Source organism: Mesorhizobium sp. WSM4898 (assembly GCF_029625845.1).
Classification (GTDB): Bacteria; Pseudomonadota; Alphaproteobacteria; order Rhizobiales; family Rhizobiaceae; genus Mesorhizobium.
The window spans coordinates 509,645-737,819 of record NZ_JARTVQ010000002.1 but is presented as its reverse complement, the minus strand read 5'-3'; the positions used below and the strand labels follow the sequence as shown (position 1 = coordinate 737,819).

Sequence of the window (228,175 nt, the reverse complement as noted above, 5' to 3'; positions counted from 1 at the left end):
TTGATGAGCTTGGTCGTCTCATGCTCGTTGAGCAGGCTCACCTGCAGATCGAGGTCTGCCCGCGCATCATCCTGGGCGGCCATGCGGTTCTGGTTGATCAGTACGAACGTTGAGAGAAAGATCGCCTCGACCGAGGCGAACATGGCCAGAATAACCAGAGAAGGATCCCAGGGTTTGATAAAGTTCACGATCCCGAAATTTAGGCCGATCCAGGCGCCAAAGAAGACGAGGTGGATGTAGACGAACATCATGCTGCCGGCAAACCTGCTGATTGCCGCCGCCGCGCGCTGCTCCAGCGATGCTGCCTTGGCATCGCGCTTCCGCCTCTCGACCAGTGCCTCGATGTTCCGCGCCAGGGCAGGGGCGAGCCCTTCCGCTGCCGGCGTGGTCGGAGTGGCGTAGCCCTGGTCCTCTGGAGCGGCTTTGGGATTCATTGTTGTCTCTCCCGTCTAGGCAGCCTAACTCGCTATTTGGCAATTCGCTCCATTTCACCGCTGTCCAGAGTGCCGAACGAGCGTCTTGTCCGGCGATCCTGCCCGATGCAACAGCGGTTGCTGCAGACCGGTGCAGGCTCGCTTCGCGTTGAGTTCGCAGGGCAGGACTCCTACTTAAGGGGATGCCCGCGAGCAGAAAAATCGATTCGACTGCACGGCTGGTTGCAGAGTGGCCGCTATCCCCGGCGGCGACGCTTGGATCGTCGGTGCGGGCGAGGGGCATTTTTCTTGAAATGCGCGCTCGCCTTCCGACGGACTTGAGAAGCCTGCTCCATACCGAGTCCCGGGTGCTTACCTTGCGTCTGCCGGAGGGCTCCCATGCCAATGTGAGGCCGCATCGGCGATCGTGTCCAAAGCCATGCAGGACATCGAAGACCTGCCCGTCATGCCTCGCGAGGTCGAGGACATTCTGACGATCTCGGCGGGCGAGCGTCACCGCTGGCTCAAGGCCGGCCGCTTGCAGAGCGCCGGGACGCGGACGGTGAAACTGCGTGGGCGCGCGAGGAAAATCACCTTCCACGTTTTTGATCCGCGCCTGATCGAGGATGTGCTCGACCGTGACCTTGTAGCGGTCTGGCGCGAGGAAGACGCTGCGAGAGCCGCCGAGAACCGACGCCGAGCCGCTGCAAGGGCGGCGCTCAAGCGCTCGCAAAAGAGCCGCGGCGCGGCCGCAACCGACGACAGCCAAAGCGAGGCAGTCCACTCCAACCTGCGCGGCTGGGAAGACTTCGAGCGCAACGGGCTCCTCCGCTGAGGTAGGGAGCGCCGTGTCATCTTTTGGGCGGACCGCAGCGCCCTTTGAGGACAGCGATGTCGGCCTCGCGGTCCCCACCGGGCGGCGAGGAGACCGGCGCGCCGACGAGAAACGCGCCAAGCGCGTCACCCGGCGACATATTCACGATACCCTTCGGTGGTGACACTCGGAGCCACGATTCTGTCGGCCTCGCCTCTCGAAGAAGGCTGGCTAAGATAATTGGCGGCAGTGTGGGAAAGAGCGTGACCATAGAGACATGACAAAGCAGAGAATTCTTTTTGATACCGATCCTGGCGTAGATGATGCCCTCGCGCTGCTTTACCTGCACCGTCATCCGAACATCGAACTGCTCGGCATCACAACTGTCTTCGGCAACGCATCGATATCGGTTACAACGCGCAATGCCAGGTTCCTCGCCGAGGCTTGGGGGATCAAAGCGCCCGTTCACGCCGGTGCTTCCGTTCCGCTAAACTGGTCCGGGGCGCCGCACCCCTATCCTGTCCATGTTCATGGCGCGAACGGGCTGGGGGATTATCCTATTGCCCAGGAAGCGCGGGAGGAGAAGGACACTGCCGCGCGATTCATCGTCGATACCGTCCGGCAGAATCCGCGTCAGGTGCGGTTGCTTGCTGTCGGAGGCCTGACCAACTTGGCGCGGGCACTGGAGGCCGATCCGGCGATAGCAGATCTAGTGCAGGACGTCGTCGTCATGGGTGGCGCGTTCGAAGTCCCTGGCAATGTGTCGCCCGTTGCCGAGGCCAATATCTATGCAGATCCGAAGGCAGCCGATCGAGTGTTTGCAGCCTCGTGGAAAGTGACCGCGGTTCCGCTCAATCTCACAAATCGAACGGTGATGACGCGACAGGATCTCGCCGCGGCCTCGGAAGGTGCCGATGCCGCCATGCAAATGGTAGCCGCACTGTCGCAAGGCTACATCGACTTCTACTTGCAATGGGGCGAAGCGGGTATGCTTGTGCACGACTGCAGCGCCGCAGTCTACCTGACCGACCCGCACTTATTCGCCACCCGATCCGGTTCGATCGTCGTATTGGAGGACGGCCCGGCGGCAGGTATGACCGTGCAGAGACTGGGCGCCGCCAGTTATTCACCGAACAAATGGGATCAACGTCCAATGCAGTCGGTGTGCGTTGGTGGCGATGCTGCAGGAATCTTGGCGAGGATTTACGCTGTCTGCAGGGGAAGTTTCGCGGAGCCATCCCCAAAAAGCTAAAAAGGCTCGCTCCGGCGAGAGAGCCGCGATAGCGCGCCCGAGCCTGTGGCGCGGCTTCTACCCACAGCCATCCAACGGGTCGGGCTCGAATGGTTCACCAGGCCCGACTCGAATGTTCCTCGAACGCGATTCTTGCAAATCGATCCGGTCTGTTCAGATCAGGACTTGTTCGTTGTCGACGGTTCGGTATCGGACAGCCTCCGGTGCACCGCCTCATCGGCTTTGTCGGCGGCGGACTTGACGACATCGCTGACCTTGTCAGCGAGCGTACCTTCGCTCGACGCCTGCCGTACTGCTTCGTCGCTGGCCGCCTGGTAGGCTTCGGCTGCAACCTGCTTCACTTGGTCGACGCCCTTCTCGAGCGCGTCCTCGGCCCTCTCGCGAAGCTGTTCGCGATAGCCGCCGAGCCGCTCGTCTTCGAGTTGCGTGTGGGGCAGCATCGCGCCGATCGCTGCTCCGATCGCGAGACCGACAGCAGCAACTGCCAGAGGCTGATCCTCCATCAACTGCTGCGCGGAACGAGTGGCCCTCGTCGCCATGTCGGCCGTGGCTGTCGCCGAGTTCGTCAGCGTCTCCGCCGCGCCGCTTGCCAAGTCAGAAACGCTACCGGCTGCGCTGCTCGCCATGTCAGACATGGTGCCGGCCGCACTGCTGGCCATTCCCGAGACAGTGCCGGCCGCACCGCTGGCCATGTCGCCGACAGAGGCATAGGTGTCCGAAGTCATGGCTCCGGTTCCAGCCGTAGATGTGCCGTCATGGCGGTCGGAACCGCGACGGGTCGCGTAGCCGGGCGCGGCGGTTGCGGCGGAAGCGCCGCTGCCCAGCATCAGCCAGGCCAGACCGGCGCCGATTACGGTTAGTGGCAGAGGATTGTCTCGCACCTGAGCCTTCAGGTTGTGGAGCATGTCGGAGCCTGCACCGCCGCTGAAAATACCGGTGAACTCATCGAAGAGCTGGCCGGGCGTCATCTTGCCTCGAATGGACTCGGCGGTCGCCACCACCCTTGCTCGCGTGGCCTCGGCTTCGCGTTCGAGTTCGGCTGCGGATTTGTCGCTCATCTCGCTTGTTCCTTGATTACGTTCGCGTCACGCTTCAGTTGCTCCTGCGTACGGTCCGGCGCCAGCTCGGAGGGCGACATGCTTGCCATGCCGGTGCGCAAGAGGATGACACCCAGCACGGCAACGACCACTCCTACGAGCAAGGCGGACCAGCCGGCGCCCAGGCCGAGGCGGGTCAGGGCAATGACGAGCGCTTGCAGCAGCACCATCAGCGCGGCGAGGAGACATACCGCGCCGCCCAGAACCCCGACGGCACCGGCCTCCGCTTTAGTCACGCTCTCGGATAGCTCCGCTCGCAGGAGTCTGGCCTCCGTTTGCACCAGCGTGCTCACCTGCTGTGCCAGGTCGGCGACCAGAGTGCCGAGGCTTTGGTTGTCTTGAGTGTTCATTTCTTTAGCTCCGCTGCCTTCCTGGGAGCGCCGCCGTCGACGCCCCAATTGGTCGTCGCGTCATCCCATGGCTCGCTCGCCTGCGCACCAGTCTGCCTGCTCGTTTCCCTACCAGTCTTCCCGGTCTTCCGTGGTGTAGCTGCGCTCTGCCCCGCGCGGCGCGTTTCGGGGGGAGAAGCCTTTATGAACCGTCCGAGCGCCAGTCCTGCCAGCACCGAACCAGCGATCAGTGTGCCGGGATTTTGGCGGCCGAAGTTTTGAATGTCCTCAAGCACCTCGCCGAAGGGCTTCTCCTTCAACGAGGAGGACAGCCTTTCCAGTCCGCCTGCCGCATCCCGCATGAAATTCGACGCCGAGCTCTGGTCGCTGTTGGCCAGATGGTCGCTTGCGGCACGCAGAGCGCCGCCGAATGCCGCCAGGCTCGATCCGATGTCGCGCTGCGTTTCCTCGGCCCTTTCCGACAGGGCCTCCTGTGCTTCCGACGCATAGTCGACTGCCCTGCGAGCAACCTCGTCGCGGGCATCGTGGAGCGCTTCGCCGGCGCTTTGGGTTTCTTTCTTAACTCGATCGGAAACTTCGTTCTTCGCCTTGGCGAAGTCGGCCGGCTCGCGGCCCTGATTATTTTCGCGCTGCATGACGCCTCCTAATGAAAGCCGAGAAAGGAGAGTATCGCGAGCACAACCACGATGAGACCGATAAGATAGATGACACTGTTCATGGCGCAGGCTCCTCCTTGCCTGTTCCAACTTCGCGCCCGCCGCGATGTTCCCTTCCGTGACCAGGATTTTTTGTAAGTAGCTACTTACCCCGATCGGCGCCTCCGAAGCCGGCAAGCTCGTCATCCGAACAGAGCAGCCGCGGCTGCGCCGGATCGGAGATATCGAGCTTGTCCCAAGGTATGCGGTAGAGGCCCTCGCGGCGGCGCAGCGCGAAAAAGTCGAGCAATGCGGTGCCGATGGCCGAGGCCGACAGGCGTTCAAAAGCTGCGAAGATGCCGACATGGAATTCGGTGACGACGAGGTCGTCGCCGTCCTGCTCAGCGATGACCTCCTCGATATGGCCGATGCTCCTGCCGCCCTGCGTGAGAACGCGCCGGCCAGCCAGATGCTCGAGATTCACATTTGCCATCCTCAGGCTCCCGGGATTCGGCCGACGATGCGATCGCGCAGCCAGCTCTGCCAGGCCAAGATCTTGGTCCTGCGCACGTCGATATCGAATTCGATGTCGACGCCGATGTCGCGCACCTTGGTCCAGGCGATGCGATGCGGCCGTGCCTGCTGCTTCCCGCTCAGCCTTGCGGCCAGCCGCGCCGTTAATCGCCCAGGCCGAGCGCCAAGCCGTCGGGCCAGCGCAATCGCGCCAAGCTCGACCGCAACCACCCTCGGCGGCTTGCCCTGCCTCAGCTCGGCGACCAGTCCATCCACCTTGCCGATCTTGACCTGCTCGCGGTCGACGACCTGCTTGTCCAGGATATCGCGCAGCAGCTGCATCAGGTGCCTCCGAATATCTGCAGGGGAATAGTCACCACCGCCAGCACGAAGCCGAGCGCGATGGCGAAGATCACGGCGGCATTAGAGATGACGCCGTTGCGGTGCTGGCCGACATAGCGCTCGTCATTCAGCAGGAAGAGGAACGGCACGACCGTCAGCGGCAGACTGGCGGCGGTCAACGCCATTGAGAAGATGGTGAGCCTCAGCGGGTCGAGACCAAGCGCTATCGGAACGGCTGCAAGAAAAAGGGTGAGCGTGTAGACGAGACTGAAGCCGGGATCGTCGCGCGGCTTGAGATCCTCGCCCCAGGTCCAGCCGAACCCTTGCGCGACGAGATAAGCCTGCTGCAGCGCCACTTCCAGAGCGGCTCCGAAACAGGCGATGCCGAGCGATGCGACGAAAAGGACGAAGCCCCAGAAGCCGAACACCGAGATCAGCATCAGCGGGAGCTGGTTGTAGTCGTCCACATGGTTCACGCCATGGGCGCCGAGCACAAGCGCGGCCACGATCAGCACGGCCACGGAGATCGTTCCTCCGAAGCTCATGCCGAGACCGGCAATCGCCCGATTGGTGCCGAGATAGCTCTTATCCCATTGATCCTCGACCGCGCCCGAGGAATAGAACATGAAAAGGTAGGGCGAGATGGAAGCACCGAGGATGCTGACGGCCATGAACCAGTAGTTCGCCGTATCGTGTTGCGGCAGGCTGGGCACGGCACCGGCAGCCACCTGTTTCCATTCGGGCTTTAGCATCACCGATGCGACGACGAAGCAGAGCGTGATCAGGCCAAGCATCGACACGCCTTTCTCGATGAGGCCGAACGTGCCTTTCCACAGCAGCAGCCATGCGAGGAAAGCCGCTGGCAATGCCCACCATTGAAAGCCGATCCCGGTGGCAAGCTCGGCAGCAATGGCAACCCCGCCTATTTCTGCCGAGAGGACCAGGAAATTGACCAGCAGGACTGCAAGCAGCGGCCAAAGGAAAGCATTGAAGCCGAAGCGTTCGCGGATGCCGTCGGCGATGGTGTGATGGCTCACGGCGGCGAAGCGACCGGCCATCTCGACCAGGAAGATGATGCAGATGGTGCCGAGCACGATCGCCCAGATGAGTTGGAAGCCGAACAGGGCGCCTGCCTGCGCCGCTGTCGCCATCGAACCGACCTCCAGGAAGCCACCAACGCTGGTCACGACGCCAAGCGAAATTTCCAGCAGCTTCTTCATCGTTGCGGCGCGAAATAGCCGCGATAGGCCGTGGCGAGATCCGCCTGCGCGGCGCGAAGCTCGTTGCGTGCCCGGCTGGCCTGCGCCTGCTGTCCGGCCTCGACCGCGCTGTCGGCCCCGCTTGCCGCGGTGGACAGCCGGCTGATCGCCGCCTTCAGCGTGTCTCGCGTCGCAGGATCGGACGGCGAGGCCGATTCCACTTGCCGGCCGGCATCGGCGAGTGTCTCGGCGAAGGATTGTAGGGCAGAGGACGCGTAGTGGGACGGCGCGGCGCCGGAGAGCCAGGCATCGGTGACCAGCACCGCCGCCTGCGCGGTCGAGGCGGCACGCTTCGATTGCTGTTCGACGGTTTCAGACGAGGAGCAGGAAGCAAGTGTCAGTGCAAGCACCTGCAGTAAAGGCAGTTTTCGCCGAGCAATGCTGCGCAATGCTTCCTCTCACTGCTGCTGCTTCGAACATGGAGATAAAGCGGCGTGGATCGGAAGGTTCCCCGCCGTAGGCCGGTTGCACGGCACTGCTGCTTATCGGTCGCTCCGCTGCGCGTCCTCGGTGGTCGAAAGGGCAGCGATCTTGTCGATCATGGCGAGCACCGCCTGCGGGGCTGTCAGGTGCACCATATGCCCGGCATCGGGGACGATATCGACTACCGAGTTTGCGAGATCCGCGTGCAGCCGAAACGCCTCGGCCGGCGCGTCGAAAAGCTGATCGCCGGCGCCGGCGATTATCCCAACAGGAACGAAAATGTCGTTGTGCCGAGGCGTCACAAACGCCGCTGCGATCCACATCAGGAAGGACTCCGCCGCGATCGACCGCAGTTGCGAGGGGCGGCTCGCCAACTCCCTCGTCGTTGCGGTGAATGCCGCCGAGATCGCCGCCGGGGCAAATATCTTTCGCATTGACCAAGCCCAGCCAAGCCTGACCAGCGGCGGCAGCAAGGTGTGGCGGAGGCCGTTCCGATCAAAGGCAAGATCGGCAACCCCGACAAGGCGAGTTCGAACCTTGGCGATGGATAGTGGTAGCCGGAGACAAGCACGACCCCGGCAACGCGCCCAGGGCGCCGTCGCGCCATCTCGAGCGCAACCGCGGCACCCCAAGAGTGGCCAACAACAATATAGCGTCCAATTCCGAGTTTCGCGGCCGCGGCATCGATCAGATCGGCCTGCGCGGCGGCCGACCAGATCCTGCCGATCGGGCGCGAGCTCCTGCCGAAGCCTGGTCTGTCGAAAGCCAGAACACGATAGTCTGCGGCCGCTTTGTCGACGATGCCGCTTGTCGTGAAATCCTCGGCCGAAGAGCCGTTGCCATGCAGCAACAACAGCGGCATGCCCTGGCCATCCTCGATCAGGTGCAGCCGCGCTCCGTCGACTTCGACGAAGCGTCCAAAACGTCGGCCGCGTAACGCCCGCCGCGCTCGCAGGCCATTGTAGAGGGCAAGCCCGGCCGCTGCCGCGGCAAGGAGGAGGACCACGTCGTTGAACGTGGCGATGTCAGGCATGATCCCGTGCTGCTACGGAGCCATGGCACAAGCCGCTGTTGAGAGAAGCGGCGGATGTACCCAGGCGCTGGCTTCCAAAGAAGGAGCTTTCAGGCCGAGCCCTTCTGAGGCAGCTTCGTCTCCTCATCGACCTGTTCCTGGAGAGCCCTGCGTTCGCGCTCTCTTCCCTCAGCGTCGACCGGTCGATCTTGCCGTTCAAGCTCGCGTTCCACCGTGTCACGCGCGCCCTCGACAGGATCTTCCTGCGGCAGACGCTTATCTGTTCGCTTTGTGCCTTGCTCGCTCGCCCGGTCACTGTCCGATCCCTGTTTGGACGGATCGTCCTTTGCAGAATGCTTCGTCATTGGCTTACTTACCTATCTGGCCTGCCACGTCGGCGGATCACGTGCCGATCTGTTCAGAAGCAGCCCAACAGGCGAGCTGTCTCTTTGTTCCGGCTATCCCGTGCGGCAGTCGGTCAGTCCCGATCCTCATGGTCTTCCGCCTGTGCCGGTTCCGACTCCTCGAGAGCTTCAATGACCGGGGCAAGCGAGGTCTCTTTCCGCTGATTTGATTCTGTCGGGTCCTCCTGCTCGGCCGTCATGTCGAGCGCCCGTTCGATTGCATCTTCGATATTGCCGATTTCCTCCTCGCGAACCTCGTGCCCGTAGCCCGCGGCGTCGGCGTCCTGCTCGAACTGTCGCACAAGCACCGGAACGCTGACTTGCGTGTCGGCAGGCAAGTTCCCGACGTTCTCCTCGAGCCAGCTTCGAAAGAACTCCTTGGTTGCACTCATGAGCCGCCTCCTTCGAGCTGAGAACGGCCGCCGTCTGCCAATGTTCCTCTGGCGGGGCTTGCGTTGCCGCGTCTTTCGTCTGAGCGGTTACAACGAGGATCAGACGGGTCGCTCTTGCGCATGTTCGGAACGATCGAGTCCAACTGCCGTTACCGACAAAAGAACAGGAGGAACCGGTGAGCGGACGCAGAACCCATGACCAGCAAGTGCGCATTCTGGAAGAACGTGAGAACACGAAGAACGCGCCCAAGGAATTCGACGCCAAGGCGGAGCTGAAGCAGCCGGGCGCGGAGCGCGAAGCGCGGCGGAAAGGTTCGGACCTCAGGAGCGACACGCCCGACCTCGTCGACCCCAATGATCGCAACATGCTTCGCGGCAAGAATCAGGAAAGCGGCCACAACAAGCATCGTGGCGACTAAATCGGCTTTCGGCGTGAGATGCGATCGTCCCCTTGCTGGCGGTCTTGGTTTGGGCACACCTGGTTCTGAATTCTTGGGCCTCCGCTTCCGTGAGATGCTCGATGCCGATGAAGTCGTTTTTTGCGCGGCCTGAGCGAATGAGCTCATCGAGCTTCGCCTGAATGGCCACGCCGTCGCGGTTCTGGGTATTTTGAATCAGGAAAACCATCAGGAAAGTAACGATCGTCGTCGCGGTGTTGATGATCAGCTGCCAAGTCTCGGAATAATGAAAGGCCGGGCCGGCAATGGCCCAGAGGACCACCGAAACCACGCACAAGACGAAGGCCCATGCACGACCCGCGGCATGGGCGACATTCTCCGCGAGCCGATTGAATGCTTTTTCCAATGTTGAACTCCGGACTTTCACCCTGACGAAATTTCCCGCCAAGCCAGCCTGAGGATAGTGTGCCGGATGAACTGCACCGAAATGCAGCCGTTTATCCTGTCCTTGGCGCTGGGCACCGGCAAAGAAATCAACTGAAGGCGGGCGCGACGCCAAGAAGGCGACCGCTCCGCTGAAAAACTTGCAGCGTTTCGCGAGGAGGCGGGCCCGTAATCGCGGCCCCGGTCAAAGAGACCGGGGCCGCGTCGCCAAGTCGACTTTTGGCATGCGAATAAGCGTTTATCGGGCGCCTTACGCGGCCGCCTGCATGGCCCGCTTGTTCGCACCGCTTTCGCCGAGCTTGCTAAGTGTCTCGTCGGTAGCGGATTCTTCCTTGAGGGTGTCGCGCAGCAAGGGGAGGGCGTCTTTCAGGCCCAGTTGCTCCGCCCAGGCAATCAGCGTGCCGTAGCGCGCTATTTCATAATGCTCGACCGCCTGGGCGGCAGCCACAAGGCCCGCGTCGAGCGCCGGCTCGTCCTTGTATTCCTCGAGGATCTCCGAACCCTCTTCAATGATGCCATCGATCGCGGGACACGTCTTGCCGCGCGCCGGCTTGCCCAGCATTTCGAAAACCTGCTCGAGCCGGTCGACCTGAGCTTCAGTCTCGGTGCGATGCTTTTCGAAGGCCGCGCCCACTTCCTGTGACTGCGCCGCCTTGGCCATCTTAGGCAGCGTCTTCAGGATCTTTTTCTCTGCATAATAAAGGTCTTTCAGGCCATCCACGAACAGGCTTTCCAAGCCGTTCGCCGCGCCGGACGAACTTTTCTTTGCCATCGACGTCTCCTTCGTTCGACTTTCTTGACCAAACAAAACCGGTGGGATCGACCGATGTTCCCGCGAAATATTTTTTGAAGCCGGGACGACGAGCCGAGGTGCGCGAGCGTTACTTCGGCGTGCCCTTGCCGTTGCGGGACGAAAGTTGGTCGAGCATGCTGAGCGCTGCACTGGGACCCGCATGCTCCAGCAGACCCTGCTCGGCGGCCGCCTTCTTGAAGGCGGCAAAGGCGATTGCCGGCCGGCAAATCCCGTTGGTCGCGTCTTCCACCAGCCGAACCGCCTTGCGATAGGCTGGTGAGTCCTTGCTCTTCCATTTCCGGCCAAGCGCCTTCTTGGCGTCAGCGATCGACGACACCATCATCGTGCCGCCGTTGACGAAGTGGATGGTGAGGGGCAGGAATCTGCTCAAGGCTCTTTCACCGTCCTAGCCATTCGCACACAGGCCGGGCGGGCTCGACGAAGAGGTCCGCGGTCGGCGCCGCCGCCAAGGGATTATCGGTCCGAAAGGATTTCATGGTGCTACCGCCTGTTTGAGATCGCATAAAACGAAGCTGCCGCCGGGTAGTTGCATTCAGCCGGCCCGTGGCGGTCAAAAAACCTGCTCCTACTGATCGCTGTCCCGGCGAGCGGCGCCGGCGGTTGTGGCGGCCGTGATTGAGGTCCCGACGGATGTCGCGACCGATGTCCGGATTGAGAGCCGGCAGCTTCGGAGCGAGGCCAACCTTTTCTGTTCGCGTGCGTTGTCCCTCGAAAGCGAAGGAGACACCGATGCCGACGAAATCCGCCAGGATGACCGACTCCGCCACACCGATGAAATCGGCCCCGCGGACCAAATCCACCTCCGAGCAGGCGGCCAGCAAGCAGCGGAGCGTGCAACGCAAGGTCGACGCGACCGATCGCGCCAAGTCGAACGGCAAATCCAAATCACAAGGCGCCATGCAGGCCGGCGCACGGGAATACCCGGTGCCGCCTTTCCCGAAGCAGCATCATCCCAAACCCGGCGAGGAATGGGCGATCGAGCCCGCGCCGCTCTACGACGCGCCGTTCTGGCAGGGGTCGAACAAATTGGGAGGCAAGGTGGCGCTGATCACCGGCGGCGATTCCGGCATCGGCCGCGCAGTTGCCGTGTTGTTCGCCCGGGAAGGGGCGGATATCGCCATCGCCTATCTCAGCGAGGATCGCGACGCGAAGGCGACAAAGCAGGCAGTCGAGGCCGAAGGCAGGCGCTGCATCATCATGCGCGGCGACGTGGCCAGGCGGACCTTCTGCCACAAGGCGGTGGAGCGGACGCTGAAGGCCTTCGGCAGGCTCGACGTGCTCGTCAACAACGCTGCCTTCCAGGTGCATTCGACCGATTTCGCCGACCTCACCGAGCAACACTTCGACACCACGCTGAAGACAAATCTCTACGGCTACTTCCACATGGCCCAGGAAGCCGTTCCGCATATGAAGCCGGGTTCGGCCATCATCAACACCGGGTCGGTCACCGGCATCGAAGGCTCGAAGGAACTCATCGATTGTTCGATGACCAAGGGCGGCATTCACGCCTTCACCCGGGCGCTCTCTGGTAACCTGATCAGCAAGGGCATTCGCGTCAATGCCGTGGCGCCGGGGCCGGTTTGGACGCCGCTGAACCCGTCGGAGAAGGAAGCGGAGAAGGTCTCGCAGTTTGGCGCAAAGACCCCGATGAAACGGCCAGCCCAGCCGGAAGAGATCGCGCCTGCCTATGTATTTCTCGCTTCGCCGCAATGCTCCAGCTATATCACCGGCGAGATCCTGCCGATCATTGGGGGCTATTGACCGCGGCCGCCTATATGAAGGTCTTGATGAAAAAGGCGGTTCTCGATCCGCCGGCCGTCTTGGTAATCCGGCCTGACGGGCCGCCCAGATAATCTGGTTGGCCAAGCGGCCGGCAAGGCAGTCGCAGACGCTGGGAAGAGTCCGAAGGAATTCAGATTTTCGGCACAAGCCTGAACCTGTCGGCCTTTCGGCAGTTTTCAAGGCTAGGAGGTTTCGATGAACGAGCACACCGACAAAGGCGACTCGCATGACGGTGCCGTTGAGATCCTGGCCGGCCGATTGGCCAGGGAGGCAGACATTTCCGAAGAGCAAGCCCGCGAACTGATCGAGTTGATCGGGACCGATTGGAATTCCCTGCTTCGAGAGGCTCATTTTCTGAAGGCGCGGCATCGCCTATGAGCGAACGCGGGGCCGAATTCTTTGGCGAATGGATTACCAACAACGTGATGCGCGGCAGCGTCGGCGCTGACATCATTTCCGTCGCGGAATTGACGACCAAGCTCTTTGCAGATGCGAAGGCCGTGGGTGTTTCCGAGCACGAGATTGAAGAGGAGATCGGGAGCGCTTACGATGCCATCCTGGCTGCAATCGTTGGATTTGAAGACTCGGGCAAATCCGATTGAAAGCCAAGCAGCCAGCAATTAACCCGGATAGGGGCGCGTTCAGCCCGCCTTATGCGGAACGATCTAGCTCGTCCCTTTCGTGCCGCGGGATCGGCCCACAGACCGATGCTGCCTCTGGGCTGCAGGCTCGATCGCCGGCGCTGTTCCCATCTGCGATCGCTCAGCGTCATCCGACATGACAAAGGAGAGCGCGATCAGATCGTCGGCGTCGATGCCGCCGCGACCGTTGTCCATATGGTCGGCGACCCTTTGAAATGCCTGCATGTCATCCATGCTCACGTTGGCCGCCCGCAGCCTTTCTTGGAGACCCGTCAACTTGGTGGCCAAGGCGTTGGAAATTTCGATCATAATTGCCTCCGTGGTTCCAATCTTAAGTGCCAGACCGAGGATAAGAGCCTCGAACAGTGCGGGGGCCGATGAACAGACTGATTTGCCATTACCTGCTATCGCCCAGCCGCTCGGCCTGCCTGGCAACCTTTGCGAACTCTCCGTCTGTTGAGATGACCTCGAGGGTGGCAGGGGCTCATCCTCGCCAGTCGCGACCCAATGAAATTTCTCGCAAGATGTTTCCTGCCCCCGACCTTTGAGTTGGCCCGTACGACATTTGTCCCGCATTCGCTGGGACCGGTGGCCGAGGTCCAGATTTTTAGGGAACGGTCGCTGTCGGATTTTGTTGATTGGATGCCTGCTGCGCACGTTGCCAGGTTTGCGCACTCAGGTACCAACCTCCAGAATACTCAGCCCGCAGGCTCCGGTCTGCGGGCTTTTTCGATGCCATGGGATGCGGCGCTCGCGCTGCCGCTGCCCGTCCGCATCTGGGACGGCGGCGTCGGCTGCGAGACTTGGCTCTCACTCATTAGCTTCGGAAACAAAAGGCCGGCCGGATCGTTCGCTCTATGCCAGACCACCGGGTGCCGCGCCATGCCATCCACCTCGATCAAGAAAACAAAATACGATCCGGCCAAAGGGATTCTTTCCGTATGGTTTGTGACCAGCGGGAAACGCTACGAGTTCGAGGGGGTGCCGCCGGAGACGTTCGCGGCATTCCGATCAGCCTTTGCCAAGGGCCGCTTTTTCAACGCGCACATCCGCAATCGCTTCCGATATCGTCGCGTCACAAGCGATGACGATGATTGACCGGCTATTCAGCGTCCAGTTCAAGCGGCTCGGCTGCGCTTGCTCATGGTTTGGCGTCACGGCGATCGACGCTCGTGCGGGATCTTGGTCATCCGCGAAGCTTTTCGGCCTCGCGTTCCAAGGTCTTCCGGTCGTTGCCGTGCTGTTTGATGAGATCGCGAACTTGTTGAGCCGTCAGCCCGACCTTGTTGGCGAAATGCCGTACTTCGTAGTCATCGTCCGCTGATACCCGGTTGCGGTCACCGCCGCCACGCTTGCTCTTGTCGTCTGCCATCGCTTCTTCCTCCGGCAGGGGATAACAGCGGCCGCGCAGGAATGTTCCAGGCGCGGCAAGCGGCAATTTTAGGCGGGACTAACAAAAGTTATCGAAAACGGACTGCTCGCTCGTGCAGGATTGACGGTACTCCGCCCGCCACGGCGGAGGATGGGAGGACCGGCCTCAACAAAGCCGAAGGCCGGGTTACTTGGCCCGTTGCGCGGATCCCTTGGGCGCTGCGACGGGCCAAGGTCGCTTGCGTCAGTCTTTCCTCCAGCGGCGCCTTTCTCGCCAAGCCAGTAGTGTACCATTAACATTTGTTACTGCGGACCTGCTAATGAACTGCGTAGATGACTGGGCGGGCGTTGCCCTGGGCTTTGGAGTTGGGTTCGGTTTGCGGCGACAGTGTCACCGACTTGAGAAGCGAACCGATAGCTAGGCCCGTTGTCTAACCTTGGCGGGTCACGGCAACGGGTCTAGCGTTCCTCCGCTTGGGACGAGCCCGAAACACCTTCGCGGCATGAGGAGACAGCCCGCCAGCGCTCACTAGGAACTTTAGCGGCATCTAAAAGTTCTCCTCGGGCAATCCCGCACTCCTTGGGTCGAACGATGGCCGAACTGGCATCAACTTTCGCGTATTCATCAGGGCTGACCGGCGATGATATGCTAAGCGCAGTCGTGTCGTTACTGGCCGGCCTGCTGCTCTATAATGTCATGCGCGAACCAAGCCGATAAGGCTCCTGCCGAGACGAAATTCACAGACCGCGCAGTGACGCCGGACAAAAGTTCGGTGGGCGGCCGTTGCTCGGTAGCGCAGCATGGAGGCAATCGGCTATTTGCCCGGGACCTCAGTCCGATCCAATTGACTCGTAGCTGACTTTTTTTGGGTGTATCCTTTCCCCGTTGTGGCGTATCGGGGTGAGGTAAACGATGCGTGGAATCGATCGCAATGCTGTCCCGCCCAAAAGTGCGGGATGCGGTATAGTTGAACCTGCAGAGGTCAACATTCTGGCCAAGGCGGTGAGTGACTACTGCTCCAGTCACAAGATCGAACGCAAGGACGAGCGCGAAAACGTCGCGGTCAAAGTCATGAGCCTTTTTGGACGCGGTGTGACCGATGCTGACCAGCTGTTGGAAGAACTCGAGAAGGTGCGCTAAAGCCTGGTGCCCTCGGCTGGAACAAGTCCACTAAAGCCGAAGTTCGCGTAGACGGGTTCTGAGCAAATGAGCGCGTTCGGAAGAGCTTGTGCGAAATGATCCTCAGGCGATGCAGCACTGGGAGAGGGCTCTAGCCGAAAGACGCAACAGATGCCCGTCATTCCAGGAATGGCGGGCATCTATTTTCACTGCTGCCGACGAAGAAGGTGACGCATTTCCTCGCCGGCCCTACCAAATGATGCATCGGGCAAGTTGTTTCTAGCATAACGACCAATGCGCCGGCCTGTCTAACCTCAGTCGAGCGGAAAAAGGTCGTTCCTCGACGGCACTAGTTGGGATCGCCGGACCTCGAGCCCCCATGGGCTCCGCCGCCATAGCTGTCCCCCCGCGACCCTCCGTTGCCGGATTTAAGAAACTTTGGCTTGGGCCCGACGTGAACGTGGTTCTTGTCACCCCATCCATTGCCCGGACGTGTTCCTCCCGATTTGGCAATCGCCCTGGAGTTCAAGCTTGTGCCGAGCAGCAATGTAATGGCCGGAGGCGTCACCGCAGCAAAGCGTCCAGCCTGCTTGAGAAAATCGCGGCGCGCGTTGGCCTCTGAAACAAGCTTTTCGGAATTCTTTTCAATAAGCCTTTTGCTCTCATTCGGCATTTTAGCACTCCTTTCCTGCAAGATACTTTAATTGCTGTCTGCAAAGAAAGTAGTTCTCCAAAAGGCGTACACCGCGCCGGTGTCCGGAGCGGCCCGGCTCTCTGGCCGACAAAGGCCAGAATTGAGCCGGGCCTGACCGGCGGGGGCTCGGAATCGCAACACGGCGCCGGCTGACCAATGAGCATATACCCCTGATTGTATAGCCGGAACGCATTCATAAGGATAAAGCCGAGCCGGATCAGTGCAGCCAATATTACGGCTTCAAGCTGGCGCTAATATTCGAGCAGGCTGATGGAACCCGAACGGTGCGGTCGGGTTGGTAACATGCGACCACACTCGTTTTCTCCCATTCAGGGTGCGGCCGCACTACTCCGTAAGCAACAGAAGCCCGTCGCGCTTGCGCCATTGCGCGACGGGCTTTCTGGTCCACTGAACTTGTAGGTCGATACCCTTCATGTGCGAAGCAGCACCGCGAAGGCGGCTTGACGGCTGAAAACCCAAACAGGTACCCGCCACCCGGGGGAGTGTATGGCGGGTACCTGACCTCTCTCCGCCGACGACTGAAGGATTCCGCCGGCTCTACCAAATGTCGGAACGGGCTTAATGTTTCAGTACTGGGACCAATGCGTTTGGATGTCCGACTTCCGTCCGGAGCGACAATGCTTTCAAATCATTGGTTCAACCAACCCGCACTAGACCTGGGAAGTGCTCGGACTGGTCTATGTTTTCATCAGCGCAATTCGATAGGCGCCTTTGTTCGCCACGCCATCCCAGATGAAGAACGCGGCAAGGGCGGCGACGATCAGCAGGATCGGTCGCATGGCTGGAACTCCCTCAAAGCTCCTCGTACGCGCGTGGCCTGATTATCCGCCTGTTCATCTATGTCTACAAGCAGTTGCTAATGTATTGAGAACTCGCCGGGCTCGCCGCCCCATAGCCCAGCCCCAAGCCCGACGAGTGCCGACCCGGGAGGGTACCGGCATCATCCTATTTGCAAGGCTGATGCCAGCATATTCCGTCCTGAAATGAAACAGAGGGTGTGTCAGCGTGCGCAGGCTTGAACGATGGCAAAGCCTATGCCGATGACAACCGGTACGGAAACACTCCTCCTGCCCGAGACAAACGGATCACCAAGAAAATGTTCCGCCATCGCGGAACACCTCGCATTCGAAGAGGTTTGGGGCGCGGCGGCGCAATTCCCTCCCGATCTGTGCACAGCCGCCGGGCGGAGCCTCCCATTCTCCGCAGGCCCGCTCCCTGGCTCCCATCAGGGGCGGGCCTTTCTTTTAGATCGCGCGCTAAGGGAACGCTCACGGGAGTTCCATATTGAAATCAAATTCGAGTTTCCCCATTGGGGTTCGCATGCGCAAGCCTGCCGGCAGAGCCAGGCCCGAATAGGAGTTCACCGCCATGGCGATCCGCCAAAGAGCACTGGAAGCGGAAATTTTCGATCCGGAAGAGCTGGAATTTCTGGCCCGCGTCTTCGACCGCTTGAAAAATGATAGTCAAACGACCGAGCAACGTGAGGCGCTGGCCTCTCGCATCATCGCCAACTTCATGGTGGGAATTGTGGACGAGAATGAACTCGTTTCGCTATCCAGGCTACCGTTAGGTAGGTAACGGTCTGAACGGACTGGACTGCCTGCCGCTCGCCTCTTGTGAATATTCGTCATTGTTGCCGCTGGGCTACAGCCCTTTGGGCGCGACTGTATTAGGAAACGCTTGTGCGGGGTTCTCGGAATCCGGCGGACCATCTGGGAACGGGGCGCACAGCAGTTTTGAGGGAAGATGGCCCGTCGGCTTTGGTCGGCGGGCTTTTCTTTTGTATGGCCTTGTCTGTAGGGCCTTGTCGTCGATCAGCGCCGCTTTCCGCGTGCTTCGGCCCTTGCGTCGCTACTTCCGGACCTACATCTTTTTTAAATGACGGTCGGGTGCTGCCTCAGCCAGATCGGCGAGCCAACTTCAGCAAGGGGGATTCGCCATGAAGCGCACCTATGAAAAGCCCGTCCTGGTCAAGCGTGACCGCCTGTCCGCCGTTACGGCCGTGATCGTCGTCTCGCTCGTGAACGGCGCGGCGTCCCAATAAGGACGATGCCCGTCACTCCAGGCAGGAAATGGCGGGCATCTATCTAGCTGCTACCGACCAGGAAGGTGACGCACTTCCTCACCGGCTCTATCAAATGATGCAGCGAGGCTTAGGTTTCAGCATGGGGACCAAAGCGTCAGCCTCTCGGACTTCTGTCGCATCGGCGGAAGCGATCATTCTGCCAATCGTCCCGGTTGGGTCGCGCGGCGTGTGTCTCCGGCCGAGGTTCACCGCGCCGCGCGAAGGCGTAGCCCGTTCGACCTCAGGCGAGCGGGCTCTCTTGTCTGTCTTGGAACAATTCTGTGCCGCTGCAGTTCGCTTTCTGGGCGCAGCTCCCGGCAAACAGAGACGGTCGAGCGCGCCTTGGTCGGGTTGACCCCGACGCAAAGAGCCCGCCCGCGGAGGAGGTGCGGCGGGCTCTTCTGCTGATCCGGCTAATTCAGCCTGGCCGGCGGCTCGCCGGGATAGCAGTAGTGATTACTATCCGCAGGCCGACCGGGGTATAATCTCCAATGGCCGTTCGGATAGCGGTTGTCCTGGCGCTTGTCGCCGCCTTCGCCTACGGGTTCGCAAAACTCGTAGAGCGGTATGGTGGTGCGGGCAATGATCCCGCATCACCCTGCGGAAAGGTGCCAAGCGTCGATTGCCCGGACCCGAATGCGCCGCCTCCCTTTCCCAAGCCCGACCGGACGGAGCCTCAAAGGCAGTCCGGTGCGTCAAGCCTGAAGGCATATTTGTAAATTGCGCGGTTTCCTTCATCGGTCACCCGCACCCAGAAATGTTCATCCCGTCTCGCCAGGACGTCTTTGCCGGTGACTTTCTGAGCAGCCTCCCAAGGGGCACGGGCATTGGCAACGTGATAAGCCACCACCTGGTCGCCAGCCATCTCTTCAACTCGGTATGTCTTCATGATCGCTCCAAGCAGCGACCCGAACTTGGAGCGAGGAGGGTTGTTCCGGGTCTTCCATTTTGGCTCGCCCATAGCGAGCGATTGCAGGGCAGCCTTGGGCGCCTCTAGGCGGGGCAGGTGGCCCGGTAGCCTTGGGTGGCTATGGGGGTGGCCACCGGGCCTTGGCCGGCAGGGGCTTAGGGAACACGATGCCGGCGAACGAGTATATGCGCATCTACTAATAAATCAAAATTCAGCCAAAAGGCCGAGCTGGCCCTTGAAACGCGAACATGACGGCTGGACACTCCAAGAGCTGATCGACGCGGGCATGTCTGCCACGGCCGGCAGCCTCAACTGCCGTCGTCAGAAAGCTCGATTGCCGGCGGTCCGCGACCGCTTCGGGCCAGAACATCAATCTGGCCCCAATCAGCCCGGTTTGGAGAGCCGGTTGAAATTTGTTCGGACGCGGCGGCCGGCAGGTTTGAGTGCTGCGACCATGGACTCCTTCAGAGCACCGCCGCTTAGAAAAGACGGGCTCCGGCCGGATAGAACTTCCGGCCAAAACCTTAGCGCCGATCGTAAGATCACCAATTGCGTAGCGGCCATGCCTTCGGCGAAGGCGAGCGCGTTCTCGTTGACCGCAAGCATCGCCTCAATCCCTTTCGGGGCACGGCTGCTTGCATCCAAAGCAATCAGCGGAAGGCGCATGGCGACGACAGCGGGTGCCAACATCAGGTCTCCACAAAGCGAGAATGCACTTTGGGTGTGGCGCTTCTTGTGAGTTGACATTGTGCCCCCATCTGGACCCGGCTGTTCAGCCAATACGCACCAATCCGGGGTTTGTTCCTGGAGGATGGCGGCCTTCATGACTCCGTCATAAGGTGCGAATACATTAGCGAGGCCGGATGTCCCATCATCGGCTCCTACAAAGTCTCCTGCCCGGTTTCGGCCGGGCATTCTTTTAGCCTTCAACGAGCGCCAGCTTCGACCTGATCGCGCAGTCGCGTTCACGACGGCATCGGCGGCGTGAAGGCCCAGCGCGATGTCCAAAAGACCCCGCAAGCGAATAGATCGGAACCTCCCGCCCGCGGCGTCATTGACCTCTGCGGGCCGCGTCAGCCGGACCTGGTGGCAAAGAGAACAGGGTGGTTTTTCCGGCTTCACATCCTGGCCAACGAAAAGGCAGTCGAGCTCTTGTCCCACCCGGCCCGCTTCAATTCGGTGTCGAGCGCATGGCGGAAGACAGGAAATCAAGGACCGGCTGGCTTCAGGAGGCCTGGCTTCTGCTGAAAGAAAGCGTCAGCGGTTATATGGATGACAACGCGCTGAGCCATGGGGCGGCGATTGCCTTCTATGCCACCACCTCTCTTGCGCCGATCCTTCTGATCGTTGTGGCGGTCGCAGGTCTCGTCGTCGGCAAGGACGCCGCCCAGCTCGCGCTCTCGGCCCAGATATCGGGCGTGATGGGTCCGCAGAGCGCCGACCTCTTGAAGGCGACGATCGAGACCGCTTCGCGTCCCTGGTCCGGCGCGCTTGCCACCATTATCGGGCTGGTGACGCTCCTGATCACAGCCTCCGGCGTCTTTGGCGAGATGCAGCAGTCGCTGAATGAGATCTGGAAGGTCGAGCCAAGGGCCATGTCGCTCTCGCGTTTGGTGCGGGCGAGGGCGGCGAGCCTTGGTCTCGTCGCCGCGCTCGGCTTCATGCTGCTCGTGTCGCTCGCGGCGAGCACGGCCATCTCGCTGTTGGCCGATGTCATCAACCAACACCTGCCGTTCGGCGAACTGATTGTGAGTTCGATCAATACGATCGTTTCGTTCGCGTTGATCGCGCTGCTCTTCGCGGCGATTTACAAGGTCCTGCCGGACCGCAGTCTCAAATGGCGCGATGTCGCTGTCGGTGCGCTGGTCACCGCGCTTCTCTTCACCATCGGCAAGTCGCTGATCGGCTGGTACATCGGCAGCAGTTCGATCGCCACTTCCTATGGCGCCGCCGGCGCGCTGATGGTGGTGCTACTATGGGTCTATTACTCGGCTCAAATCTTTCTGTTCGGCGCCGAAATCACGCGCGCCTATTCGGTGAGCAGCGGAAGCCGGGCGGACCTCAGGCTGGTTATGAAGCCAGGCGTCGGAAAGACGGAGAGGTGACGGTCAAGCAATGACCGGAGAGCGCAACACTACGCGCTACCTCTGCAAAGAGCTTCGGCGCTGTGGGCCAGACAGAGTTGGCATAGGCGGACAGAGAGGGACCATCACCACGGTCGGTCCGCAGGACGTGATCAGGTTGCGAAGCCGCGATGTGGCCGCCGCAACCCAGTCACGCCCGGCGGGCGTCAACCGACGATCAAACAGACCCCGATGTCGTCGTTGTCATCAATGGGCGGTCTGCGAATGAACACCGCCCGGCGCCGAAATGCCGCTCAAAGCCTCTCCAGCCTCCCGTGTTTCACCCTTTCTTGCGAGGTCTCCGAGGGAGATGATGCCAACGAGCCGTTTGTCTCGGTTCAGAACCGGGAGCCGGCGCACCTGCAAGTCTCCCATGTTAGCAAGAACATGATCGACGTCTTCGTCATCGAAGCAATATCTTACCTCTTGGCTCATGACATCGCGCACCTTGGTATCGGGACCTTTGCCCAGCGCTATCCCGCGGATGACCATGTCCCGGTCGGTGATCATCCCCACCAGCCGGTCATTTTCACCGACAGGCACGACGCCGGCGTCGAGCTTGCCCATCATCAGCGCCACCTCGCGGATCGACTGTTCGGGATTCGCGACGGCAACGTCCTTTGTCATGCAACTGCCGACCTTCATGGCTATCTCCCTTTGTTGCGGAGCCCACCCGCCGAACCTGAACTGAGAAAACAAATGCTCGGCGCTATTGGTTCCTTCAAATCTCGCGCGGGAGAGGGCATGGAAAGTTCCGCCGTGGGGCTCGAATGACAGCCGGACAGGCGACCGGTCCTTGCGGAGGCCCGAGGGAAGCAGGCCGGCACCCCATTGCGCATGTTCGGCCGAGACCCGTTCGTGCTGTTGCCGATCCGGCGATCGTTGCGTGCGCCGCCCATGGAACAGAGTCCTGACTTCGGCCATTGTGTTATGGGCCGGGGGCGACCCGAAAGGGGTGCCATGGCCGACTTTCGAAACCGAATCTCACCTGCCCGCGAGGCCGAGACAAGCTCGCGGCAAGCTAAGGCGCGCAACCGCTGCATCATCGTCATCGGGGCGTCCGCTGGCGGGGTTGAGCCCCTGAAAGCGATCGTGAGCGACCTGCCTGCCGATCTACCGGCGGCCGTGTTCGTCGTGGTCCATGTCGGCCAGGTCAGCTATCTGCCGGAAATCCTCGACCGTGCGGGAGCGCTGAAAGCCTCCGGCGCCAAGAACGGCGAGTCCTTCAAGATGGGAAACATCTATGTCGCGCCGCCCGGCTTCCATCTTCTTCTGCATGACGATCACATGATGCTGCGCCGCGGCCCGCGCGAAAACCTCGCGCGGCCGGCGGTAGACCCGCTGTTCCGCTCGGCGGCGCTGAGCTTCGGCGCAAGCGTCGTCGGCGTGCTGCTGTCGGGCGCGCTTTCCGACGGCACCGCCGGCCTGAGGGCAATCAAGGCGGTCGGCGGCCTCGCGGTGGTCCAGCATCCCAAGGACGCGCTGGTGCCTTCCATGGTGGAAAGCGCGCTGCGTTATGTCGACATCGATCATTGCGAACCCGCCGCCAAACTCGGCGGCTTGCTGGGCAAGCTGGCGGCCGAGCCGGCCGGAGAAACGTTGCCGGCCCCACCGACGGTCAGGCTGGAGGCCGCAATCGCGGCACAGGAGCATTCGACCATGAAAGAACCAGATCGACTTGGGCAACTGTCGGTGTTTACATGCCCGGAATGCCACGGGCCGCTGTGGGAGATCGAGGACGGTGACATGCTGCGCTATCGGTGCCATACCGGGCACGCTTTCACCACCGATGCGATCATGGAGGCGCAGGCGATCGAGGCGGACGAGATCCTGTGGAGCCTGCTGCGGTCGCATCAGCAGCGGGCGGAGTTTGCCCGGCGCATGGCGGAGCGGGAGAAGACGCGACATCGCTCCCAACTCGCCAGCGAGTTCGGCAAGCGGGCGAGGGAATACGAAGCGGATGCCTCCGTCATCGAGCGCATCCTGGAAAGCAGGCGGACACAGGTAACAGGCAATGGCGCAGGCGGCGAGGAAGGCAAGCACAAGGAAGGCACGGACTAGCCCGCGCCAGGATGAGAGAGAGCCCGCGCTGTTCCCTGTCATCGGCATCGGCGCATCGGCCGGCGGCATCGCGGCGTTGCAGAAGTTCTTTCCGGAAGTGCCGGCCGACAGCGGCTTTGCCTATGTCGTGATCCAACACCTCGATGCCGAGCATGAGAGTGTGCTCGCGAGCATCATCCAGCGCTCCACCGCGATCGAAACGCAGACCGCGGTCGAAGGCGCGGAAGTCGAGCCGAACAACATCTACGTCATCCCGCCGGGCGTCTCGGTGACCATCCGGGGACAGCGTTTCAACATGGCCAAGATGGCCGCCACGCGCGCGAAGCGGACGCCGATCGACGATTTCTTCACGTCCCTGGCACAGGATCAAGGGGAGGATGCGGCCGGGCTGATCCTTTCCGGAACCGGCAGCGACGGCACGATCGGGCTCAGGGCAATAAAGGAACATGGCGGCCTAACGCTGGCGCAGCAGAGCGCCGAATATGATGGCATGATGCGCAGCGCCGTGCAGAGCGGCCTGGTTGACATGGTGCTGCCGGCCGAGGAGATGGCTGCGAAGCTCGTCGGCTATTTCAGCCACGCCAACCGCGATGAAAGCGAACGCGACCGCCGCAAGCGCGAAGTGGGCGAACAGCTTTCGCGGATCACGGGGCTGTTGCGTACGCGCACGGGCCATGATTTCAGCGGCTACAAGGACAACACCATCCTGCGGCGCATCCAACGCCGCATGCAGGTGCTGCAGATCGACGATCCCACGGCTTTCTACGAGCGGCTGCGCGACGAGCCGCAGCAGGTCGACCTTCTGTTCCAGGACCTGCTCATCGGCGTGACCAGCTTCTTCCGGGACCCGCAGGCCTTCGATGCGCTAGAGAGCTTAGTTATTCCGAAGCTTTTCGGGGGCCGCAAGCCGGACGAGACGATCAGGGCCTGGGTGCCCGGCTGCGCCACCGGAGAGGAAGCCTATTCGATCGCCATGCTTTTGAAGGAGAACGCGCCGCGGGGCGCCGCTTCTCCCAACCTGCAGATCTTCGCCACCGACATCGACGAGCGTGCGCTGGAAGTGGCGCGCGCCGGCCGCTATGGGTCGCCGCGCAACGCCTGCCGGAATTCCCACTTGCCGCCGCCGCCAGGCAGGCTGTTCCCAGCACGCGCCCGCGGGCAACGACAGGAACCCTGCAAGAAGTTGCCGAACGCTTCCTGGTCGAGCGCTATGCTCCGGCCTACGTGGTCGTCAACGCCGCCGGCGAATTGATGCACAGCTCGGGCGGGACAGGCAAATATCTGGAACTTGCCGCCGGCGCGCCCGACCACAACGTCTTCTCCATGGCCCGTCGCGGGCTGCGCATGGACCTGCGCGCTGCCCTTCACAAGGCAGTCAGCACCGGACAGATGGCGGTGCAGAACAAGATCAGCATCGGCACCAATGGCGGACGCCAGACGATCAGCCTCGCCGTGCAGCCGCTGCCGGTCGACGGCAATTCGGATCCGCTCTACATGCTGGTCTTCCGCGATATCGGCGGGATAAAGGCGGAGGCAGAGGACGAGCCCGTCCACACGACCGACGATGTCGAAAGCGCCAATGTCAGTCAGCTCGAAAAGGAGCTGCGGGAAACCAGGGAACGGCTGCAGATCACGACGGAGGAGCTAGAATCCTCCAACGAGGAGTTGAAATCCTCCAACGAGGAACTGTCCTCCATCAACGAGGAGCTGCAGTCCTCGAACGAGGAACTGGAAACCTCGAAGGAAGAACTGCAATCGATCAACGAGGAATTGCAGACCGTCAATGCCGAGCTCAACATCCGCGTCGACGAGCTCAGCCGCGCCAACAACGACATGTCCAACCTGCTCGAGAGCACGCAGATCGCGACCGTGTTCCTCGACCGCGATCTTTGCGTCAAGAACTTCACGCCGACGGCGCGGGACCTGTTCAGGCTGGTCGAAAGCGATGTCGGCCGGCCGCTCGCGCATGTGCGGCCGCGCTTTGCCGCGGACCGGCTGCAGGCAGACATGGAGCAGGTGCTGCAGCGGCTGGGGACGATAGAAAGGCAGGTGGAAGTCATTGAAAGCGCCAAGCGATACATCATGCGCGTGATGCCCTATCGTACCGTCGACAATGTCATCGCCGGCGTCGTCGTCACCTTCGTCGACATTACCCAGATCGCGCAGGCGGAGGAAAAGATCGGCGCGCTGTCGCACGACCTGCGCAACCGCCTCGAAAGCCTGGAGACTGTTCTGGATCTTGTGCCTGTCGGCATCTTGATCGCCGAAGACGACGACGGCGATGCCATCCGCGCCAATCGCCGCGCGGCCGAGCTCGCCGGCCGGCGCGCCGCGGACGGCAAGCTCAGCACTGTGCCGGCGGTCCTGCCGCTGATGGTGAACGGCTCCGTGGTGGAAACGCACGAGCAGCCGCTGCAGAAGGCGATGCGAACGGGCAAGCCCGTCCCCGGCTACGAAGCCCGAATCGCCCAGGGGGACGGCTCAAGCATCGACGTGATGATGTCGGCCAATCCGCTGTTTGACGAGTCCGGCAGGGTTCGGGGCGCTATTGCGGCCCTGGTCGATGTCTCGAACCATAAGGAGGCCGAGCGCGCTCAGGAGAGGCTGCTGCACGAGCTGCAGCATCGTGTGAAGAACATCCTAGCCACGATCACCGCACTGACCTCGCGCATGATCCGCTCGTCAAGCTCAATGGGGGAATTCGCGACATCATTCCATGAGCGACTGCACGCGATGGCGCGCACGCATGAGGTCCTGTCTTCCCACAATTGGGGCGACGCCGACCTCGAGGAACTGCTGAGGGCGACGTTTTCCCCCTACAGCAGCACGGGACGCCAGAATCTAGTCGTTCACGGCCGGCCGTTCCACCTCGATGCGGCAACGGCGGCGGCACTCGGCATGGTGTTCTTCGAGCTTGCCAGCAACGCCGCCAAATATGGGGCGCTTTCCGTCGAGACCGGACGCATCGAGGTCTCCTGGAACGTGGTGAAGCCGGGCATGCTTTCGATCAGCTGGAAGGAACTCGGCGGTCCGGCCGTGGAAGAGCCATCCCGCAGAAATTTTGGAACCACTTTCATCCAGCAGAGTTTGGAGTACGAGCTGAGGGGGAGTGTCGAATTGAACTTCCGGCCCACCGGCCTGGAGTGCCTGCTTGAAATCCCCCTTGCCCGAACCGAAGCCTTCGAGCCGCTGCCCGGCTACGCATGAACAAGAGCGCTCCATTATCGGGCCTGCGGATCCTCGTCGTCGAGGACGCTTTCCTGGTTGCGCTCGACCTCTCCGACGAACTGACCGATGCGGGCTGCCATGTGGTGGGGCCCGCGCCCTCGGTTCAACAGGCGCTCGAGCAGATCGATGGCGTCGAACTCGATGGGGCGGTGCTCGACGTGAACCTGCATGGCGAACGCAGTTTCCCGCTTGCCGAGCACCTCGCAGCGCGCCACGTTCCTTTCCTCTTCCTCACCGGCTATGACAGCGCAACGGTCTTTCCCGATCAGTTCCGGGATTCGCCGAGACTGTCGAAGCCAGTAGACTCCAAAGTGCTGATCGAGGCGGTCGCCCGATTGGCGAGCGCAGGCACCGAGGCCGCGCGGCGCTCTCGCCTGTAGCAATCGGGCTCCTGCAAGGGTTTCGCAACATCCAATTTAGGTATTGGTCTGCAGGTCTTTTCTACTCCTCCGCTAGTGTTGATCCTTTTGCTGACGAATGATCGCAGGATCACGGGCGGCCGGGTCAATAGTCGGACCACGAACAACCTCGGAGCATAACGAGCGTGGTGATCTTTGCGGCCTCGGCGGATTGGTCGCGAGTTGGTTTCTCTAGCTCGAATGGCGACCCCATTGGTTGGCCGGAGGCGTTCAAGCAAGTTCGTTTACAACAGGAACGATCATCATCGTCACGCATTCTCCCTAATCAATGCCCATCAACTCTCTCTGCTGGGGTGAGAACCGTGTTACCCAAAGGCCATGCCGTGCCTGACTGCGTACCGGGCGAGGTCGCTGTCGTCGACCTCATTCCTGCCTTGCGTGCTTTTGCGCGCACTTTTTGCCGCTTGCCCGATGATGCCGACGATTTGGTGCAGGAGACCCTGACCAAGGGGCTTGCGAACTTGGACAAGTTCGAGCCGGGGACGAGATTGAAGTCCTGGCTTTTCACCATCATGCGCAATACGCATTATACGCGGGTCAAGGCGGCAGCTAGGGAGGCGCCCGGTTTGCTTGACTGCGCCTCCAGCCGGCCGATTTCGGAAGCCTCGCAGGACTGGTCCGTTCGGACCAAGGAAGTCTACCGCGCTATGCAGAAGCTTCCGATACATCAGCGCGAGGTACTGACGCTGATCGGTGTGCTGGGCGTCAGCTACGAAGAAACCGCGGAGATATGCGATTGCGCAGTCGGGACCGTTAAAAGCCGTCTCAACCGGGCGCGTGCAAGCGTCCTGGAATTCCTTGATGAAAGCTCATCGCAAACGCTGGTCGAAAGACACGACCATCTCGCGGAAGATCACTGGGACAGAGGCGCTGACAGGCATCGATGAGGCTTGCCGTCAGTTCTCCTTTTTGCACCGGCGCTTCTCGATCAGCGCATTCTGCAACTCGATCGCGAGCTTGGCCAGGCGATCAGGAACTTTTTCCTGCTCAATGGCGGTCAACAACGACGCGATCTCTTGGTCTATGCCCAGGCTTGCCTGGCTGACGGGATCGCGCTGGCTCGGACGAGACATGGCATTCTCTTAGCAAATGTGGCCCCTTCGAGATTCACTTGAGACCATACACGGCCAGAGTTTGCAAGGCGCTTCCAGCCGCCGATCAGCTTCAGCCCCGCAGCAGATCGTGGCGGAGCGAAAACCCTTTGCCTGAACTGATCCGTTGCGAGCCTGCAAAGTCTTGCGATATTCGCCGCAAGATCAGTCTTCCGGGATCCGGTTTGCCGCGTGGTCCTGATACTGATCGGACTTGATCCGATTGCTGTCGAGGCCGCGTTCTTTTGTATGCTGTTTCTTATCCCGGTTCGACAGGACGTCATTTTCGCCAATCATGTCTTTCGGAACCGTCGTCTTCGCTCCGGTCCCTGCACCTTTGCCCTGACTGCCGCGTCCCATGTGTTTCTTACCGCCGGACGCCATCTTCTTCTCCTGGGTCTTCCAGATTCTGCGCAAGTGGTCTGGGAGCCGAACTTCGGTCCGTCGGTTATGTTCCGCCGGTACGACGAATAAGAAAGGCGGTGCCGTCCCATCGACGGAAAGGCATCTCGCCATCGATGAGGACGTCCATGGCGCATATTCGGGCGAGATGGCGGATGTCGGAGGAATCGGCGGCGGGCGACATCCGGTATGAATAATTCAGGATTGCCGCCATCCCTCCCGGCCGCAACACGCGCGCCACTTCGATAAAGTGCCGCTCGGCGACGCCGGCAAGTACCAGGTAAGGGAAGCTGTCGACCGCCAGCACGCCATCAAAACCCGCGTCGACGAATTCGCCAAGATCGAGGCCCGAGGTCCGGCGGAATTCAACATTGCCAAGACCGGCGCAGCGTCGGCGCGCGACGGCAATCATCCTGGGGGAGATATCGATGCCGACGATATGCTCCGCTCTGGCGTGGAGCGCGCATTCGAAGCGGCCGATGCCGGAGCCGATATCGAGTATTGTCTTATCCGCGCCGGTAAAATCCTGTCGCTCCAGCCAGGAGACGATTTCGGCCGTTGCAGCAGAAAGCTTTTCCTCGTCGCCAAGCGACGAAAGTTGGACGCTGGCCGCCGGAGAGATGGCGACCGCTTCGTCAAAGCCCCCGGCCAGCCGGCGGATCGTCATCTCACCGGTTTCGCCGCGCAGACGGTCATGACAAACCGAAGCTGCCGTTGACCTCAGACTATCGAAGGCATCTGCCTTGCCCGAAAGAAGCACGGCTATGTCCTCGAGCCAGCCTCTTTGCTCGACAGCGCTTGCACGCATGTCCAATGCGACGTCCGCCAATTCTGGCGCGCGGATATCCGTCTCGACGGCCAATCTGGCGACCGCGACTTCGGCGGACAGGTCGGTCGCCATGCAATCCTCGAGGATATGCCTCGCGGTCGACCTTACTCGCTCTGCTGTGGTCATGGCGAGGCGCTCCGGGTCCAGACCCGTTGTATGGTCCATCGGTCCTTTGCTCCCCAGCTGTATTTGTAGCTCTCCCGGCCGCGTAGAAAATCGAACTCTCGCGCGCCGTCCTGAACGGCTTCGGCGATAGCCTTGCCGATCAGAATGGCGCCGGGGCTCTCCGATGCGTAAGCGGGGTCGAAGCCGCCGAGATAGGCATAGGCGCGGTCGTGGTGATGAAAACCGTAATAGGCGCCGACGACGGCGCCGTCGATTTCCATCAGCCAGCACCGCGCCAAATGGCTCGCGGCGAGACGGGGCAAGGCATTGCGATGAAACTCGATCGCGCTTTGCGTCAGCACGCCGCCGCCCTGTCCGGCCCAGCGGGCGTCGTGCAGGCGGATCAGCTGACCGAGAAATATCTCCGGCGCGGCCTCCGCCCGGTTGATCGTCACCCGGCCTCTCCGTTGCGCGGCTCGCAGCGCGCGACGCAGCTGGCGTCTTCGCCGCGCGGGAACGCACCCTGCAAGCGTCTCGTCGCCAGCCAAGGCAAGCACGGGGCAGGCGGCATGGCCGGTAGATCGGCTCTCGTCGATATCGGGCAGCAAAAGCTCCAGGGATGCGGCTTCACTCGAAAGGTCAGGCAGGATCCATTGCGACCATTCGAGCGAAAGCACAGTCTCGGCAATCAAGATACCGACGGCTTCTTCGAACTTGGGTGCGCAAAGAATGTCGAGATAGTCGCTCAGCGATATTCCGATCGGAAGCAGGCGCAAACCGGAAGCGTGCCGTTCGAGGTAGAGTGGTGCCAGGCCGACGAGATCGTTTCCGTTCCACACGGCGATCGCCGAGAGATCGCCCGGCGCGAATGTCCGCCACCATGGCAGGAGCCAGGCGGGTGACTGGAAAGGCGTAGCAGAGCCGCATTGCGACCAGAGCGACCACCAATGCTGCTCTAGACCGTCGAGCGCATCTTGGTCGCGGATGACATCGGCACGCAGGCCGCTCATCCGGCGACTCCCAAATGTGTGCGGGACTCGCCGAGCTTTGCCAATGCCCGATAGGCATCCATATAGGCCGAAACCATGCGATCGAGCGAAAACCGATCTCGCGCCTCGGCCCGGCATGTTTCGTTGTCGAGGTCGGCCGAAGCGTCGATGGCCATCGCCATCTCGTCGATATCATTGACCAGGAACCCAGTCTTGCCGTGCTCAACGACATTGGGCAGGGCGCCATTCGGGAAGGCCACAACCGGCGTGCCGCAGGCGAGGGCTTCCATGGCAACGAGCGAGCTCGTCTCCGCGGCGAGGCTCGGAATGACCAGGCAGCGGGCGGCGTTGAGAAGGCGCCGCTTGGCGAAAAACCCGAGCGGTCCCAGGAAACGCCGCCGCCTGTCGAGGCGAGGCTCCACCTCGTCGGCGAAATACTGAACATGTGTCCGGTAGGGATATATCTGCCCTCCTATTGCAAGCGGCACTCCAGCGCGCTTCGCGGCGTCGATCGCCAGGTGGATGCCTTTTTCCGGGCATATTCGGCTTAACACGAGTGCGAAATTGCGATGCGACCGGGGGGCGGCAAGCGCATTGACGTCAACCCCGTTTGGGATGGGCGCGATCAGTCTCGATCCGGCCGGTGCGGTTGCTTGCTGCGCCTCCGAGACCGCGTGCAGCCACAGGTCTTCACGGGCCGGGCTCAGCACTCCGGCCGGATACCAGGCAAGCGGCAGGTGCAGTGTCACGAGCGTGGGGCCGTCATCGGGAAGATAGGCATCGAAATCGATGCCATGCAGATGGACGACATCGATCGGCCAGCGCGCACGCGCGGCTGCGATCGCCGCGCGGTGCGCGTCCTGGGCGCGGCTCTTTGCCGTCTCGTCGAGCGCGCCTGTTTCGGCAGGCGTCTCGACCAAGGTCCCGGCCGCGCTGGAGCCCCGGCAGGCGACGACGATGGATTGCTGGCCTTGCCTGACCAGTGCGTGATCCAGCATCGACAGCACCTGCTCGGCGCCGCCGACCGCATCGAGGCCGACAGGCGCAAGCGGATAGGCGACGTTGAGCACTGTAAGCGTCATGGCTGATCGAGCCGAAGTGACCTCATGCGGCCGAGACCCGCCGCATGGGAATCGCGGCGTCGCGCACGCCAGGTGCGTAGCGGCGCACCATCTTCGCGCAGAATTCGGCGAACTCTTCGGGCGCCTGTGGCGGGCTGGTGTGATGAGGCTGCAGGCCTCGGTGCTCGGGCGTGAAGCAGAAAGTGATGGTGACGTTGAAGTCTGCCAGGGCTTCCATCTGGCGGTCGAACCAATCGAGGGCATTCGGTCTGAAACTGTCGGCCCAAGAGAGGCCGGTGCGCAGATTGGTGACGCCCAGCCGCTTCATCCAGGCGACGGCGTCGTCCAGCCGGTGGTCCTCGAAATGGAACCACTGGACGAGGCCCATTTCCGGAGTGTGCCGCACGAACTCTTCGAGCGCGGGCTTGGGCGAGCCATCCTCGCGCAGAAGACCCATGTAGAAATGACGGTAATAGGAGGAGCCTTCCACCTCGCGATGCCGTGTGGTCGCTCCCCAAGCATGCGGCAAATCATAAAGGCTATACCATTGGACGCGGGGCGCGTTGCCAAGCAGAAGCTCCGCCGTCCGCCGCAGGCCCCAGACCTGGACCTCCTCGGCGCCGAAGCTCGACACGCCGACTTCGCTGATCCAAATCGGCAGATCGGTGACTTCGGCGATCTCGCCGAGCTTTTGCGGCCATTCATGGATCTGCCAAAGGTTCCAGTCGAGCGGGAAGCCGTGCACGGCGACGGCGTCGACATGGTCGAGGACACCATATCCCTTGATCAGCGACATGAAGCCGGCATCGATCGGCGAAATGCCGCCAAGCACCCTGGTGATCGCCGGGTTTTCAAGCCCGATCGCGTCCGCCGCCAGGATAGTCATGCCGGCGAAGCGGCTCCAGTCCGGATCGAGATCTGGGTCCCAATGCGACTTGTTGTTGGGCTCGTTCCAGATCATGGCGGCTTCAATCATCATTTCGTCCTTTCGACGGGTAGACCGCACCTTCACCCGCCGGCTCATCGGACGCGCGGCAGAAGTAGACCTCGTCTTCCGGGTGAAGCAGGATCTGGAAGCCGGCGCTGCGCAGCATCGCCTCGATGCAGCCGCGGTTCGGGATCCACCAGTTGGTCGGATCGTCGGCGTAGCGGTGCTCGATGAAGTGCAGCTTCGGGAATTCGGTTCGATCGAACAGGTCGAGCGTCCAAAAATCATAGTTCTGTTCGAGCGCGAGGATTTCGCTGCTCCCGCGTTGCATCGACTGGAAGATCATCAAGTCGCGCGCAACATGCTCGCGGATGAGGTCGAGCGCCAGCAACGGGTGGCGTAGATGGTAAAGCACGCCCATGAAGAGCACGATGTCGAAGGTCTCGCCGAGCGCGCCGACGTCGTAGACCGACAATTGCCGGAATTCGATGTCGCACTCGGCGATTTCGGCGGCGAAACGCGCTTGCGTCAGATAGTCCACGTCGAAATCGATGCCGAGCACGCGATCGGCGCCTCGCTTCTTCATTTCAATGGAATAGAACCCGGCGTTGCAGCCGATATCGAGCACCGACTTGCCCGAGAGATCGGCCGGGATCGCATCCGCGAATTTCTGCCATTTCACCAGAGGATAGTTGCCGAGGAAATGGTCGGGAGCGGTCTCCACGCCCGCCAGTTCCATGTTGTGGAACCACGGTCCAAGCGCATCGATACGGCGGCGAATTTCCGCGTCGGAATGCAGCACGGTCAGCCTCCTTCGCCTGGCAAGGATGGCACCTGCGAGCGGCTCGGCGGCACGAATATCGCTGTGTCTTCGTCTTCCGAGGCGTCGCTGTTTTCAAGCAGCCGGAGCGCCGTGCGGTAGCCGTTGAAGGTGCCGACATCGACATAGGCCGAGCCTGCCTTGACGCCCCAGGCTTCACCGCCGAAGGCAAGGTAAGCATTGACCAGCGTTCCGAAATACTCGTCGCAGCCGTCCCGCTCGCGCCAAAGCGCCGCGAGCCGCTGAAAGGTGAAGCCCGGCATCTTGAACGCGCCCCAGACCCAGTCCGTGGCTGCGTCCTGCTGCTTGACCTGAATCTGCTCGACGCGGCCGTCCTGATCGACGACCACGGCGTCGAAAAGCTCGGGACGGTCTACAGGAAACAGCAGGAATGACAGCCGGTCGTCCGGCAGATGGCAGAAGCCGTCCTCGGGGAACCAGATCGTGTCCGGCAGACCGATCAGGACGGTCTCTTGCGGCGCGACGAGAGGGGCGGCGCGGAAGATCGCGTCGCAAAGACCGACAGGAGAGGGCTGGGCTACGAAAATCGCGGCCGCGCTGTCATAGCCGGCCGCATAGTATTCGAGGATATCGGACTTACCCGAACCGATGATGAAGCAGATCCTGTCGACGCCGTTGCGCACCATTCGGCGCACCAGATACTCGCTGACCGCGCACGGACGCTCGGTTTGCCCGTCCATCCGGCTGCCAACCGGGAGCAGTTCCTTGGAAAAACCCAGCGGTTGAATGCGGCTGCCGCGCCCCGCCGCAGGCACGATACCCAACATCAGACTGTTTCCTTCATCGGTTCGCTTGCTGGCGCGGTGGCGGCTTCGACCAGAATCCGGTCCAGTTCCGCGGCGCGGCGTGCGGATGTGTGTTCGTCGAGGACGCGTTCGCGGGCTCGGCGGCGCAACGCCTCGAGCTCGCCGTCCGACAAACCGAGCGCCGCGACCACATCGTCGGTGGAATGTGCAAGCAGGATTTCGCAGCCGGGCTCGAAGAAGTCGTCCAGACCCGGCCAGTCGTCGGAAACGATGGCGGCGCCGCAGGCAGCCGCTTCGAACAGCCGGCCGGAGGGGCACCAGCCCTTGCGCGCCATGGCCTCGCGGGTGACATTCAGGGTGAGACGTGACGAGCAGAAGAAGGCCGGATGATCGGCAGGCGGCAAATGCCTGACGAAGAAGATGTTGTCGCTCCACGGAAACTCCTGCGGATATTGAGCGCCGCCAATGACGAAACGGCGATCCGGCAGCCGGACAGCGGGCGCGACGAGCAGCTTCTCGACGCCGGCCTGGCGATCCGCGGCATAAGTGCCGAGGTAGGACAGATCGCCGGCAAACTCGGCCCTGGGCTTTGCCGGCCGATGACGCTCCGGATCGACATGACCGTAGAGCGGCACGACGCGGCGCGCCCCCAGCATGGACTTGAGCGCACCGAGTGCCTCGCCGCCGGTGTAGCTCAGCACCAAATCGAAATCGCGAAGGCCTTCCGGACCGAAATAGGGAGGCTGCTCCCCCTGCTCGATGCGCGCGAGCGTCACCGCGGTGTCAAGATCGTAGAACACCTTGAGCCCACGGCAACTCTCCTGCGCGAGGCGTGAGGCTTCAACAGCATCCGGGCAGTAGGAGGTGACGATGACCGCGTCAGCCTGCCGGACCGCGATTGCCGCAGCCTGGGCAATATCATCCCATCCCGGATAGAGCACCACGTGGCCGCCATCGAGATGGGTGAGATCCCTTGCGCCGGCATAGTAGGGCGTGTCGCGCTCAAAGAAGCTGATCGACCAGCCGAGTGGCGCCAGCGCGCGTATCAGCCCGCGCCAAAGCGTGGCATGTCCGTTTCCCCAGGAAGAGGTGACCGTGAGGCCGAAGATCACCATGCGCATCGGGCAGCTCCAGTCAGGCGATTTCGTTCAGGCGAATGAGCTTAGAGCCCCAGTCGCCATGGACGACGGTGGTGATCGAGGCAGGTTCGATGTCGAAGCGAAAACAGTCGCCGAGCTGAAGGCCAAGCACCTTGCACACCGCAGCCTTGATGACGTCCGCGTGACTGATCAGTGCAACGCATCGGTTTGGGGCCTGTTCGCGCAGCACGTCCATGAGGTCGACGATCCGCTGCTGGGTGTCCTGCATGGTCTCGCCGCTCGGTGTTCGGGCGCTCTGTCGCTGGTCGTTCCACATCCGCCAGGCGGCGTCATCGGCCAGCTCTTCGAATGTCTTGCCGGACCATGCGCCGAAATCGATCTCGTCCAATTCCTGGCAGATTCCGATCTGCTCGATATTGCAGGCGACAGCGATCGGTTTCGCGGTTTCCAAGGTGCGCTTGCGCGGGCTGCTGAAAATGGCCGCGAGCGGTTCCCTCGCCAGACGGCGGGCCAGACGCAGCGTCTGTGCCTGGCCGGTTTGGCCAAGATCGATATCCTGGCGGCCTGCCAGATAGCGGCCGACATTGTCATACGCAGCATGCCGCACGAGGAAAATAGTCGTTGTCATTCCGCGGCGTCGAGCATCGGCTCGCCCCTACCGGCTATGAAGGCGAGGGTGCGCAGGCGGGCTTCGGCATCGGTGAACTGCTCCGGCGGAGACTTCATGAAATAACTGCAAGGCCCGGTGAGCGCCCCAGCGATACCGCGATCGAGCGCCAGCTTGGCGCAGCGCACCGCGTCGATGACCACTCCGGCGGAGTTGGGGGAATCCCAGACTTCCAGCTTGAGTTCGGCATTCAGCGGGACGCCGCCGAAGGTCGTGCCTTCGACCCGGATATAGGCCCATTTGCGGTCGGTGAGCCAAGGCACATGATCGCTGGGTCCGACATGGATGTTGCCGGGCTCGAGCGGTACATCGATCTGGCTGGTGACCGACTGCGTCTTGGAGATCTTTTTCGATTCCAGCCGCTCACGCTCCAGCATGTTGAGGAAGTCCGTGTTGCCGCCGAAGTTGAGCTGGTAGGTGCGGTCGATGCGCACCCCGCGCTCCCGAAACAGATTGGCGAGCAGCCGGTGAACGATGGTAGCGCCGACCTGGCTCTTGATGTCGTCTCCGATCAGGGGCAGGCCGCGCTCTTCGAAGCGGCGGCGCCATTCCGGCCGCGAAGCGATGAAGACCGGTATGCAGTTGACGAAAGCGCACCCGGCCGCCAACGCGCATTCGGCATAATAGCGGGTTGCCGCATCCGAGCCGACCGGCAGATAGGACACCAGCACCTCGGCCCCGCTTTCCCGAAGGCCTGCGGTCACGTCGGCGACCGGCTCATTCGCTTCCTCGATTTCATCGCGCAGATATTTGCCGATGCCGTCGAGTGTAGGTCCGCGTTGCACGCGCACGCCGATCGGCGCCACATCGGCAAAACGGAAGGTGTTGTTCGGGGCGTTGTAGATTGCTTCGGCCACATCGCGCCCGACCTTGCTCTTGGCGACGTCGAAGGCGCAGACGACCTCGATGTCTTCGACATGGTAGCCGCCGAGATCGGCATGCATTAGCCCGGGGATCGGCTCGTTGCTTTTTGCCTGACGATAATAGGTGAGGCCTTGCACTAGGGAGGATGCGCAATTGCCGACACCGACGATGCCGATGCGAACCTTTTTCGATGTCACGAAACCGCCGCCTCTATTGTTGGAGGTAAGTTCCTCGCGCCGAACTGTGACCGGTCAGGAATGTTCCTTGAGAGGTGGAAAATTCGCCGATGCGGTCGACGTTCAATACTCCCGTTGCCGCGTTGTCTCCGAGGCCAGCGCAGGACGCGACGTTCGGAGTGCGGCTAATGGAATCTCGCCCGCTCGGCCTCAAATCCGGCCCATGAGCGCCATGATCACCAGGATGACAAGTATGACGCCGAGCACGCCCGAAGGCCCATAGCCCCAGCCCGACGAATACGGCCAGGCCGGGATCGCGCCGATCAGCAACAAGATCAGGATAATAATGAGGATTGTGCCGAGACTCATATCGGGTCCCCTTCATTGGCGAGGTGGACGTTCGGACCTCAGACTGCGGGGCTCATATGCTATTTGTTCGTCATTCGTCTGAGGCGCTGGGGGCTCAGTCCAGCCTGCGCAGCATGTCAGCTTCCCGCTCGAGGATGGTTGCGACTTCTTCGCGTTGAAGATGCGTCATCATCAGGCTGACGCAACATTCGAGGTAGGTGATGGAGGCTCGTCGCAGGAAGGCGGCGGTTTCCGCGGCCGCCATCTGCTCGATGTCCTTGGCTGATCGCTTCGACTGCACGACTGCGTTCTCCGTGCCGGTTATCGGGCCCAACCAGAATCTCGGTCGGATGTTCCGCTTCGGTGAAAAGAACGCGGGACGCATCGGGATCCTGCGGGCCGCCGGTTTCAACTCCGTCTGCCCCGGACCTGTTGGTCGCGGTGGCGGGCGACACGGTCGCGCTGCCGTCGAGTTCGGCGAAGTAGACGACCGTTTGCAGCAGGCCCTGCCGGAGAGGCACCTTGGGGGCCCATCCGAGAAGCTCCTTCGCACGGGCTATATCGGGGCGTCGCCGGCGGGGATCGTCTTCCGGCAAAGGCAGGAATTTGACGGGCGACCTGGTGCCGGTCAGTTCCCTCACCAGGCCGGCCAGTTCGAGGACGGTGAATTCCCCGGGGTTGCCAAGATTGATCGGCTGGCGCGGATTGGGCTCGATGTCCATGAGCCGCAACAGGCCTTCGACCAGGTCGGTGACGTAGCAGAAGGATCGCGTCTGCCGGCCATCGCCGAATATCGTCATCGGCCGCTTTTCAAGTGCCTGCATGACCAGATTCGAGACGATGCGACCGTCGGCGGGGTCCATCCTTGGGCCATAAGTGTTGAAGATACGGGCGACACGCACGTCGGCCCGATCGGCCCGAAGGTAGTCGAAGCAAAGCGTCTCCGCAGTGCGCTTGCCTTCGTCGTAGCAGGCGCGCGGGCCGGTGCAGTTCACATGGCCGAGATAGTCCTCACGCTGCGGATGCTGCTCGGGATCACCATACACTTCGCTGGTCGATGCCTGCAGGAAGCGTGCACCGTCGCGAACGGCAAGCTCGAGGAGATTGAGCGACCCGACCACGCAGGTGCGCGTGGTATGAACGGGATCGGCCTGGTAGCGGGGCGGTGACGCCGCGCATGCCAGGTTGAAGACACGGTCGACCGGTTCACCCAGTTCCAGCGGGCTGCAGATATCCTGCTCGATCAACCGGAAGCGCGATTGGCCGATAAGCGGCGTAATGTTCTCCATTCGGCCGGTGAGAAAGTTGTCGATGCAGATCACGCGATAGCCGATGCCAAACAGGGCCTCGCATAGGTGCGAACCGAGGAAACCGGCACCGCCGGCGACAAGCGCCGTCCGTGTCTGTTGGGCCTTTCTTGAACGCCGCATCTGTGTGTTCTCCTGTCTGCCTGTCATGCTGCACTTTCGACATCCAGATCGAGCACCGGACGTGTCTGCCTTGCCCGCGCCAGCATCGACGTGAACTCTCGTGCCCGAGCAACTCCGGTGTGTCTTTCCAGGACCAGCGAATGGGCCTGCCTGGCCATGCTGAGCCTGGCGCGGTCGGGCTGTCCCAGAAGAATTCCCGTCACATCATCTGCGCTGCCGGCCGTCTGTATCGCCGTAGCCGGAAAGAAACTGTCGAGGCCGGGCCAGCGATCGCTGATGATCGGCGTCCCGCACGCCGCTGCTTCGAAAAGCCGGACGCTGGGCGACCATCCGGCTTCGACCATCGAAGTGCGTGTCACATTCAACGTGTAGCGCTGCCGGCTATAAAATCCGGCATGCTCGGCCGGCGGCAGGTGCTCGATCCGCTCGACATTATCGGGCCAGTCGATATCGTGCGGGTATTGCGAGCCCGCAACCACGAAGCGTCGATCCGGCAGTCGACGCGCAGGCTCGAGCAGAAGCGTTTCCAGGGTCTGTTGCCGATCCGGACTGTAGGTGCCGAGATAGCCTAGATCCCATTTGATCACATTTCGGTTTCGATGGTGCCGCTCGGGGTCGACGGAGCAATAGAGCGGTTCGGCCCGACGCGCGCCGAATTCGAGCTCCAGGCGATGGAGGGTCGGTCCGCCCGTGAAGGAGAAATAAAGGTTGAAATAGGGAATCTGCCGACGCGCGAGATAGTCGCAGTCATCCTCGGCAATCCTGGCCAGCGTCACCGGCGTGTCGATGTCGTAGAAGCAGAATAGCCCGGTGCACAGCGACGCGAGGTCGTCGATGACCGCCCTGCCTTCAGGCACGAACGAGCCGATGACCACAACATCGGCCTGCTGAAGGTCTCGTTCATGGCTGCGACGAAGCTCCTGGACGGTGTCGTAATAGCGCAAGTCGCAATAATCGGGGTCGCGCAGGTCGCGGTGGTGCGCGTACCAGGGCACGTCGCGTTCGAAGAAGGTGACGCGATGGCCGAGCTCGTCGAGGCCCCGCAGCAGCCCCCGAAACGTCGTCGCATGGCCATTGCCCCAGGAAGAGGACAGAGAAAGACCCAGGAACACGATATCGAGTGCCTTCGTCATTCTGCGGCCTCCACGGTCTCGCGCTCGAAATGCGCCTTTAAGATTGCGTCAACCCGTTCAGCCCTCAGTGTGTAGGTGTGCTCGGCCAGAACACGCCGAAGCGCTGCCGCCCCGATCGCCTTTGCGCGCCCTGGTGTGAGCGTGCACATGATCTCGACAACGTCGGCGCCGTCTCGCGCCACCAGGATTTCCTCGCCAGGCGTAAGGAACAGCTCGACACCGGCCCAGGCGTCGGTGATGAGGCATGCACCGGCGCCGGCCGCCTCGAACACCCGCGTTGCCGGCGAAAAGCCGTTGCTGGCCATGCTGTCGCGGCTGATGTTCAGCACCGCCTTCGGCGTGACATTGAAGGCGTTATGGTCTCGAGTGCCGACATGGCCGAGCCAGGAGACATTCGCCGGCATCGGCTTGTCGCCCCAGCCTGATCCGCCGAGCAGGAACTTCTGGTCCTCCAGCGCACCGGCCGGCTCGAGGAAGAAGCCTTCCACGCGGGCCTCGCGATCCGGCAGGCGATTGCCGAGAAAGGCGAGATCGCAGGCGAAGCGGGAATCTCGGGCGACGGGGAAATGCGTCTCGGGATCGAGCGCGTTGTAGATCGGCACACATTCGGCGGCGCCAAGCGCCCTATAGTCCCACACGACGGGATCTCCGCCGCCATAGGTCAGCACGAGGGCGATCCTTTTGAGCTCCTCGTGGAGAGGATGGCCGGCATCGTTCCGCAATTCGCTGAGCGTCGCCGGGGCGTCGACGTCCCAGAACACCGTCAGCGCGTCATTGCGGGCGTGGTCGAGCACGGCGCGCAACAGCGCTTCGTCTTCGAAGCCCACACCGCTTGCCTTGACCACGATGTCGGCCTGCGCGGCGCAGCAAGCGACTTGCATCAGCGCATCCGGCGTCGCCTCGTAGACGACGACGTCGCACCAGTCGGGAACCTCGATGTCGCGGTGCTTCTGCCGGTCAAAGGCGTCCGGCTCGTAGAAGACGATGTCGTAACCGCGCCGGGAAAGTGCCTTCAGCAGGCCGCGATAATAGGTGGCGGCGCCGTTCCAATAGGACGACAGCAGGCTGGATCCGTAAAAGGCGATCTTCATGCGGCGGCCTCCCTTGTTGGCACCCCGTCAACCGCATGGCGATTGCCGCATGCGGCGAGTATGTCGAACAATTCGTCGGCGCGGCGCCGGCATGTGTGCCGTGCCAGGATGGTTTCCAGCCCGGCTGCCGCCAGAGCCTTCGCAAGCGCGGCGTCGTGCAGCACGTCGCGCAGGTGCTGGCGCATCTCGGAGCCGTCGCGGGCAAACAGAAAGTCCTTGCCGGGACGGAACAGCTCTTCCACGTCCGACCATGGCGCAGAGACGAGGGGAATGCCGCAGGCCAATGCCTCGAACATGCGGATCGTGGGAATGCCCGGCAGATGGTCCCGATAGGGTCGGCGCGGGATGTGCACCGTCACGCGATGCTGCGCGAACGCTTTCGGGACGTCGGCATTTGCGATCCAACCCTCGTGGCGCAAGCCGGCGTCGGCGAGCGCGGCCCGCGCCTGCGCTGGGTAGCGCACCCCGTGAACGGTTCCCGACAGGCCAAGCTCGCGTGCCGGCGCGACGAGGAACTCGTGGATTTCGGCGCTGCGTTCGTCGTCGCCCCAGTTGCCGACCCAGACCAGATCCGATACGGCGTCGACTTCGGGAGAGGGTTTGAACAACCGTTCGTCCGCTGCTTCATGCCAGGTGAAAGCCCGTCGGCCCCAGCCGGCGCGAAGGTAGCTCTCCCGCAACGCCTCGCCGAAGACCAAGACGCCGTCATAGTGCTCCAGGTTCAGTGCCGAGATCGACTGCGTCGCCGACACGGCGCGGTGATGCGTGTCGTGAAACAGCAGCGTGAACTTGCCGCCGTTGAGCTTGGCCCGCCCGATCCGCGCCACAAGATCTGGATCGGTCCATTCATGGACGATCACCACATCCGCCTTCGCAATCCAGGCCTCGTGATCGAAGGACGCATCGTAGGTCACCGGCATCAGCTCGGGAAAATCCTTCCGGAAGCGCTCGACGGCGAAGGAGCCTTGCTCGGCCAGAAGGTTCGAACGACTCCAACCGTCCGCGGGTTCGAGCGCGAGGGCGTGGTGTCCGTTCGCAACAAGCTCGCGCATGATGCCGCGCTGGAAATGCGCATTGCCATGGTTCCAATCGGAAACGACGGAATGGGTGTAGAATACGAAATGCATGGTCAGCGCCCTGCGACGGCCATCGCCGCACGATCGTAGATTTCACTCATCGCGACCGCCTGCGCCTGCGGCGAAAATTTGCGCGCGCGACGGACGGCGCGCCGGCCAAGCTGGCGCCGCAAATTTTCGTCGCGGGAGAGGTGGGCGATGCATCCGGCAAGCGCATGCGGATCGCGCGTGTCGAAGAACATAGCCGCGCCGTCCCAGAGTTCGCGATAGGTCGCGATGTCGGCGAGGACCAGCGGCGCGCCCGAGAGCGCGGCTTCCAGAGCGGCAAGCCCGAAGGGCTCGTAGATCGATGGCGAAACGAAAATGCCAGCGCGCGCCATCCGCTGACGCACTTGGGCATAGCCGATCGAGCCGAGCGCGACGCAATGATCGAGACGCGCCATCTGCCCGTCCGGCCCGCCGAGCGGGCCGGCGGCATGGACTGGCCATTCGGTTATGGCAGCCGCGGCATCCAGCACCGCCGCGTTCTTTCCTTGATCCCACCAGCGGGCGGCGGCCAGGACGAAAGGCTCGCGGCGCGAGGCGACCGGGCCGGGAAGAGCACTGTTGTGGACGACACTTAGCCGCGCGACCGGCCCGTAGCAGGCCTCAAGCATGTCGGCGTGGCTTCGGCTGGGTGCCACCACAATATCGGCGCGATTGAAACCGGCCCGGTTGCGGTCTTTCTGCCAGGCCCAGGCATCGGTCGGCACCTGACCGCGCACGGCATGCAGCCACGTCACGACGCAGGAATGCGAGACCACGAGGATGGGGCAGGGCAGATCGACCTCGGCCGCCTGGGCCGGAGCGTTAAGATGAACGAGGTCCGCGGCATAGGCCGTCGCAAGCTCCCGAAGCTCGCCGGGCAGGCCGTCGAGATCGCTCTCGTTGCGCGTCATCCAGTCCGGAGGGGTCTCGAGCCATGCGAGCGTCGCGAAGGATTGCGCCTCTTGTGCCTGCTCCCGAGAAGGCCGAGGCCCTAGCCCGGCCAGCACGACGCTGTCCCCTCGGTTGGTGAGCTCGCGCGCCAGGTCGAGCGAATATCGCCAGACGCCACCGACGGAGTCGGTGGTCATCAGGATGCGCCGCGGGCGATGGATCAATGATTGCAGCATGAGGACTCCAATTCGGCCAGCGCGCGCGGGCGCTGGTCCTGGATGTCGCTGAACGTCCGGAACGAAGCCAGATAGTGCTCATGCGCGCGCTCCCAGGCGAAATCGTCGGGTTCGCCCCACAGCTCGCGGTAACTTGGCGAGCTCGGATAGGGATAGAGCGGCACCGGCTCGTTGGCCCAGACGCCGTTGTCGATGAGGTGCTTGCGCCAATACTCCACCAGGGCCGGATCGTCCTCGACCACGCCGATCAGATTGGCTTGGACGAAAGGAACATGGCGGCGGGCATCGACCAGCAGCGCGGCCAATTCCTCGGTGCCCAGCCGACAGCGCTTGGCCAGCATCTCGCGGCCTTCGACGGTCAGGCTTTCCAGGCCAGCTTCGATCGAGACGCAGCCGGCCTCGCCCAACAATTCCAGCAACTCCGGTTTCCAGAGGTCGATGCGCGTCTGAACGCCGAATTGGATATCGCGGTCGACAAGGGCCTCGAGCAGCGCCTTCTGGGGCAGGAAAATCTCGTCGATGAAGTAGATGTAGCCGACGCCCTGGGCCATCAGACCGTCGATCTCGGCGACGACCGCGTCGTGGTTCCTGCGGCGGTAGGCGTCGCGAAAATCGATCTTGGCGCAGAAGCTGCAATTATAGGGGCAACCCCGCGAAGCTTCCACCTCTGCACCGGCGCCCTTCTGGTCCGCGTCGAACCGATGATGGTGGTGCGAATGGGCCGCAATCCAATCGGACGGCCAATGAAGTGCCGGGTGGTCGACGAAGCGGCTGACGCTCACGCCACCGTTGCAGGCCAGCACGCCGCTCTCGAGCCGCGCCGTGTGAGGGACGGCGCTCCATTCGCCGCGCCCGGCAAGCTCCGCCACCACCTCCTCGCATTCGCCGCGCACGACGACATCGACGCCAAGCTTGCGCAGGGTAGGGGCCGGCGTCGCCGAGCCATGCGGCCCGACGGCGGCGGTGCGCCCGCCGCGCCCGGCGAGATGCTTCAGGAATTCTGCCGGCACCCGCAGCTCCGGCGGCGCGCAGCGCCAGAACAGATAGGTCGGCGCGGTGGTCACGACGGTCATGTCCGGCGCGAACGCCGCCACGCGCTCGGCAAGTTCCGCGTTGTCGAGATGCTGCAACTGCCCGTCCAGCATCAGCACGCTGTGGCCGTCGGTCTCCAAGAGCGCTTTGCAGTAGCCAAGCTCCAGGGGCAGATGCGGCTGGCGGCAGCCGAAATAGATGCTGTGTTCATACGTCCAACGTGGATTGACCAGTGCGACTTTCATGCGACGTACCTCGCCACTTCAGCGTGCGGCTGAAGACGGTGCCGCAACAGCCAGCCGGCAAGGTCGCTGATGCCTTCGCGCCACGGGACATGCGCCCGCCAGCCAAGCGCGGCCTCTATCTTGCGGGTATCGGCGATGAAGAAGGGCTGGTCGCCGGTGCGTTCGAGATCCTGCCGCACCACGATGTCGCGGCCGGTCATGATGGCGATCTCCGACAGGAGCGAGCGCAGGCTGACGGCATTCCGCGGTCCGCCGCCAAGATTGAACGCCTGTCCCTTGAGGTCTTCGATCCTGGCCAGCACTCCGCGATAGGCGGCAACCGCGTCGGACACATGCAGGATGTCGCGCACCTGCTTGCCGTCGCCATAGACGGTGATGGGCCGGCCGCTGAGCGCGCTGAGGAGGAAATGCGCGACCCAGCCCTGGTCCTCGGTGCCGAACTGGCGCGGTCCATAGATGCAGCTCATGCGCAGCACCGCCGTCGGCAGGCCATAGGACTTGGCATAATCAAGGACATACTGGTCCGCAGCGCCCTTGGAGCAGCCATAGGGCGTGCAGAAACGGAGCCCGATCATCTCGTCGACGCCATTGGCGCGGATGGCTTCGTCGCAAGGCTCGTAACGGTCGTCCGTTTCCTGCACCGCGAGCTGGGGCAAGCTGCCGTAGACCTTGTTAGTGCTGGCGAAGATTACCGGGGCGCTCACCCGGCGCGCCGCCTCAAGCACGTTGAAGGTGCCTTTGAGATTGATGTCGAGGTCCTCCGCGGGATCGATCAGGCTCGTGGTCACGGCGGTCTGGGCGGCCAGATGGAAGATCGCTCTTGCTGGCGTCAGCACGGAGGCCAGTCTGGCGTGGTCGCGCACGTCTACGGTTTCAACTCTAAGATCGCTGCCGTGCTTTTGCGCCAGCCATTCGAGGTTCTGCTCGACGCCGGCTCGGCTGAGATTGTCGATGACCAGAACGGGCTCGCCATCCGACAACAGGCTGTCGGCGAGGTTTGAGCCTATGAAGCCGCTGCCGCCGATGACGGCCACCGGCGCTTTGCCAAGGCCGCGATGCCGCTCACTCATGACACCAGCCCCCGCTCTTCAAGTTCGCGCTTCATGTCAGCGCCGCGGTCGATGACGACGGTGTTGCGAACCCAGGCCGCGAATTCACCGAGGGAGTTCTCAAGCCGATGGCTCGGCTCGAAGCCAAGCAGCTCGCGCGCCTTGGCAATGTCGGCAAAGCAGTTGCGGATGTCGCCGGAGCGCGCCTTGCCGAGGATTTCGGGCGGCCGCTTCGGAACGCCCATCGCTTCTGCAAGCAATCGAGCGACCTCGCTGATGGTGTAGGACCGTCCGCTGCCGATATTGATCGCGTGGCCGGCTGCCTGGCGTTGCTCCAGCGCCAGCCGGAAAGCCCGGGCGACATCGCGCACATGGACGAAGTCGCGCTTTTGCTCGCCGTCCTCGAAGATCATCGGCCGCTTGCCGTTGGCGAGCCGCGAAGCGAAGTTGGCAAGCACGCCGGTGTAGGGATTTGCGAGCGCTTGACCGGCGCCGAAGACGTTGAACAGGCGCAATGCCACCGCATCCACGTCATAAGCCTGACCGAAGATCAGCACCGCGCGTTCCTGCGCATATTTGGTCAGCGCGTAGATCGAAGCGAGGTCAGGACGTTTCTCCTCGTCGGTCGGAATCGGCGACAGCGCTTCGCCGGCAGCCGACAGCGGGTCCCATTGGCCGATCCTGATGTCGCTTGGCTTGCGATGGGCATCGTCGATACGCCGCCCGTCTGGTGTCTTGTAGAGGCCTTCGCCGTAGATGCTCATCGACGATGCGACGACAATGCGTTCGACTGGTTTCTTGATCAACGCCTCGAGCAGGGTCGCGGTGCCGAGATCGTTGGTGCCGACATATCGGGCGATCTCGTACATGGATTGGCCGACGCCGACCTCGGCAGCGAGGTGGATGACGGTGTCGACATCCGCTACCGCGTCGGCGACCGCGTCTCGATCACGTACATCTCCCCGTATCAGCTCGGCGCCAGCTGGAATGCTGACGGCTTCATTGCCGTGCACTTGGTCCAGGAGTGCGTCCAGGACACGGACCTCGTAGCCATGCTCGATGAGTTCCTGGGCGACATGCCGGCCAATGAAACCGCAGCCTCCCGTAACCAGGACACGTTTCACGAGAACTCCTTGCCGAGTTAGCGTTGGGGCCGATTTAGCGTTGGGGCCGATTTAGCGTTGGGCTCCCGAACTTCGGGACAAAAGGTTTGTTCCCTGCTTCATCAAAGTTCCCTCCGTGGCGAAGCTGTCGGCGGGTCGCCCGCATGCCTGGGAACATTGCCCTTTGCGCGCTGTTAGGGCCGCTCACCGACGTGCGGCGAGAAAGGGAATGCCATGTCTGATGCGAAGACGACCACCAATCACGACGAAATTCGCAAATGGGTTGAGGAGAGGGACGGCCATCCCGCCGTGGTTCGCACCAAGGGCGAGGGCGGCATCCTGCGCATCGACTTCGGCGAGCCGGACGAAGCGCTCGAACCGATCGAGTGGGATGAGTTCTTCCGGATCTTCGACGAGAACGACCTTGCCTTCCTCCATCAGGACAAGGCCGGGAGCGGAGGAAAGAGCCGCTTCAACAAATTTGTCGAGCGGAGCGGGAATGGTTGACGCGGGCGGCAGGTAACCAGCAGCGAACGCACGCAAGCGGCCCGACGGGGCGGCAGGCTGCCGCGCCGCCCCGGTTGCCTCAATCCAATGGCTTGTCGGTCGGGCGCGGGGTGGTTCCGGCCTCGCGCTTGCGACCGGCATTGCGATTGGCAACCTTGCTGTCGAGCGGTGATGTCGACTGTTCCTCGGCGGCGCCGGCTGTTTTGGGAACTGCCGGTCTCGCGCCGGCGTCGCTATCCATCGCATCGCGGTCAGGACGCGGAAGGCCTTCGGCGTTCGGTGACCTGGTGGCCGGCCGAGATGTGTTTTTCAGTTGAGCCATTTGATACTTCCTTACCTGATCGCAACGACAGGGCGCCCGGGCGAGTTCCGGGCAAAGACGTGGTCACCCGTGAGGGCGCATCACGACCTTGATACAGCCGTCCTGCTTGTCGCGGAACTTCCTGTAGAGGTCGGGTCCGGCCTCGAGCCCGGCGCGGTGGGTGATCACGAAGGACGGGTCGATGTCACCGCTTTGGACCTTGTGCAGGAGAGGCTCGAGATAGCGTTGCGTGTGGGTTTGTCCCATGCGGAACGTCAGCCCCTTGTTCATCGCCGCGCCGAACGGGATGTGGTCGACAAGGCCGATATAGACGCCGGGCACCGAAATGGTGCCTCCCTTGCGACAGCAATAGATCGCCTCGCGCAGCACATGCGGCCGGTCGGTGCCAAGATAGACACTCGCCTTGACCTTATCGAGCATGGAATCCGGGGTGGCGCTGGCATCGGCTTCGGTGCCGACACAGTCGATGCAACTGTCCGGGCCGCGACCGTTGGTCATGGCGATCAGGGCATCGTAAATATTCACGTTGCTGAAATCGAGGGTCTCGGCCTTGCCGTGGTCGCGCGCCATAGCAAGCCGCTCCGGCACCTTGTCGATGGCGATCACGCGTCCGGCGCCAAGCATCCAGGCGCCCTGGATCGCGAACTGGCCGACCGGCCCGCAGCCCCAGATGGCGACGGTGTCGCCCTTCCGGATGCCGGCGTTCTCCGCCGCCATATAGCCGGTCGGGAAGATGTCGGAGAGGAACAGGACCTGTTCGTCGTCCATGCCGTCCGGCACCTTGATCGGGCCGACATCGGCAAAAGGCACGCGCAAATACTCGGCTTGCCCGCCCCAATAGCCACCGACCAGATGCGAATAGCCGAACAGGCCCGCGGGCGCTGGCCCATGACCTTGGCGGCCTGGTCGGCGTTGGGGTTCGACCGGTCGCAGAGTGAAAACAGGCCGTTCTGGCAAAACCAGCATTCGCCGCATGAGATATTGAAGGGAACGACGACGCGATCGCCCTTCTTGAACTTGCTGTGTCCACGGCCGACCTCCACCACTTCGCCCATGGTCTCATGGCCCAGCACGTCGCCCGATTTCATCGTCGGCATATAGCCGTCCATCAGATGCAGGTCCGAACCGCAAATGGCGCAGCAGGTAACCCTGATGATGATGTCGCGGTCGTCCTCGATCGCGGGATCGGCGACCGCGTCGCACCGGATATCGCCCTTGCCGTGCCATGTCAGCGCTTTCATCGTGCCGTTCCTGTCGATTGGAGGATTGAGTGCATCGAACTTGCGCCCGGCTGGAATGTTCCCCGGGCGGCGCCTCGGATTCATCCGTTGTTCGCGGAGCCCGGTTCGGCGGCCTTGCGATGCTGCTCGGCCAGCGTGCCGGCCGGCGTGACATGGGCCGCGGCAGCCTTCCGCTAACGACCTGCTCTTTTCCGGCCATCATGGCGTCATAGCCGTCCTTGGCCACATCGGCCGGATTGTCTTTCTCCTGAGTCCCGATTTCGGTGTCCATCATGTCGGCCCGCTCGAAGAAGCGGGTCTGCGTCGCGCCGGGCATCAGCACTGTCACGGTCACACCGCTGTCCTTCAACTCATGGCGCAGCGCGATGGCGAAAGAATCGATGAAGGCCTTGGTGCCGTTGTAGACCGCTTGGAAGGTGCCGGGCATGAAGCCGGCGATGGAGCCCGTGAACAGGATCCGGCCGCGGCCACGCCGGACCATCTGCCGGCCGAGCCGATGTGCCAGATAGACCGTGCCGGTGATGTTGGTGTCAATGACGCGGCGCGCCTTGGGCCAGTCCTGATCGATGAAGCCCCGGCCCAGGCCTCGTCCCGCGTTGAGGAACAGAAGGTCAATAGCGCGGTCACCAATCCTCGCGATCAGTTGATTGGCCCCTTCCTCGGTCGCGAGGTCGGCTTCTACCGCCTCGACTGCAACGTGGTGAGATTGCAGCGCCTCGGCAGCCTGCTCTATCGCCGGCTCGTCGGCCACGATCACCAGTTCGTAGCCATCTCTCGCGCATAATTTCGCCAGTTCCTTGCCGATGCCGCTGGAAGCGCCGGTCACCACGGCGAGCTTTCCGCTTTCCATTTCGTTCTCCGACCGTTCGAGTGTGGTCCGGCCGAACATGCGCAGAGTGCGATTGTTCCGTTCGAATTCTTGGGATTCGGCAACGCGCGGCAAACGAGGCTCGGCGAGACGGAACCAATTCGGGGCACGGCTGTTCCGCCGTCAATGTGGAGCGACAGCCATGGGCATCTTTTCCGATCTGGATAAGAAACTTACCGACAACCTCTATGAGCATGGCAGCCAGCTGACCGATCCCAGCGCTGATCTGCCCCGGCGGGTCAAGGAGAAGGTCGATCTCCTCATGCCGTTCATCCAGCCGGAGGCGCGTGAGGCGGTCAGGCTGCAAATCCTCGGCATCATTCACGAGCACATATTAGATGAGACCGAGATTGGGCCTGGAGAGCCAGCGGCCAAGGAATGAGAGAAGCTGGCTGGACGCGTCATCGATTTCCGGCCGCCCTAAAGCGGCAGCGCCGAACGGAGCCAGGCGCTAGCTGATATCTATGATTTTTCGCTTCTTGGGCGTCCGGCCCGGCCTGGCTGCGGGAGGAGGCGACTTTGCCGCCGGTGCCGCGGCCAAACGCTGCTCGCGTAGTCGCGCCGTCTTTGCCTGGCGCGCCAGTCGTTCCGTCTCAAGCAGTTCGCGCGCCGCATTCGAGGTGCGCTCACGCCTGTCCTTGTCGATCTTCCGCGTCGCCACGGTCGTTCCAGATCAATTCGCCGTTGGAGCCGTATCCAACTTGCCCGAAGGCCCATTGTTCCGAATGATCCCGCGAGGCACGGACGTTTCGAACGAAATGTCTGCAACTCGAATATGTCGGGCCAAGCCCTTGTCGGAAGCTCCCGTTGCTTCTCCCGCCGGGAAGTTCAGCGCTGCTTCGCGGTTCAGCCGGCTGAAGCCGACGCGATGCGCCGGCCTGCGACGTCGGAACCGAAGCGGTGCGTTCGCCGTTCCGGCTGCATTCCTGTCGCCAAGGAGATCGCCATGGCGCCGCGTCCCGCCTGGAGCGGTTATCTCAAACTGTCGCTGGTCACCTGCGCCGTCGAATTGACGAACGTCGTGACCCATGCCGAGAAGGTTTCCTTCCACGTGCTCAATCGCAAGACCGGCAACAGGGTCCGGCGCGTCTATGTCGATGCCGAGAGCGGCAAGCCGCTGGACAAAGACGACGAGGTCAGGGGCTACGAAGTCGGCAAGGACGAATTCATCTTCATCGAAGAGGAAGACATCGAGGCGGTGCAGATCGAGTCTTCGCACACGCTCAATCTCGACGGCTTCGTCTACAAATCGTCGATCGAGCAGATCTATCTCGACGCGCCCTACTACGTGACGCCCGCCGACAAGGTCTCGGAAGAGGCCTTTGCGGTGATCCGCGACGCGCTGGCCGAAAAGAAGATGGCCGGGCTCGCTCGCATCGTGCTCTATCAGAGGGAACGCCCGGTGGTGGTCGAATCACGCGGCAAGGGCATGATGCTGACCACCCTGCGTTATGGCGACACCGTGCGCGAGCCCGCCGGCGTCTTCGCCGAGATCAAGTCGGGAAAGCCCGACAGCGAGATGATCGGGTTGGCTGAGCACATCATCGATAAGCAGAAGGGCAAGTTCGATCCCACCGAGTTCCGAGATCGATATCAGGAGGCACTGCTGGAACTGGTTCGCGCCAAAAAGGCCGGCAGGAAGGCGCCGAAAGCCAAGGCGGAACCCAAGCCGTCCAATGTGGTCAATTTGTTCGATGCGCTGAAAAAGAGCCTCGGCGCGGAGGCCGGGGCAAAACCCAAATCCCCGAAGTCCAGGGGAGCGCCGAAACGAAAAAAGACGAAGAATTCTGCACGGGGGCGCAAGTCGGCATAGCAGTTGTCTGTGCGGTGAGCGACATCAAGCTGGCTTGCAGGCCGAGGCAAACAAGGCTGGAGGCTTGGCGCCTTCGCCGAGGAGGAATTCGGGTAACGCTCAGCGCGGGCTAAAACACCGTCCGTGGCAGAAGAGCACGAGCTCGAGGATTTCGCGCGCCGGGGCGCACCGGGCACGATCCAAAAATCTATCCGTTGCGTTCCTCGCTTTCACGCAACAGCCGCACGATCGCATCGACTGGGGATGGATTGGCCGCCGGCTGGATCTTCCGTCGCCAAAGATGGCGAAGAAGCTTTTTCAACATGGGCATGCACATACTCCCTAGCTATCAGACCTTGCATCGGGCGTTCCGGGTTGGAGCGCCACTTCCTCGGCGAGCCGGCATCCATCAACCCAGCCGGGCGGCAAGCAGGAAAGCGGCGCCCGCCAGAACCACGAGCGCCGCAATCACCAGCACCGGCCCGTTCCTGCTCGGCTGAAGGCCGGGCGCGTTCTCGGGGCGCTGCATGGCGTTGGCGAAGCTCGCCTGATTGGTGAATTTCGGTTCATCTGATGCGACGCGATGGGCGGAACTCGTCGACCCTCCCGCCTCTGCATCGGTTTCCTGCGGGGCGGCAGAAGGGTCGAATCCGGGCGTCTTGTCCCGGGTAAAGCCCATCTGCATTTCGCCTCGACCCTCGGCGGGTGTTCGCTTGCTCGGTGAGGTCATCGGACAGCTCCTTCGCTACCAAACATCTGTCCGGCGTCGGTGTTCCCACGGGATCTTGAACGCGAAGTAGAAACGCTGCTGTGCGGGAACTCGTTTCCGGGAAGGGGGAACTATCAATCGCTGAGCGCGGCCGGAACATTTCCTGTTGGGCAGCTTTTACCTTCGTTATCTAAGATGACGAGGCACCGATGCAGGTTCTCGAGACCCACATACTTTCCAGGTCGGAAGGCGTGGTGACAGTCGAATTTCTCGGTGAGGGCGGCGAAAAGATTGCCGTCACAATGGCTGGATCCGATCCACGGCCCACGTACGGCGACCGCTCTTATCGATCGCGCCAAAGAGATGATGGTGCCGTGCGCGGTTTTCGAGACCGTGGAAAACCGGTCCGAGCAGCAGAGCAGCCGCGACTTCAGCGAGCCCGCCAAGCCGGACAGCCCCTTCACATTCGAATATCGCGACAATGATGGCGCGCGGCAGCTCAAGGGCGTGGAATTCCCGAACCTGGAGGCCGTGCACGACGAGGCGCTGCGTTCGGCGATTGATTTGCTTGACGACACGGCCGCCGAAGGTGGGCAGCAGGGCTGGGCCGTCCGGGTTCGCGACGCCAACGGAAAGATCGTGCTGTCAATCGACTTCGACGAGGCGAAACGGAAGAAGGCGGCAGCGGAATGAGGACCGCGGGGGCCTGAGAAAGGACCATGCTCCCGTTCCTATCACTGGATATGAGATATTCGACAATGCGCCTGCATCTTAGTCCAGCCTGGGCTCGCAACTGAAACGCCGTGCAGTCCTGCACTGCGGAACCTCATTCCAAATGAATTCCGTGTTCAACCGGAACTTTGGGGACGACTGTCAGTTCGATGATTTGCAGGCGCCGCTTTTTTTGGCGCCTGCCGGAGATCGGTGGGAAACACTGATCGGCCCGCACCTCAGACGCGGGCCTGCCGACCCCGCCAGGACAAGCCGGTCAGCCAAGTATGGACGGGAGCCTATCATGAAACACCAAACGCTCGACCAACTGCACGCAGTCGCTGATATCAATCCGCTGGTGCCGCTCACGACAAGGACTGAAAAGATAGAGAGGTGGGCAGAACTGCTCGAGCGGAATCCGTTGCGCTGTCTCGCCGCGCTCACCGGCACCGAGTATCTCTATCCAGGCATGCGGGAAGAGGCGCGGGCGGCTGGATCCCCGCTGACGGTTGCGTTCGAAGACCCGTTGCTCAGGGCCTCGGGCCTGCAGTCCGATACCTATGGGGAAGCCAAACGCTTCTTTGAACTCTCCGATTGGCAGTTGCATGAAGTCGTCTGCAGCTGCCATGCCGGCGCAACCATGCAGGCCAGTTGGGCTGCTGGACGCGTCCGGAGAATTGTCACAGGCAATCGCATTTTTGCCTGGCTGAGAAGCCGCTTCATACACTGACTGCGTCTCAACTGCTCGCTATCGCGGCTGTTGCGACAGCCGCCGGCGGCGCTCGGACGTTGATCCATCCGCGGAGCGATAGATCCATGAAGAAGGCATGAGCGCAAATAGTTCGGCGCCGGAGCCTTGCTCGCGCGAGCTCCCGCCGGCTTGTCCCTCCAAGGCCCGGCGAACCAAGGGCGCGCGAGACCGCAATGCAGCGAAGACGGCGATGCGGTGAGAACGGCAAGTCGCCGATCGAAAGGCCCTGCCTCAGCCGTTCTGGTCGATCGCGTGGGGCGCTGGCTGCTGGCTTCCGCCGCTCGGGCGCTCGGGCTCTCGGCCGATCCAGGCCCACACGGTTATCAACAAAATCACCACGATCGCGATCACTGCAACGATCCGGGGCATCAGAATCCTTTCGTCCGCTGCTAGCCGCCCGGCTTGTTCGTGTTTGGAGCCGAAGCCGCGCCGACTGTCGGATCGGGCGCAACCGGACCGCGCTTGGCCTCCGAACTCTGTTTGCCTAATTGGGCGATGGCGTGTTTGTTCCATCGGACTGATGGGAGCCGATTGCCCGCGTCCCTCATCGGCCAGGTCGGGGAACGCTCTTCCGACGATCTTGTTATCCCTCAGATCAACCCGGAGAGTGTCATGGGCAATGACGAGAACCGCCGCGAGACCGGCGCCAGGAAGTACCCGGCCAACACCGATCCGGATCCCTCAGACCGGTTTTCGCAGGCTGCGGCCGGCAACGAAAAGCCTCACGATCGCTTTGGGCTCACCCGCAGACAGGGCGAGGTGGAAGATAAGACACATCAGTCGGAAGGGCAAAACCCTCCGGGACGGGCGACGCCTGGTCCTGCGACGGAAAAGACTTCCGGAGCGGGCCCATCGGTCCCCAAGCAATCCAAGGATGCAAAAGCGCCCAAAGGCGGCCGCCGGTCTGGTACCTATGTGAAAGAATAGTAGTCTTCGCTCGCCGCATCACCTGTGCGCCGAAGGTTCCGCATAGCGCGATGTCGAATGCATCCGTCCATCACCTACACCCCGAAGGGGTAGGTGTCGGGGACACCGCGCGTCACATGCTCCAGCCCGAGCGGCGTCACGGCGGTAGTTTCATCGAACCAGACGAAGGCATCGAATTGCCGCGCAAGCGAGGCGTCGGCATAGTGGCTGTGCAGTTCCGTTTCCGGTCGATAGATCACTCCGATGAACCGTTCCAGCCGACGTTCGGTCAGCCGTTCATGAAGGGCTGGATCGGCTCCAAGGTCGAGCAGGAAACGAGCGGTGCCGGCGTCGTGGCAAAGCCGCTCGTAGCTGTCCTCGCGCGAAGGCCGCACGGACATGATTTCCATTTCGCCGTCCCAATGCCTGGCGGCAGCGACCGTCCCGGCATGCGTGCCGAAGCCGATGAGGGCTACGTCGTCGCCGAACCGCTGGCGACAGAGCTGACCGATGTTCACTTCGTCCCTGACGATTCCCATCTCCGTGAAGCGGGCGTCGCCGATATGGGAGTTGTGCGCCCAGACCACGGCCTTGGCATCGGGGGAACGCGCTTCGATAACATGTTGCAGTGTGTCGAACATGTGCGTGTCGCGCAGGTTCCAGGATTGCGCGCCGCCATAGTACATCACGCGATAGTAGTGCTCGGCGGAGGCGATGAGCCGGGCGTTCTGCGCGGCATCGAACAATTCGTCGCCGTCCTGGCCGGCGTGATCGAGCTGACGCGACAGCATGTCCCGGCATTGCCGCAGCACCGCCTCCTCGCATTCCCGGTAGCCTCGGGTTAGCGCCGCCCGGCCATAGGTGGCGGGTTCGTGCTGCCACGGCGTCAGGCAGCCGTAGCGTTCGCGGGCAATGCTTGCCGCCTCCGGATCGATGCGGTCGAGATATTCCAAAACCGCCGCGATCGAGCCTTTCATATTGTAGATATCGAGGCCGTAGAACCCTGCCTGGCTTGCCGGTGTTTCGATCTGCTCGTTGTGCGCACGCAGCCACTCCACGAATGCCGCGAATTCCGCGTTGCGCCACATCCAGGTGGGAAACCGCTGGAAAGGCATGTCGGCGCGCGGCGAAGGTGGGCGCTGGCGCACATAGCGGTCGATCGCCGCGGCGTCGGGCCAGTCGGCTTCAGCGGCGACGATCGTGAAGCCATGTTTCTCGATCAGTCTTCTGGTGATCCAAGCCCGCGCCCGATAGAACTCGGATGTGCCGTGGCTCGCTTCGCCGAGCAGCACGATCCGCCGGTCGGCAAAGCGATCGAAGGCCTCCACAAAGGCGGGATCATCGAACTCCGGAAGCGGTTCGGCCGCTGCGGCAATCATCTGCGGAAGACTGCGCGCTGGCAAGAGCGGGGAGATACGGCTGGTTCGGATGCGGTTGTCCTCCTGCCAGCCTTCTTCGCCGATCAAAGGGACAAAGCGCACCGCACCGAAATCTTCCTCGCTGTAGGTGGAAGCGCCCGTGCGGGTGACTTTGAGGAGACGCTGCTCGTCAGGGTCATCTCCGACCGGAATGACCAACTTGCCGCCGACATCCAACTGCTGCTGCAGCGCGAGCGGCGCGCCGGGCCCGCTCGCCGCGACGACAATGGCATCGAACGGTGCCGCTTCGGGCCAGCCCTTGGTGCCGTCGCCGGTGCGCACATCGATGTTGCGATAGCCAAGCGTCTCGAAGCGCCGTCTCGCGGTTTCCGCAAGGCCGGCGTGCCGTTCCATCGTGTAGACATGATCGACGATGCGGCTCATCACGGCGGCGGCGTAGCCAGATCCCGTGCCGACCTCGAGGACGTGATCGCCGGGCCCGATCTCAGCCATTTCCAGCATCAACGCGACGATATAGGGCTGCGATATCGTTTGGCCCTCGGCAATCGGCAGCGGTCCATCCTCGTAGGCAAATTCTTCGAAGCCAGTGTCCACGAAAGTCTCGCGTGGGACCTCGCGCATCGCTGCCAGAATCTCACGATCATGAATGCCGCGGCGGCGGAGATGAACATCGACCATTCGGCGACGTTCGCGGGACAGGTCGAGCATGTGCATCCTCAACAGGAAGTTGGAATCGCAAGCGGCTGCGGCAACGTCATCCCTCGGCTTCCATCATCGTCCTGGCCGGCTCCCGCGCGACGTTCTCCTCGATCCGCTCGCGCCCCGGAGTCTCCGGCAGCGCCTTGCGGAAATTCTTGGCATAATCGGGCGGCATCTTCGGCATCAAGGCTTCGTCAAGAACGCGCTCGACCTCGTCGGCCCGCTCGATGCTGGCGCAAGCCATCAATGCGGCAGATTCTTCATGGCGCACCTGGACAAAGGAGATTTTGTCCCGGTTTTTCCGCAAAGCCTCCATGATGCCGTTGATGCCATCGCCGGGCAGGCCGAACATGACCTCGACATCCCAGGCAACCGGAGTGTCGACGAAAATTTCGGCTGCATTTGGCATGGCAAGGCTCCAATGAATGCATTCCGAACCAGTAGGGCGGCAGTTGGTTCCCTTGCCCACCCCACCAGGCCACCGCCTGGCAAGGAGCGATTTCGCGGGAACGAGCGAGCCGGACGCGGATTGAATCCTCATTCGCTGACGAGCAAAGCGCCAGGATTGACGATTAGCCGGAAGGGTTGATCATGAGCGAGCCACTGAAAACCACAAATCACGAGGTGATCCGGGCTTGGATTGAAGCCCGCGAAGGCAGACCTGCAGTCGCGCGGACTGCAGGCAAGCGAGCGGTGCTGCGCGTCGACTTCGGCGAGCAGGAAGAGGATCTGCAGCCCGTCGAATGGGAAGAGTTCTTCGCCATATTGGATGACAACGAACTTGCCTTCGTGCACCAAGACCTAACGGCGGAAGGTTTGCCCAGCCGTTTCAACAAATTCGTCGAGCGCGGATGAGAGAAGCGCCATGCGATCGGGCGGAAAGCAACTCGCTCACCTGATGCTCGCTGCTTACGCCTGCCGCTATTGATTGCCCGGCATTTTGTTGCTGCCTTGCGGATCCTTTTTTATGCCGGCGGCCGGAGACGTGTCCTGGGGTGCGTTTCCGCCCTGGTTCTGCTCAGGTGTCCGCTTCAACGGTGCCGTCGGCCAGCTACTCTGGACATAGGCGAAGGCCCAGTAACATGCCAACAGCACAACTACCGTCAGGATCAGCGGCAACAGCACTCGTCTCACGCTGACTCCTATTTGCTCTGCTGACGGTAATCGCCGGCCCGCGGATCGAATCCGGTCCAACCGCCAGCTTCGTAGTCGTTCCGCCGTTCGCCGATGTCCACCGACCTGGAATCGTGGAGGATCGCTTGTGCTTGCGGAGCGAGGTCATCTTCGACGCGAGCGGTAACCAGAGTGCCGCCCCGGCGAATGCCTTCGGCATAGATATGGGCATGGCCCTCCGACACGCCGCCGTCGGTCAGACTGCCGATGATGCCGCCGGCCGCTCCACCGACAACTGCGCCCGCGGCCGCGCCCGCGGCTGTCGCCGCCAGCCAGCCAGCCGCCACGACCGGACCGACGCCAGGTATTGCTATGGCGCCGAGGCCCGTCGCCAAGCCGCCGGCGCCGCCCACGACCGCCCCGATCCCGGCTCCACTGGCTGCATCTTCGGCGGCCGCGGAAGAATGCCGGCCGTCGGCATTGTTGGCGATGATGCTGAGATCGCTCGGCGGTACGCCCATGGACTCCAGCTCGCCCACGGCATCGGCGGCATCGTCATAATCGTCGAACAGTGCGGTGATCGTCTGCATTTTGATGTCTCCTATCGATTACTATCGGCCGGCAAAGGTTTGCGCGTTATCGGCTGCGACCGCCGGAAAAAACGAGGAGGTCGCAGCGACGGCTAATGGCGCGAGAAGTGTCCGCATGTTCATGGCTTCCAGCTCCTGTGCTCGATGGGCCGGAGCCGAACGAGCGACTCAGGGCTTTGTTCCAGTCCGAGCCTGTCGATTTTCAGATGGCGTCTGCCGGAACTGTGATCCGAAGGCCGCGTTCCACGACAAGCCCACCTCAGAGGTTCTTGCTCGCCGCAGTCGCTTGGACGGAACGGCCTTTCCTGCTGCGGTTTGGTAAAGAGGGCGCTCTCGGCAAACGAACTGGCGGCTACCGTCTGCGATTTCCTTCGGCCGTTTGGCTCAGGGTGCCGCAACGGCCGGACATGGTCGCCAAGGCGATCCCGCCGGGCGCGTAGGCGGCTGACCATGCAGGCCGCCTACTCCCTTGGACAGGAACATTTGCAGCCCTTATCGGTTAGCTCAAGACCAGCGATAGGTTGCTGGAGAAACCACCTTCGACAGGAAGGAAAACGCCATGTTCGGCTCCGATTTATGGCTATTCGTTGTTGCCGGCGGTCCGCTGATCCTTCTCATTGCGATCATCTACGTGCTTTTCACCCGCCGTCACAGAGGCCCAGTCGAACGGCGCGAGAGCGACCGCGCGACCGAGCGCTTGTACCGCGAGCAAAAGGACTAGCGCACCAGCCAAGCTGTCGCGCCCAAGTCGTTGTTTTCACGCGATTTCGGCAACGCTCCGCGCGCGGCGCGGCTTGCCTGATCTCCGGACGGTGTTGCCGGGCCCATTTCGCAAACTCCGACAGCGGAACAAGCGAGGCCCGCGGCTGTTATCGAAAGGTCCGAAATCGGAGCTGCAGTTGATGACCAACGACGAGTTGCCGGGTCTGCCAGCATCGCTCCCCGTGATCGACGCGAAAGCCGAGCCAACGCTGAAAAGCGCCGCGGCGGAAGCGTTCTACACCCATGCAATCCGCGAGCTCGCCGCTACCGACATTCCTTTCCTCGTCGCCGGGACCTACGCGGTGAGCGCGTATACGGGCGTTGTTCGGCAAACCAAGGATCTGGATATCTTTTGCAAGGCCGGAGACTGCGCGCGCATACTCGAGCATTTCAAGAATATCGGCTATGCGGTCGAGATCCGGGACGACCGCTGGCTCGGGAAGGTCTTCGAGGGCCAGCACTTCTTCGATGTGATCTTTGCCTCGGCCAACGGCACAATGCAGGTCAAAGATCAGTGGCTGGAGCATGCCCGCCAAGTCGAGCTGCTGGGCAGCCGGGTCCGGATCATCGGCCCAACGGAACTCATCTGGTCGAAATGCTTCATCCAGGACAGAGGACGCCACGACGGCGCCGACATCGCCCACACCATCCTCAAGGCGCACGACCAGATCGACTGGCAAAGGCTGCTCGCCTATCTCGATGTCCATTGGGAAGTGCTGCTGATGCAGGTCCTCAACTTCCGGTGGATCTATCCCAGCGAGCGGGACCGCATCCCAGACTGGCTGCTCGACGAACTGCTGGGCCGGCTTGCGCGGCAACGGCAGCTGCCGTCGCCCAAAATGAAGATCTGCCGCGGCCGCCTGCTGTCGCAGGTCGACTATGAGATCGACGTCAAGGAATGGGGGTTTGCCGGCGTCGGCGGCGTTGGAGAGATGCGCGATGCCTGAACCAGCCACATCAGCGAAATCAAACGGCAACGGTGTCATCAAGGTCGCCGCCATGGGCGACCTGCATGTTCAGGAAGATGCCCAGACCTCGTACCGCGACCTGTTCGGCGAGATATCGCGCGAGGCCGACGTCCTGGTCCTTACAGGCGATCTCACCAATCTCGGAAAACCGCGTGAGGCGGAACTTCTGGCCGAGGATCTGCGCGCATGCTCGATTCCCGTGGTCGCGGTTCTCGGCAACCATGACTACGAATCCGGTTGCGTCGAGCAGATCGCTGCAACGCTCCGCCAGGCGGGGGTCCATCTCCTCGATGGCCAGGCGATCGAACTGAACGATGTCGGCTTCGTCGGCGTGAAGGGTTTTGTCGGCGGCTTCGGTCGAAGGATGCTGGGCTCCTTCGGCGAGCCGGCCATCAAGGCGATGGTGGCCGAAAGCGTCAACGAGGCAATGCGGCTCGAGAATGCTATGCGGCAGGTGCGCGCCAAGCGCACGCTCGTGGTGCTCCACTATGCGCCGGTCCCGGAGACTGTGGCGGGAGAGCCTCCGGAAATCTTTCCGTTCCTCGGCTCCTCGCGGCTGGCCGAAACCATTGATCGCTTCAAGGTAAGCGCCGTGGTGCATGGCCATGCCCATCGCGGCTCGTATGAAGGCCGGACCCCTGGTGGGGCCAGCGTCTACAACGTCGCCATGCATATCGCGAAGCCGACCGGCCGTCCTTACGCGCTGCTCGAAATCTGAGGCGCAGCGCTGCCTCGCGCTTCGGAACCATGCCGGCAGCGATGAGTTGTGCAGGAGACCAACGGAACCAACTTCGATGCCTGACCCCAGACAACCGGATCCCGATCGCGACACGCCGATGCCGGCGCCCAGCTGGAAACCGGAGCCGGTCAGGAAGCCGGAGCGGCACGGGCTGCCGGACGAGGCGCCGCGTCCAAATCCCGATGAAACCGACGATCCGCCGGCGCCTGCCGGGCGCATCCGGACGGAGTAAGCTCGATGGCTGCGCCTCGCGCGATCTGGAAAGGCTTCATGAAGGTCGGATCGGTTTCATGCGGCGTCAAGATCGTCGGCGCCACCAGCGAAGCGTCGAAAATCCATTTCAGGATATTGAACCGGAGGGACGGCCTGCCGGTGAAAAGCGCCTATGTGGATGAGGAGACCGGCGAACCGGTGGACGCCGAGGACCAAGTCAAGGGCTTCGAGACCGATAAGGAGGATTTCATCCAGATCGAGCCCGAGGAGATCAAGGCGCTGAAACTCGCCTCCGAGCACACGCTGGAAATCGGCGAGTTCGTGCCGGTCGCAGACATCGACACGCGCTATCTCGAGAAGCCCTATTACCTCATTCCGGCGGAGGATGCTTCCGCAGAGGCGTTCAACGTCCTTCGGGAGGCCATGAAGAACAAACGGGTGGCGGCGCGATCCTGTGTCGTCCTCTACCAGCGCGGACGCGAGGTTCTCATCCAGCCCTTCGGCAAGGGAATGCTTCTCACCGAGCTGCGGGACCGCAATGAGATGGTTTCGGAGGCGACGGTGTTCGAAGGGCTGAAGAAGCAGGACTACGAGGCGGACCTGCTTGAGATCGCCGGCCTGCTGATCGACAAGAAGGCGACGAAGTTCGATCCTTCGAAATTCGAGGATACATACGAGAACGCGCTGATCGCCATGATCGAGGCCAAGCGCAAAGGCAAGAAGCTGCCCAAGGCGGCGCCGAAACCGCGTGAGAACGTCATCAATCTTGCCGACGTTCTGCGCAAGAGCCTTGCCAAGGAGGGCATCGCCGCGAAAGGCGCGAAGCAAGGCAAACGCAAGTCAGCTTGACGCCAAGAACGGCCGCTCAGACCTCGTCGAACCGGCTTCCTTCCTTGGAGGGATCGCGCGCGAGGACCCGCTCCTCCTCGTCGTCCGGGAGTGCCTCGTCACTTTCCTGATAGGGATTGTCGTCGTCTTCTTCGGGGAGCGTTCCCTCCGCTTCTTCATCGTCCTGCGGGTCGCCGTTGACGGCGACGCTGTCGGGCAGGATCCGGCCGCCCTCAATCGCGTCCCAGTCCTGCTGCTCGACTGCCGGAGCCTCGGTTTCGTCCTGATTTGCGGTGCGTTGCTTTTTACGCGGGTCCATCTCGTTCTCCAATGCTGCAAGCCTATCCGGCTCGCGGTTCGCTCAGTTGGAAAACCGCTCAGGCGAATGGTGGTTCCGCCCGTTGCAGCAAGTGGCGGCCGTTGTGGCGTCGCCTCTCCCTGGTAGGTGTCCTACGCGATCTGTTCGAACGTGCATTGGCGCGGCGCCTTGTCGGGCCGCCAGCGCACCAGCCTTGTTCCATGCCGGAATCGGTCGCCGGTGACATGGTCGAAGCGGACCTCCACGACCAATTCGGGCCGCACCGGCTCCCATTCTCCGCTGCGCTCGGTGCTCCAGCGGCTCGGGCCGCCGGGTGCCTTGCCGGTGAAGCCGAGCCCGCCGCGCAACGCTTCAAGCCTCTTGGTCAGCGCCGCTCGCTCGTCACTGGCTATGGTCGAGGTGAAGCCGACATGGTCGAGCTGGCCACGGTCGTTGTAGAGGCCAAGCAGCAGCGAGCCGATCTGGCGCTTGCCGCTCAGGTAGCGAAAGCCACCGACCACGCAGTCTGCTGTGCGCAGCCGCTTGACCTTGATCATGGTTCGCTCGCCCGGGCGATAGGGTTCGGCCAGTGCCTTGGCGACCACGCCATCGGTGGCACCTCGGCCGGCGCCGCGCAACCATCGTCTGGCGGTCGCGAGGCTCGTTGTGGCCGGCGAGAGCTTCAGCCCGGCGTTCTCTGCCCTGGCAACGAAGTCCTCGATCGCCCGGCGCCGATCGGGCAAGGGCAAATCGAGCAACATCTCGCCTCCCGGGGCAGCCAGTGCATCGAACAGGATCAACCGCGCCGGTGTTTCCGCGCTCAGCTTGCGGATACGGCTCTCGGCCGGATGAAGGCGCATCTGCAGCGCGTCGAAGGAGACGCGCCCGTCGATCTCGATCACGATCTCGCCGTCCACGACGAATTGCCTTGCGGCGAGGTCGCGCAGCATCGTGGTCAGTTCGGGAAAGTAGCGGCCGAGCGGCTTGCCGGATTTGGCGCGAAGCTCGACGGCGTCGCGGCCTTTGAAGGCCAGGCAGCGAAACCCGTCCCATTTGGGTTCGTACTGCCAGGGACCTTCAGGCAAGGCGTCCGCGGTCCGCGCCTCCATCGGCGGCGTATCCAAAGACAGCGGAAACTCGGGACTCGAGATTGCCGGTTGGGACGTAATCCTGGAGGTCTCCATCTCGGTAGAACGTTCGACCACACCTGTAGTTTCCGGTCGAGGGGAACGAGTTGCACGGCGAGGCGTTGCCTCACCAAAGTTCAGAAACCAAATGTCGAGCTTTGACCGCGTCGGGCACTTCTTCACCAGAGCGAACATGAACTTCCGACAGGAAATCCGATGTCGGCTTCCGGCTTGAGCTATGGTCCTCTGGGCGAGCGCTGCGCGCATCTATGCGTCGACATGCAGAAATTGTTCGCGGAACCTTCGGAATGGGCCACGCCGTGGATCACCCGCGTCCTTCCGAGGATCGTCAGCCTCGTCGAATGGAAAGCCGAGCAGACCCTTTTCACGCGCTTCGTGCCGGCTGAAAAGCCTGGCCTGGGTGCCGGCACCTGGAGGCGCTACTATGAGCGCTGGGCGTCGATGACGATCGAAAATGTCGGGCCAGAGATGGTCGGGTTGCTGCCGCCGCTGTCATCCTTCTGTCCGCCGGCGCAGGTGATCGACAAGCATGTTTATTCGCCCTGGCCGGAGGGCAGACTGCAGACGGCACTTGCCGCGCGCAGCATCGACACCCTGGTGGTCACGGGAGGCGAAACCGATGTTTGCGTGCTCGCAACCGTCCTGGGGGCGATCGACATCGGATATCGCGTGGTGCTGGTCACGGATGCGCTTTGCAGTTCATCGGACGCGACGCACGATGCCCTGATGACCGTCTACCATCAGCGCTTCGCGCAACAGGTCGAGACCGTCGAGATGGAGACGGTCCTTTCGGCCTGGACCTGAACGTTATGGGACGATCCGCACCGGCTACAGCCGAAAGCGACCGATCAACTGCTATTTGACGGGAACCGCAATGTTTCTCCGAAATTGCGCAGGCAGGGAGTGTGTAGATGCCTAAACCAGCGAAACGGGAAAAAGCTCGCAAGCCAAATCCGTCTGACCCCAACCCAAAGCAAAAGCCGCCGAGGGACACGCGCGAAAACCCGACACGGAATCCGGACGGTCCCGGCGAATTGCCGGACACCACCACGCGTGAAGAAGTCGAGACAGTCAGGCCTAACCTGAAACGCTAGTACCGGTAGGCGTACGTATTTCCGAGGCGCGACGCTTTGATGTTGTGGAGATAGGCCGCGCGAAGATTGACTTGTCGGCCCGACAAGACTGCGATTGCCGGCCAAAAAAGGAACCCCGGCTGCAGTGGTTGGGTGGGGGGCACGGCAGCCGAGGTCAATGTTTTTCTAAGAACTGTGGCGCCGTTTGCTTCAAACCGCAAATCTCGCTCTAAGGTCGAGATATGCTCGCGCGCAGCTTTGAGGAGCAGAATTCCTGTGATGGCAACTTAAGGTTGTCATCCTTTCGGTCATATTAGCCACCTAAGATATAATTACCAAATTGTTAACCAGGATTAATGCGCCTTTTCCACAGCATCGTAGTATGCATTTGAGGCTGGATTACCTCAATGGAGCGGGGATCCCATACGTCCGTGGGTTGGGCCGGCGTATGCACTACTCCTTGAATCTATTCCTCACTTCGCAGCAAGTCGCCCGACACACGGTAAACAGCGTATCAGTTCATGCCGCTGAACAAGCCCTGCGTGGGAGTCAAGATAAAAAGGGGAGCGAGCGAAGTCGGCGGCGGAGAGGAGTAAATAAGGCGATGGGACATCTTCAAATTTCCGAGTCTTGGAAGGATGCGACGGGGTCGTTGCAGAACGGGCATCTGACGGACGTGAACGGGCTCGGCACGTCTGATCTCGAAGAAGGACACCCGACCGAAGGTCTGGTGGTAATTGTGGACAAGCGGGCACTCGAGCGCGAATGTCTTGCTCGAGGCCTTATCGAACATAATCCGGCTTTGCGCGTCAGCGCCGTAGGAACTCTTGATGAGATTCAGCACGTCGCCGGCGGGGCGGAGGCTTCCGCGATCCTCGTTATTCTCGGCGCCAGAAAGGTGACCGACCAGAGCGTTCGGGCGGAACTTGTGCACCTCATCTCCGAGGTCGGCGCCGTACCCGTAATCGTCGTGGTGGATTCCGACGAGCCGGGGGAGATCCTTGCGGCTCTCGAATGCGGCGCCCGCGGCTACATTCCCACGAGCGTCAAGGTGAAGGTCGCTGCCGAGGCCATCGGTCTCGCCCGCGCCGGAGGAATCTTCGTGCCCGCCAGCTGCGTGCTGGCGCTTCGCGAGATCATCCATTCGACGGCGAACGGCGCCCGTCCGCTCGCCGGAATGTTCACCTCGCGCGAGGCCGCGGTCGTGGAAGCGCTCAGGAAAGGCAAGGCCAACAAGATCATTGCCTACGAGCTCAACCTCTGCGAGAGCACGGTCAAGGTCCATATCCGCAACATCATGAAAAAACTGAAAGCCACGAACCGCACTGAGGTGGCCTACAAGCTTAGACAGATGATGCTTTGAAGGCTGCCCAGGCCTGGTGCCTGGCAATAGAACGACGCGCACGCCGATCCTCGACGTGGAGGCGGACCTATTTCAGGTCCGCCTCCCTTCGAGATTCAGAAATAGGACGGTGCCTGCAGGTCTTGAAACGGATGCGCTCAGGCCGATGCTCAGGCATGTTCCCGGTCGAGCATCTCGAATCCTGCCTTCACGAGAAATCCAACACTGTCGCGGCCCAACTCCGCACCGCGATATGCTGCTTCGGCAGCCTTCAGGCCTCCCGTCAGTCTGCGCATCACCGGAGCCGCTCCGAGTATCTCGAGCGGCAGGCCCAACTCGCCGCGGTTGGGGCGCTTCGGCGGCCATACCCTGAGGCCGAAATAGCTGGCGGCCGAGCGGTCGATCCCGCCGCTGAACTGCACCAGCAGCGCCTGGCGCGTTCTCCTGGCGATGCGGCCCAGACTGTTGATGTCCATTGGGGGTTTGGCGGAGGGCCGCATAGCGACGATGATCACCTCCCATGCATCATCGGTCAGCAGAACCGGATGCGAAAAAACACCAACTCTTGCTCCACGTTCGGCGAGCATACGTTCGAGGAATGGTGCGCAGGGCGTGTCGCAGACGACGGCGAATCTCGAGGCACGCTGATCGACACCGGCATCCTCGAGTAGGACCCGGCATAAGCGCGCGAATTCCGGCATCAGGTCTATGGCCGGGTGACCGAGATTTGGAGCAGCAACCTTGATGCCGGCCTCGTCACAGGCATCGAAGTCCAACACGCCTTGCCGAAGCTCCCAAGGCTCCGCCATGAGCGCAACGACCGCGTGAGAGGGCAAGAGCTCGATGAGCGATCTCGAAATCGGTCCGACCTGGGGACAATTGGTGATGAGGTCGACCTCCTGCCATTTGCGGCTTTCGATGCGGTTCGTCACTTCCACGCGTTCGGCGACATTGGCGTACTCGGCAAATGCCAACGTCGCGTCCGCGGCCGCCGCCAGGCTCGGATGTCTGGAGGATACGCGGGTGAGTGCAACGACACGGTCGGCATTGGCGAGCGCCGCGGCTGTCGCAGTCACCGCCTGATAGCCCGTCGCCGCGCCAGCCACGACAGTGAGGCCGGAGAGATCAAGATCGAGCAAAGCTATCTGCTTGCGGACGACGGCAAGTGCTTCCGCACGGTCGACCTCCAGAAACTGACGAGCGCCCGGCCTTGCGGGGAAGTCACCGGACGAAGGCTTCGGAATGGGCGTCACGTTGCGTGCTCCACTGACAGGCTGGCAGGCATTCTTTCGACGCGGAAGATCTGTCTCGTCGAATCTCGTCGCATGCGCGCGCATGCTTTTCAGGCATTGCCAGACGGCTGCCGGCTCGCCCATCCGGCACCAGTGGCTCCAGACATTCTCTCGGCATCCTTGCCATCAGAGCTAGGGCCTGAATTCAGTCGGCGGTCTGGATCGCCCCTAGCCGGACCAGTTGATTTCGTCGATCACGAATACAGTCGAAGGTGCCCACACTGCTACTGCAGAAAATGGGTGCCAGTGTTACGCCGTTTGATCAGAAGGCTTATCGACACCGCGCAGGCAATACGCGTTCAGGCTAAGAGGCTAACCGGCGCCAGATAGGGCGCTACCTCCTTTTCGGTTCTTGCCGGGAATGATCCGCCGCGTGAAGTTGAGCGCTAAAATCAGCCGTTTTCCTTGGCGAAGCTCATGACAATCAGCGCATTCGACACGAACCCCCGCAGACCCGGAATAGGCGTCGGCCAAAACCATCGTCCGCTTGGGGGGCGGCGCAAGAGGATCATGGACGTCACCATCGCATCGATCGCGCTTGTGCTGGCCGCTCCGATCATGCTTGTGGTTGCCCTCTTAATATTGGCGACCGACGGCGGACCGGCGATATTCTCTCACACTCGGGTCGGCTTCAACGGCAGGCGTTTCGCCTGCTACAAATTCAGGACCATGGTTGCCAACTCCCAGCAGGTTCTGGCCGACTATCTTGCGAGCAATCCCGAAGCCGCCAAGGAGTGGGAGCAGAATTTGAAATTCAAGAACGATCCGCGCGTCACCTTCCTGGGGCACATTCTCAGAAAGTCGAGCCTTGATGAGTTGCCTCAGCTCATCAACGTGCTGCGCGGCGACATGAGTTGCGTCGGCCCTCGGCCGGTCGTCCCCGACGAGCTGCAACGTTACGGCGCCTGCGCTATCGATTATCTTCGAACCCGGCCCGGGCTGACCGGCGCGTGGCAAGTGACGGGCAGAGACGCAATAGACTATCCCAGCCGTGTCTCCCTCGACAGCCGCTACGTGCGAAACTGGTCCATATGGGCCGACGTCGTCATTCTCGTTCGGACGGTCTTCGCTGTGATGAGATTCGATCATGCGTCCTGACTGCCGAGGAAGGCAGCGAGCATTGGCGGCATCGCCGCTTTGAAAAAATTCCGGCGCCGGCGACGAAATGGCAGCCGCAGTCCGTCAATGCTCATCGGTCACGGCGCGACGCCACACGATGCCGAGGAAGACGCCGAGCAGGTAGGCGCCCTGCAGCGTGACAACGAAAAGCAGGATCGAAAGCAGACGGTCCCAGGCAAACAGGCTGCCGATGCCGCCTGCAATGGCGCTGAACACCACAATCACCGCGGTCATGACGATGAGCGCCGGCGCGCGAACACGAAATCCGAGCAAAATGCCGATCACGCCGACAGCGACAAGACCCCAAAGCACGGCGATCTCCTACGGTGTGAAAGACTCGGTGTGCCGCGCCCAAGTCTCCCACATGTGCAAATCCGCACCAACACCGAATCCCCGCCGCGGCTGGACCGGATCTCGACCAGGCAGACTGGAATCGCAGCACCACCAGCCCTTGCACAAAAGGCGTAGGACACCTTGTCCCAATGACGCGTTTTCGCTCATTTCCTTGTCATCCCGCTGCGCCTACGCTGCTTATGAAATAGGTACGCGGAGTATTCACCCGCGGTGCGGCAGCGCGCCTTGAATCACCGTCCTGGACTGAACGTTGTGTCTCTATTTCTTGGCGTTGCCGTTCAGGACACAGGGGCACCGGACGCAGCCTGGCGAGGCAAGAGCGCGTCGGCCCGCGGTTGTTGCATAGCATTTTCAGCGTGACGTCCATCGATGCTGCAGGCTTCCATCCTTTTGCTGATCGTGTCGATATGGTTCCCTGGCGCCACGCGGATTGCCGGAACAGATGGCTCGATTTCCTTTTTGCTCGCTTTGTTCTGCGGCCTGGTAAGCCTCGTTCCCTACGCCGAAGCGACAAAACGTCTGCATCGCACCGACACGGCCCTGGCAACTGCCGTGCTGACAACATCTGCCCTCATCATGGTTCTATCGCTGCTGTCGGCGCTACACGCGGACAATCCGGTCAGGACCATGCGCGCTGTCTTCGCCCAGGTGTTTGGTTTCGCCACTATCCCGACCATTGCATTGATCGCCGCGAGGCCTAGGAGTTTTGAGGCAATCGACAGGATTGGGATGACCATGGCCATCATGGTTGCTGTTACATCCTGCCTTGTCGTTATTGGCCTCGGCGATGCTCGATTCGCCGATCGGGCGGAGGGCTATTTCAAGCACGCAAACCAGCTCGGAATTGCCTTGTCGGCCGGTCTGCCGCTTGTCGCCGCGAAGCTGGTCGCTTCTCGAAGGCACCGAATCCTCCTTTCGGTTTGCCTCCTCGCGGGGTTGCTGGGTTTGGTCAAATCGGGATCCAAGACGAATTTCGTTCTTGGGGTCGTCGGTCTCGGCACGTTCTACGGGCTATACTGCATCTATCTGGTGATAAGGAAGCAGCGTCCGGTAACAGTGATCGCGGCGACCGTTACGGCTCCGATATTGTTCCAGGCTAGCTTTATGATGTTGCAGTTCCTGAACCCACGGGCCTACAAGCTGCTGTCGCTTCAGCTCTCCGGCGGGGAGGCACATTCGATCGTTTCGCGGCAGCGACTGTGGTCGATATCAATCGATCTGGGCCTGTCGCATCCGTTCATGGGCGTGGGCGCAGGGCAATGGGTGGGCGACATCGCTCCGCACAGCCACAACCTGTTCATCGATTATTTTAGAACGCTGGGAGTGCCCGGCCTCGCCTTGGTGGTGATCATGGTTCTGCTGGTGGTGGGTTATCTGATCAGCGCCGTTCTGCACACATTGGTCGACAGGGGCAGGAGCGAACAAGCGACCGAAGTGAATGTCATGGTGCTCGGAACATCGGTCGCCGTATGGAACTACTTGGTCGCCAACCAGATGAGCGATTCCTTCGGGCCGTCAACCGCCGCCTTCTTCTGGCTGCCGCTCGCTTTGCTCATAGTCTACCGCGGCATGCAGCGATCGCTGCAGACCGGCCTTGCCAAGACCCCGAGGTTGTATGTCGGGACCGGGTCTCAGCTGCTTGAAGTTGAGTATGCCCCTCGCACATCGCCTTGACTTCATTGGCGTTCCAAGAGTCCATCGTACCACCCGAAATCCAATGACCTCGCACACTGTTGGTGACCTGGCGGCAAGCCTCCCGCCAAGCGTCGAAGCACGCGCGCTGCGGACAGACATTCGATTTGTCGAATTCTTTGGTCTGCCCGGGGTCGGAAAGACAACTACCTCCGGCCTGCTGGCGAACAGCCTGCGACGGTGCGGCCCGCTGGAAGGCGACGTGCGAGTGGCGTGGGAAGGAAGAACATTCATCGAGAGGCAGATACACAGAATGGGCGTTGTCGCCCCTCGGCTGCTAGATCGTGAGTTTCGCTCGTTGCTTGCTCGAATTGCCCGCTTCGTCATCGAAAGCAGGCAAGTGTCGCGCCTTGATGCCATCAGGCTTGTCTGGAATCTTATCAGCCTGGTCGCATTTATCCAGCATGAGAGGGCAAGAAGAAATTCAATAATCATAATGGATCAGGGGTTGCTGCAGGGATTCTGGTCCATATTGCTGAAGAGCAGATGCAAAAAAACATCCGAGAATTGGCTGGATATGCTTTCTGCCGTCGGATTGCATGACATGGTTTTTGTCCACCTGCGCAGCGAGACCGGCATCGCCAGAGACCGGCTCCTGACCAGGGGCGATCGCTCCTCGCGGCTGCAACGGACATCTCCGGACAGCGATCCCGACCTTTGGTCGGCGGCGGATCGGGCCTGCCGCGAAATGGCGGCCGCCTTTGAGCGGGGAATGGGAACGGAAGATCGCATGGGCGTGCTGGCGGCCATCGACATCGAAAGGCTCGCATCGCCCGAAGACGTGGCCTCGAGAGCTCTCGAGGCGGTCCGTTCGGCCTGTCTCGACCGGCATCGGCAATCCCTTTCTTCAGGTCAATGAGGATGAGGATGAACCGCCGTTCATTCATGGGTCTTGCTGGGCTGTCTCCCGTGTTCGCCCTGTTGCCGGGCGCGTACCAGGCGGAGGGCGGGCAGATGCCGGAGGGCAAGCAGCTCGTTCTGACGGGCGAGCACGGCTACGAACAACAAATGTTTCGGGATCTCGAAGCCGGAACGACAATCGACGCCCGGAATGCTTCCTTCACAGTCGCCAACAGCAGAAATCCTGAGCCCAGCGCGATGATGGGCTGCGACGAAGGAAACCTGCCGGTCAATCGCTACCCGGTGGTCATCCGCAACTGTCCGGACGTTCATTTCATCGGAGGGCGCTTCGACGGCCAGGTGCCGCTGACCTCCGACTGGCGCGACACCTACTGCAACAGCGCGGCTCTGCTTGTCAGGGACGGAACCGCCAATGCGACAATAGAAGGCGTCCGCGCGCGGCGCTGCTGGGATGGCGTGCGTTTCGCAGCGCGGGCCGACGGCTTTCACCTGAAAGGCTGCTGGCTCAGCGAAATCAGGGATGATGCGGTGGAGAACGACTACCTGCTCAGCGGCATTGTCGAAGATTGCCTGTTCGACGGCTGTTTTTCGGGGATCAGCGTGGATCCTGCCTCAAACGAGCGGGATGGGACAGGGGAGACAGTGCAGATCGATCGAACCCTCATTCGCATGCACCCGTTTCTCTCCAAGGGCGAAATCACACATCAGGCGCCGATCAAGGCCGTCGATCAGTCACCCAGGCTGAGGATAACGGGATCGGTTTTCGCATTGGCTTCGGTGAACATGCGTGGACTCCGTCGCCTGGAAAGAACCTGGGGGCTGGCTATCGAAAGCCGGGACAACGTGTTGCTGTGGCTGCCCGACGAACCAATTCCTTCGGAATTGCCGCTGCCGCCATCCGGTTTCAAGGTGCTGACGGGCGCTGACGCGCGCGAATACTGGAACAAGGCGCATCTGCAATGGGTCGCGGCGCATCAGAACGTGGCCCGGTTCTCCGACGAAGCGCTGTGAGAAGTCGCACTCGGGGGCAAAACATTCGGTTGCTTAGCTGTGTTGGGCGAAGTGAACTCCTGCCGAAACGCTTGTCGCTTCGCCCATTGAACGTACCTGTTTCGCAACGATAGGTTGGACCGCCGTCGCGTTCCGGCAGAGGGGGAGAGGACTACTCGATGAATCACGAGGCGGGTAACGGAACGGCGCCGCCAGGCTCCACCGCTCATATCCCGGCCACGTTTGTGACCCAGGGACGGCTGGCACGCGTCAGGGGGCAGAATATCCTGTTCAGTCCTTCCCAGCGGGCCATCTTCGCCGTCAACGATACTGCCGCCGAGATCTGGCGCTCCCTGGAAGAGGGAACATCGCCGCGCGCCATTTCGGCCGAGATGGCGCGCGCCGGCGTCGATGGGATCGAGGCAAACAGGCATGTCGAGGCCGCGCTGAGGGATTGGCAGCGGCTGAGCTTGATACGGCCCGACGCACCGCCGTCTGTGTCGGCTCGAGAGGCTGTGAGCCAGGTCGTCGCGATCGCGGGCCTTTCCGTACGCATCGAGTATCCTGCAGCCTGCGCCTTTCCCGCCGTCGCCGTGTTCCGGCATCTCGAGGTCCGACGAGAGACTGCCGACATTCTGTTCCAACTGGTCGAGCATGAAGGACGGGTCCACCTGTTCCGGGATGGCGACTGGGTTCTTTCCTGCGCGCCCGACGAGCTGCCCGTCATGGTGAAAGGGCAAATGCTGATCGAGGTCCTCGATCGCAGCGCCTACGAACTTGCTCTGCACGCGGCTGCGCTTCTCAAAAATGAGCGCATCGTGCTTCTTTGCGGCAACCCGGGCGCAGGCAAGACTACGTTGACCCTGGCCCTGGTCAATGCAGGGTTCGGTTTCGTATCTGACGATGTGACCCTGTTGGACTCCCGGGGACATGGCATTGGTCTGCCGTTTGCGCCTGCCGTCAAGGCAGGAGCATGGCCGCTTTTGGCCGAACGCTTCCCCGATCTCGACGCTGTTCCGGTTTGTCGCCGGCCAGACCGCAGGCGAGTTCGGTTTGCGGTGCCCAGCGAGGTCGTGCCGTCCTCTCCCATACCAATCGGCTATGCAATCCAGCTTCGTCGAGGTCGCGACGCGAAAGCTTGCCTCGAGCCGATCGACCCGGCCAGCGCATTGCGTGTGCTGCTCAACGGGGCGTTCGCACCCGGCCGAGAGTTGAGTGGCAGCGCCTTCGACACTCTGACCGAAGTCATCGGATCGGCGGGCACCTATTGCCTGAATTATTCGAAGCTCGATGATGCAGTAGAGCTGATCACGAAGGCATGCCGGTGAGACACAGAGGCAACGCGCTCGAGGCTCTGATCGCCGGACTTCGCGGCAGTCCGGCCGACCGGGCCGATTGGCACGCCGTAATCGCCCTGGCCAATCGCACTTTGCTCACGCCGGATTTGTTCTCCTCCCTCGCGCGCGCCGGCCAGATCCACCGGCTACCGCAGGACGTGTACGAGTATCTCCGGTTCGTTCACGACTGCAATCGGGAGCGGAACTTGCGCTTGCGTGCGCAACTGCGCGAAGCCGTTGCGGCGCTCAATCGCCGCGGCATCGTTCCGCTCCTGCTCAAGGGCGCTGTTCCCTTGTTCCTTGCGCCGGCAGGCCAGGCTCCCAGCAGGATGACAAGCGACCTCGATCTGGCCGTGGAGCCGGCCAACGAGGCGGCCGCCCAAATCTGCCTTGAAGAGCTCGGCTATGTCGAGGTGGCAGGTGAGCGAGGCATGGCGCGTGAGCAGGATGCCGGAATGCTGGAACTCCGGGCGCGCCGGGCGATCGACTTTGAACCTCCCAAGCTCGTCCAGCACGACGATTTGTGGGTGAATATTCCTACTGCCCAGTCCCGGGCTCTGCACTGGATCGTGCACGACCTGTTTAAGGAGGGCGACTATTGGCGCGGAAGGATTGATCTCAGGCACCTTCACGACCTGGCGCAATTGGCGGAGACCGAGAACGTGGACTGGAGCGCGCTGCAGGCATCCATGTCGGACCGAAGCGCCCGCAATGCCCTGGATACCCAGCTCCTGGCCTTGCATCACTTCTTCGGAACCAGGATCCCGGCAAGATGCGCGCGGCGCCCGATCGTCCGTTTCCAGCACTGGAGGCGCGTCTTCACGGCAACCCACCCGATCATCGGCGCTCCGTTGCGCCTGGCCGGGAATTTGATTTGGGGAACGCGGCGGTTTCTAAGCGCCAGGGGTTCGGCGAGGGGGGGCTCGTCCGATTTCGCGCGGCGCATCGCTCGTACGCTTTTGCTTCCAAGCGCGAAAATCTAAGCCTTTTGGTGAACTAGTATCCTGGCATCGGGAAACATAAGCTGTTGTGATACTTTGGAACCCGCATGGGAGAATCGTCATGCCAACCGAAAGCACGAAACGCTCGGAAAGGACGCAGGAAGTCCTCGTTTCAGAGGCTCAGGCGCGCCGGGACTTTCTCAAGAAGGCAGGGCGTTTTGCGGCGGTGACTCCACCGGCCATAACGGTTCTGCTCGGCACCAGCCTGAACTCCAGAGCAATCGCCAAATCGGGAGGAACACGCCCGGGCAACGGCTGGGGCGATAAAAACCACATTCACCTCGGGCCTCCCGGCCAGTCGTAAGGTTGACCGTCAGGGTCGCTGAAGCAGCGTCTTGAGAACCAAAAGCGCGTCGCGCGGGGATTGATCCGGGCGGCGCGCTTCAATTTTGATACCCCGATCGCTGGCGGCACGCCGCGGTCGGGGTATTTGTTTGTTGGCGGTCGCTCCCCTGTCAGATCAGGCGAGCAGCCAATCGTTCAAATGGAATTCATAGATCTTGCCGTCGTTCTCGGTCGGATTCGAGTCGTTGTCCACGCCGCGATCGACGACATAGAGGCTCATTTGGTGGCTCGGATCGTCGCTGCTCGGCGCCAGGGCAAGTCCCGCCGGCTTTTTCGCGTTGGCGGCGGAGATGTCGAGCGTGCCCAGCAGATCCCCGGTTGGCGTCACCATTGCCACGGAGGTGCGTGACACGATGACATAAAGCAGGTCGTGGACCGGATCATACGCGATGCCCCCGTCAGAAGGGGTTCCGAGCGCCTCTTCAGAAAAACTCGTCACGACATCATCGCCCCCCGTGCTTGGGACGCCGTCGAATCTGCCGTTCTGGCCCGGAGCGATGGTGTAAATCCTATGGGTTGTGCCATCCTCGAGATAGAGCACGCCGCGGTTTGTGTCGTAGGCAATACTCTCCGCATCCGTACTGCCGAACGCGGCGGTCCTGAACGAGGTCACGATATCGTCGGAGGTGTTGTAAAGCCCATCGTTGCCCGGGTTCAACTCGTAGACGCTCTTCGTGCCGGTATCGTCCGAGAAGAAGAGATGGTGGTTCGCCGGATTATAGGTGACCCCGGCCGGCTCATCCGAGAAATTGATGGTGGTGAGCGTGCCCGTCAGGGTGCCGTTCAGATTCATCTGGAAGAGATTCTTGCCGGTGAAAATCGACATCTCCTCCACCTCACTATCGGTCACCAGCAGCTTGCCGAGATGGGAGATATAGACGATATCGGTCGGGTCGGGGCTCGGCGGTGACCACTGCGAAGTCAGAATAGTGTGCGCCAAGGTCACGGATGTCGGCAACTGGGTGGCGGTGACGCCGACGGTGAAGGTGTGCGTGGCGATGCTGCCGTCGGACGAGGTGGCTGTCACGTGGAGATCGATCGTCGGTTCGGACTGAGCGTTGAGCGTGCCGCTGCTCGATCGCGTGATGACGCCGGTGCTGGAATTGATGGCAAAGCGCGAGTCGTCGATCGTGTAGGTGACCGTCGAGCCGGCATCGGGATCCTTGGCCGAGGCGGTGATGCCGACGGCAGTGCCGGCGGCGGCATTCTGGCCGATCTGGTTGGCCCCGGAGTTGGCATCGGGCGGCGTGTTGAACGCGATCGGTTCGGGGCTGTCGAGGACGGCGAGGGTGAAGCTCTTGTTGGCGGTGCTGCCGTCGGAGGAGGTCGCCGTCACCGTCAGGTTGATGGACGACTGGGTCTCGAAGTCGAGCGTGCCTGTGCCCGAGCGCGTGATGACACCGGTGCTGGAATTGATGGCAAAGCGCGTGTCGTTGATGCTGTAGGTGACCGTCGACCCAGCATCGGGATCCGAGGCCGAAGCGGTGATCCCTGTCGGTGCCCCCGCCGCGGCGAGCTCGGCGATCTGGTTGGCGCCGGAGTTGGAGTCGGGCGGAGTGTTGAAGGCCACGGGCTGTTGGCCGGCCGTGACGCTGACAGTGAAGGTGCTCGTGGCGCTGCTGCCATCGGACGACGTCGCTGTCACCTGGAGATTGATCGTCGGTTCGGACTGGGCGTTGAGCGTGCCGGTGCCCGAGCGCGTGACGACCCCGGTGCTGGAATTGATGGCAAAGCGCGAGTCGTCGATCGTGTAGGTGACTGTCGAGCCGGCATCGGGATCCGTGGCCGAAGCGGTGATGCCGACGGCAGTGCCGGCGGCAGCGTTCTGGCCGATCTGGTTGGCCCCGGAGTTGGCATCCGGCGGCGTGTTGAACGCGATCGGCTCCGGGCTGTCGAGGACACCGAGGGTGAAGCTCTTGGTGGCGGTGCTGCCGTCGGAAGAGGTTGCCGTCACCGTCAGATTGATGGACGACTGGGTTTCGAAGTCGAGCGTGCCTGTGCCCGAGCGCGTGATGACGCCGGTATTGGCATCAATGGCGAAGCGTGCATCGTTGAGGCTGTAGGTGACGGTCGCGCCGGCATCGGGATCGGTGGCCGAAGCGGTGATCCCGGTGGGTGCTCCCGCCGCGGCGAGCTCGGCGATCTGGTTGGCGCCGGGGTTGGAGTCGGGCGGAGTGTTGAAGGCCACCGGACTTCCGGATCCCGGCAAGACATATTCGATGTGCAGCAGCGGCGCGCTGGCGGGATTGTATTCGTAGGAATCGGCGGTGCGCGTGCCGGTGCCGGTGATCAGGAAGGCCATGTCGTTGAGCGCTGCCCAGCCCGAGCGGCTGACGATCTCCTGGACGATAGCCGTGAGGTCTGGCGTGCGCTCGGCCTGGACGTGCTCGCCCACCGTGGTCCAGGGGGCCGGCGTCCAAGCTGTCGACGCGTCGGTCGTTGCCCGTGACGATACATTGAAGCTGGTGCTGGTGAAGGGGCTTGCGTCGTCGGTGTCCTGGCCCTTGATCAGCAGCGAGGCCGCGCCGGTCTTCACCTCGTTGGCCTGGAACTGGATGTAGGCGCTGGTGATGATCGCGCCTTGCGGGATGTCGATACCGGTGAAGCGGAGACCGACCGTCTGGCGGGTAGAGCCGTCAAAGCCCAGTTCCAGATCACTGACGTTGCTCGAAATCGAGCCGGAACCTTTCTCCTCGACATCGTCGCCTGCGGCCGCCACCCTGGCCTCGAAAGTCCCAGGCGTGCTGCCGCCGGTGACGTCAACATTGAAGGCGTGGGTGTTGGTGCTGCCGTCCGACGAGGTCGCGGTGACCGTGAGCGCAACCGTCGGCTCGGACTGGGCGTTGAGCGTGCCGCTGCTCGAGCGCGTGATGACGCCGGTGCTGGAATTGATGGCAAAGCGCGGGTCGTCGATCGTGTAGGCGACCGTCGAGCCGGCATCGGGATCCGTGGCCGAAGCGGTGATGCCGACGGCAGTACCGGCGGCAGCGTTCTGGCCGATCTGGTTGGCCGCGGTGTTGGCATCGGGCGGCGTGTTGAACGCAACCGGTTCCGGGCTGTCGAGGACATCGAGGGTGAAGCTCGTGGTGGCCGTGCTGCCGTCGGAAGAGGTTGCCGCCACCGTCAGGTCGATCGACGACTGGGTTTCGAAGTCGAGCGTGCCTGTGCCCGAGCGCGTGATGACGCCGGTATTGGCATCAATGGCGAAGCGCGTGTCGTTGAGGCTATAGGTGACCGTCGAGCCGGCATCGGGATCGGTGGCCGAAGCGGTGATCCCGGTCGGTGCTCCCGCCGCGGCGAGCTCGGCGATCTGGTTGGCACCGGGGTTGGAGTCGGGCGGAGTGTTGAAGGCCACAGGCTGTTGGCCGGCCGTGACGGCGACGGTGAAGGGGTGCGTGACGACGCTCCCGTCCGACGAGGTGGCGGTGACGGTGAGGTTGACAGACGGCTCGGACTGGGCGTTGAGCGTGCCGGTACCTGATCGCGTGATGACGCCGGTGCTGGAACTGATGGCAAACCGCGTGTCGTCGATCGTGTAGGCGACCGTCGAGCCGGCATCGGGATCCGTGGCCGAAGCGGTGATGCCGACGGCGGTGCCGGCGGCAGCGTTCTGGCCGATCTGGTTGGCCGCGGTGTTGGCATCCGGCGGCGTGTTGAACGCGATCGGCTCCGGGCTGTCGAGGACATCGAGGGTGAAGCTCGTGGTGGCGGTGCTGCCGTCGGAAGAGATTGCCGTCACCGTCGGATTGATGGACGACTGGGTTTCGAAGTCGAGCGTGCCTGTGCCCGAACGCGTGATGACACCGGTGCTGGAATTGATGGCAAAGCGCGTGTCGTTGATGCTGTAGGTGACCGTCGACCCAGCATCGGGATCCGAGGCCGAAGCGGTGATCCCGGTCGGCGCTCCCGCCGCGGCGAGCTCGGCGATCTGGTTGGCAGTGGGATCGGCATCGGCAGGCGTGTTGAAGGCCACCGGACTTCCGGATCCGGGCAAGACATATTCGATGTGCAGCAGCGGCGCGCTGGTCGGATTGTACTCGTAGGAATCGGCTGTGCGCGTGCCGGTGCCGGTGATCAGGAACGCCATATCGTTGACCGCCGCCCAGCCCGAGCGGCTGACGATCTCCTGGACGATAGCCGTGAGGTCTGGCGTGCGCTCGGCCAGGGCCTGCTCGCCCACCGTGGTCCACGGGGCCGGCGTCCAAGTCGCCGACGCGTCGGTCGTTGCCCGTGACGATACATTGAAGCTGGTGCTGGTGAAGGCGCTTGCGTCGTCGGTGTCCTGGCCCTTGATCACCAGCGAGGTCGCGCCGGTCTTCACCTCATTGGCCTGGAACTGGATGTAGGCGCTGGTGATGATCGCGCCTTGCGGGATATCGACGCCGGTGAAGCGTAGGCCGACCGTCTGGCGGGTCGTGCTGGCAAAGCCCAGTTCCAGATCGTCGACATTGGTCGAAATCGAGCCGGAACCTTTCTCCTCGACATCATCGCCCGCGGCCGCCAGCCGCGCTTCGAATAGTTCAGCCATAGTCGGTCTCCTCTCGTAAATTTCCTCCGCAACGACGGAATCTCCCGGTGCCCGATCGGGCGTCAGGCTGAGCCCATGATCGAGCAAGGCGATGGCGTCGTTGCGCGTGAAGAACGTGATCCTGGGAACTGACCTCGAGTTCCGCCGCTGATCAGTCTGTTGCCTGCCTCAGTCTTGGCCATGCGGGCACGACTGCCGCGAGCAGGCGCAACAGTGACAGGCCTTCCCGCCCAAGGAACAGCGACGGCAGGAGCCAGCACAACAGCAAGCCCCCCACAGAGGCCAGCAATGCCGTATCGATGAGCAGCGGAAGAGGCGATAGATGGAGGGCGCGAAGCCAGTCCACGAACGCCCAGATACCGGTTCCGACAACGCCGGCGAGCGCGACGCCAGGCAGGTGCGCAAGGAAGAAATTTGCCCACGTCATCCCGGTCACGCGGAGACTCAGCTGCGCCATGAGAAAGAAATTGGCCCCGAATGCCAGGCCGACACCGAACGCCACCCCTTCCACGCCCCAGAATTGCCCTATGAAGGCTCCGATGCAGACACCGACGGTGAAAACAGCCTGGCGCCAGGCCCGGGCGTAAACCGTTCCGGTTGCCCGCGAGACGGAATCGCTAAGCTTGTAGCTCGTGCGGAACAGCATGCTGAACGCCAGGATCTGGAGGGGGCCGACCACGCCCTCCCAGCCCCGTCCGAGAATGACCCGAACCAATTCGGGTGCGACGATCGCCACCACCACGCTGGCCGGCAGGACAAGCAGGCTGCAACCGGCGACCGCGCTGCGATAAGCGCGCGCAAGCCTGACGGGCTCTTCCTGGACCAGCGCCATGGTGGGGAACAGCACGCGATCGAGAACCTGGCCGACGATCACCGCCGGAGTGGTCATGAGTTGGGACGACAAACCGTAGACACCGAGCGCATCGGCGCCGAGATAGCGGCCCACGACAAGCCTGTCCACCTGAGTGGCAAGGTAGTTGCAGACCCGCGCAATGGTGAAGCCGCCGCCAAAATAGAGCAGTTCGAAAATCGCGCTCCGCTCGAGCAACGGCCGCATCGGGTGCCGCTGGCCGACGAGCAGCACGATCGTGCGGAACAACTGCTGGACCAGGATCGCTGCGACAAGTGCCCAGATACCGAAGCCGAGCCAAGCTAGCACTGGACCGACGACCACGTAGCCGATGGCGAAAGCGACCGCGTCGACAAGCGCGAGCCAACGGAACCGCAAGGCACGCTGGGCCGAGGCCAGCGCCACCATGGAGGCTCCTTGGAAAAGAAAGATGAAGCAGACCGCACGCACGATCGGAGTGAGCTCGGGCAGGCGAAGAAGACCGGCAATAGCGGGTGCCAACGCCCATACCAGAGCGGTTACGGTAAGCCCAAGGAAGAGCGACAGGGTATATCCGACCCGGAGATGCCGCTCCTCCAGTACAGGTCGCTGCACGATCGCAGGCGTGATGCCGAGGCCCTGGAAGATGGCCGAAAACTTGATGACGATCAGTGCCGCGGAGTAGAGACCGAACTCGTTGGGCGAGAGCAACCGGGCCAGGAGGACGAGGGCGACAAGCTCGGCAACCGCCAAGGCGCCCATGGACAGGCCCGTCCAGAACATGCCTACCACACTGCGTTTTGCCAGCCCGCGCCGGATGTCGCTCACGCCAATCTCCACATGCCGCCTTGCTTACTCGACCGACCAAAGAAGGGCGGCCATGCATCTCCCCGGAACCGCTCAGCGGGGGGAGGGGATATTCGGATGGCCATGCTGAAACGCCAACGGCGCCCGCGTGGGCCGCGAGCAATGCCCGACGAGAAGGGACGGGGGGATCTCGTAGCGGTAGAATCCCATCTCATCCCGCACCTCGGGGATGATCGCCGCCAGTTCGTTCGCATCCAGGCGCAGCCACTTCTGCTGGCGGCCGGGATCGATCATCTCCTTCGCCACGCGAAGGATGTCGTCAGAGCAATGCAGCCCGCAATGTTCATAGATACGGCGCAAGACCAACTCGGGATCCTGTATCAGATCCTCATAGCGAAACGACAGCACGCGGCCTTCGCCCAGCCTGGCGAGATCCTCTCGGGCCATTCGATTGCCGCGCGCCCATTGGCGCGCGATCACTGTCAATTTTTGATGCTCCTGCAAATCCCGATCTATTCCCTTGTAGCGCGGTCCGTAGATCGACGTGTATTTTCTGTGTAGTATCCTCTTGGCGACTATCTGCTTTACGACGTCTCCCACGTAGTAATGGACTTGTGTGGCCGGCGTTTCTTTCAATAGTCGCAGCAGACCTTTGAAACTTTTTGCGCGCTGCCACTTAAGTTCCATGGAGCTTATATAGGAAAACGGATTCCTTGTAATATATAGAAATATAGCTTCTGGGAATATCTGGTGGATAAATGGCACGCGCAAGACGTTGGCGGGCGTATTTTCCATGATTTGCCGGTTGCCGTTCCGCAGCTGATAGTCGAGGAACCGGTTGCGAATGTAGCGCACGACCTTCTCGCTGGCATCGGCTTTGACAAATTCGTCATGCCGGCGCGCCGGATCGGCATAGAGCCACAATGTTTTTGGCTCGTACCAGGTGACGACATCCGGGTGCAGCCCGATCAATTTCTGCGTGATGGTGGTGCCCGACCGGTAGTTGCCAATCAGAAAAATCGGAGGTTTCAACTCTGCTGTCGTCATGACAAGCCCCTATCGCTAAAGGTCAACCAGGATGCACGGATGCGCACGACAACGCGCTGCTACTGGTCTCTGAACGCACGCATCATCTGGTCCGTCAAAGGCTTCATCAGGTATGAGAGCACCTTGCGGTCGCCAGTCCGTACGAACGCTTCCACCGGCATGCCGGGCGCCAGCGAGAGCGCTCCAAGCTTCTTCAGCTCCTGGGGGTCGGGGGTGATGCGCACCGTGTAGTAGATTTCGTTGGTATGCTGATCGCGCGTCACGTCTGCCGCGATCATGGAGACCATACCTTCCGTTTCGGGCGTGGTGTGGACGTTGAAAGCCGTGAAGCGAAGAAGCGCGCGCTGACCGATCGAGAGCTGATCGATGTCCTGAGGTGCGGCCTTTACCTCGACCGCGAGAGCATCGGTGTCGGGCACGATCAGCATGATCGGATCCCCCGCGCCAATCACGCCGCCAACGGTATGGACTGCGGATTGATGGACCGTGCCGCTGGCGGGGGCGCGAATATCAATGCGCGACAGCTGGTCCTCGGCGGCGACCTTGCGCTCCTCGAACTCGGCGATCTTGGCCTCGACATCGCGCAGATCGCTCCCGGTCTCGCTGGAAAACTCCTTGTCCAGCTGCAGGATCTGCAGCTCGATTTCGGCGATCGCTCCCTTTGCCTGCGCAATGCTCGACACAAGTTGCGCCCGCTCACCCTCGATGCGCGTTGCCTCACGTTCATATTCGGTCAGCTTCGATTTGAGGGTGAGTTTCATTTCGACAAGACTGCGTATGTCGACGAGCTCGTCGTTGATCAGCTTGATCTCCTTCGTCTTTGCCGATTCCTGCGCCGAATAGCCTTCGATCTGCTTCCCGAACTGCTCGATGCGTTCGCGCAGGCGCGCCTTGTTGCCAGACACCTCGGTTCGACGAAGCTCGAACAGCCGCTGTTCGCTCGCCACCGTGGCAGCTATCTCAGGATCGTTCATTCTCGCGACAAGCATCGGAGCAAGCGTGATGCGCTCGCTGCCGTCACGCTCGGCCTCGAGCCGGGATTTTCGCGCATAGAGCTCATCCAGGTTCTTCGTCACGTAGGCCAGGCTGGCACGCGGAACGGTGTCGCTGAGCTGGACCAGAACGTCTCCGGCCCTGACGCGGTCGCCGTCGCGCACAAAAATCTTGCCGACCACACCGCCGGTCGGGTGTTGAACCTTCTTTTCGCTGCTGTCGACGACCACCGTGCCGTGCGAAATCACCGCTCCCGAAACATCCACCGTCCCGGCCCAGACTCCCATTCCGCCGACGAGCAATGCGACGATGGTCGTGCCACCCAGCAGATTGCGACGGATCGACCGTCGGTTCAAAAGCGACACGTTCGAAAGGGCAGCTGTCATTTCCCCATTTCCATTCCGGGTCAGCCATCAACGCGGTGTCGGGGTGAGCTTGAAAACCGGCTGCAGGCCTGCGGTCACGGTCTGTGGCGCGGGCAAGAGTGTCGACAGAACGCTTTCCCTGGTGCCGAACATCTGCGTCTGGCCTTCTTTCATCACGAGCAGGAAATCCACTGTGCTGAGAATGTTCGGCCGATGCGCCACAATCGCTAAGATGCCGCCGCGGGCCTTGATTGCGAGGATGGCAGCGGCAAGCGCCATTTCACCCTCGGCATCGAGATTGGAGTTGGGTTCGTCGAGGACCACCAGGAACGGATCGCCATACAGCGCGCGCGCCAGCGCAATGCGCTGACGCTGGCCGGCTGAAAGCGCGGTTCCGCCCTCTCCGATCTGCGTCTCGTAGCCATTGGGGAGACCGATGATGAGCTCGTGGACGCCCGCGGCGCGGGCGGCTGCGACAATGGCCTGCGGGTCCGGCCCGGGATCGAAGCGCGCGATATTGTCGGCAACCGTTCCCGCGAACAGTTCGACGTCTTGCGGAAGGTAGCCTATGTAGCGGCCCAGCCGCTCCGACGACCACTGGTCGAGAGCGGCGCCGTCCAGCTTGATACGGCCCGCCAGCGGTCGCCATGCGCCGACCAGCCCGCGAACCAGACTCGATTTGCCGGAACCGCTTGGTCCTATGATGCCTAGCACCGAGCCGGCATCCAGGCTGAATTCCACACCTTGCACGATGATGCGTTGCGCGCCCGGCGCACCGATCGCGATGCGCTCCACAGTCAACTTCGACCCGGGCACCGGAAGCGCCATCGGTTGAGCGTCCTGCGGCAACCGGGCGAGCAATTTGCTCAGCCTGCTCCAGCTCTGTCGCGCCCCGACGAAGTTGCGCCAATGGGCGATGGCAAGATCGACGGGCGCCAGCGCACGGCCTACAAGGATGGAGCCGGCGATGATGATCCCGGAGGTCGCCTCGCCCTCGATCACAAGCCAGGCGCCCACACCCAGCATCGCCGACTGAAGCATCAGTCGCAACGCACGAGCGAAACTGCCGAAACCGCCAACGATGTCGCTGACACGCTGTTGCAGCGCAAGATGCTCGCGGCTCGCTTCGCGCCAGTGGTCGTGCAGGCGCCTGCCCATGCCCATCGCCTGAAGCACCTCCGCGTTGCGCCGGCTGGCCTCGGCCAAGCTGTTGCGCCTCACGCTGCTTAGAACCGCGGCGCCCATCGGTCTGCGTGTGAGGATCTCCGTGGCGACCGTCAGCGTCACCAGCACCAACGCGCCGCAAGCGGCGGTTGTCCCGAGGGTCGGATGAAGGCTCCAGATGATCGCCAGATAGAAGGGCAGCCAGGGAAGATCGAACAGGGTGCCAGGCCCGGCACTCGACAGAAAAGTACGGATGTTGTCGAGATCGCGTTGCGGCTGCAATCCATCTCCCTGCTGGCCGATGTACAGGGGCAATTTCGAAACGGCGGTGAATACGCGTCCCCCAACCGCTTCGTCCAACTCAGCACCGATCCGGTTCATGATGCGGGCGCGCACGAGGTCGATGACCGCCTGCCCGGCAAACAGAACGCCGGCCAGTATTGCCATGGCGATCAGAGTGGGGACGCTGCGGCTCGGCAGCACCCTGTCGTAGACCTCCAACATGAACATTGCGCCGGTCAGCATGAGGATGTTGCTCACGCCGCTGAAAACTGCAACGCCCGCGAAGGCTACCTTGCAGGAGCGCAACGCACTGGCCAGTTCGGAGCCGGGCGCCGGTTCCTTGGTCGAGGACGGGGCGCCGGCGTTCGCGAATGCGCCGGGCAAGTCGCTTCTTCGTCTCCGCCTTGCGCTGCGGACGGCTGCCATGAGGAGACCAAGGGCCGCGACCGCCACGAAAACCTGGAGGGCGCCCGGACCGGCCAGCAGGGCCTGCAGGTCGTAAAAATAGCGCCAGCCAGCCACGAGGTCCGTCCAGGGTCGCGTCTGCGAAACCCTGGCGAGATCAACAAAGCGTGGCAGAAACTCCGCACCCGCAAGCGCGGCGGCGAGGAGGAGCAGGATTGCAGCGGGAAGTCGGACGATGAGGCGGCGGCGCGGGGCCTTGCTCGACTTCTTGCGGCGCGCAGTTGTGCGGGGGCGCTTTGGCGGCCGCTGCTTCGTCTTGGCATGGAAATTCGCCCGGCGGGGACGCGCTCCAAAGGCCGTCAATGCTGTGCCAAAGATCACGTCAAAATTCCGAAGATATCTGCTGCTCTATTGGCCGACCATGCTGCGCTGGACGGCCGGATTTTGCACTTTGGGAGAGATACCAGAGTCCGGAGCGTAGAACCCCTTGTTGGCCACGACGGAAACCTCGATGACGTCGCCGGCTCTCACTTCCGTGTTTTGATCGGCGACGATGTCGTGGGCGATCTTCTGGTCGCGCCTGAAGATGGAAATCCTCACCGAGCCCTGCAGGTCGTCGAAGGTTCTCTGTTCGCCGTAAGTGAAGATAAAGAGAAGCTTGTCGGCCACGTATCTGATTTGACTTTGGATTTTTCCGAGCTCAACTTGCGCGTCCTGGGTCTGGCCGATCAATTCCATTTCGTGACTTTGGTGCTTCTTTCGCAGCTCGCTTTCAGCGTTCAGCATCGCCTGCTGCGCCTGTTCCTGCTGCAATTCCGTCTGCGCCAGTTCAGCCCGATAGCTGGTATGTGCTCGTTCCGCCGTCAACACATTCGAGTTCGTTATCAAACCCTTTTCCCGCAGAGACCGGGCAGACTGCAGTTCTTGCAGTTGGATGTTCGCGGTCTTTTCACGTTCTTCTCTGGCCGCGGCTAGCATGGCCGCTTCCTTCTTCGCCCGATCCAGCGAGGCCTCCAGGTAGGAAACGTCATCCCGATACGCGGCAAGGCGGGCGTCCAGCTGCTGCTGTTCGGACGCGATGATGCCGTCAATCAATTGCCCGCCAAACTCGACGGGCGAATCGGGAGGAGCGACGAAGGACTTTTCCAGTCGACTTTCCGCCTGAAGCCGGGCAAGACGGACCTTCAGTCGATATTCTTCAAGCGCCAGGTTTGAGCGCGCGCTTCGCAGATCAGCTATTTCCAGGGCCGGCTCCGTGTTGCCCACAGCGCTGGCGCGAAACCCGCCTGCTATGGCGAGTGCATGGCGAACCGTTATTCCGGGTTGAAACGGATAGGATCCAGGGTGGGCCACCGTTCCGGAGATAAAAAATGGCCGGTATTGTCCGATCTCCACTTTCACGAACGGCTGGAGGATCAGCTTCTGCTGCTGAAATGCTTGCTGGATGGCTTGCGAGAGGGCAACGGTGGTCAGGCCGCGCGCTTTGATATCACCCAACATTGGCAGTGAGATCGAGCCCCGATCATCGACCACGACCTCCAGCGGATAGGATTGTTCGCCGATCACGGACACACGCAGGATGTCACCGGTGTCGAAGGTGTATCCATCCGCGCGGGAGGCACTTGCGGTGAGCAGTACAATGGCAACGGCAAGCCCACCGATCATTGCGAGCATGCTGCCGACCGCGGGTTCGAAGTTGGAAATTAGCCGTCGGCACCAGTCCTTCATGCGCAGAGGCTTGGAAGGAAATTGCTGGTCAACACGCATACGCATCGTCGGTACTCCGGTTGTCTAGCCTGCTGCCATCGAGACCCGCCGACATTCGCCGGCGGGCGCGTGACAGGAGGTTCTTCGTATGGTTCGAGAAGTAAGCCTGCATTGCGAACTCCATCGGAGCAGCAAAGGCTGATCAAAATCCGTGCAGCCCGAAGGTTTGCCCGGCGAGGCGGTCGCGAATTCTTGCCTCGTTTGGCCTCGCGGCCGAAGGGGCGGGCTCCAGCACGGATTGATAAATCTGCTCGACGCTTTCGCACATGGCGTCCAGCCCCCAGGACGACAGGTCGGTGCGTTTCGCGCCGTCGGCCAGTTGAGTGCGGTGCTGCTGGTTCTCGAGAAGACCGGCGACAGCCGCCGCCGCGGCGCCCACATCCTCGGCCGGCGTCACAATTCCGTTCACGCCGTGGCGGACAACCTCTTCCACGCCGGGCAAATGCGAGACCACGCTGGCTCGACCGCCGGCCAAATACTGCATCATGACGCGAGGCAGTCCCTCTCGCATCGAGGTCAGTACGCACACGTCCGCCAGGCTGATCAGTCGTTCGGGCGCGCTATGGTAGCCGATCATGCGAATGTTGTTTGCGAACCGGGATCGTTCAATCGCCGATTCAATGTCCGAACGCGCCGGTCCGTCACCGGCGAGGAGCAGTCGCACGTTTGGAACTCGGTCAACGACTTTGCCGAATGCCTCAATGAACTCGACGTGGCGTTTTCTCGGTTCCAGCGCGGCCAACATCAGGACCACCGGCGGCTTTGGCTCCCCGGCAGCCGTCCCCAGGAGCAGATGCGGATCTTGCGGCCACCGCGCGTTCGCGAAGCGTGCCAGATCGAAGCCGGAATGGACGACATGGTGCTGATCGGGGCTGCCCAGATGATTGGCGATGCAGATGTCGCGCATAGCCTGACTGACATCGATGAAAGCGCGCGTGAACCTCGCGGCCAGGCGTTCGGCGGCCAGGAACACCAGCCTCTGCCCGCGGCCGACATGCACGAAAGGCAAGATGTGGACACCGTGTATGATGCCGGGGATATTGGCTTCCTTGGCAGCGAGGCGGCCGACAATGCCGGCTTTGCTTTGATGGGTGTGCACGATGTCGGGCCGCCAATCACGCATAAGGCGGGTGAGCTGCCTTAAGGCGGAAACGTCGCGGGATGGCGAGATCGGATTGATGAGTTTTTCCAGCGTCACCACTCGCAGGGCTCCGGCAAGGGATGCCCGTAACCTTGGGTCGTATTCCGCGCCGTGAACCAACAGCACTTCATGGCCGTGCCGCGCCTGAGCGAGACAGCAAGCCAACGTGTTCTCCTCGGAGCCGGCTCGAAGCAGTCTGGTGATCACATGGACGATCTTCATTTGCTTGTACCTCAGGGACATGAAATCCGAAGCGGCGGGAGATCGAGGGGATCGAGCGGGAGTATCGCCGGGCGCCTTCCGCGGCTTTCGGGGCACGGGCCGGGCTCGCCTGTGGTTCGGTGCGATCGCGTAAAAGCTGCACGTCGGGGATGATGCGGGGCGGTTGGACCGCCCGATTTGCCTCTCAGAGAGACAGCCAGATATGCCTGAACAACTCTTGGCCGACGGCCTCTATGCCGGCGCTGGCGTCAACGGTCCGGATATCCTTGTCCTTCGCCCGCAGTTCCGCCATCAGCGATAGCCGCGCGTCGAACGCTTCTTTCCTGATGTCCCCGGGCTTTCGCTGTTCGGAGACCGCAAAGTCTGAAACGAGGTGCAAAACGAGGTGTGGGCGGCGTTCCGCCATCTTCTCGTAGAGTCGCTGCTCAAGCCGGGCGAGAACTGACAGGCCTGGGACGGAGAACAGGCGAGCGGGAATGGTCGGCCCGTCCAGATATCCCCTGCCGAGCGCCTGCGGCCACCGGTCGCAAATGACGATCATGCCGCGCGTCGACCATCGATGTGCGCGTTTCACCACAGCGTATCGCTCAAACGCGATCAAAACCGCCCAAAACGCCAACGCGGCAGCGACAAGTCCTCCCTTCGACCAAGCCCGGCCGGAGGAATCGCTGCCATCGTTCTGGGCCAAGGACTTCAGGCGCCGTCTATGGGGAGAGACGACGGTCTGCAATGCCTTGCGAAGCCGCCATCCATTGCCATCGCCAGTTCCGACATAGACTTGGGCACACCCGAATTTCCACCCGAATATCTGCCTCAGCCGGGCAGCCTGAGTGCTCTTGCCCATGCCATCGGGACCTATCAAGGCCACCACGAATCCACCAGCTGCGGGCCGTCTCTTCGGTGGAAAGCGCCCCGGCAGCAAGCGGTGGAGGGATCTCAGGGCGAGATAGCAGGTCTTGCGCACGAGATGCACCGCCGCATCGGCGATAGGGGGGCGTCCCGTGTAACCACACATTTCCCGGATCGAACGCCGCAGCCTGGCCAGATCTCCGCGGTGGGCGGCCAAGCCGTCGGCGCTTTGCAGGAACCTGCAGCGCACCGTTCTTGCGCCGTCAAACGTGCAGTCGACGACCTGCAAGCCGTGCGCGTCCGACGTGGACGGCAGGCGCGCAAAGTGCTGCTTCCAACCCTCGTCGAGGGTGATCCATTGCCTCCATGGAAGCGCCGAGGCGCGGAAGGCGAAGCGGGCAATCGCTATTCGAAGCTCGTCTTCGGGAGAGACCACCGGAACCGATACTCCGTCGACGCAAATCGCCTCCCATCGCGTGATCGCCGCATAATCGAAAGCCGGATAGCGCTTGCGAAATTCCCGGCCGACGCGGGCACCGATATGCATGTCGAGATGGAGATAGCGGCCATGCGTGAAGTCAGGCAGGAACCAGTCTTCTCTGCCGGCACAGACATTATCGTAGCAGGAGAGGCTCACGCCGCGCCGGCCGTGCAATTGACAGACGATAGAGCAGAAGAGCGGGTAGTCATGCTTGTCCAAAAGGACATCCAGATCATCCCGGCCGGCAAATCCGTCGTGCACGGACGCGAGATCCTGAATAATTCCGTACCTCACGCCAGCTTCATTGAGTGCTCGAAACAGTTCGCTGGCAATCGGCAGTGCCGGCGCCGTTTCGATCGGCCTGAAAGGAGCGTCTCCGTCAGTTTGATACGGCGCTGCACCTGAGTGGCTGCCCAATGCGCCCGCGCCAACAGTCTTCGCCGACGCTGAAACATTCGCTCCCGGCGCCAACGTTTCCGCCACGATCTCCGCCTTGGCCTCCGTAGCCCAGCGTCGATACTGCTGCGGCTGCAGACGATCCCGAAGGTCTCCGGCCGCGGCCGGAGGGAAGGCTGCCGATTTGGACTTGCGTGGTGTTTGCAAGAGATTTCTCGTGATTGGTCGCGGGCGAGCGTCACCCGCTCGTCGTCGCCGGAAACGTCGTGGAACTGGCGTGCGGTAAGTCCAAGCCCCTCGGTGGGCTGGTGTTCCTGGGATGTCGAACGACCAATCGTCTCAGTGCCGGCCCGCAGGTTCTGACGTGACCTTCGCAGGCTACCGCACCGAGGGTGAATTGGGTGCCAACTCATCACTCCCTGCCGAGTATTTCGGCATCTGTGTAACGAAAGCGGTGAGTAAAAACTCACCGAGTAGTTTCAAGACACTATCGACAACTTGTCCCGATCAATAGTGATAGGAGTAGACCGGTTCATGATGTCGAGAAGGATTCTGACCGCTCCGGCGCTCCCGACATGATCAAGTACCCCGAGCTGGTCCGAAAATGGCCCGTCTATGATCCTGATTTTCTGGCCCGGCCTCAACAGGATGTCCGGGTGCAAAATCCCGTCCTCATCGGTTGCCGATATCAAGGATTCAACCACCCCATAAGGCGCCGGTACCGGCATGCCCTTGCTCATGACGAGCTTTCGGACGCCCACGGTCGAGTTGATCGGGTACCAGCTCTGCTGATGGACAGCCAGGGAGACGAACAGATAGCAGTCGAAATACGCGCTGGAGACGGTCCTGACCCTGCGGGCGTGCCGGACGGTTCGCCTGCGCTTGGGCAGATAGGTCCGGAAGTTCTGCGATAGCAGGTGCCGCTCGGCAAGGCTCTCGGAATGCTGGTGCGTCTGGACCACGCACCAGCGCGCAGCTTCGCCGCCGTGACTTTTGTCCGCCGAGTCAGGAAAACCGTTGTTGCAGAAGTTAGTGTGCAGCATGACGCAATACTGTGTCTTTCCCTAATTGAGGTAGTAACTGTCCGAGACACTGCTTTCGAGCGACGTGTAACGGCCGTATCTGGGCAGCTTTGGTTCGTCCACCATCGTCAGGGCAATGCCCGCAAGCTTGGACCGATCGCCAAGATGTCGAATTCCTTCGGCAACGGCCTCGCGCGAGGTTTCCCGCCACCTCACGACGAAGACGACCTTGTCGACATGCCTGGCCAGGATCGAGGCATCGGCCGCGGGTCCGACGGGTGGTGCGTCAATGATCACCGTGTCGAATTTGCCCCGAACTTCCTCAAGCAGCGAGCGCATTCGTGCCGAAGCAAGAAGGGCAGGCGGGTTGCGGGTTCTTGCTCCTGCGGGCAGCATGGATATGCCCGAGCGTTCGTCCAGATGGATCGCGTTTGCGGCCTTCACCGGCAAGGTCAGGAGATCGACCAATCCGACCTTGTCAGCCATGCCGAAGAAGGCCGTGGCGGCCGAAAGGCGCAAGTCCGCGTCGATGACCAGAACCCGTTCGCCGTCGGCAGCCGCCGAGCAAGCCAGGCTCAATGCCAGCGTTGTCTTGCCTTCGCCGGGCATCGCCGATGTCACGAGCACCAGGCGCGGCGAACGGTCCAGTTCCGGCGTGGCCTGGATACCGAGGCGAAGCCGCCGCACCGCTTCGCTGTACCTGGAGAGCGGTTTGCGCTCGAGATAGGCCACAGGCTGAGCATGGACGTCTTTCGACCAGCCTGACATCCTTGGCATCGACGCAAGAACCGGAACGGCCAATTCTTCCTCGATCTGCTTCTTTGCCATGAAGCCGGAAGCGAAGAGTTCACGCAGCACGGCGCCGGCGCCCCCGAAGAAGATGCCGAAAACCACACCCAAAGCCGCAAAAAGAGGCCTGTTTGGGAAGCTTGGCGCGCCAGGAACGCTGGCATCGGTGATTACACGCACGCCGCTGTTGAGGAGGGTGGATTTCTCTTCGGTGAGCTTGGCGCGTGACAGGAACGTCTCAAAGAGTTCCTTGTTCGCGGCCGCGATCCTCTCCAGATCGCGTAACTGGACGCCAACCTGACCTTCGATTTCGGAGCGGTTGGATACCGAGTCCAGGGCGCGAGCCAGAGAAGCCTCCCGAGCTTCGGCCGCGTCGACCTCGTTCTTCAGATTGCCGATCAGGCGCTGGACTTCGGCGGCGATCTGTCCCTCGATGTCGCGGCGCTCGGCCTGAGCGGACAAGACCTCGGGATGCCGCTCGCCATACTTCAATTTGAGGTCGGCTTCCCGCCGGGTCACTCCGGAGAGCTGAGCCCTGAGCGCGTTAATCACCACCGACTGCAGCACGTCCGGAATCGACTGGATGTCGCCTCCGGCAGCCTGTACCTTGCTAACTTGCTGATATTGCGAACGTTTCTCGGACAACTCGGCGCGAGCATTGATTAGGGCGACGTTCAACTCGGACAGTTGCTGGTCAGTCAAGCTGCCCGCCTGCGTCGCTACTAGATTGTGATCGATCCGAAACTTCTGGACAGCTTGCTCCGAGCGGCTGAGCTCCGCTCGCAGATAGGCGGCCCGATCGCTGAGCCACGAGGAGGCCTTCTGGACCCCTTCGTAACGGGACCTTATTCGATCTGCCACATAGGCCTGGGCAATCGCGTTCGCGAGCGATGCCGCTTTTTCCGGATCGTAGGCGCCTACATCAAGCTCAATGACGTTGCCAAGCCCGACGCGCGAAACTCCCAGCGCGTTCTGGAGCCATATCAATGCTCCCGGTCCTATCTTGGGGTCTTCCGCCAGCTTTTGGCTGTCGACGACCTGCTGAAGAAGTGACGCAGACCTCAAGACAGCGATCTGACTTTCAATGAATGTTGGATTGTCAGAAAAATCGGAATTGGAGTAATCCTGTGGAGTCATATAGTCGATCGGAGCGTCGAGCAATATCTGAGAGACGCCGGTGTATGTTGTCGGAAGAGTATATGCGGCAGCCATAAACAGTGTGAAAGTGATGACGGCAATTCCGCACACCAGCTTCCACCGACGAAGAAAGAAATCGAAGACTTCCCTGACGTCGAGGGGCAGGAATTCCCGAATCATCCTCTGATTATCAGTTGGATTGGCCATTTCCCGAATCCTCACGATCGACAGCACAACTCCCAGCCCTTCAGCGTCGGCTGAATGGCGTTCATTTCAAAATGGGTCGGGCAGCTAGCTGTTATGCGCTCTCAAACGCATGAATCGTAAGGGTTGGTGTCCCGCCGACATGTCCAAATCGCTCTTCTGCGCCCACTCACCGATCGCGTCACCGGTAAGGCAGAAACATATCAGCTTCGCGGACATCGCCGCCATTACCATTATTGAGTAGTAACTCGGCTAAAGGTCGATCTGGTCTACCCCGTATGCCTCTCCGAGCTTTAAGAAGTCGCCGAGACACCTTCCTCTCGCCCTTCAGGGAGGTCCACTACAACGCTACGATCGTCAAGGATGCTCCTGACGATGAGAGAAGCGGCCGGCCTCGGCAGTTCTGAGGTTGACATGGACACTTATAGCGAAGTCGTTCCGAGTTTTGCAGGTTGGGTGCTCGAGGGTCCCGGGGTCATTCTTCTGCTGGCGGCAACCCTGCCGCTGATGCTTCTTCTTAAGGGCCGGCCGCTGGGCTACGGGACCCTTGCCGTCATTATCGGCACTGTCATGTTGCTATTGTTGGGTATCGAGAATTGGGCGGGAGCGGTCGCCGCCCTTCTCGCCTATTGCGTCCTCGTTTCATTGGCCTTGCTTTCCACCTGGAGGCGTATGAAGCAGATCGAGGACCGCCTCGCATTGGTCGCGTCGGCAATAGACGGCCTGGAAGTCGCCGAGGAGCGGCGACAGACCTACAGCGTCAGGCGTTCGCGCCGGAGGCCGGAAGCCGGAGCAATGGTGCAAACCGTCGCGGTCGGCGCGACGGACAATCCAGAAAGCGAGACGCGATATATCCCAGGGCCGCCTTGGCAAGAGCTGCAAGCGCCCGGTCCGCGACCCGAATCCGCGGCTCCGGCGTCAACGCAATCGGCAGGGCGCGATTTTGCCTCATCGACGGGTGGGACCCCCTGACAAAAGGTTCGAAGACAAGGATCGGTGTTCCGGCGGCAGGTTCTCGGGCAGCAACCGACAGCGCGGTTCAACTTTTCGCTGCATCCGCAGCGTCGCGCGTAATGACGAGACTCTGCCGGCCTCCCGCCGGGGCTTTGCGATGACCCAGACGATACTGTCGGGCGCGGTATGCGCGGCATGGTGCGGTGGGGCTTGCATTTCGACGGCATCCGGGCATGCCGCGGCATGCTGCTTGGCATCGGTGCGGCACGAGTTGTTGTTCCGAAGTCATCGTGGCTGCAAGCCAAAGCTGTGCCGCCTGAGCGACTTTAATGTACCAAGGGTGTAGGGTAGTAGCAAAAGGTGGTAGACTGCACTGCAATTCGGATGAGGTGACAGATGGAACTTTTTGCCTAGTCGATAGTTGCAGCTTCAGGTTGACCCGGGGGGGTGGATCATGGGCTTGGGCGATTCGGGGAAATGAACTTATCGAAGCAAGTTGGATTGGTGAAAGGACCCACGCTTGGTGACGCAAGCTGGGAAAGGGGAATCTCTGTACTGCCAGGAGCCGTGCGCCGCACCTATGCGGCCAATGCGACTATTGCAGGCGAATACCACACCAAATCCTCTATTCTGATTATGATCGCCGGCTGGGCGGCATTTGCGAAGACATTGCCAAATGGCTCACGTCTCATCGTCGATTTTGCGCTTCCTCGGGAAATTGCGGTGATCGAGTTCGCCGGAAAAGCGGGCGATACGGTGACGGCCCTCTCGGACGTTATCGCGATTGAGCTGGCCGGCCCCGTCCGTACATGTTCTGCGCGTTATCCGCAGTCCATCTGCGAAGCAATCCTGCGGGCTGAGGCGGATCGATATTCAAGGGTTGCGGAACACCTGGCAAGCGTCAGCAGAAGGGGTGCCGTTGAGCGTACGGCCCATTTCCTTCTCGAACTGGCCTGCCGCTCACATCGATCGGCAACGAGCTATCCGGCCCGCTTTGAATGCCCGCTGACCCAGGGCGAACTGGCCGATGCATTGGGACTTTCGGCTGTGCATGTGAGTCGCGTGTTGAAAACGTTGCGACAGACCGCCCTGGCCTCATTCCGTTACGGGGTCGTCGAGTTGCACGATCTTCCGGGACTGATCAAAACAGCCGGATTTGATCGGTCCTACATTTCGAGCTGATGCAAGGCGCTCAGGCCTAGCACGGGCAGTTCAGCGCGCGGAAGTGCTGAACTGCCCAAACCGTTAGGGCCAAATCGTCTCCTTCCGGCAGCCTATTCTTCCAGCGCAAGCCCCAATTCGGCGCGCCGTCGCAGCCAAAGACTTGCGCGGTAGCGAGGATCCCGGGTGCGGTCATGGATCGTATCCAGGATGCGCAGAATGCGGGCAGGGCCGAGCTTGTTGCCCCACTCCAGAGGTCCGTGGGGATAGCCGAGCCCCAGCCGTACGGCGGCGTCCACATCCGCCGCCGATGCAATCTTTTGCTCGACGATCTCGCTGCCGATATTGACGATCATCGCGACCACGCGCTGGCAGACCGCGCCGCAACTATCGCTCACCAGGGTCGCCTTGCGGCCGGCGCTTTTGGCAAGCGCGAGGGCGGCGCTCCTGGCCGTATCGGATGTTGCCGCCGACGCGACGAGCGTGACGTGACGGTCCAGGCCGAAATAGGGATCGAACCCGACGCATAGTGAAGATGAGAGGCCAAGCCGCATCGCGGCGCCGGCGACATCGTGCCCCTCCAACCCTACGAGGATGAGGCCGTCCCGCCCTAGCGCCTGATCCTGGAGACCGCAAACAGTGGCGCCGGCCGACGCGACCAGTTTTTGCATTTCGCCGGTGTCATTGTCGGCCAGAACGGTGACGCGATCCGGAATCCCGGCGGTCTCCGCCGGCTGTGTCGATGCGGGCGGAACGGCTTGCCGGCTGCCGTCGTAGGCATAGAAGCCGCGTCCGGTCTTGCGCCCGAGCAGGCCCGCAGCCACACGCTGCGCCGCGATGACGGAAGGGCGGTAACGCGGATCCTGATAGAACTGGTTGTAGACACCCTCCATCACCGGGTGGGAGACATCGAGCCCGGTGAGGTCCATCAATTCGAAGGGGCCCATCCTGAAGCCGGCGGCGTCGCGCAGGATCGCATCGATCTCGGCGATCGAGGCCACGCCCTCCCGCAGCATGGCCAGGGCCTCGGTGCCAAAGGCGCGGCCGGCGTGATTGACGATAAAGCCGGGCGTGTCGCTGGCGACGACGGGCCGGTGGCCGAAGCGGGCCGCAAGCTCGACCAGCGTGTGCTCCACCTCAGGCGCCGTGTGAGCTCCTGAGACGACCTCGACCAGTTTCATCACGGGCACGGGATTGAAGAAATGGTAGCCGGCAATCCGCTCAGGTCGCTTGGCCGCGGAAGCGATCGCCGTGACGGACAGCGAAGAGGTGTTGGTCGCGATGATGGCGTCCGGCCTGACGATTGTCTCCAGCGCCTCGATGAGCTGACGTTTGGGCTCGAGACGTTCGACAATAGCTTCCACCACCAGATCGGCGCCTGCCAGTCGCCCAAGTGTTTCGGCAGGTTCGATATGGGCGAGCAGCTTCTCGACTACCTCCGAGCTGACTTTGCCGGCGGCTGCCCTGGCGCGCTGACGCGACGCGATTTGCTCGATGGCCGCCGCCGCCTTTCCGGGGGCATCATCGACCATCATCACATCGATGCCTGCCGCCGCCAGGACCTCCGCTATGCCGGAACCCATCACCCCGGCGCCTACGACACCGGCTTTCCCGATCCGACTGGTGGGCTCCCCTCCCGCGCCTGCCAAGTCAGCGCCCCTTGAACGAGGGTCCGCGCTTCTCCAGGAAGGCGGCAATGCCCTCCTGTTTGTCCGCGGTATCGAAAAGCAGCTGGAAGGCTTTGCGTTCCAGCCTCAAGGCGGTTTCCAACGGAGCGTCTTCGCCGTTGACGACCGCCTCCTTGATCTGCTCGACGGCCAGCGGCGGAAGACGGCCGATCCTCTCAGCGATTTGCAGCGCATGCTGCAAGGCCTGGCCCTCATCCGTCAGGGTGCTGACCAAGCCGGCACGCTCGGCATCCTCGGCCGAAAACATGTCGCCGGTGAGAAGGAGCATCAGCGTCTTGTATTTGCCGATTGCCCTGAGCAGGCGCTGGGTGCCGCCGGCGCCCGGCATCAAGCCGAGCTTGACTTCAGGCTGACCAAAAGTGGCTGTCCGTGCGGCGATGATGATGTCGGCGTGCATGGCAAGCTCGCACCCGCCGCCCAGCGCGAAGCCTTCGACCGCGGCAATGACCGGCTTCGGGCACCTGGCGATCGCGTCCCAGTAGCGGTGGGTGCGCTGCAGAAGCATGTCGGCCGAGCCGAGCTTTTCGAACGCTTTTATGTCGGCTCCTGCAGCGAAGTTGCCGCCGCGCCCAGCAATGACGATCGAGCGGATTTCCGTGTCCTCGGAAAAGCTTGCCACGGCGGCGGCCAGCTTCTCCCGCACTTCGAGGTTGAGCGCGTTGCGCACTTGGGGACGATTGATTTCGACCAGCCCCACCTTCTCGACAGGGCGGCTCTCGACGACAACGAGGGAGTCTTTCGCGGAATTCATTTCGTGCTGCGGAATCTAACAGGGAAACTCAATTTCATACCCGAACTATGGTCAGCAGCCGCGAAGCCCGCAAGGACATTGTTTGCTGTGGCCGGTGCGATCGGGGCGGTCCGCAGGCCGGAGCCGGCTTCTCAGCGTCATGCTTTCGCTCGAGCTCCGATGTCCCTTAGCGATGCTCCAGCAAGATGCGCGTCACATGCTCGGCGATGGCCAGGCTCGAGGTCAGCCCGGGGCTTTCGATGCCAAATAGATTGACCAGGCCCGCGATGCCATGCGTCCCGGTATCCTGGATGACGAAATCGCTGTTGGCTTCGCCGGGACCGGAAAGCTTTGGTCTGATACCGCTATACGCCGGCTGCAGGCTGCCGTCGGCCAGTTCCGGCCAGTATTTGCGGATTTCAGCATAGAAGCGGGTGCCGCGTGCGGGGTCGACGCGGTAATCGAGCGCATCGGTCCATTCGACGTCAGGCCCAAAGCGCGCCGTGCCGCCGAGGTCGAGCGTCAGATGGACGCCGAGCCCGCCGGGCTCCGGCACGGGATAGATGAGGTGCGAAAAGGGCGCTCGCGTCGCCACTGAAAAATAGTTGCCTTTGGCGTAGCGAAGCCCGGGCAGGAACCGGCGATCGAATCCTGTGATCGAGCCGGCAAGCGCGACAGCGCCGAGCCCCGCCGCGTTCACGAGCCGCGATGTGGCGATCTCGAAATCTTCGCCGCTTCCCGTGCTGGTTGTCTGGAGAACGATGCGGTCGGCTTCGATCCGGCCCGACACGATGCGGGTGTTGAGCGACAGCAGCGCACCGCCTCCCTCGGCTTCGCCGAGCAGGGCGAGCATCAGCGCGTGGCTGTCGATGATGCCAGTCGAGGGCGAAAGCAGCGCAGCGGTGCAATGCAGCGCCGGCTCAAGCTTGTGAGCCTCGGCGGCGGAGAGGAAACGCAGGTCATCGACACCGCAGGCCGCGGCATTGGCTCGAATTTTGGCAAGCACCGGCTCCTGCGCATCATCGGTCGCGACGATCAGCTTGCCGCAACGCCGGTGCGGGATCGAGCGCTCGGCGCAGTAGCGATAGAGCTTCTCGCGTCCGGCCACGCAGAGCCGCGCCTTGAGCGAGCCTTGCGGATAATAGATGCCGGCATGGATGACTTCCGAATTGCGCGAGCTCGTCTCGGTGCCGATGGCATCCGCCGCTTCGACGATCAGCGTGTCGAAACCTTGCGCGGCAAGGCCGCGCGCGATTGCGAGGCCGACCACGCCGGCACCGGCAATCACGCAGTCAACCCGTTCCATGCCCAGTCCATTCGGTTGCGCGAGCGGCGCCTCACAGCCCTTTCTCAAGGATCATCTGGCTGTTGTCCATTGCTGTCGGGCAATGATGTGCCCGCCGCCGCTTCCGAGACCGACCATGCGCCAGGTTCCCATGGCGCTATCGATCGTGACAGGGCGGCTCTTGCGGCTTGAACCCGCGATGATGCATCACAGCTCAGACACGAGGGCAAATTTCGGACTTCTCGACCAGCGAGATGGTCCTACACTCGCAGACAGGAGCCATCATGGACGCCAGACCGAATTCCCCTGAAGCCCGCGACATCCGCTACCACATGCACGCCTACACCAATGCCCGCAAGCATCAGGAAACGGGACCGCTGGTCATCGAAAAGGGCGACGGCGTCTATGTCGAGGACATTGCCGGCAACCGCTATATCGAGGCGATGGCCGGCCTGTGGAGCGTTGCCGTCGGCTTCTCGGAAAAGCGACTGGTCGAGGCGGCCACGCGGCAGATGTCGAAGCTGCCCTTCTACCACGATTTCGGCTCGAAGGCGCATTCGCCGCTGATCGATCTGGCCGAGAAGCTGGTGCAGATGGCACCGGTGCCGATGAGCAAGGCCTACTTCACCAATTCGGGCTCCGAGGCCAACGACACGGCGATCAAGATGATCTGGTACCGGTCGAACGCGCTCGGCCAGCCGACGCGCAAGAAGATCATCAGCCGCAAGCGCGGCTATCATGGCGTCACCATCGCGTCCGCAAGCCTGACCGGGCTGCCGAACAATCATCTGTCCTTCGACCTGCCGATCGCCAATATCCTGCACACCTCGACGCCGCACCACTGGCGCGATGCCGAGCCCGGCGAAAGCGAGGAGCAGTTTTCCAGCCGTCTGGCCGACGACCTGGAAAAGCTGATCCTCGCAGAGGGGCCGGAAACCATCGCCGCCTTTATCGGCGAGCCGATCATGGGCGCCGGCGGCGTGGTCGTTCCGCCCGCCGGCTATTGGGGAAAAATCCAGGCGGTGCTGTCGAAATACGACATTCTTTTAGTGGCCGACGAGGTCATCTGCGGCTTCGGCCGCACCGGCGAGATGTTCGGTTCGCAGACCTTCGGCATCAAGCCCGACATCATGGTGTTGTCCAAGCAGATCTCGTCGTCCTACCTGCCGATCTCGGCGCTGCTGATCAACGACAAGGTTTTCGAACCGATCGCCGACGAGAGCGATCGCATCGGCACCTTCGGCCACGGCTTCACCGGCGGCGGTCATCCTGTCGCCGCGGCCGTCGCGCTGGAAAACCTCAAGCTGATCGAGGAGCGCGACCTTGTCGGCAATGCGCGCACGGTCGGCGCGCATTTGCAGGCCAGGCTGCGCAAGCTCGGTTCCCATCCACTGGTGGGCGAGGTGCGTGGCGTCGGCCTGATCGCCGCCGTCGAGCTGGTCGCCGACAAGGCGAGCAAGGCGCCATGGGGCAAGCCTGCGGCTCTCGGTGCGCTGGTCAATGGGTTCATGCAGCACAACGGCGTGATCTCGCGCAACATGGGCGATGCGATCGCTTTCTGTCCGCCGCTGATCATTACCGAGGCTCAGGTCGACGCTTTGGTCGACGCGTTCGAACGGTCGCTCGAGGCCGCGCTGCCGCAGGTGCGGCCACGGGACTGACCCATCGATCACTATGGCAGCGCCCGTGTCGGCTCGGTCAGATCGGCATTTCCGAACTGACCTGCTTGCGAGGCATGGTTATTCGGGCTTGTCGTCCGGATGACCGAGTTCGCAGAACCAGCCACCGAGATATTTCACCGACGGCCTCCTTGGGTCGGGAATTGGCGTCTTCGCCTCGACGGCGGCCCGGAACGGCTCGGCGCTGTCCTGCGGGATAAATCCGAGATGATCGGCGCCGCTGTTGTCGACCATCTTCAGCTTGTTGTTGGATAGGCCGAACGAGATGGTGTGGCCGACGCGCGGCGCTGTCAGCGATGCCTCGACCAGGCGCACGCAGTCGGCGAAGGAAAGATACGACCACAGCATGCGCCGGTCGGCCGGCTCGGGGAACGACGAGAAGATGCGCAGGCACACCGTCTCGATGCCGAACTTGTCCCAATAAAGCCGGCTGAGGCTTTCGACGAAATTTTTCGACACGCCATAAAGACTGTCCGGGCGCACCGGCGCGTCGACGCCGATGTGCGCCTCGATTTCGTGATAGCCGATGGCATGTACCGAGGAGGCGTAGACGACGCGCTTCACGCCGTGTTTCCGCGCGCCTTCATAGATGTGGTAGGAGCCGCGAATGCTGGAATCGAGGATGGTCTGCCACTCGCATTCGAGCGGCGCGCCGCCGAAATGCACGATCGCATCGCAGTCCTTGGTGGCCGCGATGGACGCCTCCATGTCGGCAAGATCGAAGACGGCTTCTTCTTCATGAGGCGCAAGATCGCTGAACGGCCCGCGGCCCGCCAGGCGGATCTTGCTTGCCAGCGGCACCAGTCCCTTGCGCAATTGCGAGCCGAGCCGGCCAGCGGCGCCGGTGATCAATATACGTTCGTAGTGCGGCATCGTTTACTCCACTTGCGCGACGGCGGCATTGATCCGCGAGATCGCCTCGGCCAGCACCCCTTCGCCGGTCGCCGTCGAGATGCGGAAATAGGGTGACAGTCCATAGGCGAAACCCGGCACCGACGCCACGCGTCCTTCGTTGAGAAGATAGTTGGCCACGGCCGCGTCATCCTCCAGGACGAGGCCCTTGGGCGTCTTGCGGCCGATCAGGCTGGCGCAGCCGATATAGGCGTAGAAGGCGCCCTCCGGCGGCGACAACGTCAGTCCGTTTATCTTCCTGATGCCGTCCACTACCAGGTTGCGGCGCGCCTCGAAGGCCTGCCGGAAGCGCGCGACTTCATCCTGCGGCCCGTTGAGGGCGGCGACGGTCGCGGCTTGTGCGATCGAGCACACCGAGGTGCAGGACTGGCTCTGGATCGTCGACATCGCCTTGATGAGTGGCGCGGGGCCGGCTGCGTAGCCGACGCGCCAGCCGGTCATGGCGTAGGACTTCGAGACGCCGTTGACGATCAGGGTGCGGTCCTTGAGCTCGGGGCAGGCCTTGCCGAAGGAGACGAATTCGCGTCCGTCGAAGAGGATGTGCTCGTAGATCTCGTCGGAAAGGACCAGCACCTGCGGGTGTTTTGCCAGGACCGCGCCCAGCGCCTTGAGATCGGACGCGGAATAGACCGCGCCAGACGGGTTGCCGGGCATGTTGAGGAAAAGCCACTTTGTCCTTGACGTGATTGCCTTTTCCAGCAGCGCCGGCGTCAGCCGGAAACCTGTGGTCTCCGGGCATTCGACGACGACGGGCGTGCCGCCGAGCAGCTTCACCATTTCGGGATAGGAGACGAAATAGGGCGCCGGCAGGATCGCCTCGTCGCCTGGCTCCAGCGTCGCCATCAGGGCGTTGAAGATGATCTGCTTGGCGCCGTTGGCGACGACGATGTCGTCGGCCGTGTAGTCCAGCCCGTTCTCACGGCGGAACTTGCCGGCCACGGCTTCGCGCACTTCGATGGTGCCAGCGGCAGCGGTGTAGAGCGTCTGTCCTGCTTTCGCCGCGAAATGGGCGGCATCGATGATGTGAAGCGGGGTCGGGAAATCGGGTTCGCCCAACCCGAGGTCGATCACGTCCACACCCTTGGCGCGCAGCGCCTTGGCGGCCTGCGAAGCCGCCATGGAAGCCGAAGGCTTCACCGCCGAGAGGCGCGAGGCAACGTAACTCATTGGTCGTTCTCCGAGATGTAACCCTTGGATCGGTCGTTGACCCGCGCGGCGGCACTGCGCTTGGCCGGATCGCCATAGCCGCCGCCGCCCGGCAGTTCGAGGATCAGCCGCCGCCCGCCGGGGACGTGCTGCCAGCCCTTGGGGCGCATCTTTGTGCCGTCGTCGAGCTTGACCACGCCGGCGACGCCGGGCTCGCCGCCATTGCGCCCGCGCGGGGGATGGTTCACTCGGTCGAACATGGCGGAGAAGTCGAACTCGTGGCCGTCGGTCGCGGCGATCTCGATGATCTGACCCAGGCCGCCGCGGAACTCGCCGTCGCCGCCGGAATTCGGCCGCAGCTCTTTGCGCCAGATCACGATCGGACCGGTATGCTCCGTCGCCTCGATCGGCATCGTATGGACACCGGACGGGAAGGCCGTCGCCGACAGCCCATCGAGCTCAGGCCGCGCGCCCATGCCGCCGGAGTTGAACATCAGCACTTCGGCGCGGCGGCCGGACGCGCCGGCGACGGGCCGCGCCGAAATGTGGATGTTCCACAGCGCGCCGGCGCCTTCGGCGAGGATCTTTCCGGGCAACGCCTTGGAGAACGCGCCAAGTACCAGATCGGGCACCATGTGGCCGAAGATGTGCCTCAACGCCACCGGGGCCGGCCGCACGGCATTCAGGATGTTGACCGGCGACGACACGGTGAAGAAGGCGAGCGAGGCGGCATTGTTCGGGATGTCGGGCGCCACCATGCATTTCAGCGCATAGCAGGCATAGGCCTTGCTGTAGATGATCGGGCAGTTGATGCCCCAGCGGCTCATCGGGTCGGTGCCGGTGAAGTCGACCTCGACATGGTCCTGGCGGACCGACACCGTGGCCGCGAGTTTCACCGGCTCGTCGTAGCCGTCGGTCACCAGCTCGTTCGACCAGCTTCCCTTGGGCAGCGCCTCGATGCGTTCCAGCATGGCGTCGCGGGTGCGCGAGAAGATGAAATCGCCTAACCCATCCAGCGAGGTCAGGCCGATCTCCTTCATCATGTCGACGAGGCGCCGGTGCCCGACCTCGTTGCAGGCAGCGAGCGAATAGAAATCGCCGACCACCTGGTTGGGCTCGCGGACATTGGCGCGCAGGATCCTGACCAGATCGAGATTGACCTTGCCCTTTTCCGCGAACTTCATGATCGGGATCTGGATGCCTTCCTCGTAGACCGACTTGCCGTCGGCGCCGAAGCCGCGCCCGCCGACATCGACGACATGTGCCGTGCAGGCGAAGAAGGCGACGAGCTCGCCGTTGAGGAAGGACGGGGACACCATGGTGATGTCGTGCAGGTGGCCGGTGCCCTGCCAGGGATCGTTGGTGACGTAGGTGTCGCCTTCGAACATCTGGTCGCGCGGGATTTCGTGCATGAAATGCAGCACCGCCTCGGCCATGGTGTTGACGTGGCCCGGCGTGCCGGTGACTGCCTGCGCAAGCATCTGGCCGCGCGGGTCGAACACGCCAGCCGACAGGTCGCCGGATTCGCGCACCGAAGTCGAGAAGGCGGTGCGCAGCAGGGTGAGCGCCTGCTCCTCGACCACCGAGATCAATCGGTTCCACATGACCTGCATCCGGATTTCGCCAATATCGCTCATGCCTGGCTGCCTTTGCGGATCAGTAGGATCGCGCCGTCGCTCTGGATGACGGCGTCGAAGCTGGTGGTGACGACGGTGGAAGTTTCGCGCTCGACGATGACCGCGGGGCCCGCGATCCGATCGCCGGGGCGGAGCGAGTCGCGCTCGACGATGCCGTAGCTGCGCGGTGCGCCGCTGACCGGATCGAACACCTCGCGGGTCGTTTTGAGTTCGCTCGTTGTCTTGCCAGTTGTGAGCTCGTGCCTGGCGACGGCGGGACGAACATCCGTCGCCTTGACCGACCAGGTGACGATCTCGATTTCCAGTCCGTCGAGCCCCTCGATGGCGCGGCCGAAGAAGCGCTGGTAATTCTCCTCGAACAACGCCTTGAGTTCTGCAACGGCATCGTCTCCGAACGGCTCGTCTGCCACCGGCACGGGGATTTCCCAGCCCTGGCCGGCATAGCGCATGAAGGCGGTGATTTCGCAGACGATCCTGCCGCTGGCGCCGCCGCGCACAAAACCCTCGGCGGAGGCCTTGAGATCGGCGAGCAGGGCATTCACTTCGGCAGGCTGGAACCGCGACAGGCGCGTCAGCTTCGAGGCCAGCGCCTCGTAGCCGAACGGCGCCTTGAGGAAGCCGATCGCCGAGCCGACGCCGGCGCCGCGCGGAACGATGCACTGGTCGATGCCGAGCTTTTCGCACAGTCTCGCCGCGTGAAGCGGGGCGGCGCCGCCGAAGGCGATCATCAGATTGTCGGATATGTTCTTGCCGTTCTCGACCGCATGGACGCGGGCAGCATTGGCCATGTTCTCGTCCACTACCTCGCAGATTCCGAAGGCCGTCGACATGGCATCGAGCGACAGCCGCTCGCCGACATCGCGCAGAATCGCCTGCTCGGACGCAGTGCTGTCCAGCTTGATCGCCCCGCCGGCGAAATTGTCGGGGTCGAGCTTGCCGAGCACGAGATCGGCATCCGTGATCGCCGGACGCTTGCCGCCGCGCCCGTAGCAGGCCGGCCCCGGCTCCGAGCCGGCACTCTCCGGCCCGGTCTGGATACGGCCCATGGCGTCGACCCAGGCGATGGAACCGCCGCCGGCGCCGATCTCGATCATCTCGATAACCGGGATGGAGATCGGCATGCCCGAGCCCTTCGAGAAGCGGTAGGTGCGCGCCACTTCGAAGGTTCTCGCCGTGCGCGGCGCATAGTCCTCGATCAGGCAGATTTTGGCGGTGGTTCCGCCCATGTCGTAGGAGACGACCTTCTCAAGACCAAAGCGCCTGGCGATGTCTGCGGCGAAGATCGCGCCGCCCGCCGGGCCGGATTCGACCAGCCGGACCGGAAATTCCGAAGCGGTCCCCACCGAGATCAGGCCGCCGCCGGAATGGATCATGAAGACGGGGCAATCCGCGCCCATGTCCTTCAGGCGCGTCTGCAGGCGGGCGAGATAGTCGGCCATCTGCGGCCGCACATAGGCGTTGGCGCAGACCGTGTTGAAGCGTTCGAACTCACGCATCTGCGGCGAGACTTCGGCGCTGATCGAGATCGGGATGCCGAGTTTTCTGGCGAGGATCTCGCGCGCCCGGCGCTCGTGGTCGGGGTTGGCATAGGCATGGATGAAGCCGATCGCCACCGAGCCGAAACCACCCGCCGCAATGCGGTCGGCGATGTCTTCCAGAGCGGCTTCGTCGAGCGGCTGCAGCTCTTGGCCTCCCGCGCCGATGCGGCCCTTGACGGTGAAGCGATCCTCGCGCGGGATCAGCGACGTCGGCAGTTGCAGGTTCAAATCATACTGCTCGAAGCGGTTTTCCGTTCGCATCTCGATCACGTCGCGGAACCCTTCCGTCGTGACCAGCGCGGTCTTCGCGCCACGGCGTTCGATCAGCGCATTGGTGGCGAGCGTCGTGCCGTGGATGATGATGCCGATCTCGGACGGCGAAATTCCGGCGTCGCGAATGACGATGGCGATGCCGTCGAGGATCGCCTGCTCGGGAGCCGCATAGTTGGTCAGCACCTTGGTCGAAAACATCGTCCCTCGGACATCAAGGGCGATGTCGGTGAAGGTGCCGCCGATGTCCGCGCCGAGACGGATGTCGTCAGTTCTGGAGGTCATGACTTGGCCTTCTGGGAAGCGAGCGCGGCGTCGCGCATCTGAGAGAGGGTCTGCCGGGGCGTTATCGCTTCGGGCGAGATGGCGATGTCGAGGACGCCGCCGGTCGTCGAGCTAAGCGCCCGCTCGAACGCCGCCGCGAAATCCCCCGTGGATTCGACCCGCTCGGCGTGAAAGCCATAGGCCTTCGCCAGCGCCACGAAGTCGGGATTCTCGAGCGAGGTTCCAGAGACGCGAGCCGGATAGTTGCGCTCCTGATGGGCACGGATGGTGCCGTAGATGCCATTGTTGACGATCAGCACGATCGGCTGCGCGCCGGCCTGCATGGCGGTTCCGAGTTCCTGGCAGTTCATCTGGAAATCGCCGTCACCGGCAAAGCAGACCACGGTGCGTTGCGGGTATGCGACCTTGGCCGCGATCGCGGCCGGCAGGCCATAGCCCATGGCGCCGGATTGCGGCGCAAGCAGGCGCGCTTGCGGTCCAAACTTGAAGAACTTGTTCGGCCACACGGTGAAATTGCCGGCGCCGTTGGTGAGGATGACGTCGGGCGGCAGCGTCTCGCGCAGCCAGGTGCTGACCGCGACCATGTCGACCGGGCCGGGCTGCACGGGCGCAGCGAACGTGCCTTCATAGGCCTTGCGTGCCGTCGTGCGCCAGTCGGCCCAAGAACCCTTGATCGGGGTGAGCGCCTTGGCGAAGGCGTTCGGACCGGCATGGATACCGACCGTGGGCACATAGATCTTGCCAATCTCGCGATCGGAGCCGTGCACGTGGATCAGCTTCTGGCGCGGTACGGGAACTTCCAGCAGGGTGTAGCCATCGGTCGTCATCTCGCCGAAGCGGACATTGACGGCGAGGATCACGTCCGCATCGCGGATCAGGTTTTTCACATGCGGCACCATCCCGACGCCGGCCTCGCCGACAAACACCGGCGAATGGTTGTCGAACTGGTCCTGATACCGGAAGGCTGTCACGACCGGGATATCGGAGGCCTCAGCGAAAGCCTGAAGCGCCGCGCGTCCGTCAGCCGTCCAGTTGGTGCCGCCCATCAGCAGCACCGGATTTTCGGCGGCGGCAAGCATCTTCAATACCGACGCAATTGCCTCCTGTGCCGGCGCCGCTTCGAAGACAGACGCCGGTCCGCCGAGCGGCGCGGCTCCGGTCATGGCCGTCAGCATGTCTTCCGGCAGCGCGACCACTACGGGGCCGGGCCGTCCGGTCAAAGCGGTGGTCCAGGCCCGCGCCACGATTTCGGGAAGACGATCGACGTCATCGATCTCGACCGCCCATTTTGCGACGGTTCCATACACCGCCCGGTAGTCTATTTCCTGGAAGGCTTCGCGGCCTTTCATGTCGGTGCCGACCTGGCCGACGAAGAGGATCATCGGCGAACTGTCCTGCATGGCGGTGTGCACGCCGATGCTGGCATTGGTCACGCCCGGGCCGCGCGTCACAAAGCTGATGCCCGGCGTGCCCGTCAGCTTGCCGTAGGCGGAAGCCATGAAAGCCGCACCGCCCTCATTGCGGCAGAGCACGTAGTCCAGCTTTCCACGCGTGTCGTGCAGCGCGTCGAGAACGGCGAGATAGCTTTCGCCGGGAACGCCGAAGCTCTTGGTCGCGCCAAGCGAGATCAGGCACTCGACAAGAAGGCGACCGCCATTGCGGACCATGCTTCGGCATCCTCTTACGCTGGTGGCAAGCAGACGGAGCCTGCCTTTCGAACTTATACCTGCACTCTGGCGGGCCGACGCGAAATCAAGAAATGCGATCCATTCGAAAGTTTTTCTTTATTCTGCAATTCGAACCAGGACACCGGGATTCATCGTGCCCTGCGGGTCGAACGCGCCCTTCAGCCGCGCCATGAGTTCCCGCTCCACAGAACTGCGATTCCGCTCGGCCATGGCGATCTTGGCGCGCCCAAGCCCATGTTCCGCCGCGAAGCTGCCCCCCATCTCGGTAGCGAGCGCAGCCAGCGCCTCGGCAAATTGTCCCGCCTTGCCGTCGAAATCGGCGCGGCCTTCCGGCGGCGACAGATTGTAGTGGATGTTGCCGTCGCCGAGATGCCCGAACGGGTTGATCCGCACGCCGGGCAGGATGTCGTCGCAAATCCCGGCGCCGGTCTCGATGAAGCGGGCGATGGTGCCCGGCGGCACCGAGATGTCGTGCTTCAACTGTTCGCCTTCCAGCCGCTGCCCCTCGGGTTGTTCCTCGCGCAGCCGCCAGAATTGCGCCCGCTGCGCGCCCGAATTGGCCAGCGCGCCATCCACGACCAGACCTTCCTCCATACCCCATTCCAGTGCCGAATCGAGGATCTCGTCCAGCGGAACGCGCGCCGAACCTGACGCCAGTTCGACGAGCAGGTAGACGTCGCCTCGTGTTTCCAGCTGGTAGGCGAGATCAGGCAGATTTTTGAGCGCCAGCGTCAGGCCGACATCGGAGAAGAATTCGAGCCCGGCAAGGAACTCGCCGGCCTCGCCGCGCAGATAGGTGCCGAAGGAACCGGCCGCGGCGAAGTCGGACATTACCAGAAGCGCGCTCGCCTGTTGTTTTGGGGTGGGATAGAGCCTGAGGACAGCGCGCGTGACGATGCCGAGCGTGCCTTCGGCCCCGCAGAACAGCTTGCGCAGCTGATAGCCGGCATTGTCCTTCTGCACCGCGCGAAGGCCGTCCCACATCGCGCCGTCCGGGGTCACGATTTCGAGGCCGAGCACAAGGTCCTGCATCATGCCATAGCGAAACGCCTGGCTGCCGCCGGCATTGGTGCCGATCAGGCCGCCGATCCTGGCGCTGCCTTCGGCGCCGAGATGCATCGGGAACATCAGGCCATGCGGCTCCAGCACGTCGTGCAACGCGGCGAGCACAACGCCCGCGTCAACCGCTATCGACCCGCTCTCCGGATCCGGTTCGCCTATTGCCGTCATGCGCGAAAGCGAGACGATCACCGCGCTCGCCCGATCGGCGACGGCGCCGCCGCATAGGCCGGTGTTTCCGCCTTGCGGAATCACGGCCAAGCCCGCCATCCGGCATGCCTTGACGACTGCCGCAACTTCGGCCGTGTTTGCGGGCCTGGCAACGCCCAAAGGCGCGACGCCATAGCGGTTCAGCCAGTCGCGCTGATAAGGCTTGGCGTCGGTGCCCGAAAGCCAGCCTTTCGGTCCGAGAATCTCGCGCAAAGCGGTCACGGGGTCGGTCATTGCGATACCTGCGATGTGTGGCACGCCGCGTATAGACAGCAGCGGCGCCTGGCTCAATGACCCAGCACCTGCGACAGGAATTGCCGGGTGCGCTCGTTCCGGCAAGAGGTGAAGAACTGCTCCGGCGGCGCCTCCTCGACGATTTCGCCGCTGTCCATGAAAATGACGCGGTCGGCGACGCGGCGCGCGAAGCCCATCTCGTGCGTGACACAGATCATCGTCATGCCGTCCGAAGCAAGGGTCACCATGACGTCCAGCACTTCGGCGATCATTTCCGGGTCGAGCGCCGACGTCGGCTCGTCGAACAGCATGAGCTGCGGCTGCATGCAAAGCGCGCGCGCAATCGCCACCCGCTGCTGCTGGCCGCCGGAGAGCTGTCCGGGAAACTTCGTCGCCTGCTCGGGAATGCGGACCTTCTCCAGATAGCGCCGGGCGGTCGCCTCGGCCTCGGCGCGCGGTCGCTTGCGCACGATCATCGGTGCGATCATGCAGTTCTCCAGCACGGTCATGTGCGGGAACAGGTTGAAGTGCTGGAACACCATGCCGACTTCGCGCCTGATCCCGTCAATGTTGCCGACATCGTCGTTGAGCTCGGTGCCGAGCACGGTGATGCGCCCGCCATTGTGCTGCTCGAGCCGATTGATGCAGCGGATCATGGTCGACTTGCCGGAGCCCGAGGGGCCGCAGACGACGATCTTTTCTCCGCGCTTCACGGAAAGGTTTATGTTCCGCAGCGCGTGGAAAGAGCCGTAGTATTTGTCCAGGTTCTCGATATGAACCGCGGCGCCGGATGACTGCGTCGAAATCACTTTGCGCGCCTCCCTACCGTTCGCCGACCGACATGCGGCGCTCGAGGTAAGCACCGTAGCGGGACAGGCTGAAGACGAAGACGAAATAGATCAACGCAATGAAGGCATAGACCTCGACATAGGCGAAGCGCCATTCGCCGGTGCCGTAGGCGGCATTGCCGGAGGCGAGGATCTCGAAGAAACCGACGATAACCACCAGCGAGGTTTCCTTGAACGAGATGACGAACTGGTTGATCGTCGCCGGCAGCGCGTTGCGCATGGCCTGCGGCAGGAGGATGCGGCCGATGCGCTGCCAGTAGCTCATGCCGAGCGCCATGGCGGCTTCCTCCTGGCCCTTCGGAACGCCCTGTATGCCGCCGCGCACGATCTCGGCCTGATAGGCCGAGAAGAACAGGGCCGAGCCGAGAATGACCCTATACAGCTTGTCGCCTGCCATCCATTGCGGCAGCGCGAAGGGCAGCACGACGGCAAAGGTGAAGAGAATAGAGATCAGCGGCAGCGAGCGCACTCCGTCGATGATCAGGCCCGTGGTCCTGGATATCCAGGGCAGCTCCGAGCGGCGCAAGAGAGCCAGGCAGATCGCCAGCGGAAAGCCGATCAGGCAGGTGGTGACGAAGATGAAAAGGGTGAGCGCCAGCCCGCCCCAGGCTTCCTCGCCGACATAGGGGAGGCCGAGCACGCCGCCTTTCATCAGCACATAGTAGAGCGCCGCTCCGACGCCCCAGACGATCGCGATGCGGCTGCCGGTCCAAAAGGCCGGGATGCAGCTCAGCACTGTCATGACCACGACGGCCACACAGGCCAAGGCCGAGCGCCATTGCTCCTCGAAGGGATAGAGGCCGAAAAGGATGATGCGCCATCTGGCGGCAATGACCGACCAGCAGGCTCCTGCCGCCGCCTGGCAGGCCTCGGGCCCGCCGCTGGTGGTGAACACCGCTGAGAACACCGCCCAGTTCAGCAGCTTCCAGAAAACGAAAGTCATGATCGCCAGCGATATCAGCGACAGCAGCGCCTGCAGCGGCGTGGCGAAGAAACGGCGCCTCACGTCTTCGAGCTTGCCAGGGGCAGGGGGAGCGACAATTACCATCTCCATCACTCACCCCCTCAACTGATTGCCCTTGAGGGCAATGGTTTTGTTGATGCGGTTGAACACGGCGGCCAGGCTGAGATTGATCGCCAGGAAGCCCGCCATCAGGATACCGATCGCCTCCAGCGTCTGGCCGGAGTGGTTGATGGTCAGCGCCACGATCATGAAGAAGTCGGTGAAGCCCACCGCAATGCCCATGGTCGTCGCCTTCATCAGCCAGACATACTGGTTCGCGAGGATCGGCAGCATGGCACGCAGCGCCAGCGGCAGCCGCACCAGCGTGAACACGCGCCAGGGGCTCAGCCCCAGCGAAAGTGCGGCCTCCATCTGGCCCTTCCCGACGGCCTTGAAGCCGCCACGCACGATTTCGGCGATATAGGAGCCGCCATAGATGGCGATGGCGATGGCCAAAGCGGAAAATTCGGGAGGGATGCGCAGGCCACCCTTGAGATTGAGACCTTGCAGGGCAGGGAAGTCGAGCAGCGGCAGGTCCGGCAGGCGGCCCAGCGCAAGGACAATGACTGCGCTGGCCAGTGCCGTCGCGGCCGCGGTCAGTTGAATGCCGAGCCGCTCGCCGGGCGGTTGGCTGAGGCGCGTGGTCCGGCCCAGCCAAACCGGCAGCGCGATCGCCGCGATTACGGCAAGGAAAGCTGCCGCAAACGCGACGCCGCCGACATTGGGGACCGGCACATAGAGGCCGCGGCTGGTCAGCAGAATGCCGAAGGCCTCGTGCGCGGCGCGTGGCGTCGGCAGATGCGTGATGACGGCGTACCAGAAGAAGACCTGGAGGATCAGCGGGATGTTGCGGAAAATGTCGACATAAGTGCGGCCAAGCAGCCGCGCCAGCTCGTTCGAGGAGGTCCGCGCCAGGCCGACGATGGTGCCGACGATCGTCGCCAGGATCAGCCCGGTGCATCCCAGGAATAGCGTGTTGATGACGCCGATGAGGACGAACCACCAGTAGGGGTCGTTGGCGGTGGCGGGCAGCAGCGAGAAGTTGACATCCCAGCCCGTCGACTTGAACAGGAAGTCAAAGCCGGAGGTGATGCCTTGCTGCGCCAGGTTCCGCCGGGCGATCATCACGCAGGCAAGGATCATCGCGGCAATCGAGCCGACATAAAGAACCTGTAAAAGCGTATTGCGGACCCTCTGATTTCTTAGCAGGCTGACCATCATGGTCTTCCCCGAATTGTCGCCGGCTCCGCCTGGCGGTGCCAGGCGGAGCTCAGAGCGAGCTGCGTTGAGAGGCGGAGTCAGTCGATCACCAGCGGGAACAGGACGCCGCCATTGTTCCAGAGGTTGGTCAGCTCGCGATCCATCTTGTAGGGCGACTCCTTGCCGAGATCGCGATCGAAGATCTCGCCGTAGTTGCCAACCTTCTTGATCACGTTGTAAGCCCAGTCGTCAGGAAGTCCGAGACCCTTGCCCATGCCTGGCGCGGCACCCAGGAACTTGGCAACTGCCGGCGACGTGGGCTTGGCCTTGATCTCATCGACATTTTTGGACGTGATGCCTTCCTGCTCGGCGAAGAGCAGGGCGGAGAGCGTCCAGTTGGCGACGTCGACCCAGTTGTCGTCGCCTTGCCGCACGATCATGACCTCGGGTTCGACGGCGAGCACGTCGGGCAGGATCACGTGGTCGTCGACCTTACCCTTGGCGACACGCGCGATTGCGAGAACTGGCCCCCACTGGGCATACATGTCGCAGCGCCCCGAAAAGTATGCTTGCTCGAGCTCTTCCGTCTTTTCGATGACGACAGGCTCCAGCTTGATCCCGACCTTCTGCGCATAGGCCGCGACCTGCTGCTCGATGGTCGTCCCCGCGGGGATGCAGATCGAGCCGCCATCGGCGTCCTTGAGCGACTTCAGATTGAGCTCCTTATGCGCCATCACCTTGGTCGTTCCGAGGTAATAGGACATCGAGAATTGCAGGCCGAGCTCGGTATCTCGGCTGAGCGTGCCGCCCGACGCCTTGATGATGATGTCGACGTCCCCCGACTGCAGCGACGGCCAGCGCTGCGCCCAGCTGATCGGGACGATCTTCAGCTTGGCCGGGTCGCCGAACACGGCGGTCGCCACCGCCTTGCAGAGGTCGATGTCCATGCCCTTCCAGTTGCCCTTGTCGTCTACCTCGGCGAAGCCGAGATAGGAGCCGTCATGGCCCGTGCAGTTGAGCACGCCGCGCGCCTTCACGGTTTCCAGCGTCTTGCCGCCCGCCGCCTCGGCCGGCGCCGCAAAATGAACCAGGCCAAGGGCCATGGCTGCGGCCCCCCATTTCGTCATTTTCATGTTTGTTGTCTCCACTGTTGAGGTTCACTTGTTCTTGTTGTTGGAGGCCCGAAACACGCGCTTCGGCCCTCGGTCGCGAAGCCGCTCCTAATCGGAGAGCGGTGTCGGTTTCGGCAGAGAAAGCTTGAGGTCGCTGCCCCAATCCTGCTGGACGAGCCAGCGATGCAGGGCGGCCACCGCCTTCACGCGCAGATGCCCGCGCGGCATGACGAGGTAGAAGCCGGGGACTTCTTCCGGCTTCATGTCCGAGAGGGCGTCACGGCCAAGTGGCGCGACCAGAGCGCCCGACCTGAAGTCCTCCTCGGCATCGATGACGGAAACCAGGCCGACACCGATGCCTTGGAGCGTCGCACGGCGCATGGTGGCGGCGTCATCGAACCCGATGCTGCGGTCGCCCTCAGCCAGTTCCACTCCGAGGTGCCGCAATATGTCGGGCCACAGCCGCTTCGACTTGACGGTGTCGAGCAGCGTGAACCGCGTCAGGTCCTGCGCCGACTTGATCTTCTCGCCGATCGCCGGGGTACAGCAGATGATCTTCGGGTCCGGCACCAGCAGCGTGGTCTCGTAGTCCGGCCAGTTGCCATAGCCCCACTGCACCGTCATATCGATGTCGTCACGCCCAAAATCGGGCAGGTCGACCATCGTCGTCAGGCGCAGATCAGCGCCCGGCAGGATCTCGCGGAACAATGAAAGCCTGGGCAGCAGATAGTGCGTTGCGAAGTAGGGGCTCGCATTAAGATTGATGCGGTCCCGGTAGTTCGATTTGGTGACGCGGCGAACGCCTTCGGAAAATTCGTCGAAGCCGGCTTTGACATAGTGCGAGAGCAGGATCGCCGACTCAGTCAGTTCGATCGAGCGCCCCTTGCGCTCGAACAGCGTCACCTGCAGCGTGTCTTCCAGGAGCTTGATCTGCTGACCGACGGCTTGCGGCGTCACCAGGAGCTCGTCGGCGGCCTGCCGGAAGCTCTTGTGCTGTGCGACGGCGTGGAAGACGCGAAGCGCATTGAGCGAAGGAAGGCGAAGCTTGCCGGTCATCGTGAGGTCCGCCTCCTTTCGTTCGAGACTCCGTTGATCATGCACTGCTGGATTTCAGACGCCGCCGGCTTATGAAAACCGATTCAGGCGTAGATGTAACCGCCTGACACGATTACGTTTTCACCGGTCATATAGGTGTTCTTCGGGCCGCCGGTCATGAGCACCCACTCGGCGATCTCGGTCGGCTCGGCGCCGCGGCCGAGCGGGCTTGCCTTGGCCAATTCCTCGAGAAAGCCGAGCGCCTTGGCCTTCTCGGTGGCCATGCCGGCGGGCGCGACGGAATTCACCAAAATCCCGTCCTTGGCGACGTGATGGGCAAAGGAGCGCGTGAGGCTGACGACGGCGGCCTTGGTCGCCGCATAATGGGCGTTCTGCGGATGCGCCTTGAAGGCGTCGACGGAAGTGAGGTTTACGATCCTTCCGCGCACATGGGCTTTCGGCTCTTGCGACTGCATGTGGCGAACGGCCGCCACCATCATGTGGTACGTGCCCTTGATGTTGATGCCGTTGGAGGCGTCCCACTCGGCGTCGGTGATCTCGAGGAGCGGACGCCGAGGATAGATCGCGGCGCAATTGATCAGCGTGTCGACGCGCCCGAACTTCGCGACAATGGCGTCGAAGGCGGCGTGACACTGCGGTCCGAGCTGGATGTCGCAAGCTGCCGCAGCCGTCGGCAGGCCCCGGGCCTTCGCCGCTTCGAGCGCGCTCTCGGCGGCTTCCTGGTTGATGTCGATGATGCCGATCTTTGCCGCCTCGGCCTCCACAGCCATGCGGGCGAGGAGGGCGCCAAGGCCGGCGCCGCCACCGACGATCAGAACGGAAAGGTCCTTCATTCCAGTTTTCCTTACTTGGTGCCGCTGGGCGAGGTCGGCCAGGTCGGCATGATGTCGAAACGGGTAACGTCGGCCCATGCGGGGAGCGCCAGCACAGCGACGACCATCCTGCCCACGTCGTCCGGCTGCACTACTTTTCCGGCGTACATCGCCGCCCGGGCGTCGGCGTCGAGGATGTCATTGTAGAGCTGCGTCTCGACCCGACCGGCGACGATCTCGGTGACGCGTATGCCGGACGGCGAGAGGTCGGCGCGCAAGGCAGCGGCAAAGCCGGAGATCGCCGCCTTGGTGGCCGAATAGACGGCGATGTTGGAATAGGCCGCGTGGCCGGCGGTGGAGCCGGTGAACAAGATGTGGCCTGACTGGCGCTCCCGCATCTGCGGCGCGACGAGGCGGGTGAGCAGGATCGCCGCGCTGAGGTTCACCTCCAACGTGGTGTCGATGTCTGCGATCGTCATGTCGGCGAAATTGCCGAGCGGCGGCATGATGCCGGCGTTGTTGATCAGCACATCGATGGTGAGATCGGCCAGGACCGATTCCAAAGCCTCGCGGTCGGTAACGTCAACGGCGATCGGCAGGATGCCAGGACGCACGGCCTGCAGTTCTTTCAGCGCCGCCTGGCTCCGACCGACCGCATAGACGTCGTAGCCGGCGTCGCTCAACGCGATGGTGATGGCTCGCCCAATGCCGCTCGTCGCACCTGTGATGAAGGCTGTCGTCACGTGGGCTTCCCCTATTGCCTGATCTTAGTCTGCGGCCTCGACCGGTGCCGCGAAACCAAGAAAAGCAGCAAAAAGGAAAGATAAACTTTCGAGAGCCTTTCCGGCAGCTCAAACGTTCCACGCTGCCTGCGCGGCCTCCAACGCTGCGAACCAAAGGAAAACAATCCCGTCGGCGCGCGGGAGAGGGTTTCCGGTCGCCGGTGGAACAAAAACACGGCTTTCGCAACGCGCGGCAAGTCGCATTCGGTGCTCACGCGAAGGATCGAACCCGTCCCGGCCTTAACCGGCCGTTGGCGCAGGCCTTTTCATTTTGGTGAAGAGCGAGGCTGCGGCGGCCTTTTGCTCCGCGTCGGTCGCCTCGACTCCGGAAGCCCGCGCGAGGGCGCGAACGCGCCCGAGGCTGTTGTGCAGATGCTTGCGCATGGCCTGGCGGGCCTTGCCGCCATCCTGTCTTTCGATGGCATGGACGATGGCTTTGTGCTCGCTGTGGATGCGCGCGTAATAGCTGTCCTTCAGGGCCGGCTCGACGACGTAGCCGAGTTGGAAGCGCGGCACGATCATCGGCCCGAGATAGGCCAGGAAGCCATGGATGAATTCGTTGCGCGCGGCCTTGGCGATCGCGAGGTGGAAATCGTAGTCGTAGTGGATCTGGACCGCTGCCGGGTCGGCCTGCTGCGCGTCGATGTCATCCATCATGGCACGGATGGCGCTCGCCTCCTTGTCGGTGCGGCGTTCGGCGCAGAGCCCGGCGGATTCGACTTCGACGCTCAACCTGAGTTCGAGCAAGGCGATGGTTTCCGGCAAGGTTCTCAGCGCCTCGTCCGGGATCGAGAAATTGCGCGGCACGGGTGTTTCGCTGACGAACATGCCGCGACCCTGCTGCGGCACCACCATGCCCTCGGAGCGCAGCCGCGCCACGGCTTCGCGCACGACGGTGCGGCTGACATCGTATTCGGCGCAAAGCTCCGCCTCGGTCGGCAGTTGCGCGCCCGGCTGCAACTCACCGGAGCGGATTTTTTCGGCCAGGCTCTCCGCCACGACGGTGGAAAGCGGCTTGCGCTTCGTCATGCAGGCCTTCCGTTCAAGTCCAGACTAGGGCCGTTCAAGTTCAGATTCGGGATGATGCCCGAACCGGCGAGACCATTCAAACCGCCGCGGTGACGATCAGTTCGACCAGCATGCCGGGCTTGGCCATCCGCCCCTCGCCGGAAGAGCGTGCCGGCGCATGCTCTTTCGGCATCCAGGCGTCCCAGACCGCATTGACCTCGTCGAAATCCCGCACGTCGTCCAGCCACATCTGGACGTGGAGGATGCGGGTCTTGTCGGTGCCGGCCTTGGCGAGCAGGACATCGATCTTGGCGAGCACCTCGCGCATCTGGTCGGCCGCCGGTTGGCCCGGCTTGGCAACCTGGCCGGTCAGGTAGAGCGTGCCGTTGTGGATGACGCCATGATGGATGCGGGTGTCGAAGTCGAAGCGTTGGATATCGCCCACTGGATCTTCCTCGTCAGATTGCCGGCGTCTGCCGGATGGGGTTGCCCTGCAGGTACTGCGCGTACGGCGCCTGGACGAGCCAGCCCGCATCGACGGGCAGCGTGACGCCGGTGATCGAGGCGGCACGGTCGGAGCAGAGGAACAGCGCCGCCTCAGCGACATCGCGCGGCTCGACGAAGCGGCGCAGCGCGGTGGTGGCCTGAATCGCTTCCGGGTTGCGTTCGCCCTTGGCGATCCTGGCCTTCAGCCCGTCGGAGAGGGTATAGCCCGGCGCTACGGCGTTCACACGGACTCCATGCGGGCCGAGTTCGGCAGCCAGGATCTGGGTGAGCGCCAGCACTGCATGCTTTCCGGGCGTGTAAGCCGGAAGCGACAGCGGCGCGAAGGAGGCGAGCGAGCCGACATTGAGGATCGCGCCGCGCCCGGCGGCCGACATCAGCCGGCCGAACAGCTGGCAGCCAAGCAGCGTGCCGCGATAGTTGATCCGCCACATCTGCTCGTCTTCGGTGAGGTCCTGGTCGAGCACATGCTTGCCGCTCTGCAGGATGCCGGCGCAGTTGACCACGACATGAGGGGTGCCGAACGCATTGCTGACGTCTTGCGCCAGCGCCTCGACGGAAGCGGGATCGCCGACATCGGTCTGGACAAACGCGGCGCGTGGGGCGCCGGCGCTCTCGCAGGCCTCGGCGGCTTCCTTGCCGCGGCTCGCGTCCCGGCCTGCGACGACCACCTGGTAGCCTTCCTCGGCGAAGCGCTCCGCAATAGCGCGGCCGATCCCGGACGTGCCGCCGATGACGACCGCGGTCGAAGCCTCAGCCATTGTGGCGCTCCTTTCGCTCGATGTCGAAGAATGCGGCCATGGCCTCGACCTGGAAGTCCATCATCGGGCGTCCGGGCTGGATGCGGCAGCCGATCTCTTTCGCCGCCTTGAGCAGGGCCGTTTCGGCCGGCTCCATGATGATGTCGACCACGGTCATCTCCGGCGTCAGCTTGTTCACATCCATCGGCAGCGGATCGCCGGCCTTCAGCCCGGAGGGCGTCGCGTTGATCGCCATGTCCATTCCGGACGGATCGGGTTCGCCGACCTCGATGCGGCAATCGGGGAACGACCTGCTGACCAGCGAAGCGAGCTTTTGCGCGCGTTCCCTGTCGATGTCGGCGAGGCGGATCTCCGTCGCGCCTTCCTCGGCGAGGCAGTAGGTCAGCGATGCGCCCGCACCGCCTGCGCCGACCTGGAGGATGCGCCGGCCGACGATCCGGTGTCCGCCGGCCTTCAAGCCGTCGATGAAGCCGACGCCGTCGAAATTGTCGGCATACCAGGTGCCGTCCGCCTGCCGGCGCACGGAATTCGCGCTCTGCACGCGCGCGGCGCGATCGTGGGCGGCGGCGCATTTGTGGTAGACCGGGACCTTATAGGGCACCGAGATGATGACGCCGCGGATGTTCTCCGCCGCCGTGATGCCGGCCCAGAAAGTATCGAAATCTTCCGGACGGCAGCTCAGCGGCACCATCAGACTGTCGAGCCCCTTCTGCTCGAAGATCTCGTTGAAGATGCCAGGGCTTTTCGCGTGGCCCACGGGATGGGCCAGCATGACGAAGACATCGGCCTTGCCGGTTCCGCGCATCGGTTATTCCTTTCCGTTTGACAGTTCATGATCGCTCAGGACCTCGAGAGCCCGGACGAGCGACGAGTGGTCTGCTTCCGCGCCGCCCGGGCGGGCCGCACAGGCATTCATCAGTTGCTGCGCCAGCGCCGTGCTCGGCAGGGCGGCTCCAAGCGCGCGGGCGCTTTCGAGCGCGAGGTTGAGATCCTTCTGGTGCAAGCGGATGCGGAAGCCCGGCGCGAAGGTGCGGGCGATCATGCGCTCGCCATGCACTTCGAGCACGCGGGACGAGGCGAAGCCGCCCATCAGCGCGCTTCGGACCTTCGCCGGATCGCAGCCCGCTTTGCTGGCAAAAACAAGCGCTTCGGCAACGGCTTCTATGTTGAGCGCGACGATGATCTGGTTGGCTATCTTGCAGGTCTGGCCGGCGCCGTTCTTCTCGCCGATCAGGGTGATATTCTTGCCGAGCTTTTCGAAGATGGGCAGCGCGCGCTCGAATTCGGCAGCCGGCCCGCCGACCATGATGGTGAGACTCGCCGCTTTTGCGCCGACCTCGCCGCCGGAGACCGGTGCGTCGAGGAAGCCGCCTCCCGCTTCCCTGAACTTCGCCGCGAATTGCGCGGTGGCGATCGGGCTGATCGAGCTCATGTCGATGACCAGCTTGCCGGCTGAAATCCCTTCGAGCACGCCACCCGGCCCGAGCAGGACGCGCTCCACGTCGGGCGTATCGGGCAGCATGGTGATGATGATTTCGCAAACCCGCGCCACTTCCGCCGGGGAAGCCAGCACCGACGCTTTCAGATCGGCAGGCAGAGGAGAGCGATTGAGCACCGTGACGATCTCGTGCCCGGCATCGGCAAGATGCCGCGCCATGGGCGCGCCCATGACGCCAAGTCCGATGAAACCGATTTTCATGCGCAACTCCCGTGCTCGCCAGAGCGTCTTGCAGCTCAATCGAGGCGTATGATATAAGACATCATACAAATTTCAATGCCTCTTCCACTGGAGACCGATCGCAAATGCAAGAGCGCGTCAATTCGCTGAAGGCGGCCGTTAAGGCCGGCCGGCCTCATATCGGCATCTGGTGCTCGCTGGCTTCAGCGCTGACCACAGAAGTGGTGGCTGGTTCCGGAGCGGGCTGGCTGCTGATCGACGGCGAGCACAGCCCCAACGATCTGAGCAGCATCATGGCGCAGCTTCAGGTCGCGGCGGCATTTCCGTGCGAGGCGGTGGTGCGCCTGCCGTCCGACGATCCCAACCTGATGAAGCAGGCCCTGGATGTCGGTGCCCGCAGCCTGATGATTCCGAATGTGCGCACGCCGGACCAGGCGCGCGCAATCGTCGCGGCGATGACCTATGCTCCGGGCGGCTTCCGCGGCTTCTCGGTCGGCCATCGCGCCAACGCCTTCGGCCGTATCGCCGGGTATCATGCGAAAGCGCGCGAGCAGCAGCTGTTGGCCGTGCAGATCGAGGACGCGGCCGGCGTCGCCAATGCGGCTGAGATCGCAGCGGTGGAAGGCGTGGACGTTCTGTTTGTCGGGCCCGGCGATCTTTCCACGAATATGGGTGCGATGGGCAATCCCGGAGCTGCGCATGTGCAGGAAGCGATCGCTTCCGTGAGCAAGGCCTCGGCCGCGGCAGGCAAGGCGAGCGGGATTTTGGCTCCCGTGAAGGCCGACGCCGACCGTTATCTCGCCGACGGCTTCACCATGGTTGCCGTCGGTTCCGACCTCGGCCTGCTGGCGCGGGGCTCGGACGCCCTGATTGCGTCCTTCAACCTCTAGACTCGGGAGACGGCCGTGGCGATCCCCCCTTACAAAGCACCCTCGCGCTACGCCTACGACATCGTCATCGTCGGCGGTGCCGTCATCGGCTCGTCGACGGCATATTGGCTGAGCCAAGCGCTGGGCAGCGGCGCCTCGATCCTCGTGGTCGAGCGCGACTCCAGCTACGAATTCTCCTCGACGGCGCTCTCCACCAGCGCCATCCGCCAGCAATATTCCAATCCGATCAATGTGAAGATCAGCCAGTTCGGCATCGAGATCATCCGCGGTTTCCAGGAGCGGATGGCGCCCTTCTACACGAACGAGCCGGCCCCCGATCTCGGCTTCAAGGAGCACGGATATCTCTATTGCTGCTCGCCGGAAGGCGTGGAGGCGGCCAAGGAGCGGGTCGAGCTGCAGCGCAGCCTCGGCGCCCACACCGTCTTCCTCGAGCCGGGTCCGCTGAAGGAACGCTTCCCCTGGCTGAATGTCGACGACCTCGGCGGCGGTTCGTGGGGTGCGCGCGAAGAGGGCTGGTTCGATTCCATGGGCATGTTGAACGGCTTCCGCCGCGCCGCCCGCGCCTGCGGGGTCGAGTACATCGACAATGCCGTGACCGGACTGGATGTCGTCGATGGGCGGGTTGTCTCCGCTCGGCTGGCGACCGGCGAGACAGTCGCTTGCGGAACCCTGGTCAACGCCGCCGGCCCGCGAGCGCAGCAGGTCGCTGCCATGGCCGGCCTTTCCATCCCGGTAGCCCCGTACAAGCGCTACAGCTTCGTCTTCGCCAGCGCCAACCCGATCCCTGGGCGAATGCCCAACGTCATCGACCTTTCCGGCACTTTCGTGCGCCCGGAAGGCGAGCTGTTCCTCACCGGCAACACGCCGCAGGGCGACGGGCCGGCCGATTACGACGATTTCGAAATGCATTTCGAGGAGTTCGACGACTATGTCTGGCCGGCGCTGTGGCACCGCATTCCGGCCTTCGACGCGCTCAAGGTCCAGACCAGTTGGACCGGCCACTACGAATACAACATGCTCGACCACAACGGCATCGTCGGCTTTCACCCGGAGGTGAAGAACTTCATGTTCGCCAACGGCTTCTCAGGGCACGGCCTGCAGCAGTCGCCGGCGGTCGGGCGGGCGGTGTCGGAGCTGATCGTTCACGGCGCCTTCCAGACGCTGGACCTGTCACCGTTCTGTTACGAGCGCATCCCGCGCAACGAACCGTTCCTGGAAGAAGCGGTGATCTGAGCTGTTCCGGAGAATTTCACTCGGCGGCCTGAACGTGCCGGGCGTCGATGATCGCCCTTATCTCCGAGCGGCACGACCCGCAGTTGGTTCCGGCGCGCAGCGTCGAGCCGATCGCCTCCAGACTGTCGCAGCCCGCAGCGACCGCCGAAGCGAGCTGGTTGACGCCGACGTGGAAGCATGAGCACACGACCCGCCCGATGGCGGGTATTGGCGCTGGCGAACGCCCGGAAAGAAGCGCATGGCGATCGCCTGCCGACAGCGGCTGGCGCGTGGCCAGCAGCGAGATCAGCCAGTCCTGCGTCGGCAACTGGTCTGGAGCGGCGACGAGCACGGCCTCAGCCATGGCGCCGCCTTCGTCGATCGCAGCGGCGCGATAAGCGAGCCCGCGGCGGTCGGTGTATTCGAGCAGTTGATCCTGCCGTTGAACGCCGAGCAGCTTGCGCGCCAGAAGAATGCCCTGGTCCGGCGGCTCGGTCCCCGTCAGTTCGTAGACCCAGCCGCCTTCGACCGCGTAGCGGCTCCAGTGGACGAAACCGGTCGGCCTGAGGTCGCGCCGCGTGATGAGCACGCCGGCCCATCCAGTGTTTTCGCGCACGATGTTGACTGGGACATGCTTCAGTTCCGGCTGGCCGGAATGCGGGTCGGTGACAGGCGAGGACAACAGGCCGGTGGCGGCCCTGGCCGCGAACTGGCCGCTCCAATGCATGGGCATGAAGGCATGGCCGCGCCGCTGCGCGTTGGTCACACGTACTCTCGCGCGCACGAAACCGAAGCGCGTCGACAGATGGGCAAGGTCACCATCCTTGAGCTGGTGCGCGGCCGCATCCGCCGGATTGAGGTCGACCGCCGGTTCCGGCGTGTTGGCCATCAGGCGCGGCACGGTGCCGGTACGCGTCATGGTGTGCCATTGGTCGCGCAACCGGCCCGTGTTCAGCGCAAGCGGATAGTCCGCATCGACTGTAAACGCCGTCGCCTCCTGCCGCACCGGCACGAAACGCGCACGGCCGTCCGGTGTCGGGAAACGACCGTCCGCAAACAATCTCGTCTGGTACTCGCGCGATTCTGGTGCCGGCCAGTGGCGCGGCGCGAAGCCGGCATAGCCCGCATCGCTGAGGTCCATCAGGCCGCCCAGATCGAACAAGCGCCCCCCATTGTTCTCGAAAGCCGAGAGCGCGGCATGCTCGCGGAAGATTTCGGCCGGCGTCTGGTAGGCAAAAGCATCGCCGAAGCCCATGCGCGCGGCGACCTCGCAGATGATGCGCCAATCGGCTTTCACTTCGCCCGGCGACGGCACGAATGGCCGCTGACGCGAGAGGCGCCGTTCCGAATTTGTGACCGTGCCGTCCTTCTCGCCCCAGGCAGCGGCGGGCAGCAGCACGTCGGCATAGCGCGTGGTGTCGGTGCGGGTCACATCCGAAACCGCGACGAAATCGCATTTGGACAGGGCGGCGCGCACGCGCGACGCGTCCGGCATGCTCACCGCGGGATTAGTGCCCATGATCCACAGCGCCTTGATGCGGCCGTCGGCAACCGCCTGGAACATGTCCACGGCCTTCAGCCCGCCGCGTCGCGCGATTCCGGGCGCCTTCCAGAAGCGGGAGACCCGCTCGACAGCGGCCTGATCCGCGAAGTCCATGTGCGCGGCAAGCTGGTTGGCGAGGCCCCCCACCTCGCGGCCGCCCATGGCGTTCGGCTGGCCCGTGACCGAGAACGGTCCCATGCCTGGCTTGCCAATGCGGCCGGTGGCGAGGTGGCAGTTGAGGATGGCGTTGACCTTGTCGGTTCCATGTGCCGACTGGTTGACGCCCTGGCTGTAGACGGTGACCGTCCGTTCGATGCCGGCGAAGATCTCATAAAAGGCCTGGACATCCGTGGCCACCAGCCCGCAGCCTTTTGCGACGCGCGCGACCGACGGCGCATCGGCACCGGCCAGCGCGGCAGCGGCTTCGAAGCCCGATGTGCTGGTGCGGATGAAATCCGCGTCGATCTTTCCGCTCTGGACGAGATGCGCCAGAAGGCCGTTGAACAAGAGCACGTCCGTGCCCGGATCAAGCGCCAGGTGCAGGTCGCATTCGTCGGCCGTGGCGGTGCGGCGCGGATCGATGACGACGATCCTGGTTCCGCGTTCGCGCTGCGCCGCGAGCATGCGCTGGTAGAGCACGGGGTGGCACCATGCGGTGTTGGAGCCGGTGAGCACGATCAGATCGGCGTGCTCGAAATCCTCATAGACACCGGGAACGATGTCCTCGCCGAAAGCGCGGCGGTGGCCGGCGACGGACGACGCCATGCACAGCCGCGAATTGGTATCGATATTGCCCGAGCCGATGAAGCCTTTCATCAGCTTGTTGGCGACGTAGTAATCTTCGGTAAGCAACTGGCCGGAGACATAGAAGGCGACCGAGTCCGGCCCATGCTCGGCAATCGCGTCCGAGAATTTCGCGGCGACGAGGTCGAGCGCTTCGTCCCAACTCGTCTGCCTGCCTTGGATTTCCGGCTGAAGCAAGCGGCCATCGAGGCCGAGCGTCTCGGCAAGCGCGGCACCCTTAGAGCAAAGGCGGCCGAAATTGGCCGGGTGCTCGGGATCGCCGCGGACGGTTGCCTTGCCACCCGCGGCGATCTCGGCCACCACGCCGCACCCTACCCCACAATAGGGGCAGGTGGTCCTCACCTCGCGTGCTTCTTCCATGGCTCAGGCCGCTTTCGAGGCCAACGGTTCGAGCGCAATGAACAGCCGTTCGCCTTCGATCCTGACCGGGATCGTCCTAACCGAACCTTCGTCGGCGCCGAGCGCCTTGCCGGTCTCCAGCGAGATCACCCAATTGTGCAGCGGGCAGGTCACCGCCGCGCCATGGACGATGCCCTGGCTGAGCGGCCCGCCTTTGTGCGGGCAATGGTCTTCGATGGCGAAGACCTTGTCATCCGCGGTGCGGAAAACAGCGATCTTGCCTTGCGGGGTGGCCACGCAACGCGCGCCGCGGCGAGGGACGTCGGAAACGGAGCCGATTGCGATCCAGTTCATTGGGACACTCCCGTGTTTGCTTGATAGGCGAGCGTCCAGGATGGCGCGAACTTCTCCATCACTCGGCCGCCTCGGCGAACCCGACCGAGGCCAGCGGCCAGAACTCGTGCTTGTCCTTGCCGGAGACGCGTTCGGACCACGGGTCGACCTGCGCGAATTTCTGCGAAAAGACGAAGCGCTCGAAATAAGCGCGGCGCTTCTCCACGTCATCCAGGATCTGCTTTTTGATCTCGGCGGTACCGACGCGCTTGGCCCATTTGTAGATGCGCTCGAGGTAGCGGGCCTGCTCGCGATACATCTGGACAAGCGCCACGATCACCTCCAGCGCTTCGTCCTCGGTCTTCACCAGGCCGAGCACTTCGGTGCCCTTGATGTCGAGGCCGGCGGCGCCAGCGAAGTGGATCTCGTAGCCAGAATCGACGCAGACCACGCCGACATCCTTGCAGGTCGCTTCGGCGCAATTGCGCGGGCATCCCGAGACGGCCATCTTCACCTTGGCCGGGGTCCAGGAACCCCACATGAACTTCTCGATGCGGATGCCCAGCCCCGTCGAATCCTGGGTGCCGAAACGGCACCAGTCGGAGCCGACGCAGGTCTTCACCGTGCGCAGGCCCTTGGCATAGGCATGACCCGAGACGAAGCCGGCCTTGCCGAGATCGGCCCACACCGCCGGCAAGTCCTCCTTGCGGATGCCAAGCATGTCGATGCGCTGGCCGCCGGTCACCTTCACGGTCGGGATGCCGAACTTATCGACCACGTCGGCGATGGCGCGCAATTCGCTCGCGCTGGTGACGCCGCCCCACATGCGCGGCACGACCGAATAGGTGCCGTCCTTCTGGATATTGGCGTGCACACGCTCGTTGATGAAGCGCGACTGATAGTCGTCGGCATATTGGTCCGGCCAATCGCAGACCAGATAGTAGTTGAGCGCGGGCCGGCACTTCGCGCAGCCGCAGGAGGTCTTCCATTCGAGCTCCTGCATGATGGCCGGTATCGTTTTCAACCCCTTCGCCTTGATCAGGCGCCGCACGTCGTCATGACCGAGGCTCGTGCAGCCGCACATGGGCTGCACGGCCGCCGGATTGTAGGCCTCCCCCAGCGTGAGTTTCAGGAGTTGTTCGACGAGACCCGTGCACGAGCCGCACGAAGCCGAGGCCTTGGTGTGGGCGCGCACGTCGTCGAGCCCGGTCAGCCCTTTGCCGGTGATCGCGCCGGTGATCTTTCCCTTGCAGACGCCGTTGCAGCCGCAGATTTCCGCATCATCCGCCAGTGCCGCAACGGCCGCCAAAGGGTCCGAGGAAGCGCCTCCCTGGAATGCCTGGCCGAAGATCAGCGTGTCGCGCATCTCCGAGATGTCGGTCGCCTTCTTCTTCAAATCATTGAACCAGGCGCCGTCGGCGGTCTCGCCGAACAGCACCGTGCCGATGATGCGGTTGTCCTGCAGCACGACCCGCTTGTAGATGCCGGCCGATGCGTCGCGCAGGATGATCTCCTCGCGGTCGTCGCCGTCGGCAAAGTCGCCGAGCGAATAAAGGTCGATGCCGGTGACCTTGAGCTTGGTCGGCGTGTCGGAATGGACGAAGCGCCTGTCCTCGCCGTTCGCCAGCCCGGCTGCCGCCACTCGGGCCATCTCGTAGAGGGGCGCGACCAACCCGTAGACATGGCCGCCGACCTCGGCGCATTCGCCGAGCGCCATGATCGCCGGATCGGATGTCTGCATGCGGTCGTCGACGACGATGCCGCGATTGACTTCCAGCCCTGCGTCGTTGGCCAGCGCGATATTCGGGCGGATGCCGACCGCCATCACGACCAGCGTCGCCGGAATGATCGTGCCGTCCATGAGTTCGACGCCCTCGACCTTGCCATTGCCGACAATGGCCTTGGTGTTGGCCTTGGTGATGACCTTGATGCCGCGCGCCTCGACGGCCTTCTGCAGCAGGTAGCCGGCAGCCGGATCGAGCTGGCGCTCCATCAGTGTCGGCATGACGTGGAGGACGGTCACGTCCATGCCGCGCTCTTTAAGCCCGGCCGCCGCTTCAAGGCCGAGCAAGCCGCCGCCGATGACGATCGCCTTGGCGCGCGACTGCGCGGCAAGCAGCATGGCGTTGACGTCGTCGAGATCGCGGTAGCTGAGCACGCCCGGCAAGTCCTTGCCCGGCACCGGGATGATGAACGGCACCGAGCCGGTGGCGATGATCAGCCTGTCGTAGCCTTCGGTCACGCCGTGGTCCGAGGTGACGGTCCTCGCGTCGCGGTCGATGGCGACGATCCTGTGGCCCTTGTAGAGGGTGATGCCGTGCTTGATGTACCAGCCGTCGCCATGGATGACGATTTCCTCGAACTCCTTCTCGCCCGAAAGCACCGGCGACAGCATGATGCGGTCGTAATTCACGCGCGGCTCGGCGTTGAAGATGGTGACGGCGTAGCGGTCGGGTGCGGCTTCCAGCAGGTGCTCGAGCATCCTGCCGGGGGCCATGCCGTTGCCGATGATGACGAGTTTCTCGCTCATGTCCGGTCAGCTCCGATCTATTCGGCGGCGTAGGTGAGGGGCGCGGGCTTTACAGCGGCCGCGCGCTCCATCCGGCGGATGGTGGCGTGCATCCAGAGAAGGCACGAGACCACGATGACGAAGAGCAGCATGAAGCAGCTCGACCAGACGCCGGTGAGGTCGTTCAGCGCGCCGAAGGCGATCGGCAGGATGAAGCCGCCGAGGCCGCCGATCATGCCCACCACCCCGCCGACCGCGCCGACGCTCTGCGGGTAGTAGACGGGGATGTGCTTGTAGACGGCGGCCTTGCCGAGGCTCATGAAGAAGCCGAGCACGCAGGCGACGGCGATGAAGGCGAGCGGGCCGATCTCGACATGGAACGGGATCGGCCCGCTGATGCCGCGCACGACGTAATCTGTCGAGGGGAGAGACAGAACGAGGGTCGCGACGGCAGATACGGCGAAGGTCCAATAGAGCACGGTACGGGCGCCGATGCGGTCGGAAAGCACGCCGCCATAAGCGCGGAAAATGCTTGCGGGGATCGAATAGGCGGCCCCGATCATGCCGGCGGTGGCGAGGCCGAAGCCATAGACGCCGATCAGATAGCGCGGCAGCCAGAGCGACAACGCCACGAACGCACCGAAAGAAAAAAAGTAGTAGAAGGCGAAGCGCCAGACCTGCAGGTTCTTCAGCGGCGCGAATTCCTGCCAGAAGCTTCTCGCCGGCACTGTCTTACCGGCGCGGCGCTCGCGGATGACCGGATCGTCGCTGGTCGTGAACCAGAACACGCCGGCCATGACAACCAGCGCTGCGGCCCAGATCAGCGCGACCGACTGCCAGCCCCATGCAATCAGCACGAGCGGCGCCAGGAACTTGGTGACCGCGGCGCCGACATTGCCAACGCCGAAGATGCCGAGAGCCGTGCCTTGTTTGCGCGCGGGGAAGAAGCGCGAGACATAGGCGACGCCGACCGCGAAGGAGCCGCCGGCAAGCCCGACGCCGAGCGCCGCGACCAGCATCTGCTCATAGGTGTGCGCAAAGGCGAGCAGGAAGGTCGCGACCGCCGCCGCGAGCATGGTCATGGTGTAGACCAGCCTGCCGCCGTAGCGGTCGGTCCAGACGCCGAGCACCATGCGCACGAGCGAGCCGGTGAGGATCGGCGTGCCGACCAGCAGTCCGAACTCGGTCTCGTTCAGCCCGAGCTCCTGCTTTATGCGCACGCCGATGATGGAGAAGATCGTCCACACCGCGAAGCAGACGGTGAAGGCGATAGTGGAGATGAGGAGCGCCTGCCGGGAGCTACTGTCCTGGCTGGGCGCGGCTTGGAGGTTTGCGGTCATGGTCGGCTCCGTTTGCGGCGTGGAGGCACCGCGTCTTGTGTTGATCAGAGGCGCGGCATCGGTCAGCGCGGCGAGGCTGTGATCTCCGCGGTCACTTGCGGACCCTTGGCCTCTCTGTCGTGATTGGTGGGAAACAGCAGAACCGCGGCGGCGAACAGCACCGCCGTCAGGATGCTGCTCGCCAGGAAATCGCGGCGGGTGAAGTCCTTCAGGGAAGCGCCAGTTCCGATCCGTTTCGTCATCGTCGTCTCCGTTCGGCGCCGCCTGGGATCGGCGCCTTCGATTGCGTTTCGGTCCAAAACAAAAAAGCTGCCGGCCAGGCCTGTCGCGTCCGTACATCCGGGACACGCGTCGACCTGAGCGGCAGCTTTGCCTGTGGCGCCCGCCATTGGACGCCTGTTCTATTGCCCGCGAGGGGCGCGATTATCTTAAGGCACGAAGCGTGCCAGTTTTGCGTGGAAGACGGATTTCCAGGAGAATCAAAGCGGTAGGCGCTTCAGGCGCCGGCCCGGCCGAGCCGAGACACGGTCAAACGTTGATCAACGGAGCGGGCAGGGCGCACAAATTTTGTGCAATGCACAAGAATGGCGCGCAAATGATCAGTCGCGATTCTGGGCCGCGATGTAGGCATCGATCCGATCGGGATCGAAGATCTGGCCGTCGAAGAATCCGTCCGGGCCGAGCACAAGGCTCGCCCCGGCCGAGCCGACCGGCGTCGCGGTCTTCAGCGCGCCTTCCACTTTGGCGTTGGCGCCGGGCAGGGCCACGCCGAGCGGCTTCAGCGCCGAGCGGTAGAGATCGGGCCGGTAGCAGTCGCGGGCGATCGCCAGGTTTTGCGGCGTATGCGGCAATTGTCCCCAGCGCACCATCTGCGTGTAGAACCAGAGCGCATGGCTCTTCCAGGGAAAGTTCGCCGCCTTGTCGAAGGGCAGGAAGAAAGCCTCAACGCTGCGCTCCGGGCCGCCGCCGAGCTGAAGTCGCCCGGTGAGTGCCGGCATCTGGATCGCCTCCGGCTGCCCGAGGAACGCAGGCTTGGCCATCAGCGCGGCCAGCGCGCCGCGGTTCACCGGATCCTGGCACCAGCGCGCGGAGCGATGCAGCGCTCTCAGCAGCGCCGCCAGCGCTTCGGGGTTTTCCTCGGCCCAGCTTCTGCGCGCGCCGATCACCTTTTCCGGGCTGTTGCGCCACAGCAGCGCCTTGACGGTGACGATGCGGCCGGTGCCGGCGGCGACGGCGGCACTGTTCCAGGGCTCTCCGACACAATAGCCGTCGATGCGGCCGGCGGAGAGCGCATCGGCCATGAAGGGCGGCGGCACGATGACGATCTCGACATCGCGGTCGGGATCGATGCTGCAGGCGGCGAGCCAGTAGCGCAGCTCGTAATTATGCCCGGAATGCGGATGGACGACGGCGAAACGCAAAGGCTCGCGGCCGGCGGCCGCCCGCTCGCGGATGAGAGCGCCAAGCGCCGTCCCGGCGCGCGCCGGATCGAGATCGGGCGCGGCCCCGTGCGCCGACATGCCTTGCCACACCGCATTGGAGACGGTGACGCAGTTGCCGCCAAGCCCGAGCGAGAAGGGCACTATGGTCTCCGAGGCAAGCGGCGTGAGGCCGAGGCTGCAGGCGAGCGGCATCGGCCCCAGCATATGTGCCACGTCGAAATGGCCGATGGCGATGCGGTCTCGGATGTTGGCCCACGAGGTCTCGCGATGCAGCTTGAGCTCGATGCCTTCGCGGGTGGCAAAGCCCATCTCGCCGGCTGCTACAAGGACGGCGCTGTCGAAGAGCGGCATGAAGCCGGCGGTGATCTGGTGCGCGGCAGTCTTGCTCATTCGCCCTCCAGCGGGCCCAGCAATCCCGCCGCCGTCACCAGGCTCTGGGCGATGTCGGCGATCTTGCGGTTCTGGTTCATGGCGGTCTTGCGAAGAAGCGCGTAAGCGGCCTCCTCGCTCAAGCCGCGCGACTTCATCAATATGCCTTTGGCGCGATCGACGACCTTGCGGTTCTCGAGCTCGCTGCGCGCCTCCTCCAGTTCGCGCGCCATGCGCGAGAAGGCGTTGAAGCGGCTGATCGTCATGTCAAGAATCGGCTTGATGCGCTCCTTCTTCAGCCCGTCGACCACATAGGCGGACACGCCGGCTTCGACCGCCGCCTCGATCGAGGCCCGGTCGGAGCGGTCGACGAACATAGCGATCGGCCGTTTCACTGCTCGCGAAAGCTGGAACATGTTCTCCAGCATGTCGCGGTTGGGGTTTTCGAGATCGATGACGATGACATCCGGCTCGATCTCGGCGATGCGCTTGGCAATGCCGGCCACGTCATGAACAACGGTGACATGGCGATGGCCGGCGTCCCGCAATCCGGCCTCAATGATCGAGGCGCGGATGCGGTTCTCGTCGATAACAAGGATGGTCAACGAACCAGCGGACATGCGCCCTATTGTGCAGCCCGGCCGGAATTGTGCAATGCGGTAGCGTGGTCCGCGGCGACTTTCCCACGCCCAAACGCCGCCGGCCAGTCGCCGATATTCGAAGCTTCTAATTTTCGAAGGCAGGTTTTTCGCTGGGCCAAAAAGGTCAAAAACGTATCAGTCGGCGCGGCGTGGCGAGGTGGCGCACATCCTTGGCCGCCGCTATCCTGACCCTAGATGAGCCGGAACAAACGGCCGCGGTTCGAAGGCTGGCACAGCCTGCGGGAGGAATCGATGGGACCCGATCTGGAAGTCATACAGATAAGGCCTGGCGAGTCGTTCGCGGTGAGGTGGCATGGCTATCCCTACCATACGGTGCGCTGGCATTTTCATCCGGAATACGAACTGCACCAGATCGTCGCGACCAAGGGCCGCTATTTCGTCGGCGACTTCATCGGCGAGTTCGAGGTCGGCAACCTCGTTCTCACCGGTCCGAACCTGCCGCACAACTGGATCAGCGAGGTTCCGGAAGGTCAGTCAGTTCCGCTGCGCTGCAGGCTGGTCCAGTTCAGCGAGGAATTCATCGGCGGCGCGATCGTCACTTTTCCCGAGCTTGGCGCGGTCTCGCCACTGCTCGAGCTCGCGCGGCGCGGCGTCCTGTTCAGCGCCAGTGTGAGCAGGGCGGTCATGCCGTTGCTGGCGGAGATCACTCATGCTTACGGCGTTCACAGGATCAGCCTGTTCATGTCGATCATGGAGGCGCTGAGCCGCGAAACTACGCCGCGCGTGCTCGCCAGCGAGAACTATCTGCCGGACCCGTCCGGATACATGTCTGCGGGCATGAACCAGGCGCTCGCCTATATCCGCGAGAACCTGACCCAGCAATTCAACGAAGGCGATCTGGCGGCAATCGCGGGACAGACGCCGAGCGCCTTCTCGCGCTCGTTTCGCAAGCATACCGGCATGTCGCTGCTGCAGTACATCAAGCGGCTGCGCATCAATCTCGCCTGCCAGATCCTGATGAGCGACGAAGAGGCGCAGATCTCGGACATCTGCTTCGAGGTCGGCTTCAACAATCTGTCGAACTTCAATCGCCAGTTCCTGGCCGAGAAGGGCATGCCGCCCTCGCAGTTCAGGAGATTGGTTGCGGATAATTTCGCGGCCGCGCGCGCCGCATAGAAAGGAGTTCGGGAGGAGAAACAAGCCTTAGACAAGAACCAGGACGAAGCGGTGGGTCGCGCAAGCGAACCAGCGATGGACGAGTATTTCCTCGTGTCATGCCAGCGGGAGGAAGCCGTGAGGCTGCTGCACGAGTTCACTGGACTTCCGATGGGGTGCGCGAGCAGCATCCGCGGCTCGATGTCGAAGTCCGTTTAGATCACACAATGGGAATTGGAGAAGACCTTATGTCCAGATACGTGTCCAGATTGACAGCAGCCGCGATGGCCGTCTCGAGCCTCGCTCTTGGGGCGACTTTTGCCAATGCGCAGGATATCGCCGGCTCCACGGTCGCGTTCCTGATGCCCGACCAGGGCTCGACGCGTTACGAAGAGCATGATCATCCGGGCTTCGTCGCTGAAATGAAGAAGCTTTGCGACAGCTGCAAGGTGCTCTATCTCAATGCCGACGCCGACGTCACCAAGCAACAGCAGCAGTTCAACTCCGTCATCACCCAGGGCGCGAAGGTTGTCGTGCTCGACCCGGTCGATTCCGCGGCGGCGGCCTCGCTGGTGCACAATGCGCAGGCTCAGGGCGTCAAGGTGATCGCCTATGACCGTCCGATCCCCACGGCCAAGGCCGATTTCTATGTATCGTTCGACAACAAGGCCATCGGCAAGGCGATCGCCGCCTCGCTGGTCGAGCATCTCAAGGCCAAGGGCGTGTCGAGCGACGGCGATGTCGGCGTGCTGCAGATCAACGGCTCGCCGACCGACGCCGCGGCGGGCCTGATCAAGGACGGCATCCATGAGGGTCTCAAGACCGGCAGCTACAAGACGCTCGCCGAGTTTGACACGCCGAACTGGGCGCCATCGAATGCCCAGCAATGGGCGGCGGGACAGATCTCGCGCTTCGGCAACAAGATCGTCGGCGTGGTCGCCGCCAACGACGGCACGGGCGGCGGCGCCATTGCCGCCTTCAAGGCAGCCGGCGTCGATCCGGTGCCGCCGGTGACGGGCAACGACGCGACGATCGCCGCCTTGCAGCTCATCATTGCCGGCGACCAGTACAACACTATCTCCAAGCCGAGCGAAATCGTCGCCGCGGCGGCGGCAAACGTTGCTGTGCAGCTTCTCAAGGGCGAGACTCCGAAAGCCGAGACAACGCTCTACGATACGCCCTCGCAACTCTTCGTGCCGGCGGTGGTGACGCAGGAGAATTTGAAGGCCGAAATCATCGACAAGAAGATCCAGACCGCAGCCCAGCTCTGCACCGACCGCTACGCCGAAGGCTGCAAGAAGCTCGGCATTCAATAAGGAGCGATGCGGCTGAAGCCGCATCGTCTCCCAAAGCGATGCGGCTGAAGCCGCATCGTCTCCCAGAAGCGATGCGGCCCAAGGGTGCATCGTCTTCGAGGAGCGATGCGGCGGAGCCGTATCGTCTCCAACAGCGATGCGGCGCAGCCGCGTCGCCTGCGATATGCTCGGCTGGCCCGTCAGGGCTGAGAGCCGGGTGTGTCCGGCCGCTCCCTCCTGGCGGCCGGACAGATCGACCAAAACGCGGGAAGAGAGACACGCAATGGCAATACCCGACGCACCGCCCACGACGAGCCGTCCGCCGGTGCTTAGCCTGCGCGGCATCTCGAAGAATTTCGGCGCGGTGTCGGCTCTCACCGACGTCGATCTCGACATCAATGCCGGGGAAATCGTCGCCCTGGTTGGCGACAACGGCGCCGGCAAGTCGACGCTGGTGAAAATCCTGGCCGGCGCGCATATGCCGAGCTCGGGCTCGATCACTTTCGACGGCCAGCCGGTGACGCTTGCCAATCCCGCCGCGGCGCTGAAGCTCGGCATCGCCACCGTCTTCCAGGATCTCGCGCTCTGCGAAAACCTCGACGTCGTGGCCAACATCTTTCTCGGCCGCGAGCTTCATCCGCTTCGCCTCGACGAGGTCTCGATGGAGGTCCGCGCCTGGACACTGCTCAACGAGCTCTCGGCACGGATTCCCAGCGTGCGCGAGCCGGTGGCGTCGCTGTCGGGCGGGCAGCGGCAGACGGTGGCGATCGCCCGCTCGCTGCTGATGGAGCCGCGCGTGATCCTCCTCGACGAGCCCACCGCCGCACTCGGCGTCGCGCAGACCGCTGAAGTGCTGAATCTCATTGAGCGCGTGCGGGATCGCGGGCTGGGCGTCGTCATGATCAGCCACAACATGGAGGACGTGCGCGCCGTGGCCGACCGCATCGTGGTGCTGAGGCTCGGCCGCAACAACGGCATCTTCCTGCCCGGCGCCTCCAATCAGGAGCTGGTCACCGCGATCACCGGCGCCGACGACAATGCGGTCTCGCGGCGCGGCAGGCGCACGGCCGAGAAGGCGCAAGGAGAACAGCCATGACCACGGCGTCCGACCGCAATCCCGGCGCGCTGCTCGATCGCAGCGACGAACGGCTGAAGGATCGCAGCGGCGCGAAGGGCGCCATCAGGGGCTTCCTCGACCGCGTCCGCTCCGGCGATCTCGGCTCGCTGCCCGTGGTGGTCGGGCTGGTTTTGATCTGCACCATCTTCCAGACGCTCAACCCGGTATTCCTGTCGCCGAACAATCTGGTCAATCTTTTGTTCGACTGCTCGACCGTCGGCATCATCTCGCTCGGCGTCGTCTGCGTGCTGATGGTTGGCGAGATCGACCTGTCCGTCGGGTCCGTCAGCGGCCTGGCCTCCGCGCTGCTCGGCGTGCTGTGGGTGCAGTGGGGCTGGCCGGTCGCGCTTGCCATGCTGGCGGCGATGGCGGTCGGGTTCGTGACCGGCTGCGTCTACGCGCTGCTGCTCAATAGGCTCGGCATGCCAAGCTTCGTCTCGACGCTGTCGGGCCTGCTCGCCTTCCTGGGATTGCAGCTCTACATCCTCGGCCCGACGGGCTCGATCAACCTGCCTTACGATTCGCCGCTGGTGAATTTCGGACAGCTGCTGGTGATGCCGCACTGGGTGTCGCACACTTTGGCCGTCGTGCCCGGCGTGCTTGCCCTGGCTCTCGGCTATCGCAAGGCGCAACGCCGCCAGGCCGCCGGCCTGTCATCGCGTTCGCTCGGCGGGCTGCTGCTCCAGGCCGTCGCGATCACGGTCGCGCTCGAACTGGTGGCTTACTACCTCAATCTGTCGCGCGGCGTGCCCTGGATGTTCGCGTTGTTCGTCGGCCTGGTCGTGGCGATGAACTATGCGCTGAAGCGCACCCAATGGGGCCGCTCGATGACCGCTGTCGGCGGCAACCGCGAAGCGGCGCGTCGCGCCGGCATCAACGTCCGGCTGATCTACGCCAGCGCCTTCGCGCTCTGCGCCACGCTGGCGGCCACGGGCGGCCTGCTCTCGGCAGCACGCCTGGCAACCGCCAGCCAGCAGGCCGGCACCGGCGACGTCAATCTCAACGCCATCGCGGCGGCCGTCATCGGCGGCACCAGTCTGTTCGGCGGCCGCGGCAGCGCCTATTCGGCGCTGCTCGGCATCATCGTCATCCAATCCATCGCAAGCGGCCTGACGCTGCTCGATCTGTCATCCTCGCTCCGGTACATGATCACCGGCTGCGTGCTGGCGATCGCGGTCATCGTCGATTCTCTCGCCCGCCGCTCGCGTGTTTCACACGGCCGCGCCTGAGGCCTATCGAAGAGGATCGCAATGTCTGAAAGTCTTTCCGGCAAGGTTGCCGCAATCACTGGCGCTGCCTCGGGCATCGGGCTGGAATGCGCCCGCACCATGCTCGCCGCCGGCGCAAAGGTCTTCCTAGTCGACCGGGCCGAGGACCGGCTTCAGGAACTTGTCGCGGAGCTCGGCGACAATGCTTATGCGGTTGTCACCGACCTGCTCGATCCGGCGAGCGTCAACCGCATGATGCCCGAGATCCTCGAAAGAGCGGGCCAACTCGACATCTTCCATGCCAATGCCGGCGCCTATGTCGGCGGGGAGGTGGCATCGGGCGACCCCGATCAGTGGGATAGGATGCTCAACCTCAACGTCAACGCCGTGTTCCGCACGGTGCACGCCGTGCTGCCGCATATGATCGAAAAGCAGAGCGGCGACATCATCGTCACCAGTTCGGTGGCCGGCTTCGTTCCCGTGGTCTGGGAGCCGATCTACACCGCCTCGAAATTCGCCGTGCAGGCATTCGTCCATACGGTCCGGCGCCAGGTGCTGAAGCACGGCATTCGCGTCGGTGCAGTCGCTCCCGGTCCGGTGGTGACGGCGCTGCTCAGCGACTGGCCAAAGGCCAAGATGGAAGAAGCGCTCGCCGCCGGCAGCCTGATGGAGGCGAAGGAAGTGGCGGACGCCGTGCTGTTCATGCTGACGCGACCGCGCAACATCACCATTCGCGACCTCGTCATCCTGCCGCAGAGCGTGGACATCTGAGCGGCTCGCCGACCGGCCCTCGCAGAACGGAACCGCCGCCATGATCCTCGACCGCTTCCGACTGGACGACAGGGTCGCGCTGGTGACCGGCGGCACGCGCGGCATCGGCCTCGCCATCGCGAAGGCGCTCGGCGAAGCCGGCGCACGCGTCGTCGTTGCGGGCCGGACGATGAAGGATGATGCGCGGCAGGAACTCGCGGGCCTCGCCTTCGACTTTCACGCCGCCGAGATGCTGGACGAGAAAGCGCCGGACAGGCTGGTCGCCGACACGCTCGCCAAGGCCGGCCGCCTCGACATTCTGGTCAACAGCGCCGGCATCGCCATCCATGGCGACAGCGGCGACTATCCGGAGGACATCTGGCGGCAGACGATGGCGATCAATGTCGATGCCGTCTTCCGCTGCTGCCGGGCGGCGCTGGCGCCGATGCGGCGCCAGGGAGGCGGCGCGATCCTCAATGTCGGCTCGATTTCCGGCATCGTCTCCAACATTCCCCAGAACCAGGTTGCCTATAACAGTTCCAAGGCGGCGGTGCACATGATGACCAAGAGCCTCGCCAGCGAGGTGGCGGCCGATAACATCCGCGTCAACGCCGTCGCGCCCGGCTATATCGAAACGGACCTTTCGCGCGGCGGCATCGAGAATCCGGAATGGTTCCCGATCTGGCGCGGCATGACGCCGATGGGCCGCGTCGGCCAGCCGGAAGAAGTTGCGGCGGCCGCACTTTTCCTGTGCTCTCCCGCCTCAAGCTATGTGACCGGCGAGGTGCTGGTCATCGACGGCGGCTATACCACACGCTGAGATGGCGCTGAGCTTAGGGCGCTGAGACAGGAGAATTGCGATGAAACTCAAGGACAAGGTCGCCGTCGTCACTGGCGGCGCGCAAGGCATCGGCGCAGCCATCGTGCGCGGTTTCGCCGCCGAAGGCGCCCATGTCGTCATCGCCGATATGGCACTAGACAAGGCGGAAGCGCTTGCGCGCGAGCTCGAAGGCAAAGCTACCGCTCTGCAACTCGACGTGCGCGACCTCGCCTCGATCGAGGCGATGGTCGCTTCGGTGACGAGGACGCATGGCGGGATCGACATCCTGGTCAACAATGCCGCCGTCTTCGACATGGGGCCGCTTCTCGAGATTTCGGAGAAAAGCTTCGACCTGCAATTCTCGGTCAATGTGAAAGGGCTGTTGTTCACGCTGCAGGCGGTGGCCAAGCGTATGGTCGCCCAGGGGCGCAAGGGGAAGATCATCAACATGGCCTCGCAGGCGGGTCGGCGCGGCGAGGCGCTGGTCGCCGTCTACTGCGCCACCAAGGCCGCCGTAATCAGCATCACGCAGTCGGCCGGCCTTGCGCTGATCAAGCACGGCATCAACGTCAACGGCATCGCGCCGGGTGTGGTCGACACGCCGATGTGGGACCAGGTCGACGCGCTGTTCGCGCGCTACGAGAACCTGCCGATCGGCGAGAAGAAGCGGCAGGTCGGGCTGGCGGTGCCGGCCGGACGCATGGGCGATCCCGACGATTACCGGGGTGCGGCCGTCTTCCTGGCATCGAGCGAGGCCGACTACGTCGTGGCGCAGACGCTCAATGTGGACGGCGGCAACTGGATGAGTTGATTGGCCGAAGCTCGAGGCCCCGCCTGCGACAATCGGGCAGGAACGATCTGGCGGCTGACGCATTTTGGTTCCCATCAACCGTTTGAGGGAACCATGCGCATCGCTCATGTCGCGCCGCTCTACGAATCCGTGCCGCCGAAACTATATGGCGGCACCGAGCGGATCGTGTCCTATCTCACCGAAGCGCTGGTGGAAGTCGGGCACGAAGTGACCCTGTTCGCCAGCGGCGACAGTGAGACCTCGGCGCGGCTGGTGCCCGGTCGCGACCAGGCGATCCGTCTTGATCCGCGGCCGAAAAAGTCCGAGATTGCGGCGCATATGGCGATGCTTTGCCAGGTGCGCGAGCGGGCGGACGAGTTCGACGTCATCCACTTCCATCTCAGCCATTTCGTGCATTTTCCATTCTTCGAACACATGGCGGGGCGAACGGTGACGACCCCGCATGGCCGGCTCGACTATGTCGACCTGGCGCCGGCCTACAAGCGCTTCCCGCGCTTTCCGATGATCTCCATCTCGCACAGCCAGAAGCGCGGATTGCCCGACGCCAACTGGCTGGCGACGATCCATCACGGCATTCCGGTCGATGCGTATCAGCCCACCTACAATCCCTCGGCCGAGGAACCCTATTTGGCTTTCCTGGGCCGGCTGTCTCGCGACAAGCGCCCGGATCGAGCGATCGAGATCGCGCGAAGTTCCGGTTTGAAGCTTAAGCTGGCGGCCAAGATCGGCGATGACGATCGCGCCTATTTTCACGACGAGATCGAGGCGCTCGTCGACGGCGACCGGGTCGACTATGTCGGCGAGATCGCGGAACACGAGAAGGCCGAGTTTCTCGGCAATGCCGCGGGCCTGCTGTTTCCCATAGACTGGCCGGAGCCGTTCGGCCTGGCGCCGATCGAGGCGATGGCTTGCGGCACGCCGGTAATCGCCTGGAACTGCGGCGCCCTGCCGGAGCTCATCGACCAGGGCGTGACCGGCTTTGTCGTGGACTCTGTCGATGATGCGGTCGCTGCGATGCCGGTCCTGCTCGGACTGGACCGACGGCAGGTGAGAGTGGTCTTCGAAAAGCGGTTTTCAGCCACCAGGATGGCGCGCGACTATCTTGCCGCCTATATGCGCCTGATCGGCATCCAGGAGGCGAGAGCCTCCTGATCGGCATTCTCTTGGGGCGGGGCAAGCGAAGAGGTGACGAATGACGCAGCTCGACGAGCGCAAGCTCGATCCCGCCGTAGCCCTTGCCTCGCTCGACGAAACGGCGCCGCGGGAGCCGCACCGGCTGTTCGCGCTCAAACAGGGCGATTGTTTCGCGGTCACCGACGCCTATGGTGACATCAGGGGCGCCGGCGACGGTTTCTTTCGCGACGACACGCGCGTTCTTTCCGAGTTCCGCCTGACGATCGGCGGCAGGCCGATGTCGCTGCTCGGCGCCTCGCTCAGCCAGGACAATGTTCTCTTCACCAGCAACCTCACCAACTTGCCGATACAGAGCGCCGCCGGCCGCGACATTCCGCAAGGCGCGATCCATATCGAGCGCGTCAGGCTGATCTGGCAGGACAGGCTATTCGATCGCATCACGCTTTCCAACTACAGCCGCGAGCATTCGACCATCGCCATCTCCTTGCATTTCGCCGCCGACTTTCGCGACATGTTCGAGGTGCGCGGCTCGACACGGCCGAAACGTGGAACGGTCCATCTGGCGAAGACCGACAAGGCGTCCGTTATGCTCGGCTATGACGGTCTCGACGGCCTGCCGCGCCAGTCGGCAATCTCCTTCTCGCAAGCTCCCGACCAACTGAGCGACAATCGAGCCGACTTCCTGATCGCGGTGACCAAGCGCAGCAGCAAGGTGCTTTATGTCGAGGTGGGCCCGGAAGTTGCCGAAACGCCGAATCGCGACCGGTTCCGGGCCGCTGCCGCACGCGCGCGTTTTGCCATGCGCGCCAAGCGTCGGCATGGCGCCACGGTCCACAGCTCCGGTCGCGTCTTCAACGATTGGGTCGAACGCGCCCGCGCGGATGTCGCGTTGCTTACCACCGAGCTTCCTACCGGGCCTTATCCTTATGCCGGCATCCCGTGGTTCTCCACGGCCTTCGGCCGCGACGGCGTGATCTCCGGCTTGCAGATGCTGTGGCTCAATCCGGGTCTCGCGCGCGGCGTGCTGGCGTTCCTTGCCGAACATCAGGCGACGGAGACGTCGCCCTTCATCGATTCCCAGCCAGGCAAGATCATGCACGAGACGCGCAAGGGCGAAATGGCGGCGCTGCGCGAACTTCCCTTCGGCCGCTATTATGGCGGCGTCGACACGACCCCGCTCTACATTCATCTCGCCTGCGCCTATGCCGACCGCACCGGCGACATGGCCTTCATCGACACGCTCTGGCCATCGCTCAAGGCGGCGGCCGAGTGGACGGAAGAGGCAAGCCGGGCAACGGGTTTCGTCACCTACCAACGCGCAGCGGAGTCCGGCCTCGCCAACCAGGGCTGGAAAGACAGCGTCGACTCGGTCTTCCATGCCGACGGCCGCATGCCCAAGGGACCGATCGCGCTGGTCGAAGTGCAAGGCTATGTCTTTGCCGCTTATCGCGGCCTTGCCGCGCTCGCACGCCGCCGCGGCGAGTTTGCCGATGCCGAACATTGGGAGAACCGCGCCGAGGAAATGCGGATCGCCGTCGAGCGTGACTTCTGGATCGAGGATCTGAACTTCTACGCCATCGCGATCGACGGCGAAGGCCAGCCCTGCAAGGTGCGAACGTCAAATGCGGGGCATCTGCTTTATGCCGGGCTGCCGCAGCCGGAGCGCGCCAAGATTGTCGCCGATCAATTGCTGTCGGCTTCCTTCCATTCCGGCTGGGGACTGAGGACGCTTGCGGACGACGCGATCTTCTTCAACCCAATGTCCTACCATAACGGCTCGATCTGGCCGCACGACACGGCGCTCTGCGGTGTCGGCCTCTCGCGCTATGGAGAGCGCGAAAGTGTCGTGCGGCTGATGAGCGGCACGTTCGAGTCGGCCGTGCACTTCAACATGCGGCTGCCGGAATTGTTCTGCGGCTTCACCCGGGCGCCAGGCGAGGCGCCGATCGCCTATCCTGTCGCCTGTCTGCCGCAGGCCTGGTCGGCAGGCTCCACCTTCATGCTGATGCAGGCCTGCCTCGGTCTGGAAATCGACGGTTGGAAAGGCGAGTTGCGCGTCACCCGCCCACGGATGCCTATCGGTATCGACACGCTCACGCTCCGGCATCTGTCCGTCGGCAATAAGACTATCGACCTCACCTTCCAGCGTGTCGGGGACCGCGTCGTTGCCTTCCTCGCCGATCGGCATGAGGGCCTGGTGCCGCTGATTGTGCGGACTTAGACGGGTCGATTGCGCAATTCCGGACGGAAAACCGTTACGAGAGCGGAGTTCCGCAAATGCATCCGGCAGTCGAAAAATGTCGGAACCGACGAGCGCCCTATGCGTTTGCAAACCGGAACCGGCACACCTCTCCGCAGCCGGCAAGAACGAAAACAAAATAGCGGACAGCCGGAGGCAACCTGGCATCAATGGCACAGTATGGCGTCGACCTCTTGTGGGTCCTTATCCTAGCTAGTCTCGGACTCAGCGCTCTCGCGATCTTCGTCTCAATAACCAGGCACCGTCACCAGCATGCAACGGCTGTGAACACGCCCGGTGCGGGCGAGGACGTCGCATCGGAAGCCGCACGCAAGGTGTTGCGCGAATTCGAGAAGAACGGGCAGTCGGTCGACGCCGCCCTCGTCACCTGGTCACCGGAGACGCTGCGCAAGATCCTTGCCGAGGATCTGCCGGACGCACAGGTCATCGTCGTCTCCAACCGCGAGCCCTACATCCACAATGAGGACGAGAACGGCGATGTCGAGCTCGTCGTGCCGGCGAGCGGACTGGTCTCGGCACTGGAGCCGATCACGCGCGCCTGCGCCGGCACCTGGATCGCCTATGGCGGCGGCAGCGCGGATCGTCAGGTCGTCGACCGCCACGACCGGGTACAGGTGCCGCCCGAAAATCCATCTTATGCCCTGCGCCGGGTCTGGCTGACCGATGAGGAATATCAGGGCTATTATCTCGGCTTCGCCAATGAAGGGCTTTGGCCGCTCTGCCATATAGCCTTTACCCGACCGATCTTCCGCGAGTCGGACTGGGCGGCCTACGAGGCCGTCAATCGGAAATTCGCCGAAACGGTGGTTGCCGAGGCCCGCAACGAGAGGCCGATCGTGCTGGTCCAGGATTATCATTTCGCGCTGCTGCCGCGCATGATCCGCGAGCGGCTGCCCGAGGCCATCGTCATCACCTTCTGGCACATCCCGTGGCCGAACTCGGAAGTGTTCAGCATCTGTCCGTGGCGCGAGCGCATCCTGGATGGGCTGCTGGGCAGCTCGATCATCGGCTTCCACACCCAGTTCCACGCCAACAACTTCACCGAGAGCGTCGACCGCTTCATGGAGAGCCGGATCGAACGGGCGGATGCCGCGGTGTCCTATGGCGGCCAGACGACTTTGGTCCACGCCTACCCGATCTCTATCGAATGGCCTGTGCAGCTCCTGAAGAGCCTGCCGCCGGTCGAGGAATGCCGCGCGCAAATCCGCGAGCGGTTCGGGATTCCAGCCGACGCCAAGCTGTGCGTCGGTGTCGAGCGCCTCGACTACACCAAGGGCATTCTCGACCGCTTCCATGCGCTGGAGGAACTGTTCATCCGCTACCCTGAAATGATCGGCAAGGCGGTGTTCCTGCAGGTCGCCGCACCGAGCCGGGGCACATTGCCGGCCTACAAGCACCTGCATGAGGAATGCCAGCGGCTCGCCGAGGGACTCAACGAGCGCTACGGCAACGGCAGCTATCGTCCGGTCGTACTCGTGGCCGAGCATCACTCGCAGAAGGACGTCTACAAGATCTACCGCGCGGCCGACATCTGCCTCGTCACCAGCCTGCATGACGGCATGAACCTCGTGGCCAAGGAGTTCGTTGCCGCGCGCGACGACGAAGAGGGCGTGCTCCTGCTCAGCACGTTTGCCGGCGCCTCGCGCGAACTGCTCGAGGCGCTGATCGTCAATCCTTACGACGCGGCGATGATGAGCGAAGCCATGCGGCAGGCGCTGGTCATGGGGCCCGACGAGCAGCGCGAGCGCATGCGCCGCATGCGCGAGATCGTACGCGACAACAATGTCTATCGCTGGGCCGGCAGCATGCTGCTCGACGCGGCGCGATTGAGGAAGCGCGGCGAGCTCGACCGCGTCACGGCCTTGTCCGACCGCTCGGCAAACACCAACGGCGACAATGTCGTCTCTATCTTCGAACGCAAACAGGCAGTCGGATTCCGATGAACATCCAAGCAGATTTGACACCACCGCTTCCCGAAGGCCGGTGGGCGCTCTTCCTCGATATCGATGGCACCTTGCTCGAGCACGCCGCCCATCCAGATAGCGTCGCGGTCAGCGCGGAGTTGCGTTCGCTGCTGCAAGCGGTCGAGCGCCGGCTGGATGGAGCGCTGGCTTTCATCACCGGCCGCTCTATCGCGGCCGTCGACCGGCTGTTCGAGCCTTTGAAGCTGCGAATCGCCGGCCTCTACGGGCTGGAGCACAGGCTGACACCGGACGGACAAATCGAGGCCGCCGACGAGCCGGCGGATATGGCCGCACTTGCCGACGAAATCGAGCTGGAGCTGGCAAGCAAGGCCGTCTATGTCGAGCGCAAGGGGCCGGTGCTCGCCATCCACACGCGGGCAGCGCCGCAATTGCTGGCCCGCGCGACGGAACTGGTCGAGACAGCACTTGCCCGGCTGCCGAAAGGCTACCGCGTAATTGCCGGCAATGCCGGTGTCGAACTGATGCCGCTAGAGGCGGCCAAGGGCGCCGCGATCCGGCGCTTCATGCAGCTTGAACCTTTCACCGGACGGCGACCGGTATTCCTCGGCGACGACACGTCCGACGAAAACGGTTTTGAGACCGTCAATGCCGCGGGCGGGATCTCGATCCGCGTGAGACCGCAGGGCGAGACCGCGGCGCGTTTCGCCATCGCCGATGTCGCCAGCGCGATCGCCTGGCTCGCGGCGAATTTCAATGACGGCTTCGAACAGACGGACCGCAGCGATCTGGTTGCCTGATCAATCTCGGGAAAAGTGCGTCGCGGTCCTTCGTCTGGGATCGCAAAAACGGCCCCACAACGGGGCCGTTTTGTCGGTAGCTGCACTGATTGGTTACTTGCTGCCGCCGTTCTCCTTGACGCTGCTGCAGAACTCCGGATGGCTGTTGGCTGCATTGGCGTTCTTGGCCTCGTCCTCACAAGCCGTCATCATCGCGGTCTGGTCCTCCGGCGACATTGCCTTCCACGCCTTCACGAAGGCGTCCTTGCTGACCATCGTCTTCATGCTGGAGTCGGTGTAGAAGGGCTGCATCTTGGCTGGGTCATCCAGCGCCGACGTGCCGGTTTCGCCAGCGGCGAGAGCCGAGCCGGCGACCATCGAAAGGCTCATTGCGCCAAGGCAGATCATCTTGATGTTCATGACATAAACCTCCTGTTTCTCTGGATCGTTCGAGAAACGATCGTGTCATCAACGGAAGGTCCGGATCAAAGTTCCTCTATTCCCGTGAAATGCAGAAAAAAATTCTGAAGAAAAATGGTCCTGAGAGGGCCGAAACTCTCCGTGGTCCGGCCGTTAAGTTTGGTTGCATTACACTCAGGGCGGCAATCAGTAGCAGGAACGCTAATGTTCCAGGCGACGAGGCGCGATCAGTTCCTGTCGACCGGCTTGGAGCGCATCCGCGAAACGGTCTCTCGCTCGGCGCGCTTGGAGCGCATCGGCGGCAGACCGCGATCGAGGAGGTCCATGTCCTCCAGCACCATGTCGCCCATGCGCTTGAAGGCAACGTCGAGCGCGCCGGCGCGGTGTGCCGAGCGCAGAAAGCCGGAAAGCGAGCGCACCGGGTGGTTCTTGGCCAGCGGCTCCTCGGGAAACACGTCGCTGGCCGCAACGATATGGCCGCTTTTGACCGCTCCCATCAGCGCCGGGAAATCGACGACGCCGGCGCGGCTGAGCAGGATGAAGGCGGCGCCCTGGCGCATCTTGGCGAAAGCGTCGGCGCCGAGAAAACCCTGGTTCTCGCTGGTCACCGAGGCGACGACGAAAACGAAATCGCTTTCCGACAGCACCTTGTCGAGCGAGGCCGGCTCGACGCCATGCTCCACCAGCACGGAAGGCGGTAGCCAGGGATCGAAGACCCTGGTGCGCGTGCGGAAGCCGGTCAGCAGCCGATTGAGAGCGCGGCCAAGATCGCCGAAGCCGATGATGCCGACATCCGAACCTGAGAGGAGTCGCGCCGTCTGGTTGCCGTCGCCGCCCCATAGTTCCTCGCCTTGCCGGAAGGCGAGGTCGGCATCGACGATGCCGCGCGCCAGGTTTAGCGCCATGGCAAGGCCGAGTTCCGCCACCGGCTCCGCGAACACCAGGCCGGTGGTGACGACGTGAATGCCGCGGGCAAACAGCGTCTCATAGGGCATGTTGTTGATGAGATTGGTCTCGACGTTGAAGATGCAGCGCAGCGCTTTCAACCTCTCCAGCGTCTGAGGGGTGATCGGCGGCTGGCCGACGATGTAGCGGGCTTCGGCCAGCACATCTGTCGGCAACTCCGAGACGCCTTCCGGCGTTGTCTCGACGATGCGATATCTTTTGCGGAAGCGCGCCAGCTGCGGCGGCGTGAAGATCAGGTCGAGCGTGCGCGGTTCGGGTGCGCTGATCACCAGCGGCGAGGCTTTGTTGGACATGATTTTCCTCCCGGCGCGATTGGATCGCATCAATCATATCAGCGTTTTTACTCCCGATGAAACGATTTACAACAGCGAAAAATCGATTTATCGATTATGTTAACGAGAGGGCGACCACTCGCCTCCGGGAGAAGATTAATGGCGCAACAGCAGGCCCAGCAGCGGCGCGCGTCGATCCACGATGTGGCAAGCCAGGCGGGCGTGTCGGCGGCCACTGTTTCCAAGGTTCTTTCCGGCGTCACCACGGTAAAACCGGAAAACGCGCAGCGCGTCCTCGATGCCGTCGAGCTTCTGGGCTACCGCGTCGATCCGCTCGCCTCGGATATGCGCAGGGCCAAGCGTCGCATCATCGGCGCCATCATGCCGGAGTTCGAAAGCGAGTTCTTCGGCCAGATGGTGAGCGAGCTCGAAGGCCTCGCCGAGCAACGCGGCTATACGCTGGTCGCCGCCTCCAGCCGGGAATCGGAGCAACGTGAGAAGGAGATCCTCGCCCGCATGCATGACTGGCGCGTTGCCGGCGTCGTACTGGCGCCGGTGCGAAACGAGCACGGACCGGCGGCTGGTTTCATGAAAGCGAACGGCATGACAGGGGTGCTGATTGACCGCGTGCTTGCCGATGACGCCTTCGACACGGTTTCGGCCGACAGCGCTGCGGCAAGCGCCGAAGTGGCGCGCGCGCTGGTCAGCCAGGGCCATCGTCATGTTCTTGTGGTCGGTCTCGGCCAGCAGGCGGCGACCGTGCGCGCCCGGCTCGAAGGGTTTCGCAAGATGGCGCTTGAGGTTGCGCCCGACATCCGGATCGACGTCGTACTCTGCGAAAGCGATGTCGGGCCTTTGCGGACGCTGCTTCGCGATTATTTCAGCCAGCGGGAAGACGGCGGCGACAGGCCTACGGCGGTCTATTCGCTCTTCCTGAAGGGCACGCTGGTGGCGCTTTCGGAGTTTCGGCGGCGCGGCTGGCACTGCCCAAACGACATCTCGCTGGTCGGATTCGACGACGCCGAATGGATGCAGGTGACGTGGCCGGCGATCGCCGCGGTGGTGCAGCCGGTGCGCGAGATCGCCGCCAACGCAATGGAGGTTTTGTTTCGCAGGATCGAAGGCGAGCGCGGCCCGCCGAGGGCGCGGCTCGAACCTTGCAAGGTGTTCATGCGGGAATCCGTTGGCTCGCCAGGCAGCGTCCCGCATTCCGGGGGAGGAGACCGACAATAACCCCCATGTCGACAACGGAAGAAGAGTGCCGGCCCTGGCCGAGGCATCCGGCGCAAACAAACGGAGGACGGAATGACATCGCTTTCCACAAAGATAAATCGATTTACTCTCGCGTTGGGCGTAGCGCTTACGTTTGCCGCGGTCGGCGCTGCTAAGGCCGAGGACGGCGAATATGGCGTGCTGATGAAGACCTTGGCCAATCCGTTCTGGGGCGCGATGGCGCAGGGCGTCGCCGACGGCGCCAAGGAGGCCGGCGTGAAATACTTCCAGCAGGCGGCCGAAAGCGACCAGGCGGCCGAGCCGCAGCTCAACCTCTGCAACACGATGCTCGAGCGCAAGCCGGTGGCGATGATCACCGCCGCCATCAACTCGACCAACCTCTTGCCCTGCCTGAAATCGGCGCAGGATGCCGGCATCAAGATCGTCGATCTCGACAACAATCTTGACCAGGCGGTTCTCGACAAGGAAGGCGTCAAGGTCACCTTCCATATCGGTTCCGACAACGTCGCCGCGGGTGCGCAAGGGGCCGAACATCTCGTCTCCAAGCTTGGCAAGGACGCCAAGGGTCCGGTGCTGGTGATCGAGGGTCTCTCAGGCAACATCACCGGCGAGAAGCGCGCCAAGGGCTTTGCCGACAAGCTCAAGGAACTGGCGCCGGGGCTCGAGGTGGTCGCCTCGCTGCCGGGCGATTGGGATCGCGGCAAGGCCGCCTCGATCGCCACCGACACACTGACGGCGCATCCCGATCTGGTTGCCATCTTCTGCGCCAACGACGGCATGGCGTTGGGCGCCGTGGAATCGGTCTACGCCGCCGGCAAAGGCGAGCAGGTGACGATCATCGGCGTGGACGGCAATGTCGACGCGGTGAAGTCGATCAAGGAAGGCCGCCTGAACGCTTCCGTCGCGCAGCTTCCCTATCTCGTCGGCAAGCAGGCGGTCGAGAACGTCAAGAAGGCGCTGGCCGGCGAGAAGGTCGAGGAAAGCATCGCGGTGCCCACCCTGGTGCTGACCAAGGACGTGCTCGACGCCGGCAAGGAGCCGATGCTGCAATATGTGAAGTAGCAAGAGAAGGGACTAGGGGAGTAGGTCAGTAGGGGAGTAGGAGGAGGAAGGTTTGCACTTCCCAGACCCGGCTCTCTCCCGCTGACTTCCCTATTCCCCTAGTCCCCTACCCAGAAGGGTCAAAACATGGCTTCCGAAACGGCGCAGCCCGGGTTTTGGGCTCGGGTGCAGCGCGCATCCGTCGAGAGGCTCCACATCAGGCTGGAGTCGCTGCTGGTGCTTGTGCTGCTGAGCGCGGCGATGGCGATTCTGTCGCCTTTCTTCCTGTCGCTCAGCAATTTCCTCAACATCCTGCTCGCGACGTCGACGATCGGCGTGCTGGCGATCGCCGCGACCTTCGTCATCGGTTCAGGTGGGCTCGATCTGTCGCTGGGATCGGTCATGGGCCTTGCCGGCGTGGCGGGGGCCTTCGTCGCCGTCAACCTCGGCTGGCCGTCGGTGTTCGCGGTGATCGCCTGCATTCTGGCCGGAAGTATCGCCGGCTACATCAACGGCCAACTGGTCACCCGCGCCTTCGTGCCCGCCTTCATCGTAACGCTCGGCATGCTGGGCCTTGCGCGCGGGCTGGCGCTCGTCATCTCGCAGGGCAGGGCGATCTACGGCCTGCCGCCGGAGATCGTCTATATCGGGCAAGGGAGGCCGCTCGGCATTCCGATGCCCGTCATCATCTTCGTGCTGACGGCGATCGTCGCGCATACGGTGCTTGCCTATACGCGCTTCGGCCGCCACACTTTGGCGCTCGGCGACAGCGAGGGCGCGGCGCGCGCAGCCGGCATCCGCGTCGAGCAGCATCGCCGCATCATCTACACGCTCTCCGGCGCGCTTGCCGGGCTTGCCGGTCTCTTGTTCACCGCCCGCGTCAATGCGGGCGACCCGACCGCAGGCATCAACTATGAGCTCACCGCGATCACCGCGGCGATCATCGGCGGCACCAATCTGTTCGGCGGCCGTGCCTCGATCCTCGGCACCATGATCGGCGCTCTGATCATGGGCGTGCTGCAGAACGGGCTGACGTTGCTTGCCGTGCAGTCCTATTACCAGCAGATGGCGATCGGCGCGGTTCTCATCCTCGCGGTCTTCATCGACCAGTATCAGGTGCGGAAGGAGTCGCGCGTATGACCCTGCTTTCGCTCCACAAGATCCGCAAAAGCTTCGGGGCGGTCGACGTGCTGCATGGCGTCGACCTGTCGGTCGCGGCCGGCGAGGTGGTCGGGCTGGTCGGCGACAACGGCGCCGGCAAGTCGACGCTGATGAAGACCATCACCGGCATCTACCGCGCCGACACCGGCTCGATCGAGTTCGACGGCAAGGACATCCTCGCTCTCGATCCCGGCCAGCGGCGACGGCTCGGCATCGAGATGATCTATCAGGATCTGTCCTTGGCCAAGCAGCAGGACGTGGCCTCCAACATCTTCCTTGGCCGCGAGCCGACGAAAAGGCTGCTCGGCCTCTTCCCCGGCTTTGTCGACAAGACCGAGATGGATCGGCAGGCGGCGCGGATGATCGAGCGGCTCGGGGCGCACCTGCCGTCGATCAGTCGTTCCGTCGGCTCCTTCTCCGGCGGCCAGCAGCAGACGGTGGCGATCGCGCGGGCGCTCACCTTCAACCCGAAGCTCGTCATCATGGACGAGCCGACGGCGGCGCTCGCCGTGCGCGAGGTGCAGAGCGTGCTCGATCTCATCCGGCGGCTGAAGTCTGAAGGCATCGCCGTCATTTTGATCTCGCACCGGCTGAACGACGTGCTGTCGGTCACCGATCGCATCGTCGTGCTGCGCCACGGCAGGGCGGATGCCGATCTCGTCACCGCCAAAACCAACATGAACGAAGTCGTCAGCCGCATCGTCGGCGGCGGCGATACGGCCGCCGCGGCGGCGCACGAGCAACGAGGCTGATATGAATGTTTTCGGACTGCACACTTTCGCCATCGCCCCGGTCTGGGATCTGGCCCGCATCGAGCCGCAGATGGACCGGCTGAAGGAGCTCGGCATCGGCCTTATGGAAATCCCGCTGCTCAGACCCGAGGAGATCGACACCAAGCGCACGCGCGGTTTTGCAAACCATTATGGCGTGCAGCTCATTCCCTCGCTCGGCTTGCCGCGCGCGCTCGACGTGGTGGAGCGACCGGAAGAGGCGCTCGACTTCCTGCAGCCGGCCTTCAACGTCTGCAACGAGGTGGGCGCCGAGGCGCTCGGCGGCGTCACCTATGGAACGATCGGCAAGACCACCGGCCGGGCGCCGACGCAGCGGGAGATCGACGGCATGTGCCGCTTCCTCGAACGGGCGGCAAAGTCGGCGAAGGCCCGCAGCCTGAAGCTCGGCATCGAACCCTGCAACCGCTACGAGACGCATCTGATCAACCGCGGCGTCGACGCGGCGCGCATCATCGAGCGCATCGGCGCCGACAACATCTTCATCCATCTCGACACCTACCACATGCATATCGAGGAAGAGAGCTTCGCGGCCGGCTTCGAGGCGGCGGCGCCCTTCCTCGGCTATGTCCATGTGTCGGAGGCCAATCGCGGCGTGCCGGGGCGCGGCATGCTGAACTGGGCAGCCTGCATGAAGGCGATCGCCGACATCGGCTATGAGGGCCCGATCACGCTCGAAAGCATGAACCATGTCGACGTCGACATCGCCGGGGGGCTCGCGGTATGGCGTCCGGTGGCGGAAGACCCGCGCGACGTCATCGAGGTGGGGCTGCCCTTCCTGCGCGAGGAAGCGAAGAAGGCGGGGCTGACACTCGGGTAACGAAGCTAGTTGCCCCGGCGCGTCAGCCAGCGGCGACGCGCCTCCAGCTGTTCGGCGAGTTCGGCCTCGTCCCAATAGCCGATGAGCACGCCGGAGCCGATGATCGGGTCGAAATGGCCGACCTTGTCGTCGATCTCCGTCAGCCACTCGTCGGGGACGGTAATGCGGTTGTTGGGCAGCGCCAGCCAGCGCATCAGCATTTTGCGCAGCCGCTCGATATCGCCGGCGGCCGACGGCTCGCGGCCGAGGTCGCGCAATTCGCCGGGGTCGTTCTGGAGATCGAAGAACATCGGCTCGACACCTTCACCATGGACGAGTTTGAAGCGGCCGTCGGTGATCATGTAGAGCTTGCAGCCCGAAACCGGCATGACGAGCTTCAGCCGCGCCGCATCGCCGCTGTAGTCATATTCGCTGACGGCATAGTTGCGCAGGCTCTTCCGCTCACCCGAAGTCAGCGACAGCAGCGAGCGGCCTTCGAGGACATGCGGCTTGGGCCTGCCGCCGAAATAATCGAGAAAGGTGGGCGCGAGATCGATCATCTCGACCAGCGCGTCCGACGTGGTTCCTCTTGTGACGTCGGCTTCCGGACGAGGATCGTAGACGATCATCGGCACCTTCACCGCGACGTCGTGGAACAGGTATTTCTCGCCGAGCCAATGGTCGCCGAGATAGTCGCCGTGGTCAGAAGTGAAGACGACAAGCGTGTTCTTGAATAGGCCGCGCTTCTCCATGAAGTCGAACAAATGGCCGAGCTGATCGTCGATCTGCTTGATCAGGCCCATGTAGCAGGGAACGACCGTTTCGCGGACCTCATCGCGCGAGAAGTTCTTCGAGTACCGCTCCTGCTGGAAGGCCTCGAAGATCGGGTTTGGCGAGACGCGCTCGGCTTCGCTGCGAACGGGCGGCTGGATGTCCGCCTTGCCGTACATGGCGTGGTAGGGCGCGGGCACGATATAGGGCCAGTGCGGCTTGATGTAGGAAAGATGCGCGCACCAGGCTTCGCCCTTGGCCTCGGCGTCCTCAATGAAGCGCATGGCACGGCGCGTCATGTAAGGCGTCTCGGAATGCTCCTCCGGAATGCGCGCCGCCTTGTCGGCATGGACGAGCAGCCAGCCGTTGAAATTCTCGCCATTCTCGCCTTCGCCGGAATTCGCCCAATGCTCCCAAGGATTTTCGGCCTCGAAGCCGTGCTGGCGCAGATAGGAGTCGTAGGCCGGATCGGGGTCGTAGCTGGTCGAGGGGTGCAGGCCGTCATCGCGCTCGAACGGCTCGAAGCCGCATTCCGCGACACGCACGCCGATGACGGAATCCTTGGCGATGCCGAGGCGCTCCATCCCTTCCTCGTCGGCCTTCATATGTGTCTTGCCGATGAGCGCACAACGCACGCCGACCTCGCGCAGATGGTCGCCCAGCGTCGGCTCGCCGACTCTGAGCGGCACGCCATTATGCGTCGAGCCGTGCGAGCGGACGTAGCGGCCGGTATAAGCGCTCATGCGCGAGGGGCCGCAGACCGTCGATTGCACATAGGCATTGGTGAAACGCACGCCGCGGCTGGCGAGCCGGTCGATGTTCGGCGTCGTCAGACTCTTCTGCCCGGCGCAGCTCAGATAATCGAACCGCAGCTGGTCGCACATGATGAAAAGGACGTTGCGTTTCGAGGTCATTGCTGCCCGTCGGAATGGTTCTCGAACCCGGTAATGCCAGAACAATCAGCGCATGCCAACCAGGGCAACCAGCCTGTACAGCTCACCAGAGAACTTTACAAAATCATTTTTTCATGTGAAGTCTCAGGCATCCCAAGGATCCCAAATGACATCCCATCGTTTTGCCACCCGTCTCAATTCCTTCGCCTCGCGGCCTGAGGCGGAGTGGGCCGGGCTTACCGGGAAGCCCTCGGTGCTGCAGATGGCGGCGCGGGCGGCTAAGGTCGAGGGGCTCACCGATCTCGACCTCAACTTTCCCGACCATATCGGTGAAAACCCCAGGGAAATCGCACGGAGGCTTGGTGATCTCGGGCTTTCCATCAATGGCTTCGCGATGCGCTACTATTCCAATCCCGCCTTCAAGCTCGGCGCGTTCACCAATCCCGATCCGGCAGTGCGGCGTGAAGCCATCGACCTCACCAAGGCTGGCATCGACGCGGCGCGAGAGGCCGGCGCCGGTCTCATGACATTGTGGCTGGGGCAGGATGGTTTCGACTACGCTTTCCAGGCCGACTACGCGACACTTTGGCAACACGAAATCGACGGTATTCGTGAAGTTGCGGCGCATGACCCCGATTGCGCCATCAGTCTCGAATATAAGCCGAACGAGCCGCGTTCTTATTCGCTGATGCCGGATGCCGCGACCACGTTGCTGGCGATCCGCGAGGCCGGCCTGCCCAATCTCGGCGTCACCCTCGACTTCGCGCATGTTCTTTATGCCGACGAGCAACCGGCCTTTGCCGCCGCTCTTGTCGCCCGTCACAGCAGGTTGCTCGGTGTTCATCTCAACGATGGCTACGCCAAGCGCGACGACGGCCTGATGGTCGGCGCCGTGCACACGCTGCAGACCATCGAGCTGCTGCGCCAGATACGCAGGGACGGCTACGCCGGTGCCATCTATTTCGACACCTTTCCGGACATGACCGGTCTCGACCCGGTGCGCGAATGCGAGGTCAACATCGCCACCGTCAAGCGCATGTTGCGGGTCGTCGAGCGGCTGGAGCGGGACAATCGGTTGGCGGCTGCCCTCGACGGGCAGGACGCGGTTACCTCGCAGGCTATCGTCCAGGAAATCCTGCTCGGAGCTGCAGGATGACGTCCGCGGATCTCCGGGCCGTGGGGCCGCGCATCCGCATGATGATGCCGCATCTCACACCGCTGGAGGCAAAGGTGGTGGAAACCGTGTTCGGCCGCCGCGGATTCGACGAGACGATCCCTTTGAAGGAGATCGCTGACGAGGCCGGCGTCTCCGAGGCGATGGTGGTGAAGATTGCCAAGAAGCTGGGCTTCTCCGGCTATCGCGACTTCCGGACGGCAGTCTGCGAATACAGCCGCTCGCCGACCGCCGAGATGCACCGGGAACTCTCCGTCGACGACAGTTCGGCCGAGATCGTGCAAAAGGTCTTCCGCACTTCGATACAGGCGCTGGAGGAAACGCTGGCGATCCTTGACATCGGCGATTTCGACCGGGCCGCCGACCTCATTTATCGATCCAGAAATCGCGACTTCTATGGCGTCGGCGGCTCGGCTCAGATCGCCCGGGACGTCTCGCACAAGTTCCTGCGGATCGGCGTCCGCGCGGCGGTTTACGACGATTCCCACATGATGCTCATGTCGGCGTCGCTCCTCGGCGCCGAAGACATTGCCGTCGGCTTTTCCCATTCCGGCAACAGCAGCGCGGTGATTGATGCCGTTCAGCTCGCCAAGAAGAACGGCGCCCGCACGCTTGCCATAACCAACTACGCCAACTCGCCGCTGGCAGCCGAGGCGGATGTCGTGCTCTGCTCGACCGCGCGGGGGTCGCCGCTGATGGGCGAGAATGCGGCCGCCCGTATCGCCCAGCTCAACATCCTGGATGCGCTGTTCGTCGCGGTGGCGCAGCGCGACTACCAGGCGGCGGAGCACAATCTCGGCCGCACCATGTCGGCAGTGACGTCGAAACGGCGAGACAAGTACAGATGAAAGATCGTCGCGGATGAGTGTTGCTTCAGCGGGGCTGGTGGCCGTGTTCGGCGGCCTGCATTACGACATCCTGGTCGACGCACCGGATCGTCCGCGCAAGGGCGAGACGGTGACCGGTTTCGGATGGCAGCCGAAATGCGGCGGCAAGGGCGGCAATCAGGTCCTGTCGGCGGCGCGTGCGGGTGCGAGGTCGGCAATGATCGGCGCCGTCGGCGACGACGATTTCGGCCGTGCGCTGCTCGCCAATCTCAGCCGCAGCAATGTCGATCACCGCTTCGTGCGAGTAGAACCGGGGACCCGATCAGGCATGAGCGTGGCCATCTTCGACTACGATGGCGACTACGGCGCGGTGATCGTTTCCGGCAGCAATCTGATACTCGGCGAAAAGGATGTCGCGGGGGCGGCCGGTGTGCTCGCGCAGGCTGAGGTGCTGTTGCTGCAGAACGAAGTTCCGGAAATCGCCAACATCGCTGCCGCGCGCGCGGCGAAGGCTCATGGCTGCTGCGTCGTGCTCAACGCGGCGCCGGCCCGGCCGCTGCCGGCCGAACTCACCGGGCTCGTCGACATCGTGATCACCAACGCCATAGAGGCGGAGTTCCTGGCCGGCATTCCGGTCGTCGACACGCTTGAAGGCGCAGCTGAGGCAGCGCGGCAATTGGCAATCGTTTATCCGGCTGCAATCGTCACCGCCGGCGGCGATGGCGTCGCCTATCACGATCGCGATGGCCGCGCCTTTGCGCTTGCTGCCATTCCGGTGAAGGTGGTCAGCACCCATGGCGCAGGTGACGAATTCGTCGGTGCCTTTGCGGCTGCGCTTGCTCGCGGCGAGCCCACCGAGGCCGCCATCGCCGCCGCGAATGCCGCCGCCGCCCTGCTGGTCTCGACGCCGGAGGCGGATCGCCAGACGCCCCCTCAAAAGATCCAAGGCGGCGTGCACCGTCCAGAGTAGCCCTCGGTTTACCGATCTAGACAACTGGTGCAATGTTGGTTTGGAGGATCGAGATCGTGCCATTCGTCAGTATCGGCGGCATTACGTTGCACCATCGCCTTATCGCCGGGACGGCTGCTGCGCGCCCGATCATCTTCATCAATTCGCTCGGCACCGACTTGCGGATCTGGGACGATGTCGTCGCACGGCTTGCCGGTGAGATGCCGATGCTTGTCTATGACAAGCGCGGCCACGGACTTTCCGACATCGGCAGCGGCGTGCGCTCGATCGACGACCATGTCGACGATCTGAGCGCGCTGATCGATTGCTTCGGCTTCCAGAAGGTCGTGCTTTTTGGCCTGTCGGTCGGCGGCATGGTCGCGCAGGGGTTCTATGCACGGCGGCCCGAACTCGTCGAAGCGCTGATCCTCAGCGACACCGCGCACAAAATAGGTACCGCCGAGAGCTGGAACAGCCGCATCGCGACGGTCGAGCGTGACGGCATCGAGGCGATTGCCGATGGCATCATGAAGGTGTGGTTCACGCCGGATTTTCATGCCAACCGCGCCGCCGAGCTTGCCGGTTGCCGCAACATGCTGACCAGGCAGGCGCTGCCAGGTTACATCGGCACGTGTATGGCGGTTCGCGACGCGGATTTCACCGACAGCGCGCGCCGCATCGCGGTGCCGACGCTCTGCATCGGCGGCGACCAGGACGGTTCGACGCCGCCCAATCTCGTGCGCTCGCTTGCCGACCTGATCCCCGGCGCGCGCTGCGAGCTGATCCGCGGCGCCGGGCACATTCCCTGCATCGAGCAGCCCGATGCGCTCGTCGCCCTGATCCGCGCCTTCGTCGCGTCGTTGCCTGAGGGGAAGCCTCTCCATGGACGATGACGCAAACAATGCCAACCGATACCGGACCGGGCTCGAGGGCGACGCCATCGCATCGATTGCGAGGCGGTGCGCTTCTCCTGGTGGATGACGACGATCCTCCACCGCTTCCCCGAGGCGGGTGAGTTCGGTCAGCGCATCCAGGAAGCCGAGCTCAATTATCTCGTACACTCCATTGCCGCCTCGACCGCGCTGGCGGAGAACTATGTCGGCCTGCCTTACTGAGCGGGCCGAGCCGTCAGACCCGTTCCAGTGCAATCGCAATGCCCTGGCCGACGCCGATGCACATGGTGGCCAAAGCGCAGCGTCCGCCGCGCTCGCGCAGCTCCAGCGCCGCCGTGCCGGTGATGCGCGCGCCCGACATGCCAAGCGGATGACCGAGCGCAATGGCGCCGCCGTTGGGGTTCACATGCTTCGCCTGCTCGGAAATTCCGAGTTCACGCAGCACGGCAATGCCTTGCGAGGCGAAGGCTTCGTTCAACTCGACAACGTCGAATTGGTCAGGCCTCAAGCCGAGACGGGCGCAGAGCTTTTTGGTTGCCGGCGCGGGACCGATACCCATGATGCGCGGCGCGACGCCGGCAACAGCACCGCCGAGAATGCGGGCGATCGGCGTCAGGCCATGTTTCCTGGCCGCCGCTTCCGAGGCGATGATCAGCGCAGCAGCACCATCATTGACGCCGGAAGCATTGCCGGCAGTCACGGTGCCGCCCTCGCGGAACGGCGTCGGCAGCTTGGCCAGGGCCTCGATGGTCGTGCCGGCGCGGGGATGCTCGTCCTTCGAGACGACGATTGGCTCGCCCTTTTTCTGCGGGATCGCCACCGGCGTGATCTCCTTCGCCAGCCGGCCATTGGCCTGCGCCGCAACAGCCTTGTCCTGGCTGCGCACGGCAAAGGCGTCCTGGTCGGCTCTGCTGACCGAAAACTCCTCGGCGACGTTCTCGCCGGTCTCCGGCATGGAATCGACGCCGTACTGCTTCTTCATCAGCGGGTTGACGAAGCGCCAGCCGATGGTGGTGTCGTAGATCTCGGCATTGCGCGAGAAGGCGGTGTCGGCCTTCGGCATGACGAAGGGCGCGCGGCTCATCGATTCCACCCCGCCGGCAATCATCAGCTCGGCCTCGCCGGCCCTGATGGCCCGGGCGGCGATGGTGACGGCATCCATGCCCGAGCCACAGAGCCGATTGATCGTGGAGCCCGGAATGTCCTGGGGAAGGCCGGCCAGCAGCAACGCCATCCGCGCCACGTTGCGGTTGTCCTCGCCGGCCTGGTTGGCGCAGCCAAAGACGACGTCGTCGACCGCGGCCCAGTCGACGCCCAGGTTGCGCTCGACCAACGCCTTCAGCGGAATGGCGGCGAGATCGTCGGCTCGCACCGAGGATAGCGCGCCGCCGAAACGACCGATCGGCGTGCGGATGTAATCGCAGATGAAGGCATCAGTCATTATGCAGCTTTCCCTTTGTCGGTACCTGCATGCGCGGCCTTGGTGCGCGCGTGCAAATCGCGCAACGTCTTCAGCTCGATTTCCGTCGGCGCCGGCGTCTCGTCAAGCGCCTCGGCAAACTTTGCTTCCCAGCCACAGGTCGCCTGCACCTCTTCGCGGGTGACGCCGGGATGCAGCGACATGACGGTGAATTCGTTGGTGACAGGGTCCGGCTTCCAGACGGCGAGGTCGGTGATCAGCAAGGTCGGACCGGCGGTGTCGATGCCGAGCCGCTTGCGATGGTCGCCACCCTCGCCATGGCCGAAGGAGGTGAAGAAGTCGATCTTTTCGACCATGCCGCGCTTCGACTGCGCCATGGTGATGTAGACCTCTCGCGAGGAGGTGGCGATTTCCGGCGCGCCGCCGCCGCCGGGCAGCCGCGTTTTGGGATGCGCATAGTCGCCGATGACTGTAGTGTTGATGTTGCCGAATTTGTCGAGCTGGGCGGCGCCAAGGAAGCCGATGGTGATGCGGCCGCCCTGCAGCCAATAGCGGAACATCTCCGGCACCGCGACGGTGGTGACCGCCGTCTCGCACAATTCGCCGTCGCCGATCGACAGCGGCAGAACGTCGGGCGCGGTGCCGATGGTGCCGCTTTCGTAGATCAGCGTGATGTCGGGCGCATGCGTCAGCCGCGCGACGTTGCAGGCGGCCGACGGCGCGCCGATGCCGACGAAGCAGACATCGTCGTTTCTCAGCGCACGGCTGGCGGCGATCGTCATCATCTCGTTGGGCGTGAAGCCGAGGTTAGACGCTTCGCTCATGCGATTTTCCTCAGATGCTCGACGCGGCCGGCAAAGTCTTCCGCCGTGCTTTCCAGGACGTTCTTCCGCATCCATGCCTGAAAGCGGTCGCGGTCGGCGGCGATCTCGTCCCATTCGAGATAGGCGGCGTTGTCGCGCTCGTAATAGCCATGCGTGTAGGAAGGGTGGGAGCCGCCGGGCACAACCGCGATCGCCGCGATGGTCCAGCCCGGCAGCACGGTGAGATTGGGGTGGAGGTCGTCGAAATTGTCGACCACTTCCTCGACCGTCACCACCGCTCGCTTTGCCGCCAGCACCGCCTCCTTCTGGATGCCGACGATGCCTTCGACCAAAACATTGCCTTTCCGGTCCGCCTTCTGCGCGTGGATGAAGGTGACGTCGGGCCGGATCGCCGGCACGGCGGCCAGCACCTCGCCGGTAAAAGGGCAGGTGACGGATCTGATGTTCGGATTGACCGCGGCAAGGCCCGCGCCGCGATAGCCGCGGAACACCGCGCAGGGCAGGCCGGCGGCACCCGCCTCGTAGGCGTTGGCCATGCCGGCATGGCTGTGCTCCTCGACCTCGATCGCGCGCGGAAAGCCGTTCTCGATGGCGTCGCGAACGCGCCTGAGCAGGCCGACGCCGGGATTGCCGAGATAGGAGAAGACGATCTTCTTCGCCATGCCCATGCCGATCATCTGGTCGTAGATCAGGTCGGGCGTCATACGGATCAGTGTCAGGTCGCGAAAGCCCTGGCGGATCGCCTCATGCGCGGCGGCGGTCGGGATCAGATGGGTGAAGCCCTCGAAGGCGACAGCGTCGCCATCATGCAGGTTCTCCGCGACGGCCTCTTTCAGCGGCAGGAACTTGACCATCGTGGCGGCTCCGGGGATTTCAGTTTGCATTGCGGACACAAGTTTTCCATGGGCAATGCTGCGCGTCGAGAAATTCTTCGTTTGATTAGCAAGGCTAACCGCCGAAAGTCGGCGCTGCCCCTCATCGCCCTGCCGGTGTCCAACCGATAGATGGGTAACACTTTGAACCGGATACATAGGTAACAGTTCTCCCCTATGCGTCCGTCGCAGCGCCAAGCGGATTGTTTGGCGCGGCGCTGCGACGGACAAACTTCATACGTCTGTTGTCGATAATGCCGAGCGGATGGGCATGGAAGGAAAGTGCCCATTGGCCGTCCTCGGTTTCAATCGCGGCGATGGCTTCGCCGGCCAGTGATTGTGAGACATAGATAAAGCCGCCATTCCATCTGATCTCGCCATTGTGGCGCACGCGGCGGACCGCGGCCTCGGCCGGGTAGTAAGGTGCCGAGCGTGGTGGAAAGTGGAGTTGGTTTAGGTTCGCTCGCCCCGGGCCGCAGGTAGGTCCACGGCAAGCATTTTTCCCCGGTCTCGCAGCCTTGTCATAGGGCCTCGGACAGGAGGGTTGGGACCGCTACTCCACGAGGGAACGGTCCCATCATCCTACGCCGCCTGAACGGTGCCCCGGCCGACGAGGCTGATGTCGTCCGGATTGATGAGGTCTGAACTCGTCCAACCGGAAAGATCATATTCGCTCATGCAGTCCTTCACGATCGATTGCATCGAAGCCAGATCTCCGGTCGCGGCAGCGGCGTTCAGCGTTTCAATCCTCAGGTTCTCATAGTTGCCGGCATAGTTTCGTTCATACAGTTCGTGTCGTCCGCCGAATTCGGTTCCGATGGCGTCCCAAAGCAGTTTCAGCAGCTTGACGCGGTCAAGCGCTGCGTAACCGTTCGAACCGCGCACGAAGCGGTCGAGATAGGGCCGGATCGCCTCGCTCTCGAAATCGGCTGAACTCGACGGCAGGTAGATCAGGCCGCTGGCGACGTGCCGTTCGATGAGCTCCTTGATCCTGGGGTAAGCCACCGGTGCCAGCACGCGGTAAGCAAGCCCGGCATTGAGGTTGGGGAGGTTGTAGCCGTCGGTACCGTCCCATGGAACCGGCGATTTGACCATGGCGTCGCCGAGCGCATGGAAGGTGTTGCGCCATGCGATGACTTCGCCGACGCCTGCCTGGACGCCGCGGAAGTCCTTTGATCCCGTCGCCTCGACAGCCATCGAAAACAATCCGGCGATGAAGTCCAATTTCACCGACAGCCGCGTCAGGCCATGCAGGGTGAAGCGCGGGACGAAGCCTGATGCCGGGAAGAACTGGTTGATCTTGTCGACGTCGCCATAGATGAAGATGTTTTCCCACGGAACCAGAACCTTGTCGAAGACCAGGATCGAGTCGTTCTCGTCCAGACGGCTGGAGAGCGGATAGTCGAAGGGCGATCCGGTTGCCGCCGCGTTGAACTCGTAGGACGAGCGGGCGATCAGCTTGATGCCGGGCGAGTCCATGGGCGCGGTGAAGATCAGCGCGAAGGACTTGTCCTTGATCGGGATGCCGTAATGGGCGATGAAGTTATAGTGGGTGAGCGCTGAGCCGGTCGCCACGACTTTCGCGCCCGACACCACCACCCCCTTGTCCGTTTCCTTGTCCACATGCATGAACACGTCGCGGACTTCCTCGATCGGGCGGTCCCGGTCGATCGGAGGGTTGACGATGGCGTGGTTCCAGTAGTCGAGACGTTCCTGGGTGCGGGCATACCAGTTGCGGGCGTTCCCGGCATAGTCTCCGTAGAAGGCCGAATTGGCGCCGAGCGTGCCAAGGAAAGAAGCCTTGTAGTCGGGCGAACGTCCCATCCAACCGTAGGAAACCTTCTGCAAATCGGCGATCGCATCGCGCGACCTGACCAGATCCTCGGTAGTCTTGGAGCCGAGGAAAAAGGGGTGCGTCAGCTTCCCCGAGCCGGTGTCCGTCAACACGCCGATCTCGTTCTTCTTTTCGTGGAAGCGGTCGTACCAGCGCGCAACCATGCGGGCCGAGTTGCGGAACGCCGGATGTTGGGTGACATTCTTGACGCGCTCGCCATAAATATAGATTTCGCGGCCGTCCTGGATGCTCTCCAGGAATTCGGAACCGGTGTAGGCATCGGTTCCCGGTGCTTGGGTATCAAGCACCGGCTTGGTAGCCAGATTATGCATATCCTGTACTCCTCCATTGGGCCGGTCCGGGCATTCGCTAGCCGGCGTCGGGCTTAGAAAAGGGTTCCTCTTCCCTTTCGAGGCCGGAGGCTACGCGCCGATGAAGTGCTAATGATAGGTATCATGCGATACCGGATCGGGTATCGCGGGCGTCGCCACCTAGCGTTAGATTTCTCACGTCGAGGGTGCCGAGAGGATGGCGCCCCCGGTCGCGAACATGGGAGGAGACCATGGTTCACTCCAGACAAATCGAGACGTCCGTCCATCGTGAGAACGTGCTCAGGCTTCCCGCCTGCGTCCTGACGATCGGGTCGTTCGACGGCGTGCATCGCGGGCATCAGGAACTGATCGGAACGGCGGTCATCGCCGCCCGCACGCTCGGTGTCGCGTCGGTGGTCTACACGTTCGACCCGCCTCCCAAGGCGCTGCTGTGCGGCGTCCGGCCGCTGACGTCGATCGAGGACAAGTTGGCGAGGATCAGCCTGCTGGGACCCGACCACATCATCGTCGCTCGCTTCGACGCGGCGTATCGGGCCCGCACGGCAGATGACTTCGTCGGCGAGATCGGCGCACTGACGCCGCGGGTCATCTGGGTCGGAGCAGACTTCCGGTTCGGTTCCTGCAAGAGCGGCGACCCGTTGCTCCTCGCTCGCTACTTCGACACCCGCATCCTTCCGGCCGTGCGTTGCGAGGCCGGAGAGATCGTGTCGAGCTCGCGTATCCGCGCCCTGATGGCCGAGGGACGCTCCGTCGAGGCCGAGATACTCGAAGGCTGGTCCGGCCGCTCATACGCGCGTGCTGTTCATGCAAGCGGGGGATCACATGTCACCGCTTGAGCAACGGACGTTCCGCGATGCATGCGGGCTTTTTGCCACGGGGGTCAACGTCATCACCACGCATTGGGATGGACACGACCACGGGATGACCGCCAATGCATTCATGTCGATCTCGCTCGACCCGCCGCTGATTGCGATCTCGATCGCCGAGAAGGCGCGCATGCTTGGAAAAATACAGGCCTCGGGCCGATTTGCTGTCAGTGTTCTGGCGTCCGGCAAGGATAAGATCGCCTGGCATTTTGCAGGCAAGCCCAATCCCGAGCTTCACGGCCTCTTCGATTCGCTCGACGGGCTGCCGGTCGTCCGCGGCGCGCTCGCCACCTTTTCGGCGGAAGTTCGCGACGAGATCCTTGCCGGCGATCACACGATCTTCGTCGGCCACGTCCGGGCGCTCAACTGGGACAGCAATGCCGATCCGCTGCTGTTCTTCAAAGGCAAGTTCGGCGCGCTCGAAGACACCCGCAAGGCCCCTGCAGGCATGCTGCAGATCGAAACTGAACTCATGTGGTGACGCCAAAAAGAAACCCACGCTGCCATTCAAGGAGGAAAATATGCGCAATGTGACCCAGCAAAACATCTCGGACGTTGTGATCGCAGCCTTGTCTTCGGATATCCCGGCGCGCAATCGCCAGATTCTTGAGAATCTGATCCGGCACATCCATGCGTTTTGCATCGAAACCAAGGTGACGCATGCCGAATTGATCCAGGCCTGCCAGTTCCTGGTTCGCGCCGGCCACATCTCGGATGACGCCCGCAACGAATTCATCCTGCTTTCCGACATCCTCGGAATAGAGGTCCTCGTCGACATGCTCGACCACACCGTCACGGACGGCGAAAGCGAGTCGACTGTGCTTGGGCCATTCTATCGCGAGAATCCGCCGGTGCTGCCGAAAGGCGCCTCGATCGTCCAGAAGAGCTTCGAAGGCTGTCAGAGCGTGCGCGTCAGCGGCACAATCAGCGACACGTCGGGGCGGCCCATTCCGGGCGTCATCATCGATGTGTGGGAAGACGCGCCGAACGGTCTCTACGAACAGCAGGATCCGGAGCAGCCCGATTATAATTTGCGGGGCCGTTTCCTCACCGATGAAGAGGGCCGGTACGAATTCGTCGGTATCCGCCCGGCGCCATATCCAATTCCCTACGACGGGGCGGCCGGTGAGTTGCTGAACTATATGGGCCACCATCCGTGGCGGCCGGGGCATATCCACTTCATGATCCAGAAGGACGGTTACCAAAGCCTGGTCTCGCAGATCTACGACGCCGACACGAAGTACCTCGACAACGATGCGGTCTTCGCCGTCAAGGAAAGCCTGATCGGCAAGTTGCACAAAGCGCCTGCCGGATCGGACACGGACCTGGTCATGGAATTCGACTTCAAGCTCAAGCCAAAGGCTGCCGAAATCGCCGTTGCGGCCGAATAACAGTCAGCAATCAACCCGCCTGGTGCTTGCCCAGGCGGGTTCTCCCGAGGGCAGTCGGTATGTCGATCAACGTCACCGAGAACATTCCACCGCGCGCCGCTCCCATGGAGCTTGGGCGCGACGCGCGGATCAGATCGATTGTCGCGACCATCATCGAGGCGCCGACACTCCGTCGCCACAAGCTTTCGAATACCGAGATAGCGCACCAAGGGTTCGTCCTCGTACGCGTCCAGCTTGAAAACGGCGTTACCGGGATTGGTGAGGCCTCCACGCTCGGAGGACCGCGCTGGGCTGAAGAAAGCGTGGAATCCATCTGGGCCGCCATAGCGAACTACCTCGAACCTGCGCTCGTTGGTCAGAACGCCATGCTCTTCGAAGCCAATGCCGTGCGCATGGCCAAGGCCGCAACGCGCAATTTCGCGGCAAAAGCAGCGGTGGAGTCGGCGCTCTTCGACGCCGTCGGCCATACGCTCGGCCTGCCTGCCAGTGCCTTGCTTGGCGGACAGGTCAGAGATCGGATGGGTGTCATCTGGGCGCTTGCCTCGGGTGATGCCGGGCAAGAACTCGAGGAGGCGAGGGAAAAGCTCCGGCTGCGCCACCACAAGGATTTCAAGATCAAGCTCGGCTTCAACTCGCCTGAGGCTGACATCGTGCGCTTGCAACATCTTCGTGCCGGCCTAGGTGACGACGTGAAGCTGATCGTCGATGTCAATCAGGCGTGGACCGAGGCGCTTTGCATCCGGCTTTTTCCTGCGCTTGAGGAACTCAATGTCGCGTTGATCGAGCAACCCGTTCAAGCAAGCCAACGCGAAGCGATGGCGCGCGTCGCGGCCCGCACGCGCATTCCGCTTCTCATCGACGAGGCAGCGTTCACCAATTCGGAGCTGGCCAGCGTGGCGACGCAGGCCTGCGGCAGCGTCTATTCGCTGAAGCTGGTCAAAAGCGGCGGCCTTCTGGAACTCAAGCGGGCCGCCGGCATCGCCCAGTCGTTTGGAATCGAGCTCTACGGCGGTTGCCTGCTGGAGAGCAGCATCGGCGCCGCGGCCCACATGGCCGTCTTCTCGACACTGCCTCGCCTCGAATGGGGGAGCGAACATTTCGGCCCGCGAATACTGGTCGAGGATCTCGTCGCTACGCCGCTGGTGTTCGAGGAGTTCGAAATACGCGTGCCGGCCGGGCCGGGGCTCGGTGTGACGCTGGACGAGGACAAGGTGCGCATGATGGCGCGTAAGATGTGAGACCGACCATGCCGCGCGTTCGAAACTTACGCCAGCGACTCGACGACATGGCGGCCGCCCTCGAGCGGAGACCTCATTTGCTGCGGCTTGGCCGCCTCTTCAACGAAACCATTTTGATCGAGGTCGACGAGGACGAATTCTACCTGACCTTCGAGAAGGGAAGGGTTGTCGAGATCAAGGAAGGTCCGAGCAGGAAGCTTCCTTGGCGGTTTGCGCTGCGAGCGAAGGGCGATGCATTACGCGAATTCTGGCAACCTCTGCCTAAGCCGGGTTTCCATGACATTTTCGGCCTGGTGAAATACGGAAACGGCAGCATCGACGGCGATCTCCTGACGCTGGTCAAGAACTTGCGGTATTTCAAGGAATTCATGGCGTTGGGACGCAAGGAGGGTTTCTCATGAAATCTTCGATCGAGCCGGTCGTGGGCCGCTATGTCAATGTGACGGTTGGAAATGCCCGGCAGCGCATCTACTTCGAGGAAGCCGGCCAGGGCCGTCCGGTCGTGTGCCTTCACACGGCGGGCGCCGACACGCGGCAGTGGCGGTCCGTCCTGAACGATCAGGCATTCACCAGGTCCTACCGGTTCATCGCTTTCGACATGCCATGGCACGGAAAGTCGCTGCCGCCGGAGGGGTTCGAGACCGAGGAGTATCTGCTCTCGACCGAGACCTACATGGAGACGGTGCTGGCATTCTGCGGTGCGGCAGGGCTGGAAAAACCTTTGCTGGCCGGATGTTCGATGGGCGGGAGGATTGCGCTGCAACTGGCAGCCCTCCATCCTGAATCCTTTTCGGGTTTCATCGCGATCGAGGCGTCCGATTTCCAGCCGGCATGGTATGACATCGACTGGTTTCACCGGCCCGATGCGCATGGCGGCGAAATGGGCGCCGCCCTGGTCTCGGCCAACATCGCGCCGCAGGCGCCCGACGCAGAGCGTTGGACCACACTGTGGATGTTCATGCAGTCCGGGCCAGGCGTTTTTCGGGGAGACCTCAGCTTTTACACGTCCGATGACAGCCTCGTCGGCCGACTCTCGTCCATCGACACTCGGCGCACGCCCGTCCATATCATGTGCGGCGAGTACGACATGACCTGCACTCCTGAAGACGCGCAACGCACGGCAGCCGCGATCAAGGGTTCCACTCTTGCGATCATGAAGGATCTTGGTCATTTTCCGATGAGCGAGAACCCCACTGCCTTCAGGGCCTATTTCAAGGAGGCACTGGAAAGGGTCACGCGGGTGCCTGCGCGGCTGATGGATGCCTGACAGACGGCGATGGACTTCAAACGGCTGAGCTATTTCCTGGCAGTGGCCGAAGAACTTCATTTCGGGCGCGCCTCGGCGCGGCTCGGAATTGCTCAGCCTCCACTAAGCCGACAGATCGCCCAGTTCGAACGGGAGATCGGTGCGGTCCTGTTCGACCGCAGCCGCAGCCAGATTCGGCTCACCCAGGCAGGCGAATTGCTGCTGGAGCGGGCAAGGGAAATCCTCGAACGCGTCGACCAGACGGAACGCGAGGTGATGCGGATCGGCCAGGGCGTCGCGGGACGCCTGCGGATCGCGTTCGTCGGAACGGCAACCTTCGGTGTTCTGCCCAACATCATCAGGGCTTTCCGGGCCGCGCATCCGGATATCGAGCTGGCGCTTTCGGCCATGAACAATGCCGAGTTGCGACGAGCCCTGATTCAGCGGGAAATCGACATTGCGGTGGCGCGCCCGTCGATCGAAGACGCGGAGGTCAAAGCCGAAACGCTCATGAAGGAACCGCTCGTGCTGGCGCTTCCCGACAGCTATGCCAATCGTGAGCAACCATTCCATCTGGCAGATTTCAAGAATGCTACTTTCGTCCTCTTTCCGCGGCGCCCACGGCCAAGTTACGCGGACTATGTGCTCGACGTATGCAAGGTCGACGGCTTTGTTCCTGCCTTGCAGGTCATGGCCCAGGACTATCTTACAGCGATGAGCCTGGTTTCGGTTGGCGTCGGCATCTCGGTCGTGCCAGCATCGGTCAGTGAAAATCAGCGGCCCGGCATTGTCTATCGGAAATACGAAGGCCACAATCCGGGAACCGAGCTTTCACTCAACTATCGACGAGACAACCGCTCGCCGCATTTGTTCGGCTTTCTTGAATTGGCTCGGAAAATAGCGCGGGCTTCGCATTCGGGTCCGCCGGTCTGAATACGTCGCCTCGGTAATGCGATGATTGCGGACATGGCCGAAGTGGAACTGGTTTAGCTCAAGGCGTCGCCGCCTCGGCTTACGCCACCCGCGGCGTCTCGCGTTGCAGTTTGAGCAGGTTGCCGGCACGGCTGGCCACGATTTGCCACGCGCCTTTGGCGGGTTCCTCGCACCTTCTGCGACGCCGGCACAACAACAGGCAGGCGAGAGGAGCGCGACGGTCGTAACAACGACATTGACTCGCCGGTCCAAATCCAATATTGAACAGGATTATACAGGTTCATTGAACAGGTATCGATATGGCCCGTCGCGCGATGCAGCTAACCCCCGGCACCGGCAAGCCCGAGCAGATCGCGACGGTTCTGGAGCACGAGATCCGCTCCGGCGTGCTCGGCTTCGGCGACCGCCTGCAGAGCGAGAACGAGCTCGTCCAGCGCTTCTCGGTCAGCCGCAATACCGTCCGCAAAGGATTGGAGGAGCTATCCAATCGCGGACTGATCACCACCAAGGTCGGCATCGGCTCCTTCGTCACCTTCGACGGCATGCCGGTCGATGACGCCATCGGCTGGTCGCGCGCGCTTGCCAATGCCGGCGCCAATGCCGAGACCCGGACTCTGAGGCTCGAGGTCATCGAGGACGCCCAACTCGCGGCGAGACTCGGTGTCGAAAACCCGTCCTTCATCGCCGTCGACCGCGTGCGCACCAACGCGGACGACGGTCACGCGATCTCGATCGAGCGCAGCCGCCTGCCGCTGTCGCCCGAGTTGGAAGAGGTACCGCTGCGCGGGCTTCGGGAAGGCTCGCTGCACCAGACTTTGCGCGGCGCGGGGCTGGTGCCCGACCATGGCGAGGAGTGGGTCGACATCGAGATGCTGAGCGCCGCGGATGCCGCCATCCTCGACTGCGCGCCGGGCACGTCTTTCCTCAGGACGCGGCGGCTGACGCGCGCCGCCGACGGGCGCGCCATCGAATTCGTCACCAGCCTGCTCAACCCGGCGCATTTCGCGCTGCATCTGGAATTTTGAGCATGGGCGCGGCCGATATGATGGACCGGGCAATGGGCGCGCTCATCGGCGGCGCGCTGGGCGATGCGCTGGGCATGCCGACGCAGCTTCTGTCGCCCGCCCGTATCGCCGAGCTCTACGGCCATGTCGAGGATTTCGTCGCGCCCGCCGCCGACCATCCGGTGTCCAAGGGGCTGCCGGCAGGCGCCATTACCGACGACACCGAGCAGGCGCTGCTGCTCGGCCGCATCCTGGTCAGTTCCGGCGAGCGCTTCGACCACGGGCGCTGGGTCAACGCGCTGCTCGATTGGGAGCGGGACGTCAAGGCTCGCGGCAGCTACGACCTGCTTGGCCCATCGACCAAGCGGGCCATCGACGCCATCAATAACGGCGTGCCGGCGGAAGAGGCGGGGCGAACTGGCGACACCAACGGCGCCGCGATGCGGATTGCGCCGGTCGGCATTATGATCCGCCCGGAGCCGCTCGATGCCCTGGTTCTCAAAGTCGCGGAAACCTGCCGGGCTACGCACAATACGTCGATTGCGATTGCCTCCGCAGCCGCAGTTGCTGCCGCGGTCAGTCTCGGTGTTTCGGGCGCCGACTGGCGCGCTGCTTCCGGCCATGCCGTCGCGGCGGCAAAGCTTGGTGCCGCGCTCGGTCACTGGGTCACCGGCGGCGACATCGCCGAACGCATCCTCTGGGCGCAGGAACTTGTGCGCGGGAAGCGCGACAAAGAGGCGATCCGGTTGATCGTTGACCTGATCGGCACGGGGGTCGCCAGCCAGGAGTCGATTCCTGCAGCATTCGCCGTGCTGGAGGTTGCCAACGGGGATGCGTGGCGAGCGGCAGTGATCAGCGCCAATCTCGGCGGCGACACCGACACCATAGGCGCCATCGCCGCGGGCATGGCGGGCGCCTGTTCGGGCCTGTCGGGCCTGCCGCAAGATCAAATCCCGGGACTGAAGGGCATCGATCTCGCGGAGGTCGAGCCGTTGGCCAATGATCTTGTCGCGGCGCGCATGGCGAAGGCCCGTGGCGGCAAGGAGGACGCCGCATGAGCGGGCGCCTCGTTCATGTCGGCAGCGCGGTGGTCGACTATGTATATCGCATCGACGCTCTCCCGGCGGCGGGCAGCGAAAAGACCGCGACGAGCTATTCGCGCGTCGCCGGCGGCGGCTTCAACATGATGGTCGCGGCGAGCCGCACCGGCATGAAGGTGGTGTTCGGCGGACAGCTTGGCATCGGGGCAGACGGCGACTTCCTGCGCGCGGCTTTCGCCGCTGAAGGCATCGAGACGCTGACGCCGCCGTCACCCTTGATGGACAGCGGCAATTGCGTCGCCATGATCAGCAGCGATGCGGAACGTACCTTCGTCTCATGGCCGGGCGCGGAGAGCGTGCTGACACCGGACATGATGGTGCCCGTCCAAGTCATTCCGGGCGATTGGGTTTTCACCTCCGGCTATACGTTGAGCTACCCTGGCAGCCGCGAAGCGCTCGCCGACTGGATCGAGGCGCTGCCGGAGGAAGTTCCCGTAGTCTTCGATCCGACGCCTGTGATCGCGGACATTCCGCGCCCGATCTTGGACAGGGTGCTTGCCCGCACCGCCTGGCTGAGCTGCAACGCGGACGAAGCCGCCGAAATAGCCGGCCGTGGCGACGCGCAGACCGTCGCGATCCGGCTTCTGGCCGAACACTGCACAAAAGCTGCGGGCGTCGTGATCCGCGCCGGCGCGCATGGCTGCCTTGTGCGGCTGGCAGAAGGCGGCACGCGCGCGATCCCCGGTTTCGCGGTCAGCGCCGTCGACACCAATGGTGCCGGCGATACGCATATCGGCGCCTTCGTCAGCGCATTGTCGCGAGGGCTGTCGCCCTGCGAAGCGGCGCGCTATGCGAACGCCGCGGCGGCCCTTTCCGTCACGCGTCATGGCGGCTCGTCCGCGCCGACCGACAGTGAGATCCAGGAATTCCTAAGCCATCGCGATCAAGGAACGATAGCGCATGGCCGGGAGGACGCGACTGCAACTTAACAAGCCTATCAACCGGGCCAACAATGAGAGGAAAAGACATGCGCATGCCCAGACTGACCGCTTTTCTGACGGCGACCGCCGTCTTCGTCTCAGCATTCACGTTTGCCGCCCAGGCCGCCGAAGAAGTGCATGTGCTCAACTGGAAGGGCTACGGCGCCGACGAGCCATGGGCGGTCGCCAACTTCGAGAAGGCGACCGGCTACAAGGTCGTCAATGACTTCTTCAACTCCGAACAGGAGATGCTGACCAAGCTGAGGACCAATCCCGGCCTCTACGACGTCGTCATGATCAACGCCGCCTTCAACGACCAGGCGATGGCCGGCAAGCTGATACAGCCGATCGATACGTCGAAGCTTTCCAACTATGCCGATATTGCCAAGGACAAGGCCGGCTCGCCGATGCTTAACCATGACGGCAAGGTCTATGGCGTGCCGTGGGTATGGGGCCTGACCGCTCTAGCCATCAACGAGAAGTCGTTCGACAAGCCGCCGACGAGCATCGCCGAGATGTGGGACCCGGCACATAAGGGCCGCGTCATCATCCGCGACGACGCCGTCGAGGCGGTGCAGTTCGGCGCCATCGCATCGGGGCAGAACATCAACGACATCAAGGATATGCGCGCGGTCAAGGCGAAGCTCACCTCGCTGATGCCGCAGATCAAGACCTTCTGGAGTTCGGAGAACGACTGGAACCAGATGGTTGCCTCCAACCAGATCGATATCGGCACCTACTGGAGCGGCTCCGCCGACCGCGCCAAGACGCATTTCAAGCTGCCGGTCTCGCTGGTCATCCCGCAGGAAGGCGCCGTCGCCTGGCTGGACGCCTTCTCCATCCCGGCCGGTTCCAAGAATGTCGCCGGCGCCGAGGCCTTCATAAACTACATGATCGACCCGAAATTCTATGTCGAATGGGTCACCAAGGTCGGCGCGCCGGTTTCGGCCAACACCAAGGCGGTCGAGGCGCTGCCCGAGGACGCCTTCAACCGAAAGGTCATGGGCAGCCCAGAGGTCGCCAAACGTATCCAGTTCCAGGCGCCCGTCACGGATGAGCAGCGCGAGAAATACCTGGCACTTTGGCAGGAGCTGAAGGTCAACGTGAAATAGTTGGCGTCTTACGGGGAGGAGAGGCATCATGGCTGAGCAGCTCGCGACCGGTTCGCGCCGCGGACTGCGGCCAGCCCTGCCGCTTCTGCTTCCCGCTTATCTATGGCTGACGGTGGCGATCTTTCTGCCGCTGTCAGCCATGGTGTTCTTCTCCTTCATGACCGACCTGCCAATGGCCGGGAAGGAGTGGTCGTTCACGCTCGGCAACTACGCCGCGTTCTTCTCTCAAAGCCTTTATCTGACGCTTCTTCTGGCCTCGCTGCGGCTCGGCCTCGAGGTCACGCTTTGGTGCGTCGTTATCGGCTATCCGGCGGCTTACGTGCTGGCGAAGGTTCTTAAAGGCCGCAGCCGCGAGGCGATCTTCCTGCTGGTCATCCTGCCTTTCTGGTCGAACGGGCTCGTGCGCATTTTCTCCTGGGCCATGGTGCTGCGTGAGGGCGGCATTCTCGACATCACGCTCAATGCCGTCTTGCCGTTCAAGATCAATATCGATCTCATGTATTCCTACCCGGCGGTCATCATCGGCCTGGTGCACTCCTACGTGCCCTATATGGTGCTGACCTGTTACCTCACGCTGCAGGCAATCGACGACTCGCTGATCGAGGCGGGTCGCTCGCTCGGGGCTTCGCGGCTGCAGGTGCTCAAGCGGGTGATCATCCCGCTGTCGATGCCCGGCCTCATCGCGGGTGCGGCGCTGATCTTCGTCCCGGTCGTGGGCTCTTTCATGGAGCCGCGCATCCTCGGCGGCCGCACCGGCACTTTCTACGGCACCGTCATAGAGGACCAGTTTGTTGCCGTCTTCAACTGGCCGCTGGGCGCGGCGCTCTCCTTCATCCTGCTTGCCGTAGTGCTGGTCATCCTGGCGCTCGCGGCACCGGTCTTGCGGAGGGCCGGCTGATGGCGACGACGCGCATTCTGGAATTGGTCGGGCGCTTTTACATCTTCCTGTTGCTCGGCTTCCTCTATCTGCCGATCATCATCATGGCGCTGATGTCGTTCAACGCCTCGCCTTTTTACCAGCTGCCGTTCGAGTGGACGACGGACTGGTATGCTTCGCTCGCGCAAAACGACCAGCTGATCGCGGCGACCTGGAACAGCATCGAGATCGCGATCATCACGACGATCCTTTCAACGCTGCTTGGTTCGATGGCGTCGCTAGCGCTCTATCGCTACGTATTCCGCGGCAAGAAATTCCTGCAGGCGCTGCTCTTCCCGCCGATCGCCATTCCGTGGCTGATCACCGGCACCGCGATGCTGATCTTCTTCTTCGGCATCGGCATCGGTCGCGGGCTCATCGCCATCCTGCTCGGCCATGTCGCGCTGGCGCTGCCCTACGTCATCGTGGTCGTGTCCGCCCGCCTGCAAACCTTCGCGCCGGAGCTGGAAGAAGCGGCGCGTTCGCTCGGCGCCAATCAGTGGCAGGTTACCGTGCGCGTAACTTTGCCCTGGATCATGCCTGGCGTGATCGCCGGCGGGCTGTTCGCATTCGCTGTCTCCTTCGACCAGTTCGTGGTCTCGTATTTCCTGTCGACGCCAGGCCAGACGACGCTGCCGGTCGAAATCTACGCCGCGATCCGCAAGGGATTCACGCCCGAGATCAACGCGGTGTCGACCATCATCATCGTGGTGTCGATGGCGCTCATGCTGCTGACGGCGCGCTTCTTCAAATTCGGCGGAGAGAAATAATGGCCGGCGTCCAGGTATCGAACGTCTCCCGCAGTTTCGGCGCGCACAAGGCGCTGGACCATGTCTCGATCGACTTTCCCGACGGTGGCTTCTATGCGCTGCTCGGGCCTTCGGGCAGCGGCAAGACCACGCTGCTCAGGCAGATCGCCGGCTTCGACTTTCCGGATACCGGACGCATCGCCATCGGCGGCGAAAGCGTCGAGCGCGTGCCGGTAGAAAAGCGCCGCATCGGCATGGTGTTCCAGAACTATGCGCTGTTTCCCAATATGAGCGTCGCCGACAATGTCGCTTTCGGCCTTTCGGTGCGCGGCGAGCCGAAGGCGACCATCGCAACGGAAGTGCAGCGGGCGCTGGATCTTGTGCAACTCGGCAAGCTCGGCGGCCGCCGGCCGCACCAGCTCTCGGGCGGCCAGCGGCAGCGTGTGGCGCTGGCGCGCGCCATCGTCACCAAGCCGCGCGTGCTTTTGCTCGACGAGCCGCTCGGCGCGCTTGACAAGGCGCTGCGCGTCGACATGCAGATCGAGCTGAAGCGCATCCAGCGCGAGATCGGCATCACCACCATCTTCGTCACCCACGACCAGGAAGAGGCGCTGACGATGAGCGACCGCATCGGCATATTGCGCGACGGCCGACTGGTGCAGGAGGGGCCGCCGGAGGAGATCTACGACAGGCCGCAAAGCGAGTTCGCCGCGACCTTCCTCGGCGACGCCAACATCTTTCGCGGCGATGCGACCGGCAACGGCATCAGGCTGCCCGACGGTACAGCAATCGCCGCTGCGTCGGGTGCGTCTCTCTCGGCCGGCGCCAAGGCGAGCTGCGCCGTGCGGCCCGAGCGCATCCAGATTTCAACCGGCTCTGCAACGTCCGAGGCGGGATATGCCAACACGGTCAGGGGCCAGGTTTCAAAACGCATCTTCGCCGGCAACAACAGCACCTATTTCGTCGACCGCGATGGACAGACGGTGAAGGTCATTGTCCAGAACACCGGCGCCGAGCGGCTGGCCGAAGGCCAAGAAGTGATGCTCAGCTGGTCGCCGGAGAGCACGGTGCTGATCGCCGCGTAAGCCGGATCCCCGGTCCCTGATGGGAAATGATGGCGCGGCCCTTGGCTGACCGCCTGATCCTGGCGTTAAATCCAGTCCTCGACGGGAGGAATGGATGGCGAGCATGGATTTCGAGCCGGACGTGAAAGTCCGGGTCAAGGAGTACCGGATCGGCTGCATCGGCGCCGGCATGATCATGGCCGAGTGCCATCTCGCCGCCTACGCGCAAGCCGGCTTTCCGGTGGTGGCGATCGCCTCACGAACCAGGACGAATGCCGAAAAGGTCGCCGGCCGCTGGGGCATTCCGACCGTCTGCGATACGCCGGAGCGGCTGATCGAAGATAGCCGCGTCGAGATCGTCGACCTTGCCTTCCCGCCGGACCAGCAGCCCGCGCTGATCCGCCATGCACTGAAGCAGCCGCACATCAAGGCGATCCTGGCGCAGAAGCCGCTGGCGCTCTCGGTCGAGGAAGCGGTGGAGCTGCGCGATGAGGCGGCGGCTTCCGGCAAGATCCTCTCGGTCAACCAGAACATGCGCTACGACCAGTCGATGCGCGTCTTGAAGCAGATCATCGATAGCGGGGCGCTGGGCGAGATCGTCTTCGCCGAGATCGACATGCATGCCATCCCGCACTGGCAAACCTTCCTCGCCGGATATGACCGGCTGACGCTCGCCAATATGAGTGTGCACCACCTCGACGTGCTGCGCTTCCTGTTCGGCGACCCTGACGAAATCACGACGCTGACGCGCAGGGATCCGCGCACCAAGTTCGAACATTTCGACGGCATCACCGTTTCGACGCTGCGCTTTCCCTCCGGCGTGCTCGCGGTGTCGCTGGAGGACGTCTGGTCCGGCCCGCGTCAGGAAGGCTATTCCGACGACCAGCACATCGACTGGCGCGTCGATGGCACCAAGGGTGTCGCCAAGGGCACGATCGGTTGGCCGAAGGGCGTCGCCTCGACGCTGACCTACGCCTCGACAGAGACGACCGGCGGCAAATGGGTCAGCCCGAGCTGGGAGACGATGTGGTTTCCGCATGCCTTCATCGGCGTCATGGAGCAACTGCAATATGCGCTCAAGACCGGCACGCCGCCGGCGCTTTCCGTTGCCGACAACGTCAACACCATGGCGCTGGTGGAGGCCGGTTACCGGTCGATGGCGGAGGGCCGCACCATCAGGCTGTCCGAAATCTCTGTCGACCAGGCGACTAAGAAACAGGGCAATTGAATCGCTTATCGGGAGGACTTCACCTCATGATGCAGGCAGGTATCTTCACAGGCTATTTTCCGTATGAGCTCGAGGAGGTCGCCAGGCGCATCCGCGCGCTCGATTTCAACACCGTGCAGCTCGACCTGCATTTCAAGGATATCGACCTCTCGGCCGGACAGATCACCAGGGACAAGGCGAGGCGGGTGCGCGATACGTTCCGCGACCACAACCTGCCGGTTTGCTGCGTGTCCGGCTACACGAACATCATCCACCCGGACAGGGCCGAGCGCGAGCGGCGGCTTGCCTATCTGAAGGAGATCATCCGGAACGCGCGCGATTTCGGCTCGCCTTACGTGATCTCGGAAACCGGCACCTACAACACCGAATCCGACTGGGTGCATCATCCGAAGAACAAGACCGAGGAAGGTTTTGAGGAGTGCCGCAAGGTGATCTCGGATCTTGCCCAGACCGCCTACGACCACGGCGCGGTGTTCCTGCTCGAAACCTACGTCAACAACGTTGTCGGCTCGGTCGAGGAGACGGTCAGGATGTTCGCTCAGGTCGATCATCCCGGCCTCGGCCTGTTGATGGACCCGACGAACTATTTCGAGGCGCACAACATCGACCGCATGGATCAAGTGCTGAACCAGGTGTTCGACACGCTGACGGACAAGATCAAAATCGCGCATGCCAAGGACGTGAAGCGTTCGGGCGGCGACAAGACGGAGAAGCATGCCGACATCGGCGACGCGGAGGCGCATCAGGGGCTGACCTTCCGCGGCGTCGGCGAGATCGAACTGCCGGCGCCGGGGCTCGGCGCGCTGAATTACGATCTCTATCTCAAGCGCCTCAGCAAAAAGCACCCGAACATCCCGGTGATCATCGAGCATCTCGACGAGGAGGACGTGCCGCGCGCCAAGAAATTCCTCGACGGGAAATTCCGCGCCAACGGGCTTTAATGACGATGACGACCACCGGTACGAAGCGCGACTACAGCCTTGTCGGCGAGAGCACGCGGCTTGCGATAGAGACCGGACTTGCATCGGCCGAGTGGTACCACACCGACGTGCCGCGCAAGGTGATGAAGGAGCTGATGCAGCGTTGCGACGGGCCGGCGATCCGCGATAGCGTCATCTGGATCTCGGCGATCCTGGGCTCAGCCGCCGGCATTATCTGGTTCTGGGGCACGTGGTGGGTCGTGCCATTCATGTTCGTCTATGGCGTGCTCTATGGCTCGTCGAGCGACTCGCGCTGGCACGAATGCGGGCACGGCACCGCGTTTCGCACGCGCTGGATGAACGATGTCGTTTATCACATCGCCTCGTTCATGCTGATGCGCAACCCGGTGCAGTGGCGCTGGAGCCATGCCCGTCACCACACCGACACGATCATTGTCGGCCGCGATGCCGAGATCGCCGTTATGCGGCCCCCGGACCTCATCAAAGCTGCGCTCGGCTTCACGGGCATTCTCGACTTCCGCTATTCGCTGCCCACGCTGGTGCGCCAGGCCTTCGGCAAGCTGTCGGACGACGAGAAGAGCTACATTCCGGAGATGGAGCAGCACAAGGCGGTGATCGCGGCGCGCTGGCACATCGCGGTATACGTCGCGACGATCGCTGTCGCGATCGCGCTTAGGTCATGGATACCGCTGGTGCTGATCGGCTTGCCGCGGCTCTACGGCACCTGGCACATGGTGACGACCGGCCTGCTGCAGCATATCGGGCTGGCCGACAACGTCACCGACCATCGGCTCAACACGCGCACGGTTTATATGAACCCGATCAGCCGGTTCATCTACTGGAACATGAACTACCATGTGGAGCATCACATGTTCCCGATGGTGCCCTATCATGCGCTGCCCAGGCTGCATGAGCTGATCAAGCACGATTTGCCGGAGCCGAGCCCGTCGATGTGGCATGCCTATCTCGAGGTCTGGCCGGTGCTGGTCAGGCAGCTGAAATACGAGGACTATTACCTCAAGCGCGAATTGCCGCCGACGGCCAAGCCTTACCGCGGCGATTCCACGATCTCGACATAACGGCTGCGGCTGCCGAATAAGGTCGGTGCGCGCGGCAGTTGTGCGAACCCAATCAGGAGAAGGACGATGGCGGAGTGGGTCGAAGCTTGCGCGGTCGACGAGGTGGATGAGGAGGACGTGATCCGCTTCGACCATGGCGGCCGCACCTTCGCGATCTACCGCTCGCCTGACGACGAGTTCTTCGCCACCGACGGTTTCTGCACGCATGAAAAGGCGCATTTGGCCGACGGGCTGGTGATGGACGACATCATCGAATGCCCGAAGCATAATGGCCGCTTCAACTATAAGACCGGCCAGGCCAAGGGCGCGCCGGTCTGCGTCAACCTCAAAACCTATCCAGTCAAGGTCGAGGCCGGCAAGGTGATGATCGATATCGGCTGAAGGCAAGCGGAGCGCATCGCGGCGTTCTCGGAAAATGTCGGCGACGTCAACAGCGGCGCCTATCCGGAAGACCGGCACATCGTGCATATGGATCCAGACGAGCTCAGGCGTTTCATGAAGAAAGTGGACGCAAGAGCCTGAACGGGCACTGCGATGGGTCTGCCTGGGTTCGCCGCCAAGTGCGGCAGGTATTGGGCCGGCCTCGCGGCCCGAGCCGGTAAGCTCTCGTCGAGAGATCGGCGCCTATTTCCGTAGCTTGACCACGCCCATCAGGACCTCCGGATAGGTTGCGGCCATCATCCGCTGATCGGCCTGCGCGGCAAAAATGGCGGTGCACCGTTCGGCGTTGAATCGGAAACGGCGTCTGTATTTTTCCTTGTTGAGAATGATCCCGGAGAGGCCGTCGAATTTGCGGAGCAATCGCTTGCGCAGACCTCTCGTCCAGAGCGGACGCTTGAACCGATCGAGCCAGGGCGTATCTTTCGCCAGGTTGCGATAGATCGCCATCGCGGCGAGTTCCACTCCTTCAGGGCTTGGCCACCACGGCTTTCCGAAGGTGAAATGACGCGCGAAGGCTCTACTGAAGGGTATCTGGCTGGAATAGTTGGTCTGCAGATTCCAGAGCGGATGCATCGTTTGCCAGCGTCCGGCAAACGCTATGTTGAGCGCTCCCTGATCGAGCTTCGGTACGCGCCGCAGCGCCAGTTCGCGCGCCCGCTCCAAGAGCCCCTCGGCGCGGATCATTGGCATGTTCAGCACCAGTATGCCGGCGTTGAAATGCGATGAGCCGGGCTCCATCTCAAGAGACTCACGGCAGCTCGGATCGAAATAGGTCTGTTCGTCATGGGCCGCCAAGAGTGGGGCATTCAGTTCAACATCGGCCAAGTCGGTGATCGACCGGTTGAAGATAACATCGGTGTCCACATAGACGAGTCTGTCGTAGGGCTCGAATACCGACAGCTTGTCGGCAAGCAGGCGAATGTAGGTTGCTACGCTGAGGTGACCGGGATCGAAATCGAATTCCTTCATGAGATCGGACACGTCGACGATCTTGACGGCAGCGCCTAGCAATCGGTCCGCGACCGGCAAATCCTCAGTTCCGGCGCCGATATGAAGGATGAAACCGTCGATAGGCGCAGATACGTCCAGTATGCGCCGCGCGCCCAGAACAGCGTATGGGAAATTTTTTGCGTCTGCCGCCAAGACGAAGCAGGAACGATGCAATTGAGCCACCCCTTATATGCCCTTGGCTCTTCATATCCGAACTCATCGTGCAACCCAAGAGGGTGCCGAGGGCGCCGTCCGGCGGGCCCATAAGCGGCGGAGCCCGGCCATCCATTCGGGGCGAGCGGCCAGTTGGCCTGGGGGTTGGCTTGGGCGGGTGGTGATCTCGATCGTCCGCAAGGATGCGGTGCCCTGATCTCGTTTAGTCGAGCAGTATTTGGTGCACCGCAGGGAGCCAATACCCGTCGGCGAGCACCGCATGGAGCGCATCGGCATGGGATCCGAGCGGCCGGTCTTCCTTAAGCGTCGGCACATGGGCGCGGACGGCCGCGTGGATCGCGCTGGTGGCCGGCGCAAGTGTCAGACCTTCGCGAAGATCGACGGCCTGTGCGGCGGCCATAAGCTCCAGGGCGATCAGCCGCCGCCACAGTACGATCATCTCGACGCATTTGGCGACGGCGAGGGGAGTCTGCGTCGCATGATCCTCAACACCTTCGGACACGGGCAGGAAGTCGAGCATCACCGGATTGGCCTTGTGGCGGATGGCGGCCAGGATCGCCGTCATCGTCTTCTGCAGCGGCACGAAGCCGGCGGACGCGCCGCCGATTGGCGACAGATATTTCGGCAAGCCGTGGCGGGTTGAGCCGGTGAGCTGGATGAAGCGCGCGGCCGACGCCGCCGCGCATTGCGCAATCGCCAGACCTAGCGTCTCGAAGGCGAGCGACAGCGAGGCGGTGTGGAAATTGCCGGTCGACAGCACGAGTGAGTCGTTGGCGAGCACCAGCGGGTTGTCGGCGGACGCGTTGAGCTCGATCTCGACCGTGAGCCGGGCATGGTCGATCGCCTGGATGAGCGCGCCGTGGATCGAGGGCATGCAGCGGATCGACAGCGGATCCTGAAGGGTGGTCGGCGCGGGCGTCCCGTCGCGGGTGAGCAGGTCGCGCAGCGCCTTTGCCGCTACCTGCTGACAGGCGGCCGGCCGCGCCAGATGCAGGCGCGGGTCAAGGATGGTGCGGTTGGCCCCGAACGCTTCCATGGTGAGCGCGCCGGCCTGCTCCTGCTGTTCGAGTGCCGACAGCGCGTCGACGAGCGCCAGCGCGCCGGCGCCGGTAGAAACGGCGGAAGCGTTGATCAGCGACAAACCATCCTTCGGTGCCAGGCTGACTGGCGCAAGCCGCGCCATCATCAGCGCCTTTGCCGAAGGCATGCGCCTGCCCTGATAGTCGGCATCGCCTTCGCCGATCAGCGTGTGGGCTATCGCGGTCATCAGCACCAGGTCGCCGGCGCCGATCGAGCCCAGCGACGGCATCACCGGATGGATGCCGGCGTTGAGCAGATCGACAAGCGCGGTGAGGACATGCGGCGACAGGCCGGAGCCGCCGGCGGAAAGCATGGCGATGCGGGCAAACATTGCGGCGCGCACGAGCTGGGCGGGCAATGGGTTTCCCACCGCAGCTCCGCGTCCGTCGAGAAGCTGGCGCTGGAAGGCACCGGCATCGCCTTCGACAGCCGTGCCGAGATTGGCGCCCAGCCCGGTGTTCAGCCCATAGATCTGCTGGCCGCCGGCAGCGGCGTCATCGAGGACCTGGCGGGCCTTGCCGAGTTTCTCGATGACCGCCGGCGTGATCTCGACCTTGCCTGCACTGCGCGCCACGGCGGCCACGTCCTCGATGCTGACGCCGGCGCCGGTGAGAACGAGCGGGGTCATGCGAAACGCAGCCTCTGGCCGATGCCTTGTTCCGCGGCTTTGGCCAGCATCGCCTTGCCGAGCGCGATGTCGGAGAGCGACAGACCCCGATGCCAGAACAGGATCGTCTCGCCGTCGCTTTGCCGGCCCGCTTTGTGCCCGGCAGCGATCTGGCCGAGCTCGGCATGCAGCGTCGCCTCGCTCAGCCGTCCCGTCTCGACATGGGCGCGCAGCGAGCCGAAGTTGCCGCCCTTGCACTGACCCCAGTCGTCGACGACGATCTTTTGCATGATGTCGGTAAGCGAAAGCTCCACCGCGCTCATCGTGCCATAGGGCACGACCAGCGCGCCGCGCTTGATCCAGGCGGTCTTGAGCAGGGGTTGCGGTTCCGGTAGCCGCGAGGCTTCGACAACGATGTCGGCGCCTTCCACGCAGCTCTTCCAGTCGGCAACGGCGACAACCGGCTTGCCGAGGTCGGCGGCAAGCTTCGCGGCGAAAGCGTCGCGGCTTTCGGGGCGGCGCGAATGGACGCGGATCTCGTCGAAGTCGAACAGGTGATCGAGCAGTCGCACGTTCCAGTAGGCGGTGCCGCGCGCGCCAATGTGACCGAGCACCCTGGATGATTTCTTCGCCAGATGCTTGGCGCCGATGGCGGTGACCGCGCCGGTGCGCATATCGGTGATGACGGTGGCGTCGAGGATGGCGCGTGGCGCGCCGGTGCGCGGGTCGAACAGGTTGAGTATGCCGAATTCGGACGGCAGGGCGTGCAGGTAGTTGTCGACATAATCGCCGACGATCTTGACGCCGGCCGCATCGAGCGGCGCCACATAGCCGCGCAGCACGTTGAAATGACCGCGGAAGGACGGATCCGGCTCAAGATGGACGCGCGGCTCGATCACCGTCTGGCCCTTGCCCTGGGCGACGAGCCCGGCTTCGACGGCGCCGATGATCTCGGCATCGCTCAGGCCAAGGGCTTCAATGTCGAGAGCATTGAGGTAGTCGATATAGATCGGCTTCATGCATTTCCCTCGTCCGGCCCGCACTCATCCATAACAGGCGGCGGGGCGACACGAAAGTTTGTTGGATAAGCTCTGGACTGGTTCAGCCTTATGCTGTTCAACCGGCGCGTCATGACCAGCATCCCCGACAATGAGGCCGTATCCCAGCTCGTGCCGACGGCGGCGCGCCAGGCGCGGCGCGTCGCGCTGATCGTTGCCGTCGCCTTTTTCATGCAGTTGCTGGATTCGACGATCATCTCGACGTCGCTGCCGCAGATGGGGCAGTCTTTCGGCGTGCCGGCAGTGGCGATGAGCATCGGCATCACCGCTTACATGTTGACCATGGCGGTGTTCGTGCCGTTGTCGGCCTGGCTTGCCGACCGGTTTGGCGCGCGCAACATTTTCCTCGTCGCGATCGGGCTGTTCACGCTGGCGTCGATCGCCTGCGGCTACTCACAGAGCCTGACGCAATTCGTTGCCGCCCGCATTGTTCAGGGCCTCGGCAGCGCCTTGATGACGCCGGTCGGCCGCATCCTGGTGCTGCGCAACGCCGCCAAGTCCGAATTGCTTGCCGCCACGGCGCTGATCACCTGGCCGGCCTTGTTCGCGCCGGTGATCGGGCCGATGCTCGGCGGCTTCATCACCACCTATCTGTCCTGGCACTGGAACTTCTTCATCAACGTTCCGCTCGGCCTCGCCGGGCTGCTGCTTGTCGCGCGCTTCGTTCCGGGCGATCGCGAATCCGAGACCAGGCCGCTCGACTGGCCGGGATTCTTCCTCACCGCGCTCGGCCTCGCCGCGATGCTCTATGGGCTGGAACGGCTTGCGCATCCCGAGGATGGCATGCTGCCGACAGTGGGCCTGGTTGCCGCCGGCGTCGCCGTCGGCTGGTTCGCCGTGCGGCACTTGCGGCGGGTGACGCATCCGCTGCTCGACCTGTCCCCCTTCAAAGTGCCGACCTTCGCCATCTCGACGCTCTCGGCGGGCACGATCTTCCGCGTCGCCATCAACGCCACGCCGTTCCTGCTGCCGCTGCTCTTCCAGGTGGGCTTCGGCATGCGGCCGGTGGACGCCGGCCTGCTGATCCTGGCCTACTTCCTCGGCAACCTCGGGATGAAAGCGGTGACCACGCCGACGCTCAGACTCTTTGGCTTCCGCCGGGTGCTGGTGGTCAACGGGGTGATTGCCTCGCTTGCAATCGCGGCGTGCGGCGTGATTTCGCCGCAGACACCGCTGGCACTTGTCGTGGCGTTGATGCTGGTCGCCGGTCTGACGCGCTCGATGCAGTTCACGGCGCTCAACACGCTTGCCTTCGCGGATATCGGCGCGCCGCAGCGCAGCTCGGCCGCGACTTTGTCCAGCATGCTGCAGCAGGTGGCGATGCTGTTTGGCGTGGCCGTGGCCGCGGCGATCCTCAACCTGTCGCAGATCGTGCGCAGCGGCGCGGCGCCCAACCTAATAGACTTCAGGATCGCCTTTTTCGCGATCGGCCTGATCGGGCTGGTGGCAGCGCTGCGTTTCCTGACCCTGCCGGCCAGTGCGGGTGCAGAGGTCTCAGGCCATACCGGGCGGGACTGAAATGGGCTTGGAAGGCCGGCCTGCGCACGCCCGCGGCGGCACCGAACTTCTACGGCAAACTGTCGGGGCTCGGCACTTTTGTGCATCGCAATGACCCGGAGCTCATCGCCTCTGGCCCCGTCAAGGCGTGGAGGAATGACGGCCGCTCCGCACCGACCAGCTGGGCGGATTTTCAGACTGAGCAGGGGTCTCCCCTTCTCCACAAGAAGGGAGAAGGGAAGGTTTGGTCTCTAATCGCTGCGCCTAAAATTACGGATGCGGTCGAACAGCACCGCCAGGATGATCGCGCCCCCGATGAAAGTGCCTTGCCAAAAGGCGTTGATGCCGAGCAGGCCGAGGCTGTTGCGGATGACCTCGATCAGGGCGGCGCCGACGATGGCGCCGAACGCGGTGCCGACGCCGCCGGCGAGGTCGGCGCCGCCGATGACGGTCGCGGCAATCACCTGCAGCTCCATGCCGTTGCCGAGATTGGTGGTGACGGCGCCGAGCCAGCCGGTCTGGATGATGCCGGCGAGACCGGCCGAGAGCGCCGAGATCATGTAGACTGCGACCTTGATCTGGCGCACCGGAACACCGGTCAGCGTGGCCGCATGCTCATTGCCGCCGATGGCGAAGATATGCCGGCCGAACTTGGTCCAGCGCAGGATGAAGCCGGTGATCAACGCCAAAAGGATCATGTAAAGCACCGGATTGGCGATGCCGAACACCCAGGCGCCGCCGCCCAGCGCCAGAAGCTTGTCGTGGTCCGGCCCGAACTGGAAAACGACGGTGTTGTTGGAGGCGACCATGGCGAGGCTGCGCGCCACCGACAGCATGCCGAGCGTCACCACGAAGGGTGGGAAACCGAGATAGGCGATGAGCACCCCGTTGAAGGCGCCGATGGCTAAAGCGGTGACGATCGAGGCCAGGATGCCGATTTCGATCGAATAACCGGCATGCATGGTGACGGCCAGCACCATCGAGCACAGGCACAGCACCGAGCCGACCGACAGGTCGATGCCGCCGGTGATGATGACGAAGGTCATGCCGAGCGCCACGATGGCGACGAAGGTGATGTTGCGGGTGATGTTGAAGAGGTTCTTCTGCGTGGCGAAAGCGTCGGTCGCGAAGGACAGGAACAGGCAGGCGAGGATAACCGCGATCACCACCCAGAAGGTCTGGTTGGCAAAGAGCCGTGAGAAGAATGTGTGCTGCTTCTGCGCGATCGTCTGGTCAAGGGTGACTGCCATTATCGACCTTTCCTGAGGCGTTGGACGCCCGATCCACGCGATTACGCAACCTGTTCGATGGCCCCGGTGATCAGCCCGGTGACTTCCTCGGGCGAGCTCGAGGCGATCTTCTTGTCGGCGACTTTCCTGCCGCGCCGCATGACGATGACGCGGTCGGCGACATCGAAGACGTCGGGCATGCGGTGGCTGATCAGCACCACGGCGATGCCCTGGTCACGCAGATGGCGGATCAGGTTCAGTACCTCCGCGACCTGCCTGACCGAGATCGCCGCCGTCGGCTCGTCCATCAGCACGATCTTGGCTTGCGACAGCATGGTGCGCGCGATCGCCACCGCCTGGCGCTGGCCGCCCGACATCTGCTTGACGAGGTCGCGCGGCCGCGTCTCGGATTTCAGTTCGGCAAAGAGCTGGCCGGCGCGCTTGTACATCGCGGCATAATCGAGAATGCGGAAGGGGCCGATGCCGCGGCGGAGTTCCCGGCCGAGATAGACATTGGCGGCGGCCGTCAGATTGTTGCAAAGCGCCAGGTCCTGATGGACGATCTCGATGCCGTGCTGGCGGGCCTCGGCCGGCTTGTGCAGGATCAGCTCCTTGCCGTCCATGTGCATCGTGCCGTGACTGGGGCGGAAATTGCCGGCGATCATCTTGACCAGCGTCGACTTGCCGGCGCCGTTGTCGCCCATCAGGCCGACGACCTCGCCGGCCTCGAGCGTGAACGAGACGTCGTTCACCGCCTGGATGGCGCCGAAATGCTTCGAGATGTTGGCGAGTTCGAGAACCGACACCAGCCTTAAGCCTCCCCGTTTTCGTCCCTCGACTGCCTTGCCATAATTGCCGGCGCCGCAGGGGCCTCGCGCCTCCAACTCCTCCCGAGCAGGTGCGATAGACTCATTTAGGCAAATGCGGCCATGGGCGTCAATCAATTGTCGGGCGATTAATTTCGAGTCCCGTCGAAAAATCGGTTTTGTAGGACAAATAGCAATTGACGTTGGCGGCGAGCCGTTATTAGCTAGCATTGGAGGAAGAATTTTTCCGTCGCGAAATCGCTGCTCGGCGTGACGCGATGGGCAAGATTCAGGATCCGGCCGGCGCCCATTCGAGCTGGAACGGATCGGCAAATGCTTGTCGGCCCGGCTTGAGACACGAACTTTCGAGCCTATTCCGCGTGTTGCTTGGATCCGGGCCGATCGGTGTGGCGGGCACGTCGTGTCCGTCTGTTTTCAAGGGAGGACTGATATGAGGAAATCGCTTTTGCTCGCCGCCGTCGCCGCCATGGCGCTGGGCGCCGGGCCGGCTTTGGCCAAGAAACAGCTCGTCATTGTCGTAAAGGGCCTCGACAACCCGTTCTTCGAAGCCATCCATCAGGGCTGCGAGAAGTGGAACAAGGAGAACGCCAGCTCCGAATATGAATGCTTCTACACCGGCCCGGCATCGACCTCGGACGAGGCCGGCGAAGCCCAGATCGTGCAGGACATGCTGAGCAAGCCGGACACGGCCGCGATGGCGATCTCGCCGTCCAACGCGCCGCTGATCGCGCAGACCATCAAGAGCGCCAATCCGTCGATCCCGATCATGACGGTCGATGCCGATCTTGCCAAGGAAGACGCCGCGCTTCGCAAGACCTATCTCGGCACCGACAACTATCTGATGGGCAAGCGGATCGGCGAATACATCAAGAAGGCCAAGCCGAATGGCGGCACGATCTGCACGATCGAGGGCAATCCGGCCGCCGACAACATCCTGCGCCGCGCGCAGGGCATGCGCGATGCGCTGTCGGGCAAGGAAGGCCTGCCGGCGCTCGCCGGCGAAGGCGGCTGGACGGAAGTGGCGGGCTGCCCGGTGTTCACCAATGACGACGGCGCCAAGGGCGTGCAGGCGATGACCGACATCCTGGCCGCCAATCCGAAGCTCGACGCTTTCGGCATCATGGGCGGCTGGCCGCTGTTCGGCGCTCCGCAGCCCTATCGCGACCTGTTCAAGCCGATGGCCGACAAGATCGCCAAGAACGAGTTCGTCATCGGCGCCGCCGACACGATCGGCGACGAGGTGGCGATCGCCAGGGAAGGCCTTGTGACCGCACTGGTCGGCCAGCGGCCGTTCGAAATGGGCTACAAGGCGCCGTCGGTGATGCTCGACCTCATCCAGGGCAAGAAGGTCGACGATCCGGTCTTCACCGGCCTCGACGAATGCACCAAGGATACGGTCGACACCTGCATCCAGAAGTAGGCTTCGATCCCCGGGGCGCCCGTCGAAGGGCGCCCCTCCACCTTTCGCCAGGACTATGGGCGCGGCCTTGCCGGGGCGGCGGAGCCAAGAGTTTTTGCGCCAGAATTTTCTTATCCGGCAGAGTTTTTGCGGGCGTCTTGGAGCCCGCGACAGGAGGCACCGGAAGGCGGATGCCACGGGAAAAGTCTGGAAAGCGCTTAGCCGAGCCTGCACAGCCGGCCACGATACGACGACCCGAGGCGACGCGGATCGCCGGCCTCAGCGTGCACGCATCGCTCGCCGGCGAGATCGGCCTCAGGATCGTGCGCGGCGACTATCCGCCCGGAACTGTCCTGCCCAACGAAGCCAAATGGTCGGAAACCTTCAATGTCAGCCGCTCGGCGGTGCGCGAGGCCATCAAGATGCTGATGGCCAAGAGCCTGCTCGCGTCCCGCCCCAAGATCGGCAGTTGGGTCGAGCCGAGGGAGCGCTGGAACCTGCTCGACCGCGACGTGCTCGCCTGGTACGCGACCTCGCCTGACCGCGAGGTGTTTCTCAGAACGGTGCAGGAGTTCCGCCATATCATCGAGCCTGAGGCGGCCGCCTTCGCGGCGCTGCGGCGCTCCGACGAGCAGATGGTCGAAATCAGCCAAGCGTGCCGCGAAATGGGGGAGGCGGCGCATATCCAGGAGCGCACGCGCGCCGATACGCGGTTCCATCTCGCCATCCTGCGCGCCTCGGGCAATGAGCTGCTGGTGCCGCTAGGCGTACTGATCGAATCGGCGCTCGATCATCTCTTCATCTTCGTCACGCGCGAGCACAGCGACCAGCGGCGGGCCCAGTCCCTGCACGAGGCGATCGAGCGAAACATCCGCCTGCAGCGCCCGGCCGCGGCGAGAAGCGCGGTGCACAGGCTTCTCGCCAATACCGACGAGGTGATCGAGCTCTCGAGACGCTGACAGGCTTGGCCGCGGCTTTCAGATCGTCTGCTTTTTGCCGTCCTTCGACGGCATCAGGTCGACGCCGTTGAGCTTGCCGATATGGGTGGCCAGCATCGGCACATACTGCTCGGCCGGCCCCGCCGCGAAGGCGGTCGCGAACGAATTCTTGGTGGCGTTGCCAAGCGGATTGGCGATGCCGGCAGCGCCGGCCATCGATTCCAGATAGGTCAAATCCTTGAAGGCATTGGCGATGGAGAATTTGTGGGCGTCGCGGTCGCCTTCCAGCGTCCAGCGCATGAAGGTCTGGTAGAAGCCGCAATCCATGCGGCCGTTGCGGATCACGCTGTCGAAGCGGGGCGGCGAGATGCCGACCTTCTGCGCCAGCGCCAAGGCTTCCGAATAGATCGCCGCGTAGCCGAGCGAGATGAAGTTGTTGAGCAGCTTCATGCGGTGGCCGTCGCCGGTGTCACCGATATGGACGATGCGGCCGGCCCAGGTTTCGATCACCGGCTTCAACCGTGCGAACACCGCGTCGGGCGCGCCGACCATGGCGTCGAGCGTGCCTTCCCAGGCCTCCTTCGGCGTGCGACTGAGCGGCGCGTCGACATAGTCGACGCCGAGCGCCCTGAGTTCGGCTGCCAGCGCGACGGTGGAGACGGGGTCGGATGTCGAGCAATCCACGACCACGCAGCCTTGCTTCAGACCTTCCTTCAGCCCGCCGGGGCCGCGGATGATCGCCTCGACCTCACGCGAGCCGGTGACGCAGATGAAGACGATGTCGGAGGCCGCTGCCACTTCTTTGGACGTGGCCACTTCCTTTGCGCCGCGGCCGAGCAGGTCATCCGCCGGCTTACGGTTCTTGCGGCCGAGGAAGGTGAGCGGATAGCCCTTGTCGACGATGTTCTTGGCGATGCCATGCCCCATCAGGCCGAGGCCGATGAAACCGATGTTTTCGCGGGCAGCGGTGGTGGTCATGTCGTTTCGTCCCTGTCTTTCCTGATGGTCGGCGCCGGCGCGACCGGCCGGCGAGCATTGCTGGAGAAGGTTTTCGCGGATCGCGGTTGGCAGGCCGTTGCTGAATGCCATATTGTCTGACAATACACACAATCCTTGAGAAATGTGGAGAGCAAAATGACGAAGCGCATCATGTTCACCGGCGGCAGCGGCAAGGCCGGCCGCCATGTCGTGCAGTATCTGGTCGAGCATGGCTGCCAGGTGCTCAACATCGACACCAAGCCGCTCGACAACCCGAAGGTGCGCACGCTGATCACCGACATTACCGACAGCGGCCAGGTGTTCAACGCGCTGTCGAGCTATGCCGGGCTGCATGAATTCGATCCATCGCTGCGCGCACAGCCGGTCGACGCCGTGGTGCATTTTGCCGCCATCCCGCGGATCATGATCACCCCGGACAACGAGGTGTTCCGCATCAACGCGATGGGCACCTACAACGTCATCGAAGCGGCGGTGAAACTCGGCATCCGCAAGGTGATCATCGCCTCCAGCGAGACGACCTACGGCCTGGTCTTCGCCAACGAGCCGCGCAACCCGACCCATTTCCCGCTCGACGAGGACTATGACGTCGATCCGATGGACAGCTACGCCCTGTCCAAGATCGTCAACGAAAAGACGGCGCGCGCCTTCGCGCTGCGCAGCGGTTTCGACATCTATGCGCTGCGCATCGGCAACGTCATCGAGCCGCATGAATATGCGCTGTTCCCGAAATGGTTTGCCGATCCCGGTTTCCGCAAGCGCATTGCCTGGAGCTATATCGACGCCCGCGATCTCGGCCAGATCGCCTTGCGCGCCATCGAGAAGGATGGGCTGGGCTATCAGGTGTTCAACGCCGCCAATGACGAGACCTCGTCCGATCTGCCGACGGCCGAGTTGCTGAAGCGTTTCTATCCAGGCGTGCCGGTGAAAGCCGAGCTCGGTGAATTCGAGACGCTACTGTCCAACCGCAAGGCGCGGGACGTGCTCGGCTTCCGCCCCGAACACAGCTGGCGCAAATACGTCAAAACAGCGTGAGGGCCGACAAACATAGGTTGAGCTGTGCACAGCGCGGCGTCTAGCGGCAAAGGCGGCCTTGCCGCGCTTGACAGCTTCTGAAAACCGGACTTTCTGGGCGTATGCGGGACGCAAAGCCGAACAACGAAAAGAGGCCGACGAAAGCGGCATCCGCCGAGCGTATGGCTGGCGTTCGCCGGCCGGACGCGCCGCGCATCCCTGGTGCCAGCGTGCACACCTCGCTGGCCAGCGAAATCGGCCTTCGGATCGTGCGCGGCGACTACCCGCCGGGCACCATCCTGCCCAACGAGGCCAAATGGTCGGAGACTTTCGACGTCAGCCGCTCGGCGGTGCGCGAGGCGATCAAGATGCTGATGGCCAAGAGCCTTCTGGCATCACGTCCGAAAATCGGCAGCTGGGTTGAGCCGAAGGAGCGCTGGAACCTGCTCGACCGCGACGTGCTCTCCTGGTACGCGACGTCGCCGGACCGTGAAGTCTTCCTGAAGACGGTGCAGGAATTCCGCCACATCATCGAGCCCGAGGCGACGGCTTTTGCCGCAATGCGGCGCACCGATGAGCAGATGGCCGAGATCAGCCAGGCCTGCCGCGAGATGGGCGAGGCGACCAATTTGCAGGAGCGGACGCGCGCCGACACCCGCTTCCACCTGGCCATTCTCAGGGCCTCCGGCAACGATCTCCTGGTGCCCCTGGGCGTCCTGATCGAATCCGCCTTCAATCATCTCTTCGCCTATACGACACGCGAGCTGGACGACCTGCAGCACGCCCAGAAACTGCACGAAGCGATCGAGAGGAACATCCGGCTGCAGCGGCCGGATGCTGCGCGCAACGCCGTGCGCAAGCTGCTCGCGAATACCGACGACGTCATCCGCTCGCGCTAAGGCCTACCGATACCCGGGTGAGGCCCGGTCCGACCTCGACAAGTCCTTAGTCTTCCTTCTCGCGCCCGAAAGCGACGCGCAACTCGTCCTTGGCCTTTTCCAGAACTCGCTTGCGCTTCTCCGGCAGGTTCCTGCCGGCGCGGTTGATGTAGAAATTCAGCATCGACATCGCGGATCGGAACGGCTCAGCCTTGCGGCGATGGCTGTGCTCAGCCGAGCGCTTCAGCGAGGTGGCGATCCTCTTGGCATCGTCGGATTCGAAAATGTGCTCCTCGAGATCCAGCGCATCGCTGTGCGCGGTCACTTCGGCCGACCATTTTTTCCTGGCGGTCATGGCGAACCTCCTTCCTGGCCCTTGGGCACAACGCTCTCTTGGGGCAAAAACTCTGGGCGGCATGGCCGGTTCCCGATTTCTGGAGCCACGGATTTGTCCCTTGTGGCGCTGCTCGGCACCGGGAATGCGCCGATACTTGGGGTGGAAACCGCCCGATCACCAACAAGCGCGGACAGGAAAGGTGTGACGACAACCGTCTCCAGCCGGGCAGATGGCCCCAGCATCGACAGCGCCTATGCATGGATACGGCTCGGCGTCTCGATGCTTTTGTCGACGATCGGCGGCGCCGGCATGTGGGCGGTGGTCGTCGTTCTGCCCGCCGTGCAGGCCGAATTCGGCGTCGACAGGGCCGCGGCTTCAATGCCTTATACCGCGACCATGGTCGGCTTCGCCGCCGGCAATATGCTGGTCGGACGCGCCATCGACCGCATGGGTTACTGGATCCCGGCGCTCGTCTCTGCGATTGCGCTCGGCGCGGGCTTCCTGCTCGCCTCGCTGACCAGCTCGATCCTTGCGTTCACCCTTGTCCAGGGGCTTCTGATCGGACTCGGCACATCGGCGATCTTCGGCCCGTTGATCGCCGACATCTCGCACTGGTTCAACCGGCGCCGCGGGGTCGCGGTGACCGCGGCCGCATCCGGCAGCTATCTTGCCGGAGCAGTCTGGCCGACGGTGATGCCCTATGTCATGCAAGGCGAAGGCTGGCGGTTCACCTATGCCGCGATCGGCATCTTCTGCCTCGCTACCATGGTGCCGCTGGTGCTGATGCTGCGCCGCGGCGCGCCGCGCGAAGCCACCCATGGCTCGCCGGGAAGCCGGCCGACGCAGCCAATCTCACTGTCGCCGGCGGCGTTGCAGATGCTGCTGGTGATTGCCGGCTTCGGCTGCTGCATGGCGATGTCGATGCCGCAAGTGCATATCGTCGCCTATTGCATGGATCTCGGCTACGGCGTCGCGCGCGGCGCCGACATGTTGTCGATCATGCTGGCGGCGGGCGTTGTCAGCCGCATTGGCTCAGGTTTCCTCGCCGATCGCATCGGCGCGGTGAAAACCTTGATCATCGGTTCGGCGCTGCAATGCTTGTCGCTGCTGTTCTATATTCCCTTCGACGGGCTGGCTTCGCTTTATGTGGTGTCGCTGGTGTTCGGCCTCTCGCAAGGCGGCATCGTTCCCTGCTATGCGATCATCGTGCGCGACTACATGCCGGCCAAGGAAGCCGGCCAGCGCGTCGGCATCGTCCTGATGGCGACGATCTTCGGCATGGCCGTCGGCGGCTGGATGTCGGGCTGGATCTACGATCTAACCGGCTCCTATGCCGCCGCCTTCCTCAACGGCATCGCCTGGAACCTGGTCAATCTCGCGGCGATTTTGCTGCTTGTGTGGAAGGCGAGGCGAGGCGCGGAAGCGCCAGCCTGATTTCCGCCGGCAACCCTGGCCATTCCAACCTTGTCTACCGGCGCAAAGGGAGGGGTCAGGTGATACTCGTCCGTGCTCTTTCGTATGGCGTCGCGCCCGAATACTGGGTGCAGCAGGCTATTTACTTGGAAAGGCTTTGGGCGGAATATTGCGAAAGTGGGAGGAAGCAGTCGGAAAATCTCCTGAATAAATGCGCTCGAACGGCTTCCGCCCGTTGAATGCAAGGGAGGATAATCATGAGACGTACTTTCCCGCTCGCGGCATCCGCCGCGGCGTTGTTGCTCGGCGTGCCCTCCGCCTTCGCGCAGTCCGGCGGCGTCGAGAAAGCAGTCGGCGGCTACAGCTTCGAGGAAGCCGCAAAGGAAGCCCCCACCACCAAGGATTTCCATTCGGCCGATGGCCATCTCACCTTCGCCATCGTCACACATACGGCCGGCAACGGCTTCTTCGATCCGGTCTATGTCGGCGCAACCGCCGCCGGCAATCTGATCGGCGCCAAGATACTGCTGCTCGGCTCGGAATCTCCGACCGACGACCCGGCCCGCGAGATCGAAATCCTGAATCAGATTGTGCAGGATCCGACGATCGACGGGCTGATCATGACAACGCCCCAGGTCGGCGCCTATAACGACATCGTCAAGGCCGCCGGAGCCAAGGGCATACCGGTAGCAACGACCAATTCCTTCGACGGCACGATCCTCGACCGCAGCGGCATCAGCCACACCGGTCAGGACGCCTCCGCCGCGGCGATCGCCGGCGAGGCACTCGTCAAGTGCCTGGCGGACAAGGGTATCGAGAAGGGCTCGATCGTTCTGCCGTCATCGACCGCGATGGGCAACATCGAGGTGAACAATCGCGTCACCGCGGCCTTCAACGCGATCGTCAAAGGCCTGAAGGATGCCGGCAAGCTCGAGGCCTTCAAGGTCGACGCAGGTCCCGAGAACACCGGCATCGACACCAATCCGAACGATCCGGTGAACGGCATCGTGACGCTGTTCGAGTCGCGCGGTGATGTTGTCGGCGCCTTCGCCGGCAACAACGTGTTCACGCCTGCGCTGGCCAAGGCCGTCGCCCAAACCGGAAAGACTGGCAAGATCTGCGCCTATGGGTTTGACCTCGGTCCGGCGCAGCAGGATGCGTTGAAGAGCGGCGACCTGACCGGCGCGCTCGGGCAGCAGCCCTTCCTGCAGGGCTTCTATCCGGTCATGCAACTCTATCTGCAGATCGATCGCGGCATCGCGGCCGCCAATCTCGACACGCGCGCCCAACTCGTGACGCAAGAGACCGTTGGAAAGGTCGGCAAGCGTTTCGAGAACTGAATGTCAAAGCGACACTGAACCCGGCGCGGGAGGGCTGGTATCTTCCCGCGCATTTTGGCCTTCGGAACCCTTTATCAAAGAATGCCCGCTGAAGCTCTCGCTCGTCGCCTTCCACCCCAGCTCGTCGGCGGCTGGGAAATGGGATTGCTTGCCCTGCTGGCGCTGATCTATCTCGGCGGCGCTGCCGTCAATCCGACGTTTTTCGGCTCGCCGGAGGCGTTCCATGCACTGCTTCGCGATACCTCGCGGGTCGCCATCATCGCCGTCGGAATGACCTTCGTCATCATCAACAAGGACCTCGACCTTTCGGTCGGTTCCATCTACGGCCTTGTGGCCGTCGTTTTTGCGAGGCTGTTCGCGCCAAGCTTCGCCGATCTCGGCATCGTCATGTCGGTGACCGTCTGCGTCCTTCTTGGGATGTTGATCGGCCTCGTCAACGGCGTGCTCGTTACCATCCTAAAAGTGCCGGCGTTCATCGCCACCTTGACCACGCTTCTGATCGGCCGCGGCTTCGTCCTCGCCCTGACGCACGGTCAGGCGATCTACTATCCAGGAAAAGCGAAGGAGGCCCCGCTCTTCTTCCATCTCGGCGAGACGAACGTCTTCGGCTTCAACAACCAGATCGCAATCTTCGCGGTCGTTGCCGTGATCGGCGCCTACGTGCTCGCCAACACTCGCTGGGGCTACGAAACCTTTGCGACGGGCGGCAACGAGCAGGCAGCAGTCTATGCTGGCATACCGACGAACTGGGTGCGCATCCGTGCCTATCTGCTCTCGTCGCTCTGTGCCGCCGTTGCCGGCCTCCTGTCGGCCGCTCAGGACAAGGGCGTGACCCCGCTTTACGGCGTCAGCGGCGAACTGACCGTCATCGCCGCGGTGATCATCGGCGGCGCTTCCATTCTCGGCGGTCGCGGCCGCGTCGCCGGGTCCTGCCTCGGCGCCACGCTGGTCGTTCTGCTGGACAAGGTGCTGCGCGAGGGTTTGCCGATCACGCGCACCATCAAGATCGGCGAGGAGGAGGTGACGGTCAACGCCGTCTACTCCCTGCCAGTGGGCGCGGTGCCGGTCTTCCTCGGACTGCTGCTTGTCATCGCAGTGCTGATCGAACCCTATCTCATCCGCCGCCAGGTCGCGGCGCGCCTCTGGGCATGGCTGCGCGGCAGGCCGCCGCCGCCGGCCTTCGAGATCGGCGGCGTCGCACTCGAGGGCGTGGTGACCAAGGGTGCGATGGCGACCGACATCGCATTGTCGGCGACCGGGTTCGGCAAGTTCCTCGCCCGGCGCGATGCCCTCGCCGTCATCCTGACAGTGGTGCTGTGGCTCACGGGTCTTTTCCTCAGGCCGGATTACTGGTGGAACCTGTCCAACACTTTCGCGATCCTGCTCAACTATACGGAACTGGCGCTGATCACGGTCGGGCTTACCTACGTCATCGCGGCCGGCGATATCGACCTCTCCGTCGGAGCCGTCCTGGCGCTCGCCGGCAGCGCGGCGGCCTATTTCCTGAAGGTCCTGGGTACCGACCCCGTCACCGCTATCGCGATGGGCCTGCTTGCGGGAATGCTTGCCGGCCTCGTCAATGCCGTCGTCGCCGTTGGCTTGAAACTGCCGGCCTTCATCGCAACGCTTGGCATGTTCTACATCGCCCGCGGCCTCGCGGCCTGGTTCGTCGCCGGGCAGCAGCTTACCGGCTGGCCGGAGGGCTACAATTTGCTCGGCCGCAAGGTGAATGACATCCTCCTTCACTTCAGCATCGTGCTTCCGGATGGCATCCTCAGAACACTGGCCGAGGTGGTCAGCGTGCAGACCATCTGGATGATCTTCGTCGCCGTGATTGCCGGCGTCGTGCTCGCCTACACGCCGTTCGGGCAAAAGGTCTATGCAACCGGCGGCAACATCCGCGCCGCCGCCTATGCCGGCATCAACACCAACCGGGCGCGCTTCATCTCGCTCATGCTGGCGGCGTTCTGCGCGACGATGGCCGGGATCATCAACGTCGCCTATTTCCGAAGCTTCAACCCCGTTGCAGGCCAGTTCCGCGAACTCGACGCCATCGCGTCGGTGATCATCGGCGGCGGGTCGATCTTCGGCGGCTACGGCACCATGCTGGGTTCTCTGGCCGGTGCAGCCGTGATCACACTGGTTAGGGCGCTCCTGCAGCTCAATGTCCAGGGCTTCAGCATGCCGCAGCATTGGATCAATGTCTTCATCGGCGTCATCCTCATTGTCGCGGTGCTGATCGACATCTGGGTGCGCCAGGCCAATATCTTCGGTCGCCTGCGAGCCCGCCTCGCGCGAGGCGCACGAACCCGGGAAACCATTCATGCCTGATGCTGCGTTGCCTCAACCGATCGTGGAAATGCGAAGCATCGAAAAAACCTTCGGTGCCGTTCAGGCGCTTCGGAAAGTCGATCTGGTGCTCTATCCCGGAGAGATCCTTGGACTGGTCGGCGACAACTCAGCCGGCAAGTCGACGCTCATGAAGATCCTGACCGGCGCCTATCAGCGCGACGCCGGCGAAATCCTCGTCGCCGGTCAACCGGTGCACTTCAAGAGTCCGCATGAGAGCCGCGATGCGGGTATCGAGATGATCTACCAGGATTTCGCTCTTTGCGGAAACATGGATGTCGGCCAGAACATCTTTCTCGGCCGCTGGCCGCGCAAAGGCCCTTTTGTCAATCGCCGCAAGATGTACGCGGAAGCCGATAGCGTGCTGAAGCGGCTCAAGGTGGACGTGAACTCCGTTTTCCAGAAGGTCGAGAGCCTGTCGGGCGGTCGCCAGCAATCCGTGGCGATCGCCCGCGCGATTTCGTTCGAGCCACGCGTCGTGATCCTCGACGAACCGACCGCCAATCTCTCGGTGATGGCGACCGCGCGGCTCCTCGAGACCATGCTGGAACTGAAAAGGCAGGGTGTTGCCCAGATCATCATCTCGCATCGGCTGGTCGACATTTTCGCCGTAGGCGACCGTGTCATGGTGCTCAAGCGCGGCGAGAATGTCGGCGACCGTCATGTCAGGAACACCGACGAGCACGAGGTCCTTGAGATCATCGTCTCCGGCACGCGGGAGCAGGCGCTTACGGCCGATCAAGCGAGGGCGGTCTGACCACCGAGGCATTGACCCCGGGGTTTATCGCCTCTGCCGGGGGTCGGCTGAACCAAAATTCGTCGGCTTGACAACGGCCATGGCCTGCGCGACCCAACCGGAATGGGACGGGCTGCGAAACATGGTTGCTGTGGCTAAACTGTTGATCGTCAACTCGCCGCTGCGCTCCTTTTGTGCAAAAAGGACAAGGCGGTGACAAGGCCGCGCTCGCGGCGCGGCGGCGGCCGCCCGACCATCGCCGACGTGGCGCGCAAGGCGGGCGTGGGCGCCATCACCGTGTCGCGTGCGCTGCGCGAGCCTGGGCGGGTTTCGGAAGATCTGCGCCGGCAGATACAGGTCGCCGTCGACGAGCTCGGCTACATCCCGGACCCCAATGCGCGCGCATTGGCCTCGGCGCGCGCGGAGGTCTTCGGCGTGCTGGTGCCGTCGCTCACCAACAATGTCTTTGCCGAAGTGGTGCGCGGCATCTATGACAGTCTTTCGGACAGCCCTTTCCGCATCCAGATGGGCAATACCCACTATTCGGGCCTGGAAGAGGAGCGGCTGCTGCAGCTGTTCGCCTCGCAGCGCCCGGCGGCGCTTATCGTCGCCGGCATCGACCAGACGCCGCAGTCGCGAAAGTTGCTGGAGACGGCCGGCTGCCCGGTGGTGCAAGTGATGGAAACCGGACACGATCCGGTCGATATGCTGGTCGGCTTCTCGCATTTCGACGGTGGTCGCGCTGCCACCGAGCACCTGATCGAGGCAGGTTATCGGCGCATCGGTTTCATCGGCGCGCGCATGGACCCGCGCTCGCAGCGGCGCCTTGCCGGCTATCGCGCGGCCATGGAGTCGGCCGGCCTGTTCGATCCCCGCCTGGTCACCACCACGCCGCTACTGTCCAGCGTGACGCTCGGCCGAGAGCTTTTGCGCGATGCTCTGGCCAAGATGCCGTCGCTCGACGGCGTCTTCTGCAACAATGACGATATCGCGCTGGGAGTCTTGTTCGAATGTCGCCGCGCCGCCATCGCGGTACCGAAGGCCATCGGCATCGTGGGCTTCAACGACCTCGACATGATGCAGGCGGCGTTCCCGTCGGTCACCAGCGTTCGCACGCATCGTTATGAAATCGGACGGCAGGCAGTGGCGATGGCGCTGGCGGCGATTGCGGGCCGGAGACCCCAGCAGAGGGTTGTCGATCTCGGTTTCGAGCTCATTCGCCGCGAGAGCACCGCACGTTGAAACACGCAAAGACGACTGTGCAAATGCCGGTTTACTACCTTGCATGGTAGCGCTACCATCTTCTGCGTCGAGCAATAAGATGGCAGACGCGAGGCGCTGTTTATTATACATAAGCAAACAGTCCGTACTTGTTTATTATGTATAATATGATAGTTTGCTGAATTGCCCTCAGGCGAGGCAAGAGGAGGCAGCGGGCGGCAAAGGTCGGCCGGCAGGCGATTGGATGCGGCAGGAGGTGCCGGCCAAAACGCCAGGACTTAATCAACAAGCAGAACTGCAACTGGGAGGAATACTGATGATCAAGTCACTTGTTGGCGGTGTGGTTGCCGCCACTGCATTTGTCATGCTGAGCTCGTCGGCGATCGCCGATCCGGAAATCGTCAAAGGGCCGTCGGCCGAGCCCGACTGCTTCGCGCCCTGGGCGGCCGACACACAATTCTTCAAATATCCGAAGAAGGAAGGGCCCTATCGTATCGCGCTCGCGAACGGCTATATCGCCAATACCTGGCGCATCCAGATGATCCAGACGGCCAAAGCCTATGCCGCGCAGCCGGACGTCGCCAAGAAGCTGAAGGAATTCAAGGTGGTATCGACCGGCGAGGATGTGCCGGCGCAGATCTCGGCGATCAATAACTTCATCGACTCCGGCTTCGACGCGATCGTCGTCAACGCCCAGAACCCGACCGCGTTCGGGCCCGTGATCAAGCGCGCCAAGGAAGCCGGTGTCATCCTGGTTGCCTTCGACAACATCCTCGACACCAAGGACGCCATCAACGTCAATGTCGACCAGAAGGGGCTCGGCGAATTGTGGGGCAAATGGCTGGTCTCGCACGTTCCGAACGGCGGCAAAGTGCTTGAGGTGCGCGGTGTCGCGGGTACCTCCGTCGATACCGACCGGCACAATGGCATTCACGAGGTTCTCAACGCGTCGGGCAAGAAATGGGACGTCACCGAGGTCGTCGGCAAGTGGGACGACGGCGTGGCGCAGAAAGCCACGGCCGACGCGATCGCCACCAGCGGACCGTTCGACGGCATCACAGGGCAAGGCGGCGATACCGGCATCGTGCAGGCGATGATCGACGCCAAGCATCCGTTCGTGCCGTTCGGCGGCGAGACGGAAAACGGCTTCCGCAAATTCTGCGCGGCGCATGCGGCGGACGGGCTGAAATGTTCGTCGGCCGGTACCGGCCCGGCGCAGGTTGCCGTTGCGATCAAGACGGCGATTGCCGCGCTCGAAGGCAATGTCGTGCCGCAGTCGGTCAAGCTGCCTTTGGCCATCGTCGAGGATCCGAATTTCAAGGCCGGGCAGGACTACTTCCCCGATCAGTCCGACAATTTCTTCGTCGGCAATTCCTTCCCGACCTGCGGCATCAATTTCACCGCGCAGGAGATCATGGGCCAGACCAAGGAAAACAAATAGTCTGACGGACCGGCGTCGCGGAAGCCGCGGCGCCGGCCGCTTGATGCCAATCACGAACTGGCCTGGGGAGGGCTGATGAACGGCGCGGCTCCGCTCTTCCGCATGGAAGGCATATCCAAGCGCTATGGCGGCGTGCGCGCCCTGGAAAAGGCCGATCTCACCGTCACGGCCGGCAGCATCCACGCCATTCTCGGTGAGAACGGCGCCGGCAAATCGACTTTGATCAAGGTCATGGCCGGTGTCGTCGCGCCGGATGAAGGTACCATGACCCTGGACGGCCGCGAGGTGACATTTGCTTCGCCCGCCGCGGCAAACCAGGCCGGCATCGTCTGCATCTTCCAGGAGCTGTCGCTCATTCCGGAGCTGAGCGTCGCCGACAACATCGTCATATCCGACCCGCCGAAACGCTTCGGCATGATCGATCGCAAGGCGCAACGGCGCCTCGCGGAACAGGCGCTTGCCCGCGCCGGTGCCGCCGATATTCACCCCCTGGCGCTGATCAAGGACCTGCCGCTCTCGCGACGACAGATGGTCGAGATCGCCAAGGCGTTGGCCAGGAAGCCGCGCATCCTGATCCTCGACGAAGCGACGTCGGCGCTGACCGCCGCCGATGTCGCGAAGGTCTTCGAGGTGCTGAAGCGGTTGCGCCAGGAAGGGCTGGCGCTGCTCTATATCTCCCACCGAATGAACGAGATCTCCGAGCTTGCCGACCAGTGCACGGTGTTTCGCAACGGCCGCAATGTTGCCAGCTATCGGGCTGGATCGAAGAGCGACAACGAAGTCGTCGAGCTGATGATCGGCCGGGAATACAGCCACATCTTTCCGCCGAAGCCGACCAGGCCCCAGACGGTTGCGGCTCCTGTGCTGGAGGTGCGCAACCTGTCCTGGAGCGATAGGCTGGACAATATCTCGCTCTCGGTTGCGGCCGGCGAGGTGGTAGGATTGGGCGGGCTCGACGGCCAGGGTCAGCGTGAGCTGCTGCTGGCGTTCTTCGGCGTTCTGCGAGGTCTTTCCGGGCAGATCCTGGTCGACGGCAAGAAGGTTTCGATTGCCAGCCCGGCAGCCGCCAGCGATGACCGTATCGGCATGGCGCTGATCCCGGAAGACCGCAAGACGGAAGGGCTGATGCTGCCGATGACGGTGCGCGAGAACCTTTCCTTCGCAGCACTAGACAGGCTGTCCAAGGCCAGCGTCATCGACCGTGCCGCCGAGCAGCGGCTGATCGATGACATGGTTGAATTACTGGCCATCAAGACGGCGGGGCTCGATATCCCTGTCGGGGCGCTGTCCGGCGGCAACCAGCAGAAGGTGGTGATCGCCAAATGGCTGATGCGGCAGCCGCGCATCATTCTGCTCAACGATCCGACGCGCGGCATCGATGTCGGCACCAAGCAGGAGCTCTATCAGCTGATGCGTAAGCTCGCCGACGCCGGCGCCGCGATATTGTTTTATTCGACCGACTATGACGAGCTGATCGGCTGCTGCGACCGCGTGCTCGTGCTTTATGACGGCGCCATCAAGCGCGAGCTGGTTGGCGCCGATATCACCGAGCACGCGCTGATCGCCAGCGCGCTGAATATCCACGGCGGCAGCGGGCGGGCAGAACAAGGAGAGGGCGCGTGAAGGATTGGCGCTATTGGCTGGCCGAACAGCGCGGAACGCTGCTGGCGTTCGCCATCTTCATCGTCATGTTCGCGATCTACAGCGGCAATCATCCAGCCGGCTTCACGGCCAATGTCGTGCAGACGGCGGCGAACAAGGGCGTTCTGCTTGCCTTCGTGGCGATGGCGCAAACGCTGGTTGTGATCACCGCCGGCATCGATCTCTCGGTCGGCATGATCTTCACGCTGACCAATTGCATGGCTTCCTGGCTCGTCATCGGCACGGGTCTCGAGACGGCGTTCGGATTGGTGGCTGTGCTTGGCACCGGGCTCGTCTGCGGGGCAATCAACGGCGCCATCGTGATCTACGGGCGCCTGCAGCCGATCGTCGCTACGATAGCCACGGGCGCCGTCTATTTCGGTCTCGCGCTGCTTTTGCGACCGGTTCCCGGCGGATCGGTCAACGAGGACGTCGCCGATTTCCTGACAGGGCGCTTCTTCGGCGTCGTGCCGGCAAGCCTGATGGCGCTGTTCGTCGTCGTGCTTGTCGTGTGGATGCCGTTCCGCCGCTCCGAGCTCGGCCGCGCCGCTTACGCTGCGGGCTCGTCCGAAACGGCAGCCTATATGTCGGGTGTGCCGATCCGCAGGGGCAAGTTCCTTGCCTACACGCTGGCCGGACTGCTTGCCGCGATTGGCGGCCTGTTCCTCACCTTCTTTACCTATACGGGCGAGGCTGCCTATGCGAGCGGCAATACCTACACGTTGTTCTCGATCGCGGCAGTTGTGCTCGGCGGCGTCTCGCTGTTCGGGGGCAAAGGCAGCGCTATTGGCGCGATCTTCGGAGCGCTCGCCTTCCGCACCATCGGCGACCTGCTGTTCGTCTTCGATTTCGACCCGCTCTGGCAGCCGCTGTTCCAGGGCATCATCCTGTTGATCGCGGTCAGCCTCGGCGCCTTCGCGCTGTTTCGGGTGCGCAACCGGCTGGAGTGGTTCCTGTGAGCGAAACGACGCTTGGCGGCATCGCCAGCCGCATGCCGAAATTCATCCGCCGCGCCGATCCGGCGGTGGCGACCGCCTTTGCCTGCATCGTTATCCTGCTTCTGCTAGGTAGCCTCTATTCGCGCAGTTTTCTCTCGCCGGAATATCTCCTGCAGCAGCTGAAGGTCGCGTCATTCCTCGGCGTGATCGCCACTGGCATGATGCTGGTAATCCTGCTCGGCCAGATCGACCTTTCCGTGCCGTGGTCGGTGGCGACCGGCGCGATGATGGCCTGTGCCGCTGCAGCCTACGGTCCGGTCGGCGTCGCGCTCGCCATCCCGTTCGGCGTCCTGTGCGGGGTCGCGATCGGCATCGTCAACGGCGTCGGCGTGGCTTATTTGCGCATTCCCTCGATGATCATCACTCTAGCCACCAACGCCGTCGCGCAAGGGCTGATGGTGGTCTATACGGGCGGGTTCTCGCCGCAGGATTCGGCGACAGCGGCGATGCGCTACCTTGCGACCGGCTTCACCATTCCGGGGGTGCCGAACGCGGTGATCATCTGGGCGCTGATAGGGGCGGCAATGGTTTTCGTGCTGACCCGCACCTCCTTCGGCCGCGTCGTTTACGGCATCGGTAACCGTGAGCGCGCCGCCTATCTTTCCGGAATCGACACGCGCCGCGTGGTGCTGATTGCCTTTGCCGTCTCCGGCGGGCTCTCGGCCTTCGGGGGCGTCCTGCTCGCGGGCTACGCATCGAAGGCGGCGCAGTCGATGGGCGACGCCTATCTGTTGCCGTCGATCGCCGCCGTGGTGCTGGGCGGCACTTCGATCCTCGGCGGCCGCGGCTCATATCTTGGCACCGTCGCCGGCGTGATCCTGATCACGCTGCTGCAATCGATCCTGTCGGTCATGCAGATGCCGGAGGCGGGGCGGCAGATCATTTACGGCGTCGTGATCGTGGCCATGCTTTTGCTCTATGGCCGTGCGCCGGCAAGCCGCTGACTGTGGATGAAGGATCGTAAGGTCACAGCCGTCGGAGGTTTCCATTGAACGACATCCGGTCAGCGCCGGCCATAGTCGTGATGGGGGTCGCCGGCTGCGGCAAGACGGTGATGGGCGAAGCGCTGGCCGAGGCGCTGGGCGCGGTCTTCATCGAGGGCGACCGGTTGCATCCGCCGAAAAACGTGGCGCGCATGGCGCGCGGCGAGCCGCTGACGGATGCGTTGCGCGAGGGTTGGCTCGATGCCATCGGCGAGCGCATCGCAGCCTCGGTCGGCGAGGGACACAAGCCGGTGGCGGCCTGTTCGGCGCTGAAGCGCAGCTACCGGAACCGGCTGCTCAGCTTTTGCCCGGGCATCGTCTTCCTCTATCTGAAGATCGATCGCGAGACTGCCCGGCGACGGGTGTCGGGGCGCAAAGGCCATTTCATGCCGGCGAGTCTGGTCGACAGCCAGTTCGCGACCCTGGAAGAACCGGAGCCGGACGAACCGGCAGTGACGGCGGATGGCGCGCGGAGCGTCGCGGCCATCCTTAAGCAAGCACTGAGCTCAAGCCCCTCGAGCTGACCAGGTTCAGGCGACGCACTTTTCAGTCTTCGTTCTGATGCATGTCGTTGACCCAAAACTGCTGCGCGTCTGGGGGAAATGCATTATGCGGCGTCGGCGCCGATCGCGGCTTGATCCTGCTGTCCGGTGAGCCGGTTGGCGCTGGACCAGGCCATCATCTGCTCGGGATGCAGTTTGACCGCTTCCAGCAGTCGGTCGCGCTTGAGCAGGATATAGGCCGCTTGCAGAACGAGGTTCTTTGCCGCCACGTCCTTTGCCGGCCGGGATGCAGGCTGGACAGCGTTGGGCTTCAGTTCGGGACTGACGATCGCCCGGTATTCGCGAAAGGGCACTGTCTCCAGGGTCGACATGCCAAACAGCGCAGCGCCGGCGCGCGCCGCAAAATTCGCCGGCGCCGAGGCGAGGTGGGTCCAGCCACGCTCGCCCATGGCGCTCTCGGTGAAGGTAGATCCCGCGTGGATGGTGTTGGTCATCAGCACGACTCCGTTCTCCTTCAGCGTCTTCTGGATGCGCGCCGTAACCTGGTAGGCTTCGGCGCGCTCAAAGACGATGCGGCTCTTCAGAAACCGGTTTTCGACCTCGACCAGCGGCTTGTTGATCACATGCAGGCCGAATTTGCTTTCCGAAAAGCCGTGGAAGTTGACGCTCACCTGGTGCGCTTCGATGCCGGCTTCGAAGAGGGCGCGCTTGCCCATGATGGTCTGGGCGACGAACTGATCGCACCAGACGATGGCGCCGCGGCCGCGCTGCAAGGCCTCGCGCAAGCCGTCGATGCCTTCCAGCCGGATCGCCGGCGACCAGCGCCTGCCAGGCGCCAGATGAGCGGCAAGCATCAGACGGCGGCGATGCGCGGCGGCGAGATGTCCCCTGAAAAGGCTTCGCGTGTCGGCATCATCGCCAAGCACCGCTTTGATCGCCACGTCATACCGCGCGAAATCCTTGCGAAAATGACGCTTGCGTCGAAGCGTCGAAACCCAATCGCAGATCGGCGCCCACCAGGCCACCGGCAGCACCGCCGCCACCCCGAGATAGAACATGGATAGCAGGCTTTCGCGCAGATCCTTGTTGGAGACGCTGCGCAACTTGCCGGGGCGGAGGAGCTTGCGGCTGAAGAAGCGGACGGTCTCGCCGCGCTCCGGCACTGCAACGTCGGCGATGATCTCGGTATGATAGATGCTGGCGGATGACGGTTGCCGGTTGGCCCTGCGGGACTTGCCAAGCCGAGGCAGCCTCATGCGTTAGATACCCCCAAACCTTGATCCATCCGTCAGCCGATTTACAGCGTCTGTCGCGGACAGACAACCAACGGCGAGACGGCGCGGCTGAGCGGTCAGATCTGCGACGTGAGTTCGACCGGGAAATCGTCGTTGTCGGCGTCGCGCATGGCGGCGAGGCTGCGGTTGTCGAGCACCTCGGCGATCGCCTGGCGCACTTCCAGCATCATGTGGCGGACCTGGCACGTCGCCTCGTCGCAGTCCTCGCAGCGCTGATATTGCGTGCGGCTGGCGCAAGGGATCGGCGCCAGCGGCCCGTCGAGCACGCGCACGACATGGCCGATCTTGATCTCGGAAGCGGGCCTGGCGAGGCGATAGCCGCCTTCCTTGCCCTTGCGGCTCTGGACGAAGCCGGCATTGCGCAATTCGCCCAGAATGGCGTCCAGGAACTTCTTCGGGATGTTGTTTGCGACCGCTATGTCGTTGACGAATGCAAGCTGGCCAGCCGGCAGGCCGGAAAGATGCACGAGGGCCTTGAGGCCGTATTTGCCTTTTTTGGTCAGCATGCCCGATTCAGTTTATCAAACCCCAATCGCCTGCATCTGGCGGTTGTTTGTGTGCAAATCATGACAGTTTGGCCGCGCTACGCGGCTTGGCACAACAATTCGTCGACACAGGTTAGGCACAAACGCGTTGATTCTTCGTAATGTTTTTCACATTGGCCGCGTTGATTTCGCCGGCAAAGTGATGCCGGCTCCAGATTGAAAAAAGCCGGCGATGCCGACGGCGATGACGGCTTTCCACTTCTTTTGATTGTAAGCGCTACCGGCTGCCATAGGCCTGATCGAGCAAGCCGCCTGCCGCGAAATGCTCTTTCTGCACCCTATCCCAGCCGCCGAAGATCTCGTCTACCGTCAACAGGCGCACGTCGGGAAACTCGGCTTTGTATTTGGCGGCCACTGCTGCGTCGCGGGCCCGCAGGCCGTTGCGGGCGGCAATGTCCTGGCCCTCGGGCGAATAGAGGAATTCGAGATAGGTCTTGGCGAGATCGCGGCTACCGTGCTCGTCGGCGATCTTATCGACGATCGCCACCGGGAATTCGGCCAGCAGGCTGACTGAAGGCGTGACCTGCTCGAACTTGTCGTCGCCATATTCCCTGCGGATGCCGCGCGTTTCGGATTCGAAGGTGATCAGCACGTCGCCGATCTCGCGCTGCACGAAGGTGGTGGTGGCGGCGCGGCCGCCGGTGTCGAAGATCGGCACGTTGGCAAACAGCTTGGCGATGAACTCCTTCACCTTGGCGTCGTCGCCCTTGAAGGCTTCCTTCGCGTAAGCGGTGGCAGCGAGATAGGTATAGCGGGCATTGCCTGATGTCTTCGGGTTGGGGAAGATCACCTGCACGTCGTCACGCACCAGATCGTTCCAGTCCTTGATGTGCTTGGGATTGCCGGCACGAACAAGGAAGGACGGCAGCGAATAGAAAGGCGATGCGTTGTCTGGGAAATCCTTCTGCCAGTCCGCGGAGATCAGACCCCTCTTGACCAGGAAATCGACGTCGGTGACCTGGTTGAAGGTGACGACGTCGGCTGCCAAACCTTCCGCGATGGCACGAGCCTGCGCCGAGGTTCCGGCGTGGGACTGATCGACGGTCACGCCGGGATGCTCAGCGATGAAAGCCTTGTTGATGTCGGCAAACAATTCGCGGCCGACGTCGTAGGAGGCATTGAGCAGCTTGTCGGCCGACCAGGCTTGGGAGGACGCGAGGACGACGAAGCCGGCAAGCGTGGCAATACCCAGCAATAAGCGCTTCATGAAAACGGTCCTCCTCCAGACAATCAGAACTATGGTGTGACCATAAAAAGGAAAGCCTGGCTGCGCGAGGCACGCGGCCCGGGGGACGCACGAGCAGCGGGAAAATCTCCCGCCCGAACAGCCGCTTGGTAGGATTTTCTTCCAACCTGATTCATCGCGGCTCCTCTACCGGGCGCCTGGACGTGGCAGGCGGCAAATAGGTCAGGAGGCCGGGAAAAGCTTCCAGCGCCTCGGCCTGAAAGCGACCCGGCTCTTCTGTGCCGCCGGATGGTCGACCGGCAGCTCGATCTCGACGCGCTGACGCTCGCCGCCGATCTCGAGCTCGACCCGCCTTGTGCCGGCGACGCGGCGGCTGGCGGCGACCGTCCCGGCAATGCAGCCGCTGCAGCCGTCGAGCAGCTCGACATCGTGCGGACGAAAGTAGAGCAGGGCCTCTCCCGACGGCGCATGCGGCGCCTGCAGGCCGACCGGTCGGTCGGCGAGCCAGATCTCGCCATTGTCGACCTTGACCGGCAGCGAGCTCGATTCGCCGATGAAGCTGTAGACGAAAGGCGAGTTCGGCGTGTCGTAGATCTCGTCGGCCGAGCCGACCTGCTCGATGCGACCTTGGCTCATGACGACAACGCGGTCGGCGAGTTCGAGCGCCTCCTCCTGGTCGTGGGTAACGAAGACGGTGGTGTGGCCGGTGGCGTCGTGGATTTCGCGCAGCCAGCGGCGCAGCTCGCGGCGCACCTGCGCGTCAAGCGCGCCGAACGGCTCGTCGAGCAAAAGCACCTTGGGCTCGATGGCCATGGCGCGGGCGAGCGCGACGCGCTGGCGCTGGCCGCCGGAAAGCTGCGCCGGATAGCGCTTTTCCAGCCCCGACAGCTGGACGAGGTCGAGGAGTTCCGAAGCGCGGCGGCGGATCTCCTGCGCCGAGGGACGCGCGGCGCCGTGCCGGACCTTGAGGCCGAAGCCGATATTGTCGGCAACCGTCATGTGTCGGAACAGAGCGTAATGCTGGAACACGAAGCCGACATTGCGCTCCTGGATCGACTTCTGCGAAGCATCCTCTTGGCCGAAGAAGATGGCGCCCTTGGTGGGCCGCTCCAGGCCGGCGATCAGGCGGAGCAGCGTCGTCTTGCCGGAACCGGATGGCCCGAGCAGCGCGATAAGCTCGCCCGACCTGATGTCGAGCGAAACGTCGTGGAGCGCCGGAAACCGCTCGAACTCCTTGCGCACGTTGACAACGCGAACTTCCATACAGATCCCTCAATCAGTTGATGCATGCTACGCGGTTTCGGGCGGCATGCATCTAATGTCCGCGCGTCGCGGCAATCTCGGCGCCGTAGCGCATCTCCAGAAGTGTTTTCAAGACCAGCGTCACCAAAGCCAGGCCGGCAAGCAGCGAGGCGACCGCGAAGGCCCCGACGGCGTTATACTCATTGTAGAGAATTTCCACATGCAGCGGCATGGTGTTGGTGAGGCCGCGAATGTGACCTGAGACCACCGACACGGCGCCGAACTCGCCCATGGCGCGCGCGTTGCAGAGTAGCACGCCGTAGAGCAGGCCCCATTTGACGTTGGGCAGCGTCACATACCAGAAGGCCTGCCAGCCATTGGCGCCGAGTGACAGGGCCGCCTCCTCGTCGCCATTGCCCTGTTCCTGCATCAGCGGGATCAGCTCGCGGGCGACAAAGGGGAAAGTGACGAAGATGGTTGCGAGCACAATGCCCGGCACGGCGAACAGGATGACGATGCCATGCGCCTTCAGCCACGCGCCGAGCAGGCCTTGCGCCCCGAAGAGGAGCACATAAACCAGGCCGGAAATGACGGGCGACACCGAGAACGGCAGGTCGATGAGGGTGGTCAGAAAGGCCTTGCCCTTGAACTCGAACTTGGCGATCGCCCAGGCAGCCGAGATGCCGAAAATGAGGTTGAGCGGCACCGAGATCGCCGCCACCAGCAGCGTCAGGCGGATCGCCGAGCGCGTGTCGGGGCTGGCAAGCGCCTCCGTGTAGGCGCCGATGCCTTTGCTAAGCGCCTCGTGGAAGACAACGATCAGCGGCAGAAGCAGGAAGACGGCGAGGAAGGCGAAGGCTATTCCCATCGCCACCCAGCGCACCGGCCGGCTTTCGGTCACCGCGGCCGACTGGCTTTCGTGATGCGGTTCGTAGGATTTGATCTCGGGATCAGCCATAGCGCTTGCGGCTCCATGTCTGGACGAGGTTGACGACCAAAAGCATCACGAAGGACAGCGCCAGCATGATCGCGGCGATCGCGGTCGCCGCCTCGTAATTGTATTCCTCGAGCCGGATGACGATGAGGAGCGGCGCGATCTCCGACTTGAAGGGCAGGTTGCCGGCGATGAAGATGACCGAGCCGTATTCGCCGACACCGCGCGCGAAGGCGAGCGAGAAGCCGGTGACGATGGCCGGCGCCAGTCCCGGGAAGAGCACACGAGTGATGGTCTGGAAGCGGTTGGCGCCAAGCGTGGCGGCAGCTTCCTCGACCTCCCTGTCGAGCTCCTCCATGATTGGCTGGACGGTGCGCACCACGAAGGGTAGGCCGATGAACACCAAGGCGATGACGATGCCGAGCGGGGTGTAGGCGACCTTTATGCCGAGCGGCATCAGAAGCTGGCCGATCCAGCCATTCGGCGCATAGAGTGTGGTGAGCGCGATACCGGCGACTGCGGTGGGCAAGGCGAAGGGCAGGTCGACCATCGCATCGGCGATGCGTCGGCCGGGGAAGCGGTAGCGGACCAGCACCCAGGCGACGATGGTGCCGAAGACGACGTTGACCGCGGCGGCCAGGAAGGCGGTGCCGAAGCTGATCTTCAGCGCATTGAGAGTGCGCCGGTCGACGGCGATCGCCCAGAAGTCGGTCCAGCCGAGCGCGGCCGAACGCCAGACCAGCCCCGAAAGCGGAATGAGGATGATGAGCGTGAGGTAGGCAAGCGAGAAGCCGAGCGTCAATCCGAAGCCCGGAATGACACTCGGCTGTCTGAACCGCCACCCCGCCTTGGCGGGTGCTGTGTTCATGCTGTTCTGGATCGTCCCTTCTTACTCAGACCAGAGTGCCCTTCGCCTCGGCTCGGGCACTCGTACAATAGACCCAATCAGGTTTCATCCGGCCTATGGCCGCCATGCTTCATTGGGCGGGCTTGTAAATCTGGTCGAATATACCACCGTCGCCGAAATGATAAGGCTGCGCCTTCTTCCAACCGCCGAATTGCGGATCGTCGATGGTGACAAGCTTGATTGCTGGGAGCTTGGCGAGATCCTCGGCAGGCACCAGGTCGGGCTTGGCCGGACGATAGTGGTTCTTGGCGATGATGGTCTGAGCTTCCTTCGAATAGAGCCAGCTCAGATAAGCCTCGGCGACCTTGCGGGTGCCCTTGGCGTCGACATTGCCGTCGACGACGGCGACCGGCGGCTCGGCCAGGATGGAGGTCGGCGGGTAGACGATGTCGAAATTGTCGGCGCCGAATTCATCAAGCGCGAGATAGGCTTCGTTCTCCCAGGCGATCAGCACGTCGCCCAGCCCCTTCTGCGCAAAGGTCACGGTCGAGCCGCGGGCACCGGTATCGAGGACCGGGACATTCGCATAGAGCTTGCCAACGAACTCCTTGGTCTTGGCTTCGTCATTGCCGTCATTGGCATTGGCATAAGCCCAGGCGGCGAGGTAGTTCCAGCGCGCGCCGCCCGAGGTCTTGGGGTTCGGCGTGATTACCTGGACGCCGTCCTTCACCAGATCGCTCCAGTCATGGATGCCCTTGGGATTGCCCTTGCGCACCAGGAAGATGATGGTCGAGGTGTAGGGGGCCGAGTTGTTCTCGAACTTCGTGCGCCAGTCCGGATTGATCTTTTTCGTCTTCGCGGCAATGGCGTTGATGTCGCCTTCGAGCGCCAGCGTCACGACATCGGCGTCGAGACCGTCGATGACGGCTCGCGCTTGGGCGCCGGATCCGCCATGCGACTGTTGGATGGTAACGGTTTCTCCGGTCTCCGCCTTCCAGTGCGCGGTGAAGGCCTCGTCATAGGCTTTGTAGAGCTCACGTGTCGGGTCGTAGGACACATTCAGAATGGTCGTATCGGCAAAAGCGAAACCGAGCGAGCCGAACTGGACAGATGTGGCGACCAGCGCGCCGAGCAGTTTCCCGAAATGAGGGTTGGTCATTTCCGCCTCCGTTGAACGGCCCGAACTCTAGCGAATTTATAGAAATTAGATGCACTCAATGTTGCCTTTTTCATCTCCTTGCAGCAATTTTTCGCCGAGGGGCGGCCAGTCGAGGAAATATCTTCCTCACTTGCCAGCAGCGTGGTTCCTCGTCAGCGGGCCTAATTAGAACCGGCCGCGATCCGGGCAAGTCCTGTGCCCTAGTCGGCGGTCACCGGAAAATCGAAGCGCTGCTTTGGGAACGGCTCGTCGGCGAGGGTGAAATGCCACCATTCCCGCGCATAGTTGCGGAAGCCGGCGGCGCGCATGGCCGAAAGCAGCATCGTGCGGTTTGCCGTCGCTTGGAGGGGCAGCGGGCGGTGGGCCGTCTCGCTCGCCGAATCGAAACAGTCGAATCCGGTGCCGAAGTCGAGCGTGCGGGCGTCAGTCGCGCCGCAAGCGGAATGAGCCGGGCTTGTCTTGTCAAGCTCAGCGACGGCGAGGTCAACGGTCGAGCCCCGCGAGTGGCTGGACAGTTCGCCGACATAGCCCTCGGCGATGAGGTCGCCGCGCTCGACCTTCGGATACCATTGCGGATCGGGCGGGCCGCCTTGCCTTGTCCATCTGACCATGTCGGCGACGGCGCGTGCCGGGCGGTAACAGTCGAAGACGATCAGCGTGAGGCCCTCGGCCGTCATTGCTTTCTGGACGACGGACAGCGCCTTCGCCGCCGGCGCGGTCAGGATGCAGACCGGCGCTTCGTAGCCGTCGACCTCGCGCTGCAGGAAGTTTCCCAGCCCGGCATAGCGAATGTCCTGGCGAATGGTCGGATCGACATCGGCGAGCCGGACGAATCCGGCGGGCAGGGGGTCGGCGTGGGCGGAGAAGGCAGCCAGGAGAGCCAATGCGGGAGGATAATAGCTGCTCCCCGCTGAAGGACGGGTGCGCTTCGCAATAAGCCTCGAGAGAAGTGCCTTTCGACCCTTGAAAGGCGCAACGCGCCGAATCGCTTGCCGGATTCTATTCAACGAAAACCTTCACGCTGGCCGCGCGCCCGGCGGCGTCGATAACGGTGAGCGTCGAATAGCCGGTGCCGTCGGGCTGCCACGTCGCGGTGCGGCGGCGGTCGATGCCGGCGAGCGGCTTGCCGTTGGCAAGCCAGCGGAACGGCGCGCGCCCGCCTTGCAGCTTCAGCACAAGCGGCGAAGCGTCCGCCGAATTGGTGCCGAGGTCGACGCGAGCCCCGTCCGGCGGGAAGACGATGGTGGGCGCCGGCTCGGTCGGCGTTGCCTGCACCAGCCCGTCGGAGCCGGCGCCGAAGCGGGCGAGCGTCACCGGCAATTCTTCGCGTTTGGGATTGAAGAGACCCGGCGGCCGGCCGGGCAGCGGCACGCTGGCCAAACCCGAGCGGACAAAGCCTTCGAAGAGAATGGGCGCGGCCGAAACATAGCCGGAGAGGCCAGGTACCGGGCCGGCGTCGGCACGGCCGACCCAGACGCCAAGCACATAGCGGCCGTCGAAGCCAACCGACCAGGCATCGCGATAGCCGTAAGATGTGCCGGTCTTGTAGGCGATGCCGCGCTGGGCCGCACCTTCGGGCGGCTTCACGCCGGACAGGATGTCGTCGATCTGCCAGGCGGCCTGGTCGTCGAGGATAGTGGCGGTGATGCGCTCGGCATCGGCGGGCTCGGTGCCGTCATGCAGCGCGTGCATCTTGCCGCCATTGGCGAGGCCGGTATACAGCTGCACCAGGTCGCGCAAAGTCACCCCGGCGCCGCCGAGGCCGATCGCCAGCCCGGGCGCCTCGTTGAGCGGCAGGACCAGGTTGACGCCGGCCTGGCGGAAGCGCGCCGTGAGCCGTGCGGGACCAACCGCGTCCAGCACCCGGATCGCCGGCACGTTGAGCGACAGCTGCAGCGCCTGCCTGATGCTGACGTCGCCTTGGTAGCCCATGTCGAAATTCTTCGGCCGGTAGCCGCCAAAGTCGGCGGGGGCGTCCTCGATGATCGTCTCCTGCGCCACTAGGCCTTGCTCGAAGGCAAGCCCATAGATGAACGGCTTCAGCGTCGAGCCGGGCGAGCGCACTACTTTGGTCATGTCGATCCAGCCGGATCGGCTGGCGTCGAAGAAATCGGCTGAGCCAACTTCGCCAAGAATGTCGCCGGTGCGGGCATCGGCCATCACCATGGCGACGGAAAGCTTTGGGCCGAGCTTCCTGGCGGCCTCTTTCGCCACCTGCTCCAGCCCTTGCTGAACACTGCGGCGGATGGTGAGTTGCAGCGGCTTGCCGGGTTCAGCCTTGGGCAGCATGGCGTAGGAAGCATGCGCTGCCAATGCCGGCAGCTTGCGGCGCAGGCCGGAGACGTCGTCGAGCGCGGCGCGCGCTGCCTCTCGTTCGTTGAGCAGACCGGCCGAGACCATGCGGGTGAGCACGCGGTCGCGCGCGGCATGCGCGATGTCGAGATTGCGGTCTGGCCGGCGCTTTTCCGGCAACTGCGGCAGCGCGACCAAAAGTGCTGCTTCCGATACGGTCAGCCGCTTCGGCTCCTTGCCGAAATAGGCGAGCGAGGCGGCGCGCACACCTTCCAGGTTGCCGCCATAGGGCGCCAGCGTCAGGTAGCGCTCGAGGATTTCGCGCTTGGACAAACGCCGCTCGATCTGGATGGCGCGCAGGATTTGCCTGGCCTTGGAGGCGAGGCTGCGGCTGTCGCGCGGCTCGATCAGACGGGCAAGCTGCATCGAGAGCGTCGAGCCGCCGGAAACGATGTGGCCGCTGGTGGCGAACTGCCCGGCGGCGCGACAAAGCGCCAGCATGTCGACGCCGCGGTGGTCCCAGAAGCGCTTGTCTTCATAAGCGACCAGCATGTCGACGAACTGCTTGTCGACCTGGTCGAGCCGGGTCCCAAGCCGCCAGTAGCCGTCCGGCGTCGCGAAGGCGCGCAAGAGTTCGCCGTCGCGGTCCTGCACTTCGGTGGAGACCGTCAGCGGCGCCGGGAGCGGCGGCGGGAAGGCGCGGTCGAGCTGCCAGAGAGCGGCGACGGAAAGGGCAAGACAGGCGGCGGAGGAAGCTGCCGTTATGGCAGCGCGGCGCAAAAATCTTTTGGAAAGCATGGTGCTGCCCCTCACCCTGACCCTCTTCCCGTGAAAGACGGGGAGAGGGGGGCGTCAGCGCTGGAGCTTGTCCCTTCTCCCCGTCTTTCACGGGAAGAAGGTGCCGGAAGGCGGATGAGGGGCAGCGCTATCGCCATGTTTGTGATCGCCAGCGTCGGAATACTTACTCCGCCTTGACCTCCACCATGCCGGAGGCGGTGCGGGCCGAATATTGCGGCCGGTACATGTCCTCCACCGTCGCCGCCGGATGGGCATAGGTGCCGGGCCTCACGGCGCGCACGACATAGGCCAGCGTGATGTTGCGGTCGCCGTCGCCTTCGTTGGGATTGAAGGCGGCGACGAAGCGGTCGTCGCGGAACTCCAGATGCGCGGCGTCGGTCTGCGCCAGCCAGGAGAAGTTCGACAACTGAGCGCTGGACACCAGGCTCGGATTGTCTATCTCGAAGCCGGCCGGCAACAGATCGGTGATCAGCAGGCGCGAGGGCCATTTGTTCTGCTCATAGACCTTGAGCACGACCACATAGCGTTCGTTCTGCCTGGCCTCGGTGATGTTGGCCTCGGTGCCGTCGAGCCTGTAGTAGGTACGATCGATGGTGAAGCCGTCGCCGCCGGCCGGCAGCGGCTCGACGGGTGCGGCCACCGCGGTGACCACCGCCTGCAGCGCCGTCGTGCCGGTGTTGGCGATGGCGAGCGGGCTGTCGACAAGGTCGTTGCCGGCAACCCGATCGGAATAGCCGCCGGTATGCGGCGCGCCGTTGACGGAAAGCGTGATCGAATTGTTGCCTTCCTTCAGCGCCCTTGCCGCAAGGAGCATCCAGGATTCGTCCTGCGTGCTCGTCCAGCGGGCGTCGGCGCGTTCACGCGCCACCAGCCTGATCAGCTGCGGCACGATGCTCGGCACCGGCTTCGATTCCGCGGCCAGCGCAAGCATCGCCGCGCCGTCACGCAGGGGCGAGCCATAATCGGAGCGATAATAGTCGTATTCGGTGCTTGCCTGTGCCAGCCGCAAGGCCGTCTGGAAAGTCGCCTCCGAACGCTGGGTGTCGCCATAGAGCGCCAGGCTCGCGGCCAGTTGGGCGACAGCCATCGGGCTCGAGAAGGACTCGAGCTGCGTGTCCGAATAGTAGCGCAGATCGCCGATCGAGGCGTTCTTGTTGCGGGCGAGCACATAGAGCGCGTAGGCGATCTCGCTGCCGCGATCCTGGACGTCCTGGTCATAACCAAGCGAGTTCTGCAGGTTGTTCAGCGCCTGGTTCATCGCCTGAGCCGGCACGTCGTATTTCTGCTCGCGTGCCCGGGTCAGGAACTCCGTGACATAAGCATCGAGCCAGAGATCGCCGGACCCCGGGCCCCAGAGGCCGAAGCTGCCGCTTGATGCCTGGTAGCTCAGCACCTTGTAGACGGCATCTTGGATGCGCCCATGCAGGTCCGGATCCCTCTCCATGCCGATGCTTTTGGCCATGTCGTTGACATAGAGCAGCGGCAAGGCGCGGCTGGTTGTCTGTTCGGCGCAGCCATAGGGGTAGCGATCGAGCGTCATCAAAAGCGAAGGGACGTCGAAGGCGGCTGCCTGCGAGACGCCGATGCTGACCGAAGCACCGTCGAGCACGCTTGCGGCGAGCAGCTCCTTGTCGACGCGCAAGGCTCCGCCATTGGGCTTCAGGTCGACCACCATGCGGTTGGTGACCGGGAGCTGCGCCGGGCGCACCGGCAGGTAGAGCGTCTGCTCGACCTCCGTTCCGCCGGTATGCGCGAGCTTGACGGTGATCGAAGCGTCGCCCGCCGTCTGCGCGATCAGCGGAAATGAGAGCGCTTGCCGCTTGCCCTGGCTAAGCGTCAGCTTCTCGGGCAGGGGCTTGTCGCCGGTCGAGAGATCGCCGGTCGTGGTGACCGACAGCTTGTAGTCGCCGGCAGGGCCGTCGGTGTCGGCGATGTCGAGACGCATGGTCGCGGCATCGCCAGGCGCCAGGAAGCGCGGCAGGCCGGCGGTGATCACCACCGGATCGCGCACGATGACGTCGGTTTGAGCATGGCCGACGGCCTCTTTGGTCCAGGCGACGGCCATGACGCGCACGGTGCCGTTGAACTGCGGGATGTCGAAATCGATCCGCGCCTTGCCGTTGGCATCGAGCTCGACCGGGCCGGAGAAGAAGGCGACCAGCTTCTCGGTCGGCGGGCTGCCCTGCGACTGCATGTTGGCGCCGTCGCCGCCGGTCCGCAATTTGCCGGTGGTGCCGAGCGAACCGTCGATCAGGCGGCCATAAAGGTCGCGGATTTCCAGACCCAGCATGCGCTGGCCGAAGAACCAGTCCTCCGGATCGGGCGCCTTGTAGTTGGTGAGATTGAGGATGCCGACATCGACGGCCGCGACCATCACATAGGCCTTGCTGCCGGCTTGCGCGCCGCTGACGGCGACCGGGATCGACAGCTGCTGGCGCGGGGCCGTCTTTTCAGGCGGCGTAAGCGCAACAGTGAGCTTCTTCGAACCCGGATCGACGGTCAGCCATTTGACGCCGATTGCGCGGGCCGGCATGCGCGATACCTGCGCATCGCCGGGCCGGAACAAAGTCGCCGTGACATAGGCGCCGGCTCCCCAGTCGTCGCCGACCGGGATGTCGACGGTGCTGCCGCCGGTCGGCACCGAAGCGGTGACGGTCTTCAACAACTTCTCGGCGCCGATGGTGACCAGGAGTTCGCCGGCAAAATGCGGCGACACCTTGAGCTTGGCCACCTCGCCGGCGGCGTAAGTGTCCTTGTCGAGAGCGATCTCCAGGCCGTCCGGTGTTTCGGTGGTGGTGGAGGCGACGTACCAGCCGGCGTCGAACTCATAGCTGGTCGCCGGGCCATCGGGGTCGGCCCTCTCGACCTCGAGCCGGTAGCGGCCCCAGTCGACAGGAAGCGACACGGTCGCCTCGCCGTCGGCTTTCAGGTCGATCTGGCCGTTGGCGACGGCCTTGGTGAGGTTCACCGCTTCATAGTCCCAGGAATTGTTCGAACGGTACCACTGGTAATTGCGCTCGACCTTGACCAGCGACCACTGCGCGCCCTTCAGCTCCTCGCGTTTGCCGTTCGAATCGACGGCGATGATGCTGAATTTCGCCGTTCCGCCTTGCGGCACCTCGCCGCCTTCGAAATCCGGGCGGATGCCGATCATCTCCTTTTCCGGATGGACGGCGATGTCGAGCGAGCGCTCGACGGCACGGCCGCCGGCTTCGCGCATGCGGACTGTGACCTTGGCGTTGATCAGCTTGGTGGTGGAGGGCAGTTGGTCGATCGAGACCGGGAAGGTCGCCTTGCCGTCGCCGCCGACGAGGGGAAGGTTGGCCAAAGGCCTCACCGAAGGTTCGGCCGACTGCTCGTCGGCGAGACCGAAGGTGAAGTCCTTAAACCGATCCCAGCTGTCCGTGGTCGACAGCGTCATCTCGCCTTCAAGCGCGAGGCCGGCGGCCGGCGCGCCATAGAGGAAGCGGCCGTGGACGCTGACATTGGCGGTCTCGCCCTGCGCGATTTCCTTCTTGTCGGCCGTCAAGTCGAACTCGATGCGATCCGGCACGAAGTCTTCGACCAGGAACATATGGCTGGCGACCGGTGCCTGCTTGGGATCGGTGTAGATCGACACCGACCAGGTGCCGCGCATGGCGTTAGGCTCGAGCGACAGATCGACGGCATGGGCGCCGGCGGAAGCGCCGTCGCTGACGATACGGCGGTTCTCGACGCCATCGGGTCGGGTGAAGATGAAGGTCAGCGGCAGGTTCTCGATCGCCTTGGCGGCGCCGTCGCGCGCAAGGGCGGCGACATGGACGTCTTCGCCGGCGCGGTAGATGCCGCGCTCGGTCCAGGCATAGACGTCGAGCGCGCCGGGCGCGGCACGCCCGGCAACGCCGCGGTCCGACAGATCGAAACCGGCGCGGCCCATGTCGAGGAAGACGAAGTCGTTGTCGCCCTGCTTGGCCATCAGCACCGCCGGCACCATGCCGCCTTCGCCGCGCGTCAGGCCGGGGTTGAAAACGGCATGGCCCTCGGCGTCGGACGTCGCCGTGCCGAGGATTTCATTGTTCTTGGCAAGCAGCGTCAGTTCGGCGCCGGCAATCGGCTTGGCAGAGCCCAGCGAGCGGGCAAAGACGTTGAGACCGTCCTGGCCGGTATAAGTGGACAGACCGATGTCGGAAACGACGAACCACTGGGTGGCGCGCGAACCATAATCGTCGCTCTTGTCGTCGACCGGCTGGGCGGTCAGCACATAGACGCCGGGCTTGCGCTGCGGGATCGCTTCGTCGACCGGGAAGGAGGTGGTGACCTCCTTGTTGAGGTCGTTGGCGATGTCGAGCGTGCCTTCCCAGACCGGCTCGCCCATCTGGTCGGAAATGGTGGAAATGTCGTAGCCGTCGAGCTGATGCAGGAACTGGTAGCCGGACAGAAGCTGCGCCAGCGATCGGTCGCCGATGCGGTAGAGCTTCATCTTGGCGGCGCTCATGTTGACGGTGACGACCGGAATGCCGCGGCGGGCGCCGGCCGGCAGCACGAAGCTGTCGCCGGTGAAGCGGGCGGACGGGGCGCGGTCCTGGACATAGATCGACAGCACGACCGGGGCGGCAATCGTCTCGCCGATCGCGGCCGGCAGACCGGCGCGGAAGGTCACGTCATAGTGCTGGCCATGTTCAAGCCCTTCGACGCAGATCTGCTTGTCCTTGGCTTCGACAGCCTTGGGAGCGGCATTGTCGACGGTGACGAACTGCGAATAGTCGACGCCGGTCTTCACCAAGTCCTCGGAGAACTGGGCGCAGATGCGCGGCGAAGAGGAATCGGCATCGACGGAATGGTCGATGACGCGGAAACCCTTGCGTGCCTTGAGGTCGGCGTAGTCGGCCTGCACGGCTGGCGAGTTCACCAGCGCAAGGCTCGCCTCATAGGCCTGAATGGCCGGCCGGAAAAGGTCGCGCTTGTCGAGGCCGGCGGCAAGCAGCGCCAGCGCCTCGGCGCGGGTCTTTGCCGTGCGCACCAGCTTATAGGCGTTGAAGGCCGCCGAGGTGACGTTTGCCGGCAGGGTAGAGGGTTCGGAGGTGTTGGAAGCCGGCTGCACGCCGAGCGTCTCGCGCGCCAGCGCCAGCCAGAGCGCGCCGTCGTCGGGCAGGACAGACAGCGCCGCCTGGTATTTCTGCATGGCCAGGCGATGGTCGCCGGTCAGCGCTGCCTGCTCGGCCGCGGCTTGAAGTGCGGCCAGCCCTTCGGTCGGCTTGTCATAGGCCGGATCGGTCAGCTTGTTGCGGAACTGCTGGGCCTGATCGGCCATCCAGTTGGGGAAGAAGGCAAGTGGAGGCGGCGCGCCGATATCGGGGTCGCCATCGACGTTTGCGACTTTGCCGGCGACGGCGCCGCTGAAGGGTTTCAGCTGATTGTAGTCGGATTTGAGAAAGCACCATTTGGCCTTGGTGTTGTAGGTGAAGGCGCGGCAGGCGGGATCGCCGAGGCATGTGGTCTTGCATTGGTCGAGGCTGACATTCTGGTCGGACCTGAGGTCGAAACCGAAATAGTCGGAATTGTCAGTCGTCACGATTCGCCGGGCTTCGGCCGCTTGCGCGGCCCCGCTCAAGGCAAAGAACAGAAGAATGAGGAACGAGAAACCACGAGCCGCGCGCATTGCCATATCACCCTCCCGACATTGCAGCGTCCGGGCATGATCAAGCATCAAACAGGCTTGTCAACGCCGAACACGGCAGGTTTTCAACCCGCCAACGGTTTCCATGCCGGCCACAGGCCGGTATTTCGACAGAACCTCCATGGGACAAGGGTTCACGCTTTCTTGCGAAGGCGCAAAAGGTGTGAATTCCAAGCCCGGTCTATTTCAGACAATTGGATTGTGGCCCCTTTACGAGCGTTTCAGAACTTCATTCCAATTTTAGTTTTGTCGTCTAGGTTAGCGTAATGCCGGCGTATGAAACGCAGATGTCAGGAGGGATCGCGCCAGGGCGCGGGCTTCCGCGCGCCCTGCTTTTGGCGCTCGTCTGCGCGGCCATGCTCGCCGGCGAAGCGCGGCCGGCGGCTGCTTTCGAGATTTTCGGCATCAAGCTTTGGGGCTCGTCCAAGGACGAGGATGCCGACATCGTCGATCCGCTGCGCTATTCGGTGACCATGGACGCTCCCGATGCCGACAAGGATCTGGTCAAGAAGCTGGAAGATGCCTCGGCGCTCAAAAATGACGAGGAGCATCCGGTATCAGGGTCGCTCGGCTTGATGGCCAAGGCGCGCAGCGACCGCGAGCAACTGGTTGCCGCCCTTTATGCCGACGCCCGCTACGAGGGCGTGGTCACCATCACCATAGAGGGCAAGTCCATCGACCAACTGCCGCCGGACGCCGAATTCAAGGGGCCGCAGCCCATTCCGGTGGTCGTCAGCATTGCCGCCGGGCCGAAATTCACCCTCGGCGACATCAGACTGAAAGGCGACGCGGCCGGCCTGGCGAGCGCCGATTTCGGCCTGATCGCGGGCGGCGACGCCAGTTCGGGTGCCGTGCTCAAGGCCGAAGCGGCGATCGTGCGAGCGCTCAAGGAGGAGGGCAGGCCGCTAGCCAAGGTGACGGATCGCGAGATCGTCGCAGACCATGACACCTCGACGCTCGACGTGACACTGACGGTCGCGGCCGGCCCGGTCGCCGGCTATGGCGAGACCACAGTAGAGGGCACCGAAAAGGTCGATCGCGACTTCACCGAATACATGACCGACCTAAAGCGGGGCCAGCAATATTCGCCGCAAGAGATTGACGATGCCCGCGATCGGCTGCTCGGGCTCGAAGTCTTCAACAGCGTGACCATCAAGGAGGGCGAGAGCCTCGACGCCCAAGGCAACATTCCGATCGACGTCCAGGTGAGCGAGCGCAAGCCGCGCTTTTTCGGCGTCGGCGGCACGTTTTCGAACACGGAAGGACTGGGGCTCGAAGGCTATTGGGGCCACCGCAACCTGTTCGGCCAGGCAGAGAAGCTGCGCATCGACGGCTCCATCAGCGGCATCGGCAGCAACAGCATTTCCGCGCTCAACTACAATGCCGGCATCATGTTCGAGAAGCCGGGGGTGCTCGGGCCGACATCCAAGTTCTTCACCGGCGTCAAGACCGTGTTGGAGCACCCCGACGCCTATGACCATTTCTCGGTCAAGGGCGACGTTGGAGTCTCCTACGACCTCGACAAGAGGCAGCGGGTCTCGGCTGAATTCGACCTCGACTACTCGAGGATCACCGACGCCTTCGGCAAGCACACCTATCTGATCGCCAGCATTCCGCTGCAATATGTCTATGACAGCCGCGACAACAAGCTCAACCCGACCAGGGGTTTCCGGGCGCTCGCCTATGCCGAGCCGAGCTACGACATTCTGAACGGCGCGACATTCCTCAAGTTGAAGGGCGAAGGCTCGGCTTACCAGTCGCTCGATACGGCGAGCAGATTCGTCCTCGCCGAACGCGCCACGCTCGGCTCGATCGTTGGCACCGGGCTGCAGAATGTTCCGGCCGACAGGCGCTTCTATTCCGGCGGCGGCGGCTCGGTGCGCGGCTATGCCTATCAAGGTATCGGCCCGAAGGACATCGACGGGCAGCCGATCGGCGGCCTGTCCCTGTTCGAGACCTCGGTCGAGATGCGCATGGCCGTCACCGACACGATCGGCATCGTTCCGTTCGTCGATGCCGGCACGGTCTCGACCAAATCCTTCCCCGATTTCTCCGACGTCAAGGTCGGCGCCGGCGTCGGTCTGCGCTATCTTACGCCATTCGGGCCGCTGCGCATCGACGCCGCCGTGCCGCTCAACCGCGATCCGGGCGATCCGCATTTCGGCCTCTATGCCGGCATCGGTCAGGCGTTCTGATGATGAGGATATTCTGGCGCATCCTTCGTATCTGCCTCTACACGCTGCTCCTGTTGCTGGTGGTGGCGATCGGCGCCCTCGCCGTGCTGACCGGCACCGAAGGCGGCCGTCAGAATCTCGCTGGTCTGATCTCGAAGCTGGCCTCGACCGAGGACCGCAAGATCACCGTCAGCGGTATCGAAGGCATCTGGTCCGGTCAGCTCAGGCTCGATCATGTCGTGCTGGAGGATCGTACCGGGCCCTGGCTGGTGGCGCGCAAGGTGGCGCTCGACTGGTCGCCGACGGCGCTTTTGTCGCGCAACTTCAGCGCCGATCGCATCGAAGCCGAGCGCATCGAGTTGGCGCGGCTGCCACGAGCCGGCCAACAGCCGTCGCAAGGCGCATCGAACAGTCTGCCGGTCTCGATCGACGTCAAAGAGATCGAGCTGCCGGAGATCGCGCTCGGGCAAGAGCTCGCCGGCAGCGGCATTGCCGAACTTGCCGCCAAGGGTTCGCTCAAGGCCGATCCATCGCCGCTGGCAATCGACACGGTGCTCAAAGTCGCCCGCCGCGACGGCAAGCAGGGCAATGTCGACGCCAAGGTCCGTTTCGCGCCGGCCGACAACAAGCTCGACCTCGATCTCAAGGCATCGGAGCCGGCCGGCGGCATCATTGCCAATTTGCTCAAGCTCCCCGATGCGCCGCCCGTCGATATCGTCGTCTCCGGCACGGGGCCGCTCGCCAATTGGAACGGCATCGGCACCTTTGTCGTCGACCGTCAGATCGTCGCCCAGCTCACCGGCCGCCATCAGTTGAGCGACAAGGGCCACTATATCGAGGCCAAAGGCGACGGCGAATTCGAGCGCTTCCTGCCGGAGAAGTTCAAGTCGCTGTTTGCCGGCAAGACGAATTTCGACGTGGCCGGGACGGCGACCACGACAGGCGGGATCGATATCGAGCGCGCAATTGTAGAGAGCGGCGCCGTGCACGGCACGGCCACCGGCAATGTCGACCCGAAGGGCGCCAGTGATCTTGCCGTCGAGCTCTCCGCCAAGGACAAGCCCGTCACCATCGACGTCGGCACCAGCGCGGTGCCGATCCTGGTCGCGGTCGAGAAGGCGACCGCACGCGCCTTTGGCGACGGCAAGGCGCCGATAGTCGACATCGGCACCTCCTTGGCCTCGATCGCCGTCGGCGGCACGCAGCTCAACAATGTGACGGGACAGGTCCATTCCGACGGCTTCGACGTCGCGACCCGCACCGGGCCGGTCAATGTCAAGCTCGCGGCCGCCGGCCTGAAGACCGACGTGGCGACCCTGGCGCCGCTGGTGACGGGCAAGCTAGCCGCTGATCTCGCCGGTTCGATCGGCCGCGACACCGTCACCGTCGACAAGGGCACGTTGCGCAGCGATGCGCTTAATGCCGCGCTGACCGCCGGCGTCTCGCTCGCCGACCTGTCGATGACGCTGAAGATGAACGCCGACGCCGTATCGAAGGCGCTGCCGCCGCAGATCAGCTCGCTGCTTGGCGAACGGGTGAAATTCTCGGCTACCGCGACCCGCGATCCGGAAGGCGCTTTCGCGGCCAACGAGCTGGAACTCACCTCCGGCTCGCTCAGCGCCAGCGGCACCGCCAGCGCGCAAGGCTCGGATATCAAGGCAAACGTCAAGGGAACGCTGGGCGATGTATCGGCGCTGTCGTCGCTGGCGGGCACGCCGCTTGCCGGCGGGGTCAATTTCGCGCTGACCGCCAGCGGTCCGCGCTGGGCGCCGGATTTCTCGGTGTCGGCCGACAGCGCCAGCCTGACGGCGGCCGGCCGCACGGTGAAGGACATCAAGCTCTCGGCGAAGGGCAAAGCCGACATCGCCAACCCCTCGGCCGATATCTCGCTGACGGGCAGCGTCGAGGAGCAGCCGCTCGACATCGAGGCGTCGTTGGTGAGCGCCGCCGGCAAGCGCGCGATCAGGGGGCTCAGCCTTGCGCTGGGCGACAACAAGGTTTCAGGCGACCTCGCGCTTGACGATCAGTACCTGCCGGTGGGCACTCTGACGCTGGCCGTTCCCGATGTCGGCCCGCTGGCGGCGCTTGGCGGCCAGATGGCGACCGGCGATATCAACGGCACGATCGCCTTCGCCAAGGATGGCGCGGCTCCGAACCTCACCATCAATGCGGCCAGCACATCGATCGCGCGCGGCGAAGTGGCGGCGAAAGCGATCACCGTCAATGCGCTGATCGCCAATTATCTCAAGGGACCGGCAATATCGGGCACGATCAAGGCCGACAGCGTCACTTCCGGCAGCACGGTGGTCAGCGGTATCGGCATCGACCTGAAGCGCGACGGCGACTGGACCAATTTTTCCGGCGGCGCGACGGCATCCGGAATTCCGGCCACCGCGACCGGGCGCGTGAAGATCGCCGACGGCAAGACCAGCGTCGAGATCGCGTTCGGCGAAGCGACCCTGCGCGGCATCAAGGCGGCGATCGCCGAGCCGTCGCGCCTTGCAATCGCCAACGGCGTCGCCAGCGTCGAGAAGCTTGCGCTCAATCTCGGCGGCGGCTCGGCGACCATTTCCGGCAGCGCCGGCCAGATCCTCGACCTGACGGCCAATTTCGCCGGCCTGCCTGCGGCGCTCGCCAATGATTTCGTGCCGGGCCTGGATGCTGCCGGAACGCTGGAAGGCACGGCACATGTTACGGGCCCGTCGGCCAATCCCGATATCGAGTTCGACGCCAAGCTTGCCGGCGCCGAGACCAGCCAGACCCGCCAGGCCGGACTTGGGCCGCTCAATCTGGATGCCGCCGGCAGCTACGGTCTGGCGAGCGGCCTGGCCCTGGACCATGCAACGCTTTCGGGCGACAAGATTTCCGGCAACGCCGCCGGCACCTTGAATCCGAACGGCGTCAGCGATTTTTCGCTCGATCTGACGTCATCCGGACCCAGCCTGCCGTTGACGATCGGCAGCGCCGAAAGCCCGGTCAAGATCGAGGTCCAGTCATTGTCGGCAAAGATAGCCGGCCAAAGCACGCAGGCCCGCCTCGAGGCTTCCGCCATCCTGCCTTCGGTTGCCGCCAGCCAGGTGAATGTGGACGGCCTTGCCGTTGCGCTGCATTCGGATGCGTTCGATCTCAAGGGGCGGGCAGGCCCGGTCTCCGGGACGGTGTCGATCGAAAGGATCGGCCTGGACAATCCGATGATCGCGCCGTTGGTTGCCGGCAAGGTTACGGCCGAGGTCAACGGCCGTTTGACGAGCGACGCCGTTGCCGTCAACAGCGGCTCGCTCAAGAGCGATGCGCTCAACAGCCAGGTCGCCGGCCGCATGTCGCTGCGCGACGGCGCCCTCGACCTCAATGTGAACGCCAATGTCGCTTCTTCCGCCTTGCCGGCGGCGGTGCGCGGCATGTTGGGCGAGAGCGCGCAATTGAGCGCCGCGCTGAAACGCGACGTCAATGGCAACGTCAATGTCTCCGGCTTGAAGCTCAACTCGGGCGCGCTGAGCGCCGACGGGCAGGCGAGCCTTGCCGACAACAAGCTTGCCGCCGACATCAGGGGGGCGTTGAGCGACGTTTCGCTGCTGTCGAAAGACGCCAAGGGCGCCATCGCTTTTGGCCTGAATGCGCAAGGTCCGATTATGGCGCCCGACCTCTCGCTGACGGTGAACAGCGACAGGCTGTCCGTGGCGGCGCGCGAGATCACCGGACTGAAGCTCACCGCGACAGGCAAGGCGGATGCCGCCAATCCGGCGGCCGATGTGCAACTGACCGGCAATGTCGCCGGACAGCCGCTGCAGGGCAATGCCGTGCTTGCCACCGCCGCCGGCAAGCGCGCGATCAAGGGCCTCAGCCTTGCACTCGGCGACAACAAGGTTTCGGGCGACCTCGCGCTCGACGACCAGTTCCTGCCGGTTGGCACGCTGACGCTGGCCGTTCCCGATGTCGGCCCGCTGGCGGCGCTAGGCGGCCAGACGGCAACCGGCGATATCAACGGCACGATCGCCTTCGCCAAGGATGGCGCGGCTCCGAACCTCACCATCAATGCGGCCAGCACATCGATCGCGCGCGGCGAAGTGGCGGCGAAAGCGATCACCGTCAATGCGCTGATCGCCAATTATCTCAAGGGACCGGCAATATCGGGCACGATCAAGGCCGACAGCGTCACTTCCGGCAGCACGGTGGTCAGCGGTATCGGCATCGACCTGAAGCGCGACGGCGACTGGACCAATTTTTCCGGCGGCGCGACGGCATCCGGAATTCCGGCCACCGCGACCGGGCGCGTGAAGATCGCCGACGGCAAGACCAGCGTCGAGATCGCGTTCGGCGAAGCGACCCTGCGCGGCATCAAGGCGGCGATCGCCGAGCCGTCGCGCCTTGCAATCGCCAACGGCGTCGCCAGCGTCGAGAAGCTTGCGCTCAATCTCGGCGGCGGCTCGGCGACCATTTCCGGCAGCGCCGGCCAGATCCTCGACCTGACGGCCAATTTCGCCGGCCTGCCTGCGGCGCTCGCCAATGATTTCGTGCCGGGCCTGGATGCTGCCGGAACGCTGGAAGGCACGGCACATGTTACGGGCCCGTCGGCCAATCCCGATATCGAGTTCGACGCCAAGCTTGCCGGCGCCGAGACCAGCCAGACCCGCCAGGCCGGACTTGGGCCGCTCAATCTGGATGCCGCCGGCAGCTACGGTCTGGCGAGCGGCCTGGCCCTGGACCATGCAACGCTTTCGGGCGACAAGATTTCCGGCAACGCCGCCGGCACCTTGAATCCGAACGGCGTCAGCGATTTTTCGCTCGATCTGACGTCATCCGGACCCAGCCTGCCGTTGACGATCGGCAGCGCCGAAAGCCCGGTCAAGATCGAGGTCCAGTCATTGTCGGCAAAGATAGCCGGCCAAAGCACGCAGGCCCGCCTCGAGGCTTCCGCCATCCTGCCTTCGGTTGCCGCCAGCCAGGTGAATGTGGACGGCCTTGCCGTTGCGCTGCATTCGGATGCGTTCGATCTCAAGGGGCGGGCAGGCCCGGTCTCCGGGACGGTGTCGATCGAAAGGATCGGCCTGGACAATCCGATGATCGCGCCGTTGGTTGCCGGCAAGGTTACGGCCGAGGTCAACGGCCGTTTGACGAGCGACGCCGTTGCCGTCAACAGCGGCTCGCTCAAGAGCGATGCGCTCAACAGCCAGGTCGCCGGCCGCATGTCGCTGCGCGACGGCGCCCTCGACCTCAATGTGAACGCCAATGTCGCTTCTTCCGCCTTGCCGGCGGCGGTGCGCGGCATGTTGGGCGAGAGCGCGCAATTGAGCGCCGCGCTGAAACGCGACGTCAATGGCAACGTCAATGTCTCCGGCTTGAAGCTCAACTCGGGCGCGCTGAGCGCCGACGGGCAGGCGAGCCTTGCCGACAACAAGCTTGCCGCCGACATCAGGGGGGCGTTGAGCGACGTTTCGCTGCTGTCGAAAGACGCCAAGGGCGCCATCGCTTTTGGCCTGAATGCGCAAGGTCCGATTATGGCGCCCGACCTCTCGCTGACGGTGAACAGCGACAGGCTGTCCGTGGCGGCGCGCGAGATCACCGGACTGAAGCTCACCGCGACAGGCAAGGCGGATGCCGCCAATCCGGCGGCCGATGTGCAACTGACCGGCAATGTCGCCGGACAGCCGCTGCAGGGCAATGCCGTGCTTGCCACCGCCAATGGCAAGAGCGCGATCAACGGGCTTCTGCTGTCGCTCGGTCCGAACAAGATCTCCGGCGACCTCGCGCTTGATGAAGCTTTCGTGCCGGTGGGCACCGTGTCGCTCGATCTTCCTGACATCGGGCCGCTGGCGGCGCTTGCGCTGGAAAAGGCGGAAGGCGACGTCCGCGGCACGATCGCCTTCTCGAAGGCCGGCAACGCACCGAACGTCGCCGTCAAGGCAACGACGGCGGCGATCCGGCGCGGCGACCTCTCGGCCAAAAAAGTCGCCATCGACGCCCAGATCGCCAATTACCTTGCAGCACCTGTCAT

General features: G+C 63.2%; 208 protein-coding genes and 10 pseudogenes (2 of these 218 cut by a window edge). 100 read left to right on the top strand and 118 right to left on the bottom strand.

Going from position 1 to position 228,175, the window contains the following annotated elements:
• Positions 1-434 carry the 5' portion of a DUF1003 domain-containing protein gene (locus P9228_RS10970; protein WP_095827618.1) on the bottom strand. Its footprint begins 139 nt before the window's first position, so only the first 434 of its 573 coding nucleotides appear in the window; the start codon lies at positions 432-434; its stop codon lies beyond the left edge, outside the window.
• Between the two features lie 182 nt (positions 435-616).
• On the opposite strand from P9228_RS10970, the pseudogene P9228_RS10965 reads away from it, so the two are divergent.
• Positions 617-1,248 (top strand): annotated as a pseudogene (locus P9228_RS10965) (hypothetical protein).
• Positions 1,249-1,504: 256 nt separating this feature from the next.
• Entirely contained in the window at positions 1,505-2,479 is a 975-nt protein-coding gene (locus tag P9228_RS10960) for a nucleoside hydrolase (protein WP_095826172.1), read from the top strand.
• Positions 2,480-2,637: 158 nt separating this feature from the next.
• On the opposite strand, the gene P9228_RS10955 is transcribed toward P9228_RS10960, so the two are convergent.
• From P9228_RS10955 to P9228_RS10905, 11 genes and pseudogenes are all read right to left on the bottom strand, one after another.
• Positions 2,638-3,537, bottom strand: coding sequence for a hypothetical protein (locus tag P9228_RS10955; protein WP_278053396.1), 900 nt, complete (start codon positions 3,535-3,537; stop codon positions 2,638-2,640).
• Complete coding sequence (locus P9228_RS10950; RefSeq protein ID WP_127323778.1) at positions 3,534-3,926, bottom strand: phage holin family protein; 393 nt, start codon at positions 3,924-3,926, stop codon at positions 3,534-3,536. Before P9228_RS10950 ends, P9228_RS10955 begins: the two co-directional genes overlap by 4 nt.
• The gene (locus P9228_RS10945) at positions 3,923-4,759 is read right to left on the bottom strand and encodes a hypothetical protein (RefSeq protein WP_278053395.1); all 837 of its coding nucleotides are present in this window, start codon (positions 4,757-4,759) and stop codon (positions 3,923-3,925) included. The genes P9228_RS10950 and P9228_RS10945 overlap by 4 nt, the downstream gene beginning before the upstream one ends.
• On the bottom strand, positions 4,725-5,054 hold the full coding sequence (locus P9228_RS10940; RefSeq protein WP_066994801.1) for a hypothetical protein: 330 nt from the start codon (positions 5,052-5,054) through the stop codon (positions 4,725-4,727). The genes P9228_RS10945 and P9228_RS10940 overlap by 35 nt, the downstream gene beginning before the upstream one ends.
• Positions 5,055-5,056: 2 nt before the next feature.
• Positions 5,057-5,416: a hypothetical protein gene (locus P9228_RS10935; protein ID WP_067320534.1), complete on the bottom strand. Its 360-nt coding sequence runs from the start codon at positions 5,414-5,416 to the stop codon at positions 5,057-5,059.
• Complete coding sequence (locus tag P9228_RS10930) at positions 5,416-6,636, bottom strand: divalent metal cation transporter (RefSeq protein WP_278053393.1); 1,221 nt, start codon at positions 6,634-6,636, stop codon at positions 5,416-5,418. The genes P9228_RS10935 and P9228_RS10930 overlap by 1 nt, the downstream gene beginning before the upstream one ends.
• Positions 6,633-7,064, bottom strand: a complete 432-nt coding sequence (locus P9228_RS10925; protein ID WP_127239686.1) for a hypothetical protein — start codon at positions 7,062-7,064, stop codon at positions 6,633-6,635. The genes P9228_RS10930 and P9228_RS10925 overlap by 4 nt, the downstream gene beginning before the upstream one ends.
• A 93-nt stretch (positions 7,065-7,157) precedes the next feature.
• Positions 7,158-7,571: an alpha/beta hydrolase gene (locus P9228_RS10920; protein WP_278054090.1), complete on the bottom strand. Its 414-nt coding sequence runs from the start codon at positions 7,569-7,571 to the stop codon at positions 7,158-7,160.
• A gap of 101 nt (positions 7,572-7,672) precedes the next feature.
• Positions 7,673-7,960 (bottom strand): annotated as a pseudogene (locus P9228_RS10915) (alpha/beta fold hydrolase); the annotation flags it as partial.
• A gap of 260 nt (positions 7,961-8,220) precedes the next feature.
• Positions 8,221-8,475, bottom strand: coding sequence for a hypothetical protein (locus P9228_RS10910; protein ID WP_278053389.1), 255 nt, complete (start codon positions 8,473-8,475; stop codon positions 8,221-8,223).
• A gap of 113 nt (positions 8,476-8,588) precedes the next feature.
• Complete coding sequence (locus P9228_RS10905) at positions 8,589-8,906, bottom strand: hypothetical protein (protein WP_127239688.1); 318 nt, start codon at positions 8,904-8,906, stop codon at positions 8,589-8,591.
• Positions 8,907-9,082: 176 nt separating this feature from the next.
• Here P9228_RS10905 and P9228_RS10900 point away from each other — a divergent pair, with 176 nt between their 5' ends.
• Entirely contained in the window at positions 9,083-9,325 is a 243-nt protein-coding gene (locus tag P9228_RS10900) for a hypothetical protein (protein ID WP_278053388.1), read from the top strand.
• Here the strand turns inward: P9228_RS10900 and P9228_RS10895 are convergent.
• The 3 genes from P9228_RS10895 to P9228_RS10885 all read right to left on the bottom strand — a co-directional run bounded on the left by P9228_RS10895 (position 9,228) and on the right by P9228_RS10885 (position 10,932).
• Positions 9,228-9,710 (bottom strand): low affinity iron permease family protein, encoded by a 483-nt coding sequence (locus P9228_RS10895; RefSeq protein WP_278054047.1) that lies wholly within the window; start codon positions 9,708-9,710, stop codon positions 9,228-9,230. The genes P9228_RS10900 and P9228_RS10895 overlap by 98 nt on opposite strands.
• Before the next feature lie 288 nt (positions 9,711-9,998).
• Complete coding sequence (locus tag P9228_RS10890; protein WP_066994822.1) at positions 9,999-10,520, bottom strand: ferritin-like domain-containing protein; 522 nt, start codon at positions 10,518-10,520, stop codon at positions 9,999-10,001.
• A 109-nt stretch (positions 10,521-10,629) separates the two neighbouring features.
• Entirely contained in the window at positions 10,630-10,932 is a 303-nt protein-coding gene (locus tag P9228_RS10885; RefSeq protein WP_066994825.1) for a DUF982 domain-containing protein, read from the bottom strand.
• 401 nt (positions 10,933-11,333) lie between these two features.
• Here P9228_RS10885 and P9228_RS10880 point away from each other — a divergent pair, with 401 nt between their 5' ends.
• The 3 genes from P9228_RS10880 (at position 11,334) to P9228_RS10870 (ending at position 12,946) form a co-directional block, all read left to right on the top strand.
• The gene (locus P9228_RS10880) at positions 11,334-12,323 is read left to right on the top strand and encodes an SDR family oxidoreductase (protein ID WP_278054046.1); all 990 of its coding nucleotides are present in this window, start codon (positions 11,334-11,336) and stop codon (positions 12,321-12,323) included.
• A 216-nt stretch (positions 12,324-12,539) separates the two neighbouring features.
• Positions 12,540-12,722, top strand: coding sequence for a hypothetical protein (locus tag P9228_RS10875; protein ID WP_067320556.1), 183 nt, complete (start codon positions 12,540-12,542; stop codon positions 12,720-12,722).
• On the top strand, positions 12,719-12,946 hold the full coding sequence (locus P9228_RS10870; RefSeq protein WP_278053385.1) for a hypothetical protein: 228 nt from the start codon (positions 12,719-12,721) through the stop codon (positions 12,944-12,946). The genes P9228_RS10875 and P9228_RS10870 overlap by 4 nt, the downstream gene beginning before the upstream one ends.
• A gap of 63 nt (positions 12,947-13,009) precedes the next feature.
• On the opposite strand, the gene P9228_RS10865 is transcribed toward P9228_RS10870, so the two are convergent.
• Positions 13,010-13,294 (bottom strand): hypothetical protein, encoded by a 285-nt coding sequence (locus tag P9228_RS10865; RefSeq protein WP_278053384.1) that lies wholly within the window; start codon positions 13,292-13,294, stop codon positions 13,010-13,012.
• Positions 13,295-13,492: 198 nt separating this feature from the next.
• Between P9228_RS10865 and P9228_RS10860 the strand changes: the two genes are divergently transcribed.
• On the top strand, positions 13,493-14,083 hold the full coding sequence (locus P9228_RS10860) for a KTSC domain-containing protein (protein ID WP_278053383.1): 591 nt from the start codon (positions 13,493-13,495) through the stop codon (positions 14,081-14,083).
• 88 nt (positions 14,084-14,171) lie between these two features.
• Here the strand turns inward: P9228_RS10860 and P9228_RS10855 are convergent, their stop codons facing one another.
• Entirely contained in the window at positions 14,172-14,357 is a 186-nt protein-coding gene (locus tag P9228_RS10855; protein WP_127239692.1) for a DUF3606 domain-containing protein, read from the bottom strand.
• Between the two features lie 912 nt (positions 14,358-15,269).
• Between P9228_RS10855 and P9228_RS10850 the strand changes: the two genes are divergently transcribed.
• On the top strand, positions 15,270-15,497 hold the full coding sequence (locus P9228_RS10850) for a hypothetical protein (RefSeq protein WP_127239693.1): 228 nt from the start codon (positions 15,270-15,272) through the stop codon (positions 15,495-15,497).
• A 328-nt stretch (positions 15,498-15,825) separates the two neighbouring features.
• On the opposite strand, the gene P9228_RS10845 is transcribed toward P9228_RS10850, so the two are convergent.
• Positions 15,826-16,149, bottom strand: coding sequence for a hypothetical protein (locus tag P9228_RS10845; protein WP_245458926.1), 324 nt, complete (start codon positions 16,147-16,149; stop codon positions 15,826-15,828).
• Between the two features lie 1,410 nt (positions 16,150-17,559).
• Between P9228_RS10845 and P9228_RS10840 the strand changes: the two genes are divergently transcribed.
• Positions 17,560-17,769 (top strand): hypothetical protein, encoded by a 210-nt coding sequence (locus P9228_RS10840; protein ID WP_278053380.1) that lies wholly within the window; start codon positions 17,560-17,562, stop codon positions 17,767-17,769.
• Positions 17,770-18,130: 361 nt separating this feature from the next.
• The gene (locus tag P9228_RS10835; RefSeq protein WP_278053378.1) at positions 18,131-18,235 is read left to right on the top strand and encodes a putative RiPP precursor; all 105 of its coding nucleotides are present in this window, start codon (positions 18,131-18,133) and stop codon (positions 18,233-18,235) included.
• A 697-nt stretch (positions 18,236-18,932) separates the two neighbouring features.
• On the opposite strand, the gene P9228_RS10830 is transcribed toward P9228_RS10835, so the two are convergent.
• Positions 18,933-19,145: a hypothetical protein gene (locus tag P9228_RS10830; protein ID WP_095779495.1), complete on the bottom strand. Its 213-nt coding sequence runs from the start codon at positions 19,143-19,145 to the stop codon at positions 18,933-18,935.
• A gap of 405 nt (positions 19,146-19,550) precedes the next feature.
• On the bottom strand, positions 19,551-19,991 hold the full coding sequence (locus P9228_RS10825) for a hypothetical protein (RefSeq protein ID WP_278053377.1): 441 nt from the start codon (positions 19,989-19,991) through the stop codon (positions 19,551-19,553).
• 365 nt (positions 19,992-20,356) lie between these two features.
• On the opposite strand from P9228_RS10825, the gene P9228_RS10820 reads away from it, so the two are divergent.
• Positions 20,357-21,271, top strand: coding sequence for a YihY/virulence factor BrkB family protein (locus P9228_RS10820; RefSeq protein WP_278053375.1), 915 nt, complete (start codon positions 20,357-20,359; stop codon positions 21,269-21,271).
• A 225-nt stretch (positions 21,272-21,496) separates the two neighbouring features.
• Here the strand turns inward: P9228_RS10820 and P9228_RS10815 are convergent, their stop codons facing one another.
• Positions 21,497-21,934 (bottom strand): CBS domain-containing protein, encoded by a 438-nt coding sequence (locus P9228_RS10815; RefSeq protein WP_095779493.1) that lies wholly within the window; start codon positions 21,932-21,934, stop codon positions 21,497-21,499.
• Between the two features lie 285 nt (positions 21,935-22,219).
• On the opposite strand from P9228_RS10815, the gene P9228_RS10810 reads away from it, so the two are divergent.
• The 5 genes from P9228_RS10810 (at position 22,220) to P9228_RS10790 (ending at position 27,884) form a co-directional block, all read left to right on the top strand.
• On the top strand, positions 22,220-23,350 hold the full coding sequence (locus tag P9228_RS10810) for a chemotaxis protein CheB (protein WP_347404289.1): 1,131 nt from the start codon (positions 22,220-22,222) through the stop codon (positions 23,348-23,350).
• Entirely contained in the window at positions 23,304-24,602 is a 1,299-nt protein-coding gene (locus P9228_RS10805; RefSeq protein ID WP_278053372.1) for a chemotaxis protein CheB, read from the top strand. Before P9228_RS10810 ends, P9228_RS10805 begins: the two co-directional genes overlap by 47 nt.
• Complete coding sequence (locus tag P9228_RS10800) at positions 24,602-26,557, top strand: PAS domain-containing protein (RefSeq protein ID WP_278053371.1); 1,956 nt, start codon at positions 24,602-24,604, stop codon at positions 26,555-26,557. The genes P9228_RS10805 and P9228_RS10800 overlap by 1 nt, the downstream gene beginning before the upstream one ends.
• Positions 26,554-26,958, top strand: a complete 405-nt coding sequence (locus tag P9228_RS10795) for a response regulator (protein ID WP_067320576.1) — start codon at positions 26,554-26,556, stop codon at positions 26,956-26,958. The genes P9228_RS10800 and P9228_RS10795 overlap by 4 nt, the downstream gene beginning before the upstream one ends.
• Before the next feature lie 362 nt (positions 26,959-27,320).
• Positions 27,321-27,884 carry a sigma-70 family RNA polymerase sigma factor gene (locus P9228_RS10790; protein WP_127213774.1) on the top strand — a complete coding sequence of 188 codons (564 nt, stop codon included), beginning with the start codon at positions 27,321-27,323 and terminating at the stop codon, positions 27,882-27,884.
• A 9-nt stretch (positions 27,885-27,893) separates the two neighbouring features.
• Here P9228_RS10790 and P9228_RS10785 read toward each other — a convergent pair whose 3' ends face one another.
• The 20 genes and pseudogenes from P9228_RS10785 to P9228_RS10690 all read right to left on the bottom strand — a co-directional run bounded on the left by P9228_RS10785 (position 27,894) and on the right by P9228_RS10690 (position 46,478).
• Positions 27,894-28,070, bottom strand: a complete 177-nt coding sequence (locus P9228_RS10785) for a hypothetical protein (RefSeq protein ID WP_082953720.1) — start codon at positions 28,068-28,070, stop codon at positions 27,894-27,896.
• Positions 28,071-28,253: 183 nt separating this feature from the next.
• The gene (locus tag P9228_RS10780) at positions 28,254-28,472 is read right to left on the bottom strand and encodes a hypothetical protein (RefSeq protein WP_066992288.1); all 219 of its coding nucleotides are present in this window, start codon (positions 28,470-28,472) and stop codon (positions 28,254-28,256) included.
• Positions 28,473-28,536: 64 nt separating this feature from the next.
• Entirely contained in the window at positions 28,537-29,445 is a 909-nt protein-coding gene (locus tag P9228_RS10775; protein ID WP_127245893.1) for a methyltransferase domain-containing protein, read from the bottom strand.
• A complete protein-coding gene (locus P9228_RS10770) occupies positions 29,442-30,434 on the bottom strand; it encodes a GNAT family N-acetyltransferase (protein ID WP_082953721.1) in 993 nt (330 codons plus the stop codon). Before P9228_RS10770 ends, P9228_RS10775 begins: the two co-directional genes overlap by 4 nt.
• Positions 30,431-31,495 carry a glycosyltransferase gene (locus P9228_RS10765; RefSeq protein WP_278053367.1) on the bottom strand — a complete coding sequence of 355 codons (1,065 nt, stop codon included), beginning with the start codon at positions 31,493-31,495 and terminating at the stop codon, positions 30,431-30,433. The genes P9228_RS10770 and P9228_RS10765 overlap by 4 nt, the downstream gene beginning before the upstream one ends.
• A gap of 22 nt (positions 31,496-31,517) precedes the next feature.
• Complete coding sequence (locus P9228_RS10760; RefSeq protein ID WP_278053366.1) at positions 31,518-32,450, bottom strand: beta-xylosidase; 933 nt, start codon at positions 32,448-32,450, stop codon at positions 31,518-31,520.
• A complete protein-coding gene (locus tag P9228_RS10755) occupies positions 32,443-33,204 on the bottom strand; it encodes a TIGR04290 family methyltransferase (protein ID WP_278053365.1) in 762 nt (253 codons plus the stop codon). Before P9228_RS10755 ends, P9228_RS10760 begins: the two co-directional genes overlap by 8 nt.
• A 2-nt stretch (positions 33,205-33,206) precedes the next feature.
• On the bottom strand, positions 33,207-34,010 hold the full coding sequence (locus P9228_RS10750; protein WP_278053364.1) for a sugar phosphate nucleotidyltransferase: 804 nt from the start codon (positions 34,008-34,010) through the stop codon (positions 33,207-33,209).
• Positions 34,010-35,110 carry a glycosyltransferase gene (locus tag P9228_RS10745; RefSeq protein WP_095802764.1) on the bottom strand — a complete coding sequence of 367 codons (1,101 nt, stop codon included), beginning with the start codon at positions 35,108-35,110 and terminating at the stop codon, positions 34,010-34,012. The genes P9228_RS10750 and P9228_RS10745 overlap by 1 nt, the downstream gene beginning before the upstream one ends.
• A gap of 13 nt (positions 35,111-35,123) precedes the next feature.
• Entirely contained in the window at positions 35,124-35,717 is a 594-nt protein-coding gene (locus P9228_RS10740; RefSeq protein ID WP_067320596.1) for a histidine phosphatase family protein, read from the bottom strand.
• Positions 35,714-36,817 carry an inositol-3-phosphate synthase gene (locus P9228_RS10735; RefSeq protein ID WP_067320599.1) on the bottom strand — a complete coding sequence of 368 codons (1,104 nt, stop codon included), beginning with the start codon at positions 36,815-36,817 and terminating at the stop codon, positions 35,714-35,716. The genes P9228_RS10740 and P9228_RS10735 overlap by 4 nt, the downstream gene beginning before the upstream one ends.
• 189 nt (positions 36,818-37,006) lie before the next feature.
• Complete coding sequence (locus tag P9228_RS10730) at positions 37,007-37,165, bottom strand: DUF3309 domain-containing protein (protein ID WP_066991972.1); 159 nt, start codon at positions 37,163-37,165, stop codon at positions 37,007-37,009.
• A gap of 452 nt (positions 37,166-37,617) precedes the next feature.
• Positions 37,618-38,574 (bottom strand): annotated as a pseudogene (locus P9228_RS10725) (UDP-glucuronic acid decarboxylase family protein); the annotation flags it as partial.
• Between the two features lie 23 nt (positions 38,575-38,597).
• On the bottom strand, positions 38,598-39,707 hold the full coding sequence (locus P9228_RS10720) for a glycosyltransferase (protein WP_095826276.1): 1,110 nt from the start codon (positions 39,705-39,707) through the stop codon (positions 38,598-38,600).
• Positions 39,704-40,798, bottom strand: coding sequence for a glycosyltransferase (locus P9228_RS10715; RefSeq protein WP_095826277.1), 1,095 nt, complete (start codon positions 40,796-40,798; stop codon positions 39,704-39,706). Before P9228_RS10715 ends, P9228_RS10720 begins: the two co-directional genes overlap by 4 nt.
• Positions 40,795-41,925: a glycosyltransferase gene (locus P9228_RS10710; protein ID WP_127323618.1), complete on the bottom strand. Its 1,131-nt coding sequence runs from the start codon at positions 41,923-41,925 to the stop codon at positions 40,795-40,797. The genes P9228_RS10715 and P9228_RS10710 overlap by 4 nt, the downstream gene beginning before the upstream one ends.
• A 2-nt stretch (positions 41,926-41,927) precedes the next feature.
• Positions 41,928-43,028, bottom strand: coding sequence for a glycosyltransferase family 4 protein (locus tag P9228_RS10705; protein ID WP_127323619.1), 1,101 nt, complete (start codon positions 43,026-43,028; stop codon positions 41,928-41,930).
• A complete protein-coding gene (locus P9228_RS10700; protein ID WP_095802770.1) occupies positions 43,013-44,305 on the bottom strand; it encodes a TIGR04295 family B12-binding domain-containing radical SAM protein in 1,293 nt (430 codons plus the stop codon). Before P9228_RS10700 ends, P9228_RS10705 begins: the two co-directional genes overlap by 16 nt.
• Positions 44,302-45,375: an NAD-dependent epimerase/dehydratase family protein gene (locus tag P9228_RS10695; RefSeq protein WP_278053359.1), complete on the bottom strand. Its 1,074-nt coding sequence runs from the start codon at positions 45,373-45,375 to the stop codon at positions 44,302-44,304. Before P9228_RS10695 ends, P9228_RS10700 begins: the two co-directional genes overlap by 4 nt.
• Positions 45,372-46,478 (bottom strand): SDR family NAD(P)-dependent oxidoreductase, encoded by a 1,107-nt coding sequence (locus tag P9228_RS10690; RefSeq protein WP_067320618.1) that lies wholly within the window; start codon positions 46,476-46,478, stop codon positions 45,372-45,374. The genes P9228_RS10695 and P9228_RS10690 overlap by 4 nt, the downstream gene beginning before the upstream one ends.
• Before the next feature lie 213 nt (positions 46,479-46,691).
• Here P9228_RS10690 and P9228_RS10685 point away from each other — a divergent pair, with 213 nt between their 5' ends.
• A complete protein-coding gene (locus tag P9228_RS10685) occupies positions 46,692-46,964 on the top strand; it encodes a hypothetical protein (RefSeq protein ID WP_278053358.1) in 273 nt (90 codons plus the stop codon).
• Between the two features lie 79 nt (positions 46,965-47,043).
• On the opposite strand, the gene P9228_RS10680 is transcribed toward P9228_RS10685, so the two are convergent.
• From P9228_RS10680 to P9228_RS10670, 3 genes and pseudogenes are all read right to left on the bottom strand, one after another.
• Positions 47,044-47,286 carry a hypothetical protein gene (locus P9228_RS10680; protein ID WP_127242060.1) on the bottom strand — a complete coding sequence of 81 codons (243 nt, stop codon included), beginning with the start codon at positions 47,284-47,286 and terminating at the stop codon, positions 47,044-47,046.
• A gap of 63 nt (positions 47,287-47,349) precedes the next feature.
• A pseudogene (locus P9228_RS10675) lies at positions 47,350-48,527 on the bottom strand (zinc-dependent alcohol dehydrogenase).
• Between the two features lie 80 nt (positions 48,528-48,607).
• Positions 48,608-49,377 (bottom strand): annotated as a pseudogene (locus tag P9228_RS10670) (SDR family NAD(P)-dependent oxidoreductase).
• Positions 49,378-49,537: 160 nt separating this feature from the next.
• On the opposite strand from P9228_RS10670, the gene P9228_RS10665 reads away from it, so the two are divergent.
• A complete protein-coding gene (locus tag P9228_RS10665) occupies positions 49,538-49,777 on the top strand; it encodes a hypothetical protein (RefSeq protein ID WP_067320622.1) in 240 nt (79 codons plus the stop codon).
• Between the two features lie 69 nt (positions 49,778-49,846).
• Here P9228_RS10665 and P9228_RS10660 read toward each other — a convergent pair whose 3' ends face one another.
• On the bottom strand, positions 49,847-50,056 hold the full coding sequence (locus tag P9228_RS10660) for a hypothetical protein (protein WP_066992002.1): 210 nt from the start codon (positions 50,054-50,056) through the stop codon (positions 49,847-49,849).
• 285 nt (positions 50,057-50,341) lie between these two features.
• On the opposite strand from P9228_RS10660, the gene P9228_RS10655 reads away from it, so the two are divergent.
• The gene (locus P9228_RS10655) at positions 50,342-51,208 is read left to right on the top strand and encodes a Ku protein (RefSeq protein ID WP_278053354.1); all 867 of its coding nucleotides are present in this window, start codon (positions 50,342-50,344) and stop codon (positions 51,206-51,208) included.
• 388 nt (positions 51,209-51,596) lie between these two features.
• On the opposite strand, the gene P9228_RS10650 is transcribed toward P9228_RS10655, so the two are convergent.
• Complete coding sequence (locus P9228_RS10650; protein ID WP_095802773.1) at positions 51,597-51,917, bottom strand: hypothetical protein; 321 nt, start codon at positions 51,915-51,917, stop codon at positions 51,597-51,599.
• 270 nt (positions 51,918-52,187) lie between these two features.
• On the opposite strand from P9228_RS10650, the gene P9228_RS10645 reads away from it, so the two are divergent.
• Positions 52,188-52,589, top strand: a complete 402-nt coding sequence (locus P9228_RS10645; RefSeq protein WP_278053351.1) for a hypothetical protein — start codon at positions 52,188-52,190, stop codon at positions 52,587-52,589.
• A gap of 322 nt (positions 52,590-52,911) precedes the next feature.
• Positions 52,912-53,337, top strand: coding sequence for a hypothetical protein (locus P9228_RS10640; protein WP_066992011.1), 426 nt, complete (start codon positions 52,912-52,914; stop codon positions 53,335-53,337).
• 252 nt (positions 53,338-53,589) lie between these two features.
• On the opposite strand, the gene P9228_RS10635 is transcribed toward P9228_RS10640, so the two are convergent.
• Entirely contained in the window at positions 53,590-53,727 is a 138-nt protein-coding gene (locus tag P9228_RS10635; RefSeq protein WP_156752600.1) for a hypothetical protein, read from the bottom strand.
• A 243-nt stretch (positions 53,728-53,970) separates the two neighbouring features.
• Here P9228_RS10635 and P9228_RS10630 point away from each other — a divergent pair, with 243 nt between their 5' ends.
• Positions 53,971-54,285 carry a hypothetical protein gene (locus P9228_RS10630; protein ID WP_127245876.1) on the top strand — a complete coding sequence of 105 codons (315 nt, stop codon included), beginning with the start codon at positions 53,971-53,973 and terminating at the stop codon, positions 54,283-54,285.
• 74 nt (positions 54,286-54,359) lie between these two features.
• Here the strand turns inward: P9228_RS10630 and P9228_RS10625 are convergent, their stop codons facing one another.
• The gene (locus P9228_RS10625; protein WP_278053348.1) at positions 54,360-56,351 is read right to left on the bottom strand and encodes a protein-L-isoaspartate(D-aspartate) O-methyltransferase; all 1,992 of its coding nucleotides are present in this window, start codon (positions 56,349-56,351) and stop codon (positions 54,360-54,362) included.
• Positions 56,352-56,574: 223 nt separating this feature from the next.
• Positions 56,575-56,751: pseudogene (locus P9228_RS10620) on the bottom strand (thiamine pyrophosphate-binding protein); the annotation flags it as partial.
• A 182-nt stretch (positions 56,752-56,933) separates the two neighbouring features.
• Here P9228_RS10620 and P9228_RS10615 point away from each other — a divergent pair.
• A complete protein-coding gene (locus tag P9228_RS10615) occupies positions 56,934-57,197 on the top strand; it encodes a hypothetical protein (protein ID WP_067320787.1) in 264 nt (87 codons plus the stop codon).
• 66 nt (positions 57,198-57,263) lie between these two features.
• On the opposite strand, the gene P9228_RS10610 is transcribed toward P9228_RS10615, so the two are convergent.
• The gene (locus P9228_RS10610; RefSeq protein ID WP_082953722.1) at positions 57,264-57,476 is read right to left on the bottom strand and encodes a hypothetical protein; all 213 of its coding nucleotides are present in this window, start codon (positions 57,474-57,476) and stop codon (positions 57,264-57,266) included.
• 8 nt (positions 57,477-57,484) lie between these two features.
• Positions 57,485-58,045 (bottom strand): hypothetical protein, encoded by a 561-nt coding sequence (locus P9228_RS10605; RefSeq protein ID WP_278053346.1) that lies wholly within the window; start codon positions 58,043-58,045, stop codon positions 57,485-57,487.
• Between the two features lie 559 nt (positions 58,046-58,604).
• Here P9228_RS10605 and P9228_RS10600 point away from each other — a divergent pair.
• From P9228_RS10600 to P9228_RS10580, 5 genes are all read left to right on the top strand, one after another.
• Positions 58,605-58,766, top strand: coding sequence for a hypothetical protein (locus tag P9228_RS10600; protein ID WP_082953723.1), 162 nt, complete (start codon positions 58,605-58,607; stop codon positions 58,764-58,766).
• A gap of 181 nt (positions 58,767-58,947) precedes the next feature.
• Positions 58,948-59,754 (top strand): nucleotidyltransferase, encoded by an 807-nt coding sequence (locus tag P9228_RS10595; RefSeq protein WP_095831682.1) that lies wholly within the window; start codon positions 58,948-58,950, stop codon positions 59,752-59,754.
• Entirely contained in the window at positions 59,747-60,493 is a 747-nt protein-coding gene (locus tag P9228_RS10590) for a metallophosphoesterase (RefSeq protein WP_067320643.1), read from the top strand. The genes P9228_RS10595 and P9228_RS10590 overlap by 8 nt, the downstream gene beginning before the upstream one ends.
• A 76-nt stretch (positions 60,494-60,569) precedes the next feature.
• The gene (locus tag P9228_RS10585; RefSeq protein WP_095783951.1) at positions 60,570-60,746 is read left to right on the top strand and encodes a hypothetical protein; all 177 of its coding nucleotides are present in this window, start codon (positions 60,570-60,572) and stop codon (positions 60,744-60,746) included.
• A gap of 5 nt (positions 60,747-60,751) precedes the next feature.
• The gene (locus P9228_RS10580) at positions 60,752-61,576 is read left to right on the top strand and encodes a Ku protein (RefSeq protein WP_127245872.1); all 825 of its coding nucleotides are present in this window, start codon (positions 60,752-60,754) and stop codon (positions 61,574-61,576) included.
• Positions 61,577-61,592: 16 nt separating this feature from the next.
• Here P9228_RS10580 and P9228_RS10575 read toward each other — a convergent pair whose 3' ends face one another.
• Together P9228_RS10575 and P9228_RS10570 are read right to left on the bottom strand one after the other, a co-directional pair.
• Positions 61,593-61,874 carry a hypothetical protein gene (locus P9228_RS10575; RefSeq protein WP_278053341.1) on the bottom strand — a complete coding sequence of 94 codons (282 nt, stop codon included), beginning with the start codon at positions 61,872-61,874 and terminating at the stop codon, positions 61,593-61,595.
• Between the two features lie 131 nt (positions 61,875-62,005).
• Positions 62,006-63,037 (bottom strand): ATP-dependent DNA ligase, encoded by a 1,032-nt coding sequence (locus P9228_RS10570; protein WP_278054044.1) that lies wholly within the window; start codon positions 63,035-63,037, stop codon positions 62,006-62,008.
• A 159-nt stretch (positions 63,038-63,196) separates the two neighbouring features.
• On the opposite strand from P9228_RS10570, the gene P9228_RS10565 reads away from it, so the two are divergent.
• Together P9228_RS10565 and P9228_RS10560 are read left to right on the top strand one after the other, a co-directional pair.
• A complete protein-coding gene (locus tag P9228_RS10565) occupies positions 63,197-63,805 on the top strand; it encodes a cysteine hydrolase family protein (protein WP_095831604.1) in 609 nt (202 codons plus the stop codon).
• Positions 63,806-64,726: 921 nt separating this feature from the next.
• Complete coding sequence (locus P9228_RS10560; RefSeq protein ID WP_278053338.1) at positions 64,727-65,437, top strand: response regulator transcription factor; 711 nt, start codon at positions 64,727-64,729, stop codon at positions 65,435-65,437.
• Between the two features lie 149 nt (positions 65,438-65,586).
• Here P9228_RS10560 and P9228_RS10555 read toward each other — a convergent pair whose 3' ends face one another.
• Complete coding sequence (locus tag P9228_RS10555) at positions 65,587-66,669, bottom strand: hypothetical protein (protein WP_278053337.1); 1,083 nt, start codon at positions 66,667-66,669, stop codon at positions 65,587-65,589.
• 549 nt (positions 66,670-67,218) lie between these two features.
• On the opposite strand from P9228_RS10555, the gene P9228_RS10550 reads away from it, so the two are divergent.
• Positions 67,219-67,806 (top strand): sugar transferase, encoded by a 588-nt coding sequence (locus P9228_RS10550; RefSeq protein WP_208720894.1) that lies wholly within the window; start codon positions 67,219-67,221, stop codon positions 67,804-67,806.
• Positions 67,807-67,890: 84 nt separating this feature from the next.
• Here P9228_RS10550 and P9228_RS10545 read toward each other — a convergent pair whose 3' ends face one another.
• Positions 67,891-68,139, bottom strand: coding sequence for a hypothetical protein (locus tag P9228_RS10545; RefSeq protein ID WP_066992046.1), 249 nt, complete (start codon positions 68,137-68,139; stop codon positions 67,891-67,893).
• A 411-nt stretch (positions 68,140-68,550) separates the two neighbouring features.
• On the opposite strand from P9228_RS10545, the gene P9228_RS10540 reads away from it, so the two are divergent.
• The 6 genes from P9228_RS10540 (at position 68,551) to P9228_RS10515 (ending at position 74,366) form a co-directional block, all read left to right on the top strand.
• A complete protein-coding gene (locus P9228_RS10540) occupies positions 68,551-69,855 on the top strand; it encodes an O-antigen ligase family protein (protein ID WP_095826287.1) in 1,305 nt (434 codons plus the stop codon).
• A gap of 43 nt (positions 69,856-69,898) precedes the next feature.
• Complete coding sequence (locus tag P9228_RS10535; RefSeq protein WP_278053334.1) at positions 69,899-70,732, top strand: hypothetical protein; 834 nt, start codon at positions 69,899-69,901, stop codon at positions 70,730-70,732.
• An 8-nt stretch (positions 70,733-70,740) separates the two neighbouring features.
• Complete coding sequence (locus tag P9228_RS10530; protein WP_278053332.1) at positions 70,741-71,745, top strand: hypothetical protein; 1,005 nt, start codon at positions 70,741-70,743, stop codon at positions 71,743-71,745.
• A gap of 158 nt (positions 71,746-71,903) precedes the next feature.
• On the top strand, positions 71,904-73,052 hold the full coding sequence (locus tag P9228_RS10525) for a PqqD family protein (RefSeq protein ID WP_067320667.1): 1,149 nt from the start codon (positions 71,904-71,906) through the stop codon (positions 73,050-73,052).
• The gene (locus tag P9228_RS10520; RefSeq protein WP_245433363.1) at positions 73,043-74,044 is read left to right on the top strand and encodes a nucleotidyltransferase family protein; all 1,002 of its coding nucleotides are present in this window, start codon (positions 73,043-73,045) and stop codon (positions 74,042-74,044) included. The genes P9228_RS10525 and P9228_RS10520 overlap by 10 nt, the downstream gene beginning before the upstream one ends.
• Before the next feature lie 79 nt (positions 74,045-74,123).
• The gene (locus P9228_RS10515; RefSeq protein WP_082980372.1) at positions 74,124-74,366 is read left to right on the top strand and encodes a hypothetical protein; all 243 of its coding nucleotides are present in this window, start codon (positions 74,124-74,126) and stop codon (positions 74,364-74,366) included.
• Between the two features lie 156 nt (positions 74,367-74,522).
• Here P9228_RS10515 and P9228_RS10510 read toward each other — a convergent pair whose 3' ends face one another.
• From P9228_RS10510 to P9228_RS10465, 10 genes are all read right to left on the bottom strand, one after another.
• Positions 74,523-78,935, bottom strand: coding sequence for a hypothetical protein (locus P9228_RS10510; protein WP_278053324.1), 4,413 nt, complete (start codon positions 78,933-78,935; stop codon positions 74,523-74,525).
• Positions 78,936-79,086: 151 nt separating this feature from the next.
• Complete coding sequence (locus P9228_RS10505; RefSeq protein WP_245307672.1) at positions 79,087-80,592, bottom strand: lipopolysaccharide biosynthesis protein; 1,506 nt, start codon at positions 80,590-80,592, stop codon at positions 79,087-79,089.
• Between the two features lie 72 nt (positions 80,593-80,664).
• Positions 80,665-81,618 carry a sulfotransferase gene (locus P9228_RS10500; RefSeq protein WP_278053322.1) on the bottom strand — a complete coding sequence of 318 codons (954 nt, stop codon included), beginning with the start codon at positions 81,616-81,618 and terminating at the stop codon, positions 80,665-80,667.
• A gap of 59 nt (positions 81,619-81,677) precedes the next feature.
• Positions 81,678-82,997: an HlyD family type I secretion periplasmic adaptor subunit gene (locus P9228_RS10495; protein ID WP_066992059.1), complete on the bottom strand. Its 1,320-nt coding sequence runs from the start codon at positions 82,995-82,997 to the stop codon at positions 81,678-81,680.
• A 27-nt stretch (positions 82,998-83,024) separates the two neighbouring features.
• On the bottom strand, positions 83,025-84,848 hold the full coding sequence (locus tag P9228_RS10490) for a type I secretion system permease/ATPase (protein ID WP_278054043.1): 1,824 nt from the start codon (positions 84,846-84,848) through the stop codon (positions 83,025-83,027).
• Between the two features lie 387 nt (positions 84,849-85,235).
• The gene (locus P9228_RS10485) at positions 85,236-86,600 is read right to left on the bottom strand and encodes a polysaccharide biosynthesis/export family protein (protein ID WP_245299543.1); all 1,365 of its coding nucleotides are present in this window, start codon (positions 86,598-86,600) and stop codon (positions 85,236-85,238) included.
• Positions 86,601-86,736: 136 nt separating this feature from the next.
• Entirely contained in the window at positions 86,737-87,957 is a 1,221-nt protein-coding gene (locus P9228_RS10480; protein WP_278053321.1) for a glycosyltransferase, read from the bottom strand.
• 184 nt (positions 87,958-88,141) lie between these two features.
• Positions 88,142-89,890 (bottom strand): hypothetical protein, encoded by a 1,749-nt coding sequence (locus tag P9228_RS10475; RefSeq protein WP_278053320.1) that lies wholly within the window; start codon positions 89,888-89,890, stop codon positions 88,142-88,144.
• Between the two features lie 272 nt (positions 89,891-90,162).
• Positions 90,163-90,726 (bottom strand): transcription termination/antitermination NusG family protein, encoded by a 564-nt coding sequence (locus P9228_RS10470; RefSeq protein ID WP_095802267.1) that lies wholly within the window; start codon positions 90,724-90,726, stop codon positions 90,163-90,165.
• Between the two features lie 21 nt (positions 90,727-90,747).
• A complete protein-coding gene (locus P9228_RS10465) occupies positions 90,748-92,838 on the bottom strand; it encodes a polysaccharide biosynthesis tyrosine autokinase (protein ID WP_278053319.1) in 2,091 nt (696 codons plus the stop codon).
• A gap of 411 nt (positions 92,839-93,249) precedes the next feature.
• Here P9228_RS10465 and P9228_RS10460 point away from each other — a divergent pair, with 411 nt between their 5' ends.
• Positions 93,250-93,807, top strand: coding sequence for a hypothetical protein (locus P9228_RS10460; protein WP_278053318.1), 558 nt, complete (start codon positions 93,250-93,252; stop codon positions 93,805-93,807).
• Between the two features lie 459 nt (positions 93,808-94,266).
• Entirely contained in the window at positions 94,267-94,971 is a 705-nt protein-coding gene (locus P9228_RS10455; protein ID WP_278053316.1) for a Crp/Fnr family transcriptional regulator, read from the top strand.
• 92 nt (positions 94,972-95,063) lie between these two features.
• Here P9228_RS10455 and P9228_RS10450 read toward each other — a convergent pair whose 3' ends face one another.
• From P9228_RS10450 to P9228_RS10440, 3 genes are all read right to left on the bottom strand, one after another.
• Entirely contained in the window at positions 95,064-96,599 is a 1,536-nt protein-coding gene (locus P9228_RS10450) for a 3-hydroxyacyl-CoA dehydrogenase (RefSeq protein ID WP_278053314.1), read from the bottom strand.
• Between the two features lies 1 nt (position 96,600).
• Positions 96,601-97,389, bottom strand: a complete 789-nt coding sequence (locus P9228_RS10445; protein ID WP_095825005.1) for an enoyl-CoA hydratase-related protein — start codon at positions 97,387-97,389, stop codon at positions 96,601-96,603.
• A 166-nt stretch (positions 97,390-97,555) separates the two neighbouring features.
• Positions 97,556-98,674: an NAD(P)/FAD-dependent oxidoreductase gene (locus tag P9228_RS10440; protein ID WP_127213734.1), complete on the bottom strand. Its 1,119-nt coding sequence runs from the start codon at positions 98,672-98,674 to the stop codon at positions 97,556-97,558.
• A gap of 263 nt (positions 98,675-98,937) precedes the next feature.
• Between P9228_RS10440 and P9228_RS10435 the strand changes: the two genes are divergently transcribed.
• The gene (locus P9228_RS10435) at positions 98,938-100,314 is read left to right on the top strand and encodes an aspartate aminotransferase family protein (RefSeq protein WP_095802338.1); all 1,377 of its coding nucleotides are present in this window, start codon (positions 98,938-98,940) and stop codon (positions 100,312-100,314) included.
• Between the two features lie 78 nt (positions 100,315-100,392).
• Here P9228_RS10435 and P9228_RS10430 read toward each other — a convergent pair whose 3' ends face one another.
• From P9228_RS10430 to P9228_RS10345, 18 genes are all read right to left on the bottom strand, one after another.
• Positions 100,393-101,205 carry an NAD(P)-dependent oxidoreductase gene (locus P9228_RS10430; protein WP_278053311.1) on the bottom strand — a complete coding sequence of 271 codons (813 nt, stop codon included), beginning with the start codon at positions 101,203-101,205 and terminating at the stop codon, positions 100,393-100,395.
• A 3-nt stretch (positions 101,206-101,208) separates the two neighbouring features.
• Complete coding sequence (locus P9228_RS10425; protein WP_127245862.1) at positions 101,209-102,411, bottom strand: pyridoxal phosphate-dependent aminotransferase; 1,203 nt, start codon at positions 102,409-102,411, stop codon at positions 101,209-101,211.
• On the bottom strand, positions 102,408-104,027 hold the full coding sequence (locus P9228_RS10420) for a hydantoinase B/oxoprolinase family protein (protein ID WP_127239878.1): 1,620 nt from the start codon (positions 104,025-104,027) through the stop codon (positions 102,408-102,410). Before P9228_RS10420 ends, P9228_RS10425 begins: the two co-directional genes overlap by 4 nt.
• Positions 104,024-106,120, bottom strand: a complete 2,097-nt coding sequence (locus tag P9228_RS10415; RefSeq protein WP_278053308.1) for a hydantoinase/oxoprolinase family protein — start codon at positions 106,118-106,120, stop codon at positions 104,024-104,026. Before P9228_RS10415 ends, P9228_RS10420 begins: the two co-directional genes overlap by 4 nt.
• Positions 106,117-107,787: a thiamine pyrophosphate-binding protein gene (locus P9228_RS10410; protein ID WP_278053306.1), complete on the bottom strand. Its 1,671-nt coding sequence runs from the start codon at positions 107,785-107,787 to the stop codon at positions 106,117-106,119. Before P9228_RS10410 ends, P9228_RS10415 begins: the two co-directional genes overlap by 4 nt.
• Positions 107,788-107,904: 117 nt before the next feature.
• Complete coding sequence (locus P9228_RS10405) at positions 107,905-109,311, bottom strand: FAD-binding oxidoreductase (RefSeq protein ID WP_278053304.1); 1,407 nt, start codon at positions 109,309-109,311, stop codon at positions 107,905-107,907.
• Positions 109,312-109,364: 53 nt separating this feature from the next.
• Positions 109,365-110,120, bottom strand: a complete 756-nt coding sequence (locus tag P9228_RS10400; RefSeq protein WP_278053303.1) for an amino acid ABC transporter ATP-binding protein — start codon at positions 110,118-110,120, stop codon at positions 109,365-109,367.
• A 13-nt stretch (positions 110,121-110,133) separates the two neighbouring features.
• A complete protein-coding gene (locus tag P9228_RS10395) occupies positions 110,134-111,213 on the bottom strand; it encodes an amino acid ABC transporter permease (protein ID WP_278053302.1) in 1,080 nt (359 codons plus the stop codon).
• A 3-nt stretch (positions 111,214-111,216) separates the two neighbouring features.
• A complete protein-coding gene (locus P9228_RS10390) occupies positions 111,217-112,380 on the bottom strand; it encodes an ABC transporter permease subunit (protein WP_278053301.1) in 1,164 nt (387 codons plus the stop codon).
• A gap of 80 nt (positions 112,381-112,460) precedes the next feature.
• Positions 112,461-113,495, bottom strand: a complete 1,035-nt coding sequence (locus P9228_RS10385; RefSeq protein WP_082980382.1) for an amino acid ABC transporter substrate-binding protein — start codon at positions 113,493-113,495, stop codon at positions 112,461-112,463.
• A gap of 87 nt (positions 113,496-113,582) precedes the next feature.
• Positions 113,583-114,530 carry a LysR substrate-binding domain-containing protein gene (locus P9228_RS10380; protein ID WP_066992107.1) on the bottom strand — a complete coding sequence of 316 codons (948 nt, stop codon included), beginning with the start codon at positions 114,528-114,530 and terminating at the stop codon, positions 113,583-113,585.
• 83 nt (positions 114,531-114,613) lie between these two features.
• Entirely contained in the window at positions 114,614-115,363 is a 750-nt protein-coding gene (locus P9228_RS10375; protein WP_278053300.1) for an SDR family oxidoreductase, read from the bottom strand.
• An 11-nt stretch (positions 115,364-115,374) separates the two neighbouring features.
• Complete coding sequence (locus P9228_RS10370; RefSeq protein WP_082954070.1) at positions 115,375-116,085, bottom strand: SDR family oxidoreductase; 711 nt, start codon at positions 116,083-116,085, stop codon at positions 115,375-115,377.
• 279 nt (positions 116,086-116,364) lie between these two features.
• On the bottom strand, positions 116,365-117,153 hold the full coding sequence (locus P9228_RS10365; protein ID WP_067328791.1) for a FadR/GntR family transcriptional regulator: 789 nt from the start codon (positions 117,151-117,153) through the stop codon (positions 116,365-116,367).
• A gap of 76 nt (positions 117,154-117,229) precedes the next feature.
• A complete protein-coding gene (locus P9228_RS10360) occupies positions 117,230-117,577 on the bottom strand; it encodes a RidA family protein (RefSeq protein WP_067328794.1) in 348 nt (115 codons plus the stop codon).
• 13 nt (positions 117,578-117,590) lie between these two features.
• Entirely contained in the window at positions 117,591-118,397 is an 807-nt protein-coding gene (locus tag P9228_RS10355; RefSeq protein WP_067328796.1) for an SDR family oxidoreductase, read from the bottom strand.
• Entirely contained in the window at positions 118,390-119,202 is an 813-nt protein-coding gene (locus tag P9228_RS10350; protein ID WP_278053297.1) for a shikimate dehydrogenase, read from the bottom strand. The genes P9228_RS10355 and P9228_RS10350 overlap by 8 nt, the downstream gene beginning before the upstream one ends.
• Before the next feature lie 3 nt (positions 119,203-119,205).
• On the bottom strand, positions 119,206-120,096 hold the full coding sequence (locus tag P9228_RS10345; RefSeq protein WP_067328800.1) for a 2-hydroxy-3-oxopropionate reductase: 891 nt from the start codon (positions 120,094-120,096) through the stop codon (positions 119,206-119,208).
• A gap of 104 nt (positions 120,097-120,200) precedes the next feature.
• Here P9228_RS10345 and P9228_RS10340 point away from each other — a divergent pair, with 104 nt between their 5' ends.
• A complete protein-coding gene (locus P9228_RS10340; RefSeq protein WP_278053296.1) occupies positions 120,201-120,965 on the top strand; it encodes an aldolase/citrate lyase family protein in 765 nt (254 codons plus the stop codon).
• 15 nt (positions 120,966-120,980) lie between these two features.
• On the top strand, positions 120,981-122,198 hold the full coding sequence (locus tag P9228_RS10335; RefSeq protein ID WP_278053295.1) for an FAD-dependent oxidoreductase: 1,218 nt from the start codon (positions 120,981-120,983) through the stop codon (positions 122,196-122,198).
• A gap of 16 nt (positions 122,199-122,214) precedes the next feature.
• Here P9228_RS10335 and P9228_RS10330 read toward each other — a convergent pair whose 3' ends face one another.
• The 7 genes from P9228_RS10330 to P9228_RS10300 form a co-directional block, all read right to left on the bottom strand.
• A complete protein-coding gene (locus P9228_RS10330; protein WP_278053294.1) occupies positions 122,215-124,884 on the bottom strand; it encodes a nitrate reductase in 2,670 nt (889 codons plus the stop codon).
• Between the two features lie 3 nt (positions 124,885-124,887).
• Positions 124,888-125,217, bottom strand: coding sequence for a nitrite reductase small subunit NirD (gene nirD / locus P9228_RS10325; RefSeq protein WP_066992140.1), 330 nt, complete (start codon positions 125,215-125,217; stop codon positions 124,888-124,890).
• A 58-nt stretch (positions 125,218-125,275) separates the two neighbouring features.
• Positions 125,276-127,726, bottom strand: coding sequence for a nitrite reductase large subunit NirB (gene nirB / locus P9228_RS10320; RefSeq protein ID WP_278053292.1), 2,451 nt, complete (start codon positions 127,724-127,726; stop codon positions 125,276-125,278).
• A gap of 17 nt (positions 127,727-127,743) precedes the next feature.
• Positions 127,744-129,045, bottom strand: a complete 1,302-nt coding sequence (locus P9228_RS10315; protein WP_278053291.1) for a nitrate/nitrite transporter — start codon at positions 129,043-129,045, stop codon at positions 127,744-127,746.
• Positions 129,046-129,107: 62 nt separating this feature from the next.
• Complete coding sequence (locus tag P9228_RS10310) at positions 129,108-129,287, bottom strand: hypothetical protein (RefSeq protein ID WP_095825034.1); 180 nt, start codon at positions 129,285-129,287, stop codon at positions 129,108-129,110.
• A 357-nt stretch (positions 129,288-129,644) separates the two neighbouring features.
• Entirely contained in the window at positions 129,645-130,877 is a 1,233-nt protein-coding gene (locus tag P9228_RS10305; RefSeq protein WP_278053290.1) for a CmpA/NrtA family ABC transporter substrate-binding protein, read from the bottom strand.
• Positions 130,874-131,476, bottom strand: a complete 603-nt coding sequence (locus P9228_RS10300) for an ANTAR domain-containing response regulator (RefSeq protein ID WP_066992153.1) — start codon at positions 131,474-131,476, stop codon at positions 130,874-130,876. Before P9228_RS10300 ends, P9228_RS10305 begins: the two co-directional genes overlap by 4 nt.
• A gap of 273 nt (positions 131,477-131,749) precedes the next feature.
• Between P9228_RS10300 and P9228_RS10295 the strand changes: the two genes are divergently transcribed.
• The 11 genes from P9228_RS10295 to otsB all read left to right on the top strand — a co-directional run bounded on the left by P9228_RS10295 (position 131,750) and on the right by otsB (position 144,730).
• The gene (locus P9228_RS10295; RefSeq protein ID WP_095829463.1) at positions 131,750-132,634 is read left to right on the top strand and encodes an AraC family transcriptional regulator; all 885 of its coding nucleotides are present in this window, start codon (positions 131,750-131,752) and stop codon (positions 132,632-132,634) included.
• 227 nt (positions 132,635-132,861) lie between these two features.
• Entirely contained in the window at positions 132,862-133,929 is a 1,068-nt protein-coding gene (locus P9228_RS10290) for a sugar ABC transporter substrate-binding protein (RefSeq protein WP_066992156.1), read from the top strand.
• 262 nt (positions 133,930-134,191) lie between these two features.
• On the top strand, positions 134,192-135,004 hold the full coding sequence (locus P9228_RS10285) for an ATP-binding cassette domain-containing protein (RefSeq protein WP_066992159.1): 813 nt from the start codon (positions 134,192-134,194) through the stop codon (positions 135,002-135,004).
• Positions 135,001-136,254 carry a sugar ABC transporter permease gene (locus P9228_RS10280; protein ID WP_278053287.1) on the top strand — a complete coding sequence of 418 codons (1,254 nt, stop codon included), beginning with the start codon at positions 135,001-135,003 and terminating at the stop codon, positions 136,252-136,254. Before P9228_RS10285 ends, P9228_RS10280 begins: the two co-directional genes overlap by 4 nt.
• 21 nt (positions 136,255-136,275) lie before the next feature.
• Positions 136,276-137,004 carry an SDR family oxidoreductase gene (locus tag P9228_RS10275; protein WP_095784007.1) on the top strand — a complete coding sequence of 243 codons (729 nt, stop codon included), beginning with the start codon at positions 136,276-136,278 and terminating at the stop codon, positions 137,002-137,004.
• A 40-nt stretch (positions 137,005-137,044) separates the two neighbouring features.
• On the top strand, positions 137,045-137,803 hold the full coding sequence (locus P9228_RS10270) for a glucose 1-dehydrogenase (RefSeq protein WP_095802296.1): 759 nt from the start codon (positions 137,045-137,047) through the stop codon (positions 137,801-137,803).
• A 40-nt stretch (positions 137,804-137,843) separates the two neighbouring features.
• Entirely contained in the window at positions 137,844-138,614 is a 771-nt protein-coding gene (locus tag P9228_RS10265; protein WP_127239832.1) for an L-iditol 2-dehydrogenase, read from the top strand.
• Between the two features lie 93 nt (positions 138,615-138,707).
• The gene (locus tag P9228_RS10260; protein WP_067328822.1) at positions 138,708-139,766 is read left to right on the top strand and encodes a glycosyltransferase family 4 protein; all 1,059 of its coding nucleotides are present in this window, start codon (positions 138,708-138,710) and stop codon (positions 139,764-139,766) included.
• Positions 139,767-139,806: 40 nt separating this feature from the next.
• On the top strand, positions 139,807-141,969 hold the full coding sequence (locus tag P9228_RS10255) for an amylo-alpha-1,6-glucosidase (RefSeq protein WP_067328824.1): 2,163 nt from the start codon (positions 139,807-139,809) through the stop codon (positions 141,967-141,969).
• Positions 141,970-142,157: 188 nt separating this feature from the next.
• A complete protein-coding gene (locus tag P9228_RS10250) occupies positions 142,158-143,951 on the top strand; it encodes a trehalose-6-phosphate synthase (RefSeq protein WP_067328827.1) in 1,794 nt (597 codons plus the stop codon).
• Positions 143,948-144,730 carry a trehalose-phosphatase gene (gene otsB, locus P9228_RS10245; RefSeq protein ID WP_067328829.1) on the top strand — a complete coding sequence of 261 codons (783 nt, stop codon included), beginning with the start codon at positions 143,948-143,950 and terminating at the stop codon, positions 144,728-144,730. Before P9228_RS10250 ends, otsB begins: the two co-directional genes overlap by 4 nt.
• Before the next feature lie 93 nt (positions 144,731-144,823).
• Here the strand turns inward: otsB and P9228_RS10240 are convergent, their stop codons facing one another.
• Positions 144,824-145,129: a hypothetical protein gene (locus P9228_RS10240; RefSeq protein WP_067328831.1), complete on the bottom strand. Its 306-nt coding sequence runs from the start codon at positions 145,127-145,129 to the stop codon at positions 144,824-144,826.
• Positions 145,130-145,356: 227 nt separating this feature from the next.
• On the bottom strand, positions 145,357-146,388 hold the full coding sequence (locus tag P9228_RS10235) for a hydroxyacid dehydrogenase (protein WP_067328833.1): 1,032 nt from the start codon (positions 146,386-146,388) through the stop codon (positions 145,357-145,359).
• Positions 146,389-146,526: 138 nt separating this feature from the next.
• Here P9228_RS10235 and P9228_RS10230 point away from each other — a divergent pair, with 138 nt between their 5' ends.
• The 5 genes from P9228_RS10230 (at position 146,527) to P9228_RS10210 (ending at position 151,410) form a co-directional block, all read left to right on the top strand.
• Positions 146,527-147,600, top strand: coding sequence for a LacI family DNA-binding transcriptional regulator (locus P9228_RS10230; protein WP_278053282.1), 1,074 nt, complete (start codon positions 146,527-146,529; stop codon positions 147,598-147,600).
• A 72-nt stretch (positions 147,601-147,672) separates the two neighbouring features.
• On the top strand, positions 147,673-148,662 hold the full coding sequence (locus P9228_RS10225; RefSeq protein ID WP_278053280.1) for a substrate-binding domain-containing protein: 990 nt from the start codon (positions 147,673-147,675) through the stop codon (positions 148,660-148,662).
• A 126-nt stretch (positions 148,663-148,788) separates the two neighbouring features.
• The gene (locus P9228_RS10220) at positions 148,789-149,781 is read left to right on the top strand and encodes an ABC transporter permease (RefSeq protein WP_067328839.1); all 993 of its coding nucleotides are present in this window, start codon (positions 148,789-148,791) and stop codon (positions 149,779-149,781) included.
• The gene (locus tag P9228_RS10215; RefSeq protein WP_066992195.1) at positions 149,778-150,554 is read left to right on the top strand and encodes an ATP-binding cassette domain-containing protein; all 777 of its coding nucleotides are present in this window, start codon (positions 149,778-149,780) and stop codon (positions 150,552-150,554) included. The genes P9228_RS10220 and P9228_RS10215 overlap by 4 nt, the downstream gene beginning before the upstream one ends.
• A 1-nt stretch (position 150,555) precedes the next feature.
• A complete protein-coding gene (locus P9228_RS10210) occupies positions 150,556-151,410 on the top strand; it encodes a sugar phosphate isomerase/epimerase family protein (RefSeq protein WP_127403478.1) in 855 nt (284 codons plus the stop codon).
• Positions 151,411-151,415: 5 nt separating this feature from the next.
• Here P9228_RS10210 and P9228_RS10205 read toward each other — a convergent pair whose 3' ends face one another.
• Positions 151,416-153,074: a sulfatase-like hydrolase/transferase gene (locus tag P9228_RS10205; protein ID WP_278053278.1), complete on the bottom strand. Its 1,659-nt coding sequence runs from the start codon at positions 153,072-153,074 to the stop codon at positions 151,416-151,418.
• 145 nt (positions 153,075-153,219) lie between these two features.
• Here P9228_RS10205 and P9228_RS10200 point away from each other — a divergent pair, with 145 nt between their 5' ends.
• The 5 genes and pseudogenes from P9228_RS10200 to P9228_RS10180 all read left to right on the top strand — a co-directional run.
• Positions 153,220-154,209 carry a sugar phosphate isomerase/epimerase family protein gene (locus P9228_RS10200; RefSeq protein WP_127323798.1) on the top strand — a complete coding sequence of 330 codons (990 nt, stop codon included), beginning with the start codon at positions 153,220-153,222 and terminating at the stop codon, positions 154,207-154,209.
• The gene (locus P9228_RS10195) at positions 154,206-155,075 is read left to right on the top strand and encodes a MurR/RpiR family transcriptional regulator (protein WP_127216180.1); all 870 of its coding nucleotides are present in this window, start codon (positions 154,206-154,208) and stop codon (positions 155,073-155,075) included. Before P9228_RS10200 ends, P9228_RS10195 begins: the two co-directional genes overlap by 4 nt.
• A 13-nt stretch (positions 155,076-155,088) precedes the next feature.
• A complete protein-coding gene (locus P9228_RS10190) occupies positions 155,089-156,024 on the top strand; it encodes a PfkB family carbohydrate kinase (protein ID WP_278053276.1) in 936 nt (311 codons plus the stop codon).
• Positions 156,025-156,080: 56 nt separating this feature from the next.
• On the top strand, positions 156,081-156,896 hold the full coding sequence (gene pcaD / locus P9228_RS10185; protein ID WP_278053275.1) for a 3-oxoadipate enol-lactonase: 816 nt from the start codon (positions 156,081-156,083) through the stop codon (positions 156,894-156,896).
• A gap of 60 nt (positions 156,897-156,956) precedes the next feature.
• A pseudogene (locus P9228_RS10180) lies at positions 156,957-157,118 on the top strand (4-hydroxybenzoate 3-monooxygenase); the annotation flags it as partial.
• Positions 157,119-157,131: 13 nt separating this feature from the next.
• On the opposite strand, the gene pcaF reads toward P9228_RS10180, so the two are convergent.
• From pcaF to P9228_RS10155, 5 genes are all read right to left on the bottom strand, one after another.
• Complete coding sequence (gene pcaF, locus P9228_RS10175) at positions 157,132-158,337, bottom strand: 3-oxoadipyl-CoA thiolase (RefSeq protein ID WP_278053273.1); 1,206 nt, start codon at positions 158,335-158,337, stop codon at positions 157,132-157,134.
• The gene (locus P9228_RS10170; RefSeq protein ID WP_278053272.1) at positions 158,337-159,140 is read right to left on the bottom strand and encodes a CoA-transferase subunit beta; all 804 of its coding nucleotides are present in this window, start codon (positions 159,138-159,140) and stop codon (positions 158,337-158,339) included. The genes pcaF and P9228_RS10170 overlap by 1 nt, the downstream gene beginning before the upstream one ends.
• Positions 159,137-159,994: a CoA transferase subunit A gene (locus tag P9228_RS10165; protein WP_278054042.1), complete on the bottom strand. Its 858-nt coding sequence runs from the start codon at positions 159,992-159,994 to the stop codon at positions 159,137-159,139. Before P9228_RS10165 ends, P9228_RS10170 begins: the two co-directional genes overlap by 4 nt.
• Before the next feature lie 193 nt (positions 159,995-160,187).
• On the bottom strand, positions 160,188-160,403 hold the full coding sequence (locus P9228_RS10160; RefSeq protein WP_278053271.1) for a hypothetical protein: 216 nt from the start codon (positions 160,401-160,403) through the stop codon (positions 160,188-160,190).
• Positions 160,404-160,594: 191 nt separating this feature from the next.
• Positions 160,595-162,178 (bottom strand): 4-hydroxyphenylacetate 3-hydroxylase N-terminal domain-containing protein, encoded by a 1,584-nt coding sequence (locus tag P9228_RS10155; RefSeq protein WP_126061718.1) that lies wholly within the window; start codon positions 162,176-162,178, stop codon positions 160,595-160,597.
• A 230-nt stretch (positions 162,179-162,408) separates the two neighbouring features.
• On the opposite strand from P9228_RS10155, the gene P9228_RS10150 reads away from it, so the two are divergent.
• The 19 genes and pseudogenes from P9228_RS10150 to P9228_RS30985 form a co-directional block, all read left to right on the top strand.
• The gene (locus P9228_RS10150) at positions 162,409-163,014 is read left to right on the top strand and encodes an FAD synthetase (protein ID WP_127239823.1); all 606 of its coding nucleotides are present in this window, start codon (positions 162,409-162,411) and stop codon (positions 163,012-163,014) included.
• A complete protein-coding gene (locus P9228_RS10145) occupies positions 163,001-163,525 on the top strand; it encodes a flavin reductase family protein (RefSeq protein ID WP_126061716.1) in 525 nt (174 codons plus the stop codon). Before P9228_RS10150 ends, P9228_RS10145 begins: the two co-directional genes overlap by 14 nt.
• 40 nt (positions 163,526-163,565) lie before the next feature.
• Positions 163,566-164,435, top strand: a complete 870-nt coding sequence (locus P9228_RS10140) for a dioxygenase (protein ID WP_278053268.1) — start codon at positions 163,566-163,568, stop codon at positions 164,433-164,435.
• Positions 164,436-164,494: 59 nt separating this feature from the next.
• Positions 164,495-165,673, top strand: a complete 1,179-nt coding sequence (locus tag P9228_RS10135; protein ID WP_127241832.1) for a muconate/chloromuconate family cycloisomerase — start codon at positions 164,495-164,497, stop codon at positions 165,671-165,673.
• 77 nt (positions 165,674-165,750) lie between these two features.
• Positions 165,751-166,074 (top strand): hypothetical protein, encoded by a 324-nt coding sequence (locus tag P9228_RS10130; RefSeq protein WP_278053267.1) that lies wholly within the window; start codon positions 165,751-165,753, stop codon positions 166,072-166,074.
• Positions 166,071-166,940 carry an alpha/beta hydrolase gene (locus tag P9228_RS10125; RefSeq protein ID WP_278053265.1) on the top strand — a complete coding sequence of 290 codons (870 nt, stop codon included), beginning with the start codon at positions 166,071-166,073 and terminating at the stop codon, positions 166,938-166,940. Before P9228_RS10130 ends, P9228_RS10125 begins: the two co-directional genes overlap by 4 nt.
• Before the next feature lie 9 nt (positions 166,941-166,949).
• The gene (locus tag P9228_RS10120; RefSeq protein ID WP_127241834.1) at positions 166,950-167,852 is read left to right on the top strand and encodes a LysR family transcriptional regulator; all 903 of its coding nucleotides are present in this window, start codon (positions 166,950-166,952) and stop codon (positions 167,850-167,852) included.
• 299 nt (positions 167,853-168,151) lie between these two features.
• Positions 168,152-168,877 (top strand): GntR family transcriptional regulator, encoded by a 726-nt coding sequence (locus P9228_RS10115; protein WP_278053263.1) that lies wholly within the window; start codon positions 168,152-168,154, stop codon positions 168,875-168,877.
• Between the two features lie 2 nt (positions 168,878-168,879).
• A complete protein-coding gene (locus P9228_RS10110) occupies positions 168,880-169,914 on the top strand; it encodes an ADP-ribosylglycohydrolase family protein (protein WP_278053262.1) in 1,035 nt (344 codons plus the stop codon).
• The gene (locus P9228_RS10105; RefSeq protein WP_278053261.1) at positions 169,911-170,885 is read left to right on the top strand and encodes a PfkB family carbohydrate kinase; all 975 of its coding nucleotides are present in this window, start codon (positions 169,911-169,913) and stop codon (positions 170,883-170,885) included. Before P9228_RS10110 ends, P9228_RS10105 begins: the two co-directional genes overlap by 4 nt.
• 38 nt (positions 170,886-170,923) lie before the next feature.
• A complete protein-coding gene (locus tag P9228_RS10100) occupies positions 170,924-171,988 on the top strand; it encodes an ABC transporter substrate-binding protein (RefSeq protein WP_278053259.1) in 1,065 nt (354 codons plus the stop codon).
• Between the two features lie 28 nt (positions 171,989-172,016).
• The gene (locus P9228_RS10095) at positions 172,017-172,886 is read left to right on the top strand and encodes an ABC transporter permease (RefSeq protein ID WP_278053258.1); all 870 of its coding nucleotides are present in this window, start codon (positions 172,017-172,019) and stop codon (positions 172,884-172,886) included.
• On the top strand, positions 172,886-173,674 hold the full coding sequence (locus P9228_RS10090) for an ABC transporter permease (RefSeq protein WP_278053256.1): 789 nt from the start codon (positions 172,886-172,888) through the stop codon (positions 173,672-173,674). Before P9228_RS10095 ends, P9228_RS10090 begins: the two co-directional genes overlap by 1 nt.
• Complete coding sequence (locus tag P9228_RS10085; RefSeq protein ID WP_095824972.1) at positions 173,674-174,738, top strand: ABC transporter ATP-binding protein; 1,065 nt, start codon at positions 173,674-173,676, stop codon at positions 174,736-174,738. Before P9228_RS10090 ends, P9228_RS10085 begins: the two co-directional genes overlap by 1 nt.
• Before the next feature lie 94 nt (positions 174,739-174,832).
• The gene (locus P9228_RS10080; RefSeq protein ID WP_278053255.1) at positions 174,833-175,945 is read left to right on the top strand and encodes a Gfo/Idh/MocA family oxidoreductase; all 1,113 of its coding nucleotides are present in this window, start codon (positions 174,833-174,835) and stop codon (positions 175,943-175,945) included.
• Between the two features lie 26 nt (positions 175,946-175,971).
• The gene (locus P9228_RS10075; protein WP_278053253.1) at positions 175,972-176,886 is read left to right on the top strand and encodes a sugar phosphate isomerase/epimerase; all 915 of its coding nucleotides are present in this window, start codon (positions 175,972-175,974) and stop codon (positions 176,884-176,886) included.
• 5 nt (positions 176,887-176,891) lie between these two features.
• Positions 176,892-177,985 (top strand): annotated as a pseudogene (locus P9228_RS10070) (fatty acid desaturase family protein).
• 46 nt (positions 177,986-178,031) lie between these two features.
• Positions 178,032-178,346, top strand: a complete 315-nt coding sequence (locus P9228_RS10065) for a MocE family 2Fe-2S type ferredoxin (protein ID WP_095824968.1) — start codon at positions 178,032-178,034, stop codon at positions 178,344-178,346.
• Positions 178,347-178,349: 3 nt separating this feature from the next.
• A pseudogene (locus P9228_RS30985) lies at positions 178,350-178,487 on the top strand (3-methyl-2-oxobutanoate hydroxymethyltransferase); the annotation flags it as partial.
• 102 nt (positions 178,488-178,589) lie between these two features.
• Here P9228_RS30985 and P9228_RS10060 read toward each other — a convergent pair.
• The 3 genes from P9228_RS10060 to P9228_RS10050 form a co-directional block, all read right to left on the bottom strand.
• Positions 178,590-179,579, bottom strand: coding sequence for a glycosyltransferase (locus tag P9228_RS10060; protein ID WP_278053251.1), 990 nt, complete (start codon positions 179,577-179,579; stop codon positions 178,590-178,592).
• A gap of 193 nt (positions 179,580-179,772) precedes the next feature.
• Entirely contained in the window at positions 179,773-181,278 is a 1,506-nt protein-coding gene (gene hutH, locus P9228_RS10055) for a histidine ammonia-lyase (RefSeq protein ID WP_278053249.1), read from the bottom strand.
• Positions 181,275-182,276 (bottom strand): ornithine cyclodeaminase family protein, encoded by a 1,002-nt coding sequence (locus P9228_RS10050; RefSeq protein ID WP_278053247.1) that lies wholly within the window; start codon positions 182,274-182,276, stop codon positions 181,275-181,277. Before P9228_RS10050 ends, hutH begins: the two co-directional genes overlap by 4 nt.
• Before the next feature lie 111 nt (positions 182,277-182,387).
• On the opposite strand from P9228_RS10050, the gene P9228_RS10045 reads away from it, so the two are divergent.
• Complete coding sequence (locus P9228_RS10045; protein WP_095825031.1) at positions 182,388-183,833, top strand: MFS transporter; 1,446 nt, start codon at positions 182,388-182,390, stop codon at positions 183,831-183,833.
• 5 nt (positions 183,834-183,838) lie between these two features.
• A pseudogene (locus P9228_RS10040) lies at positions 183,839-183,937 on the top strand (amidohydrolase); the annotation flags it as partial.
• Between the two features lie 126 nt (positions 183,938-184,063).
• On the opposite strand, the gene P9228_RS10035 reads toward P9228_RS10040, so the two are convergent.
• Both P9228_RS10035 and P9228_RS10030 read right to left on the bottom strand, forming a co-directional pair.
• Complete coding sequence (locus P9228_RS10035) at positions 184,064-185,062, bottom strand: ABC transporter permease (protein ID WP_066992267.1); 999 nt, start codon at positions 185,060-185,062, stop codon at positions 184,064-184,066.
• 41 nt (positions 185,063-185,103) lie between these two features.
• Positions 185,104-185,847, bottom strand: a complete 744-nt coding sequence (locus P9228_RS10030) for an ATP-binding cassette domain-containing protein (RefSeq protein WP_066992363.1) — start codon at positions 185,845-185,847, stop codon at positions 185,104-185,106.
• A 451-nt stretch (positions 185,848-186,298) separates the two neighbouring features.
• Between P9228_RS10030 and P9228_RS10025 the strand changes: the two genes are divergently transcribed.
• Positions 186,299-187,288 (top strand): sugar-binding protein, encoded by a 990-nt coding sequence (locus tag P9228_RS10025; RefSeq protein WP_066992270.1) that lies wholly within the window; start codon positions 186,299-186,301, stop codon positions 187,286-187,288.
• Between the two features lie 170 nt (positions 187,289-187,458).
• A complete protein-coding gene (locus P9228_RS10020) occupies positions 187,459-188,226 on the top strand; it encodes a FadR/GntR family transcriptional regulator (protein ID WP_067328889.1) in 768 nt (255 codons plus the stop codon).
• 18 nt (positions 188,227-188,244) lie between these two features.
• On the opposite strand, the gene P9228_RS10015 is transcribed toward P9228_RS10020, so the two are convergent.
• Positions 188,245-189,183 carry an NAD(P)-dependent oxidoreductase gene (locus P9228_RS10015; RefSeq protein ID WP_095784042.1) on the bottom strand — a complete coding sequence of 313 codons (939 nt, stop codon included), beginning with the start codon at positions 189,181-189,183 and terminating at the stop codon, positions 188,245-188,247.
• 156 nt (positions 189,184-189,339) lie between these two features.
• Here P9228_RS10015 and P9228_RS10010 point away from each other — a divergent pair, with 156 nt between their 5' ends.
• The gene (locus tag P9228_RS10010) at positions 189,340-190,236 is read left to right on the top strand and encodes an NAD(P)-dependent oxidoreductase (protein WP_095783976.1); all 897 of its coding nucleotides are present in this window, start codon (positions 189,340-189,342) and stop codon (positions 190,234-190,236) included.
• Positions 190,237-190,337: 101 nt separating this feature from the next.
• The gene (locus P9228_RS10005; RefSeq protein ID WP_095779401.1) at positions 190,338-191,114 is read left to right on the top strand and encodes a FadR/GntR family transcriptional regulator; all 777 of its coding nucleotides are present in this window, start codon (positions 190,338-190,340) and stop codon (positions 191,112-191,114) included.
• 46 nt (positions 191,115-191,160) lie between these two features.
• Here the strand turns inward: P9228_RS10005 and P9228_RS10000 are convergent, their stop codons facing one another.
• On the bottom strand, positions 191,161-191,448 hold the full coding sequence (locus tag P9228_RS10000) for a DUF3175 domain-containing protein (RefSeq protein ID WP_066992279.1): 288 nt from the start codon (positions 191,446-191,448) through the stop codon (positions 191,161-191,163).
• A 183-nt stretch (positions 191,449-191,631) separates the two neighbouring features.
• Between P9228_RS10000 and P9228_RS09995 the strand changes: the two genes are divergently transcribed.
• From P9228_RS09995 to P9228_RS09950, 10 genes are all read left to right on the top strand, one after another.
• Positions 191,632-192,864, top strand: coding sequence for an MFS transporter (locus P9228_RS09995; protein WP_245499157.1), 1,233 nt, complete (start codon positions 191,632-191,634; stop codon positions 192,862-192,864).
• Between the two features lie 236 nt (positions 192,865-193,100).
• Positions 193,101-194,183: a substrate-binding domain-containing protein gene (locus tag P9228_RS09990; protein ID WP_066990516.1), complete on the top strand. Its 1,083-nt coding sequence runs from the start codon at positions 193,101-193,103 to the stop codon at positions 194,181-194,183.
• 81 nt (positions 194,184-194,264) lie between these two features.
• Complete coding sequence (locus P9228_RS09985; protein WP_278053243.1) at positions 194,265-196,514, top strand: ABC transporter permease; 2,250 nt, start codon at positions 194,265-194,267, stop codon at positions 196,512-196,514.
• Positions 196,507-197,289 carry an ATP-binding cassette domain-containing protein gene (locus tag P9228_RS09980; protein WP_278053242.1) on the top strand — a complete coding sequence of 261 codons (783 nt, stop codon included), beginning with the start codon at positions 196,507-196,509 and terminating at the stop codon, positions 197,287-197,289. Before P9228_RS09985 ends, P9228_RS09980 begins: the two co-directional genes overlap by 8 nt.
• 192 nt (positions 197,290-197,481) lie before the next feature.
• Entirely contained in the window at positions 197,482-198,510 is a 1,029-nt protein-coding gene (locus P9228_RS09975) for a LacI family DNA-binding transcriptional regulator (protein ID WP_067328901.1), read from the top strand.
• Between the two features lie 295 nt (positions 198,511-198,805).
• Positions 198,806-199,930 (top strand): sugar ABC transporter substrate-binding protein, encoded by a 1,125-nt coding sequence (locus P9228_RS09970; protein ID WP_066990529.1) that lies wholly within the window; start codon positions 198,806-198,808, stop codon positions 199,928-199,930.
• Between the two features lie 75 nt (positions 199,931-200,005).
• Entirely contained in the window at positions 200,006-201,553 is a 1,548-nt protein-coding gene (locus P9228_RS09965) for a sugar ABC transporter ATP-binding protein (protein WP_067328905.1), read from the top strand.
• Positions 201,550-202,530 (top strand): ABC transporter permease, encoded by a 981-nt coding sequence (locus P9228_RS09960; protein ID WP_278053240.1) that lies wholly within the window; start codon positions 201,550-201,552, stop codon positions 202,528-202,530. The genes P9228_RS09965 and P9228_RS09960 overlap by 4 nt, the downstream gene beginning before the upstream one ends.
• On the top strand, positions 202,527-203,513 hold the full coding sequence (locus P9228_RS09955; protein WP_095802329.1) for an ABC transporter permease: 987 nt from the start codon (positions 202,527-202,529) through the stop codon (positions 203,511-203,513). Before P9228_RS09960 ends, P9228_RS09955 begins: the two co-directional genes overlap by 4 nt.
• An 80-nt stretch (positions 203,514-203,593) precedes the next feature.
• Positions 203,594-204,076 carry a gluconokinase gene (locus P9228_RS09950; protein WP_082954084.1) on the top strand — a complete coding sequence of 161 codons (483 nt, stop codon included), beginning with the start codon at positions 203,594-203,596 and terminating at the stop codon, positions 204,074-204,076.
• Between the two features lie 83 nt (positions 204,077-204,159).
• On the opposite strand, the gene P9228_RS09945 is transcribed toward P9228_RS09950, so the two are convergent.
• The 10 genes from P9228_RS09945 to P9228_RS09900 form a co-directional block, all read right to left on the bottom strand.
• On the bottom strand, positions 204,160-205,311 hold the full coding sequence (locus P9228_RS09945) for a hypothetical protein (RefSeq protein WP_067328911.1): 1,152 nt from the start codon (positions 205,309-205,311) through the stop codon (positions 204,160-204,162).
• 95 nt (positions 205,312-205,406) lie between these two features.
• Positions 205,407-205,856 (bottom strand): Rrf2 family transcriptional regulator, encoded by a 450-nt coding sequence (locus P9228_RS09940; protein WP_013530871.1) that lies wholly within the window; start codon positions 205,854-205,856, stop codon positions 205,407-205,409.
• A 256-nt stretch (positions 205,857-206,112) separates the two neighbouring features.
• A complete protein-coding gene (locus P9228_RS09935) occupies positions 206,113-207,102 on the bottom strand; it encodes a sulfate ABC transporter substrate-binding protein (protein WP_095824962.1) in 990 nt (329 codons plus the stop codon).
• 201 nt (positions 207,103-207,303) lie between these two features.
• Positions 207,304-208,344: a sulfate/molybdate ABC transporter ATP-binding protein gene (locus tag P9228_RS09930; protein WP_278053233.1), complete on the bottom strand. Its 1,041-nt coding sequence runs from the start codon at positions 208,342-208,344 to the stop codon at positions 207,304-207,306.
• 52 nt (positions 208,345-208,396) lie between these two features.
• Positions 208,397-209,281 (bottom strand): sulfate ABC transporter permease subunit CysW, encoded by an 885-nt coding sequence (gene cysW / locus P9228_RS09925; protein WP_067328919.1) that lies wholly within the window; start codon positions 209,279-209,281, stop codon positions 208,397-208,399.
• Entirely contained in the window at positions 209,274-210,125 is an 852-nt protein-coding gene (gene cysT, locus P9228_RS09920; RefSeq protein WP_066990552.1) for a sulfate ABC transporter permease subunit CysT, read from the bottom strand. Before cysT ends, cysW begins: the two co-directional genes overlap by 8 nt.
• A 109-nt stretch (positions 210,126-210,234) precedes the next feature.
• Positions 210,235-211,263 (bottom strand): sulfate ABC transporter substrate-binding protein, encoded by a 1,029-nt coding sequence (locus P9228_RS09915; RefSeq protein ID WP_127214004.1) that lies wholly within the window; start codon positions 211,261-211,263, stop codon positions 210,235-210,237.
• 200 nt (positions 211,264-211,463) lie between these two features.
• Complete coding sequence (locus tag P9228_RS09910) at positions 211,464-212,147, bottom strand: M15 family metallopeptidase (protein ID WP_278053230.1); 684 nt, start codon at positions 212,145-212,147, stop codon at positions 211,464-211,466.
• 115 nt (positions 212,148-212,262) lie between these two features.
• A complete protein-coding gene (gene pbpC / locus P9228_RS09905) occupies positions 212,263-214,353 on the bottom strand; it encodes a penicillin-binding protein 1C (RefSeq protein ID WP_278053229.1) in 2,091 nt (696 codons plus the stop codon).
• 163 nt (positions 214,354-214,516) lie between these two features.
• Entirely contained in the window at positions 214,517-219,997 is a 5,481-nt protein-coding gene (locus tag P9228_RS09900; protein WP_278053227.1) for an alpha-2-macroglobulin family protein, read from the bottom strand.
• A 278-nt stretch (positions 219,998-220,275) separates the two neighbouring features.
• Here P9228_RS09900 and P9228_RS09895 point away from each other — a divergent pair, with 278 nt between their 5' ends.
• Both P9228_RS09895 and P9228_RS09890 read left to right on the top strand, forming a co-directional pair.
• Positions 220,276-222,204, top strand: coding sequence for an autotransporter assembly complex family protein (locus tag P9228_RS09895; protein WP_278053226.1), 1,929 nt, complete (start codon positions 220,276-220,278; stop codon positions 222,202-222,204).
• A 2-nt stretch (positions 222,205-222,206) separates the two neighbouring features.
• On the top strand, positions 222,207-228,175 hold the 5' portion of the coding sequence (locus P9228_RS09890) for a translocation/assembly module TamB domain-containing protein (protein WP_278054039.1). It continues 1,951 nt past the right edge of the window; the window shows 5,969 of its 7,920 coding nt (coding positions 1-5,969); it begins with the start codon at positions 222,207-222,209; its stop codon lies beyond the right edge, outside the window.

What these genes read in the sequence shown, in the direction of transcription:
- cysW (WP_067328919.1), bottom strand. Translation starts at nt 209,281, where the DNA reads ATGGCTGATCCCGAGATCAAATCCTACGAACCGCATCACGAAAGCCAG.
- P9228_RS09990 (WP_066990516.1), top strand. Translation starts at nt 193,101, where the DNA reads ATGAGACGTACTTTCCCGCTCGCGGCATCCGCCGCGGCGTTGTTGCTC.
- P9228_RS10135 (WP_127241832.1), top strand. Translation starts at nt 164,495, where the DNA reads ATGTCGATCAACGTCACCGAGAACATTCCACCGCGCGCCGCTCCCATG.
- P9228_RS10745 (WP_095802764.1), bottom strand. Translation starts at nt 35,110, where the DNA reads ATGCGCATGGTGATCTTCGGCCTCACGGTCACCTCTTCCTGGGGAAAC.
- P9228_RS10905 (WP_127239688.1), bottom strand. Translation starts at nt 8,906, where the DNA reads ATGAGTGCAACCAAGGAGTTCTTTCGAAGCTGGCTCGAGGAGAACGTC.
- P9228_RS10705 (WP_127323619.1), bottom strand. Translation starts at nt 43,028, where the DNA reads ATGCTGCAATCATTGATCCATCGCCCGCGGCGCATCCTGATGACCACC.
- P9228_RS10375 (WP_278053300.1), bottom strand. Translation starts at nt 115,363, where the DNA reads ATGAAGGACCTTTCCGTTCTGATCGTCGGTGGCGGCGCCGGCCTTGGC.
- P9228_RS10860 (WP_278053383.1), top strand. Translation starts at nt 13,493, where the DNA reads ATGAAATTTCTCGCAAGATGTTTCCTGCCCCCGACCTTTGAGTTGGCC.
- P9228_RS10840 (WP_278053380.1), top strand. Translation starts at nt 17,560, where the DNA reads ATGGCGATCCGCCAAAGAGCACTGGAAGCGGAAATTTTCGATCCGGAA.
- P9228_RS10605 (WP_278053346.1), bottom strand. Translation starts at nt 58,045, where the DNA reads ATGCAGACGATCACCGCACTGTTCGACGATTATGACGATGCCGCCGAT.
- P9228_RS10780 (WP_066992288.1), bottom strand. Translation starts at nt 28,472, where the DNA reads ATGGCGTCCGGCGGTAAGAAACACATGGGACGCGGCAGTCAGGGCAAA.
- P9228_RS10720 (WP_095826276.1), bottom strand. Translation starts at nt 39,707, where the DNA reads ATGACGAAGGCACTCGATATCGTGTTCCTGGGTCTTTCTCTGTCCTCT.
- P9228_RS10430 (WP_278053311.1), bottom strand. Translation starts at nt 101,205, where the DNA reads ATGCCGCACTACGAACGTATATTGATCACCGGCGCCGCTGGCCGGCTC.
- P9228_RS10250 (WP_067328827.1), top strand. Translation starts at nt 142,158, where the DNA reads ATGGCACAGTATGGCGTCGACCTCTTGTGGGTCCTTATCCTAGCTAGT.
- P9228_RS10395 (WP_278053302.1), bottom strand. Translation starts at nt 111,213, where the DNA reads ATGGAGATGGTAATTGTCGCTCCCCCTGCCCCTGGCAAGCTCGAAGAC.
- P9228_RS09895 (WP_278053226.1), top strand. Translation starts at nt 220,276, where the DNA reads ATGCCGGCGTATGAAACGCAGATGTCAGGAGGGATCGCGCCAGGGCGC.
- P9228_RS10120 (WP_127241834.1), top strand. Translation starts at nt 166,950, where the DNA reads ATGGACTTCAAACGGCTGAGCTATTTCCTGGCAGTGGCCGAAGAACTT.
- P9228_RS10830 (WP_095779495.1), bottom strand. Translation starts at nt 19,145, where the DNA reads ATGAAGACATACCGAGTTGAAGAGATGGCTGGCGACCAGGTGGTGGCT.
- P9228_RS10805 (WP_278053372.1), top strand. Translation starts at nt 23,304, where the DNA reads ATGGCGCAGGCGGCGAGGAAGGCAAGCACAAGGAAGGCACGGACTAGC.
- P9228_RS10955 (WP_278053396.1), bottom strand. Translation starts at nt 3,537, where the DNA reads ATGAGCGACAAATCCGCAGCCGAACTCGAACGCGAAGCCGAGGCCACG.
- P9228_RS10290 (WP_066992156.1), top strand. Translation starts at nt 132,862, where the DNA reads ATGTCCAGATACGTGTCCAGATTGACAGCAGCCGCGATGGCCGTCTCG.
- P9228_RS10630 (WP_127245876.1), top strand. Translation starts at nt 53,971, where the DNA reads ATGGGCAATGACGAGAACCGCCGCGAGACCGGCGCCAGGAAGTACCCG.
- P9228_RS10265 (WP_127239832.1), top strand. Translation starts at nt 137,844, where the DNA reads ATGAAACTCAAGGACAAGGTCGCCGTCGTCACTGGCGGCGCGCAAGGC.
- P9228_RS10125 (WP_278053265.1), top strand. Translation starts at nt 166,071, where the DNA reads ATGAAATCTTCGATCGAGCCGGTCGTGGGCCGCTATGTCAATGTGACG.
- P9228_RS10910 (WP_278053389.1), bottom strand. Translation starts at nt 8,475, where the DNA reads ATGACGAAGCATTCTGCAAAGGACGATCCGTCCAAACAGGGATCGGAC.
- P9228_RS10345 (WP_067328800.1), bottom strand. Translation starts at nt 120,096, where the DNA reads ATGAAAATCGGTTTCATCGGACTTGGCGTCATGGGCGCGCCCATGGCG.
- P9228_RS10025 (WP_066992270.1), top strand. Translation starts at nt 186,299, where the DNA reads ATGAGGAAATCGCTTTTGCTCGCCGCCGTCGCCGCCATGGCGCTGGGC.
- P9228_RS10525 (WP_067320667.1), top strand. Translation starts at nt 71,904, where the DNA reads ATGAATCACGAGGCGGGTAACGGAACGGCGCCGCCAGGCTCCACCGCT.
- P9228_RS10710 (WP_127323618.1), bottom strand. Translation starts at nt 41,925, where the DNA reads ATGCATTTCGTATTCTACACCCATTCCGTCGTTTCCGATTGGAACCAT.
- P9228_RS10280 (WP_278053287.1), top strand. Translation starts at nt 135,001, where the DNA reads ATGACCACGGCGTCCGACCGCAATCCCGGCGCGCTGCTCGATCGCAGC.
- P9228_RS10145 (WP_126061716.1), top strand. Translation starts at nt 163,001, where the DNA reads ATGTCACCGCTTGAGCAACGGACGTTCCGCGATGCATGCGGGCTTTTT.
- P9228_RS09930 (WP_278053233.1), bottom strand. Translation starts at nt 208,344, where the DNA reads ATGGAAGTTCGCGTTGTCAACGTGCGCAAGGAGTTCGAGCGGTTTCCG.
- P9228_RS10045 (WP_095825031.1), top strand. Translation starts at nt 182,388, where the DNA reads ATGACCAGCATCCCCGACAATGAGGCCGTATCCCAGCTCGTGCCGACG.
- P9228_RS10295 (WP_095829463.1), top strand. Translation starts at nt 131,750, where the DNA reads ATGGGACCCGATCTGGAAGTCATACAGATAAGGCCTGGCGAGTCGTTC.
- P9228_RS10760 (WP_278053366.1), bottom strand. Translation starts at nt 32,450, where the DNA reads ATGATTGAAGCCGCCATGATCTGGAACGAGCCCAACAACAAGTCGCAT.
- P9228_RS10480 (WP_278053321.1), bottom strand. Translation starts at nt 87,957, where the DNA reads ATGAAGATCGTCCATGTGATCACCAGACTGCTTCGAGCCGGCTCCGAG.
- P9228_RS10680 (WP_127242060.1), bottom strand. Translation starts at nt 47,286, where the DNA reads ATGGCTCAACTGAAAAACACATCTCGGCCGGCCACCAGGTCACCGAAC.
- P9228_RS10455 (WP_278053316.1), top strand. Translation starts at nt 94,267, where the DNA reads ATGAACTTATCGAAGCAAGTTGGATTGGTGAAAGGACCCACGCTTGGT.
- P9228_RS10080 (WP_278053255.1), top strand. Translation starts at nt 174,833, where the DNA reads ATGGCGAGCATGGATTTCGAGCCGGACGTGAAAGTCCGGGTCAAGGAG.
- P9228_RS10010 (WP_095783976.1), top strand. Translation starts at nt 189,340, where the DNA reads ATGACGAAGCGCATCATGTTCACCGGCGGCAGCGGCAAGGCCGGCCGC.
- P9228_RS10355 (WP_067328796.1), bottom strand. Translation starts at nt 118,397, where the DNA reads ATGGCTGAGGCTTCGACCGCGGTCGTCATCGGCGGCACGTCCGGGATC.
- P9228_RS10665 (WP_067320622.1), top strand. Translation starts at nt 49,538, where the DNA reads ATGGGCATCTTTTCCGATCTGGATAAGAAACTTACCGACAACCTCTAT.
- P9228_RS10005 (WP_095779401.1), top strand. Translation starts at nt 190,338, where the DNA reads ATGCGGGACGCAAAGCCGAACAACGAAAAGAGGCCGACGAAAGCGGCA.
- P9228_RS10340 (WP_278053296.1), top strand. Translation starts at nt 120,201, where the DNA reads ATGCAAGAGCGCGTCAATTCGCTGAAGGCGGCCGTTAAGGCCGGCCGG.
- P9228_RS10775 (WP_127245893.1), bottom strand. Translation starts at nt 29,445, where the DNA reads ATGACCACAGCAGAGCGAGTAAGGTCGACCGCGAGGCATATCCTCGAG.
- P9228_RS10695 (WP_278053359.1), bottom strand. Translation starts at nt 45,375, where the DNA reads ATGAGTGAGCGGCATCGCGGCCTTGGCAAAGCGCCGGTGGCCGTCATC.
- P9228_RS10350 (WP_278053297.1), bottom strand. Translation starts at nt 119,202, where the DNA reads ATGCGCGGAACCGGCAAGGCCGATGTCTTCGTCATGCTGGCCCATCCC.
- P9228_RS10300 (WP_066992153.1), bottom strand. Translation starts at nt 131,476, where the DNA reads ATGTCCGCTGGTTCGTTGACCATCCTTGTTATCGACGAGAACCGCATC.
- P9228_RS10580 (WP_127245872.1), top strand. Translation starts at nt 60,752, where the DNA reads ATGGCTGCGCCTCGCGCGATCTGGAAAGGCTTCATGAAGGTCGGATCG.
- P9228_RS10880 (WP_278054046.1), top strand. Translation starts at nt 11,334, where the DNA reads ATGAAATCGGCCCCGCGGACCAAATCCACCTCCGAGCAGGCGGCCAGC.
- P9228_RS10035 (WP_066992267.1), bottom strand. Translation starts at nt 185,062, where the DNA reads ATGGCAGTCACCCTTGACCAGACGATCGCGCAGAAGCAGCACACATTC.
- P9228_RS10310 (WP_095825034.1), bottom strand. Translation starts at nt 129,287, where the DNA reads ATGACGAAACGGATCGGAACTGGCGCTTCCCTGAAGGACTTCACCCGC.
- P9228_RS10635 (WP_156752600.1), bottom strand. Translation starts at nt 53,727, where the DNA reads ATGCCCCGGATCGTTGCAGTGATCGCGATCGTGGTGATTTTGTTGATA.
- P9228_RS10515 (WP_082980372.1), top strand. Translation starts at nt 74,124, where the DNA reads ATGCCAACCGAAAGCACGAAACGCTCGGAAAGGACGCAGGAAGTCCTC.
- P9228_RS10595 (WP_095831682.1), top strand. Translation starts at nt 58,948, where the DNA reads ATGACCAACGACGAGTTGCCGGGTCTGCCAGCATCGCTCCCCGTGATC.
- P9228_RS10765 (WP_278053367.1), bottom strand. Translation starts at nt 31,495, where the DNA reads ATGACGCTTACAGTGCTCAACGTCGCCTATCCGCTTGCGCCTGTCGGC.
- P9228_RS10535 (WP_278053334.1), top strand. Translation starts at nt 69,899, where the DNA reads ATGACCTCGCACACTGTTGGTGACCTGGCGGCAAGCCTCCCGCCAAGC.
- P9228_RS10485 (WP_245299543.1), bottom strand. Translation starts at nt 86,600, where the DNA reads ATGCGTATGCGTGTTGACCAGCAATTTCCTTCCAAGCCTCTGCGCATG.
- nirB (WP_278053292.1), bottom strand. Translation starts at nt 127,726, where the DNA reads ATGAGCGAGAAACTCGTCATCATCGGCAACGGCATGGCCCCCGGCAGG.
- P9228_RS10110 (WP_278053262.1), top strand. Translation starts at nt 168,880, where the DNA reads ATGGGCGCGGCCGATATGATGGACCGGGCAATGGGCGCGCTCATCGGC.
- P9228_RS10150 (WP_127239823.1), top strand. Translation starts at nt 162,409, where the DNA reads ATGGTTCACTCCAGACAAATCGAGACGTCCGTCCATCGTGAGAACGTG.
- P9228_RS10050 (WP_278053247.1), bottom strand. Translation starts at nt 182,276, where the DNA reads ATGAAGCCGATCTATATCGACTACCTCAATGCTCTCGACATTGAAGCC.
- P9228_RS10065 (WP_095824968.1), top strand. Translation starts at nt 178,032, where the DNA reads ATGGCGGAGTGGGTCGAAGCTTGCGCGGTCGACGAGGTGGATGAGGAG.
- P9228_RS09940 (WP_013530871.1), bottom strand. Translation starts at nt 205,856, where the DNA reads ATGCTGACCAAAAAAGGCAAATACGGCCTCAAGGCCCTCGTGCATCTT.
- P9228_RS10410 (WP_278053306.1), bottom strand. Translation starts at nt 107,787, where the DNA reads ATGGTCCGCAATGGCGGTCGCCTTCTTGTCGAGTGCCTGATCTCGCTT.
- P9228_RS09970 (WP_066990529.1), top strand. Translation starts at nt 198,806, where the DNA reads ATGATCAAGTCACTTGTTGGCGGTGTGGTTGCCGCCACTGCATTTGTC.
- P9228_RS10165 (WP_278054042.1), bottom strand. Translation starts at nt 159,994, where the DNA reads ATGGTCAAGTTCCTGCCGCTGAAAGAGGCCGTCGCGGAGAACCTGCAT.
- P9228_RS10495 (WP_066992059.1), bottom strand. Translation starts at nt 82,997, where the DNA reads ATGACAGCTGCCCTTTCGAACGTGTCGCTTTTGAACCGACGGTCGATC.
- P9228_RS10170 (WP_278053272.1), bottom strand. Translation starts at nt 159,140, where the DNA reads ATGAGCGAAGCGTCTAACCTCGGCTTCACGCCCAACGAGATGATGACG.
- P9228_RS10095 (WP_278053258.1), top strand. Translation starts at nt 172,017, where the DNA reads ATGGCTGAGCAGCTCGCGACCGGTTCGCGCCGCGGACTGCGGCCAGCC.
- P9228_RS10260 (WP_067328822.1), top strand. Translation starts at nt 138,708, where the DNA reads ATGCGCATCGCTCATGTCGCGCCGCTCTACGAATCCGTGCCGCCGAAA.
- P9228_RS10240 (WP_067328831.1), bottom strand. Translation starts at nt 145,129, where the DNA reads ATGAACATCAAGATGATCTGCCTTGGCGCAATGAGCCTTTCGATGGTC.
- P9228_RS10230 (WP_278053282.1), top strand. Translation starts at nt 146,527, where the DNA reads ATGGCGCAACAGCAGGCCCAGCAGCGGCGCGCGTCGATCCACGATGTG.
- pcaF (WP_278053273.1), bottom strand. Translation starts at nt 158,337, where the DNA reads ATGACTGATGCCTTCATCTGCGATTACATCCGCACGCCGATCGGTCGT.
- P9228_RS10205 (WP_278053278.1), bottom strand. Translation starts at nt 153,074, where the DNA reads ATGACCTCGAAACGCAACGTCCTTTTCATCATGTGCGACCAGCTGCGG.
- P9228_RS10420 (WP_127239878.1), bottom strand. Translation starts at nt 104,027, where the DNA reads ATGAGCGATATTGGCGAAATCCGGATGCAGGTCATGTGGAACCGATTG.
- P9228_RS10730 (WP_066991972.1), bottom strand. Translation starts at nt 37,165, where the DNA reads ATGAGTCTCGGCACAATCCTCATTATTATCCTGATCTTGTTGCTGATC.
- P9228_RS10490 (WP_278054043.1), bottom strand. Translation starts at nt 84,848, where the DNA reads ATGGCAGCCGTCCGCAGCGCAAGGCGGAGACGAAGAAGCGACTTGCCC.
- P9228_RS09945 (WP_067328911.1), bottom strand. Translation starts at nt 205,311, where the DNA reads ATGAGGCTGCCTCGGCTTGGCAAGTCCCGCAGGGCCAACCGGCAACCG.
- P9228_RS10425 (WP_127245862.1), bottom strand. Translation starts at nt 102,411, where the DNA reads ATGAGTTACGTTGCCTCGCGCCTCTCGGCGGTGAAGCCTTCGGCTTCC.
- P9228_RS10565 (WP_095831604.1), top strand. Translation starts at nt 63,197, where the DNA reads ATGTCGGCTTCCGGCTTGAGCTATGGTCCTCTGGGCGAGCGCTGCGCG.
- P9228_RS10100 (WP_278053259.1), top strand. Translation starts at nt 170,924, where the DNA reads ATGCGCATGCCCAGACTGACCGCTTTTCTGACGGCGACCGCCGTCTTC.
- P9228_RS10000 (WP_066992279.1), bottom strand. Translation starts at nt 191,448, where the DNA reads ATGACCGCCAGGAAAAAATGGTCGGCCGAAGTGACCGCGCACAGCGAT.
- P9228_RS10815 (WP_095779493.1), bottom strand. Translation starts at nt 21,934, where the DNA reads ATGAAGGTCGGCAGTTGCATGACAAAGGACGTTGCCGTCGCGAATCCC.
- P9228_RS10405 (WP_278053304.1), bottom strand. Translation starts at nt 109,311, where the DNA reads ATGACCGACCCCGTGACCGCTTTGCGCGAGATTCTCGGACCGAAAGGC.
- P9228_RS10585 (WP_095783951.1), top strand. Translation starts at nt 60,570, where the DNA reads ATGCCTGACCCCAGACAACCGGATCCCGATCGCGACACGCCGATGCCG.
- P9228_RS09985 (WP_278053243.1), top strand. Translation starts at nt 194,265, where the DNA reads ATGCCCGCTGAAGCTCTCGCTCGTCGCCTTCCACCCCAGCTCGTCGGC.
- P9228_RS10470 (WP_095802267.1), bottom strand. Translation starts at nt 90,726, where the DNA reads ATGCTGCACACTAACTTCTGCAACAACGGTTTTCCTGACTCGGCGGAC.
- P9228_RS10820 (WP_278053375.1), top strand. Translation starts at nt 20,357, where the DNA reads ATGGCGGAAGACAGGAAATCAAGGACCGGCTGGCTTCAGGAGGCCTGG.
- P9228_RS10315 (WP_278053291.1), bottom strand. Translation starts at nt 129,045, where the DNA reads ATGACCGCAAACCTCCAAGCCGCGCCCAGCCAGGACAGTAGCTCCCGG.
- P9228_RS10380 (WP_066992107.1), bottom strand. Translation starts at nt 114,530, where the DNA reads ATGACCGGCAAGCTTCGCCTTCCTTCGCTCAATGCGCTTCGCGTCTTC.
- P9228_RS10850 (WP_127239693.1), top strand. Translation starts at nt 15,270, where the DNA reads ATGCGTGGAATCGATCGCAATGCTGTCCCGCCCAAAAGTGCGGGATGC.
- P9228_RS10015 (WP_095784042.1), bottom strand. Translation starts at nt 189,183, where the DNA reads ATGACCACCACCGCTGCCCGCGAAAACATCGGTTTCATCGGCCTCGGC.
- P9228_RS10520 (WP_245433363.1), top strand. Translation starts at nt 73,043, where the DNA reads ATGCCGGTGAGACACAGAGGCAACGCGCTCGAGGCTCTGATCGCCGGA.
- hutH (WP_278053249.1), bottom strand. Translation starts at nt 181,278, where the DNA reads ATGACCCCGCTCGTTCTCACCGGCGCCGGCGTCAGCATCGAGGACGTG.
- P9228_RS10500 (WP_278053322.1), bottom strand. Translation starts at nt 81,618, where the DNA reads ATGACGACAGCAGAGTTGAAACCTCCGATTTTTCTGATTGGCAACTAC.
- P9228_RS10105 (WP_278053261.1), top strand. Translation starts at nt 169,911, where the DNA reads ATGAGCGGGCGCCTCGTTCATGTCGGCAGCGCGGTGGTCGACTATGTA.
- P9228_RS10190 (WP_278053276.1), top strand. Translation starts at nt 155,089, where the DNA reads ATGAGTGTTGCTTCAGCGGGGCTGGTGGCCGTGTTCGGCGGCCTGCAT.
- P9228_RS10795 (WP_067320576.1), top strand. Translation starts at nt 26,554, where the DNA reads ATGAACAAGAGCGCTCCATTATCGGGCCTGCGGATCCTCGTCGTCGAG.
- P9228_RS10020 (WP_067328889.1), top strand. Translation starts at nt 187,459, where the DNA reads ATGCCACGGGAAAAGTCTGGAAAGCGCTTAGCCGAGCCTGCACAGCCG.
- P9228_RS10845 (WP_245458926.1), bottom strand. Translation starts at nt 16,149, where the DNA reads ATGCCGAATGAGAGCAAAAGGCTTATTGAAAAGAATTCCGAAAAGCTT.
- P9228_RS10435 (WP_095802338.1), top strand. Translation starts at nt 98,938, where the DNA reads ATGGACGCCAGACCGAATTCCCCTGAAGCCCGCGACATCCGCTACCAC.
- P9228_RS09900 (WP_278053227.1), bottom strand. Translation starts at nt 219,997, where the DNA reads ATGGCAATGCGCGCGGCTCGTGGTTTCTCGTTCCTCATTCTTCTGTTC.
- P9228_RS10225 (WP_278053280.1), top strand. Translation starts at nt 147,673, where the DNA reads ATGACATCGCTTTCCACAAAGATAAATCGATTTACTCTCGCGTTGGGC.
- P9228_RS10550 (WP_208720894.1), top strand. Translation starts at nt 67,219, where the DNA reads ATGGACGTCACCATCGCATCGATCGCGCTTGTGCTGGCCGCTCCGATC.
- P9228_RS10835 (WP_278053378.1), top strand. Translation starts at nt 18,131, where the DNA reads ATGAAGCGCACCTATGAAAAGCCCGTCCTGGTCAAGCGTGACCGCCTG.
- P9228_RS10875 (WP_067320556.1), top strand. Translation starts at nt 12,540, where the DNA reads ATGAACGAGCACACCGACAAAGGCGACTCGCATGACGGTGCCGTTGAG.
- P9228_RS10075 (WP_278053253.1), top strand. Translation starts at nt 175,972, where the DNA reads ATGATGCAGGCAGGTATCTTCACAGGCTATTTTCCGTATGAGCTCGAG.
- P9228_RS10445 (WP_095825005.1), bottom strand. Translation starts at nt 97,389, where the DNA reads ATGAATTCCGCGAAAGACTCCCTCGTTGTCGTCGAGAGCCGCCCTGTC.
- P9228_RS10305 (WP_278053290.1), bottom strand. Translation starts at nt 130,877, where the DNA reads ATGAGCAAGACTGCCGCGCACCAGATCACCGCCGGCTTCATGCCGCTC.
- cysT (WP_066990552.1), bottom strand. Translation starts at nt 210,125, where the DNA reads ATGAACACAGCACCCGCCAAGGCGGGGTGGCGGTTCAGACAGCCGAGT.
- P9228_RS10085 (WP_095824972.1), top strand. Translation starts at nt 173,674, where the DNA reads ATGGCCGGCGTCCAGGTATCGAACGTCTCCCGCAGTTTCGGCGCGCAC.
- pbpC (WP_278053229.1), bottom strand. Translation starts at nt 214,353, where the DNA reads ATGCTTTCCAAAAGATTTTTGCGCCGCGCTGCCATAACGGCAGCTTCC.
- P9228_RS10615 (WP_067320787.1), top strand. Translation starts at nt 56,934, where the DNA reads ATGAGCGAGCCACTGAAAACCACAAATCACGAGGTGATCCGGGCTTGG.
- P9228_RS10530 (WP_278053332.1), top strand. Translation starts at nt 70,741, where the DNA reads ATGAACCGCCGTTCATTCATGGGTCTTGCTGGGCTGTCTCCCGTGTTC.
- P9228_RS10855 (WP_127239692.1), bottom strand. Translation starts at nt 14,357, where the DNA reads ATGGCAGACGACAAGAGCAAGCGTGGCGGCGGTGACCGCAACCGGGTA.
- P9228_RS10785 (WP_082953720.1), bottom strand. Translation starts at nt 28,070, where the DNA reads ATGTCTCGTCCGAGCCAGCGCGATCCCGTCAGCCAGGCAAGCCTGGGC.
- P9228_RS10935 (WP_067320534.1), bottom strand. Translation starts at nt 5,416, where the DNA reads ATGCAGCTGCTGCGCGATATCCTGGACAAGCAGGTCGTCGACCGCGAG.
- P9228_RS10510 (WP_278053324.1), bottom strand. Translation starts at nt 78,935, where the DNA reads ATGGCTGAACTATTCGAAGCGCGGCTGGCGGCCGCGGGCGATGATGTC.
- P9228_RS10440 (WP_127213734.1), bottom strand. Translation starts at nt 98,674, where the DNA reads ATGGAACGGGTTGACTGCGTGATTGCCGGTGCCGGCGTGGTCGGCCTC.
- P9228_RS10930 (WP_278053393.1), bottom strand. Translation starts at nt 6,636, where the DNA reads ATGAAGAAGCTGCTGGAAATTTCGCTTGGCGTCGTGACCAGCGTTGGT.
- P9228_RS10090 (WP_278053256.1), top strand. Translation starts at nt 172,886, where the DNA reads ATGGCGACGACGCGCATTCTGGAATTGGTCGGGCGCTTTTACATCTTC.
- P9228_RS10235 (WP_067328833.1), bottom strand. Translation starts at nt 146,388, where the DNA reads ATGTCCAACAAAGCCTCGCCGCTGGTGATCAGCGCACCCGAACCGCGC.
- P9228_RS10155 (WP_126061718.1), bottom strand. Translation starts at nt 162,178, where the DNA reads ATGCATAATCTGGCTACCAAGCCGGTGCTTGATACCCAAGCACCGGGA.
- P9228_RS10385 (WP_082980382.1), bottom strand. Translation starts at nt 113,495, where the DNA reads ATGAAAATGACGAAATGGGGGGCCGCAGCCATGGCCCTTGGCCTGGTT.
- P9228_RS10200 (WP_127323798.1), top strand. Translation starts at nt 153,220, where the DNA reads ATGACATCCCATCGTTTTGCCACCCGTCTCAATTCCTTCGCCTCGCGG.
- P9228_RS10950 (WP_127323778.1), bottom strand. Translation starts at nt 3,926, where the DNA reads ATGAACACTCAAGACAACCAAAGCCTCGGCACTCTGGTCGCCGACCTG.
- P9228_RS09915 (WP_127214004.1), bottom strand. Translation starts at nt 211,263, where the DNA reads ATGACCAACCCTCATTTCGGGAAACTGCTCGGCGCGCTGGTCGCCACA.
- P9228_RS10195 (WP_127216180.1), top strand. Translation starts at nt 154,206, where the DNA reads ATGACGTCCGCGGATCTCCGGGCCGTGGGGCCGCGCATCCGCATGATG.
- P9228_RS10140 (WP_278053268.1), top strand. Translation starts at nt 163,566, where the DNA reads ATGCGCAATGTGACCCAGCAAAACATCTCGGACGTTGTGATCGCAGCC.
- otsB (WP_067328829.1), top strand. Translation starts at nt 143,948, where the DNA reads ATGAACATCCAAGCAGATTTGACACCACCGCTTCCCGAAGGCCGGTGG.
- P9228_RS10740 (WP_067320596.1), bottom strand. Translation starts at nt 35,717, where the DNA reads ATGACAACGACTATTTTCCTCGTGCGGCATGCTGCGTATGACAATGTC.
- P9228_RS10210 (WP_127403478.1), top strand. Translation starts at nt 150,556, where the DNA reads ATGAATGTTTTCGGACTGCACACTTTCGCCATCGCCCCGGTCTGGGAT.
- P9228_RS10460 (WP_278053318.1), top strand. Translation starts at nt 93,250, where the DNA reads ATGGACACTTATAGCGAAGTCGTTCCGAGTTTTGCAGGTTGGGTGCTC.
- P9228_RS10655 (WP_278053354.1), top strand. Translation starts at nt 50,342, where the DNA reads ATGGCGCCGCGTCCCGCCTGGAGCGGTTATCTCAAACTGTCGCTGGTC.
- P9228_RS10275 (WP_095784007.1), top strand. Translation starts at nt 136,276, where the DNA reads ATGTCTGAAAGTCTTTCCGGCAAGGTTGCCGCAATCACTGGCGCTGCC.
- P9228_RS10940 (WP_066994801.1), bottom strand. Translation starts at nt 5,054, where the DNA reads ATGGCAAATGTGAATCTCGAGCATCTGGCTGGCCGGCGCGTTCTCACG.
- P9228_RS10750 (WP_278053364.1), bottom strand. Translation starts at nt 34,010, where the DNA reads ATGTTGGGTATCGTGCCTGCGGCGGGGCGCGGCAGCCGCATTCAACCG.
- P9228_RS10800 (WP_278053371.1), top strand. Translation starts at nt 24,602, where the DNA reads ATGCACAGCTCGGGCGGGACAGGCAAATATCTGGAACTTGCCGCCGGC.
- P9228_RS10575 (WP_278053341.1), bottom strand. Translation starts at nt 61,874, where the DNA reads ATGGACCCGCGTAAAAAGCAACGCACCGCAAATCAGGACGAAACCGAG.
- P9228_RS10715 (WP_095826277.1), bottom strand. Translation starts at nt 40,798, where the DNA reads ATGAAGATCGCCTTTTACGGATCCAGCCTGCTGTCGTCCTATTGGAAC.
- P9228_RS10870 (WP_278053385.1), top strand. Translation starts at nt 12,719, where the DNA reads ATGAGCGAACGCGGGGCCGAATTCTTTGGCGAATGGATTACCAACAAC.
- P9228_RS10600 (WP_082953723.1), top strand. Translation starts at nt 58,605, where the DNA reads ATGTTCGGCTCCGATTTATGGCTATTCGTTGTTGCCGGCGGTCCGCTG.
- P9228_RS09980 (WP_278053242.1), top strand. Translation starts at nt 196,507, where the DNA reads ATGCCTGATGCTGCGTTGCCTCAACCGATCGTGGAAATGCGAAGCATC.
- P9228_RS10570 (WP_278054044.1), bottom strand. Translation starts at nt 63,037, where the DNA reads ATGGAGACCTCCAGGATTACGTCCCAACCGGCAATCTCGAGTCCCGAG.
- P9228_RS10890 (WP_066994822.1), bottom strand. Translation starts at nt 10,520, where the DNA reads ATGGCAAAGAAAAGTTCGTCCGGCGCGGCGAACGGCTTGGAAAGCCTG.
- P9228_RS10415 (WP_278053308.1), bottom strand. Translation starts at nt 106,120, where the DNA reads ATGACCTCCAGAACTGACGACATCCGTCTCGGCGCGGACATCGGCGGC.
- P9228_RS10540 (WP_095826287.1), top strand. Translation starts at nt 68,551, where the DNA reads ATGCTGCAGGCTTCCATCCTTTTGCTGATCGTGTCGATATGGTTCCCT.
- P9228_RS10285 (WP_066992159.1), top strand. Translation starts at nt 134,192, where the DNA reads ATGGCAATACCCGACGCACCGCCCACGACGAGCCGTCCGCCGGTGCTT.
- P9228_RS10590 (WP_067320643.1), top strand. Translation starts at nt 59,747, where the DNA reads ATGCCTGAACCAGCCACATCAGCGAAATCAAACGGCAACGGTGTCATC.
- P9228_RS10650 (WP_095802773.1), bottom strand. Translation starts at nt 51,917, where the DNA reads ATGACCTCACCGAGCAAGCGAACACCCGCCGAGGGTCGAGGCGAAATG.
- P9228_RS10255 (WP_067328824.1), top strand. Translation starts at nt 139,807, where the DNA reads ATGACGCAGCTCGACGAGCGCAAGCTCGATCCCGCCGTAGCCCTTGCC.
- P9228_RS10770 (WP_082953721.1), bottom strand. Translation starts at nt 30,434, where the DNA reads ATGAGCGGCCTGCGTGCCGATGTCATCCGCGACCAAGATGCGCTCGAC.
- P9228_RS10825 (WP_278053377.1), bottom strand. Translation starts at nt 19,991, where the DNA reads ATGAAGGCCGCCATCCTCCAGGAACAAACCCCGGATTGGTGCGTATTG.
- P9228_RS10865 (WP_278053384.1), bottom strand. Translation starts at nt 13,294, where the DNA reads ATGATCGAAATTTCCAACGCCTTGGCCACCAAGTTGACGGGTCTCCAA.
- P9228_RS09950 (WP_082954084.1), top strand. Translation starts at nt 203,594, where the DNA reads ATGGGGGTCGCCGGCTGCGGCAAGACGGTGATGGGCGAAGCGCTGGCC.
- P9228_RS10390 (WP_278053301.1), bottom strand. Translation starts at nt 112,380, where the DNA reads ATGGTCAGCCTGCTAAGAAATCAGAGGGTCCGCAATACGCTTTTACAG.
- P9228_RS09965 (WP_067328905.1), top strand. Translation starts at nt 200,006, where the DNA reads ATGAACGGCGCGGCTCCGCTCTTCCGCATGGAAGGCATATCCAAGCGC.
- P9228_RS10625 (WP_278053348.1), bottom strand. Translation starts at nt 56,351, where the DNA reads ATGCTCGACCTGTCCCGCGAACGTCGCCGAATGGTCGATGTTCATCTC.
- P9228_RS10685 (WP_278053358.1), top strand. Translation starts at nt 46,692, where the DNA reads ATGTCTGATGCGAAGACGACCACCAATCACGACGAAATTCGCAAATGG.
- P9228_RS10330 (WP_278053294.1), bottom strand. Translation starts at nt 124,884, where the DNA reads ATGGAAGAAGCACGCGAGGTGAGGACCACCTGCCCCTATTGTGGGGTA.
- P9228_RS10700 (WP_095802770.1), bottom strand. Translation starts at nt 44,305, where the DNA reads ATGAAAGTCGCACTGGTCAATCCACGTTGGACGTATGAACACAGCATC.
- P9228_RS10365 (WP_067328791.1), bottom strand. Translation starts at nt 117,153, where the DNA reads ATGACGAAGCGCAAGCCGCTTTCCACCGTCGTGGCGGAGAGCCTGGCC.
- P9228_RS09935 (WP_095824962.1), bottom strand. Translation starts at nt 207,102, where the DNA reads ATGAAGCGCTTATTGCTGGGTATTGCCACGCTTGCCGGCTTCGTCGTC.
- P9228_RS10960 (WP_095826172.1), top strand. Translation starts at nt 1,505, where the DNA reads ATGACAAAGCAGAGAATTCTTTTTGATACCGATCCTGGCGTAGATGAT.
- P9228_RS10640 (WP_066992011.1), top strand. Translation starts at nt 52,912, where the DNA reads ATGAAACACCAAACGCTCGACCAACTGCACGCAGTCGCTGATATCAAT.
- P9228_RS10810 (WP_347404289.1), top strand. Translation starts at nt 22,220, where the DNA reads ATGGGCCGGGGGCGACCCGAAAGGGGTGCCATGGCCGACTTTCGAAAC.
- P9228_RS10115 (WP_278053263.1), top strand. Translation starts at nt 168,152, where the DNA reads ATGGCCCGTCGCGCGATGCAGCTAACCCCCGGCACCGGCAAGCCCGAG.
- P9228_RS10465 (WP_278053319.1), bottom strand. Translation starts at nt 92,838, where the DNA reads ATGGCCAATCCAACTGATAATCAGAGGATGATTCGGGAATTCCTGCCC.
- P9228_RS10220 (WP_067328839.1), top strand. Translation starts at nt 148,789, where the DNA reads ATGGCTTCCGAAACGGCGCAGCCCGGGTTTTGGGCTCGGGTGCAGCGC.
- P9228_RS10270 (WP_095802296.1), top strand. Translation starts at nt 137,045, where the DNA reads ATGATCCTCGACCGCTTCCGACTGGACGACAGGGTCGCGCTGGTGACC.
- P9228_RS10215 (WP_066992195.1), top strand. Translation starts at nt 149,778, where the DNA reads ATGACCCTGCTTTCGCTCCACAAGATCCGCAAAAGCTTCGGGGCGGTC.
- nirD (WP_066992140.1), bottom strand. Translation starts at nt 125,217, where the DNA reads ATGAACTGGATCGCAATCGGCTCCGTTTCCGACGTCCCTCGCCGCGGC.